The organism is Rhizobium sp. LjRoot254, assembly GCF_964254105.1.
In the GTDB taxonomy this organism is placed as follows: Bacteria; Pseudomonadota; Alphaproteobacteria; order Rhizobiales; family Rhizobiaceae; genus Rhizobium_E.
In genome coordinates this window covers 5,177,663-5,399,217 of the sequence record NZ_CAXUSM020000001.1, presented here as the reverse complement: position 1 = coordinate 5,399,217, position 221,555 = coordinate 5,177,663, and the positions used below count along the sequence as shown (strand labels likewise).

General features: G+C 60.5%; 231 protein-coding genes, 2 tRNA genes, 4 pseudogenes and 1 riboswitch (2 of these 238 running past the window's edge). Of the genes and pseudogenes, 117 read left to right on the top strand and 120 right to left on the bottom strand.

The window, feature by feature from the left end; genetic code table 11:
- Window positions 1–113, bottom strand: partial view of a hypothetical protein gene (locus ACSQ26_RS26690; protein WP_258158852.1) — the beginning only. The gene continues 133 nt to the left of window position 1, outside the view; only the first 113 of its 246 coding nucleotides appear in the window; it begins with the start codon at window positions 111–113; its stop codon lies off the left edge, out of view.
- 254 nt (window positions 114–367) lie between these two features.
- Between ACSQ26_RS26690 and ACSQ26_RS26685 the strand changes: the two genes are divergently transcribed.
- From ACSQ26_RS26685 to ACSQ26_RS26670, 4 genes are all read left to right on the top strand, one after another.
- Window positions 368–1,465 (top strand): PRC-barrel domain-containing protein, encoded by a 1,098-nt coding sequence (locus ACSQ26_RS26685; protein ID WP_436014330.1) that lies wholly within the window; start codon window positions 368–370, stop codon window positions 1,463–1,465.
- Window positions 1,466–1,623: 158 nt separating this feature from the next.
- On the top strand, window positions 1,624–2,127 hold the full coding sequence (locus ACSQ26_RS26680) for a ferritin-like domain-containing protein (RefSeq protein ID WP_436014328.1): 504 nt from the start codon (window positions 1,624–1,626) through the stop codon (window positions 2,125–2,127).
- Between the two features lie 141 nt (window positions 2,128–2,268).
- Entirely contained in the window at window positions 2,269–2,556 is a 288-nt protein-coding gene (locus ACSQ26_RS26675) for a hypothetical protein (RefSeq protein WP_436014326.1), read from the top strand.
- Window positions 2,557–2,587: 31 nt separating this feature from the next.
- Window positions 2,588–2,722: a hypothetical protein gene (locus ACSQ26_RS26670; RefSeq protein ID WP_436014324.1), complete on the top strand. Its 135-nt coding sequence runs from the start codon at window positions 2,588–2,590 to the stop codon at window positions 2,720–2,722.
- 6 nt (window positions 2,723–2,728) lie between these two features.
- Here ACSQ26_RS26670 and ACSQ26_RS26665 read toward each other — a convergent pair whose 3' ends face one another.
- Complete coding sequence (locus ACSQ26_RS26665) at window positions 2,729–3,178, bottom strand: HD domain-containing protein (protein WP_436015485.1); 450 nt, start codon at window positions 3,176–3,178, stop codon at window positions 2,729–2,731.
- A 338-nt stretch (window positions 3,179–3,516) separates the two neighbouring features.
- On the opposite strand from ACSQ26_RS26665, the gene ACSQ26_RS26660 reads away from it, so the two are divergent.
- A complete protein-coding gene (locus ACSQ26_RS26660; RefSeq protein WP_436014322.1) occupies window positions 3,517–4,431 on the top strand; it encodes a hypothetical protein in 915 nt (304 codons plus the stop codon).
- 76 nt (window positions 4,432–4,507) lie between these two features.
- Here the strand turns inward: ACSQ26_RS26660 and ACSQ26_RS26655 are convergent, their stop codons facing one another.
- On the bottom strand, window positions 4,508–4,789 hold the full coding sequence (locus ACSQ26_RS26655) for a BON domain-containing protein (protein ID WP_436014320.1): 282 nt from the start codon (window positions 4,787–4,789) through the stop codon (window positions 4,508–4,510).
- 154 nt (window positions 4,790–4,943) lie between these two features.
- On the opposite strand from ACSQ26_RS26655, the gene ACSQ26_RS26650 reads away from it, so the two are divergent.
- Window positions 4,944–5,357, top strand: a complete 414-nt coding sequence (locus tag ACSQ26_RS26650; RefSeq protein ID WP_436014318.1) for a hypothetical protein — start codon at window positions 4,944–4,946, stop codon at window positions 5,355–5,357.
- Between the two features lie 73 nt (window positions 5,358–5,430).
- Here the strand turns inward: ACSQ26_RS26650 and ACSQ26_RS26645 are convergent, their stop codons facing one another.
- The 4 genes from ACSQ26_RS26645 to ACSQ26_RS26630 all read right to left on the bottom strand — a co-directional run bounded on the left by ACSQ26_RS26645 (window position 5,431) and on the right by ACSQ26_RS26630 (window position 8,696).
- The gene (locus tag ACSQ26_RS26645; protein WP_436014316.1) at window positions 5,431–6,483 is read right to left on the bottom strand and encodes a DNA topoisomerase IB; all 1,053 of its coding nucleotides are present in this window, start codon (window positions 6,481–6,483) and stop codon (window positions 5,431–5,433) included.
- Between the two features lies 1 nt (window position 6,484).
- Window positions 6,485–6,922 (bottom strand): low affinity iron permease family protein, encoded by a 438-nt coding sequence (locus ACSQ26_RS26640; protein WP_436014314.1) that lies wholly within the window; start codon window positions 6,920–6,922, stop codon window positions 6,485–6,487.
- A 125-nt stretch (window positions 6,923–7,047) separates the two neighbouring features.
- Window positions 7,048–7,839, bottom strand: coding sequence for a CoA-transferase subunit beta (locus tag ACSQ26_RS26635; protein ID WP_436014312.1), 792 nt, complete (start codon window positions 7,837–7,839; stop codon window positions 7,048–7,050).
- Entirely contained in the window at window positions 7,836–8,696 is an 861-nt protein-coding gene (locus tag ACSQ26_RS26630) for a CoA transferase subunit A (RefSeq protein WP_436014310.1), read from the bottom strand. The genes ACSQ26_RS26635 and ACSQ26_RS26630 overlap by 4 nt, the downstream gene beginning before the upstream one ends.
- 110 nt (window positions 8,697–8,806) lie before the next feature.
- Here ACSQ26_RS26630 and ACSQ26_RS26625 point away from each other — a divergent pair, with 110 nt between their 5' ends.
- From ACSQ26_RS26625 to ligD, 3 genes are all read left to right on the top strand, one after another.
- Entirely contained in the window at window positions 8,807–9,580 is a 774-nt protein-coding gene (locus ACSQ26_RS26625) for an IclR family transcriptional regulator domain-containing protein (protein ID WP_436014308.1), read from the top strand.
- A gap of 71 nt (window positions 9,581–9,651) precedes the next feature.
- Complete coding sequence (locus ACSQ26_RS26620) at window positions 9,652–10,494, top strand: Ku protein (RefSeq protein WP_436014306.1); 843 nt, start codon at window positions 9,652–9,654, stop codon at window positions 10,492–10,494.
- Between the two features lie 3 nt (window positions 10,495–10,497).
- The gene (gene ligD, locus ACSQ26_RS26615; RefSeq protein WP_436014304.1) at window positions 10,498–13,044 is read left to right on the top strand and encodes a DNA ligase D; all 2,547 of its coding nucleotides are present in this window, start codon (window positions 10,498–10,500) and stop codon (window positions 13,042–13,044) included.
- Between the two features lie 203 nt (window positions 13,045–13,247).
- Here ligD and ACSQ26_RS26610 read toward each other — a convergent pair whose 3' ends face one another.
- Entirely contained in the window at window positions 13,248–14,039 is a 792-nt protein-coding gene (locus ACSQ26_RS26610; RefSeq protein ID WP_436014302.1) for a Ku protein, read from the bottom strand.
- A gap of 109 nt (window positions 14,040–14,148) precedes the next feature.
- Between ACSQ26_RS26610 and ACSQ26_RS26605 the strand changes: the two genes are divergently transcribed.
- The 7 genes from ACSQ26_RS26605 (at window position 14,149) to ACSQ26_RS26575 (ending at window position 18,335) form a co-directional block, all read left to right on the top strand.
- Entirely contained in the window at window positions 14,149–14,343 is a 195-nt protein-coding gene (locus ACSQ26_RS26605) for a hypothetical protein (protein WP_436014298.1), read from the top strand.
- 113 nt (window positions 14,344–14,456) lie between these two features.
- Complete coding sequence (locus tag ACSQ26_RS26600) at window positions 14,457–15,392, top strand: transglutaminase family protein (protein WP_436014296.1); 936 nt, start codon at window positions 14,457–14,459, stop codon at window positions 15,390–15,392.
- 47 nt (window positions 15,393–15,439) lie between these two features.
- The gene (locus tag ACSQ26_RS26595; protein WP_436014294.1) at window positions 15,440–16,273 is read left to right on the top strand and encodes a transglutaminase-like domain-containing protein; all 834 of its coding nucleotides are present in this window, start codon (window positions 15,440–15,442) and stop codon (window positions 16,271–16,273) included.
- Window positions 16,274–16,394: 121 nt separating this feature from the next.
- On the top strand, window positions 16,395–16,658 hold the full coding sequence (locus ACSQ26_RS26590; RefSeq protein WP_436014292.1) for a hypothetical protein: 264 nt from the start codon (window positions 16,395–16,397) through the stop codon (window positions 16,656–16,658).
- Between the two features lie 62 nt (window positions 16,659–16,720).
- On the top strand, window positions 16,721–16,963 hold the full coding sequence (locus ACSQ26_RS26585; protein WP_436014290.1) for a DUF982 domain-containing protein: 243 nt from the start codon (window positions 16,721–16,723) through the stop codon (window positions 16,961–16,963).
- A gap of 66 nt (window positions 16,964–17,029) precedes the next feature.
- Entirely contained in the window at window positions 17,030–17,278 is a 249-nt protein-coding gene (locus tag ACSQ26_RS26580) for a hypothetical protein (protein WP_436014288.1), read from the top strand.
- 76 nt (window positions 17,279–17,354) lie between these two features.
- Window positions 17,355–18,335 (top strand): SDR family oxidoreductase, encoded by a 981-nt coding sequence (locus ACSQ26_RS26575; RefSeq protein WP_436014286.1) that lies wholly within the window; start codon window positions 17,355–17,357, stop codon window positions 18,333–18,335.
- A 61-nt stretch (window positions 18,336–18,396) separates the two neighbouring features.
- Here the strand turns inward: ACSQ26_RS26575 and ACSQ26_RS26570 are convergent, their stop codons facing one another.
- Window positions 18,397–20,736 (bottom strand): glucose/quinate/shikimate family membrane-bound PQQ-dependent dehydrogenase, encoded by a 2,340-nt coding sequence (locus ACSQ26_RS26570; protein WP_436014284.1) that lies wholly within the window; start codon window positions 20,734–20,736, stop codon window positions 18,397–18,399.
- Between the two features lie 241 nt (window positions 20,737–20,977).
- Between ACSQ26_RS26570 and ACSQ26_RS26565 the strand changes: the two genes are divergently transcribed.
- Window positions 20,978–22,654 (top strand): sensor histidine kinase, encoded by a 1,677-nt coding sequence (locus ACSQ26_RS26565; RefSeq protein WP_436014282.1) that lies wholly within the window; start codon window positions 20,978–20,980, stop codon window positions 22,652–22,654.
- Here the strand turns inward: ACSQ26_RS26565 and rhaI are convergent.
- Window positions 22,634–23,923 (bottom strand): L-rhamnose catabolism isomerase, encoded by a 1,290-nt coding sequence (rhaI, locus tag ACSQ26_RS26560; RefSeq protein ID WP_436014280.1) that lies wholly within the window; start codon window positions 23,921–23,923, stop codon window positions 22,634–22,636. The two genes, ACSQ26_RS26565 and rhaI, sit on opposite strands and share 21 nt — an antisense overlap.
- Before the next feature lie 239 nt (window positions 23,924–24,162).
- Complete coding sequence (locus ACSQ26_RS26555) at window positions 24,163–26,286, bottom strand: bifunctional rhamnulose-1-phosphate aldolase/short-chain dehydrogenase (protein WP_436014278.1); 2,124 nt, start codon at window positions 26,284–26,286, stop codon at window positions 24,163–24,165.
- A 195-nt stretch (window positions 26,287–26,481) separates the two neighbouring features.
- On the opposite strand from ACSQ26_RS26555, the gene ACSQ26_RS26550 reads away from it, so the two are divergent.
- From ACSQ26_RS26550 to ACSQ26_RS26500, 11 genes are all read left to right on the top strand, one after another.
- Window positions 26,482–27,291 carry a DeoR/GlpR family DNA-binding transcription regulator gene (locus tag ACSQ26_RS26550; protein ID WP_436014276.1) on the top strand — a complete coding sequence of 270 codons (810 nt, stop codon included), beginning with the start codon at window positions 26,482–26,484 and terminating at the stop codon, window positions 27,289–27,291.
- A gap of 42 nt (window positions 27,292–27,333) precedes the next feature.
- Window positions 27,334–28,323: a rhamnose ABC transporter substrate-binding protein gene (rhaS, locus tag ACSQ26_RS26545; protein ID WP_436014274.1), complete on the top strand. Its 990-nt coding sequence runs from the start codon at window positions 27,334–27,336 to the stop codon at window positions 28,321–28,323.
- Between the two features lie 255 nt (window positions 28,324–28,578).
- Window positions 28,579–30,087 carry a sugar ABC transporter ATP-binding protein gene (locus tag ACSQ26_RS26540; protein ID WP_436014272.1) on the top strand — a complete coding sequence of 503 codons (1,509 nt, stop codon included), beginning with the start codon at window positions 28,579–28,581 and terminating at the stop codon, window positions 30,085–30,087.
- Window positions 30,084–31,064: an ABC transporter permease gene (locus tag ACSQ26_RS26535; RefSeq protein ID WP_436014270.1), complete on the top strand. Its 981-nt coding sequence runs from the start codon at window positions 30,084–30,086 to the stop codon at window positions 31,062–31,064. Before ACSQ26_RS26540 ends, ACSQ26_RS26535 begins: the two co-directional genes overlap by 4 nt.
- Window positions 31,061–32,074 (top strand): ABC transporter permease, encoded by a 1,014-nt coding sequence (locus ACSQ26_RS26530; RefSeq protein WP_436014268.1) that lies wholly within the window; start codon window positions 31,061–31,063, stop codon window positions 32,072–32,074. Before ACSQ26_RS26535 ends, ACSQ26_RS26530 begins: the two co-directional genes overlap by 4 nt.
- 17 nt (window positions 32,075–32,091) lie before the next feature.
- Window positions 32,092–33,471 (top strand): FGGY-family carbohydrate kinase, encoded by a 1,380-nt coding sequence (locus ACSQ26_RS26525; RefSeq protein WP_436014266.1) that lies wholly within the window; start codon window positions 32,092–32,094, stop codon window positions 33,469–33,471.
- A 141-nt stretch (window positions 33,472–33,612) separates the two neighbouring features.
- Window positions 33,613–36,324: a DNA translocase FtsK 4TM domain-containing protein gene (locus tag ACSQ26_RS26520; protein ID WP_436014264.1), complete on the top strand. Its 2,712-nt coding sequence runs from the start codon at window positions 33,613–33,615 to the stop codon at window positions 36,322–36,324.
- A gap of 109 nt (window positions 36,325–36,433) precedes the next feature.
- Complete coding sequence (locus ACSQ26_RS26515; RefSeq protein WP_436014262.1) at window positions 36,434–37,099, top strand: outer membrane lipoprotein carrier protein LolA; 666 nt, start codon at window positions 36,434–36,436, stop codon at window positions 37,097–37,099.
- Between the two features lie 70 nt (window positions 37,100–37,169).
- Window positions 37,170–37,973, top strand: coding sequence for an exodeoxyribonuclease III (xth, locus tag ACSQ26_RS26510; RefSeq protein WP_436014260.1), 804 nt, complete (start codon window positions 37,170–37,172; stop codon window positions 37,971–37,973).
- Window positions 37,974–37,988: 15 nt separating this feature from the next.
- Window positions 37,989–38,567: a hypothetical protein gene (locus ACSQ26_RS26505; protein ID WP_436014258.1), complete on the top strand. Its 579-nt coding sequence runs from the start codon at window positions 37,989–37,991 to the stop codon at window positions 38,565–38,567.
- A complete protein-coding gene (locus ACSQ26_RS26500) occupies window positions 38,567–39,796 on the top strand; it encodes a glycosyltransferase (protein ID WP_436014256.1) in 1,230 nt (409 codons plus the stop codon). The genes ACSQ26_RS26505 and ACSQ26_RS26500 overlap by 1 nt, the downstream gene beginning before the upstream one ends.
- Here ACSQ26_RS26500 and ACSQ26_RS26495 read toward each other — a convergent pair.
- From ACSQ26_RS26495 to ACSQ26_RS26480, 4 genes are read right to left on the bottom strand one after another with little or no spacing between them, the layout of a single operon-like run.
- Window positions 39,784–41,028, bottom strand: a complete 1,245-nt coding sequence (locus ACSQ26_RS26495) for a glycosyltransferase (protein ID WP_436014254.1) — start codon at window positions 41,026–41,028, stop codon at window positions 39,784–39,786. The two genes, ACSQ26_RS26500 and ACSQ26_RS26495, sit on opposite strands and share 13 nt — an antisense overlap.
- Window positions 41,018–43,105, bottom strand: coding sequence for a glycosyltransferase family 2 protein (locus ACSQ26_RS26490; protein WP_436014252.1), 2,088 nt, complete (start codon window positions 43,103–43,105; stop codon window positions 41,018–41,020). The genes ACSQ26_RS26495 and ACSQ26_RS26490 overlap by 11 nt, the downstream gene beginning before the upstream one ends.
- The gene (locus ACSQ26_RS26485) at window positions 43,095–44,483 is read right to left on the bottom strand and encodes an HlyD family type I secretion periplasmic adaptor subunit (protein ID WP_436014250.1); all 1,389 of its coding nucleotides are present in this window, start codon (window positions 44,481–44,483) and stop codon (window positions 43,095–43,097) included. The genes ACSQ26_RS26490 and ACSQ26_RS26485 overlap by 11 nt, the downstream gene beginning before the upstream one ends.
- Window positions 44,484–46,211, bottom strand: coding sequence for a type I secretion system permease/ATPase (locus ACSQ26_RS26480; protein WP_436014248.1), 1,728 nt, complete (start codon window positions 46,209–46,211; stop codon window positions 44,484–44,486).
- Between the two features lie 362 nt (window positions 46,212–46,573).
- Between ACSQ26_RS26480 and ACSQ26_RS26475 the strand changes: the two genes are divergently transcribed.
- Window positions 46,574–47,035 (top strand): hypothetical protein, encoded by a 462-nt coding sequence (locus ACSQ26_RS26475; protein ID WP_436014246.1) that lies wholly within the window; start codon window positions 46,574–46,576, stop codon window positions 47,033–47,035.
- Window positions 47,036–47,133: 98 nt separating this feature from the next.
- Here the strand turns inward: ACSQ26_RS26475 and ACSQ26_RS26470 are convergent, their stop codons facing one another.
- The 8 genes from ACSQ26_RS26470 to ACSQ26_RS26435 all read right to left on the bottom strand — a co-directional run bounded on the left by ACSQ26_RS26470 (window position 47,134) and on the right by ACSQ26_RS26435 (window position 55,988).
- Window positions 47,134–48,633, bottom strand: a complete 1,500-nt coding sequence (locus ACSQ26_RS26470) for an aldehyde dehydrogenase family protein (RefSeq protein ID WP_436014244.1) — start codon at window positions 48,631–48,633, stop codon at window positions 47,134–47,136.
- A 1-nt stretch (window position 48,634) separates the two neighbouring features.
- A complete protein-coding gene (locus tag ACSQ26_RS26465) occupies window positions 48,635–49,780 on the bottom strand; it encodes an iron-containing alcohol dehydrogenase (RefSeq protein ID WP_436014242.1) in 1,146 nt (381 codons plus the stop codon).
- 174 nt (window positions 49,781–49,954) lie between these two features.
- Window positions 49,955–50,356, bottom strand: coding sequence for a F0F1 ATP synthase subunit epsilon (locus ACSQ26_RS26460; RefSeq protein WP_436014240.1), 402 nt, complete (start codon window positions 50,354–50,356; stop codon window positions 49,955–49,957).
- A gap of 57 nt (window positions 50,357–50,413) precedes the next feature.
- Complete coding sequence (gene atpD, locus ACSQ26_RS26455) at window positions 50,414–51,886, bottom strand: F0F1 ATP synthase subunit beta (RefSeq protein WP_436014238.1); 1,473 nt, start codon at window positions 51,884–51,886, stop codon at window positions 50,414–50,416.
- Between the two features lie 23 nt (window positions 51,887–51,909).
- Window positions 51,910–52,791: a F0F1 ATP synthase subunit gamma gene (locus ACSQ26_RS26450; protein WP_436014236.1), complete on the bottom strand. Its 882-nt coding sequence runs from the start codon at window positions 52,789–52,791 to the stop codon at window positions 51,910–51,912.
- 25 nt (window positions 52,792–52,816) lie between these two features.
- On the bottom strand, window positions 52,817–54,346 hold the full coding sequence (atpA, locus tag ACSQ26_RS26445) for a F0F1 ATP synthase subunit alpha (RefSeq protein ID WP_436014234.1): 1,530 nt from the start codon (window positions 54,344–54,346) through the stop codon (window positions 52,817–52,819).
- Window positions 54,346–54,906, bottom strand: coding sequence for a F0F1 ATP synthase subunit delta (locus ACSQ26_RS26440; RefSeq protein ID WP_436014232.1), 561 nt, complete (start codon window positions 54,904–54,906; stop codon window positions 54,346–54,348). The genes atpA and ACSQ26_RS26440 overlap by 1 nt, the downstream gene beginning before the upstream one ends.
- A gap of 269 nt (window positions 54,907–55,175) precedes the next feature.
- Window positions 55,176–55,988: a hypothetical protein gene (locus ACSQ26_RS26435; RefSeq protein WP_436014230.1), complete on the bottom strand. Its 813-nt coding sequence runs from the start codon at window positions 55,986–55,988 to the stop codon at window positions 55,176–55,178.
- Window positions 55,989–56,173: 185 nt separating this feature from the next.
- On the opposite strand from ACSQ26_RS26435, the gene ACSQ26_RS26430 reads away from it, so the two are divergent.
- A complete protein-coding gene (locus ACSQ26_RS26430) occupies window positions 56,174–57,478 on the top strand; it encodes a diguanylate cyclase (RefSeq protein WP_436014228.1) in 1,305 nt (434 codons plus the stop codon).
- Window positions 57,479–57,631: 153 nt separating this feature from the next.
- Here the strand turns inward: ACSQ26_RS26430 and ACSQ26_RS26425 are convergent, their stop codons facing one another.
- Complete coding sequence (locus ACSQ26_RS26425) at window positions 57,632–59,839, bottom strand: primosomal protein N' (RefSeq protein WP_436014226.1); 2,208 nt, start codon at window positions 59,837–59,839, stop codon at window positions 57,632–57,634.
- 87 nt (window positions 59,840–59,926) lie between these two features.
- Between ACSQ26_RS26425 and fsa the strand changes: the two genes are divergently transcribed.
- Together fsa and ACSQ26_RS26415 are read left to right on the top strand one after the other, a co-directional pair.
- Window positions 59,927–60,580, top strand: a complete 654-nt coding sequence (gene fsa, locus ACSQ26_RS26420) for a fructose-6-phosphate aldolase (RefSeq protein ID WP_258158905.1) — start codon at window positions 59,927–59,929, stop codon at window positions 60,578–60,580.
- A gap of 200 nt (window positions 60,581–60,780) precedes the next feature.
- A complete protein-coding gene (locus ACSQ26_RS26415) occupies window positions 60,781–61,017 on the top strand; it encodes a hypothetical protein (RefSeq protein ID WP_436007067.1) in 237 nt (78 codons plus the stop codon).
- 169 nt (window positions 61,018–61,186) lie between these two features.
- Here ACSQ26_RS26415 and ACSQ26_RS26410 read toward each other — a convergent pair whose 3' ends face one another.
- The 5 genes from ACSQ26_RS26410 to ACSQ26_RS26390 form a co-directional block, all read right to left on the bottom strand.
- On the bottom strand, window positions 61,187–62,011 hold the full coding sequence (locus ACSQ26_RS26410) for an amino acid ABC transporter permease (protein WP_436014224.1): 825 nt from the start codon (window positions 62,009–62,011) through the stop codon (window positions 61,187–61,189).
- A gap of 16 nt (window positions 62,012–62,027) precedes the next feature.
- The gene (locus ACSQ26_RS26405) at window positions 62,028–62,825 is read right to left on the bottom strand and encodes a transporter substrate-binding domain-containing protein (protein WP_436014222.1); all 798 of its coding nucleotides are present in this window, start codon (window positions 62,823–62,825) and stop codon (window positions 62,028–62,030) included.
- Window positions 62,826–62,914: 89 nt separating this feature from the next.
- Window positions 62,915–63,976 carry a 5-(carboxyamino)imidazole ribonucleotide synthase gene (locus ACSQ26_RS26400; RefSeq protein ID WP_436014220.1) on the bottom strand — a complete coding sequence of 354 codons (1,062 nt, stop codon included), beginning with the start codon at window positions 63,974–63,976 and terminating at the stop codon, window positions 62,915–62,917.
- Between the two features lie 10 nt (window positions 63,977–63,986).
- Entirely contained in the window at window positions 63,987–64,481 is a 495-nt protein-coding gene (gene purE / locus ACSQ26_RS26395) for a 5-(carboxyamino)imidazole ribonucleotide mutase (protein ID WP_436014218.1), read from the bottom strand.
- A 17-nt stretch (window positions 64,482–64,498) separates the two neighbouring features.
- Window positions 64,499–64,702: a YdcH family protein gene (locus ACSQ26_RS26390; RefSeq protein ID WP_258158911.1), complete on the bottom strand. Its 204-nt coding sequence runs from the start codon at window positions 64,700–64,702 to the stop codon at window positions 64,499–64,501.
- A 218-nt stretch (window positions 64,703–64,920) separates the two neighbouring features.
- On the opposite strand from ACSQ26_RS26390, the gene ACSQ26_RS26385 reads away from it, so the two are divergent.
- On the top strand, window positions 64,921–65,097 hold the full coding sequence (locus tag ACSQ26_RS26385; protein WP_258158912.1) for a YdcH family protein: 177 nt from the start codon (window positions 64,921–64,923) through the stop codon (window positions 65,095–65,097).
- 126 nt (window positions 65,098–65,223) lie between these two features.
- On the opposite strand, the gene ACSQ26_RS26380 is transcribed toward ACSQ26_RS26385, so the two are convergent.
- Together ACSQ26_RS26380 and ACSQ26_RS26375 are read right to left on the bottom strand one after the other, a co-directional pair.
- Entirely contained in the window at window positions 65,224–65,481 is a 258-nt protein-coding gene (locus ACSQ26_RS26380) for an ArsR/SmtB family transcription factor (protein WP_436014215.1), read from the bottom strand.
- Between the two features lie 85 nt (window positions 65,482–65,566).
- On the bottom strand, window positions 65,567–66,340 hold the full coding sequence (locus ACSQ26_RS26375) for a sulfite exporter TauE/SafE family protein (protein WP_436014213.1): 774 nt from the start codon (window positions 66,338–66,340) through the stop codon (window positions 65,567–65,569).
- A 115-nt stretch (window positions 66,341–66,455) separates the two neighbouring features.
- Here ACSQ26_RS26375 and ACSQ26_RS26370 point away from each other — a divergent pair, with 115 nt between their 5' ends.
- The 3 genes from ACSQ26_RS26370 (at window position 66,456) to ACSQ26_RS26360 (ending at window position 69,181) form a co-directional block, all read left to right on the top strand.
- Window positions 66,456–67,109, top strand: coding sequence for a thiamine phosphate synthase (locus tag ACSQ26_RS26370; RefSeq protein ID WP_436014211.1), 654 nt, complete (start codon window positions 66,456–66,458; stop codon window positions 67,107–67,109).
- An 8-nt stretch (window positions 67,110–67,117) separates the two neighbouring features.
- A complete protein-coding gene (locus ACSQ26_RS26365) occupies window positions 67,118–68,263 on the top strand; it encodes a tetratricopeptide repeat protein (RefSeq protein WP_436014209.1) in 1,146 nt (381 codons plus the stop codon).
- Window positions 68,264–68,380: 117 nt separating this feature from the next.
- Window positions 68,381–69,181: an inositol monophosphatase family protein gene (locus ACSQ26_RS26360; RefSeq protein WP_436014207.1), complete on the top strand. Its 801-nt coding sequence runs from the start codon at window positions 68,381–68,383 to the stop codon at window positions 69,179–69,181.
- A gap of 38 nt (window positions 69,182–69,219) precedes the next feature.
- Here ACSQ26_RS26360 and ACSQ26_RS26355 read toward each other — a convergent pair whose 3' ends face one another.
- A complete protein-coding gene (locus tag ACSQ26_RS26355) occupies window positions 69,220–69,429 on the bottom strand; it encodes a hypothetical protein (RefSeq protein WP_436014205.1) in 210 nt (69 codons plus the stop codon).
- 132 nt (window positions 69,430–69,561) lie between these two features.
- On the opposite strand from ACSQ26_RS26355, the gene ACSQ26_RS26350 reads away from it, so the two are divergent.
- Window positions 69,562–69,936, top strand: a complete 375-nt coding sequence (locus tag ACSQ26_RS26350; protein ID WP_436014203.1) for a DUF6894 family protein — start codon at window positions 69,562–69,564, stop codon at window positions 69,934–69,936.
- A gap of 6 nt (window positions 69,937–69,942) precedes the next feature.
- Here ACSQ26_RS26350 and ACSQ26_RS26345 read toward each other — a convergent pair whose 3' ends face one another.
- On the bottom strand, window positions 69,943–71,739 hold the full coding sequence (locus ACSQ26_RS26345; RefSeq protein WP_436014201.1) for an ABC transporter transmembrane domain-containing protein: 1,797 nt from the start codon (window positions 71,737–71,739) through the stop codon (window positions 69,943–69,945).
- 197 nt (window positions 71,740–71,936) lie between these two features.
- On the opposite strand from ACSQ26_RS26345, the gene rpmE reads away from it, so the two are divergent.
- Together rpmE and ACSQ26_RS26335 are read left to right on the top strand one after the other, a co-directional pair.
- A complete protein-coding gene (rpmE, locus tag ACSQ26_RS26340; protein ID WP_436014199.1) occupies window positions 71,937–72,158 on the top strand; it encodes a 50S ribosomal protein L31 in 222 nt (73 codons plus the stop codon).
- Between the two features lie 1,048 nt (window positions 72,159–73,206).
- Entirely contained in the window at window positions 73,207–74,793 is a 1,587-nt protein-coding gene (locus ACSQ26_RS26335) for an arylsulfatase (RefSeq protein ID WP_436014197.1), read from the top strand.
- A 388-nt stretch (window positions 74,794–75,181) separates the two neighbouring features.
- Here ACSQ26_RS26335 and ACSQ26_RS26330 read toward each other — a convergent pair whose 3' ends face one another.
- On the bottom strand, window positions 75,182–75,454 hold the full coding sequence (locus tag ACSQ26_RS26330; RefSeq protein ID WP_436014195.1) for a hypothetical protein: 273 nt from the start codon (window positions 75,452–75,454) through the stop codon (window positions 75,182–75,184).
- 31 nt (window positions 75,455–75,485) lie between these two features.
- On the opposite strand from ACSQ26_RS26330, the gene ACSQ26_RS26325 reads away from it, so the two are divergent.
- Complete coding sequence (locus ACSQ26_RS26325) at window positions 75,486–75,875, top strand: nuclear transport factor 2 family protein (protein ID WP_436014193.1); 390 nt, start codon at window positions 75,486–75,488, stop codon at window positions 75,873–75,875.
- Between the two features lie 169 nt (window positions 75,876–76,044).
- Here ACSQ26_RS26325 and ACSQ26_RS26320 read toward each other — a convergent pair whose 3' ends face one another.
- Window positions 76,045–76,836, bottom strand: a complete 792-nt coding sequence (locus ACSQ26_RS26320) for a phenylalanine 4-monooxygenase (RefSeq protein WP_436014191.1) — start codon at window positions 76,834–76,836, stop codon at window positions 76,045–76,047.
- Window positions 76,837–76,958: 122 nt separating this feature from the next.
- Between ACSQ26_RS26320 and ACSQ26_RS26315 the strand changes: the two genes are divergently transcribed.
- Complete coding sequence (locus ACSQ26_RS26315; protein WP_436014189.1) at window positions 76,959–77,420, top strand: Lrp/AsnC family transcriptional regulator; 462 nt, start codon at window positions 76,959–76,961, stop codon at window positions 77,418–77,420.
- Here the strand turns inward: ACSQ26_RS26315 and ACSQ26_RS26310 are convergent.
- The gene (locus ACSQ26_RS26310; RefSeq protein ID WP_436014187.1) at window positions 77,417–78,106 is read right to left on the bottom strand and encodes a gamma-glutamylcyclotransferase; all 690 of its coding nucleotides are present in this window, start codon (window positions 78,104–78,106) and stop codon (window positions 77,417–77,419) included. The two genes, ACSQ26_RS26315 and ACSQ26_RS26310, sit on opposite strands and share 4 nt — an antisense overlap.
- A 250-nt stretch (window positions 78,107–78,356) precedes the next feature.
- On the opposite strand from ACSQ26_RS26310, the gene ACSQ26_RS26305 reads away from it, so the two are divergent.
- Both ACSQ26_RS26305 and ACSQ26_RS26300 read left to right on the top strand, forming a co-directional pair.
- A complete protein-coding gene (locus tag ACSQ26_RS26305) occupies window positions 78,357–80,135 on the top strand; it encodes an adenylate/guanylate cyclase domain-containing protein (RefSeq protein WP_436014185.1) in 1,779 nt (592 codons plus the stop codon).
- A 247-nt stretch (window positions 80,136–80,382) separates the two neighbouring features.
- Window positions 80,383–81,078 (top strand): hypothetical protein, encoded by a 696-nt coding sequence (locus tag ACSQ26_RS26300; RefSeq protein ID WP_436014183.1) that lies wholly within the window; start codon window positions 80,383–80,385, stop codon window positions 81,076–81,078.
- A 327-nt stretch (window positions 81,079–81,405) separates the two neighbouring features.
- Here ACSQ26_RS26300 and ACSQ26_RS26295 read toward each other — a convergent pair whose 3' ends face one another.
- Window positions 81,406–82,101: a pentapeptide repeat-containing protein gene (locus ACSQ26_RS26295; RefSeq protein ID WP_436014181.1), complete on the bottom strand. Its 696-nt coding sequence runs from the start codon at window positions 82,099–82,101 to the stop codon at window positions 81,406–81,408.
- Between the two features lie 81 nt (window positions 82,102–82,182).
- Entirely contained in the window at window positions 82,183–82,773 is a 591-nt protein-coding gene (gene rplS, locus ACSQ26_RS26290) for a 50S ribosomal protein L19 (protein WP_436014179.1), read from the bottom strand.
- 328 nt (window positions 82,774–83,101) lie between these two features.
- Here rplS and ACSQ26_RS26285 point away from each other — a divergent pair, with 328 nt between their 5' ends.
- Both ACSQ26_RS26285 and ACSQ26_RS26280 read left to right on the top strand, forming a co-directional pair.
- Window positions 83,102–84,553 carry an NCS1 family nucleobase:cation symporter-1 gene (locus ACSQ26_RS26285; RefSeq protein ID WP_436014177.1) on the top strand — a complete coding sequence of 484 codons (1,452 nt, stop codon included), beginning with the start codon at window positions 83,102–83,104 and terminating at the stop codon, window positions 84,551–84,553.
- A 253-nt stretch (window positions 84,554–84,806) separates the two neighbouring features.
- The gene (locus ACSQ26_RS26280) at window positions 84,807–85,553 is read left to right on the top strand and encodes a sulfite exporter TauE/SafE family protein (RefSeq protein WP_436014175.1); all 747 of its coding nucleotides are present in this window, start codon (window positions 84,807–84,809) and stop codon (window positions 85,551–85,553) included.
- On the opposite strand, the gene trmD is transcribed toward ACSQ26_RS26280, so the two are convergent.
- The 8 genes from trmD to ACSQ26_RS26240 form a co-directional block, all read right to left on the bottom strand.
- The gene (gene trmD / locus ACSQ26_RS26275; RefSeq protein WP_436014173.1) at window positions 85,535–86,221 is read right to left on the bottom strand and encodes a tRNA (guanosine(37)-N1)-methyltransferase TrmD; all 687 of its coding nucleotides are present in this window, start codon (window positions 86,219–86,221) and stop codon (window positions 85,535–85,537) included. The genes ACSQ26_RS26280 and trmD overlap by 19 nt on opposite strands.
- Window positions 86,221–86,793, bottom strand: a complete 573-nt coding sequence (gene rimM / locus ACSQ26_RS26270) for a ribosome maturation factor RimM (RefSeq protein ID WP_436014171.1) — start codon at window positions 86,791–86,793, stop codon at window positions 86,221–86,223. Before rimM ends, trmD begins: the two co-directional genes overlap by 1 nt.
- Window positions 86,794–87,041: 248 nt before the next feature.
- Window positions 87,042–87,401, bottom strand: coding sequence for a 30S ribosomal protein S16 (gene rpsP, locus ACSQ26_RS26265; RefSeq protein ID WP_436014169.1), 360 nt, complete (start codon window positions 87,399–87,401; stop codon window positions 87,042–87,044).
- A 55-nt stretch (window positions 87,402–87,456) separates the two neighbouring features.
- Window positions 87,457–87,780 carry a chorismate mutase gene (locus ACSQ26_RS26260; protein WP_436014167.1) on the bottom strand — a complete coding sequence of 108 codons (324 nt, stop codon included), beginning with the start codon at window positions 87,778–87,780 and terminating at the stop codon, window positions 87,457–87,459.
- Window positions 87,781–87,794: 14 nt separating this feature from the next.
- Complete coding sequence (ffh, locus tag ACSQ26_RS26255) at window positions 87,795–89,366, bottom strand: signal recognition particle protein (RefSeq protein WP_436014165.1); 1,572 nt, start codon at window positions 89,364–89,366, stop codon at window positions 87,795–87,797.
- Between the two features lie 267 nt (window positions 89,367–89,633).
- A complete protein-coding gene (locus tag ACSQ26_RS26250) occupies window positions 89,634–90,335 on the bottom strand; it encodes a Crp/Fnr family transcriptional regulator (protein ID WP_258158947.1) in 702 nt (233 codons plus the stop codon).
- A 313-nt stretch (window positions 90,336–90,648) separates the two neighbouring features.
- Entirely contained in the window at window positions 90,649–91,422 is a 774-nt protein-coding gene (locus ACSQ26_RS26245; protein WP_436014163.1) for a hypothetical protein, read from the bottom strand.
- A 92-nt stretch (window positions 91,423–91,514) separates the two neighbouring features.
- Window positions 91,515–92,285: a hypothetical protein gene (locus tag ACSQ26_RS26240; protein ID WP_436014161.1), complete on the bottom strand. Its 771-nt coding sequence runs from the start codon at window positions 92,283–92,285 to the stop codon at window positions 91,515–91,517.
- A 137-nt stretch (window positions 92,286–92,422) separates the two neighbouring features.
- On the opposite strand from ACSQ26_RS26240, the gene ACSQ26_RS26235 reads away from it, so the two are divergent.
- The 7 genes from ACSQ26_RS26235 to ACSQ26_RS26205 all read left to right on the top strand — a co-directional run bounded on the left by ACSQ26_RS26235 (window position 92,423) and on the right by ACSQ26_RS26205 (window position 99,564).
- Window positions 92,423–93,436 carry an MBL fold metallo-hydrolase gene (locus ACSQ26_RS26235; RefSeq protein WP_436014159.1) on the top strand — a complete coding sequence of 338 codons (1,014 nt, stop codon included), beginning with the start codon at window positions 92,423–92,425 and terminating at the stop codon, window positions 93,434–93,436.
- Between the two features lie 151 nt (window positions 93,437–93,587).
- Complete coding sequence (locus tag ACSQ26_RS26230) at window positions 93,588–94,433, top strand: hypothetical protein (RefSeq protein WP_436014157.1); 846 nt, start codon at window positions 93,588–93,590, stop codon at window positions 94,431–94,433.
- 137 nt (window positions 94,434–94,570) lie between these two features.
- Window positions 94,571–95,461 (top strand): diaminopimelate epimerase, encoded by an 891-nt coding sequence (gene dapF / locus ACSQ26_RS26225; protein WP_436014155.1) that lies wholly within the window; start codon window positions 94,571–94,573, stop codon window positions 95,459–95,461.
- The gene (gene mtaB, locus ACSQ26_RS26220) at window positions 95,458–96,732 is read left to right on the top strand and encodes a tRNA (N(6)-L-threonylcarbamoyladenosine(37)-C(2))-methylthiotransferase MtaB (protein WP_436014153.1); all 1,275 of its coding nucleotides are present in this window, start codon (window positions 95,458–95,460) and stop codon (window positions 96,730–96,732) included. The genes dapF and mtaB overlap by 4 nt, the downstream gene beginning before the upstream one ends.
- A 23-nt stretch (window positions 96,733–96,755) precedes the next feature.
- Window positions 96,756–98,282, top strand: coding sequence for a signal recognition particle-docking protein FtsY (gene ftsY, locus ACSQ26_RS26215; RefSeq protein WP_436014151.1), 1,527 nt, complete (start codon window positions 96,756–96,758; stop codon window positions 98,280–98,282).
- 59 nt (window positions 98,283–98,341) lie between these two features.
- On the top strand, window positions 98,342–98,974 hold the full coding sequence (locus ACSQ26_RS26210; protein ID WP_436014149.1) for a septation protein A: 633 nt from the start codon (window positions 98,342–98,344) through the stop codon (window positions 98,972–98,974).
- Window positions 98,971–99,564, top strand: a complete 594-nt coding sequence (locus ACSQ26_RS26205) for a DUF2585 domain-containing protein (RefSeq protein WP_436014147.1) — start codon at window positions 98,971–98,973, stop codon at window positions 99,562–99,564. Before ACSQ26_RS26210 ends, ACSQ26_RS26205 begins: the two co-directional genes overlap by 4 nt.
- Here ACSQ26_RS26205 and ACSQ26_RS26200 read toward each other — a convergent pair whose 3' ends face one another.
- The 5 genes from ACSQ26_RS26200 to ccmA all read right to left on the bottom strand — a co-directional run bounded on the left by ACSQ26_RS26200 (window position 99,565) and on the right by ccmA (window position 102,699).
- Entirely contained in the window at window positions 99,565–100,167 is a 603-nt protein-coding gene (locus ACSQ26_RS26200; protein WP_436014145.1) for a DsbE family thiol:disulfide interchange protein, read from the bottom strand.
- Entirely contained in the window at window positions 100,164–100,343 is a 180-nt protein-coding gene (ccmD, locus tag ACSQ26_RS26195; protein WP_436014143.1) for a heme exporter protein CcmD, read from the bottom strand. The genes ACSQ26_RS26200 and ccmD overlap by 4 nt, the downstream gene beginning before the upstream one ends.
- Window positions 100,340–101,101 carry a heme ABC transporter permease gene (locus ACSQ26_RS26190; protein ID WP_436014141.1) on the bottom strand — a complete coding sequence of 254 codons (762 nt, stop codon included), beginning with the start codon at window positions 101,099–101,101 and terminating at the stop codon, window positions 100,340–100,342. Before ACSQ26_RS26190 ends, ccmD begins: the two co-directional genes overlap by 4 nt.
- 70 nt (window positions 101,102–101,171) lie before the next feature.
- A complete protein-coding gene (gene ccmB, locus ACSQ26_RS26185; protein WP_436014139.1) occupies window positions 101,172–101,831 on the bottom strand; it encodes a heme exporter protein CcmB in 660 nt (219 codons plus the stop codon).
- Window positions 101,832–102,057: 226 nt separating this feature from the next.
- Window positions 102,058–102,699 carry a heme ABC exporter ATP-binding protein CcmA gene (gene ccmA / locus ACSQ26_RS26180; RefSeq protein WP_436014137.1) on the bottom strand — a complete coding sequence of 214 codons (642 nt, stop codon included), beginning with the start codon at window positions 102,697–102,699 and terminating at the stop codon, window positions 102,058–102,060.
- 269 nt (window positions 102,700–102,968) lie between these two features.
- Between ccmA and acnA the strand changes: the two genes are divergently transcribed.
- The 3 genes from acnA to ACSQ26_RS26165 all read left to right on the top strand — a co-directional run bounded on the left by acnA (window position 102,969) and on the right by ACSQ26_RS26165 (window position 107,726).
- Window positions 102,969–105,659, top strand: coding sequence for an aconitate hydratase AcnA (gene acnA / locus ACSQ26_RS26175; RefSeq protein ID WP_436014135.1), 2,691 nt, complete (start codon window positions 102,969–102,971; stop codon window positions 105,657–105,659).
- Between the two features lie 279 nt (window positions 105,660–105,938).
- Complete coding sequence (locus ACSQ26_RS26170) at window positions 105,939–106,850, top strand: IS110 family transposase (protein WP_436013913.1); 912 nt, start codon at window positions 105,939–105,941, stop codon at window positions 106,848–106,850.
- A 237-nt stretch (window positions 106,851–107,087) separates the two neighbouring features.
- Complete coding sequence (locus tag ACSQ26_RS26165) at window positions 107,088–107,726, top strand: LysE family translocator (protein WP_436014133.1); 639 nt, start codon at window positions 107,088–107,090, stop codon at window positions 107,724–107,726.
- A 253-nt stretch (window positions 107,727–107,979) separates the two neighbouring features.
- Here ACSQ26_RS26165 and ispG read toward each other — a convergent pair whose 3' ends face one another.
- A complete protein-coding gene (gene ispG, locus ACSQ26_RS26160) occupies window positions 107,980–109,233 on the bottom strand; it encodes a flavodoxin-dependent (E)-4-hydroxy-3-methylbut-2-enyl-diphosphate synthase (protein WP_436014131.1) in 1,254 nt (417 codons plus the stop codon).
- A gap of 204 nt (window positions 109,234–109,437) precedes the next feature.
- On the opposite strand from ispG, the gene ACSQ26_RS26155 reads away from it, so the two are divergent.
- Window positions 109,438–110,433 carry an MDR family oxidoreductase gene (locus ACSQ26_RS26155; RefSeq protein ID WP_436014129.1) on the top strand — a complete coding sequence of 332 codons (996 nt, stop codon included), beginning with the start codon at window positions 109,438–109,440 and terminating at the stop codon, window positions 110,431–110,433.
- Here ACSQ26_RS26155 and ACSQ26_RS26150 read toward each other — a convergent pair whose 3' ends face one another.
- On the bottom strand, window positions 110,434–111,405 hold the full coding sequence (locus ACSQ26_RS26150) for a calcium-binding protein (RefSeq protein WP_436014127.1): 972 nt from the start codon (window positions 111,403–111,405) through the stop codon (window positions 110,434–110,436).
- A gap of 173 nt (window positions 111,406–111,578) precedes the next feature.
- On the bottom strand, window positions 111,579–112,034 hold the full coding sequence (locus ACSQ26_RS26145; protein WP_258158969.1) for an Lrp/AsnC family transcriptional regulator: 456 nt from the start codon (window positions 112,032–112,034) through the stop codon (window positions 111,579–111,581).
- 309 nt (window positions 112,035–112,343) lie between these two features.
- Here ACSQ26_RS26145 and ACSQ26_RS26140 point away from each other — a divergent pair, with 309 nt between their 5' ends.
- The 4 genes from ACSQ26_RS26140 to ACSQ26_RS26125 all read left to right on the top strand — a co-directional run bounded on the left by ACSQ26_RS26140 (window position 112,344) and on the right by ACSQ26_RS26125 (window position 116,142).
- Window positions 112,344–113,096 carry a DUF1223 domain-containing protein gene (locus tag ACSQ26_RS26140; protein ID WP_436014124.1) on the top strand — a complete coding sequence of 251 codons (753 nt, stop codon included), beginning with the start codon at window positions 112,344–112,346 and terminating at the stop codon, window positions 113,094–113,096.
- Between the two features lie 128 nt (window positions 113,097–113,224).
- Complete coding sequence (locus ACSQ26_RS26135; protein WP_258158971.1) at window positions 113,225–113,611, top strand: DUF2794 domain-containing protein; 387 nt, start codon at window positions 113,225–113,227, stop codon at window positions 113,609–113,611.
- 60 nt (window positions 113,612–113,671) lie between these two features.
- A complete protein-coding gene (locus ACSQ26_RS26130; RefSeq protein ID WP_436014122.1) occupies window positions 113,672–114,316 on the top strand; it encodes a thiamine diphosphokinase in 645 nt (214 codons plus the stop codon).
- 2 nt (window positions 114,317–114,318) lie between these two features.
- Window positions 114,319–116,142: an ABC-F family ATP-binding cassette domain-containing protein gene (locus tag ACSQ26_RS26125; RefSeq protein ID WP_436014120.1), complete on the top strand. Its 1,824-nt coding sequence runs from the start codon at window positions 114,319–114,321 to the stop codon at window positions 116,140–116,142.
- Window positions 116,143–116,330: 188 nt separating this feature from the next.
- Here the strand turns inward: ACSQ26_RS26125 and ACSQ26_RS26120 are convergent, their stop codons facing one another.
- Entirely contained in the window at window positions 116,331–116,567 is a 237-nt protein-coding gene (locus ACSQ26_RS26120) for a hypothetical protein (RefSeq protein ID WP_436007067.1), read from the bottom strand.
- Between the two features lie 239 nt (window positions 116,568–116,806).
- Here ACSQ26_RS26120 and ACSQ26_RS26115 point away from each other — a divergent pair.
- The 3 genes from ACSQ26_RS26115 (at window position 116,807) to ACSQ26_RS26105 (ending at window position 118,324) form a co-directional block, all read left to right on the top strand.
- Window positions 116,807–116,883, top strand: a tRNA-Arg gene (locus tag ACSQ26_RS26115).
- Window positions 116,884–117,082: 199 nt separating this feature from the next.
- Entirely contained in the window at window positions 117,083–117,964 is an 882-nt protein-coding gene (locus ACSQ26_RS26110; protein ID WP_436015484.1) for a lytic transglycosylase domain-containing protein, read from the top strand.
- A gap of 30 nt (window positions 117,965–117,994) precedes the next feature.
- Window positions 117,995–118,324, top strand: a complete 330-nt coding sequence (locus tag ACSQ26_RS26105; RefSeq protein ID WP_436014118.1) for an antibiotic biosynthesis monooxygenase — start codon at window positions 117,995–117,997, stop codon at window positions 118,322–118,324.
- Between the two features lie 156 nt (window positions 118,325–118,480).
- Here the strand turns inward: ACSQ26_RS26105 and ACSQ26_RS26100 are convergent, their stop codons facing one another.
- From ACSQ26_RS26100 to ACSQ26_RS26085, 4 genes and pseudogenes are all read right to left on the bottom strand, one after another.
- Complete coding sequence (locus tag ACSQ26_RS26100; RefSeq protein WP_436005704.1) at window positions 118,481–118,999, bottom strand: IS630 family transposase; 519 nt, start codon at window positions 118,997–118,999, stop codon at window positions 118,481–118,483.
- 40 nt (window positions 119,000–119,039) lie between these two features.
- Complete coding sequence (locus ACSQ26_RS26095) at window positions 119,040–119,432, bottom strand: winged helix-turn-helix domain-containing protein (RefSeq protein ID WP_436005706.1); 393 nt, start codon at window positions 119,430–119,432, stop codon at window positions 119,040–119,042.
- Between the two features lie 97 nt (window positions 119,433–119,529).
- A pseudogene (locus tag ACSQ26_RS26090) lies at window positions 119,530–120,290 on the bottom strand (IS5 family transposase).
- A 68-nt stretch (window positions 120,291–120,358) separates the two neighbouring features.
- The gene (locus tag ACSQ26_RS26085; protein ID WP_436014116.1) at window positions 120,359–121,198 is read right to left on the bottom strand and encodes a sulfotransferase family protein; all 840 of its coding nucleotides are present in this window, start codon (window positions 121,196–121,198) and stop codon (window positions 120,359–120,361) included.
- A gap of 138 nt (window positions 121,199–121,336) precedes the next feature.
- Here ACSQ26_RS26085 and aguB point away from each other — a divergent pair, with 138 nt between their 5' ends.
- Both aguB and dxr read left to right on the top strand, forming a co-directional pair.
- Window positions 121,337–122,206 carry an N-carbamoylputrescine amidase gene (aguB, locus tag ACSQ26_RS26080; protein WP_436014114.1) on the top strand — a complete coding sequence of 290 codons (870 nt, stop codon included), beginning with the start codon at window positions 121,337–121,339 and terminating at the stop codon, window positions 122,204–122,206.
- A gap of 72 nt (window positions 122,207–122,278) precedes the next feature.
- Window positions 122,279–123,445, top strand: a complete 1,167-nt coding sequence (gene dxr / locus ACSQ26_RS26075; protein WP_436014112.1) for a 1-deoxy-D-xylulose-5-phosphate reductoisomerase — start codon at window positions 122,279–122,281, stop codon at window positions 123,443–123,445.
- 47 nt (window positions 123,446–123,492) lie between these two features.
- Here the strand turns inward: dxr and hemA are convergent, their stop codons facing one another.
- The 4 genes from hemA to ACSQ26_RS26055 all read right to left on the bottom strand — a co-directional run bounded on the left by hemA (window position 123,493) and on the right by ACSQ26_RS26055 (window position 128,566).
- Entirely contained in the window at window positions 123,493–124,707 is a 1,215-nt protein-coding gene (gene hemA / locus ACSQ26_RS26070) for a 5-aminolevulinate synthase (protein ID WP_436015483.1), read from the bottom strand.
- A gap of 196 nt (window positions 124,708–124,903) precedes the next feature.
- Window positions 124,904–125,704, bottom strand: a complete 801-nt coding sequence (locus ACSQ26_RS26065; RefSeq protein ID WP_436014110.1) for an FAD binding domain-containing protein — start codon at window positions 125,702–125,704, stop codon at window positions 124,904–124,906.
- Window positions 125,705–125,714: 10 nt separating this feature from the next.
- Window positions 125,715–128,054, bottom strand: coding sequence for a xanthine dehydrogenase family protein molybdopterin-binding subunit (locus ACSQ26_RS26060; RefSeq protein WP_436014108.1), 2,340 nt, complete (start codon window positions 128,052–128,054; stop codon window positions 125,715–125,717).
- Between the two features lie 26 nt (window positions 128,055–128,080).
- On the bottom strand, window positions 128,081–128,566 hold the full coding sequence (locus ACSQ26_RS26055) for a (2Fe-2S)-binding protein (protein WP_436014106.1): 486 nt from the start codon (window positions 128,564–128,566) through the stop codon (window positions 128,081–128,083).
- A 314-nt stretch (window positions 128,567–128,880) separates the two neighbouring features.
- On the opposite strand from ACSQ26_RS26055, the gene ACSQ26_RS26050 reads away from it, so the two are divergent.
- Together ACSQ26_RS26050 and ACSQ26_RS26045 are read left to right on the top strand one after the other, a co-directional pair.
- Complete coding sequence (locus tag ACSQ26_RS26050) at window positions 128,881–129,186, top strand: complement resistance protein TraT (protein WP_258159027.1); 306 nt, start codon at window positions 128,881–128,883, stop codon at window positions 129,184–129,186.
- 171 nt (window positions 129,187–129,357) lie between these two features.
- Window positions 129,358–129,831, top strand: a complete 474-nt coding sequence (locus ACSQ26_RS26045; RefSeq protein WP_258159028.1) for a chemotaxis protein CheW — start codon at window positions 129,358–129,360, stop codon at window positions 129,829–129,831.
- A 115-nt stretch (window positions 129,832–129,946) separates the two neighbouring features.
- On the opposite strand, the gene ACSQ26_RS26040 is transcribed toward ACSQ26_RS26045, so the two are convergent.
- The 10 genes from ACSQ26_RS26040 to tlpA form a co-directional block, all read right to left on the bottom strand.
- Window positions 129,947–130,786 (bottom strand): DUF4167 domain-containing protein, encoded by an 840-nt coding sequence (locus tag ACSQ26_RS26040; protein ID WP_436014104.1) that lies wholly within the window; start codon window positions 130,784–130,786, stop codon window positions 129,947–129,949.
- Window positions 130,787–131,112: 326 nt separating this feature from the next.
- Window positions 131,113–131,967 (bottom strand): peptide chain release factor N(5)-glutamine methyltransferase, encoded by an 855-nt coding sequence (gene prmC / locus ACSQ26_RS26035; RefSeq protein ID WP_436014102.1) that lies wholly within the window; start codon window positions 131,965–131,967, stop codon window positions 131,113–131,115.
- Complete coding sequence (prfA, locus tag ACSQ26_RS26030) at window positions 131,964–133,046, bottom strand: peptide chain release factor 1 (RefSeq protein ID WP_436014100.1); 1,083 nt, start codon at window positions 133,044–133,046, stop codon at window positions 131,964–131,966. The genes prmC and prfA overlap by 4 nt, the downstream gene beginning before the upstream one ends.
- A gap of 12 nt (window positions 133,047–133,058) precedes the next feature.
- Window positions 133,059–135,326 (bottom strand): phosphoenolpyruvate--protein phosphotransferase, encoded by a 2,268-nt coding sequence (gene ptsP, locus ACSQ26_RS26025; protein ID WP_436015482.1) that lies wholly within the window; start codon window positions 135,324–135,326, stop codon window positions 133,059–133,061.
- A 95-nt stretch (window positions 135,327–135,421) separates the two neighbouring features.
- Entirely contained in the window at window positions 135,422–136,696 is a 1,275-nt protein-coding gene (locus tag ACSQ26_RS26020) for an aspartate kinase (protein WP_436014098.1), read from the bottom strand.
- Window positions 136,697–136,847: 151 nt separating this feature from the next.
- A complete protein-coding gene (locus ACSQ26_RS26015) occupies window positions 136,848–137,150 on the bottom strand; it encodes a hypothetical protein (RefSeq protein WP_436014096.1) in 303 nt (100 codons plus the stop codon).
- 9 nt (window positions 137,151–137,159) lie between these two features.
- The gene (locus ACSQ26_RS26010; RefSeq protein ID WP_436014095.1) at window positions 137,160–137,300 is read right to left on the bottom strand and encodes a hypothetical protein; all 141 of its coding nucleotides are present in this window, start codon (window positions 137,298–137,300) and stop codon (window positions 137,160–137,162) included.
- Window positions 137,301–137,363: 63 nt separating this feature from the next.
- On the bottom strand, window positions 137,364–137,660 hold the full coding sequence (locus ACSQ26_RS26005; RefSeq protein ID WP_436014093.1) for a type II toxin-antitoxin system RelE/ParE family toxin: 297 nt from the start codon (window positions 137,658–137,660) through the stop codon (window positions 137,364–137,366).
- The gene (locus ACSQ26_RS26000; protein WP_436014091.1) at window positions 137,657–137,935 is read right to left on the bottom strand and encodes a ribbon-helix-helix domain-containing protein; all 279 of its coding nucleotides are present in this window, start codon (window positions 137,933–137,935) and stop codon (window positions 137,657–137,659) included. The genes ACSQ26_RS26005 and ACSQ26_RS26000 overlap by 4 nt, the downstream gene beginning before the upstream one ends.
- 54 nt (window positions 137,936–137,989) lie before the next feature.
- The gene (tlpA, locus tag ACSQ26_RS25995; RefSeq protein WP_436015481.1) at window positions 137,990–138,655 is read right to left on the bottom strand and encodes a thiol:disulfide interchange protein TlpA; all 666 of its coding nucleotides are present in this window, start codon (window positions 138,653–138,655) and stop codon (window positions 137,990–137,992) included.
- Between the two features lie 28 nt (window positions 138,656–138,683).
- Here tlpA and argH point away from each other — a divergent pair, with 28 nt between their 5' ends.
- Window positions 138,684–140,084, top strand: a complete 1,401-nt coding sequence (argH, locus tag ACSQ26_RS25990) for an argininosuccinate lyase (RefSeq protein WP_436014089.1) — start codon at window positions 138,684–138,686, stop codon at window positions 140,082–140,084.
- 7 nt (window positions 140,085–140,091) lie between these two features.
- Here argH and ACSQ26_RS25985 read toward each other — a convergent pair whose 3' ends face one another.
- A complete protein-coding gene (locus ACSQ26_RS25985; RefSeq protein ID WP_436014087.1) occupies window positions 140,092–140,727 on the bottom strand; it encodes a tetratricopeptide repeat protein in 636 nt (211 codons plus the stop codon).
- Window positions 140,728–140,979: 252 nt separating this feature from the next.
- Here ACSQ26_RS25985 and lptM point away from each other — a divergent pair, with 252 nt between their 5' ends.
- From lptM to ACSQ26_RS25970, 3 genes are all read left to right on the top strand, one after another.
- Window positions 140,980–141,159 (top strand): LPS translocon maturation chaperone LptM, encoded by a 180-nt coding sequence (lptM, locus tag ACSQ26_RS25980; RefSeq protein WP_436014085.1) that lies wholly within the window; start codon window positions 140,980–140,982, stop codon window positions 141,157–141,159.
- Window positions 141,160–141,180: 21 nt separating this feature from the next.
- Window positions 141,181–142,449: a diaminopimelate decarboxylase gene (gene lysA / locus ACSQ26_RS25975; RefSeq protein ID WP_436014083.1), complete on the top strand. Its 1,269-nt coding sequence runs from the start codon at window positions 141,181–141,183 to the stop codon at window positions 142,447–142,449.
- Window positions 142,450–142,568: 119 nt separating this feature from the next.
- Window positions 142,569–145,184 (top strand): TIGR02302 family protein, encoded by a 2,616-nt coding sequence (locus tag ACSQ26_RS25970; RefSeq protein ID WP_436014081.1) that lies wholly within the window; start codon window positions 142,569–142,571, stop codon window positions 145,182–145,184.
- 239 nt (window positions 145,185–145,423) lie between these two features.
- Here ACSQ26_RS25970 and ACSQ26_RS25965 read toward each other — a convergent pair whose 3' ends face one another.
- The 3 genes from ACSQ26_RS25965 to ACSQ26_RS25955 all read right to left on the bottom strand — a co-directional run bounded on the left by ACSQ26_RS25965 (window position 145,424) and on the right by ACSQ26_RS25955 (window position 147,141).
- Complete coding sequence (locus ACSQ26_RS25965) at window positions 145,424–145,780, bottom strand: response regulator (RefSeq protein WP_436014079.1); 357 nt, start codon at window positions 145,778–145,780, stop codon at window positions 145,424–145,426.
- 111 nt (window positions 145,781–145,891) lie between these two features.
- Window positions 145,892–146,434: a hypoxanthine phosphoribosyltransferase gene (gene hpt, locus ACSQ26_RS25960; RefSeq protein WP_436014077.1), complete on the bottom strand. Its 543-nt coding sequence runs from the start codon at window positions 146,432–146,434 to the stop codon at window positions 145,892–145,894.
- A gap of 62 nt (window positions 146,435–146,496) precedes the next feature.
- Entirely contained in the window at window positions 146,497–147,141 is a 645-nt protein-coding gene (locus ACSQ26_RS25955; protein WP_436014075.1) for a hypothetical protein, read from the bottom strand.
- A 161-nt stretch (window positions 147,142–147,302) separates the two neighbouring features.
- Between ACSQ26_RS25955 and ftsE the strand changes: the two genes are divergently transcribed.
- From ftsE to ACSQ26_RS25935, 4 genes are all read left to right on the top strand, one after another.
- On the top strand, window positions 147,303–147,962 hold the full coding sequence (ftsE, locus tag ACSQ26_RS25950) for a cell division ATP-binding protein FtsE (protein WP_025556892.1): 660 nt from the start codon (window positions 147,303–147,305) through the stop codon (window positions 147,960–147,962).
- Window positions 147,955–148,959, top strand: a complete 1,005-nt coding sequence (locus ACSQ26_RS25945) for a cell division protein FtsX (protein WP_436014073.1) — start codon at window positions 147,955–147,957, stop codon at window positions 148,957–148,959. Before ftsE ends, ACSQ26_RS25945 begins: the two co-directional genes overlap by 8 nt.
- Window positions 148,960–149,053: 94 nt before the next feature.
- A complete protein-coding gene (locus tag ACSQ26_RS25940; protein WP_436014071.1) occupies window positions 149,054–149,719 on the top strand; it encodes a YdcF family protein in 666 nt (221 codons plus the stop codon).
- A 74-nt stretch (window positions 149,720–149,793) separates the two neighbouring features.
- On the top strand, window positions 149,794–150,585 hold the full coding sequence (locus tag ACSQ26_RS25935) for a lysophospholipid acyltransferase family protein (protein WP_436014069.1): 792 nt from the start codon (window positions 149,794–149,796) through the stop codon (window positions 150,583–150,585).
- Here ACSQ26_RS25935 and ACSQ26_RS25930 read toward each other — a convergent pair.
- Window positions 150,573–151,118, bottom strand: a complete 546-nt coding sequence (locus ACSQ26_RS25930; protein WP_436014067.1) for a gamma-glutamylcyclotransferase — start codon at window positions 151,116–151,118, stop codon at window positions 150,573–150,575. The genes ACSQ26_RS25935 and ACSQ26_RS25930 overlap by 13 nt on opposite strands.
- 35 nt (window positions 151,119–151,153) lie before the next feature.
- Between ACSQ26_RS25930 and ACSQ26_RS25925 the strand changes: the two genes are divergently transcribed.
- Window positions 151,154–152,152 carry a DUF2125 domain-containing protein gene (locus tag ACSQ26_RS25925; protein ID WP_436014065.1) on the top strand — a complete coding sequence of 333 codons (999 nt, stop codon included), beginning with the start codon at window positions 151,154–151,156 and terminating at the stop codon, window positions 152,150–152,152.
- Here ACSQ26_RS25925 and ACSQ26_RS25920 read toward each other — a convergent pair whose 3' ends face one another.
- Window positions 152,153–153,817, bottom strand: coding sequence for an acyl-CoA synthetase (locus ACSQ26_RS25920; RefSeq protein ID WP_436015480.1), 1,665 nt, complete (start codon window positions 153,815–153,817; stop codon window positions 152,153–152,155).
- Window positions 153,818–154,020: 203 nt separating this feature from the next.
- Here ACSQ26_RS25920 and ACSQ26_RS25915 point away from each other — a divergent pair, with 203 nt between their 5' ends.
- From ACSQ26_RS25915 to ACSQ26_RS25905, 3 genes and pseudogenes are all read left to right on the top strand, one after another.
- Entirely contained in the window at window positions 154,021–154,704 is a 684-nt protein-coding gene (locus ACSQ26_RS25915; RefSeq protein ID WP_436014063.1) for an alpha/beta fold hydrolase, read from the top strand.
- A 424-nt stretch (window positions 154,705–155,128) separates the two neighbouring features.
- Window positions 155,129–156,229, top strand: coding sequence for an AI-2E family transporter (locus tag ACSQ26_RS25910; RefSeq protein WP_436014061.1), 1,101 nt, complete (start codon window positions 155,129–155,131; stop codon window positions 156,227–156,229).
- Window positions 156,226–156,564: pseudogene (locus ACSQ26_RS25905) on the top strand (ion channel); the annotation flags it as partial. The gene ACSQ26_RS25910 and the pseudogene ACSQ26_RS25905, both read left to right, overlap by 4 nt.
- Here ACSQ26_RS25905 and lepB read toward each other — a convergent pair.
- Window positions 156,513–157,280 (bottom strand): signal peptidase I, encoded by a 768-nt coding sequence (lepB, locus tag ACSQ26_RS25900; RefSeq protein WP_436014059.1) that lies wholly within the window; start codon window positions 157,278–157,280, stop codon window positions 156,513–156,515. The pseudogene ACSQ26_RS25905 and the gene lepB overlap by 52 nt on opposite strands.
- Before the next feature lie 195 nt (window positions 157,281–157,475).
- On the opposite strand from lepB, the gene ACSQ26_RS25895 reads away from it, so the two are divergent.
- Together ACSQ26_RS25895 and ACSQ26_RS25890 are read left to right on the top strand one after the other, a co-directional pair.
- Window positions 157,476–157,745, top strand: coding sequence for a hypothetical protein (locus ACSQ26_RS25895; RefSeq protein WP_436014057.1), 270 nt, complete (start codon window positions 157,476–157,478; stop codon window positions 157,743–157,745).
- 139 nt (window positions 157,746–157,884) lie between these two features.
- A pseudogene (locus ACSQ26_RS25890) lies at window positions 157,885–158,128 on the top strand (ISAs1 family transposase); the annotation flags it as partial.
- Window positions 158,129–158,558: 430 nt separating this feature from the next.
- On the opposite strand, the gene ACSQ26_RS25885 reads toward ACSQ26_RS25890, so the two are convergent.
- Window positions 158,559–159,161: a hypothetical protein gene (locus ACSQ26_RS25885; protein ID WP_436014055.1), complete on the bottom strand. Its 603-nt coding sequence runs from the start codon at window positions 159,159–159,161 to the stop codon at window positions 158,559–158,561.
- Between the two features lie 125 nt (window positions 159,162–159,286).
- On the opposite strand from ACSQ26_RS25885, the gene ACSQ26_RS25880 reads away from it, so the two are divergent.
- Together ACSQ26_RS25880 and ACSQ26_RS25875 are read left to right on the top strand one after the other, a co-directional pair.
- Window positions 159,287–160,144 (top strand): HamA C-terminal domain-containing protein, encoded by an 858-nt coding sequence (locus tag ACSQ26_RS25880; protein ID WP_436014053.1) that lies wholly within the window; start codon window positions 159,287–159,289, stop codon window positions 160,142–160,144.
- A complete protein-coding gene (locus ACSQ26_RS25875) occupies window positions 160,141–162,222 on the top strand; it encodes a DEAD/DEAH box helicase (RefSeq protein ID WP_436014051.1) in 2,082 nt (693 codons plus the stop codon). Before ACSQ26_RS25880 ends, ACSQ26_RS25875 begins: the two co-directional genes overlap by 4 nt.
- A 96-nt stretch (window positions 162,223–162,318) precedes the next feature.
- Here ACSQ26_RS25875 and ACSQ26_RS25870 read toward each other — a convergent pair whose 3' ends face one another.
- The 4 genes from ACSQ26_RS25870 to dcm all read right to left on the bottom strand — a co-directional run bounded on the left by ACSQ26_RS25870 (window position 162,319) and on the right by dcm (window position 166,582).
- Window positions 162,319–163,479 carry an HNH endonuclease gene (locus tag ACSQ26_RS25870; protein ID WP_436014049.1) on the bottom strand — a complete coding sequence of 387 codons (1,161 nt, stop codon included), beginning with the start codon at window positions 163,477–163,479 and terminating at the stop codon, window positions 162,319–162,321.
- Between the two features lie 166 nt (window positions 163,480–163,645).
- Window positions 163,646–164,938, bottom strand: a complete 1,293-nt coding sequence (locus ACSQ26_RS25865) for a type II restriction endonuclease (RefSeq protein ID WP_436014047.1) — start codon at window positions 164,936–164,938, stop codon at window positions 163,646–163,648.
- A complete protein-coding gene (locus ACSQ26_RS25860) occupies window positions 164,875–165,345 on the bottom strand; it encodes a very short patch repair endonuclease (RefSeq protein WP_436014045.1) in 471 nt (156 codons plus the stop codon). Before ACSQ26_RS25860 ends, ACSQ26_RS25865 begins: the two co-directional genes overlap by 64 nt.
- Window positions 165,338–166,582 carry a DNA (cytosine-5-)-methyltransferase gene (gene dcm, locus ACSQ26_RS25855; protein ID WP_436014043.1) on the bottom strand — a complete coding sequence of 415 codons (1,245 nt, stop codon included), beginning with the start codon at window positions 166,580–166,582 and terminating at the stop codon, window positions 165,338–165,340. The genes ACSQ26_RS25860 and dcm overlap by 8 nt, the downstream gene beginning before the upstream one ends.
- A 295-nt stretch (window positions 166,583–166,877) precedes the next feature.
- On the opposite strand from dcm, the gene ACSQ26_RS25850 reads away from it, so the two are divergent.
- Genes ACSQ26_RS25850 through ACSQ26_RS25835 form a run of 4 tightly spaced genes read left to right on the top strand, consistent with a single transcriptional unit; the run spans window position 166,878 to window position 170,418 of the window.
- Window positions 166,878–167,102 (top strand): hypothetical protein, encoded by a 225-nt coding sequence (locus ACSQ26_RS25850; protein WP_436014041.1) that lies wholly within the window; start codon window positions 166,878–166,880, stop codon window positions 167,100–167,102.
- 19 nt (window positions 167,103–167,121) lie between these two features.
- Window positions 167,122–168,960: a hypothetical protein gene (locus ACSQ26_RS25845; RefSeq protein ID WP_436014039.1), complete on the top strand. Its 1,839-nt coding sequence runs from the start codon at window positions 167,122–167,124 to the stop codon at window positions 168,958–168,960.
- 46 nt (window positions 168,961–169,006) lie between these two features.
- Window positions 169,007–169,708, top strand: coding sequence for a hypothetical protein (locus ACSQ26_RS25840; protein WP_436014037.1), 702 nt, complete (start codon window positions 169,007–169,009; stop codon window positions 169,706–169,708).
- Window positions 169,705–170,418 (top strand): hypothetical protein, encoded by a 714-nt coding sequence (locus ACSQ26_RS25835; RefSeq protein WP_436014035.1) that lies wholly within the window; start codon window positions 169,705–169,707, stop codon window positions 170,416–170,418. The genes ACSQ26_RS25840 and ACSQ26_RS25835 overlap by 4 nt, the downstream gene beginning before the upstream one ends.
- Before the next feature lie 120 nt (window positions 170,419–170,538).
- On the opposite strand, the gene ACSQ26_RS25830 is transcribed toward ACSQ26_RS25835, so the two are convergent.
- A complete protein-coding gene (locus tag ACSQ26_RS25830) occupies window positions 170,539–171,099 on the bottom strand; it encodes a recombinase family protein (RefSeq protein ID WP_436014033.1) in 561 nt (186 codons plus the stop codon).
- Between the two features lie 202 nt (window positions 171,100–171,301).
- On the opposite strand from ACSQ26_RS25830, the gene ACSQ26_RS25825 reads away from it, so the two are divergent.
- Both ACSQ26_RS25825 and ACSQ26_RS25820 read left to right on the top strand, forming a co-directional pair.
- Entirely contained in the window at window positions 171,302–171,853 is a 552-nt protein-coding gene (locus ACSQ26_RS25825) for a hypothetical protein (RefSeq protein ID WP_436014031.1), read from the top strand.
- A gap of 84 nt (window positions 171,854–171,937) precedes the next feature.
- On the top strand, window positions 171,938–172,438 hold the full coding sequence (locus ACSQ26_RS25820; RefSeq protein WP_436014029.1) for a hypothetical protein: 501 nt from the start codon (window positions 171,938–171,940) through the stop codon (window positions 172,436–172,438).
- A 293-nt stretch (window positions 172,439–172,731) separates the two neighbouring features.
- On the opposite strand, the gene ACSQ26_RS25815 is transcribed toward ACSQ26_RS25820, so the two are convergent.
- From ACSQ26_RS25815 to ACSQ26_RS25785, 7 genes and pseudogenes are all read right to left on the bottom strand, one after another.
- On the bottom strand, window positions 172,732–173,334 hold the full coding sequence (locus ACSQ26_RS25815) for a hypothetical protein (RefSeq protein WP_436014027.1): 603 nt from the start codon (window positions 173,332–173,334) through the stop codon (window positions 172,732–172,734).
- Between the two features lie 10 nt (window positions 173,335–173,344).
- On the bottom strand, window positions 173,345–173,704 hold the full coding sequence (locus ACSQ26_RS25810; RefSeq protein ID WP_436014025.1) for a hypothetical protein: 360 nt from the start codon (window positions 173,702–173,704) through the stop codon (window positions 173,345–173,347).
- Window positions 173,705–173,778: 74 nt separating this feature from the next.
- Window positions 173,779–174,228 (bottom strand): hypothetical protein, encoded by a 450-nt coding sequence (locus tag ACSQ26_RS25805; RefSeq protein WP_436014023.1) that lies wholly within the window; start codon window positions 174,226–174,228, stop codon window positions 173,779–173,781.
- 834 nt (window positions 174,229–175,062) lie between these two features.
- Window positions 175,063–175,719 (bottom strand): DUF4145 domain-containing protein, encoded by a 657-nt coding sequence (locus ACSQ26_RS25800; protein WP_436014021.1) that lies wholly within the window; start codon window positions 175,717–175,719, stop codon window positions 175,063–175,065.
- Between the two features lie 49 nt (window positions 175,720–175,768).
- Entirely contained in the window at window positions 175,769–177,334 is a 1,566-nt protein-coding gene (locus ACSQ26_RS25795; protein WP_436014019.1) for a DUF6538 domain-containing protein, read from the bottom strand.
- A gap of 84 nt (window positions 177,335–177,418) precedes the next feature.
- Window positions 177,419–177,503: transfer RNA gene (locus ACSQ26_RS25790), tRNA-Leu, on the bottom strand.
- Between the two features lie 125 nt (window positions 177,504–177,628).
- A pseudogene (locus ACSQ26_RS25785) lies at window positions 177,629–177,778 on the bottom strand (aldo/keto reductase); the annotation flags it as partial.
- Window positions 177,779–177,934: 156 nt separating this feature from the next.
- Between ACSQ26_RS25785 and ACSQ26_RS25780 the strand changes: the two are divergent.
- Entirely contained in the window at window positions 177,935–178,525 is a 591-nt protein-coding gene (locus ACSQ26_RS25780; RefSeq protein WP_436014017.1) for a YqaA family protein, read from the top strand.
- Window positions 178,526–178,539: 14 nt separating this feature from the next.
- The gene (locus ACSQ26_RS25775) at window positions 178,540–179,064 is read left to right on the top strand and encodes a disulfide bond formation protein B (protein WP_436014015.1); all 525 of its coding nucleotides are present in this window, start codon (window positions 178,540–178,542) and stop codon (window positions 179,062–179,064) included.
- 8 nt (window positions 179,065–179,072) lie between these two features.
- Here ACSQ26_RS25775 and ACSQ26_RS25770 read toward each other — a convergent pair whose 3' ends face one another.
- The 4 genes from ACSQ26_RS25770 to gloB all read right to left on the bottom strand — a co-directional run bounded on the left by ACSQ26_RS25770 (window position 179,073) and on the right by gloB (window position 181,521).
- Window positions 179,073–179,444 carry a hypothetical protein gene (locus ACSQ26_RS25770; protein WP_436014013.1) on the bottom strand — a complete coding sequence of 124 codons (372 nt, stop codon included), beginning with the start codon at window positions 179,442–179,444 and terminating at the stop codon, window positions 179,073–179,075.
- Complete coding sequence (locus ACSQ26_RS25765) at window positions 179,444–180,001, bottom strand: HNH endonuclease (RefSeq protein WP_436014011.1); 558 nt, start codon at window positions 179,999–180,001, stop codon at window positions 179,444–179,446. Before ACSQ26_RS25765 ends, ACSQ26_RS25770 begins: the two co-directional genes overlap by 1 nt.
- Before the next feature lie 103 nt (window positions 180,002–180,104).
- Window positions 180,105–180,746, bottom strand: coding sequence for a DNA-3-methyladenine glycosylase family protein (locus ACSQ26_RS25760; protein ID WP_436014009.1), 642 nt, complete (start codon window positions 180,744–180,746; stop codon window positions 180,105–180,107).
- A gap of 4 nt (window positions 180,747–180,750) precedes the next feature.
- Complete coding sequence (gene gloB, locus ACSQ26_RS25755) at window positions 180,751–181,521, bottom strand: hydroxyacylglutathione hydrolase (RefSeq protein WP_436014007.1); 771 nt, start codon at window positions 181,519–181,521, stop codon at window positions 180,751–180,753.
- A 93-nt stretch (window positions 181,522–181,614) separates the two neighbouring features.
- Here gloB and ACSQ26_RS25750 point away from each other — a divergent pair, with 93 nt between their 5' ends.
- Together ACSQ26_RS25750 and ACSQ26_RS25745 are read left to right on the top strand one after the other, a co-directional pair.
- Window positions 181,615–182,409: a class I SAM-dependent methyltransferase gene (locus ACSQ26_RS25750; RefSeq protein ID WP_436014005.1), complete on the top strand. Its 795-nt coding sequence runs from the start codon at window positions 181,615–181,617 to the stop codon at window positions 182,407–182,409.
- Between the two features lie 23 nt (window positions 182,410–182,432).
- Window positions 182,433–183,353, top strand: a complete 921-nt coding sequence (locus ACSQ26_RS25745; RefSeq protein ID WP_436014003.1) for a prephenate/arogenate dehydrogenase family protein — start codon at window positions 182,433–182,435, stop codon at window positions 183,351–183,353.
- 6 nt (window positions 183,354–183,359) lie between these two features.
- On the opposite strand, the gene ACSQ26_RS25740 is transcribed toward ACSQ26_RS25745, so the two are convergent.
- From ACSQ26_RS25740 to ACSQ26_RS25715, 6 genes are all read right to left on the bottom strand, one after another.
- Complete coding sequence (locus ACSQ26_RS25740) at window positions 183,360–184,589, bottom strand: GNAT family N-acetyltransferase (RefSeq protein WP_436015479.1); 1,230 nt, start codon at window positions 184,587–184,589, stop codon at window positions 183,360–183,362.
- A 49-nt stretch (window positions 184,590–184,638) separates the two neighbouring features.
- Complete coding sequence (locus ACSQ26_RS25735; RefSeq protein ID WP_436014001.1) at window positions 184,639–186,054, bottom strand: oligosaccharide flippase family protein; 1,416 nt, start codon at window positions 186,052–186,054, stop codon at window positions 184,639–184,641.
- 129 nt (window positions 186,055–186,183) lie between these two features.
- Window positions 186,184–186,612 (bottom strand): DUF1178 family protein, encoded by a 429-nt coding sequence (locus ACSQ26_RS25730; RefSeq protein ID WP_436015478.1) that lies wholly within the window; start codon window positions 186,610–186,612, stop codon window positions 186,184–186,186.
- 4 nt (window positions 186,613–186,616) lie between these two features.
- Entirely contained in the window at window positions 186,617–187,465 is an 849-nt protein-coding gene (locus ACSQ26_RS25725; protein WP_436013999.1) for a carbon-nitrogen hydrolase family protein, read from the bottom strand.
- A gap of 10 nt (window positions 187,466–187,475) precedes the next feature.
- The gene (grxC, locus tag ACSQ26_RS25720) at window positions 187,476–187,733 is read right to left on the bottom strand and encodes a glutaredoxin 3 (RefSeq protein ID WP_436013997.1); all 258 of its coding nucleotides are present in this window, start codon (window positions 187,731–187,733) and stop codon (window positions 187,476–187,478) included.
- A 39-nt stretch (window positions 187,734–187,772) separates the two neighbouring features.
- Window positions 187,773–188,564: a ComF family protein gene (locus ACSQ26_RS25715; protein ID WP_436015477.1), complete on the bottom strand. Its 792-nt coding sequence runs from the start codon at window positions 188,562–188,564 to the stop codon at window positions 187,773–187,775.
- 66 nt (window positions 188,565–188,630) lie between these two features.
- On the opposite strand from ACSQ26_RS25715, the gene ACSQ26_RS25710 reads away from it, so the two are divergent.
- The gene (locus tag ACSQ26_RS25710; RefSeq protein ID WP_436013995.1) at window positions 188,631–189,491 is read left to right on the top strand and encodes a class I SAM-dependent methyltransferase; all 861 of its coding nucleotides are present in this window, start codon (window positions 188,631–188,633) and stop codon (window positions 189,489–189,491) included.
- A 200-nt stretch (window positions 189,492–189,691) separates the two neighbouring features.
- Here ACSQ26_RS25710 and ACSQ26_RS25705 read toward each other — a convergent pair whose 3' ends face one another.
- The 5 genes from ACSQ26_RS25705 to ACSQ26_RS25685 all read right to left on the bottom strand — a co-directional run bounded on the left by ACSQ26_RS25705 (window position 189,692) and on the right by ACSQ26_RS25685 (window position 193,452).
- A complete protein-coding gene (locus ACSQ26_RS25705) occupies window positions 189,692–190,012 on the bottom strand; it encodes a hypothetical protein (RefSeq protein ID WP_436013993.1) in 321 nt (106 codons plus the stop codon).
- 94 nt (window positions 190,013–190,106) lie between these two features.
- The gene (locus ACSQ26_RS25700) at window positions 190,107–190,523 is read right to left on the bottom strand and encodes a (deoxy)nucleoside triphosphate pyrophosphohydrolase (RefSeq protein ID WP_436013991.1); all 417 of its coding nucleotides are present in this window, start codon (window positions 190,521–190,523) and stop codon (window positions 190,107–190,109) included.
- Window positions 190,520–191,299 carry a GNAT family N-acetyltransferase gene (locus ACSQ26_RS25695; RefSeq protein ID WP_436013989.1) on the bottom strand — a complete coding sequence of 260 codons (780 nt, stop codon included), beginning with the start codon at window positions 191,297–191,299 and terminating at the stop codon, window positions 190,520–190,522. Before ACSQ26_RS25695 ends, ACSQ26_RS25700 begins: the two co-directional genes overlap by 4 nt.
- A complete protein-coding gene (gene argJ, locus ACSQ26_RS25690) occupies window positions 191,280–192,515 on the bottom strand; it encodes a bifunctional glutamate N-acetyltransferase/amino-acid acetyltransferase ArgJ (protein WP_436013987.1) in 1,236 nt (411 codons plus the stop codon). Before argJ ends, ACSQ26_RS25695 begins: the two co-directional genes overlap by 20 nt.
- 82 nt (window positions 192,516–192,597) lie before the next feature.
- Window positions 192,598–193,452, bottom strand: a complete 855-nt coding sequence (locus ACSQ26_RS25685; RefSeq protein ID WP_436013985.1) for a peptidylprolyl isomerase — start codon at window positions 193,450–193,452, stop codon at window positions 192,598–192,600.
- Between the two features lie 241 nt (window positions 193,453–193,693).
- On the opposite strand from ACSQ26_RS25685, the gene secA reads away from it, so the two are divergent.
- The 5 genes from secA (at window position 193,694) to ACSQ26_RS25660 (ending at window position 198,589) form a co-directional block, all read left to right on the top strand.
- Window positions 193,694–196,414 carry a preprotein translocase subunit SecA gene (gene secA / locus ACSQ26_RS25680; protein WP_436013983.1) on the top strand — a complete coding sequence of 907 codons (2,721 nt, stop codon included), beginning with the start codon at window positions 193,694–193,696 and terminating at the stop codon, window positions 196,412–196,414.
- A gap of 313 nt (window positions 196,415–196,727) precedes the next feature.
- Window positions 196,728–197,537: a hypothetical protein gene (locus tag ACSQ26_RS25675; protein ID WP_436013981.1), complete on the top strand. Its 810-nt coding sequence runs from the start codon at window positions 196,728–196,730 to the stop codon at window positions 197,535–197,537.
- A gap of 88 nt (window positions 197,538–197,625) precedes the next feature.
- A complete protein-coding gene (locus ACSQ26_RS25670) occupies window positions 197,626–197,835 on the top strand; it encodes a dodecin (RefSeq protein ID WP_436013979.1) in 210 nt (69 codons plus the stop codon).
- Window positions 197,836–197,936: 101 nt separating this feature from the next.
- Window positions 197,937–198,317 carry a YciI family protein gene (locus ACSQ26_RS25665; RefSeq protein ID WP_436013977.1) on the top strand — a complete coding sequence of 127 codons (381 nt, stop codon included), beginning with the start codon at window positions 197,937–197,939 and terminating at the stop codon, window positions 198,315–198,317.
- Between the two features lie 95 nt (window positions 198,318–198,412).
- Complete coding sequence (locus ACSQ26_RS25660) at window positions 198,413–198,589, top strand: hypothetical protein (protein WP_436013975.1); 177 nt, start codon at window positions 198,413–198,415, stop codon at window positions 198,587–198,589.
- 103 nt (window positions 198,590–198,692) lie between these two features.
- Here the strand turns inward: ACSQ26_RS25660 and ACSQ26_RS25655 are convergent, their stop codons facing one another.
- From ACSQ26_RS25655 to ACSQ26_RS25630, 6 genes are all read right to left on the bottom strand, one after another.
- Window positions 198,693–198,986 carry a CopG family ribbon-helix-helix protein gene (locus tag ACSQ26_RS25655; RefSeq protein WP_436013973.1) on the bottom strand — a complete coding sequence of 98 codons (294 nt, stop codon included), beginning with the start codon at window positions 198,984–198,986 and terminating at the stop codon, window positions 198,693–198,695.
- Between the two features lie 57 nt (window positions 198,987–199,043).
- On the bottom strand, window positions 199,044–199,787 hold the full coding sequence (ubiG, locus tag ACSQ26_RS25650; protein ID WP_436013971.1) for a bifunctional 2-polyprenyl-6-hydroxyphenol methylase/3-demethylubiquinol 3-O-methyltransferase UbiG: 744 nt from the start codon (window positions 199,785–199,787) through the stop codon (window positions 199,044–199,046).
- Between the two features lie 51 nt (window positions 199,788–199,838).
- Entirely contained in the window at window positions 199,839–201,023 is a 1,185-nt protein-coding gene (locus ACSQ26_RS25645) for a vWA domain-containing protein (RefSeq protein ID WP_436013969.1), read from the bottom strand.
- Between the two features lie 9 nt (window positions 201,024–201,032).
- Window positions 201,033–201,974: a homoserine O-acetyltransferase MetA gene (gene metA / locus ACSQ26_RS25640; RefSeq protein ID WP_436013967.1), complete on the bottom strand. Its 942-nt coding sequence runs from the start codon at window positions 201,972–201,974 to the stop codon at window positions 201,033–201,035.
- A gap of 45 nt (window positions 201,975–202,019) precedes the next feature.
- Window positions 202,020–202,097, bottom strand: a riboswitch (SAM riboswitch).
- A 76-nt stretch (window positions 202,098–202,173) separates the two neighbouring features.
- Window positions 202,174–203,016, bottom strand: a complete 843-nt coding sequence (locus ACSQ26_RS25635; RefSeq protein ID WP_436013965.1) for an AAA family ATPase — start codon at window positions 203,014–203,016, stop codon at window positions 202,174–202,176.
- 111 nt (window positions 203,017–203,127) lie between these two features.
- Window positions 203,128–203,382: a hypothetical protein gene (locus ACSQ26_RS25630; RefSeq protein WP_436013963.1), complete on the bottom strand. Its 255-nt coding sequence runs from the start codon at window positions 203,380–203,382 to the stop codon at window positions 203,128–203,130.
- A 120-nt stretch (window positions 203,383–203,502) separates the two neighbouring features.
- Here ACSQ26_RS25630 and ACSQ26_RS25625 point away from each other — a divergent pair, with 120 nt between their 5' ends.
- Window positions 203,503–204,408, top strand: a complete 906-nt coding sequence (locus tag ACSQ26_RS25625; protein WP_436013961.1) for an HpcH/HpaI aldolase/citrate lyase family protein — start codon at window positions 203,503–203,505, stop codon at window positions 204,406–204,408.
- Entirely contained in the window at window positions 204,405–204,611 is a 207-nt protein-coding gene (locus ACSQ26_RS25620) for a DUF1737 domain-containing protein (protein ID WP_436013959.1), read from the top strand. The genes ACSQ26_RS25625 and ACSQ26_RS25620 overlap by 4 nt, the downstream gene beginning before the upstream one ends.
- Window positions 204,612–204,817: 206 nt before the next feature.
- Here ACSQ26_RS25620 and ACSQ26_RS25615 read toward each other — a convergent pair whose 3' ends face one another.
- From ACSQ26_RS25615 to ACSQ26_RS25600, 4 genes are all read right to left on the bottom strand, one after another.
- A complete protein-coding gene (locus ACSQ26_RS25615) occupies window positions 204,818–205,369 on the bottom strand; it encodes an N-acetyltransferase family protein (RefSeq protein ID WP_436013957.1) in 552 nt (183 codons plus the stop codon).
- A 72-nt stretch (window positions 205,370–205,441) separates the two neighbouring features.
- The gene (locus ACSQ26_RS25610; RefSeq protein WP_436013955.1) at window positions 205,442–206,179 is read right to left on the bottom strand and encodes a Bax inhibitor-1/YccA family protein; all 738 of its coding nucleotides are present in this window, start codon (window positions 206,177–206,179) and stop codon (window positions 205,442–205,444) included.
- 209 nt (window positions 206,180–206,388) lie between these two features.
- On the bottom strand, window positions 206,389–208,944 hold the full coding sequence (locus ACSQ26_RS25605; RefSeq protein WP_436013953.1) for an ABC transporter permease: 2,556 nt from the start codon (window positions 208,942–208,944) through the stop codon (window positions 206,389–206,391).
- Window position 208,945: 1 nt separating this feature from the next.
- Entirely contained in the window at window positions 208,946–209,626 is a 681-nt protein-coding gene (locus tag ACSQ26_RS25600; RefSeq protein ID WP_436013951.1) for an ABC transporter ATP-binding protein, read from the bottom strand.
- 62 nt (window positions 209,627–209,688) lie between these two features.
- Between ACSQ26_RS25600 and ACSQ26_RS25595 the strand changes: the two genes are divergently transcribed.
- The 3 genes from ACSQ26_RS25595 (at window position 209,689) to ACSQ26_RS25585 (ending at window position 211,482) form a co-directional block, all read left to right on the top strand.
- Window positions 209,689–210,324: an arylesterase gene (locus ACSQ26_RS25595; protein WP_436013949.1), complete on the top strand. Its 636-nt coding sequence runs from the start codon at window positions 209,689–209,691 to the stop codon at window positions 210,322–210,324.
- Window positions 210,325–210,419: 95 nt separating this feature from the next.
- Window positions 210,420–210,998 (top strand): RNA 2',3'-cyclic phosphodiesterase, encoded by a 579-nt coding sequence (gene thpR / locus ACSQ26_RS25590; RefSeq protein ID WP_436013947.1) that lies wholly within the window; start codon window positions 210,420–210,422, stop codon window positions 210,996–210,998.
- Between the two features lie 148 nt (window positions 210,999–211,146).
- Complete coding sequence (locus ACSQ26_RS25585; protein WP_436013945.1) at window positions 211,147–211,482, top strand: hypothetical protein; 336 nt, start codon at window positions 211,147–211,149, stop codon at window positions 211,480–211,482.
- Here ACSQ26_RS25585 and ACSQ26_RS25580 read toward each other — a convergent pair whose 3' ends face one another.
- Window positions 211,483–211,968: a low molecular weight protein-tyrosine-phosphatase gene (locus ACSQ26_RS25580; RefSeq protein ID WP_436013943.1), complete on the bottom strand. Its 486-nt coding sequence runs from the start codon at window positions 211,966–211,968 to the stop codon at window positions 211,483–211,485.
- A gap of 36 nt (window positions 211,969–212,004) precedes the next feature.
- On the opposite strand from ACSQ26_RS25580, the gene ACSQ26_RS25575 reads away from it, so the two are divergent.
- The 6 genes from ACSQ26_RS25575 (at window position 212,005) to rlmN (ending at window position 216,775) form a co-directional block, all read left to right on the top strand.
- Window positions 212,005–212,301: a 4a-hydroxytetrahydrobiopterin dehydratase gene (locus tag ACSQ26_RS25575; protein WP_436013941.1), complete on the top strand. Its 297-nt coding sequence runs from the start codon at window positions 212,005–212,007 to the stop codon at window positions 212,299–212,301.
- A gap of 322 nt (window positions 212,302–212,623) precedes the next feature.
- Window positions 212,624–213,004, top strand: coding sequence for a YkvA family protein (locus ACSQ26_RS25570; RefSeq protein WP_258159093.1), 381 nt, complete (start codon window positions 212,624–212,626; stop codon window positions 213,002–213,004).
- Window positions 213,005–213,290: 286 nt separating this feature from the next.
- Window positions 213,291–213,800, top strand: coding sequence for an invasion associated locus B family protein (locus tag ACSQ26_RS25565; protein ID WP_436013939.1), 510 nt, complete (start codon window positions 213,291–213,293; stop codon window positions 213,798–213,800).
- A 358-nt stretch (window positions 213,801–214,158) separates the two neighbouring features.
- The gene (locus ACSQ26_RS25560) at window positions 214,159–214,341 is read left to right on the top strand and encodes a hypothetical protein (protein WP_436013937.1); all 183 of its coding nucleotides are present in this window, start codon (window positions 214,159–214,161) and stop codon (window positions 214,339–214,341) included.
- A 33-nt stretch (window positions 214,342–214,374) separates the two neighbouring features.
- Entirely contained in the window at window positions 214,375–215,358 is a 984-nt protein-coding gene (locus ACSQ26_RS25555; protein WP_436015476.1) for a LuxR family transcriptional regulator, read from the top strand.
- Between the two features lie 226 nt (window positions 215,359–215,584).
- Window positions 215,585–216,775 carry a 23S rRNA (adenine(2503)-C(2))-methyltransferase RlmN gene (gene rlmN, locus ACSQ26_RS25550; RefSeq protein WP_436015475.1) on the top strand — a complete coding sequence of 397 codons (1,191 nt, stop codon included), beginning with the start codon at window positions 215,585–215,587 and terminating at the stop codon, window positions 216,773–216,775.
- A gap of 78 nt (window positions 216,776–216,853) precedes the next feature.
- Here the strand turns inward: rlmN and ACSQ26_RS25545 are convergent, their stop codons facing one another.
- Window positions 216,854–217,024, bottom strand: a complete 171-nt coding sequence (locus tag ACSQ26_RS25545; RefSeq protein ID WP_436015524.1) for a hypothetical protein — start codon at window positions 217,022–217,024, stop codon at window positions 216,854–216,856.
- On the opposite strand from ACSQ26_RS25545, the gene ACSQ26_RS25540 reads away from it, so the two are divergent.
- The 7 genes from ACSQ26_RS25540 to ACSQ26_RS25510 form a co-directional block, all read left to right on the top strand.
- Window positions 216,962–217,108, top strand: coding sequence for a type II toxin-antitoxin system HicA family toxin (locus ACSQ26_RS25540; RefSeq protein ID WP_436015473.1), 147 nt, complete (start codon window positions 216,962–216,964; stop codon window positions 217,106–217,108). The two genes, ACSQ26_RS25545 and ACSQ26_RS25540, sit on opposite strands and share 63 nt — an antisense overlap.
- Window positions 217,105–217,434 carry a type II toxin-antitoxin system HicB family antitoxin gene (locus ACSQ26_RS25535; protein ID WP_436013935.1) on the top strand — a complete coding sequence of 110 codons (330 nt, stop codon included), beginning with the start codon at window positions 217,105–217,107 and terminating at the stop codon, window positions 217,432–217,434. The genes ACSQ26_RS25540 and ACSQ26_RS25535 overlap by 4 nt, the downstream gene beginning before the upstream one ends.
- Window positions 217,435–217,445: 11 nt before the next feature.
- Entirely contained in the window at window positions 217,446–217,994 is a 549-nt protein-coding gene (locus ACSQ26_RS25530) for a DUF924 family protein (protein WP_436013933.1), read from the top strand.
- A gap of 368 nt (window positions 217,995–218,362) precedes the next feature.
- Window positions 218,363–218,749 carry an MAPEG family protein gene (locus ACSQ26_RS25525; RefSeq protein WP_436013931.1) on the top strand — a complete coding sequence of 129 codons (387 nt, stop codon included), beginning with the start codon at window positions 218,363–218,365 and terminating at the stop codon, window positions 218,747–218,749.
- Window positions 218,750–218,836: 87 nt separating this feature from the next.
- Window positions 218,837–219,190, top strand: a complete 354-nt coding sequence (locus tag ACSQ26_RS25520) for a YciI family protein (RefSeq protein ID WP_436013929.1) — start codon at window positions 218,837–218,839, stop codon at window positions 219,188–219,190.
- Window positions 219,190–220,440 carry an RNA polymerase sigma factor gene (locus ACSQ26_RS25515; protein WP_436013927.1) on the top strand — a complete coding sequence of 417 codons (1,251 nt, stop codon included), beginning with the start codon at window positions 219,190–219,192 and terminating at the stop codon, window positions 220,438–220,440. Before ACSQ26_RS25520 ends, ACSQ26_RS25515 begins: the two co-directional genes overlap by 1 nt.
- A 127-nt stretch (window positions 220,441–220,567) precedes the next feature.
- Window positions 220,568–221,555: the start of a methyl-accepting chemotaxis protein gene (locus ACSQ26_RS25510; RefSeq protein WP_436013925.1), read on the top strand. It continues 1,244 nt past the right edge of the window; 988 of the gene's 2,232 nt are visible here — the first part of the coding sequence; the start codon lies at window positions 220,568–220,570; its stop codon lies beyond the right edge, outside the window.

Sequence of the window (221,555 nt, the reverse complement as noted above, 5' to 3'; positions counted from 1 at the left end):
TGATGACCATGGTGATGGCCGTGATGCTTCCACTTGTGGCCGGCTTCAGCAGTTGCCGAGAGCGAAACAGTTGCGATGAGGGCAGCTGCAGCGCCAATGATGAACTTCTTCATGGTCGTTCTCCTAAGGTTGCGTTGTCTGTCCCGTCATGCTTGCGGACGCTTTCTGTCGTCCGTTGATACCGTTATCCCACATGCGCTTTCGCTCTGCTGTCTCCGCAGGAACAGTGCCGGTTGGACATGAAAAATGATCGCCAACGGCAGCCAAAGGCATCCTGAAATGATGGAACCAATCGATTCATCACCCGTTTTGAGGGCAACCGGATCAGTCGATGTCCGGTCTGCCTTTTTTAATGAGGAGAACTGAGATGAAACGGATTCTAGCAACGACCGCGCTCGTCGTGATCCTGTCCGGTGGCGCCGCCTATGCCGAGATGGGCAACTATACGAGCCAGCCTACCGATATCAACGCATCGCAATTCATCGGTCAGCGCATTTATGCCGCCGAAACCATGCCCGCCGACAGCGTTCAGCCTGGCGCCGAGAAGGACTGGGCCGACGTAGGCGAAATCAACGAAGTGATCCTCGATCGCTCGGGCAAGGTTAATGCCGTTGTCCTGGGTGTCGGCGGCTTCCTTGGTATGGGTGAGAAGGCCGTGGCCGTGCCGATGACGGACGTCAAGTTCGTCAAGAGCGGTGATGGCCCCGATGACTTCTTCCTGGTGGTGAACACCAACAAGGAAACGCTGGCCTCGGCCCCCGCCTTCGTTTCGGCCGAGGAAAAGGCTGCCCAGCAGGCGGCTGCCAAGGATGCAGCAACGCCGGTCGATCCGAACGCCACCGCGACCGATACAACGATGACTGCTCCGGCCGATACCACGGCTGACGCAACGGCGGCAAAGCCGGCAGATACCACGACCGCGACGGCCGATACCGCTGCCAAGCCTGCTGATACAACGACGGCTGCGGACACGAGTGCAGCGAAGACGGATACGACAACAACCGCTGCAGATACGACGGCCAAGAAGCCGGCCGACGCAACCACTGCGATGGACGACAATGCGGCGGCGACGGACACCACCACGACAGCTTCGACCACCACCACCAGCTCGACGCAGGCGATGACGGACGAAAACCGTACGAGGTTGACCCGGCCGGAAATCACCCGTGAAGGCTATCTGGCCGCACAGGCAACCGAGCTCACGGCCGACAAGCTGACCGGCGCCCGTGTCTATGGCCCGAACGATGAGGATGTTGGCGAAATCAACCGCATCATCCTGGACAATAACGGTCAGGTTGACCGCGTCGTCCTCGACATCGGCGGCTTCCTGGGTGTCGGCGAACATCAGATCGCCGTGACCATGGACGAGCTGAACATCGTCAAGAATACGAAGGGCGATGATTTCCGCGTATACATCGATGCCAATCAGGCCAACCTGAAAGCACAGCCCGAATTCAAGGGCTGATCCGGTTCTCACGGGTTGGAAAGGGGTCCGTTCTCGGACCCCTTTTTCGTGTTTTGAACAGTTCCGCACACAGGATTTGACCGGGGAACCTTTCGTCGAGCACCGGGTTTTCACTCCGTTCAATCCAACCCGTTCCCGTTCCATGAAAGGATTCAGACATGGCCAAGGAAATGACGCTCGCCGATCTCTTCCACGACACGCTGAAGGATATCTACTATGCCGAACGGCAGATTCTGAAGGCTCTTCCGAAAATGGCCCGGGCGGCCCAATCGCCCCAGCTCAGGGCCGGCTTCGAAAAGCACAAGGAACAGACCGAGGACCACGTCGAACGCCTGCAGCAGGTCTTCGAGATCATCGGCAAGCGGGCGCAGGGCAAGACCTGCGAAGCGATCCAGGGCATCATCGCAGAAGGCGAGGAGATCATCGAGGAATTCAAGGGCACGCCGGCTCTCGATGCCGGTCTCATCTCCTCCGCGCAGGCTGTCGAGCACTATGAAATCGCCCGCTACGGCACGCTGAAGGCCTGGGCCAAGCAGCTCGGCTACAAGGATGCGGTGCCGCTGCTCGATGCGACGCTCAAGGAAGAAACCCTGACGGACGAGACCCTTACCAAGCTCGCCGAAACAGCGGTCAACGCAGCGGCAGGCAAGAAGGCTGCCTGACACTGGCCGCCGTATATATCGAGACACCATGCTGCATTAGCATTAAGGCGGGGGAGGCAAACGCCTCCCCCGCCTTGTATACACGCGAAAGCTCCGAGCAAGGTTGCTTGCTCATTGTTTGAGCAGCTCGGAGAGGTGCTCATGATGCAGCATGTTCGATTTCGCGTGGTAGGCGGTTTTGCCGCCGAGGCAGCCATACGGTGGCCCTGCCGTGACGATGTTCGCCAGGAAGCGCAACGCCGGATCAATGCATCCGGCTATACCCGCTACCGGGCCAAGGCCTTAGCAACGGGTGCCACGATACCGGATGCCATCCGGCACTTCACGCTCCAGGTCAATTACGTGGCCGAAACGCTCTCGGTTCTGAAGCCGATTCCCGATGATTTTCAATCAGATGTCTATTGGCCAGAGCTTGAAGCGGTGAGCTGAAGCAGTTGTTCCACAACCGGAACAAAGGTGATTGCGGCGCATTTGCCTGCTCGAGCGGGCCATTTCGTCGGTGGCCAATCGATCGCTCAATGTCACGATAGAGGAATGGCTTCTGTCGCTGCTCGCCGCCGATGACATCAAGGCCAAGCAGCGCTTTTTCCACTGAACGGGATCAGGCTTGAAACTCGCCCTGGAGGATTTCGAGGCCGCGGCGATATTTCTCGGCGTCTTCCCCACTGCGCAGCGCGCTCTGCAGGTTATCCTCAAGGTCGGCCTTCTTCACGGGCAAGGCCAATGGATTGGCGGCCGCACGACGGACGAAAGCTTCATCCTCCTCACCGGATCGCCTGGTAAGCGCATCCACCGCGCCAATCACCTCCTCCGGAAAGGCGTCGAGCCTGAGCCGTTCGAAGGTCCAGCCCTCGGATTTTTCAATGACGTCGTGAAGATAGGCGATCGGCCTGAGCGCCGGTTCGACCCGCACGGCCACGCGTTCGCAATGTTCGATATAGGGCCTTCCATCCTTGCCGGTCTGACCTCGATGGGCGTTGGTGGCGATACGCACCGCGCGCATGAAAATCTGGTCCTGCGACAAGGAATTCATCGCATTTTCGGCTGCCATAGATGTCATTGCGATCACGTCTCCTGCCCTCCGTTCACCACTACATTATTAGCGCATTAACGCTTTGCGTGCACCCCGCGTTCCCTGCGTCTGCGTCATAGCAGCACATCGAAAAATATGGGGCTCGATCCGAAAAATCGTTTGAGATCAGGAACAAAGCGATAGCGCAGGAAGTTTCACGTCCAGCCTCGGGAGTCCCGAAGGTAACATCTTGGAGACTTCTGAAGTCTCGTAAAAATGGAGGATACCATGGGTCGCGGTATATTGCTTTGGCTGCTCGGCGTGCCGATTCCAGTCATTATCATCCTCGCGCTTCTGTTCCGATAGGAGGGCGAGAAATGGCAATTCCAACATCTCCTATCGTGGTCGATGCGCCGGTGGAATCATCGTCATCGGCAGTCAGTTGGGCACCGGTCATCGCTGGTGCTTTTGTTGCGACGGTCGTGACGCTGATCCTTATGCTGGTCGGCGCCGGGCTTGGCCTGACGATGGTGTCGCCGTGGTCCGGCGAGAGCAGTTCCGCGACGACCGTCAGCATTTACGCCGCCATCTGGCTGGTAATCGTTCAATGGGTATCCTCCGGCATAGGCGGCTACCTCACGGGGCGGCTCCGTACCAAATGGGTCGGCGTCCACACCGACGAGGTCTTCTTTCGCGATACGTCGCACGGCCTTCTCGCCTGGGCGCTGGCAACGGTCGTGGTCGTGGCACTTCTGAGTTCGACGGTTTCGTCGATCGTCAGCGGCGCGACGCAGGCTGCATCCACTGTTGTCGGCACCACCAGTGCCGCAGCGGTGACGGCTGCATCCAACGCTGGACCGGATCTGTCGACATCCTACTTCACCGACGCACTTCTGCGCCCATCGGATCCGCGCACCGCTGCCACGGCGACCGCGACGACGGCGCCCGGTTCGGCTGAAGCGGCGGCAACCGAACTGTCGCGCATCCTGATGCGCAGTGCGGCTGCCGGCGAAATGTCGGCCGAGGACCGGACCTATGTCGAGCGGATCATCGCCGCTCGCACCGGTCTGAACGAGGCCGATGCCAAGGCACGCGTCGATATGGTCCTGAAGCAGATCGATGATGCCAAGGTCGCGGCCCAGGAAGCGGCCGACACCGCCCGCAAGGCTGCGGCGACCACCTCGCTTCTCGCCGCCCTGTCGATGCTGATCGGCGCCTTCATCGCCTGCGTTGCAGCAGCCCTCGGCGGTCGCCGGCGCGACGATGACGAGGAAGCCTATCTCCGTTCGTAAGACACGGAATAGCTCCGACGTAAATGGCCCGGCGCTTTCAAGGCGCCGGGCTATTTTTAATGAGCGGGATCTGGTTTCAGTGAAAGCCGGTTCTCAGCGCTGCAACGCGATTGTCGACCGAGGTGACGCCCGGCACGCTGGCGGCAACCTCGGCAAGCGTGTCGATTTCCGGCGAGGTGCCAACCGTCCCGGTCAAGGTGACGGTGGATCCTTCCACGGTCACCTCCACGTCGCTCGCATCGGCGGTGCCGGCGCGTGCGAGAGCTTCGGCGACACGCGCTTCAAGCCCAGCCTGCGTGGGACTATCGATTTCGACCTGTGACGGCACTTCGTGAAACGTCTGGGGCTTGAAGACCATCGCTCTATCTCCTTGAGATCGTCCAAGAATATTCCTCGGCGGTTTAGAATAACGACCTTCTGGAACCAAATGTTCCGGCGAGTGAGATCGCAAAACCGGAACAACGGTTCGGAGCGGGGCGTTTAGTGTTGTGTGCCAAACGAGGAGTAAGGTCATGCAGAGCTTTGAAACACTAGTCCACCCGGAACTGGGCGGCAAACTGGGCTTCACGGTGGAATTCGTCGGCAACGCCGGCGAAATCATTTCGGTCCAGTTGCGCCAGGATGCAGACAACATGCTCAACCGCGTAAACGCGGTGGAGAAAGCCAGGGAACTGTTGATCGAAGCTGCCGCAATCGAAGGCGGCCTCGACTATGCTTCCGAGTATGAGGCTCAAAGCAACGGCGATTTCGACCATCTCGATCAGGATGGTCCTACCGGCCTGCGCAGCGCACGCGCGACCGGCGACCTCGCGATGATGGAGGAGCAGCTGGACGAAGGGCTTTACGAATCCTTCCCGGCCAGCGATCCCGTCTCGATCACGATTTCCACGGTGTCGGGCCGCCACAAGCCCCCGGCGCCGAGCTAACCACCCAACCCCTATGGCACACGAAGGCCCTTCGAATTCGGAGGGCCTTTTCTTGTGACGGAGATAACGAAGGCTACGACTGAAGCCATTTCAATACGCGGCGCTCATCGTCATCCATCCACAGCGCAGCGTTCGCATTCGATGACAGCCGGATCTTTCCAAGCCCAGCAAGCGTGCCACTCTCGAAGTCCTCGAACACCTTCGGATGGATGTAGGACGAGCGGCAGACAGCACGTGTATTCATCAGCCTGTTGGCGATCGAGTCGATGACGAAGTTGATCTGCCGCGTGATACCACGCTGGGATGTCTCCGGCTCGATCACACTCAGGGCGGTTGCCGCGAGCCGCGTAGCACCCCAGGTCCGGAACTGCCGCGACGAGAAATTGTCGCCCGACGCGTCCCGGATATAAGCGTTCACATCCTGCGACCGCACCGCGTGCGGCAAGCTTTCCTCATCGAGATATTGAAACAGTTGCTGGCCGGGCAATTCCTGCAGCTTGCGGATCGCATTGGCGATGCGGCGGTCGCGATAACCGAGCTGCCATTGCTTGCCCGACTTGCCCTTGAACCGGAAACGGATCTCCGATCCCTCGAATTTCACATGCCGGTTGCGGAGCGTGGTCAGCCCATAGGAACCGTTCGCTTGGGCATAGGTCTCATTGCCGACGCGAATAAAGAGATTGTCAAGCAGCCATACGACGGCCGCCAGCGCCCTGTCCTGATTGAGGTTCCGCCGCCTGAGATCGGCATCGACCTTTTCCCGGATACGCGGCAACGCCGCCGCGAAGGCCGGCAACAGGGCGAACTTCGTTTCATCGCGATGCTCCGACCATGCGGGATGATAGCAATATTGCTTGCGGCCCCGCGCGTCACGTCCGGTTGCCTGAAGGTGAGAATTCGGATCGGGCGAGATGCGCACGTCCTCGTATGCCGGCGGAATGGCAAGCGAGGCGATCCTGTCGAGTTTCTTCTGGTTGATGATGCGCCTTCCGCTGGCAGCGTAATATTCGAAACCATCGCCGACCCGTTCACGCCGGATGCCGTTCTCCAGGTTCGCGACGTAAACCAGACCCTCCGGAACGTCGAGGGGCACGGCCATGCCGCCTTCGGCAGTTGCAACTGCCATCTCACTCCGCCGCATGGGCGGCAGAGGCGGCCATTTTGTTCCGCGTTTCATCGAGCCTCGAGTTCAGTTTGTCGCCCTCCTCCTCGTCCTCGCAGGCTTTTTCGTCAATCAGGCGCCTGAGTTCGCGCAACTCTTCCTCATCGAGATTTTCTATGCCGATGAACTTGTTCTCCGCACGCTTGCTGGTGAGGATAAGTTCGTCGAGCTTGGCCTGGAGTGCCTCGCTGTACCTATTCTGGGAGTTCTGCAGGACGAAGATCATCAGGAAGGTGACAATCGTGGTGCCGGTATTGATGATCAGTTGCCAGACCTCGGAAAAGCCGAAGAAGGGGCCGCTCACGGCCCAGATGCCGACGATGGAGAGCGCGATGATGAAGGCGACGGGCTTGCCCAGGACGTGCGAGACGGCATTGGAGAATTTGGAGAAGGCGGCGTTCATGTTCAAGCTCCGGAACGAATTACGCGCGCATCCGGATGGTGGGCAGACTTGCCGCTTTACTGCATGGGGAGCGCAGCGTTAAACGCGCGCTCCCGGCCGGCGGTTCCAATATGGGCGGTAGCGGACTAAGCCGGACTCTTCGCGCCCTTATGCGCGGCATCGGTGCGGGCCTTGAGGTCGCGGAGCGTCGTGAGTTCCAGTTCCGTCGGCGGCGGTGTTTCGTCCATCGCATCCGCGAACTTCACTGGCCAGCCGCAGGTCTCCTGCACCTTGTCACGCGTGACGCCGGGATGCATGGAAACGACGGTGAACTCCTTGCTCTCGGGATCGGGCTTCCAGATCGCGAGATCGGTGATCAGCAGCGTCGGCCCCTTGGTCTCGATGCCGAGCCGCTGGCGGTGATCGCCGCCGTCGCCATGGCCGAACGAGGTGAAGAAATCGATCTTGTCGACCATGCCGCGCCGAGATTGTACCATGGTGATGTAGATCTCGCCCGACGACGTGGCGATCTCCGGCGCGCCGCCGCCGCCCGGCAGCCGTGTTTTGGGGTGATCGTAATCGCCGATCACGGTCGTGTTGATATTGCCGAACCGGTCGAGTTGGGCCGCGCCAAGGAAGCCGATGGTGATGCGTCCGCCCTGCAGCCAGTAGCGGAACATCTCCGGCACCGCGACCGTGGTCACCGCCGTATCGCAAAGCTCGCCGTCGCCGATCGACAGCGGCAGGACATCCGGCTTGGTGCCGATCGTGCCGCTCTCGTAGATCAGCGTGATATCCGGCGCATGCGTCAGCCGCGCCACGTTGCAGGCGGCCGATGGCGCGCCGATGCCGACGAAGCAGACGTCGTCGTTGGACAGAGCCCGCGCCGCCGCTATCGTCATCATCTCGTTGGAGGTGTAGGTGCCCGCTTCGCTCATGATCTCGCCCTCCTCAGATGTGCCACGCGTCGTTCGAAATCCTCCGGCGTGGATTCCATGACGTTCTTCTTCATCCAGTCCGCGAAACGATCGCGCTCGGCGGCGATCTCGTCCCATTCCAGATAGGCGGCATTGTCGCGGTCGAAATAGCCATGCGTGTAGGAAGGGTGCGAACCGCCCGGCACCACGGATATCGCTGTCACCGTCCATGACGGCAGGACCGTGACATTGGGATGGAGGCCGGCGAAATCCTCGACGACTTCCTCGACCGTCACCACTGCACGCTTGGCGGCCAGCACTGCTTCCTTCTGAATGCCGACAATGCCCTCGACCAGCACATCGCCCTTCTTGTTGGCCTTCTGGGCGTGGATGAAGGTCACATCCGGCCGCACCGAGGGCACCGCGGCCAGCACCTCGCCGGTAAAGGGGCAGACGACGCTCCTGATATTCGGATTGACATCCGCCAGCCCGGCGCCGCGATAGCCCCGGAAGATCGCGCAGGGCAGGCCGGCAGCGCCCGCTTCATAGGCATTCGCCATCGCCGCGTGGCTGTGCTCCTCGATCTCGATCGCATTCGGCCAATTGTTCTCCACCGCATCGCGCAGCCGGCGCAGCAGGCCGACGCCCGGATTGCCGGCATAGGAGAAGATCACTTTCTTCGCCATGCCCATGCCGATCATCTGGTCGTAGATCAGGTCGGGCGTCATGCGCACCAGCGTCAAGTCGCGAAAACCCTGGCGGATCGCCTCATGCGCGGCGGCAGTCGGTATGAGATGGGTGAAGCCCTCGAAGGCGACGGTATCGCCATCATGCAGGTTCTCGGCGACCGCCTGCTTCAGCGGTAGAAACTTTGCCACTGGATATATCCTCCGACGCAAAAAGTTCGCATTGCGAACATATGTTTTATATGCAATACTATTTGTCGAGAATCGCGAAATGTCAATCCTTCGCGCAGGGAGATAGCAGCATGACCAGGGAAGCTCTGTCCCGCGACAATGTCGGCTCGCTCGGCAAAGGCCTGATGGTCCTGGAAATCCTCGCCGCAAATCCGGCAGGCCTGACGCTTACGGAGATGGCTGCAAAGGCCGAGATGACCCGCGCCGCCGCGCGCCGCTTCCTGCTCACGCTCGTCGATAGTGAATATGCCATCCAGGACGGCCGCCGCTTCGCGCTCTCACCGCGTCTGCTCTCGCTCGCCCGGGTGTGGCTGCAGGGCTCGTCGCTCTGGACCTATGCCGAACCATTCCTGCGCGACGTGGCGCATCGGTTCAACGAATCGAGTTCCGCCGCCGTGCTGTCCGGCGAGGACATCGTCTATGTCGCGCGCGTGCCCGGTCGCCATATCCTCAGCGTCGCGCTGCATGTCGGCACGAGGCTGCCGGCATGGTGCACGTCGATGGGCCGGGTGCTGCTGTCGGACCTGCCCACGCCCGAACTGCGCGCGTTTCTCAAGTCAGCGCGGATCGTCGAGCACACACCGAAAAGCATCACCGGCTTGGCCGAACTGGAAAACGAGATCGGCCTCGTGGCACAGCAAGGCTTTGCCGTGATCGACGAGGAGCTTGAAATAGGGCTGAGATCGATTGCGGTTCCGATCCGCGACCGCACGCGAAAAATCGTTGCGGCGATCAACATCTCCACGCAGTCTTCTCGTTTCACGCCCGCCGAGATGAAGCGGGAAATCCTGCCACATCTGCAGAAAGCCGCGACTTCGATCGAGGATTACTTCGTCGTGCAGTGACGGGAACCATCCGCCGCCCAAACTCATTGTTTCCAAGGCCCGCTTTGAGTCCGGGGCCAAGGAGTAGCGTCGTGGCACCAAGGGCAAACTGGAAGGGCTATCTCAAGCTCGGCGAACTGAACTGCGCGGTGGCGCTCTATACCGCCGCTTCGACCTCCGACCGCGTCTCCTTCCACATGGTCAACCGTCAGACCGGCAACCGCCTGAACCGCGAATTCGTCGACAGCGAAACCGGCAAGCCCGTCGAGCGCGACGAGCAGATCAAGGGCTACGAAGTCTCCGGCGGCGATTATGTGACGCTCGAACCCGAGGAGGTCGCAGCCGCCGTGCCCGAGAGCAACCGGATGCTGGAGATCGGCGATTTCGTGAACTGCAACGACATCGACGACGTCTTCTTCGACAAGCCCTATTACCTCGCCCCGGCCGACAAGCAGTCGAAGGAAGTCTACGCCCTCATCCGCGAGGGCCTCATGGCGAACAAGGTGGCCGCCATCGCGCAGACCGTCCTCTTCCGCCGCGTGCGTACCTTGCTGATCCAGCCGCATGGCGAGGGCCTGATCGCCTCGACCCTCCATTACGAATACGAGGTCCGGCCTGCCTCGGATGCTTTCAAGGACATGCCCAAGCTCAAGCTCGAACCCGAAATGCTTGAACTCGCGAGCCACATCATCGACACCAAGATGGGCAAGTTCGATCCCTCGGAATTCAACGACCGATATGACGCGGCACTCGCCGAACTGGTGAAGGCCAAGATCGAAGGCCGCGAGATCAAGAAGCCCAAACCAATCAAGGAAACCAAGCCCGCCGACCTGCTGGAAGCACTTCGCCGGAGTGCGAGCAGCAGCAAGCAGCCTGCCGCCAAACGCACCGCGAAATCCGGCGCCAAATCGCAGCCCATGCGGAAGGCGGGCTGACCCGTGGCGCTCGAAACCTATCACGCCAAGCGCGACTTTACCCGCACGGCCGAGCCGAAGGGCAAGATGCTGCGCGCGAAAGCCGGCCACAGTTTCGTCATCCAGAAACATGCTGCGACGCGGCTGCACTACGATTTCCGCCTGGAAATGGACGGCGTGCTGAAGAGCTGGGCCGTCACCCGAGGCCCGAGTCTGGTTGCCGGGGAGAAGCGCCTCGCTGTCCATGTCGAGGACCATCCGCTCGAATATGGCGGCTTCGAAGGCAACATCCCGAAGGGCGAATATGGCGGCGGCTCGGTCATCGTCTGGGATCGTGGGACATGGAAGCCAGTCGGCGATCCCGAACGTGGCTACAAGAAGGGCCATCTCGAATTTGAACTTGAAGGCGAGAAACTCGACGGCCGCTGGCACTTGATCCGCATGCATGGCAAGCCGCGCGAGAAACGCGAGAACTGGCTGCTGATCAAGGGCGAAGACGATGCGGCGCGCCCGGAGGATGCACCGGATATTCTCGATGAAATGCCGGAATCGGTTCTCACCGGCCGCGAGATCGAGGACCTTGAAGGCGAAGCGCCGGGCTGGTCCTCAAAGACCGGACGCATCAAGGGCGGCAAGGCAAAAGCTCTCGCAAAATCCAAGACGAAAGATTCACCGGAAGTGGAAGCCTCGCCCCCAGATATTGACCCGCTGAAGGTCAAAAAGGCGAAGAAGAGCACCCTTCCAGACTTCATCGAGCCGCAACTCGCAACGCTCTCCGCCAAGCCACCGATCGGCAAGCGCTGGATCCATGAGGTCAAGTTCGACGGCTACCGTCTGATCGCGCGGATCGAAGCCGGGCGTGTCAAGCTTCTGACCCGCAGTGGGCTCGACTGGACCAAGCGCTTCGGCAAATCGGTCGCCGAGGCCTTCGCCAATCTGCCGGTCGGCAAGGCAATGATCGATGGCGAACTGGTTGTCGAAACCGACGCCGGCAGCTCGGATTTCTCCGCCCTGCAGGCAGATCTCAGCGACGACCGCACCGATCGCTTCGTCTTCTATGCCTTCGACCTGCTGCATCTGGACGGCGCCGACCTGACGGCATCGCCACTGCTCGAACGTAAGGCGCTGCTGCGGAACCTGATCCCCGAGCGCGGGCTGATCCGCTACAGCGATCATTTCGATGAACAGGGCGGGCTGGTGCTCGAGCATGCCTGCCGGCTGTCGCTGGAGGGCATCGTCTCCAAGCTCGGTGATGCGCCCTATCGGCCGGGTCGCAGCAAGGACTGGCTGAAATCGAAATGCTCGTCGCGGCAGGAATTCGTCGTCGCCGGCTACGTGCCGTCGACGGCATTGCGAAACGCGATCGGCTCGCTGGTCATGGGAGTCTATGATGGCGCCAAGCTCGTGCATGTCGGCCGCGTCGGCACCGGCTATTCCGCCAAGATCGCCGGCGACCTGTTCAAGCAACTCGAACAGTCACGCATCGACAAGAGCCCGTTTGCCAAGAAATTGGAGTCCGAGGCGGCGCGTGGCGTGAAGTTCGTCGAACCCAAGCTTGTGGCGGAAGTCGAGTTTCGGGCATGGACAGCGGACGGCAATCTCAGGCATGCTGCCTTCCGCGGCCTCAGGGAGGACAAATTGGCAAAGGACGTAACCCGCGAATCCGGACCCGGCCAGAAGGTCGAGAAACCGCAGGCCCGCAAGGTCAAGCTCACTCATCCCGACCGGATCTACTGGCCCGATGCCGGCGTGACCAAGGAGGGTCTCGCCGACTATTACGCCGAAGTCTGGCCGAAGATCGCGCCCTTCATCACCGGCCGGCCGCTGGCTTTGCTGCGCAGTCCCGAGGGGATCGAGGGCCAATCTTTCTTCCAGAAACATGCCTGGCGCGGCATGAATAAGGAGATTGGGCTGTTCCAGGACCCGACCGACCCGCCGGACGAGAAGATCATCTTCATCGACGATCTCGACGGGCTGCTGGGCCTCGTCCAGTCCGCCGTGCTGGAAATCCATCCCTGGGGTTCGACGACGAAGGATCTCGAAAAGCCCGACACCATCATCATGGACCTCGACCCCGGCGACGACGTGTCCTGGGCGCGCGTGATCGAAGCGGCCCGCGACGTCAAACAGCGCCTTGAGGATGTCGGGCTCGCGGCCTTCGTGAAAACATCCGGCGGCAAGGGCCTGCATGTGGTGACGCCACTCAAGCCATCGGCCGGATGGGATGAAGTGAAAACCTTCGCCAAGGGCATCGCCGACGCCATGGCAGCGGATGAACCGGACAAATATGTCTCGACCATCACCAAGTCGAAACGAACCGGCAAGATCCTCATCGATTACCTGCGCAACGGCCGCAACAACACCGCTGTCGCAGCCTACTCGACAAGGGCACGCAAGGGTGCGCCGGTGTCGATGCCGCTCGATTGGGAAGAGCTGAACGAAGGCATTGGCCCGAACTATTTCACGGTGCTCAATGCGCCGCAACGGCTGGCGTCGCTGAAGAAGGATCCGTGGGAGAATTATAGGGCGTCAGCGAAGGTATTGCCGAAGGTTCCGGCTAAGAAGAAGTGAATGGTGTCAGCGTGTTACTCGCGATTCATCCCATCCCCGACGTCTTCCTCGGGCTTGTCCCGAGGATCTGGTGAGGGAAGATAGGCCCACCATCGTCGATTGCCTGATGAGCGTCACCAGATCCTCGGGACAAGCCCGAGGAAGACGCCGCGTGTGGGGTGAACGGCGAGCCAACCCGCTGGCGTCCAACACACCAAACTTCATCACTTCTTCTTGGCCAAACTCGCCTTCAGCGCATCCATGATGTTGATCACATTGCTGGGCTTGGCCTCTTCCGCCTTCGCCTTGACCGGACGGACCTTCCGGCCCTTCTTCTTCGCGGCAATGATGTCGAGGAGCTTGTCCTGGACAGGATCGTCGGCGATCGATCTGTCCCATTTCCGCGTCCGGGTCTTGATGAATTTCTTCATCAAAGCGAGTTGCGCGGATTCCGGCTTGCCGCCTTTGAGGCCCTCGAAATAATCGCCGGTGTCCCGAACCTCATCGCCATAGCGCAATGTCCAGAGGATGATCCCTTTGTCGCGCGGCTCCAGCATCACGGCGCGCTCGCGGCGATACATGACGAGACGGGAAATGCCGACGACATCATTGTCGGTCATCGCCTCGCGAATGACCGCGAATGCCTCCTCGCCGACCTTGTCGTCCGGCACAAGGTAATGTGGGGTGTCATACCACAGCCACTCGATTGAAGCCCTCGGCACGAACACATCGATATCGATGGTGCGGGTGCTCTCCAGTGCCACCGCCTCGATCTCGTCTTCCTCGAGAATGACGTAATCGTCCTCGCCGCGCGGATAGCCTCGCGCCTCGTCATCCTCATCGACGGGCTTTCGCGTGACGCTATCGACATAGCGGCTGACTACACGGTTGCCCGTCTTGCGGTTGATGGTGTGGAAGCGCACCTTTTCCGACTCGCTGGTGGCCGGCATCATCGCCACCGGGCAGGTGACGAGCGAGAGCTTGAGATAGCCTTTCCAATAGCTGCGCGGTGCCATGTGAAGATCCCCATGAATTCGAGATACGAACTTCCGCCACCTGGCTTTTGTTCCCCAGTCGGAACAACCTTCGGCACCCGTTGGTTACCGGGGCAAAGAGGACTAGATCATGCCGCCAAGGAAATATCCCGAAGCAGAGGATCGCAACGAGCCTGCCGTCCGCGATTCAGATACCGACCTGATCGATAGCGATCCTGAGATCAGGCGCGAGGATAAAATAACGCCTGACACCAACGCGAACCAGAAACCCAGAGAGCCCGGAGCCGAAGGCGGCGGCGCGCAAAACGAGTCGGTCGAAGGCTGATATCCTTCATTTGACTGTGGCGAAGCCACGCATTTGACCACAGCAGTGATTGAACATCGCCACGGGCAGGGTTAGAAGCACCCGGACCTGCTAATGATCGACTGCTAGAAACGATGACCATCTTCGCCGTGCGGCACCTCACCACCTACAGCTATCGCCGGAAGGTGCGTTTCGGCGAGCACCGGCTGATGTTCCGTCCGCGCGACAGCTACGACCAGCGTCTGCTGACCTCGAGCCTGGTCACCACGCCGGAGCCGGCCGATGTCAGATGGGTGCACGATGTCTTCGGCAACTGCGTTGCCAACGTGACCTTCGACAAGCCGGCCACCGAACTCAGGATCGAGACCCACATAAGGCTCGAGCACACGCCAGACATTCCGCTCGATCTCAAGATCGACGACCAGGCGCTGCATTATCCCTTCACCTACGATACGCTTGAGATGCCGGATCTCGAACGGCTGATCGTGCGGCAATATCCCGATGCCGCCGATCACGTCGGCCACTGGGCAAAACAGTTCGTCAAGGTCGGCCATCCCACCGATACCGGTCATCTGCTGATGACCATGTGCTATTCCGTCCGCGAGAGCTTTGCCTATCAACGGCGCCAGGGGCGCGGCACGCAATTGCCCATCGAGACGCTGGAATTGCGCAGCGGCACCTGCCGCGATTTTGCACTGCTGATGATGGAGGCTGCCCGTTCGCTCGGCATGGCGACACGTTTTGTCTCCGGCTACATCTTCGTACCCGCCCGCGATGGCTCGATCACTCTCGGCGGCGGTTCGACCCACGCCTGGTGCCAGATCTACCTGCCCGGCGCAGGCTGGGTGGAGTTCGATCCGACCAATGGCATTGTCGGCAGCCGCGACCTGATCCGCGTCGCCGTGGCCCGCGACCCCCGCCAGGCGATCCCGCTTTCCGGCAGTTACGACGGCAAGGCCGAAGACTATCGTGACATGTCGGTGCAGGTGAATGTGATCCGCGAAGAGCCGGATGAAAGCAAGCCAAACGGCGCACGCAGCATGGAACTTGCCGGCGGTCTCGCGAGTTAGCAGGATGACGCGGCCACGCCGTCCGACCTAACGCACGGAAAGATTCCATGAAGATACGCGCCGGTTTCAGGCTCGGCTATGAATGTGTTCAGCCGACGCCGATGTTGCTCGTGCTCAACATTCATCCCTCGCGCCGGATCGATCTGCTGACGGAGCAGGTGCTGAATTTCTCGCCGCCGATAGAGGCGTGGAACTATACCGATGGCTTCGGCAATGCCTGCAGCCGCATCGTGGCGCCCCCAGGCTTGCTCGAAATCACCACCGAATTCGAGATCTACGATTCGGGCCTGCCCGATCCCGTGCCGGAGGGCGCGATGGAGCATCCGATCCAGGACCTGCCGGATGATGTGCTGGTCTTCCTTCTCGGCAGCCGCTACTGCGACACCGAGAAGCTCAGCGATTTTGCCTGGGCGCAGTTCGGCGGCACGGAACCGGGCTGGCCGCGCGTCAAGGCAATCGTCGATTTCGTGCACGATCATATCGCCTTCGACTACCAGAACGCCGACCTGCTCCGCACCGCGCATGGCGGCTATACCGACAAGACCGGCGTCTGTCGCGACTTTGCGCATCTGGCGATCACGCTCTGCCGCTGCATGAATATTCCCGCCCGCTACTGCACAGGCTATCTCGGCGATATCGGCGTGCCGAGAGACCCGGCACCGATGGACTTTTCCGCCTGGTTCGAAGTCTATCTCAGCGGTCACTGGCACACGCTCGACGCACGGCACAACAGGCCTCGCATCGGCCGTATACTGATGGCGACGGGACGCGACGCCACCGACGTTGCGCTCTCGACGAATTTCGGTCCAACCATATTGAAGACGTTCGAAGTCGTGACCGAAGAAGTGCCGCATGGCGAGGCGGAACTCGCGCATGGCTGAACCGGAATATTAGCGAAAATATATCTGCGACACCATCACCGTCGCAAAAATCCATCGTAGACGTTGCATTTCCCGGCGAATTGGTGAAAGCTCCCGATATTGCATTGCTTCGGGGGTTGCGATGTTCCTGATAAAATACAAGCTCGTGGATCTTTCCGGCAACGTTGTCGAGGAAGAAATCCTGCCTGAAATCTTCGAGACGCCGGCGGAATGCGACGTGCTGATCGAACGCATCTCGTCGCGCTACGGCATGAGCGCCTACGATATCCACGAGGATCGCTGGTGGGCGCGCGAATCGCACATTTACGATGAAACCCACTATTGGTGGCGGGCTCCGATCATGGATATCCGCGACGAGAATGTCCGCAGGACCGACCGTAACTGACCGGTCCCTTCGGAACAAATTCGCGTCGTGGGCGTTCTGTAGTGTTTTGAGAAAGGAACGCCATGCGAGACATTCCCTGGAGCAAACCCGTTCGTATCAAGCTGCCCTATGGCATGCAGCGCAACGTCGAAGGGCCGGTCGCCGCCCTCGATCTTCTCGATCGGGAATGGCCAGCCCGCCAGGGCCGCCACTATGAAGCCGCTCGGTCCGTCTGCCGCGCAGCACTCGAGCGCATGACGTCCGCCGAAGCAGCCCGTGAGATTTTCATCTCGGCCTCGATCGAAGCGGCGGTTGCGGTCCACTAGCTTTTGCCTTACCCATTTCAGGCGGGTCAAACAGGTCTCGCCTGAATATTTAGCATGAGGCGAAACATGAACCCGCATGAAATGGAAGCACGCCTCAACGCACACCGCGAAGTGCTCATCACACTCCTGACGGCGCTGGTCCATGACGAGCGCTACGCCGACATTTTCGACGAACTGCACCGCGACACCCAGTTCATGGATGGCGAAGAGGATCCCGGCATCGTGCCAAGCAAGGCGTTCGCCTCGGAAACCCATGCCGCTGACGAAATCCGCCGGCTGCTCGAAGCCGCCCGCACGCGCAGCAAGGCCCGCTGAGCGCGCGATACCGCACCGGAACAATTCCACCTGAAGCCGGTTAAGTCCTCTCATATTCCAAGAGAGGACTCCAGCCATGGCACAACAACGAAAAGCCCGCCCTGACACCGACGCGGTGACCGCAAAGCAGCGCGATATCCAGCGCGAGGTGAAAAAGGCGGACGAGCAGAACAACGAGAAATCCGGCGGCGCGATGCAGGCCGGCGCGCGGAAATATCCCGAACCGCCATTTCCCAAGCAGCACCAGCCCAAGCCGGGCATGGAGCGCGCCCTCGACCCGCCGCCGATGTTCGATGCTCCCTTCTACAAGGGCTCGGAGAAGCTGAAGGACAAGGTGGCGATCATCACCGGCGGCGATTCGGGCATCGGCCGCGCCGTGGCGATCCTGTTCGCCCGCGAAGGCGCCGATGTGGTGATCTGCCATATCGACGAGGATCAGGACGCGCGCGACACCAAGGCCGCGGTCGAGGCGGAGGGTCGCCAATGCCTTGTCAGCAAGGGCGACGTCAGCGACCCCGCCTATTGCAGGGACGCCGTGGATGCGGCACTCAAAGCCTTCGGCAAGATCGATATCCTCGTCAACAATGCCGCCTTTCAGGTCCATGCCCCCGGTATCGAGGATCTCACGATCGAGCATTTCGACCTGACGCTGAAAACCAATCTCTATGGCTATTTCCTGATGGCACAGGCTGTGATCCCGCATCTGAAGAACGGTTCGGCGATCATCAATACCGGTTCGGTCACCGGCATCGACGGCTCGAAGGAACTGCTGGACTATTCGATGACCAAGGGCGGCATCCACGCCTTTACCCGTTCCCTCGGGGCGAGCCTCGTGCCGCGTGGCATCCGGGTCAATTGCGTAGCACCGGGTCCGGTGTGGACGCCGCTCAACCCATCGGACAAGGAGGCCGATAGGGTCGCGCAGTTCGGTTCGAAGGTGCCGATGAAGCGGCCCGCCCAGCCCGAAGAACTGGCACCGGCTTACGTCTTCCTCGCCTCCGAACAGATGTCGAGCTACATAACGGGCGAAATCCTGCCCATCGTCGGCGGTTACTAAGCCGGCGAACAATCGCCCGACAAAACGCCGCCGGCTTTCACCGCCGGCGTTTCATGTCTGGTCACTTCGGCAGCGCATAGGCGATGACATAGTCACCTGGCTTGGTTCCGACCGATCCATGCCCGCCCGCCACGATCAGCACGATCTGCCGGTTGTCAGCATCGAGATAGGTCATCGGCGTCGCCTGGCCGCCGGCGGGAAGCCGTCCGCGCCAGAGCTCACGACCCGTCTTCAGGTCATAAGCGCGGAGATAATCGTCCACCGCTGCACCCAGGAATGCCACGCCGCCCCGCGTGATGATCGGACCGCCAATGCCGGGTACCCCGACCTTGAACGGCAGCGGCAATGGCGTCATGTCCTGGACGGTGCCGTTGACACGCTTGTAGGCGATCTTGCCGGTCTTGAGATCCGCGGCCGCGACATAACCCCATGGCGGCGCCTGGCAGGGAATTTTCAGTGGCCCGAGGAACGGCCCCATATAGACGCCGTACGGCGCGCCGTCATTGCGGTTGAGACCTTGTTCCGATCCCTTCTCGTCCTGCCCCTTCGGCGGAACGTCGGCACGCGGCACAAGGCGTGAGGTGAAGGCGAGATAGGTCGGCATGCCGAACATCACCTGCCGCTCGGGATCGACCGCGACCGAGCCCCAGTTGAAGGTACCGAAATTGCCGGGATAGACGAGCGTGCCCTGGAGCGATGGCGGCGTATAGCGGCCTTCGTATTTGAGCTTGTGGAAATCGATCCGGCACATGAGCTGGTCGAACATGGTGACGCCCCACATGTCCTTTTCCTCGATCGGCCTCGGCATGAAGGTGAGGTCGGAGACCGGCTGGGTCTTTGCGGTGAAATCGCCCTCGATGGCACCTCCGGGAGCAGGGACTTCCTTGACCGGAATGATCGGCTCGCCGGTGCGCCGATCGAGAACGTAGATATCGCCCTGCTTGGTCGCACCGACCAGCGCCGGCACGGTGGTCCCATCGGCCCCGGTCAGGTCGAGCAGCGCGGGCTGCGCCGGCACGTCCATATCCCAGAGATCGTGATGCACAGTCTGCCGCACCCAGCGGTCCTGCCCGGTATTGATGTCGAGCGCCACGATGGAGGACGAATACTTCTCGACATTTTCGCTGCGGCCGATGCCGATCTGGTCCGGCACCTGGTTGCCGAGCGGGATATAGACAAGGCCGAGCGCCTCATCGACCGAGAACACCGACCAACTGTTGGGCGAATTGGTGACGTAGTGCTCGTCCGGCCCGATCGGCATGGTCTTTGCCGGATTGCCCGAGTCCCAGTTCCAGATCAGAGCGCCGGTATGCACATCGAAGGCACGGATGACGCCGGATTGTTCTGTCGTGGAATAATTGTCGTTGACCGCCCCGCCGATGATGATCTTGCCGGCAACGATGACAGGCGGAGACGTCGAGTAATAATAGCCCGCCGGCTTGTGCAGCATGCCCGTTTCGAGATGCAGCATGCCCTTGTCGGCGAAACTTTCACAGACGGTGCCCTTGTCCGCGTCGAGCGCGATCAGTCGCGCATCGGATGTCGGCAGATAGACGCGCTCGGCGCAGGCGGAGCCTGCCGCCGCTGCGGAATCCTTGTAATAGGTAACACCCCGGCAGGTCTGGTGCTGACGGTCCTTGTTCATCCCGGAATTTGAATCGTATTTCCAGATCTGCTTGCCCGTCGTCGCATCGAGCGCGATGGCCCAGTTGTGCGGCGTGCAGAGAAACAGCCGGTTGCCGATCTTGATCGGCGTGACTTGGTAGGTCGTCTCGCCGACATCGTCCTTCAGCTTGACGTCCCCGGTCTGGAATCGCCAGGTCTCTTTCAGCCCGGCAACATTCGCTGGCGTGATCTGGTCGAGCGGTGACCAGCGCTGGCCGAGCGGCGTGCGTCCGTACTGATGCCATTCTCCATCGGGCACGGCCGATGTGGCGGCAGTCTTCGTGGTCGCATCCGGCAACTCGCCCGAGAGATCGTGCGGATCCTGGAACATCGCGTAGCCCGCGACGACAATTGCAACAAGCACGGGCACCGCGACCGGCCAGGCAGCAGCACCACGTCGCTGATCAACCGCGTCCATCGGCCCCAGCGGACGCCTGACCCATGGAAGCAGCAGCCAGATGCCGAGAAGGACGATGACGCCGCCGCGCGGACCGAGTTGCCACCAGTCGAAACCGATCTCCCACACCGCCCATACGAGCGACAGCAGGATGACGAGCCCGTAGACACTCAGCGCCAGGGGTCGGCGCATGGCCAACAGCACTGCGGTGAGCAGAAAGCCCAATCCGGCAACCAGGTAATAAGGGCTGCCGCCGAGCGAGACGAGATAGCCGCCTCCGGCGGCCAGCGCGAGACCGATCAGGCCGAAGATGATCCAGGTAATCGTGAGAAGTATCATTTGAAGCACCCGCTAGATTCTGGAAAGAACAGGGATATTTCGCTGTAACATACTGATCGGGCGTGCAGTTCCGCACAATCGTGCGGCGTGCCAACCGATCGCTGCTATGATAGCGTGATTCGCTCGGGGAATCTGCCGTCGATGGGTAACAAGCTGTGGTCAGTGCGGGCCGATTGGCATCCGCTGCTTGCGGCGGCCGTGCGGGAATGCTGATATTGCGCGGACGACGATCGGGGGCGAAATGAAAAAACGGCTGTTTGCGGTGGCCCTCACCGCGCTGATACCGGCGATAGGCATGCTTGCCTATAACGAATTCTGGTATCGCCAGCAGCGCGACGCGGAAGTGCGCCTGCAGATGCTTCAGACCTCCCGGCAGGTCGCCTCCGAAATCGACCGGATTCTCGAGGGGACAAGGAGCGTGCTGATCGCGAGTTCGGTGATCCCGAGCGTCGCCGAGGTGGAAGCGCAGGCATGCCACGATGCCCTCAACGAGATCGCCGTCCAGGTTCCGTCCATCGGCAATATCGCGGTGGCTGACGTCAACGGCAAGATCGTCTGCGACAGCCTGTCCAATCCGCTCGGATCGGACATCTCCGATCGGGACTTCTTCAAGGAGGCCATCAAGAACAACACCTTCGCGATCGGTGGCTTCACAAAGGGACGGCGGTCGGGCATCGAGGTCCTTCCCGTGGCGCGTTCCCTCTGGCACAAGGGCGTGCTCAAGGGCGTCATCCTCACGGGCATCAAGCTGCAATGGCTGCAGGAGCGAATCCAGGAGCGCGGCACGCCAAAGAGCGGCATCGTGGCCATCGTCGATCGCCAGGGGACGATCCTGGTGCGGACGCCAACGCAGCCCGGCATTGTCGGCTCGAAGATGGGCGACGCATACATGTATCTTCTCGATGCAAAGGCACCCGGCACAAGGGAGGTCATGAGCCGGGATGGCTTGGTGAGAATTGTCGGATATCAGCCTCCCACCGACGAGACGCCACTTTATATCTCAGCGGGCATTGCCAAGGACACGGTCTTCGAGGGAATCAACCGGGCCACATGGACCGCCATCATGCTGATTGCCATCGGCGGCATCGCATCGGCATTTGCGGCCGTTTTCGTGGGCAACCGTTTCATTCTCAGGCCGATCCAGAAGGTCGTCTCGGTTCTCGAACGCTGGGCCGGCGGCGACATTACTGCGCGGACGGGCATGCACGGGCGTCAGGGCGAGGTGGGCCAGGTCGGCGCCTCAGTGGACAATCTTCTCGACGAACTCAATCGCAGGCGCCTGCGCGCCGAGGACGCGGAAGGCGCGCGTGGCTTCCTCACCCGCGAACTCTCCCACCGCGTCAAGAACACGCTGTCCGTGGTCCAGGCCATCGCACGCCAGACATTCGGCCGGATCGTGCCGCCGGAAGCACTCGAGACCTATTCGCTCAGGGTCCGCGCCCTGGCTGGCGCCTACGACACGCTGTTGGCCGAGGATTGGGAGAGTGGCGATATCCACGATGTCGTAGCGCGCGCAATCAGCCCCCATCACGATGCCAACGACGACCACTTCAAGGTCGAGGGGCCCGATATCTCGCTGCCGCCGCAGGCCGTGATCGCCCTGACCCTGGTCATCCACGAACTCGCGACCAATGCGGCGAAATATGGCGCACTCAGCAATTTCGCCGGCTACGTGAGCATCACCTGGTCGAACGATGACAATGGGATATCACTGGAATGGCGCGAGCACGACGGGCCTGCCGTCTCTATACCCGAGAAAGAAGGCTTCGGCACCAAGGTCATCACCCGCGCTTTCCCGCCCGAGTACCAGCCGGACGTCAAGTTCGACTACCGGCCGGAGGGCCTGCATTTCACGCTTCGTTTCAAGCCGGTCTGCCCGGAAAAGCACGAAGCGGTGTCAGACGATGCCACCGCCTGATCCGGTGACCGCAGGCCGCTCGTCGCCCACCTTTTTACGGTAGCCGGAGGCGCGATAGGCCGCGACCGGATTGATCGCACCGCCCTGCTCCAGCCGCGCCATCGCGAGGATCGGCCCGACATCGGTGCGGAAGGCACGCTTCAGCGTTTCGTAAGCCAGCAAAGCATCGCCGCCTTCCTGATATTCGCTCAGCGCCTTGCGATCCACGATCAGCGCCTGCGCATAGGCGCGGCAGACTTCCATCGCCGAGGTCATCAGGCTCTCGATCGGATCGGTGACGTTATGTGACTGGTCCAGCATGTGTGCTGGATTGAAGCCCTCGACGTTGGAAAGCTCCGCATCCGCCAGTTCGTTGAAGACGAGGAACAGGCGATAGGGGTCGATCGAACCCGTATCGAGGTCGTCGTCACCATATTTCGAATCGTTGAAATGGAAGCCGCCGAGTTTCCTGAACTGGATCAGCCGCGCGACGATCATCTCGATATTGACGTTCGGCGCGTGATGCCCGAGATCGACAAGGCAATAGGCCTTTGGACCGAGTTCCGTTGCGATCAGGTAATTGCTGCCCCAATCCTGCACGACCGTCGAATAGAAGGCCGGCTCGTACATCTTGTGCTCGGAGAAGATCCGCCAGTCGTCGGGCAGGTGCTTGTAGACGGACTTCATCGCCTCGAGATAGCGCTCGAAGGCGCGGGTGAAATTGCTCTGGCCGGGGAAGTTCGAGCCATCGCCGATCCACACCGTCAGCGCCTTGGACCCAAGTTGCTGGCCGATCTCGATACATTCGATATTGTGGTCCACCGCCTGCTGTCGCGTCGCCCGGTCGGCATGGGAGAGCGAGCCATACTTGTAGGAAAGCCGCTGCTGCGGCTGGTCCTGGAAGGTATTCGAATTCATCGCATCGAAACCGAGGCCGAGATCATCCCCCTTCTGCTTGAGCTCCGAAATATCTGCGACCTTGTCCCACGGAATATGCAGTGAGACGGTCGGTGTCGCGCGGGTCAATTCCTGGATGACGGCGCAATCCTCCATCTTGTCGAAGATATGCCGCGGCTCGCCCTGGCCGGGAAAACGCGCGAACCGCGTACCGCCGGTGCCGACGCCCCATGACGGCACCGCCACGCCATAGGCCGCGACCTTGTTCTTCACCCAGTCGATATCGATGCCACGCCGCGAAAGCACTTCGCCGAGATGGGCGTAGTCGGCTTTCAGCGCCGCGAGCGCCTTGTCGTTCGACGCGTCGACGACGCTTTTGGAAATCATGGTCATGGTTTTCCTCCCCAAAATTCTGGCCTGCGGCACCCCCCTCATCCGGCCCTATGGGCCACCTTCTCCCCGCTGGGGAGAAGAGGGAGTGCGCGGCGCATTCCTCATTCTCAATTGACGCCGCGATCTCGACGCTAGATTTTGGCTGGTCGGTTCATCAAGCAACCTCTTCTCCCCAGCGGGGAGAAGGTGGCCGAGGGCCGGATGAGGGGGCTTCCCCGCCCCTCTACCGGTCGTGACTTTTACCGCGTAAACGCCTGCGCATTCCCCGCATCGACATTCAGAATATTCCCCGTCGACTTCGCCGAAGCCGGGGATGCAAAGAAATAAATCCCCTCCGCAATATCCTCCGGAAACACCGAGAGTTTCAGCATCGATCGTGCGCGATAGTGTTCCTCAAGATCGTCCGTCGACATCTTGTAGGCCGCCGCCCGCTGTTCCTTCCATTCGCCGGTCCAGATCTTGGAGCCGCGCAGCACCGCATCAGGATTGACCGTATTGACGCGAATACCCTTTTCCGCGCCTTCGAGCGCCAGGCAACGGGCGAGATGGATCTCCGCTGCCTTGCCCGTGCAATAGGCAGCCGCATTCGGTGAGGCAGCAAGACCGTTCTTGGATGCCACGAACACGATATTGCCGCCGATCTTCTGCGTTTCGAACACCCGGAACGCTTCGCGCGACACCAGGAAATAGCCCTTGGCCAGGATGTCCATGTTCTTGTCCCACAGCGCCAGCGTCGTCTCCGCGATGGGCGCGGAGGAAGCCAGCCCGGCATTCGAGACAAGGATATCCAGACCGCCGAACTCCGTCAGCGCGTAGGCAAAACCATCGATGACTTCCTGCTCGCTGGTGACGTTGATCATCGCGGGTCGAACCTGGTCGGCGCCATAGCGCTTGGAGAAATCCGCCACTGCAGCTTCGAGCGCCGTCTGGTCGATATCGGCAAGCACCACGCAGGCACCCTCACGCAGGAAGCGCTCGGCCGTCGCCCGGCCGATACCGCCGGCGCCGCCAGTGATCAGCGCGACCTTGCCGGCCAGCGTCTTCGGCTTCGGCATGCGGCTCAGCTTGGCTTCCTCGAGCAGCCAGTATTCGATGTCGAAGGCCTCCTGTTCCGGCAAGCCCATATAGGTCGAAACGGAGGACGAGCCGCGCATGACATTGATCGCGTTGACATAGAACTCGCCCGAGATGCGCGCCGTCGCCTTGTCCTTGGCAAAGGTGATCATGCCGACGCCGGGCACGAGATAGACCACCGCGTTGGGATCGCGGATCGCGGGGGAATTGTCCCGCTTGCAGCGCTCGTAATAGACCTTGTAGCCCTCGCGATATTCGGCGACGGCCGCTTCGAGCCCGGCAAGCGTCTTTTCGATATCGGGATTGGACGGGTCGAAATCGACGACCAGTGGCCGGATCTTGGTGCGCAGGAAATGGTCGGGGCAGGAGGTGCCGAGTGCCGCAAGCGGATCGAGATTGTTGGACGAAACGAATTCCAGCACTGCCGCGCTGTCGTCGAAATGGCCGGCTTTGGATTCCGACGCCGAGATCATGCCGCGGATGACGGGCATCAACCGGCCGGCTATTTCTCGGCGTTGATCCTCTTGCAGTGGCGTATATTTGACGCCGCCGAACACGGGGCCGGTGATCTTGCCCTCGAACCAGGCGATCGCCTTGTTGATGATCTCGATCGTGGTGAGGTAGCTTTCCTCGGCCGTATCGCCCCAAGTGAACAGGCCATGGCTTTCGAGCACCACGCCGCGCGCAGTGGGGTTCTCGGCGCAATATTTCGACAGCCACAGGCCGAGCTCGAAGCCCGGCCGCTTCCACGGCAGCCATCCGATCTCGCCGCCGAAGATCTCTTGTGTCAATTCCTTCGAGTTCTTCGACGCGGCAATCGCGATGACCGCATCGGGATGCATGTGATCGACATGAACGCGCGGCACATAGGCATGCAGCGGCGTATCGATCGAGGCGGCGCGCGGATTGAGATTGAAGGTGCAATGGGTGAGATAATCCACCATCTCGTCTTCGAATTCGACGCCGCGATAGATGTTTTTCAGCGCATTCAGCTTGCTCATGTAGAGCGTCGCGAAGCCATCGCGCTTGATCGTGCCGACATCGCCGCCCGAACCCTTGACCCAGAGAACCTCGACCTGCTCACCGGTCAGCGGATCCTTCTCCATCACCTTGGCCGAGGTATTGCCGCCGCCGTAATTGGTGATGCGCTTGTCGGAACCGAGCAGGTTCGAACGATAGATCAGGCGCTCCGGCTCGCTCATCGCGTCCGCCCTGGTCTTGTCCCACAGGTTTTCGAGGCGGTTCGCAGAACCGTCCTCTGGTCGCGCGCCGCCGCTCTCTGCGCTCATATCGGTCTCCTCCCGGAAGCTTGCCGCACCTTTGGCACGGTGAAATGTTTCGTGCTCAAATCACACGGAAGCCGGAGCGTTGTCAATCATAAACGATCAAATTCCGTCATATTGCAGCGCACAATGAAATAATATGATCAAACATGATTGACACTGCGCGGAAATGATGGAAGCATGAAAAGCATGGGAGGGACCATGCACGAGAAAGAACGCCACAGGATCATCGTATCAGCGGTACAGGAAAAACCTGTCGTGACCGTGCCCGAACTGGTGGAATTGACCGACAGTTCGGAAGCGACGATCCGGCGCGATATCGCCGCCCTTCACGTGCAGAAAAAGCTCCGCCGGGTGCGCGGTGGCGCCGAGGCGCTTCACCCACCGCAGTTCGTCGGCCTTGCCGGCCGGCCATTCTCGGTCAGCGAAAATATCAATTCCCGCCAGAAGCAGCAGATCGCCCGCGAGGCGGTGGCGCTCTGCGAGGATGGCGACGCGATCATCATCAATGGTGGAACCACGACGTTCCAGATGGTGCATTTCCTGGTCAACCGCCGCATGCAGGTCTTCACAAATTCATTCCCGATCGCCGAGCACCTGATCAAGCATTCCAAGAACACCGTGATGGTGTCGGGCGGCGTGATCTATCGCGAGCAGAGCGTCATCCTCTCGCCCTTCGACAATGACGTGACGCGCAATTTCTATGCGCACCGCATGTTCATGGGCGCCCAGGGCCTAGGACCGCTCGGCCTGATGGAGACCGACCCGCTGCTGATCCAGGCAGAACAGAAGCTCATCGACCAGGCCGACGACCTGATCGTGCTGGTCGATTCATCCAAATTCAGCAAGCGATCCAGCCTCATCCTCTGCGGATTGAAGCGGATCGCCACCGTCATCACAGATTCCGGCATCGAGGACAGACATGCCGCGATGCTCGAAAGCGCCGGCGTGAAACTGATCGTCGCCGGCAAGGAGGAAACTGCAATCGAGAAATCTTCGGCCATTTCCTGAGGAGGGAAAGCCGGAGGCAAGTCAAACCCCAGGGAGGAAATCATGGGAATTCTGAAGAAACTGCTCGTGACTGCCGCAATCACCACCGCGCTCATGTCGGGCGTGGCGCATGCGGAGACCAAGAAGATCGCGCTGGTCGTCAAGGCGCTCGGCATCGGCTTCTTCGACGCCGCCAACAAGGGCGCCCAGGAAGCGGCCAAGGAGCTCGGTGACGTCGAGATCATCTATACCGGCCCGACGACCACGACCGCTGAAGGCCAGATCGAAGTCATCAACTCGCTGATCGCCCAGAAGGTCGATGCGATCGCCGTCTCCGCCAACGATGCCGACGCGCTGGTTCCCGCGCTGAAGAAGGCCATGGATCGCGGCATCAAGGTCATTTCGTGGGATTCGGGCGTCGCCAAGGACGGCCGCATGCTGCACCTCAACCCCTCGTCCAACCCCCTGATCGGCAACATGATCATCAAGCTCGCTGCCGACAACCTGCCTGAAGGCGGTGACGTGGCCGTGCTTTCGGCCTCCGCAACGGCGACCAACCAGAACACCTGGATTGCCGAGATGAACAAGGTGCTGCCGAACTACAAGGGCATCAACGTCGTCGCTACCGTCTATGGCGACGACCTCGCCGACAAGTCCTATCGCGAAACGCAGGGCCTGATCCAGAAGTACCCGAACCTCAAGGCGATCATCGCACCGACCTCGGTCGGCATCGTGGCGGCCGCGCAGGCTGTCGAAGACGGAGGCAAGGTCGGCCAGATCAACGTCACCGGCCTCGGCCTTCCCTCGGAAATGGCTGGTCATGTGAAGGCCGGCTCGTCCAAGTCCTTCGCGATCTGGAACCCGATCGACCTCGGCTATTCCGCTGCCATGCTGTCTTACCAGTTGATCAACGGTGCCGAAGCCAAGCCGGGCGCAGAGATCAAGATGGGCCGCATGGGCTCGCTGAAGCTCGATGACAACCTCGAAGGCGCGATGTCCGACCCGTTCGTCTATGACGCCAAGAACGTGGACGAATTCGCCAAGATCTTCTGATTTTTTTAATGCGGTGGCCCGGAGTGAATGTCGGGCCACCTTTTCGTTCCAAAAAACACCCCCCTCTGCCCTGCCGGGCATCTCCCCCACAAGGGGGGAGAATGGATGGAGCGCTGCCCCGTCTCGACAGCGACGTCGCAACTTGTTCGACGTAGCGGGAGCATGAACGCAATCCGCGAGTCACTCTCCCCCCTTGTGGGGGAGATGTCCGGCAGGACAGAGGGGGGTGCAACCAATACGAACGCCATGGACGCAATGACCATTCCAGCCGCCCCCACGATCACGCTTACGGGAATATCCAAATCCTTCCCCGGCGTGAAAGCCCTCAGCGGCGTATCGCTCGCGCTCTATCCCGGCGAAGTCACCGCGCTCGTCGGCGAGAACGGCGCCGGCAAATCGACCCTGGTCAAGGTCCTGACCGGCATCTACCAGCCCGAGGAAGGCGAGATCACGCTTTCGGGCCAACCCACGACATTCCATTCCGCGCACGCCGCACTGAAAGCAGGCATCACCGCCATCCATCAGGAAACGGTGCTGTTCGACGAGCTTTCGGTGGCGGAAAACATCTTCATCGGCCACCAGCCGCGCGGCCGCTTCGGCTTGATTGACTGGAACGCCATGTATGACGGCGCCCGCGACCTGCTCGAAAAGGCCGGTGCGAAAATCGATCCCAGAACCCGGCTGCGCGATCTCGCCATCGCCTCGCGCCACATGGTGGCGATTGCCCGCGCGCTCTCGGTTGATGCGCAGGTCGTCATCATGGATGAGCCGACCGCCGCGCTCTCGCACAAGGAGATCGCCGAACTCTACGAATTGGTCGATCGCCTCCGGGCGCAGGGCAAGGCGATCCTCTTCATTAGCCACAAGTTCGATGAGATCTTCCGCATCGCCGATCGCTACACCGTGTTCCGCGACGGCCAGATGGTCGGCGAGGGCCTGATCCGCGAGACCAATGAAGACGACCTAGTGCGCCTGATGGTCGGGCGTGATATCGGGCTGGTCTTCCCCAAGAAACATGTCGAGATCGGCCCGCCGGTGCTGACCGTGACTGGTTATTCTCATCCGACCGAATTCGACTCCATCGGCTTCGAGCTTCGCCGCGGCGAGATCCTCGGCTTCTACGGCCTTGTTGGCGCCGGCCGGTCGGAATTCATGCAGGCGCTGTTCGGCATCACCAAGCCCTCGAAGGGCGCGATCAGGATCGACGGCGAGGTCGCGGTCATCCGCTCTCCCAGCGAAGCAGTCGCCAAGGGCATCGTCTATGTGCCCGAAGAGCGTGGCCGCCAGGGCGCCGTCATCGGCCTGCCGATCTTCCAGAACGTCACGTTGCCTTCGATCCATCGCACCTCGCGAAATGGTTTCCTCCAGCTCGCCGAGGAATTCCGGTTGGCGCGCGAATATACGTCGCGCCTCGACCTCCGCGCCGCCTCGCTCGACCAGGATGTCGGCACGCTCTCAGGCGGCAACCAGCAGAAGGTCGTCATCGCCAAGTGGCTCGCCACCAGGCCCAAAGTCATCATCCTCGATGAGCCGACCAAGGGCATCGACATCGGCTCCAAGGCCGCCGTCCACGAATTCATGGGCGAACTTGCAGCACAGGGCCTCTCGGTCATCATGGTATCCTCGGAAATCCCCGAAATCCTCGGCATGGCCGATCGCGTCATCGTCATGCGCGAAGGCCGCATCGTCGGCGAATTCCCGCGCGATGGCCTCACCGCCGAAAAACTCGTGCGCGCCGCCGCCGGCATCGGAGAAGCAGCATGAATGCCCTGCTCAAATATCGCGAATTGCAGCTGCTCGCGGCAATCGTCGCGCTGGTTTTGCTGATTTCGCTGCGGGTGCCGCAATTCCTGTCGCTGCCGAGCCTCGGCAATGTCTATCACGACACCTCGATCCTGATCATCCTGGCGCTCGGCCAGATGGGCGTCATCCTCACCAAGTGCATCGACCTGTCGATGGCCGCGAACCTCGCGCTGTGCGGCATGGTCTCCGCCATGCTCAACATCGCCTTTCCCGGCGTACCCGTGCCGCTGTTGATCCTCGCGGCGGTCGCGCTTGGCGCAACGCTCGGCTCGATCAACGGCCTGCTGGTCTGGAAGCTCGCCATGCCGCCGATCGTCGTCACGCTCGGCACGATGACCATCTTCCGTGGCTCGATCTTCCTGCTGACCGACGGCAAATGGGTCAACGCCCACCAGATGTCGGCCAGCTTCAAGGCGTTCCCGCGCGATATCGTCCTCGGCATGCCGGTGTTGAGCTGGCTGTCGATTGCCGCGATAGCAATCATGTTCGTGGTGATCGGCCGAACGGCACTCGGCCGCTCGTTCTTCGCGGTCGGCGGCAATGCCAATGCCGCCGTCTATGCCGGTATCAATCCCGGCCGTGCCCGCTTCAGGGCCTTCATGATCTCGGGCGCGCTTTCAGGTCTTGCCGGCTATCTCTGGGTCTCGCGCTACGCGGTGGCCTATGTCGATATCGCGCTCGGCTTTGAGCTCGATGTCGTGGCCGCCTGCGTCATCGGCGGCGTCTCCATCGCCGGCGGCATCGGCTCGGTGCCCGGCGCGGTGCTCGGCGCGCTCTTCCTCGGCGTCATCAAGAACGCGCTGCCGGTCATCAACGTGTCGCCCTTCTGGCAGCTCGCCATATCGGGCACCGTCATCATCATCGCGGTGGCATTCAACGCCCGCGCCGAGCGCAAGAAGGGTCGCGTCATCCTCAGACGCGCGGAGGCTGCGGCATGAGCATCGCAAATCCGACGCCCCGCCAGATTCCGGATCGCCTCAAGGGCCTGCCCGAACGTGCACTGAAGAGCTGGGAAACCCTGCTCGTCGTGGTGATGGTGGTGATTTTCACGATCAATTCCTTCGCTTCGCCCTATTTCCTCGATCCGTGGAACCTGTCGGACGCCACATTCAACTTCACCGAAAAGGCGCTCGTCGCGCTTGCACTCGCACTGGTGATCATCGCGGGCGAGATCGATCTCTCTGTTGCCTCGATCATCGCGATTTCGTCGACCATGATGGGCATGGCAGCGAGTCATGGCGCGGGCGCACCCGAACTGGTGCTGGTCGGCATGGGCACCGGCCTCGTCTGCGGCGCCATCAATGGCTGGCTGGTCACTGGCTTGGGCCTGCCTTCGATCGTCGTGACCATCGGCACGATGAGCCTGTTCCGAGGCCTCGCCTACATCATCCTCGGCGACAAGGCCTATACGCAGTATCCCGACGGCTTCTCCTATTTCGGCCAGGGCTATGTCTGGTGGGTATTCTCGTTCGAACTGGCGCTCTTCGCAGTCATGGCGGTGCTGTTCTACATCCTGCTCCATCGCACTAGTTTCGGCCGAGTGACCTATGCGATCGGCAACAACCCTATCGCCGCGCTCTTCTCGGGCGTGAAAGTGGCGCGGGTGAAATTCATCCTCTTTCTGCTCACCGGCCTGATGAGCGGTATCGCCGCCGTCTGCCTCACTTCCCGCCTCGGCTCGACGCGGCCATCGATCGCCACCGGCCTGGAACTCGAGGCCGTGACCATGGTCGTGCTCGCCGGCATCAACATCAATGGCGGCTCCGGCACCATCCCCGGCATCGTGCTGGCCGCCATCATCATGGGGCTGGTGACGTTCGGCTTCGGCCTGCTCAACGTGCCCGGCATCGTCATGTCGATCTTCATCGGCCTGCTTCTCATCCTGGTCATTGCGGTCCCGGTGATTGCCGGTAGGATCGGCCAGCGCCGCAAGGCGCAAGCGCATTGATGACGCCGGGAGGGGCCATGCCGGAAATACGCAATGTTGCCGTGATCGATATCGGCAAGACCAATGGCAAGGTCGCGCTGTTCGATCTTGCAGAGGGCCGCGAAAGCCACGTGCGGTCGATCGAGAACCGGGTGATCCGTACCGGCCCCTATCCGCATTACGATATCGAGGGCCTGTGGACCTTCATCCTCACCGCGCTCGGCGAGATCAACAGCCAAACGAAGATCGATGCAATCGCCATAACCGCGCATGGCGCCTCGATCACGCTGGTGGATGCCGATGGCGATCTGGCGCTCCCTGTTCTCGATTACGAATTCGATGGCCCGGAATCGCTGCGCGCAGAATACCAGGCCGTCCGTCCGCCATTCTCCGAAACCGGCTCACCGATGCTTTCAGCCGGGCTGAATGTCGGCGCGCAGCTGTTCTGGCAAGCACGAACTTTTCCGGCCGAATTCGCCCGCGCCACCTCGATCATCCCCTACCCGCAATACTGGTCGATGCGGCTGACCGGCGTGCGCGCCACCGAGCCAACGTCGATCGGCGCCCATACCGATCTCTGGAATCCTTTCCGCCGTGAATATTCGTCGCTCGTCGATGTGATGGACTGGCGCAGGCTTATGCCGTCGATCGGCAGTGTTTTCGATGTGCTCGGACCTCTCAAACCTGAACTGGCGGAAGAGACCGGACTATCCCCCACGACGCCGGTCTTCAGCGGCATCCATGATTCCAATGCCTCACTGCTCACCCATCTCAAGGCCGACCATCCGCCCTTCTCGGTCGTCTCGACCGGCACCTGGGTGATTTGCTTCTCCGTTGGCGGCAAACAGGTGACACTTGCCGAAGAGCGCGACACGCTGGTCAATGTCAACGCCTTCGGCGACCCCGTGCCTTCGGCGCGCTTCATGGGCGGCCGCGCGTTCTCGATGCTCAAGGCGGACGGAAGTGCGGAGATCACGGCTGCGGATCGCGACGCCGTGCTCGACCAGGGCGTCATGCTCCTTCCGGCCTTCCCGGATGATTCCGGCCCTTATACCGGCCGCAAGTCGAGTTGGAAGGGCGACCCGCAGTCACTGTCGGCAGGCGCCTATCTATATGCCGTGTCGCTCTATATCGGCATGATGACCGCAGTCTCGCTGGAACTGATCGGCGCCGACGGGCCCGTCATCGTCGAAGGCCCGCTCGCTCGCAACACGACCTATCTCGAAGCGCTCAATGTGATGACCGGTCGCGACATCATGACCGGCGGCTCGGGCATTACAGGCACCGCTGCAGGCACCGCCCTGCTGGCGCTTGGCCGCAACGCCAAGATCCAGTCCGGCAGCCGCACAGCCTCGCTGTCACCCGACCCGAGATTGGCAGCCTACGTCTCGGAATGGCGCACCTTGGCTGATAGCTGACGTCAAAATCTCGAATTCAACGGGATTAACAGTGTCCTGCGACGCATGGTTAAGCGTCGATTAACCGTCCCCGGCTACTCTCGCAGCATCTAATATTGCGCATGTCCTTGCGCGCCTTCTACGATTGCGAGTGACCGACCCATGGCAAGAAGCATTCCGGCCGATTATGACAGCCGATCTGTTCGCTTCACTGTGACTTCATTTCTCTGGCGGCAGGCCAAGGCGATCGGGGGCATATCGCTGCTGACCGTGCTGGGTCTGGCGGTGGCAGCGCTATCGACATGGAATGTGCTCGATCCGAGTTACTCCAACGCCACCTCACGCGAACCGACCAACATACTCGGTTCGGCCGGCTCATATTTCACCGACTTGATGATGCAGTTCTTCGGTCTCGGCGCAGTGCTGGCACTGCTGCCGGTCTTCGCCTGGGCGTTGATGATGGTGCTCAATGTCCAGGTCCACCGTGTCGGCCCGCGCGCAGCCGCATGGTTCGGCGGATCGGTGCTGGCATCCGCCGCGCTCTCCTGCTTCAAGCCGCCGGTCACCTGGCCGATCCCCAATGGCCTCGGCGGCGTATTCGGCGATCTCATTCTGAAGTTCCCGGCACTCTTCATCGGCTCCTATCCCGAAGGCATCGCCGCGATGGTCATAGGCACGGTTTGCGCCACGCCGGCAATCGGCCTGCTCGCCTTCTCTGCCAACCTGGTCGTGACATCCGAGCCCGAGCGCATCGAGAGAGCAAATGCGCCCTCGATGCCGGTCAAGATCGTCAAGCCGCAGACGCAGCAGGCGGTCGCGCAGGATGACGACGAGGATGAAGAACGCGAATCACCCTTCGCCTATATCCGGGGCTTTGCAGCTCACGCGCTTTATTCCGCCCAGGCCCGTTTTCGCCGCATGACGGGAATGCCGGCCCGGAAGCTCGTGAAGCGCAGCTTCGACGAGCCCTACGATCTGAACAACGAAGAATTCGGCCTGATGCACGAGGACGATCGCGGCGCCGCAGTTGCGCTCGCCAATCGCGGCCGTATCGAACCCTCGATGTTCGGCGAAACGCGGAATTCCGCCTCGTCGGCGCGTCGTATTGTCTCCGCACCCCGGATGGGTGACGAGGATGACGAACCGCCCTTCGATCTGGACCGACCGACAGGCATCCTTGCCGATGACGACCAAGACGATGGCGCGGACTGGGGCATGACCCCGGAAATCCGCTCGCCCCGCAAGGTGCCGATGCCGGCCCGTGCCGCTGCTCCGCAGCTGGCGCAGCAGGCCACCCGCGCGCAGCCGGGCGTACAGCATCGCGCCAACCAGAAGAACGATGGCTTCGACCTGCCGCCGATCGAACTTCTCACCGAACCCAAGGCCGTCGCCCGCGATGCGTCGCTGTCCAACGAAGCGCTGCAGCAGAACGCCCGCATCCTCGAAGGCGTGCTGGAGGATTTCGGCGTCAAGGGCAATATCATCCATGTCCGCCCCGGCCCGGTCGTCACGCTCTATGAACTCGAGCCCGCCCCCGGCATCAAGTCGTCCCGCGTCATCGGCCTCGCCGACGATATCGCCCGCTCGATGAGCGCCATCGCTGCCCGCGTCGCCGTCGTTCCCGGCCGCAACGCCATCGGCATCGAACTGCCCAACAAGATCCGCGAAATGGTGTTCTTCCGCGAGATGATCGGCTCGCGCGATTTCGACCAGTCCAAGTGCAAGCTAGCCGTCGCGCTCGGCAAGACCATCGGCGGCGAACCCGTCGTCGTCGACCTCGCCAAGATGCCGCATCTGTTGGTCGCCGGCACCACCGGCTCGGGCAAATCCGTCGCCATCAACACGATGATCCTGTCGCTCGTCTACCGGATGACGCCGGAGCAGTGCCGCCTGATCATGATCGACCCTAAGATGCTCGAACTCTCGGTCTACGACGGCATCCCGCATCTGCTGTCGCCCGTCGTCACCGATCCCAAGAAGGCCGTCGTGGCGCTCAAATGGACCGTCCGCGAGATGGAAGATCGCTACAAGAAGATGTCGAAGATCGGCGTCCGCAACATCGACGGCTTCAATGAGCGCGTCCAGAAGGCGGTGGAAAAGGGCGAGCAGATCACCCGCACCGTGCAGACCGGTTTCGACCGTCACACCGGCGAGGCGATCTACGAGACCGAGGAATTCGATCTCGCGCCGATCCCCTATATCGTCGTCATCATCGACGAAATGGCCGACCTGATGATGACCGCCGGCAAGGATATCGAAGGTGCGGTCCAGCGCTTGGCCCAGATGGCCCGTGCCGCCGGCATCCATGTGATCATGGCGACGCAGCGTCCGTCCGTTGACGTCATCACCGGCACGATCAAGGCGAACTTCCCGACCCGTATATCCTTCCAGGTAACCTCGAAGATCGACAGCCGCACCATTCTCGGCGAACAGGGTGCGGAACAGCTGCTCGGCATGGGCGACATGCTCTATATGGCAGGCGGCGGACGCATCCAGCGCGTCCATGGCCCCTTCGTCTCGGACCTTGAAGTTGAGGAAGTCGTGGCTTTCCTCAAGAGCCAGGGCTCGCCGCAATATCTCGACGCGATCACTGCCGATGATGACGAGGATAGCGAAGGCGGCGGCTATGACGGCACATCCGGAAGCATCGGCAATCTGGCCGATTCCGATGATCCCTATGATCAGGCGGTCGCCGTGGTGTTGAAGGACGGCAAGGCATCGACCTCTTATATCCAGCGCCGCCTCGGCATCGGCTACAATCGCGCCGCCTCGATTATCGAGCGCATGGAGAAGGAAGGGCTCGTCGGCCCTGCCAACCATGCCGGAAAGCGCGAGATCCTGGTGCCGACCGAAGAGGACGTCCTCGCCCGGTGAACTCCAGGCAAGGGTTCCGCGTTACTGGTTTTGCACCCGCCTGCGACGAAACGCGCGCCTTGAAGGTGCCGTACTTTCTCTCCAGATAGGAGCGGAAAAGGAGACTGGAATGGATAGATTCGAGATGAAGGCCATGATGGCAAAGGTCGGCCTGACACGACGCAATTTCGTCAGCGGCACTATGGCCTTCACGCTTCTCGCGATGCTTCCCCTCTCGGTCGCCCAGGCCGCCAACAACGAAATCGCCCAGAAGATCGCCGATCACTTCTCCTCGGTCAAAACCATGCAGGGAGAGTTCGTGCAGTTCGGCCCGCGCGGCGAACAGACGGCCGGCAAGTTCTTCCTCGAACGCCCCGGCAAGGTCCGCTTCAATTACGAAAAGCCGTCTCCCATGCGGGTTATCGCCGATGGCAAATCGGTGGTGATCGGCAACAGCAAGCTCAAGACATGGGATATCTATCCGCTGTCCAAGACGCCGCTCGCGCTTCTCCTCGACGAGCGGATTGACCTCAAGGGCAAGATGGTCCGCGACGTCAAGGAAGAAGCGGACCTGATCACCATCAAGCTCGGCGACAGGTCTATCTTCGCCGATTCGACGATTACCATGATGTTCGACCCGAAGAGCTACGACCTGCGCCAGTGGACGATCACCGACAATCAGGGCAAGGACACGTCGGTGATGATCTTCAACACCCAGACGGGCGTCACCTTCGACAAGGCGGTCTTCCGCATTCCCTATGACGAAGTACACAACATGGGCGGCAACGGCCGCTGATTGCCGCATTCCATTCCCAGTAAAAACGCACTAGTGTCCGGCGCGATTCACGTGCCCGGAGACTGCCTGCATGCCGCTGACGATTGCCACCTGGAACATCAATTCGGTACGACTCCGCATGCCGATCGTCGAGAGGTTCCTGGATGAGAAGCAGCCCGATATTCTCTGCCTGCAGGAAACCAAGTGCGAGAACGGCCAGTTTCCGATCGCGCCGTTCAATGATCGCGGTTATCTGCACCAGGCGATCCACGGCCAGAAGGGCTACCATGGCGTGGCCATCGTCTCCCGCCTGCCGCTCGAGGAACACGACCGCCGCGACCATGGCAGTGTCGGCCATGCCCGGCATGTCTCGGTCAAATTCCGCACGGGGACCAGGACGATCCGGCTGCATAATTTCTACGTGCCCGCCGGCGGCGACGAGCCCGATCCCAAGATCAATCCGAAGTTCGCCCACAAGCTCGATTATATCGAGGAGATGAAGGGGCTTCATTCCGAAGCGGAGGCAGGCGTCTCGTCGATCCTCGTCGGCGACCTCAATATCGCCCCGCTCGAGCACGATGTCTGGTCGCACAAGCAGTTGCTCAAGATCGTCAGCCACACGCCGGTCGAGACCGACGGAATGAAAGAAGTCATTGCACGCGGCAACTGGCTGGACCTGATGCGGCACTACACGCCCGAACCGGCGAAGCTCTACACATGGTGGAGTTACCGCTCCACCGATTGGGTGGCCGCGAACAAGGGCCGCAGGCTGGACCACATCTGGTCTTCGCCCGATCTCGGGCCACAACTCCAGGAAATCGAGATATTAAGAGAAGCGCGAGGCTGGGAGAAACCATCGGACCATGTTCCGGTGATCGCCCGCTTCGAACTGTGACATGAGGGATTCCGAATGCTGACTGGCCGCGTAGATAACTTCGCGAACTCCCACCTGACCGGCTGGGCCTACAATAAGGAAGCCCCCGGCGAACATGTGATTGTCCGTGTCAATTTCGGCACCCAGATCGTGGCGACCGGTGTCGCGAACATTCTGCGGCCAGACCTGCCGAAATCGGGCATCGGCGCCGGCGACCATGCCTTCAGGATCGAACTGCCCTCGAACATCACATCGGTCAACGGGCTGATGGTCATCGCGCAATCACAGAAGCATGGCGAGATCGCGCTTCCCATCGCGACCAATGACGAGCGTACGCTGGACGCGCTCTTCAACTCATTCACCAAGCGTTACGACAGCGCGCTCATCCTTCTCAAGCAGGACATGGATGACGTCAAGACGCGAATGGAAGACCATGGCTCTCCCGGCAGTCATGTCGAGACGCCCGACCTGCCCGATGATCTGGCGCAGCGCCTGATCAGGCTTGAAAACCGCATGGAATCGGCCGAGGTCTTCTTCGTCAGGATCGACGAGATGATGCGCCAGCTTGTCGTTGAAAAGAAGAAGCGCAGGAAGCGCTTTCTCGGCATTTTCTGATGCGGATCGCTTTCGTCCATCAATATTTCCCGGGCCAGTTCGCGAGGCTGGCAAAGCATTTCCTGGACGAAGCCAAGCATGATGTCATCGCATTCCATCGCGGGCTTCGTGACGGACGGTCGAGCGACCCGGTCGATGGCGTCCGGCTGATCGAATACGGCGAGGAGATTCCGCCGGAGCGCAACGAGAAACGCGCACTTGCCGGCACCGAGCGATTCATCCGCGAGGCCGTGAGCCTCGCGCGCAAGGCCGATACGCTCAGGCAGGAAGGCTGGGTGCCGGATGTGGTCTATTCGCATACGGGTTGGGGAAGCGCCGCCTATCTGCACGATGCCTTTCCCGAGGCGAAATTCATCAAATACTGCGAGTGGTTCTTCAACAACACACCCGAAAGCACCCAATTTCTCAACCCAGCCCCACGGCCCATCGGCATCCGAATCGGAACCAGCCTGATGAACCTGCCGATCCTCGGCGATCTGGCGGCCGGCGACCTGCTGATCGCTCCGACGGAATTCCAGAAGTCGCAGTTTCCCGCCTCCATTCGCCCGTCGATCGAAGTGGCGCCCGATGGCGTGAACATGGAATTCTTCTCGCCCGAGCCGGCGGCAACTTTCTCGCTCCCGGATGGACGGAAATTGGCCCGCAACGACCGCGTCGTGACCTATGTTGCACGGGGGGCCGATCCTTTCCGCGGCTTCAAACCCTTCATGGACGCGCTTGCGTTGCTTCAAGCGCGCGACCCCCTGGTGGAGGCACTGATCCTCGGCGATCGGACAGTCTATTACGGTGCCGGACACGGCACCGAAGATCACTTCCACGAGGTCATGAAATCGGTCGCGATCGATCCCTCGCGCACGCATTTCCTCGGCAAGCTCGATTATGCCGCCTACCGCGACGTGCTGCGCATTTCCTCGGCGCACGTCTATCTGACTGTGCCGTTCGTGCTCTCATGGTCGATGCTGGAATCCATGGCGACCGGCTGCGCGGTGATCGGCTCCGATACCGCGCCGGTGCGGGAATTCATCCGTGATCGGGAAAACGGCTTGCTCGCGAACTTCTTCGATCCGCAAAACATCGCTGCCCGTATCGAAGAAGCGCTGAACGGCGGACCTGAAATCGAAGCGATGCGCTCGAATGCCCGCCGCACGATCGAAGAGCGCTGGGCAGCGGAACTCGCCCTGGCGAGGCACAGCGAACTGCTCGCTCGCGTGCTGGCTCAGCCGAAGTAGAACTTGCCATAAGCGGCGAGAAGATCGCTTCGCAGTGGGATCGGCCGATTCAGGGAAATCTCGGTCAGCGACCGATCATCGATGACTTTTGCCATTGCCTCGGCAAGCGCGGCCGCGTCCGAGCGTTCCGCGATTATGCCTGCGCCGTAGCGTTCGAGTATCTCGGGCGCGCCGCCATGCGGATAAGCGATCACCTGGCGGCCGGCATGAAGCGCCTCATAGACCACCAGCGGCGCATTCTCCCACCAGACCGACGGGAACACCATGCAATCAACGTGCGTCAGGAGCGACACAAGTTCGTCCGACTGGTAACCGCCAAGGAACGTGATCTTCCGGCCCAGCGTCATTTTCGCCGCTTCCATCCGATCGGCGAGAACCTTATCCTCGAAGAGCTGGGCGCCATGGACATGGATGCTGAACTCCGCCTTGCCGCTTTCGATCAGCAGGTCAGCGGCGTCCAGCAGGTCGGCCAGGCCCTTCACGGCCGAGATATTGCCGAAATATCCGAACACCGGACCGTCGCTCGATCGCGTCACCGGCGGATCGGCGATGGCGGGGTCGCTGCCGAGATAACCGTTTTCGACGACGCTGACTTCCATCGGCACGCCAAGATACCGGTCGAGCTTGCCCTTCAGGAACTGGGATGGCGAGACGAGATTGTCGCAGAGCGAAAGCGCGTTGCGGATATCCAGCGCCCGCATGGCGAAATCGTTGGCGTTGCGGTTGGGAAAACATTTCAAACACTGGTCCATCGTCGGGCCGGGACAGCGCTGCTTTTTGTCGTGCTTGTAGAGCTGCCCGTTATTGGCGCAGATCAGATAGAAATCATGGATGCTGAGGATGATTTTCGCCGCGGGCAACACGTTCCGCAGCACATGCAACCCCTCAAGCCCGAAGTTCAGCACGTGATGGATATGGACCACATCCGGCCGGAGGAACTTCAGATATTCAGCGAACTCCCGGAGGAAGCCATGATGCTCCTGCTGCTCCAGCTTGAAGCGGATGAAGTTGTTGGCGAACAGCGCCGACTCGCGTTGGTCCGGCGTCAGCGCAATCATCATCGTGCCCTGGTTGGGCGTGATCTGTGTGCCATCGAGCGCGCCGAGATACCAGCTCTCGAGTCCCTGCTCGAGCGCCTCGCGATGCAGCGCCAATGCAGTCAGTTCGGTGCCGCCGGGATGAAACCGCGGATGGCTGTGCGCGATCTGCAATATGCCTTTGCTAGATGGCATCGCCGACCTCGTCGAACCGTGCCATCAGTGCCTCGATCGTGTCGTTCCAGCGGTCGGTATGCAGCGCCCGGTTATAGATCGTCGAGCCGAGATCCCGTTCGACAGTGCTATCCTGCATAGACTGTCGCTCGAAATGAAAGAGCGCCACATCAGGCATGTAGAGACATGTGCCGCCCATTGCCCTCAGCTTGAGGCAAAGGTCGCTATCCTCGTAATCGCCCACGACATAGTCTGATGTGAACCCGCCGGCAGCGAGATAGTCGGCCTTTCGCAGGATCATCAAGGCTCCTGTTACCGCCGGCACCTCACGTTCCCTGTCCGCTGGTGGCAGCGCGCGCCCATAACCCTTGAAATAGTGCATGTTCTGCCAGTGACTGGTCTCGAGCCGGAAGAAATACATTCCGGCATGCTGCAGGCTCTCGTCGGCATAGATCAGTTTCGGACCGATCACGGAACGGGCCGGAAGCGTTGCCAGCCTGTCCACCAGCGGCTCCGCCCAGCCGCTGTCCTCGGGAATGACGTCCGAGTTCATCAGTACGATCGTCTCGCCATCCGCGGCATCGACGCCGAAATTGTTAGCGAGCGCATAGCCGCCGTTCCGTCCCAGCACGACCAGCTTGATATCCAGCCGATGAACATGGACCGATCCGCTCAGGATGTTCCTGACCCGCAGCGCGATCAGCGGATCATCGATGACATAGACGATCTCGCACGAGGCGCGGACAAAAGGATCGACGTCGAAGGCGATGAGCTGCGACCGGATGAAGCCGATTTCCCTGTAAAGCGGAATAACGACAGAGACTTTTCGCGAGGATTTTGGCCCGTATTCAAACGTCTCGCGAACGAATTGCCGGCTGTTGAGTGCGTCCTGCAACGGCGCCAGCGCGGGCCGGTAGATATTCCGCAGCACATCGAGATCGAAGGCATGGCCGGCGATGGCGTTGAGGATCGTCTTGCGCTGGCTGAGAAGATCTTGGGCCAATCGCGGAGCATCGACGAAATGATTTTCGCCATTGGCGAGGCCAATTCGAAAGCGTATCGAGGATGGCGCACACTGCTCTTCGCGGCGCGGCAGAAAAGCTGCATAGCAGGTCACATGGACGCGCGCATCCTTGGCGCCGGTCTGTCCGGAATGCAGCATCCATCGATCGGAAACGGTTGCATCGACAAGGCTGTGATCGATCGCCGTCATCGTCTCGACGAGGCCGTCCGGATCATGGAACCAGCCCGCGACGAAAAGCCCGTGCGGCATGGAGGCGAAAGCCGAAAGGTCAAATCGAAAGCCGAGCGCCGGCTCCGAGATCGATGCCGAACCGGCCTTCCGGCGCGCCAGGACGTCGAGTTCCACTGCGGCGTCACCGTCAGCGGAGTGGAGCAGGCTGACGCGATCGGGAGAAGCCGAAGCGTGCAGCTTGCGGAATGCCCCGATATCTTCGTGGCGCTCGACGACGAGGCTCAGAAGAGCGAAGCCCCGCGCTGTAACGACCAGTGAAGGACCTGCGACGGGTGGCGTGGAGAAGTCGATCGCCGCCAGCCGCTGACCATCGTTGTCGCGCGCCAGAAAACCCACGACCGACCGCACCCTGCCAATGCCGATCGTCTCGCCCTGCGATACGATGATGTCACCCTCCGCAATGCGCGCTCGGGACGGCAGGGTGACTATCGCTGTTTTGATGCCGGACACGGCATCGACATGCGCGTGCCCGCCGGCAAGGCCGGGCGTCGCAAAGAAGAGCGCGGTCAACGCCTTGAACCGTTCGTCGTCCAGCAGCCGGAACATCGGCGCCACGGTGCCGAAGACCGCAGCGATCAATGACGCCTGATCCCTGGCCGAAAGGCCCACGGCAGCGGCGAACTCTTCCAGATCCGAGGCCTGCCGCCAGCTGCCAGCTAGCGCCGCGACATTGAAACCAGGCGCCATCTGGAACGCCGTGACGGATGTATTGCCCGCGCGGAGATCGAGCTGTTTGGCGTGCCGGAAAGCCCCATCGGAGCCCTGCCCCCAAAGCAGCAGCACGCGTACACCGATCAGCCAGAACACCCCGGCAGCCGGGCTCAGCGTATTGTCACTGCTCACGGAATGCCCTGTAGAAGCTCTTCCTGATCGGCTCTGCCAGATAGGCGAGCGCCGTCCTGTCGCCCGTCACGATATAGACCTCGGCCGACATGCCCGGATAGAGGAACAGATTTGGCTGACTTTTGAGTTCCGCCGGATCGATCTTGGCGCGGAACGCGAAGGTCACCTCGCCCGTCTGTTCATTCACAATGCTGTCAGGCGCGATATATGTCACATGGCCGATGAGCGGTCGGAGTTCGGCCGCGCCGAAGGAGCTCAGTCTGATTTCCGTCTGCTGGCCAAGGCGGATCTGGTCGATGTCTATGGCCCGCGCACGGCCCTCGATCACCATCGGCTGGTTGGCAGGCACGATGTCGAGCACAGCCTGACCGGCGATGACGGCGGAGCCCGGCGTACGGATCTTGATATTCGCAACAGTGCCATCGAGGGGCGCCCGGATCGCGGCTTTGGCGACCACATCCTCGGCCGCGATGATCTGTTGCCGGACGCTGGAGATCTCGGCCTGGGCCTGCTGCAAGTTCTCGGAAACGTCGCGGAGATACTCGTTTCGCCGGTTGGTGAGCGACAGCTCGAGCTGGGTTTTCCGCTGGCTGTTTTCCGCGAGCGTAGCGTCCGTTTCGGCAATCCGGGTCTCGAGTTCGACAAGTTGAAGTTTCTTGTCGTTCAGCATGGCGTTGGTGATCAGCTTCCTCTTTTGAAGATCAACATACGTCTCATGATCTCGGCGCACCACAGCGGCTTGCTCGATATTGGACTTCTTGCGCGCCTCGATCGCGACCCGCTGGCTTGCCAGCTGTGCGATACCAGACTCGTCGGCAGCGATCTGGTCACGGTAGAGGCTTGTACGCTCGGTGAACAGGCGCTTCTCGGTTGCGAGCACGCCATCCGCAACCGACGCATCCACCCCCTCGGGCGTCTTTGCGTCGAAGTCATAGGTCTTTTTCCCATCACGTTCCGCGACCAGACGGGCCTGTCTCGCCTGGGCAGCAAAATAGAGATGGCGAAGCTGCGTGAGCGACGACTGGCTGCGGGTGACGTCGAGCGTGGCCAGCAGCGCGCCGGCCTGCACCTTGTCGCCGTCCTGGACCAGGAGCTCCTTCAGCGTTCCACCTTCGAGATGAGACACGGTCTTGGTATTGCTCTCGACAATAACCCGGCCGGACGCGACCGAAGCAGAAGCCATTTCAGTTGAGGCTGCCCAAGCCATGAAGCCGCCGATGCCGAGGACGAGGATCGACAAGCCGAGCAGGATGGGTCCGAGCAACGTCACCTGGTTGCTCTGCTCTTCCTTCAACACATCTTCCCATTCGCTGAGTGCCGCCTTGTCAGGGGCGGAATAGCGATACTCTGCGGGCGAAAGCGTAACCTGTTCGGCCATTTATTGCGCTCCGTTTCCGGTGACCGCGCGAATCCGCTTTTGCCGGTCTTGTGAGCGTGGCTCGATCATCTCGATGACTTCGGTACGCGGTCCGAATTGCTTGATCGCTCCATGTTCGAGGATCATCATCTTGTCCGCCACGGCCATCACCGACGGACGATGCGCGATCATGATGATGATCGCACCACGCGCGCGGGCCTGCCGGACCGCAGCGATAAGCGCCTGCTCGCCATTGTTGTCGAGATTGGAATTCGGCTCGTCCAGGATAATCAGCTTCGGGTCGCCATAGAGCGCGCGAGCCAGCGCGAGCCGTTGCATCTGGCCGCCGGAAAGCATGTGCATGCCTTCGGCGATCGGCGTGTCATAGCCGTGCGGAAGCCGTCCGATCAACTCATGGATGCCTGCCGCCTGCGCCGCACGGATGACATCGCGCGGATCGCTGTCCTGCATCCGCGCGATCGTCTGCCGGATCGTTCCGTCGATGATCGAGAGGTTCTGCGGAAGATAGCCGACCGCCTTGCCGAAGGAGCCGCGCTCCCACAGATAGGTCGAATGACCATCCAGAAACACACCGCCAACGGTGGGCTTGATGATCCCGGTCAGGCACCGCGCCAGCGTCGACTTACCGGCGCCGGACGGTCCCGCAATGCCCAGCACTTCGCCGGGGCTGAGGCTGAAGTTTATGCCACGTAAGACAGGAATGTTGCGGCCCTCGGGCAGGTAGACCAGGTTCTCGACGGAGAGGTCGCCATCCGCGACGGGCGCCGGCATGCTCTGCCGCGCCGATCCTTCCGTCTCTATCAGCTTCTTGATCCTGCCCCAGGCATGAAAGGCTTCGACCCAATGGCGCCAGCTTTCGATCATATGCCCGAACGGCGAAACGGCCTGGCTGGTCAGAACCATGCCGGCAAACAGCACGCTTGTCGTGACCGAATGATTGAGCACCAGAAAGGCACCGGTCGCAATGATGACCATTTGCAGGCTCTTCTGCAATGACTTGGATATTGCCAGCACCACGCGCGAACGTACGTCGGCGGTCTTGGAGAACTCCAGCATCTCTGCCTGAGAGCGGCGCCACGTGCGGGCGAGTGCCGGCAACATGCCCATGGCCTCGATCGCCTCCGCGTGGCGAAGCGAATTCGCCACCTCTTGAACGTGCCTGGACTGCGCTTCGTTCGCGGCCCGGATCGCTGGACGCGTCAGGACATCCGTCACGAAGTTGAGTATGATCATCACCAGGATGAAGCCGACCGCGACCGCGGCATAAACCGGGTGGATCAGGTAGAGCGCGGCAAGAAAGACGATCGACCAGAACGCGTCGAGAGGAACCGAAATCGAATGGCTGGAAATAAAAGCGCGAAGCTCGGCAATATCCTTGATGACCGAACCACCCTCATGCACGCCACCCTCGATCGAGCGTATGACGCCGGCCTGCAGCGCGGGCAGATTCAACCTTTGTGCGAATCCATGCGCCATGATCGTGTAGGTCCAGTTACGGACGAAATCGAGCAGGCCGTAGATCAGGATGCCCAACCCGCCGATGATCATCAGGCCATAGAGCGTGTCGTAACTCTGGGCCGGCAAGACACGATCATAGACCTGGATCATGAAGATTGCGCCGATGAGCATCGAGAAATTGAGGAAGAAGCTCACCGCCCCGGCATAAATGAAGCCGCGCAGGAACATCTTCCGCGCGGACTGGAGAAGCGCAACTGGTTCTGGCCGCATCACAACCCATTCTCATTGGCAATTTCATCATCTTATACAGTCAAAACATCCGGTTTGCCAGACGGAACCGCCGGTGCGTCACCACGCCCATAGCGCAACCGTGACAAGCCGGTTTCAGGCTTGGCAAAAATGCCGGCCCAATCGCCTGCGGAATGTGTGAACCCTTTCGCAAACCAAAGAATCGGTGTATTCCAGCACACAACCGGTGGCTTCGTTAACCAAACGTTCGTGACGAATATATGTTAAGGGATCCTTACCGTCCCAATGACAGATATTGTCATTTGCAAAAGATTGCGAGCTGTGCAAGAAAGCCGGTTAATACGCTAGACTCTTATGATTCGTAGAGTGGGAAAGGAAAAAACATGGCAACGCTAGGAACTGCGGGCTTTGACGTTCTGGAAGGCGACGAATTTAACGACGTTCTCCAGGGCCTTCAGGGCAACGACTTGCTTTTGGGCAATGGTGGCGACGATGCGCTTTCGGGCGGGAGCGGCAATGACTGGTTGTACGGCGGCGACGGCGACGATGTTCTCGGCGGCGGCGGCGGAAATGACATGCTGTCGGGCGGCGCTGGTGCAGATACCTTCACCTTCGCTTCCAAGTCCGGCAAGGACACGATCACCGATTTCGATGTGGACAACGATCTGCTCCAGATCGCCAGTTCGAAGACCATCAAGAATGTTGCTGATGTCATCAAGCACACCAAGCAGCTGAAGAACGGCGACCTCGAGATCAATCTCGGCGGCGGCAGCAAGATCGTCCTCAAGGATGTTGCCAAGGCTGATTTCAAGGCCAATGCCGAAGATCACATCGTGATTACTTAATCCCTATCAGGTTCATGGAAAAGGGCGCCACCGGCGCCCTTTTTTGTTGCCGTTTCTTGGAGCAAGGCGACGAGCCAAGACCTCGCGTACCTCGGCTCTCAGCCGAACCTCTGCCAGATGGTCTTGTAGTCGCAGTACTTGTCGATGGCATGCACCGAGCGATCGCGACCGAAGCCTGATTGCTTGAAGCCGCCGAACGGCGTAGCAAGGCTCGAAATATCATAGGTATTGATCCACACCGTGCCGGCGTGAATGCCTTCCGACACACGATGCGCCTTACCCATGTCGGACGTGAATACCGCTCCGGCCAGCCCGTAGTTCGTGTCATTGGCGAGCTTAAGCGCTTCTTCTTCACCGTCGAAGGCGATGGCCGTCAACACAGGTCCGAAGATTTCATTGCGTGCCAGTGAGTCGCTGTTGGACTTGGCGACAAAGACGCCGGGCGACATATAGGAACCACCTGTCTCGGCCATGACCTTCTCGGCGCCGAAGGCACGTTTCGAACCTTCCTTTTCGCCGGCCTCGATCATCCCAAGCACCTTCTCGAGATGCGCGTCCTCGATCAGCGCGCCGATCTGGGCCGACGGCTCAAAGGGATGGCCGAGCGTGATCTCGCGCGCGGTTACCTCTTCGATCTTGCTGATCAATTCATCCATGATCGAACGCTCGGCAAGCAGCCGTGTCGACGCATGGCAGGTCTCGCCGGCATTGTAGAAGCAGCCCCAGGCCGCGGCGGACGCGGCAGCGTCAAGATCAGCGTCGGCAAAGACGACGATCGGCGACTTGCCGCCGAGTTCCAGTGCCACGCGCTTCAGGTTGCTCTGCGCCGCATAACCCATGATCAGCTTGCCGACTTCGGTCGAGCCGGTGAACGCGATCATGTCGACATCCATGTGCCGCGCCAGCGCCTGCCCCGCCTCTTCGCCATAACCCGTGACGATGTTCAGCACGCCATCCGGCAGGCCGGCCTGGCTTGCCAGTTCGGCGATGCGGATCGCCGACAGCGACGATTGCTCGGCGGGCTTCAGCACGACCGAATTGCCCGCAGCCAGCGCCGGTCCCAGCTTCCAGCTGTCGATGATCAGGGGATAGTTCCACGGCGTGATCGCGCCGATGACGCCAAGCGGCACCTTGCGCACGATCGCCCGGTCATTGGGTCCGGTCGGTGCGACCTCGTCATAGAGCTTGTCGCACAACTCGGCGTAATACTGGATGCAATTGGCGGCGAGCGCCACGTCGACATTGAGCGACGCCATCACCGGCTTGCCGACATCGATCGTTTCGAGCAATGCCAGTTCCTCGCGGTTTTCCCTTATGAGGTCCGCCCATTTCAACAGGATGCGCTTCTTCTCGGCCGGATCCTTCTTGCGCCAGACACCCGATTCGAAAGCGGCGCGTGCCGCTGCCACCGCCCGATCGATGTCCACTGCCTTGCCACGCGCAAATGTCCCGCCCGGCTTACCATCCATCGGGCGGATGCGGACGAAGGTCGTGCCGTCGGCCGCGTCCTCGAACCCGCCGTTGATGAACATCCGGCCGTTGAGCGTTGCGGCGTCGAGCGCCGACTGCCAGTATTCGCGCGTATATTGACCGGTCATCTCAGCCTTCCCTTTGCATTGTCATGATCGCCTGGGCGAAAGTGTCGAGGTCGGCGTCGGAGACGTCACGGATCGTCGAGCGCCGCATCGGCTGGTTCTCGGGTGCCTTCATCTCGCCCGCGAGATCGATGACGGTATATTTATCGAACGCCGCCGGGATCGCACGCTTGATACCGCAGGAATCCATAAGCCGGCTGACGAATGGAGGAATTTCCGACGCACGCTTCAAGCCAAGCACCCTGGCAGCTTCGTTCAGGTCGGCCGTATCGGCTTCCGCAAGCCACGGCGTCGACACTTCGAAACCGAGCGCAGTCGCGAGACCATGATGGATCGGCGCTAGCCCGGCCATGGCATGGGAGATGTTATGTGCGATCGCCGTGCCGCAATTGTCGATCGCCACGCCGCCGTAGCAGGAGCCGAGCAGAACCTTGCCCCGCGCCTCGACATTGCCGGGATCGTTCACCGCAGTCGGCAGGTTGGCGGCGATGAGCCGCATCGCCTCGTGGCCGAACACCTTGCCGGCCGGATGCGCATTTCGGTTGGTCGAGGCCTCGAAGGCGTGGATGAAGGCATCCATGCCGCACCATGCCGTGAGGTTCGGCGGCAGGGACACGGTGAGCACCGGATCGAGGATCACCAGGTCCGCCTTGCTCTCCGCGCCCCATATCCAGAGCTTCTTGCCTTCGGGTCCGGCGAAGATATTGGTCGCCGAGGTCTCGGAGCCTGTGCCGGCGGTGGTCGGGATGGCGATCTTCTTGAGCGGCGTCTTCGGCAGCGGATTGGCGGCGAGTGCGTAATGCATGGCATCCTCGCCGGACGCTGCCGTGCACGCGACGATCTTGGCGATATCCAGTGCCGAGCCGCCACCGATGCCGATCATCAGATCCGCCCCGCCCGCCACCTGGCTCGCATCCCTGACATGCTGGAGCTTGGGTTCGCCCGCGAAGCCCGAATAGATGACAGCCTCGATGCCGGCATCGCGCAGCGCGCTCGTCACCCTGGCGCCAAGCCCGCTGCTGACGAGGAAGCCATCCATCACGATGGCGGCTTTTCTGATATCGCCGAGGCTTTTGGCGTGGCCGGCGAGATTGTTGATTTCATCGGCTCCGAACTTGATGTCCGGAATGGCGGAAAGCGAAAATTGCATTGATGTCTCCGGCAGTGAACGACCCGTGGCCCGGATCATCTCGCCCGCGAAACTATCGCGTTCGCGCGCCATTTCAGACAGTCAAATGCGACATAAAACCTGGGTTTGACGGGGCAAAAAGCAAAGCCCCCGGCAGTGCCGAGGGCTTGCATCGATCAGGTCGGATCAGATCGCTCAGGCGGCGACGGAAGCCAGGCTTTCGAGGTCCGAAACCAGCTGCGCCGCGCGCGTCTTGCCCTCGTCACTGTGGGCGATCGCAAGATCGGCCTTCGCTAGTTCGACACGCTTTGCCAGTGCATCCTTGCGGAATTCCGAAACAGCAAGCGCGGATTCGGCGAGCAGGGTGCAGCTTGTCGGCAGGATGTCGGCAAAGCCGCCGAACACCACGAACTTCTGCGTCTCGCCGCCTTCCTGCTTCACGGTCACGATGCCGGGACGGATCGTGGTCATCACAGGCGAGTGATTGGCCATGACGGTCATTTCGCCTTCCGAACCCGGAAGCACGATTTCCGTGACCTTGGCCGAGAGCAGCAGCTGCTCCGGCGATACGAGTTCGAAATTGAAGCTTTCAGCCATTCTCATTCACTCTTTCTAGAGGAGCGTGAGGCGCGGCATGCCACGCCCGGCGCATCATCAAGCGGCTTCGGCAGCCAGCTTCTTGGCCTTTTCAACCGCTTCTTCGATCGTGCCGACCATGTAGAAGGCAGCTTCCGGCAGGTGGTCGTAGTCGCCGTTCACGAGACCCTTGAAGCCCTTGATCGTGTCTTCGAGCGCGACCAGCTTGCCCGGCGAACCGGTGAAGACTTCGGCGACGAAGAACGGCTGGCTGAGGAAGCGCTCGATCTTGCGGGCGCGGGCAACGGCGATCTTGTCCTCTTCCGAGAGCTCGTCCATGCCGAGGATGGCGATGATGTCCTGCAGCGACTTGTAGCGCTGGAGGGTCGTCTGAACCTGGCGCGACACTTCGTAATGCTCCTCGCCGACCACCATCGGGTCGAGCATGCGCGAGGTCGAGTCGAGCGGATCCACAGCCGGGTAGATGCCCTTTTCAGCGATCGAACGGCTGAGAACCGTCGTTGCATCCAAGTGGGCGAACGAGGTTGCCGGCGCAGGGTCGGTCAAGTCGTCGGCGGGGACGTAGATCGCCTGCACCGAGGTGATCGAACCCTTGGTGGTGGTGGTGATGCGTTCCTGCATCGTGCCCATGTCGGTAGCGAGCGTCGGCTGATAGCCCACGGCCGAAGGAATACGGCCGAGCAGAGCCGACACTTCCGAACCCGCCTGGGTGAAGCGGAAGATGTTGTCGACGAAGAACAGCACGTCCTGGCCCTTGTCGCGGAAGTCTTCAGCAACGGTCAGGCCGGTCAGCGCGACGCGAGCGCGGGCGCCCGGCGGCTCGTTCATCTGGCCATAAACGAGGGCTGCCTTGGAGCCTTCGCCGCCGCCATGCTTGTTGACGCCCGACTCGATCATTTCGTGATAGAGGTCGTTGCCTTCGCGGGTGCGCTCGCCGACGCCCGCGAATACCGAGTAACCGCCGTGCGCTTTTGCGACGTTATTGATGAGTTCCATGATCAGAACGGTCTTGCCGACGCCGGCGCCGCCGAACAGGCCGATCTTGCCGCCCTTTGCGTAAGGCGCCAATAGATCGACGACCTTGATGCCGGTGACGAGGATCTGTGCTTCGGTCGACTGCTCGACATAGGACGGAGCGTCCTGGTGGATGCCGCGCTTGTAGGGCGTGACCAGCGGCCCGGCTTCGTCGACCGGCTCGCCGATGACGTTCATGATACGGCCGAGCGTTTCCGCGCCGACCGGAACCATGATCGGAGCGCCCGTGTCCGTGACTTCCTGGCCGCGAACCAGACCTTCGGTCGAGTCCATGGCGATCGTGCGGACGGTGTTTTCGCCGAGATGCTGCGCGACTTCCAGAACAAGGCGGTTGCCCTGGTTCTGGGTTTCAAGCGCGTTCAGGATCGCCGGCAGGTCGCCGCCAGCGAACGATACGTCCACGACAGCGCCGATAACCTGGGTCACCTTGCCGATGGCGCCTGCCGCTGCTGCAGCGGGTTCCACGGCGGATTTCTTCGTAGCTGCGCGAGCCATGATATATCCTCTTTCCTAACTTCTTAGAGCGCTTCGGCGCCCGAAATAATTTCGATCAGTTCCTTGGTGATCTGGGCCTGACGCTGGCGGTTGTAGCTGAGCGTCAGCTTGTTGATCATCTCACCGGCATTGCGCGTGGCGTTGTCCATCGCGCTCATCTTGGCGCCCATCTCGCCGGCGACGTTCTCGAGCAAGGCCCGGAAAATCTGCACGGTGATGTTGCGCGGAATGAGATCGCCGAGGATGGCGCCCGGATCCGGTTCGTAGTCGTAGACCGCGGATGCGCCAGTGTCGGCGGCAGCCACGGATGGCGCGCTCGCGGGGATCAGCTGAAGTGCCGTCGGGATCTGCGAGATCACCGACTTGAACTCCGAATAAAACAGCGTCGCGACATCGAACTCGCCGTTCTCGAACAGCGCGATCACCTTTCGGCCGATCGCCTCCGCGTTCACGTAACCGATCTTCTTGACTTCGCGCAGGTCGACACGCTCGATGATCAGACTGGCGAACTCACGGCGAAGGATGTCGAAACCCTTCTTGCCGACGCAGATGATCTTGACCTTCTTGCCGTCGGCGAGCAGCGCGCGGATATGGTCGCGGGCCGTGCGGGCGATCTGCGAGTTGAAGCCGCCGCAAAGGCCGCGCTCCGCGGTCGCGACAATAATCAGGTGAACATCGTCGCGGCCGGTGCCGGTCATCAGCGCCGGCGCATCGGCGCCGCCGCCTTCAGCCTGTGCGATATTGGCCAGAACCGCGCCCATACGCTGCGAATAGGGCCGTGCGGCCTCCGCAGCTTCCTGGGCACGCCGAAGCTTTGCCGCAGCGACCATCTTCATCGCCTTGGTGATCTTCTGCGTCGCCTTGACTGAAGCGATGCGGTTTTTCAGATCCTTGAGTGAAGGCATCCGTTATCCGTCCTATCTCTGCCGATCAGGCGAAGGTCTTGGCGAAGCTGTCCAGAGCCGACTTGAGCTTGGCGCGGGTATCGTCCGAGATCTGCTTTTCGGTGCGGATCGTGTCGAGGACCGCCTTGCCGTCGTTGCGGAAATAGGAGAGCACACCCTGTTCGAACTTGCCGACCTGGCTGACGGCGATCTTGTCGAGGTAGCCATTGACGCCGGCGAAGATCACCACGACCTGTTCCTCGGTCTTGAGCGGCGAGAACTGCGGCTGCTTAAGGAGTTCGGTCAGGCGGGCGCCACGGTTCAACAGGCGCTGGGTTGAGGCGTCGAGATCCGAGCCAAACTGTGCGAAGGCGGCCATTTCACGATACTGGGCGAGTTCACCCTTGATCGAGCCGGCAACCTGCTTCATCGCCTTGATCTGCGCGGCAGAACCGACGCGCGACACCGACAGACCGACGTTTACGGCCGGACGGATGCCCTGGTAGAACAGGTCGGTTTCAAGGAAGATCTGGCCGTCGGTGATCGAGATCACATTGGTCGGAATGAAGGCCGACACGTCGTTGCCCTGGGTCTCGATAACAGGCAGAGCGGTCAGAGAGCCAGCGCCGTTGTCTTCATTGAGCTTTGCAGCGCGCTCGAGGAGGCGCGAATGCAGATAGAAGACGTCGCCCGGATAGGCTTCACGGCCCGGCGGGCGGCGCAGCAGCAGCGACATCTGGCGATAGGAAACGGCCTGCTTGGAAAGGTCGTCATAGCCGATCAGGGCATGCTTGCCGTTGTCGCGGAAGTATTCGCCCATCGCGCAGCCGGCGAAGGGTGCAAGATACTGCATCGGAGCCGGGTCCGAAGCGGTCGCGGCAACGATGATCGAATATTGCAGTGCACCACGCTCTTCAAGCACCTTGACGAACTGGGCAACGGTCGAGCGCTTCTGGCCGATAGCGACGTAGACGCAATAAAGCTTCTCAGCCTCCGGACCATTGTCGTGAATGGCCTTCTGGTTGAGGATCGTGTCGAGAATGATCGCGGTCTTGCCGGTCTGGCGGTCGCCGATGACGAGTTCGCGCTGGCCGCGGCCGACGGGGATCAGGGCGTCAATCGCCTTGAGGCCGGTCGACATCGGCTCATGCACCGACTTGCGCGGAATGATGCCGGGAGCCTTGATATCGACGCGCGAACGCTGCTTGGCATTGATCGGACCCTTGCCGTCGATCGGGTTGCCGAGCGCATCGACGACGCGGCCGAGCAGTTCCGGACCAACCGGCACGTCCACGATGGCGCCGGTCCGCTTGACGGTGTCGCCTTCCTTGATGTCGCGGTCGTTACCGAAGAGCACGACGCCGACATTGTCGGCTTCGAGGTTCAGCGCCATGCCACGGATGCCGCCGGGGAATTCAACCATTTCACCGGCCTGGACATTGTCGAGGCCGTAGACGCGGGCGATACCGTCACCAACCGACAGAACCTGACCAACTTCGGTGACTTCAGCCTCTTTGCCGAAATTCTTGATCTGGTCCTTGAGAATTGCGGAAATTTCCGCGGCGCGGATATCCATCAGCCGACCTCTTTCAGTGAAAGCTTAAGTGTAGACAATTTCGTGCGAAGCGACGTGTCGATCTGGCGCGAGCCGAGCTTGACGATCAGGCCACCAAGGATGGTGGGATCGACAGCGACATTGATCGTCACGTCTTTTCCGGTGACGCCCTTGAGCGCCGCCTTCAATTCGGTTTCCTGCACAGCGGTCAGCGCATGTGCGGTGGTCACGTCAGCCGAAATCTCGCCGCGATGACGCGCGTGGATCTCCCGGAACGCCTTGATCATGCCGGGTACGGCAAACAGGCGGCGGTTGGAGGCGGTGACCTTGATGAAGTTTGCGGCAAGACCGGTAATGCCGGCCTTGGCGAGAATGGCATCGACTGCCTTGAGCTGTTCGTCGGCCGAGAAGACCGGGCTCTTGATGAGCCGCTGCAGGTCGGTGGAGCCGTCGATCATGGCCTGGAAATTGTCGAGTGCGGTGGCCACTTCCTGAACCGCGCCGCTTTCGAGGGCGAGCGCGAAAAGTGAAGAGGCGTAGCGCTCGGCCACGCCGGAAACGGATTGCGATGAATCTGCCACTCGCTGAGTTTCCCTCATTCCCTGCGGTTTTCATTGCTGCGGCGCAACCGCAATCATTAAAACCTTGAAATTGTTTTATTTTTTCGGGTCTTCACAAGCGTTTTAGCCCATATACCCCGAAAACTCGCAAGCCATCTAGCATAGGTGATTTTGACTCGCAACACAGGATATTACCGAATGTTACCGCTGTTGCGCATTTATTTGCCAATCCTGCAAGCATATGATTCCCGGCGGAGAATATTATTCCCCTGGGGCGCCCGGAGGTGCGATCACACCGCGCTCGAAACGTAGAGAATGACCACCGCCGCTGCGCCAGCCTGAAGGACAAGCGCAATCACGCCGAAGACGAGATTTCCACGGTTCAGCACGAGAGCCACGATCCTTCCAACGGCCGATAGAAGAAGCGCCGTCGCGAAGCCGAAGCACAGCATCAGAAAGACGACAAAGCCGCTCTCCCAGAGCCCTGCTATCGCCATACCGAACAGACCCAGGCCCAGGAGGAACCCACCCGTGGAGCGGACCGAGGCAATGCCGCCCGGCCGCTCGGGCGTTACCCACAGCCCGGCCGTGCTCATCGCTATGCGCGGGGCAAACAGAACAAGGAAGCCGATCACGGCCACTGCCGCAAAGGTAAAGAAGACAAGCCGCGCCATGCCCTCGGTTGGAATGGCCAGTACCATCTCAGGCGTGATCACATCGAAGAAGAAGGTGAGCATGACGACGGCAAAGATCACTTGGACGATCAGCAGCAGGAAATTGAGCAGGCTCGCCGACGTGTCCGACATCAGCGAGATGATGCGGGCAAAGGCCGCAACGCCGACCGCCACGCCAAGCGCGGTCACCAGCACCGGCTGATCGAAGAACATCAGCGCTGCGGCCGCAAAGCCGCCGAGAAATCCGCCGGCCGCACGCACCTCACCGATGCCGCCCGGCCGCGTCTCGCGACTTTCGAGCCCGAGCAGCCGGCCGCTCGTGGCAGGAAAGATCAGCATTGCGAGGCCAGCGATGACAAGGATGATAACAGCGAGAAACGCAGCCTGCGGCCACGGCTCGGACGGAAAGGCCGGCAATGCGAGTTCCATGGATCCCCTCAAATCCTCGTAGGTTTCCCGATCTATTGCACAGCCCGGAAAGCGAGGGAATGACGGTTTTAACCATTCCAATGAAATTCAGCGAATTTGGTTTGCGAATATACCCTTTGGTTATGCCGTTTGGATAGATTGAAATATCCCAATGCCGCCAGCCGATTGTCAATTCCAGGGCTTTGATGACTATCAAGCGAAACACCGCCGAGTTGAAGGTGACTCCCGACGTCCATGAGCAGGGCGCCCGGGTAACATCCGGGCATGTGACGTTCTGGATGAATTGCGTCGGCGTGCCGATGGTACTCGTTGCCGATGGAGAACTCCGCGCCCGCTCCGGCAATGCCGCCGCCGCGCAACTCTTCGGACACGACATCGACGATTTTGCCGGCCTGCCCCTGCACCGTCTCGTCGGACGCGAGGCCGAGACCCTGGTCAGCCGGGTCTGGAACCGGTCGATCAACGGCTTTCCCAGTGAGCCATTCCTGCTTCGCGCCAGCATCGATGGCGCGGAGCGGCTGCTTGTGGTCCGCGTGAGCCGGCTGGATGTCGATGGTGAGCTTCTGCGGTTGTTTACCTTTGTCGAAGCGCCGCCCACCGGCGCCGTGACGCTTGCCGGCTGGCAGGAAAACCTGCTGGGACTGTTGAACTGGATGCCCTTCGGTCTCGAAATCGCCGATCTCGACGACGACATCCAGTTCGCCAATTCCGCCTGCCTGGACCTGTTCGGCTGGACGGCACGCGATCTCGCGACCCCGGAGGATTGGTGGCGTCTCGCCTATCCCGATCCCGAATATCGCGCCTATGCGCGCACCCGTTGGGAGACCGAGATCGCCGCGGCGCGCGCGGAAGACCGTGAAATGACGCCCTTCGATCTCGACATCACGCGCAAGGACGGCACGAAACGCACCATTCAGTTCCGGCACCGCAAGATCGGAAACTTCCACGTCAATATGTATCTCGATTTCACGCGCGAGCGCGCCTATGCCAGCGAGCTGAAGAAGCTCGCCGAGACCGACGAACTGACCGCCGCGCTGAACCGGCGCAGCTTCTTCAAACGGGCGTCGCGGACGCTTGCCAGTGGTGGCGCCGAGGGGCTCGCCCTCCTGATGATCGACATCGACCGGTTCAAACGGATCAACGACCGCTTCGGCCATGGTGCGGGCGACCAGGTGCTGCAATTGTTCGTGCAGCGCATCGGACGCTGCCTGCCGTCGTCATGCCTGCTCGCCCGCCTTGGCGGCGAAGAATTCGCCGTGCTTGTCGATAAGGACAATGATTGCGCAGTAATTGCCGAGAGTATTAGGGCATCAATTGCCGCGCATCCATTCGAAACGGCTGCGGGCTTCCTCTCGGTCACGACCAGCATCGGCGTTGCGCCTCTCGAAGGTGCCGAAAGCATCGAAAGCGCGCTCTCGCGTGCCGACCGTGCGCTCTACCGTGCCAAGCAGTCGGGCCGCAATCGCGTCCTTCACGACAAAGAGGCGTAAGCTCGGCCGCTAGGACCGATCGACATTCGGCTGAGGCTGTGGCGAAAATGGTGGTTTTCGAGAACCGGAGCGGAGCGTACTTAAGGTACGCGAGCACCGGCAGCGCAGAAAATCGCCATTTGCAGACCGGCATCAGCTGAATGGCGGTCGGTCCTAGAGAAAACTCTGCGGATCGATATCCAGCTGCACCTGCACCGAGCCGCGCTCCTTCGGGCCATTGCCGATCATCGTCCGCACGAAGGCCTGCATATCCGCTCCGCGCTTGCCATGTACCAGCAGCCGGAACCGATGCCGCCCGCGCACCAGCGCCAGCGGCGCCTCGGCCGGGCCGAGCACCGATATGCCCGACACCTGCGGTGCCGCTTGCCTCAACCCGCGTGCATGTCCCTCGGCATCGGCGCGGCTATCGGCCGAGACGATGATCGAGGCGAGACGGCCGAAGGGCGGCATCAGCGCCTTCTCGCGTTCCACGATCTCGCGCTCGTAGAAGGCTTCCGGATCACCCGACACGATCGCCTGCATCACGGGATGAACCGGCTGATAGGTCTGGATCAGCCCTCGGCTCTTGAGGCCGAACCGCCCGGCACGGCCCGTCACCTGCGACAGCAGCTGGAATGTCCGCTCGGCGGCGCGCGGATCGCCGTTGGCAAGCCCGAGATCGGCGTCGACGATGCCGACCAGCGTCATGTTGGGGAAATTGTGCCCCTTGGCCACCAGCTGCGTGCCGATCACGATATCAGCCTCACCCTTTGCAATCGCCTCGAGCTCCAGCCTCAGCCGCTTGACGCCCATCACGATATCCGAGGACAGCACGATAATCCGCTGGTCGGGAAAATGCCTCTCGACCTCCTCGGCGATCCGCTCCACGCCCGGCCCGCACGACGCGAGATGGTCGAGCGTGCCGCATTCCGGGCAGGCATCGGGCGACTTTTCCTGATGGCCGCAATGATGGCACTGCAGTTGCCCACGAAACCGATGCTCGACCAGCCAGGCAGAACAGTTCGGGCACTGGAAGCGATGACCGCAGACCCGGCAGAGCGTCAGCGGCGCATAGCCGCGGCGATTGAGGAAGAGCAGCGCCTGCTCGCCGCGCTCCATCGTCTGCGCGATACCCTTGATCATCACCGGCGACAGGAAGCCGCCCCGCGCCGGCGGAAAGCGCCGCATGTCGACGAGATGGAGATCCGGCATGGTGGCGCCGCCGAATCGGCTTGCCAGATGCAGATAGGTATAGCGGCCCTGATCGGCATTGACCCGGCTCTCGACCGATGGCGTCGCCGACACCAGCACGACGGGAAAATCGCTGATTCGGCCGCGCACGACGGCCATGTCGCGCGCATTATAGAAGACGCGGTCTTCCTGCTTGTAGGCCGGATCGTGCTCCTCATCGACGATGACAAGCCCGAGATCCTCGAACGGCAGGAACAGCGCCGAGCGCGCGCCGGCGACAACCCGGACCTGCCCTTCCGCCGCCTGCCGCCAGACCTTTTCGCGCATCCGCGGAGAAAGATCGGAATGCCATTCGGCCGGCTTGGCGCCAAAGCGATCCTGGAAACGTTCGAGAAAGGCCGGGGTCAGCGCGATTTCCGGCAGCAGGATCAGCACCTGCCGGCCCTGCCGCAGCGTCTCGGCGATCGCTTCGAAATAAACCTCTGTCTTGCCGGAGCCGGTAACGCCATCGATCAGCGAGACGCCGAAGCCACCCTTCTTCACTGCCGAAATCAGTTCATCCGCAGCAGCCTGCTGGTCGCTCTCGAGCGCCGGTGCCGCGTAATCCGGATCGGGCGGTGCGGTGACCGGCGGCGGCGACATGAACATCGTCTCGAACACACCCTGTGTAGTCAGCCCGTCCACGACAGACACCGAGACGCCAGCCGCATGGGCCAGCCCCAGCCGCGTCCAGACAGGGGCTTCCTCGGCAAGCGCCAGCACCCGTGTCCGGGCAGGCGTCAGCCGTTCCGGACGCGTCTCCGTCAACCGCAAGCCCTCGACCATCGGCTCCGGATCGAAGGCGGCGGGCGCGCGCAATGCCATCCGCGCCACCAGCCCCGGCGGCGAGAGCGTGTAGGATGCCATCCAGTCGAGAAACGTCCGCATATCGGCGCCCAGCGGCGGGCATTCGAAGGCTGCCGTGATCGATTTCAGCTTCTTCGGATCGACAGCGTCACCAGCCTCCTCATTCCAAACCACGCCGAAAACCTGACGCGGCCCGAGCGGCACCTGGACAATCGCGCCAGGCTCGACATGCATGCCGTCCGGCACCATATAGGTATAGGGCTTGGGCACCGGCAGCGGCACCATCACAGGCACGGCGCGCAGCCGTTCCGGCGTCCCGAACAGATCGAACGAATCTTTTCCCATGGGCCATGAGTAGCACTTGCTTTTGGCTGGGGAAAACCGCAAAGAGAACAAAAAGTGGACTCTGCGATTGATAGGGAGTGAATGGACATGAAATTCTTCGTCGATACAGCCGAAATCAAGGAAATCAAGGAACTCAACGACTTGGGGATGCTGGACGGCGTCACGACCAATCCGTCGCTGATCCTGAAGTCGGGCCGCAATATCGCTGAAGTCACCAAGGAAATCTGCGACATCGTCGAAGGTCCGGTTTCGGCGGAAGTGACCGCCACCGAATATTCCGAGATCATGAAGGAAGCGGCGGTGCTTTCGAAGATCGCACCGAACATCTGCATCAAAGTGCCGCTCACCTTCGACGGCCTCAAGGCCTGCAAGGCTTTGTCGTCCGAAGGCCACAAGACCAACGTCACGCTCTGCTTCTCGGCCGTCCAGGCACTGCTCGCCGCCAAGGCCGGCGCGACCTTCATCTCGCCTTTCGTCGGACGCCTCGACGACATCGGCATCGATGGCATGGACCTGATCCGCGAAATCCGCCAGATCTACGACAATTACGGCTACGAGACCGAAATCCTCGCCGCCTCGATCCGCACCATCAACCACGTCCGCGACGCCGCCCTGATCGGCGCCGATGTCGTGACCGTGCCGCCGGCGACGCTGAAGGCACTGGTCAAGCACCCGCTGACCGACAAAGGCCTCGAAACCTTCCTCGCCGACTGGGCCAAGACCGGCCAGAAGATCGGCTGATCCAGGACTTCAAGTTCGATGATTTTCTAAGCCCGGCCATCGCCGGGCTTTTTCTTTGCGCGGAATTCGCGGCGCCTGTTCCCGCGGAAACAGCGGGGTCGGTGGGGATGTGGGAAAACAGGATCAACGGATGAGGGACATCATCCACAAAGAAACGAAGAAGCACTTCAAACCCACACGAACCCACAAGGACAACCATCATGAAAAAGTTCATCATCGGCGGCCTCGCCGCCCTCGTCGCCACCGTCTCGCTCGCTGCCACCGCTGAAGCCGGCTGGCGTCATCGTCATCACGGCTGGCACAACCGCCATCATTGGGGCGTGGTCGTCGTATCCCCGCGCTACCACGACTATGACGACTACTGCTTCGTCAAGAAGATCAAGCGCTACGACGATTGGGGCAATGTCTACATCAAGAAGGTCCGCATCTGCGATTGATCTGATGACCTGATCCGATGACATCGGTGCCTGAGGTTCTCCTCCCGCCCAGGCACCGAACACCGGCCGCCCGATCCCTGCAACACGGCGGCCCGAGGTCAGACGATCAACGACAACTGATCCCCTCCCTAAGCCAAGCCCGGTGTCCTCCAGCACCGGGTTTGTCGTTTTATCGTCCCGGCTGCGCCTCACGCATGCGGCGTTCGATCTGCCTCAGCATCAGCGACAGGCCGATGGTCACGACGAGGTAGATATAGGCGACGATCGAATAGGTCTCGAAGAAGCGGAAGGAGCCGGCGGCATAGACCTTGGCCATTTGCGTAATGTCGGCGACGCCGAGCACCGAGACCAGCGACGAATCCTTGACCATCGCCACGAAATCGTTGGAGAGCGGCGGAAAGATCACCTTCAGCGCCTGCGGAAAGACGATGAAGCGGAAACGCTGGAAGCGCGACAAGCCAAGCGCCTTGGCCGCCTCGACCTGCCCCTTGTCGATCGACTGGATGCCGGCGCGAAAAATCTCCGCGATGAAGGCGGAATAAGCGATGGTCAGCGCGATGATCGCCCGCCACATCAGCGACACTTCACGCACCAGAAGCGGTTCCACGAGGCCGGCACTAACGAGCGGTGAGATCAGGAAATTCCACGCCTGGACGAAGCCCGGCGCGCCGACGAAGGCGATGTAGAAGAGCAGGACCAGAACAGGAATGCCGCGGATCAGCTCGATATAGAAGCGTGAGAACTGCCGCAGTGCCCTTGAATCGGAGAGGCCGAGCAGCGCAATGGCGAGGCCGAGGGCGGTCGCAAGCGTAAAGGCGATCAGCGTCACCAGAACGGTGATGCCGAGGCCTTTGGACACCGTCAGGAAGACCTGCGTATAGAGATCGCTGACGACGACGGCGATGCCGATCGCGGCACCCAGCACGACAAGGGCGACAAGCCAATAAGGAAAGTCGCCCTCACCGGATTTCGGTGTTGGATTGGGAGCCGCCATATGGACGGCAGCCCGGCTATTGACCCATCTTGTAGTCGAGGAACCACTTCTTGTTGAGCGCGTCGATCGTGCCGTCCGCCTTGAGCGCCGCGATCGCCGCATTGACGGGTGCCACGAGATCCGAGCCCTTGGGGAAGATGAAGCCGAAATCCTCGGTGCCCAGCGGGCCGCCGGTCAGCTTGAGCGCGCCGCCCGAGGCATCGACATAGCCCTTGCCGGCCGTGCCGTCGGTCAGCACGACATCGACGTCGCCGGCTTTCAGCGCCTGGACTGTCGCACCGAATGTCTCGAACAGCTTGATGCGGGGGTTCTGTTCGTTGCCGTCGAGCACGCTGTAGACGGCGGTGTAGAACGGCGTCGTGCCGGGCTGGGCGCCGACCAGGCCGTCCGTCAGCGCCTTGAAACTCGCGGCATCGGTGAAGCGCGTCTCGTCGGCACGCACCAGCATGAACTGTTCGGAGCGCATATAGGGGTCGGAGAAATCGACCTTCGCCTTGCGCTCGTCGTTGATGGTGATGCCGGTCATGCCGATATTGTACTGGTTGTCGGAGACCGCCTGGATCATCGCATCCCAGGATGTGTTCTGGTATTCGACCTGGAAATTCAGCCGCTTGGCGATCTCGTTCATCGCGTCATACTCCCAACCGATCTGCTGGCTGGTCTTGGGGTCGATGAACTGCAGCGGCGGATAGGCATTCTCGGTGACGACCACGACCTTCTTGCCGCCGAGATCAGGCAGTTCGGCCGCATGGACTGCGAGCGGCATGAGGGCGGCAAAGGCGAGACCGATCAGGAACTGGCGGCGCGAGGTCATTGGTGTGGCTCCGGTAAAATTGTGGCGGCAGGAATTCACATGAAAATCCGGCTCTTGGCAAGTGCCCAACTGATAGACACGCGAGGCGATCACGCCTTGCCGGTAAGCCGGGTGACATGACCCATCTTGCGGCCGGGGCGTGGCTCGGTCTTGCCGTAGAGGTGGATGAAGACGTCCTTTTCCGATGCCCATTGCCTGACATCGTTGATGTCGTCGCCGATCAGGTTCTGCATGATGCAGTCGCTGTGGCGGGCGGGATCGCCGAGCGGAAGACCGGCGACGGCGCGGATATGCTGCTCGAACTGCGAGATCACGCAGGCCGCTTCCGTCCAGTGGCCGGAATTGTGCACGCGCGGCGCCATCTCGTTGGCGATCAACGAACTGTCGGCGCCGACGAAGAACTCGATGCCGACCACGCCGACATATTTGAGTGCGTCGAGAAGCTTGATGGCGGCGGAGCGGGCATCGGCCGTCGTACCCTCCCAGACCTCGGCCGGAAGGGTCGAGGTATGCAGGATGCCGTTTCGATGGACGTTTTCGGCAGCGTCGTAGCATTCGATATGACCGTTGATCGCGCGCGCGGCAATGATCGAGATTTCACGCTCGAAGGGGATGAAGCTTTCGAGGATCAGCGGCACGCCGCCGAGCTTGTCATAGGCGCCCGCTGTGCTGTCGCCCGCACGGAACACGATCTGGCCCTTGCCGTCATAGCCCATGCGCCGTGTCTTGAGCACGCCGGTGCCGCCGAATGCGGCGAGCGCCGCATCGAGATCGGCCTGGCTGTCGACGGCACGGAAGCCCGCGGTCGGAATGCCGCATCGGTTGAGGAAGGTCTTTTCGACCAGCCGGTCCTGCGCCACTTCCAGCGCCTTCGACGGTGGATAGACCGGCTTCAGGCCTTCGAGAAAGCGGGCGGATTCGACCGGCACATTTTCGAATTCATAGGTGATCACATCGCTGAGGGAGGCGAGTTTTTCCAGCGACGCACGGTCGTCATAGGCACCGACGATCTGTTCGTTGGCGAGCTGCGCCGCCGGCGAATCGGCCTGCGGTTCGAGGATCACGGTGCGGAAGTTGAGGCGGCTCGCGGCCATCGCCAGCATGCGGCCGAGTTGCCCGCCGCCGATGATGCCTATGGTCTTGATTGTCATTATGTCAGGCCTATTTGTCGACGGGATATTCGGCCACGGAGGCGCTTTGTTCCTCGCGCCAGGTGTCGAGGCGATCGGCCAGTTCGTCGTCGGCAAGCGCCAGAACGGCGGCGGCGAGAAGTGCCGCGTTGATCGCACCGGCACGGCCGATGGCGAGCGTTCCAACCGGAATTCCGGCCGGCATCTGGACGATGGAAAGCAGGCTGTCCTGGCCGGAAAGCGCCTTTGACTGGACCGGAACACCGAATACCGGAAGCGGCGTCATGGCGGCCGCCATGCCGGGCAGATGGGCGGCGCCACCCGCACCGGCGATGATCACCTGGAAGCCTTCGTCGCGCGCGGATTTGGCGAAATTCACCAGCCGGTCGGGCGTGCGATGCGCCGAGATGATCCGCGCTTCGTAAGCAATTTCAAGGGCATCGAGCGTATCGGCGGCATTCTTCATCGTCTCCCAGTCGGACTGGCTACCCATGATGATGGCGACCGGAGGCTTCGAAAACTGCATGCGAGCCAAGCCTTTCGTCAGGCGATGATATCGGGGACGATCTGGTCTTCGATCTGGACCAATCTGTCCTTGATCGCAAGCTTCTTCTTCTTCATCCGCTGGATCCTGAGCGCGTCGCAACCTGTGGCGATCATCGCATTAATGGCAGTGTCATAATCCTCATGTTCCTGTCGGAGCCGCGCTGCCGACAATCTGAGTTCTGCCTGGTCCTGGTCTGGCATTCCGTCAAGTCCCCGTATCTCCTGGCGTGGAGATTTCCCCAATCTCCACACGAGCATCGATCTGCTCCTATCACACAATAGCGGTTTACGGGAAGTTTTCCTTTTCGAAGTTTTCTCCTTCGACATTTGCTAATTTACGTGGCACACTCCGCCGGTTCTAGCCTGAAACATCCGACGGGTGGATGGTCGGATGTGGGCAATATGGGAAGGAATGAAGTATGACCATTGAGGCTCATATCGAGACGCTTGAAAAAAAGCATGGAGCATTAGAACAAGAGCTCCACTCCGCAATGCTCCACCCCTCAACCGCCGACACAGAGATCGCGGAACTGAAAAGACAGAAGCTGAAGGTCAAGGACCAGATCGAGCGTCTGCGTGGCCAGACAAGGCATTAATCCCACTCAACCCTAGTTTCCAGTAATGAGCCGCTGGACACCGCCTCCGCCAGGAAACGTATAGAGATCGACGGGCGCGGGCCGTTCAGCGGCCACTCCACTCAGGAATGATTGAAACGGCGGCTCTCAGACCCAGAACTGATCGAGCCAGAAACCGATTTTCTGAAATCCCTGCGGATTGATGGCATATAGCCGTCTTGTCCCCTGATTCTCCACCGTAACCAGATGATTGTCGAGAAGCGCCTTGAGGTGTTGCGAAACCGCCGGCCGTGAGACGGGCAACATGGCGGCAAGTTCGTTGACGGTCTTCGGCGACCGCCGGAGTTCCTCGAGCAGGAACCGGCGGTTGGGATCTGAGATCGCAGAAAAAGGATCAACACTCATGCGTGAACGCTATGACAGAGCCCAGGTGAGGACAAGTCTATTTGTGCATTGCACTTAAAAAATTTCGCATTGCATCAAGTCGTTCTCAGCCAAGCAGGCCCGCGAGTTCGGATATCCCGTCCCAGGCGAGTTTGAGGCCGGCAAGTGCGCACATGAAATACATCAGGGGATAAAAGACATCCGGCTTCATGCGCTTGACGCAGAAGGCGCCTGCCGTGGTGGCGACCAGCGCGACGGGAATGAGCATGGCCGACATCTTGAGATTGCCGACGCTCAGCGCCCCGATCAGGTAATAGGGGCCGAGTTTCAGCGCGTTGATGATCGCGAAGAAACGCACCGCGGTGCCGGTATAGTCTTTGGGAGAGAGCCTGAGAGGCAGTGCATAGACCTGGAACGGCGCACCGCCGGCATGCGCAATGAAGCTGCCATAGCCCGAAAGCGTGCTCCAGATCGTGGCCCGGACAGGGGTATTCTCGCGTGGCGGCTGAACGGCATTTCCCTTGAAGTACCGGTTGTAGAAGAAGCGGCCGATGAAGCTGAGCGCCACGGCGCCGATCAGCAGACGCATGACATAATCGGGCACGATGGCAAATGTCATCCAGCCGATCACGATCCCGATCAGCGCCCCAGGCAACAGGATCATCAATGTCGGCCTGTGCCAGTGGGCGCGCCAGTTCCAGAGTGCGATGATATCCATCACCACAAGGATCGGCAGCAGGATCGCGGCGGCCTGCACGGCGGGCATGACGAAGGTCAGGATCGGCACGCCCATAAGGCCGAGCGCATCGCCCATGCCACCCTTGCCGAAGCCGACAAGGAGCACGGCAATGACGGCGACGATATAGAAGGTCGAATCCATGGTTGATCCTTGTAGCGGCACGGTCTATCGGATTGAGGGAATGAGCCAGCGGTGGGAGCTTGACCCTATAACCGATCACTGGGTCGGGAAAGCAAGGAATCGATGGGATTGCATGATGTCAACAACTGAAGCCCGCTGCCGCCTGGTTCTGATCGCGCCCGAGATCGCGGAGCCGGATGATGCGGCGCGCATCATGGCCGATGCCCTCAAGGGCGGCGACGTCGCCTCGGTCATCATCCCGCAATACGGGCTGGACGATACGGCCTTCCAGAGGCTCGCCGAGAAGCTGGTGCCGGTGGTGCAGCAGGCGGGTGCGGCGGCATTGATATCAGGCGACAGCCGCACCGCCGGCCGCGCCAAGGCGGACGGATTGCATATCGCGGGCGGCGTCGAGAAGCTCGGCGAGGCGATCGAGAAATTCACACCGAAACTCATTGTCGGCGGCGGCAATGCCCAGGAGCGCCATCGCGCCCTGGAGATCGGCGAGTTGGGCCCGGATTACATCTTCTTCGGCAAGCTCGACGGCGACATCAAGCCGGAGGCGCATCCGAAAAACCTGGCGCTCGGCGAATGGTGGGCGTCGCTGATCGAGATTCCCTGCATCGTCATGGGCGGCACGGACCCCGCTTCGGTGCTTGATATCGCCGAAACGGGCGCGGAATTCGCAGCCCTTCGCCTGGCGGTATTTGCCGAACCCGGGCGCGCCGCCGCGATCGTTCAGGAAACAAACGCGATTCTTGACCAAAAAGCGCCACGCTTGGGGGTATAAGAGACACCATGCAGAGGGTCAGGGGTTGGATTTCGGTTATTTTGGGCAGCGCCATCGTGATAGTGGCGGCACCAGGGTTGCATGCCGAGAATACGCCATCGGCATCCGAGATCGCCCGCAAGAAGCTCGATGGCGACGTTGAGAGCGGCAAGCTCCAGAAGGGCGAACGCCTGCCGCCCGCCGGACTGACCACCGAACAGATCATCTTCTCGTCGCCTGAAAACCTCAACAAGCAGGAACAACCTTCCGAGGGGCTCACGCTGCTCGAGCGCATGGGCAAGGGCCTGCCGGACCTGCCGCCGGAGAAGGCATTCACCGGCAAGCTGGACGACGCCTATGGCGCCTTCCAGCGCGGTTTCTATCTCTCGGCACTCAACATCGCGCTGCCCAAGGCGCAGCTCGGCGATGCTGCGTCGCAGACACTGGTCGCGGAATTGCTGAACAACGGCCTCGGCGTGCGCCGCAATCCGTCGGACGCGGTGTTCTGGTACGATCAGGCAGCCAAGTCGGGCGATCCCAATGCGCAATACAAATATGCCCTGATGCTGCTCGAAGGCAAAGTCGTGAAGCAGGACCGCAAGGCGGCCGACGCGATGATGCGCAAGGCGGCAGAGGGCGGTAGCCGCGAGGCGCAGTTCAATATCGCGCAGATCATGGTAGCGGCGGAACCGGGCGAGCCCGGTCTCAAGAAGGCCCTTCCCTATTACGAAAAGGCGGCGGCCCAAGGCGTGCCGGATGCTCAATATGCTGTCTCGCAGCTCTACTGGCAGATGGATTTGCCGCGCGAAAAGCGCATGGAGGCGCGGTCCTGGCTGCTCAAGGCGGCACTGGCCGGCTTCGATACCGCGCAATACGACATGGCCGTCTGGCTGATCAACGGCATCGGCGGCGAGCGGAATGTCGAGGAGGGATTCCGCTGGATGTCGATCGCCGCCAATCGCGGCCACGTCGTGGCGCAGAACAAGCTGGCCAAGCTCTATATCAATGCGATCGGCACAAGGCCCGATCCCGTCGAGGCGACGAAATGGTATGTCATCTCGCGCAAGGCCGGTCTCGCGGACCTCGAACTCGAGGACTTTTTCCTCGGTATCGACGAGGCCACGCAGAAGGAAGGGATCGAACGCGCCGACGATTTCCTCGCCCGGAAAAGCTGAAGCGGCGAAAAAACTTGAAAAATCGCGGCGTTTGTGGTCTTGAGGCGCCAATCACGGGCCAGCGGCCCGCCAATTTCTCGGCCCCTTGCGGGGCCGCTTCAATTTGAAGGAACACCCATGGCCCGCTCCGCCCTTCTCAATGTGATGGTCCAGGCCGCGCTCAAGGCCGGCAAATCACTGAGCCGCGATTTCGGCGAGGTCCAGAATCTCCAGGTTTCGCTCAAGGGTCCGGGCGACTACGTCACCCAGGCCGACCGCAAGGCTGAAAAGATCGTCAGGGAAGAATTGCTGAAGGCCCGCCCGACCTATGGCTTCCTCGGCGAGGAGAGCGAGGAGATCAAGGGCACCGATGGCGCGCATCGCTGGATCGTCGACCCCCTCGATGGCACGACCAACTTCCTGCACGGCATCCCGCTGTTCGGCACCTCGATCGCGCTGCAGCGCTCCGGCGAGATCGTTGCCGGAGTGATCTACAATCCCGCGACGGACGACCTCTACACGGCCGAGAAGGGCGGCGGCGCCTTCGTCAACGATCGCCGCTTGCGCGTCTCCGCCCGCAAGAAGCTTTCCGATTGCGTGATCGGCTGCGGCGTGCCGCATCTGGGCGGCGGCCAGCACGGCCGTTTCCTGGTGCAACTCCGCCATGTCATGGGTGATGTAGCGGGTATCCGCAGCATGGGTGCCGCCGCGATCGACCTCGCCTATGTCGCGGCGGGGCGTCTCGACGGCTTCTGGCAGGAAGGTCTTTCGCCCTGGGATATCGCAGCCGGCATCATCCTGATCCGCGAGGCCGGTGGCTTCATATCGGGCATGAATGGCGAAACCGATTTCCTCGAAGGCGGCTCTGTTATTGCCGGCAACGAGCATATCCACAAGGCGCTTATCGACGTGGCGAACCGGCCGATTCCGAAGGCCTGAGCCGCTTCAAGACCTTTGAAAGAGTAGGCGCCCCGCGCCTACATCATCTGCGCCGTCGTCTTGCGGCGGATGCAGCCCGAATAGCCGTCCTTTGCGGCTTTTTCCATATCCGACTGAACCGTCGAGTTCGTCGTCACGGGATCGACCCTGGTCATCCTGGCGGCATCGTCCGTCTTGATCACGTCTTCGGCGAAGGCGGGCATGGCGAAGGCGGCAAACAAGGCCGCAGTCAAAACTGTCGTCTTCATCGCTGTTCTCCTCATGATTCGATTTCCGGTCGGAGGCGGGCGGAATTTGACGGCCAAACCGGCGAAAAAGCCAGTCACCTTTGCGTGAGCATCTGCAGCAACGACGTCTTCATAAAGCTGAATGCCGGGTGAATGGCCGGTTCAGCGCTGGTTCTGATGTGGTGTGGTTTTACTGATCCCATGATGGCGCTGGACGGGCGCTGGTGGCTGGGGCGCAAGATGCAGCACTACTATTTCGATATTTGCTGGGATGGCGAAACGCTGACCGATGACGAGGGCACGAGCCATTATGGCGATGGTTCGGCTGTCTTTTATGCGGGCACCGTGGCCAATCGGCTGGCGCGTTGCGGCAAGCTCGAGGCGGTTCGCGTCCATGTGCGCGACGATCGCGGGCGGTTGCTGTCCATCGTCGTGCCGCGTGCCTGTCTTTCGTTGACATCGAACCAGTCGCGTCTGCGCGCGATCGTCGAGCGTGATCGCGCGCGGCAGATGGCCTTGGCCGGCTGATCCGGCCTATTTCGCCAGGCGCAGATGCCTCCCCGTATCCACGCCGAATTGCAGGCTGGCGAGACGGGCATAGATGCCGCCCTTGTCGACGAGGCTCAGATGCGTGCCCTCCTCGACCACCTGTCCCTGATCCATGACGAGAATCCGGTCGGCCTTCAGCACTGTCGCTAAGCGGTGGGCGATGACGATGGTGGTGCGGTCCTGCATCAGCGCGTCGAGCGCGGTCTGCACCAGCGTCTCGCTTTCGGCATCGAGCGCCGAAGTCGCTTCATCGAGCAGCAGGATCGGCGAGTTTCTCAGGATCGCGCGGGCAATCGCGATGCGCTGGCGCTGGCCGCCGGAGAGCATGATGCCGCGTTCGCCGACTTCCGTATCATAGCCCTGGTCGAGCCGGAGTATGAACTCCTCGGCATGGGCCGCCCGCGCCGCTGCCTCCACCGCGGAACGGGCCGCACCCGGCGCGCCGAAAGCGATGTTTTCGTGGATCGAGGCGGCGAAGATCGTCACGTCCTGTGGCACGATGGCGATGCGGGCGCGGAGATCGGCGGGATCAGCCTGCCTGATATCGTCGCCATCGATCAGCACGCGGCCGGAATCGGGATCGTAATAGCGCAGGATCAGCGAGAAGATCGTGCTCTTGCCGGCACCGGATGAGCCGACGATCGCCACCCGCTCGCCGGGATTGACGGTGAGGTTGAGGCCGTCGAGTGCGGAAGCACCCGGACGCGTCGGATAGGCGAAGCGCACGTGATCGAACTCGACCTTGCCGACCGGCGGCTTGGGCAGCGCCAGCGGATGTTCAGGCGCCGCGATGCCGGGCTTCTCGTTGAGCAGCTCGATCAACCGGCTTGCGGCGCCCGAGGCCTGGCTCAGTTCACTCCAGACCTCGGAGAGGGCGGCGAGCGAACCCGCTGAGATGATGGAATAGATCAGGAACTGGCTGAGCGTTCCGGCGGTGATCGTGCCGGCCAGCACGCCCTGCGCGCCGAACCACAGCACGGCGACGACGCTGCCGAACACCATGGTGATGGCAAAGCCGGTCAGCCAGGCGCGCTGGCGGGTCGAGGCGCGCGCCGCCTGGAAGGCATTTTCGGCGGCTTCGGCGAAGCGGTCGTTGGCCTGGCCGGTATTGTTGAAGGCCTGCACGGTGCGGATGGCGCCGATGGCTTCCGAGGCATAGGCGGAGGCCTTGGCGAGCTTGTCCTGCGCCTCGCGTGCCCGCTTGCGGACGGAACGGCCGAAGCCGACCAAGGGAAAGACGATGAGCGGGATGGCGAGCAGCACGAGTGCGGAGAGTTTCGGGCTGGTATAGATCATCATGCCCATCGCCCCGAGACAGAGGATGGTGTTGCGCAGCGCGAGCGACGCCGAGGCACCGACGGCGGACTTGATCTGCACCGTATCGGCGGTCAATCGCGAGACGATCTCGCCGGTCTGGTTGACGTCGAAGAAGTCAGGCGACAGCGAGGTGATATGCGAGAAGACGTCGCGGCGCAGATCGGCGACGATCCGCTCGCCGAGCGTGATGACGAAGAAATAGCGCAGAGCCGAGGCGGCTGCCAGCACCACCGCGAGCCCCATCAGCATGCCGAAATAGGTATTGATGAAGTTGACATCGGAATGGGTGAAGCCGTGATCGATCATCCGTCGCACGGCGGTCGGCAGGATCAGCGTGGTGACGGCGGCCAAGAGCAGGAAGGTGAGCGCGCCCCCGGCCAGCGCCTTGTAGCGCAGGATATAGGGGAAGAGATGCGCCAGCGGCTTGAGTGTTCTCTCCGGTTTCGCGATTGTCTCTTCAGCCACCGGTTACACTCCATTTTTGCTGGTTCCGCAGCCGATTCTGGCGCGCCAGCCCTTGTTATCTCGAATTCCATCATGTATAGGCCTCGCCATCAAACGAAGCCGTGGTCTCGTGAGTGACTGCGGCTTCATTTATTCGTTTGGCTCCGGCGCCGCAAGCCATTGCGGCAAAAGACCACTGTACCTGGCAGGACATTGTCATGAGAGAGAAAATTCATCCCGACTATCACATGATCAAAGTGGTCATGACCGATGGTACCGAATACCAGACCCGTTCGACCTGGGGCACCGAAGGTCAGACCATGAACCTCGACATCGATTCCAAGTCGCATCCGGCCTGGACCGGCGGCAACCAGCAGCTCATGGACCGCGGCGGCCGCGTTTCCAAGTTCAACAAGCGCTTTTCCGGCCTCGGCATCTGATTTTTCGGATCCGTTTCGGATGACATGGAGCCTGGCGAAAGCTGGGCTTTTTTGTTGGGCGGTGTGTGCGATGAAGAGTGGCGTTTGCGCAAGTATCGCACCCCCCCTCTGCCCTGCCGGGCATCTCCCCCTCAAGGGGGGAGATCGGATGAAGCACTCTCGCTGCCCAAATTGACTGTCGTTCATGCCGTAATCGACGCTGCTGTAGAGCGGAGTTGGCGCGCCCAGCCAATCTCCCCACCTGAGGGGGAGATGCCCGGCAGGGCAGAGGGGGGCGAGCTTGCTCCGTCGTCATTGAGTATCTTCACCTCTAAAACACACCTCTCCCTTCACGCGGGCCGTTCCGCCCCGTGGTTTGACCATGCACGTCCCCGATCCCTTCGCTCTGCGCATGAGAGATCGGCCGGGGCACGTCTCCGTGCCAGGGTAATAGGCCGCCTCGCGGCAGCCGGTTAAGACACGTCGCCGTGCCCCGTTAAGCGGTGTGCTCCATCCTCGAACTCGCCAGCTCTGCCCCCGTTGTCCCGCAGCCTTTGAGGAGCCTTGGGGAACGGGCATGTGCACATGACCAATGTGCGTCCGGGTCGAGGCCTTGCGGCCTCGGCCCAGAGGGCTGGCCCTTCTCTCGGACGCCCCGCATGGAGACTTACGTCGCTTCCCCATGCCGGTCACCGGTTCCGCCTCGCCCTGACGCCTCAGGGTGTAGCCGATACGGAACGAAAATGATTCTCTCACGGCTTTGGCGGGCGGGGATGATCGCGAACGAAAAAAATACCGCTGCAATTACATATAGTTAGGTTGATTAAGAAGAATTTCTCCTCATCCCAAAGCGGCGGCGCGACGCGTGGGCGGCGACGGCAATCGGCCCAGCGTCCCGTTGGCGATAGAAGATGTTACGGAGGAATTTACCGTTACGTACTTACCCGCCGCTTACATCGACAGCAATCTGAGTGCAACGCGATGCCCAATATCGGGCATCATACTGATGGCCGTGAAGCCGTCTGTCAGCGAGTGGGTTGCTTCACTGTTCGGGGAGATGGATATGGACATGAAACGACTTCGTGCACTTGCGTTTCAGGCGGTCGTGCTTGCGGCCATTCCGAGTTTTTCACCGGCCCAATCCGTGCTGACCAAAGCGGAGCGCACCAGCGAAAGCATGGAGCCGGCGCTGGTGCACCAAAGCGATGTGAAGTCTGCCCAGGCGAAGCTTGACGAACTGCTCAAGAAGGCGGGCAAGCGGCCCAATATCGTCTGGCTCGTGGTTGACGACATGGGCTGGGGCGATCCAGGGGCCTATGGCGGCGGCGCGGCAATCGGCGCTGCGACACCGAACATGGATCGTCTCGCGGCGGAGGGTCTGAAGCTGACATCCGCCTATTCGCAGGCGACCTGCACGCCGACGCGTTCTGCCATCCTGACCGGGCGGCTGCCCGTTCGCACCGGGCTTACTCGACCTATTCTGGCGGGCGACAAGATCACCAAGAATCCCTGGGCCGAAGAAATCTCGCTGCCGACGCTGCTGGCGGGCTCCGGCTACAAGACGGTGCTCTCGGGCAAATGGCATGTTGGCGAATCCCTCGGCATGCGACCGCACGATATCGGTTTCGACGAGTTCTACGGCTTCTACGAAGCAGAGAAGGAGATCAGCCAGGGCGTTGACAAGCGGCGCTATCCCGACCTCGTGCTGAATCCCGAGCGGCTGGCGATGCTGGCGAAGACTGGGTCGAGCAACAAGCTGATCCACGGCTTCAAGGGCGGCAAGACAATCGACGTCGAGACGATCGACAGCATCGAGAAGATGGCCGAGGGCGACAGGCTGCTCAAGGAATTCAGTGTCAGGAAGATTGCCGAACTTGCCAAGGGCAAGGAGCCGTTCTTCCTCGAACATTGCTTCATGAAGGTTCACGCCGACAATTTCGCCAGCAAGGAATTTGAGGGTAAGAGCGGCAGCAAGTTTCCCTACAAGGACGACGTGGTCGAAGTCGACGCCTATATCGGACAGATCGTCAAGGCGCTCGATGACGCCGGCGTGCTCGACAACACGTTCATCTTCGTCACCTCGGACAATGGCCCGCAACTCGACAGCTGGCCGGACGCCGGCTACACGCCGTTTCGTGGCGCGAAGGGATCGGCTTGGGAGGGCGGCGGCCGGATACCGGCGATCGCCTATTGGCGTGGCGTGATTAAGCCCGGCCAGCAAAGTGACGAACTCTTTGACCTCATGGACCTTTTCAATACGTCGCTGCATCTGGCAGGCGCCTCGGACAGGATTCCAACGGATCGCTATATCGACGGCATCGATCAGACCTCGTTCCTGCTGGCAGAAAATGCTCAATCGAACCGCGAAAAGGTCTATATCTGGAACGAGCATAACTTCATGGCCATGCGCATGTATGAGTACAAGATTCATATGAAGGTCGTGCAGGAGCATGCCCAGTGGCTCAACATCGACATGACGACGATCAGCGACGTCGGCCTCGCGCCGTGGCTGTTCAACCTCTATATAGATCCCAAGGAACAGTATCCGGTCGGCCACCGGATGAACGCGTTCCTTGCGTCGATGGCCGCTGAGATGAAGGCGCATGCGGCGACCTATAAGAAATATCCGCCCAAGAATATCGGTCTCGGGCAATAGGCGAAAGTCGTAGCGGCGATCTTCACGGTGGATATCAAGTCCTCTGACGTCACCTAGAGCTCTTCAGGGTTAAATGGAATCATTCTGCCGGAGCAGGTTTTCGTCAGGACCAAGGCGGCGGGCGAGCGTCATACCCGTAGGTACGGCCGAGACCGACGCCGCAGGTCATGGCGGAAAGATGCCCGGCCCTTCGGGTTGGCTGAAGCGGGCCGCCTCTTTGACCGGCCGGCTTGGCCGTATGCTTTGGCTACGACGCGGCGCCGGCCGGTCAAACATGCGACTCCGCTTGAGCCAACAGAATGTTTCCATTTAACCCTGAAGGGCTCTAGTACAGGCCCGGAGCCTTTCATTGTCATATGGAGGGCTCTAGGCAGGACGGGGTCAGACCTCAAATAAAATCGCTGGCGTCGATATCCCTAGGCTTGATCCCAATCAGCAGGGTCTCATCGCCCAGAACCGTGACGAGCGTATTCCTGCCCGACCTTTCGATATCGAAGGCCGTGCCGTTGATGTCGATGAAATCCTGTTTGCCGATGCCGCCGCGGGCGTCGAAATCCGTGATCGTGCTGCATGACCGTGCAAACGAATGTATCGAAGCCCGCGCCACCCGTGAGCACATTCCTGCGCCGCCGGGAACCTCCCCGGACGCCGGGCGTTCCATCTCTCTATCCAACAACCGCAGGAGGACTGTCATGAATGTTCATGCTATGCCGACCACGGACGAGATCGTGGCGCTCGAGAAATCCTATTGGAATGCGATCAAAGCCAAGGACGGGAAGAAGACGGCAGCACTTTCGGGCAAGTCGGCGCTCGTCACCGGCACCCAGGGCGTCATGCGGATCGGCAAGGACAAGATGCGAGAGATGACCGAGGAGGGCAAGTGGACGCTCGAATCCTATGCCTTCGACGATGTGGAAGTCTCGACGCCTTCGCCCGATGTCGCGCTGATTGCCTATACCGTGAACCAGAACGTGACGATGGATGGCAAGCCGAAGAAGATGCGGGCGGCCGACAGTTCGGTCTGGATCCGCGGATCGAACGGCTGGGAATGCCACGCGCATAGCGAGACTGTGCTGAACTGAATGCCAGTGGCTCCCTCTTCTCCCCAGCGGGGAGAAGTGCCGAGCGTATGCGAGGCGATGAGGGGGTTTCCCGGCACAGATTTGGGCGCTGCGCGCGCCCCCTCATCCGGCGCTTTCGCGCCACCTTCTCCCCGCTGGGGAGAAGAGGGAGTGTGCGGCTCGCTTCGGCCTAAGAAGCCTTGGCTTCGAATGCCGGGGCGAAATCGCCGAGGGCCTTCGCCTTGTCGATCATGGCGCCGATATCCTGCTCGACGATTGTCTCAAGGTCGGCGAAACTGTCGATGACATAGTAAATCGGCTGGACGATGTCGATCCGATACGGGGTTCTCAGCACGCTCATCAGATCGAACGGGCGGAATTCGCAGTTCGTGCCCGACATCGCGGCCTTGGCTTCGCTCGGCGACGAGACGATGCCCGCGCCGAAGCAGCGGCGGCCCTCGGGCGTATTGATCAGGCCGAACTCGACCGTGAACCAGAAGATGCGAAACAGGTGCCAGGAATAGCCCTTGCCGAGCTTGACGGCCGCCTCGCCGAAGCGCCGGACGAAATTGGTGTAGCTCTGGTTGGTCAGCAGCGGGCAATGGCCGAAGACCTCGTGGAAGAGGTCCGGCTCCTCGATGTAATCGATGTGCTCGCGGCGGCGCAGGAAGGTCGCGAGCGGGAACTTGCCCTGCGACAGCAGCTCATAGAAGCGCGAGGGCGGGATGAGCGCCGGCACGCCTTCGACGCCGAAGCCGGTGGTCTCATGGAGCCGGCGGTCGACATCGAGAAGCTGCGGCACCTTGTCGGGCCTCAGGCCGAGCGTCTTGACGCCATCGAGATATTCCTGCGCTGCCATGCCGGCCAGGAGCTTCATCTGGCGCGCATAGAGTTCGCCCCAGATCGCGTCTTCCTCTGATGTGTAGGCGTAGTAGCCATCCGGGCCGGGTAGTTTGGCAGTGTAGCTGCTTTCCTTGGGCATGGAACGATCCTACCTGATATTGCGGATTTTTGGCAATTATACGCGCATTTGCAGGATTTTCTTTTCTTTCGTGCTGGATTTCGGCATGATGGAGGGAGATTTTCTCGCATATGGTGCCGATGATGAAAGAAACTGGGATTGCGGATCGGAAGCTCCTGCAACTCGTCCAGGGCGATGCCAGCCTGTCGCTGGCGGAACTGGCGGAACGGGCCGGGATGTCGCAGAGTTCAGCCTGGCGGAAGATCCAGGAAATGGAAGCCGAGGGCGTCATCCGCAAGCGCGTGACGCTGCTCGACCCGCGAAAGCTCGATCTCAAGCTCTGCGTGATCGCGCATGTCACGCTGGACGACCATCACGAGGAGGCGGTGGCGTCCTTCGCCGCGGTGGTCGCGGAACGGCCGGAGATCATGGAATGCTACGCGCTGTCGGGCACCTTCGACTACATGCTCAAGATCCGCGCGACGGATGTAGAGAGCTACGACGCCTTCATGACCCGCTACCTGATGCGCAACCCGCATGTCCGCACGGTCGTGTCGAGCTTCGTGCTCAGGGAACTCAAATTCTCGACGGAGTTGCCGATCTAGCGGGCGGGGAGATCATAGGCCTCGACGATCTCCACGGCGACGAGCTGCTGCAGGCGCCAGAGGTTGCGGTCCCTGATCCCGAGCGCTTCGAGATGGGAGACCGTGTTGTAGAGGTATTCCGCGCAGGAACCAGCATAGCCGCAGGCCCGTGCCAGCACCCAGGCGACCCGTTCCAGCGGCAGCTTCAGCGAAATGCCGTCGCCGTGCTTCGGACCGGCCCAGAAGACCAGCGCGCGCACCTTGCCCGCCTCGGTCTGCACATGGACCCAGCGCACCATGTCGAGGTCTTCCTGGAAGATGATCTCCCGACGCACCATCTTGCTGAGGTCATCCATGCGTGTGTCATCGGGCAGGCGGAAGGCAACGCCATCGCAGCGGCCGCCTCGGTCCAGTGCCATCATCAGGCCGGGTTGCTCGGGCGTTCCGCGCCAGGCCGTCAGTTCCATGCAGAAAGACCGGTGCCAGCCGATCGCCGTTGCCCGCCGGTCTTCCACATGCACAAAGGTCGGGTTCCAGATCAGCGAGCCATAGGCAAACACCCATAAGGGCTCCTCGCCGAGTTCCTCGAACAGGCGCTGCGCGATGGCATCCTGCTCGGCCTCGGTAAGCGGCACCCAGTCATTTCCATAGCCGAGATTTTCCTCCTTGCGAAAGCAAAGGGCAACCAGGTCCGGGGTGAGGGACATTTGACGCGGGTGGGGCATCGGGGATTTGATCCGTGGGAATGAAATCGGATCATCGGGGGTCTTGCGGAGGACGTCAATTCGTTCTGCCGGAATTCAACGCCGCGACGGTTCCTTTCTCCGAGCGCCTGGGTTCAACTTGATCTCTCAGGATAATGTGATCTGATTTAGATAGGCGTTTGCCCTGCTCTGCGCTAGAATGCCCGACCTTGGTATCCCCGGGCTCCGGGGAGCGTATCGTTGTGGCAAGCCGATGAAACAGAGACTAGCCGCAGTCCTGGCCGCCGACATGGTGGGCTATAGCCGGTTGATGGAAGGCGACGAAGCGGGCACGCTGGCGCGGCTGAGGACCCATCGCATGGAGTTGATCGATCCGGCAATCGTCAAGAACGATGGCAGGATCATCAAGACGACGGGCGACGGCATGCTGGTCGAATTCCAGAGCGTCACCGATGCGGTCAAATGCGCCGTGGAAGTGCAGCAGCGCATGAAGCGGCGCAATGCGGATGTACCCTCCGACAGCCGGATCGAATTCCGGATCGGCATCAATCTCGGCGATATCATTTTCGACGACGGAGACATTTTTGGCGACGGCGTCAACATTGCCGCGCGTGCCGAGCAGCTCGCCGATGTCGGCGGCATCTGCGTCACGGCAGCCGTGGCGACGCAGATCGGAGGTCGTCTCGAAGTTGCCTTCGAGGACCTCGGCGAGAAGATGCTGAAGAACATCAGCCGTCCCGTGCGTCTCTACAGGGTGGCGCTCGACGGGCCGATCCCGGATGTGGCATCACCGCCGCAGGAAGCGGACACCACGCGCGCAGTCTCCAAGCCCTCGATCGTCGTGCTGCCCTTCGACAATATGAGCGGCGATCCCGAGCAGGAATTCTTCGCCGACGGCATGACCGAGGATATCATCACCGAACTGTCGCGCCGCCACGAGCTCTTCGTCATCTCGCGCAATTCCAGCTTCGTCTACAAGAACCAGCCGGTCAACGTGCGCGAGGTGGCCGAGAAGCTCGGCGCCCAGTATCTGGTGGAAGGCAGCGTCCGCAAGATCGGCGACCGGGTTCGCGTGACCGTCCAGCTGATCGATGCGGTCAGCGATTCCCACATCTGGGCCGACAAATACGACCGCAAGCTGGACGATGTCTTCGCGATCCAGGACGAGGTGACGGCGGCGATCGCGGCCACGCTTCCCGGACGCGTCGAGGCCGCCCAGCGCGACCAGCTTGCCCGAACCAAGCCCGCCAATATGGCAGCCTATGAATGCGCGCTGACCGCCAAGGTGCTGCATCATCGGAGCACCGAGGCTGACAACAAGCAGGCCCAGGAACTGATCGAGCGTGCGGTGACCCTCGACCCCAATTACGCGCATGCTCATGCCTGGCGGGCCTGCATTTTCGGACAGGCCTGGGTAAATGGCTGGTGCGAGGACAGGGACGCGCTTTGGAACCTGGCCCTCGGCGAGGTCGACAAGGCGCTGGCGCTCGACGACAACGATGCCGACGTGCATCGCATACTCGCCGCCATCAATATCAACAACAACGACCTGGCGACGGCACGCCATCACCAGGAGCGCGGATTGGCGCTCAATCCGAATTACGATCTCGTCGTGGTGCAGCAGGGCGAACTCTTGACCTGGCTCGGGCGGCCGGAAGAGGGCACTGAGTGGATCCGCAAGGCGATGCGGCTCAACCCGCATCATCCCGAGCGCTTTTGGAGTCATCTCGGCAAGGCACATTTCTCGGCACGGCAGTATGGCGAGGCGATCGAAGCCTTCATGCATCTCAGCACCATGGACCATGTGCAGCACGCTTTCGTCGCCGCCTGCCATGGCTGGCTTGGCGACGAGATTGCCGCTGGCGCGCATATGAGGAAGGTGCGGACTCTGGCGCCGGATTTCGGCACCGAGACGTTTCTCGCGACCCTGCATTATGCACGGGAATCCGACGTGGAGCATGTCCGCGAAGGCCTGATCAAGGCGGGCCTGGACGAGGGCTCGCCAGCGGCCAACAGCGTGGCGGCACAGTAGGCCTCAATTTAGACTGGAGCGGATTGGCGTGCGGGTAGTTGATGGCAGGCTCTGCAATGCATCCCTTCAACAGGTGCTGGCCTGGTATGGTCGAGGACACCCAATCTTATCGATAAACTGATACTTGATGCGCGCTTTCGGTCGGAGCGCACGCGTCTTCACGTTGCCGATCGTTCGTGATAGGGAGGCGTTGCTGCGATGGGCAGTAACACGACAGACTGATCGGATTTATAGATCCGATGATATTATGAAAGGCGACTTTTCCGCATATTCGGCAGAGACTCTGCTGGCGATGTTTAGAGAAGAAGAGGCTTCGAAAAGAAGCTTCAGTTACGAAGCAGGAGAAACCCTGCTCAAGCGGTGGCGACAAGGCCTCGATCTGGAAGTTCTGATTGAACTTCTGCAATCCAAAATCACCAGCGACCGTTGTACCGGCGCCTATTTCCTTCGCGAAATCGGTGGGCCGGTGGATGGCTTGAGGGCTCCCGTCATCAAGCTTGCTAACGACGAACTTCGCACTTGCCGATGGAGCTTCGTCTACTTCATGCTGGAATCAGGATACTATGATGAGGAAATCGCCATTGGATTGGCCAAGTGCCTACGCGACTTCGATCTCGTTGTGAGAAAATCGGTGATCGAGTGGGGAGTCTACATGACAGACGATTGCTTTGAGGATTTTTCTAATAAGGTAAAATCGGGCGTCGGGGCCAGGGACTCACAATATTCTAATCCTGAGAATACCGCACTCTGGACGGAATCCGATCGCAGCCGCGCTGCCCGAGGGCTCGATATCATTCGGCGGCTGCGTAATGAGGAACCCGTTGCGGCCGTGCGAAAAAGCATGTCTGAAGAAGACAATTTCGTTTTTGACAGTCTTCAGTTTTTCGAGAAAACGCTCAAGCGCTGGATAGAAAGGCGAAAATCGCAGTCTGCGGAAAGGTAGCTGGAGACCAATCCTACTCTGCCCCGCCAGCAGGGCTATCTATATGGAACGTGGCTAGCGCCACAGGCTCCCTCTTCTCCCCTTGGGGAGAAGTGCCGAGCAAAGCGAGGCGATGAGGGGTTCTCTCGACACAGAGCGCTTCGCGCAACCCCTCATCCGGCCTTCGGCCACCTTCTCCCCAAGGGGAGAAGCGGGAGCAAGCCGCTCGCTGGGCCAAAAACCTTATACCCACCGCGCGGCGTTGCCGGCGGCTTAGAACAGGAAGTCATCAGCCTTCAGGTGATCCACGTCGATCTTGCGGTCACTTTTGCGGTGCGCCGGGCGCGTTCAGCGCACCTTCAACCCAAGTTCTTCCAATAATTGCCCGGCCTGGGCGCGGGAGATCGTGGCGCCCTTGAATTGCTTGGCATTCAGCAACCGAATTCCGCCGAGATCGGCGCCGCGCAGGTCGGCACCCTCGAAGCGGCAATCGACGAGGCTGGCGTCCCGCAGAATACAATCCTCGAACACGGCATCGCGGAAATCGCATTTCGAGAGGTCGGCGAGTTCGAAATCGAGCTTCCTCAGCCTCGCCTTGCGGAAGGAGAAGCCCGGCATCTGGGCGCTGCCGAGCAGGGTTTCCTCGAATGTGGCGTTCAGCGATTTCGTTTCCCTGAGATTGGCGCCGGTGAGCTTGCAGCGCTTGAAAGCAGCGCCGGTCAGGGTCGCGCCGCGAAAGCTGCCATTGTTGAAATCGCTGGCGTCGATCGCAGCTTCGGTCAGGTTGGCGCCGGTGAAATCGGCGAATGCGCCGCGGCAGCCCGTCCAGCAGGTCTCGTCGAGCTTGGCGCCCACGAGCTTGCTGCGCTTCAGGCTGCAGGTGTCGAACACCCACGAACTCAGGGACAGGCCTGAGAGGTCCGCCTCATCGAGATCGCAGCGGCGCAGCAGGATCGGCTGAGCGCCGCCAAGCGCTTCGATCGCGGCGCGGTCGAGCGAGCGATCTGCGATGACAGTTGCCGGAGACGTCTCGTGCTCGCTCATATCATCCCTCAAATCGCTAAAATGAAAAAGGCGGCATCCTGCGATGCCGCCTTTGCTGTCCCCCGGTAAAGAGGGGAAGTCTTATTCTTCGGTCTTGGCTTCAGCGGAAGCAGCTTCCGCAGCGGCGGCCTCGGCAGCAGCGGCTTCGGCGGCGGCAGCCTTTTCGGCAGCGACCTTCTCGGCTGCTGCTGCGGCTTCCTGGGCGGCCTTTTCAGCGGCCAGAGCCTGTGCGGCAGCAACCTTCTCGGCTTCGAGACGGGCCTTCTCGGCCAGCATGGCCTGGCGCTCGGTGTCGTTCAGCTTGCGGGCGCGGACATTGGTGTTTTCGAAGATGCGTGCCTTTTTGCCGCGAAGGTCGCGCAGGTAGTAGAGCTTGGCGCGACGGACCTTGCCGCGGCGGACGATCTCGACGCCTTCGACCAGCGGAGAATAGACCGGGAATACGCGCTCGACACCTTCGCCATAGGAGATCTTGCGGACGGTGAAGCTTTCGTTCAGGCCGGCGCCGGAGCGGGCGATGCAGACGCCTTCATAGGCCTGCACGCGGGTGCGCGAGCCTTCGACGACGCGGACATTGACCTTGACGGTGTCGCCGGGGGAGAAATCGGGAAGCGTGCGCTTGGCGGCAATCTTGGCGGCCTGTTCGGCTTCCAGCTGCTGGATGATGTTCATTGACAACCTCATTTGTGGTTCAACAGCCAGAGCGCCGTAGAATACCGTTGGTCATGCCTCGGGTACTGCCTTGGAAGGCCGGGCGAATGCGTCTGTCATTCGTTTGCTGGTTGGTCGGGAAAATCCCATTCCGGGCGCGCAAATACACGAGTTTTCCCGCACTGTCACCCCCTCCAGTCAAAAATATGGCCGCAAGGCCGACGGTTTCCGGCCTTTGCCCAGAATTTAGGCTGTGAACAGTATCACTACACAATTGTCATATGCGCCCGCCGGGCGCAGATTGGACGGCGGATCGATATTGATCCGGGGCAACGACTGGGGGGTTATCATGGCAGTCGAGAATCCGTCACCAAATCTCTATAACGAAGACCTCGCACCGGCTGAAGAGCGGAAGTGGGGCGCTTTCAGCATTTTCAACGTCTGGACATCGGATGTCCATTCGCTCTGGGGCTATTATCTCGCCGCGAGCCTGTTCCTGCTCTGCGGCTCGTTCATCAATTTCGTCATTGCCATCGGGGTGGGCTCGCTGGTCATCTTCGTGCTGATGAGCCTGGTCGGCAACGCCGGCGTCAGGACCGGCGTACCCTTCCCGGTTTTGGCGCGCGCTTCCTTCGGCACGTTCGGGGCGAACGTACCGGCAATCGTGCGTGCCATCGTCGCCTGCTTCTGGTACGGCGCGCAGACAGCCGCGGCTTCGGGTGCGATCGTGGCGCTGCTCGTCCGCAGTCCCGGCATGCTCGAATTTCACCAGACCAGCCATTTCCTCGGCCATTCGACGCTTGAGTTCATCTGCTTCGTCGTGGTCTGGGCGTTGCAATTGCTGATCATCCAGCGCGGCATGGAGACGGTGCGCAAGTTCCAGGATTGGGCCGGACCGGCGGTGTGGGTCATGATGTTGATCCTCGCCATCTACCTCGTCGTGAAATCCGGAACCTTCTCCTTCGGAGCCGAAATCCCGCGCGACGTGCTGCTTGAGAAGACCAAGGACGCCGGCGTGCCGGGCGAGCCGGGATCGTTCGCGGCACTGGCGGCGGTGGCGGCGACCTGGATCACCTATTTCGCGGCGCTCTACCTGAACTTCTGCGATTTCTCTCGCTATGCGAAGGACGAGAAGGCGCTGAGGAAAGGCAATCTCTGGGGCCTGCCGATCAACCTGCTCGCCTTCTGCCTGGTGGCGGGCGTGACCACGACGGCGGCATTCACCGTCTACGGCGAAGTGCTGCTGCATCCCGACCAGATCTCGGCCAAGTTCGACAGCTGGTTCCTGGCGCTGCTGGCCGCGCTCACCTTCGCGGTGGCGACGCTCGGCATCAATGTCGTGGCGAATTTCGTCTCGCCGGCCTTCGATTTCTCGAATGTCTTCCCGAAGCATATCAGCTTCAAGCGGGGCGGCTATATCGCGGCGATCATTGCGCTGATCCTCTACCCCTTCGCGCCGTGGGAGACGGGTGCTGCGCAGTTCGTCAACTTCATCGGCTCGACCATGGGTCCGATCTTCGGCGTGATGATGGTGGACTATTACCTGATCCGCCGGGGCGTGCTGGATGTCAATGCGCTCTACAAGGAGGACGGCGAGTTCCGCTTCCAGGGCGGCTGGCACGCAAACGCCTTCATCGCCTTCGTCATCGGCGCGCTGTTCTCGTCGATCCTTCCGACCTTCACGACCATCCTGCCCTCGTGGTGGGGGACCTATGGCTGGTTCTTCGGCGTGGCGATCGGCGGCCTGGTCTATTACGTGTTGCGGATGAGCGCGCGGCGTCCGAGCGTGGCGCGGGCGTGAGATAGCTGGTGGCGCCGGAAGTGGTTCATCCGCTGCCGGCGCCACGCACTCCCTCTTCTCCCCTTGGGGAGAAGTGCCGAGCGCAGCGAGGCGATGAGGGGTTCCCCCACCACTCGCTCTGCGATCGAGAACCCCTCATCCGGCGCATTCGCGCCACCTTCTCCCCAAGTGGAGAAGCGGGAGTGCGTGTCTAGGCTTGCAGCCCGCACCCATTGCCGTCTATGCAGGGGCATCGCCTGCCGGAACCCGCCATATGACTTCTGCCATGATCGCCCTGATGTTCGTCGCCGCCTTCTTCTCCGGCGCGGTCAATGCCATTGCCGGCGGCGGCACGTTCCTGACCTTCGGCGTGCTGACGCTGGCCGGCGTGCCGCCGATCTCGGCGAATGCGACGTCGTCGATCGTGCAGTTCCCCGGCTACATCACCTCGACGCTCGCTTATTTCAAGGATCTCTCGAAGATCTGGAAGGAGGCGCTGATCCTCGGGCTGTTCTCGATCGTCGGTTCGGCCGGAGGCGCGCTCTATCTGGTCTGGCTGTCGGACAACACATTCAAGGCCATGGTGCCGTGGCTGCTGCTGGCCGCAACGGTGGTCTTCGCGGCAGGACCGTGGCTGAAGCCGAAGAATACGGGTGAGCGCCATGCCGCCAACACGCTCGGCATCGTCACCCAGGCGGCGACCTCCTTCTATGGCGGCTTCTTCGGCGCCGGCATGGGCATCATGATGCTGGCATCGCTGGGGATCGCCACCGGCGGCGATTATCATCGGCTCAATGCGCTGAAGAATTTCCTCGCCATCGTCATCGCAGCGGTGGCGATCGTCGTCTTCGCGACCGCCGGCGCAGTGGCCTGGTATCACGCCGCCGTCATGGTGCCCGGTTGCGCGCTCGGTGGCTATACCGGCATCGCGGTCGCCAAACGGGTGCCGCAGACAGTGCTGCGCTGGATTGTGGTGGCTGCGGGGCTGGGGCTGTCCGTCTACTATTTCGTGACGGGGTGAAGTAAGTCCGGCCGCCGCTCGGAGGTGAGCTTCACCGCCTCTTCATGGCGCCATTTCTCGATTGCGGCGTGGTTGCCCGAGGTGAGCACGCCGGGGATTTCCATGCCTTCGAAGATCTGTGGCCGTGTGTAGTGCGGATGTTCGAGCAGGCCGTTCTCGAAGCTCTCATGCGTGCCGGATTCCGGATTGCCCATGACGCCGGGCAGGATGCGGACGATGGCGTCGAGCAGGATCTGGGCCGCCGGTTCGCCGCCGGAGAGGATATAGTCGCCGATCGAAACCTCTTCGAGACCACGCGAATCGATCACCCGTTGGTCGACGCCCTCGAAGCGGCCGCAGACGATGACGACGCCGTTGCTGGCGGCGAGTTCGCGCACCCGCGCCTGATCGAGTGGTCGTCCGCGCGGGCTCATCAGCAGGCGTGGACGTTCGTCGGTGCCCACGGAATCGATCGCGGCGCCTAGTACGTCAGCGCGCAGCACCATCCCGGCGCCACCACCCGCCGGCGTGTCATCAACATTGCGATGCTTCGAGGTGGCGAAGTCGCGAATCTGCACCGTGTCGAGCTGCCAATCGCCACGCGCCAGTGCCTTACCGGAGAGCGATTCGCCGAGAAAGCCCGGAAACATCTCGGGGTAGAGCGTCAGCACCGTGGCATGGAACGGCATCAACCCTTGCCCCTGTCCGGATTGTCGTCATCAGGATCATCTTCGGTGATCAGGCCCGCCGCGATGGGATCGATCAGGATCGAGCCGCCTTCGAAATCGATCTCCAGCACCGCGGCTTCGGTGAAGGGAATGAGCTGGGAGCGGCTGCCCTTCTTGGTCAGTTCGAGAATGTCGCCGGCGCCGAAATCGAAGATCGCCGATATCGTGCCCCAGTTGTTGCCTTCGGCATCCAGCACTTCGAGCCCTTCGAGATCGGCATAGAAGAATTCGTCCTCGTCGAGCTCCTCGTCGTCGAGCGCATCGCGATCGACATAGAGATCGGTGCCGTTGAGCGCCTCGGCGGCATTGCGGTCATTGACGCCCCGGAAGCGGATGACGGCCATGTTCTTGTGCGGGCGGATATCGAGCACTTCGAAGGGCGAGCCCTCGACATTGTAGAGCGTGCCATATTCGCCGATTGCCATCGGATCGCCGGTATAGGATTTGACGCGCACTTCGCCGCGCAGACCCTGCGCCCCGCCGATCGTGGCCATCAGGACGAGTGTGCCGGGAGTTTTAGGGCCGTTGGACATTTCTTGCTCTCTCGGTTGGCAGAATGCCTTTTTACCGTCTGGCGGGCTAAAAGGAAAAGCCCTCGCATTGTGGACCTGCGAGGGCTGCATCAATCTCCGCCGTCATCCTCGGCCTTGTGCCGAGGATCTGGTGAGAGTGGAGTATGCCATTGACCGCGCATCCTCGGTGGCTGTTCCAGATCCTCGGGACAAGCCCGAGGATGACGTCGCATATTACGCGACGGTCCGTTGCCGTTCAGACAACAGGATTATTCAGCAGCAGCGGCTGCTTCTTCAACCTTGGCGGCCTTTTCCTTGGCGCGCTCTTCAGCCTTCTTGCCGGGCTTTGCCTTTTCCGGGTTGGAGCGGGCTTCGCGCTTGGCAAGGCCGGCTTCGTCCATGAAGCGCAGAACGCGGTCGGTCGGCTGGGCGCCGTTGTCGATCCAATGCTGGATGCGCTCGCCGTTGATCACGACGCGGTTGGCGTCGTCCTTGCCGAGCATCGGGTTCCACGAGCCGAGCTTCTCGATGAAGCGGCCATCGCGCGGCGAGCGGGCGTCGGCAACGACGACGGTGTAGTAAGGACGCTTCTTGGAACCGCCACGGGCGAGACGAATTTTCAGGGACATTGTATTCTCCTTAGGTCTGTATTTGTCTGTTGATCTGGTATTTCGGCCGCTGCCCTCAGGCGGCGGTATTCTCGTGTGCGCCACCGATATCGGCGGCGATCGCCTCATGATGCCGGATCACTTCCGTGATGATGAAGTTCAGGAACTTCTCGGCAAAATCAGGATCCAGATCGGCATCCCTGGCAAGCTGCCGGAGACGATTGATCTGGTATTCCTCGCGCGCCGGATCGGCCGGCGGCAAATTGTGCGTCGCCTTGAGAACGCCGACTGCCTTGGTGCAGCGGAAGCGCTCGGCGAGCATGTGGACCAGCGCCGCATCGATATTGTCGATGGACTGGCGATAGCCGTTGAGCTGGTTCTTGATTTCAGGATCGGTCATGAAATCCTTGGTCCTCACTTCTTCCTGGGAAGGCCGGGGAAGCCGCCGCCGAGGCCGGGAAGCTTCGGACCGCCGAGACCCGGCAGCCCGCCACCGAGACCGGGCATTCCGCCGCCCGGCCTGAAGCCGCTGGCTTCGGCCTGCTTGGCGAGCGCTTCGAGCTGCTTCGGATCCATCTTGGAGAGATCGGGCATGCCGCCCATTCCACCCATACCGCCGCCAAGACCGCCCAGGCCCATCTTGTTGGCAAGGCCGCCCATCATCTGTTTCATCATGCCGCCGCCCTTGCCGCCGCCCATCGCCTTCATCATGTCGGCCATGCCACGGTGCATCTTGAGCACCTTGTTGATTTCGGCGGCATCGGTGCCGGAGCCGGCGGCGATGCGCTTCTTGCGTGAATGCTTGAGGATATCGGGATTGGCGCGCTCGGCCTTGGTCATCGAGGAGATGATGGCGATCTGGCGCTTGATCGCCTTGTCGTCGAAGCCGGCGCCGGCCAGCTTGTCCTTCATGCCCGACATGCCGGGCATCATGCCCATGATGCCGCCCATGCCGCCCATGTTCTGCATCTGCTTGAGCTGTTCGGCGAGGTCGCCGAGGTCGAACTTGCCCTTGGCCATTTTCTGGGCCATGGCCGCCGCTTTTTCGGCGTCGATGGTTTCGGCGGCCTTCTCGACAAGCGAAACGATGTCGCCCATGCCGAGAATGCGGTCGGCGATGCGGCGGGGATGGAACTCCTCGAGTTCCGTCATCTTTTCGCCGGATCCGATCAGCTTGACCGGTTTGCCGGTGACGGCGCGCATCGAGAGCGCTGCACCGCCACGACCATCGCCATCCATGCGGGTCAGCACGAGGCCGGTAATGCCGACGCGCTCGTCGAAATTGCGGGCGAGGTTGACAGCGTCCTGGCCGGTCAGCGCATCGGCGACCAGCAGGATTTCATGCGGATTGGACTTCCGCTTGATCTCCGCCATCTCGATCATCAGCGGTTCGTCAATATGGGTACGGCCGGCAGTGTCGAGGATCACGACATCATGGCCGCCGAGCTTTGCCGCCTGCACGGCGCGCGCCGCGATATCGACCGGCGACTGGCCTTGTATGATCGGGAGCGTATCGACGCCCGTCTGGACACCCAACTGGCGAAGCTGCTCCTGCGCGGCAGGACGGCGCGTGTCGAGCGAGGCCATCAGGACCTTCTTGCGGTCGCGGGTGGTCAGCCGGAGCGCGATCTTGCCCGACGTGGTGGTCTTGCCCGAGCCCTGCAGGCCGACCATCATGATGACGACGGGAGCCGGCGCATTGAGATCGACGGTCGAGCTTTCCGAACCGAGCATCTCGACAAGCTCGTCATGGACGATCTTGACGACCATCTGGCCGGGCTTGATCGATTTCACGATCTCCGCGCCGACCGCCTTCTCGCGGACACGATCGGTGAAGGAGCGGACGACTTCGAGCGCCACGTCGGCTTCGAGCAGCGCACGGCGAATTTCGCGCAGCGCCGCAGAGACATCCGCCTCCGACAGCGCGCCGCGCCCGGTCAATCCGTTCAATATCGCGCCTAGGCGTTCCTGAAGGCTCTCAAACATCCATTCAATCCTTCTGTCCGGAAATCAGTTTTCCGGAACATCGGTATCGGGCCAATTCGAAACAAGAGACAAAGCCGAAAAGCACCCGAGGGCGCAACGCGCTGTCGGGTGTTGACCTCCGGGATCATGGTTTTGCGACGTCCCGGTCGGCTGCTGTCACATATATCGGACGGGCAGATGGGCGGGCTTTAACCGCAAAGGGGTGGGAAAGTCAAGGCGGAGCGAGAAATTCGTCGGCTGCGACGCAATTCGTGGAGCCCCTCCGGTTCAATCCACCGGATCGGCGAATTTGAGCAGACGCGGGATCCTGCAGTCGATTATATTGCCGTGGCGCTTGATGGCACCGGCTTCCTCGAGTTCCAGGATCGCCCGGTTGATCCGCGGCCGCGACGCGCCGAGGATGGCGCCGAACTCGACCTGGCTCAGCACGAGTTCCAGACGCGCTTCTTCCGGCAGGTCGTCGCCATGGACCTGGCGCAGCGCCGCGAGAAGAAAGCGCGCAACGCGGGCGTCGAGATTATAGAGCGCGATCGTCTCGAGTTGCTGGTTCGTCTCGCGCAACCGCTGGCAGAGGAAACTCACGACGGCGTCGGCGGCTTCGGGATTGCGCATCATGAAGGCCCGGAATTCCTGCTTGCCCAGCACATATCCCTCGCTAGCGATCAGCGACACGGCATCGGCCGATCGCGGCTCTCCATCGAGCACCGACATCTCGCCGACAAGCGAACCGGGCTCGAAATGGCGCAGCGACAGTTCCTTGCCCTGCATGGTGAACAGCGAGACCTTGATCCGGCCCTTGGTGAGCAGGATCATGTAATTGCCTTCATCGCCGCGCTGGAAGATGACGGCGCCCGCGCGCCAGCGGCGAAACTGCGCCAGTTCGGCGGCCTCGGCGATCAGTTCCTTGGGGAGATCCTCGAAGATCGGGAACGACCGCCAGAATGCCAGGCTCTTGTTGATTTCCGACATGGTCCCCCACCGAATTGTCCCGCTCGTGACTTACACTACGGCATTCCGGTCGCTGGCAACAAGCCGATACCGAGTCAGGTTTGCCGATCAGCGATTCCCAAGGTGTAGCAAATGTAACAGCGCGAGGGGCGAAATGATGCAAAGAATGAACCCGCAGACACAAACACCACGCTCAACTGGAGCAAAACAACCGGACCTCCAGCCGGCATGACGTTCCAGACCAGACGCAAGACCCTCGGGATCCCCAATCCCGGGGGTCTTGTGATTCAGGCGGCAGGAATTTAGAGCCTCCTGCATTGAAATGGAAGCGGCTCTAGAACTCGTAGCCGAACAGTTCGATCACCAGCCGATCGCGCGTGGCGACCAGTTCGCGGAGCTCGTCGGTATAATAATCGCGATAGGTCGAGAGCGTGCGGTTCGATGTGTTCTTCGGTGTCGGCGCGTTCTTCTTGAGGATTTTTTCCGCATTCGGCTTCATGCCGAACCTCTCGCGATTCTCCAGTACGAAATTGGAGAAATCCTCGGTCAGCGTCTCCGACTTGAACACTTTGTCATAGAGCGCCCAGCGCTTCTGGTGCTTGATCGCCTGGTCCATGTTGCGGATGTTCCACCAGCCCATGGCGAGCACCGGATGCGGCGTGGTGACCCGCATGAAGCGGTAGGAATAGAAGCCGAGGAATTTGTTAAGCGACGTCTTGGAATAGGGATGGCCGACCATCACCTCGTTGAGGAATTTCGGGTCGCTAAGCGCCCTGAGCCAGGTGGCGAAGCTTTCCTTGGGGTTCTCGTTGTCGAACAGCTTCTTGGCCTTCTCGGGGCCGAGCACCTTGCGGACATCGCGGAAGAACAGGACATTGGGCTGCTTGATCGAATAGGCCCACATCGAGACATACCAGTCCCACGGATTGCGGACGGTGGCGAAGGCGTACTTGCCCTGCTTCCAGAAGAACGGACGGCCCTTGGTGACCGGCGCATGCCGCGTGACGCGGACCGGCTTGTCCGCCATCAGCTTTCTCAGGAGTGCCGCGACATAGGTGCTGCCCGTCTTGTAGACGTCCAGATAGATGAACTTCTCGTATTCGATCATGGGCGGATAGTCCGTATCGCGAAGGGCTGCTTGCTGTCGGGCGGCTCTTTATGCCGGAAAGGGCGGATGGTCAATTTGGGGCGGGCAAGGGCTCAGAATGTGTAGCCGAACAAATCGATGAAGAAGCGATCGCGCTTGGCAACGAGATCGCGCAGTTCATCGGTGTAGTAATCGCGATAGGTCTCGAGCGTGCGCTTGGAGACGTTCTTGTGCTTGTCGGCCTGCTTGTTGATGATATCGACGGCGCGATCGGTAAAGCCGAGCTGCTCGCCGTTCTTCGCTGCAAAGTCGGCGAATTCCTGGTCGAGCGTCTCGGATTTCATCAGCACATCATACATGGCCCATTTGCGCTGCGCGGCCACGGCGCCGTCCAGCGAATTGATGAAGGGCTTGCGCAGGAAGATTTCCGGATAGGGCATCGTCACCCGCATGAAGCGGTAGGTGTAGAAGCCCATGAAACCCATAAGACCTGACGTCGGCAGGCGATGGCCCTTCAGCGCCTGGGCGAGAAACGCCGGGTCGTGCATGGACTTCAGCCACTTCGGGAAGGCGACTTTCGGATTGTCCATCTCATAGAGTTCGTTGAGTTTTTCCTGCCCGAAGCCCTGCTTGATATGCTCATAGAGCGGGTTCTCGACCGTGTGCCCATAGGCCCACATCGAGACGTACCAGTCCCACGGATTGCGGACCGTGGCAAACACCAGCTTGCCACCCTTCCACGTAAACGGCCGGCCCTTGGTGAGCGGCGCATGGCGCTTCACCCGCACCGGCTTTTCGGTCGAGATCTTCTTGAGCAGGAAATTGATATGCGTGCTGCCGGTCTTGTAGACGTCGAGGTAAATGAAGTTCTTGTACTCTATCATCTGAGTTCCGCTTGGGTGGTGCCGGCGCAAATTCTTTGCCGGCTGGCCTAGCACCGCTTGAGCCCGGGCGCAATTCACCGGCCCTTGCAAAGGCCGCCGGCCGCGCTATGTCCATGGGACAGCAACCGGAAAACCACATGGCGAAGTCGAGCAAGCCGGCCAATCCCTATTACCAGGGACCGAAATCGGACCATTTCAACGGCGCCCGATTCTTCAATCCTGGCGGGGTTGGCCCCGGCACGCTCAGCGATCTCATCAAATGGAAATGGGGCGGCGAGAAGCCGGCGCTCTGGCCGAAGAGCTTTCCGAGCGCTTTTGCCGGCAACAGGCCGGTCGAGAGGATAGAGGGCGCGGGGCTGCGGGTGACGATGATCGGCCATGCGAGCCTGCTGATCCAGACGGCGGGGCTCAATATCCTGACAGATCCGGTGTTCTCGGAGCGCACCAGCCCGTTCTCGTTTATCGGGCCGAGGCGGCACAATCCGCCGGGCGTGGCCTTTATCGACCTGCCGCCCATCGACTTGATCCTGGTCACCCACAATCACTACGACCATCTCGACCTCGCCTCGCTCAGGATGCTGCAGGCACGATTCAGGGCGCCCGTCATCACGCCGCTGGGCAACGACGCGATCATCCGCCCCGCGGTGCTGGATGCCGATATCACGGTGACGGACTGGGGCGACCGGACGGAATTCCGCGATGGCGTGATCATCCATACCGAGCCCTGCCATCACTGGTCGGCGCGGGGTTCAAGCGACCGCCGCATGGCGCTGTGGGCCGCCTTCGTGATCGAGACGCCTGACAGCAAGATCTATCATATCGGCGACACCGGCTTTCACGACGGCATCAACTATCGCGCGGCGGCGGAGAAACATGGCGGCTTCCGGCTCGGCATATTGCCTGTTGGAGCCTATGAGCCGCGCTGGTTCATGAAGGGCCAGCATCAGAACCCGGAAGAGGCGGTGGAGGGGATGCGGCTCGCCAATGTCGGGTTTGCCGTGGGGCACCATTGGGGGACGTTTCAGCTGACGAATGAGGCGGTGGAGGAGCCGGTAAAGGCGTTGGCCGAGGCGCTTGGGAATACAGGGATTGAGGCGGAGCGGTTCCGGGCGTTGCGGCCGGGGGAAGCGGTGGATGTTCCGGGGAACTAGTGTTCGAGGAGTTGGGGCGCTCGGAATGTACGGTCGGGAAAGACCGCGCCCCAATCTATCCAGATCTGAATGCCATTCTTTTGACGTCGATATTATCAATACAAGCGAGTCTTGAAACTGTTGCGCAACCCTTTACTCGTATCACGTTTGCATGAAGCACAGCCTCCAGCATCAAATCAGGCTTGGCGCGTTCGCCGCGCTCGCCATGGGGTTATCTGCATGCTCGCCAGAGCGGCCACCCCCCTATACCGATGCCGAAATCGAGTTTCTTGCGACCGACGCCCACGTCATCGTCGGTGGCGTTGCCTTGACCGCTCCTTACGTCGCGTTGAGCGATTTCGTGGGTCAGAAGCAGACATTTTCCTTCGACAAGCAGGGAGATCGCAAACGCGCGAAGGAACGCCTGGAAGAATTTCGCAAACTTGCAGACCATGCAGAAACGGCGCCGGTTCTCGACAAGCTGGAAATCGGGATCGGCACCTACGGGTGGGATGACTTTCGACCCGGCAAGATCGGGCTCTGTGCACGTTTAAGCCGGCAGTGGTCCAAGTCGCTATGTGACGACCCCTGGGCGCCTTTGGAGCGGGCTTTGCCTGGCTCATTTTATCTTGTGGATGCCGGAAGGTTCGATGCATTTAAAAGCCATTTCACCGTGAACTTCGAGCGCAAATCCGACCAACTTGGTCAGATGCACTTGGAAAGGGGTAAGCCTTCTCTTGTCTGCGACAAGAAGCCTTCATCGACTACAACGTTCTGCACTGCGGCGCTTTTGCTCGATGAACATCTGGTTGCCGTTTGGACAGCTTTCGGAACCGCTCGCGAAACCAGCAAGCAACGGAGCGACCGCGAAGGTAGGGCAATCGCGGAATTCGTCTCCAAGGCATTGCGAGATAGGGAGAATTTTTCGTCTCTTTTTGCAGCGGCCTGCTCACTCAGGGATCCTCTCAAGAGCACCGGACTGCGCGGCGACCCTTGCGCAAAAACGTCGGGCCGCTGACGCCCAGCAGTCTTTGGCGGACTATCCTGCACTTGCCCGCCCCGATCTTAATTGAGGGCGGGTTCCTATAAACGGGACTGGCAATTTCACCGCATTTGGCCCATATACAGCGGAAATCTCAAAGGACTGATCACCGCATGACGATGGATGCGCAATTCGCGAAGATGAACGGGCTTGGCAACAAGATCCTGGTCGTCGACATGCGCGGCCGTCGCGACAAGGTCACGCCCGATGCGGCCATCGCGCTCGCATCCAACCCCGAGACCCATTTCGACCAGATCATGGCGGTCTACGATCCCAAGGCTGAGGGCACCGATGCCTGGATCGACATCCTCAATTCCGATGGCAGCTTCGCGCAGGCCTGCGGCAATGGCACGCGCTGCGTGGTGCAGGCGCTTGCCGCCGAGACCGGGCGCCGCGCCTTCACCTTCCAGACCGTTGCCGGCATTCTCAATGCCGAGGAGCATGACGACGGTTCGATCTCGGTCGACATGGGCAAGCCCGAATTTGCCTGGAACAAGATTCCGCTCGCCGAGGAATTCGCCGATACCCGCCGCATCGAATTGCAGATCGGACCGATCGACAATCCGATCCTGCATTCGCCCTCGGCAATGTCGATGGGCAACCCGCATGCGATCTTCTGGGTCGACAAGGATGTCTGGGACTACGATCTCGATCGCATCGGCCCGCTGCTCGAAAACCATCCGATCTTTCCTGAGCGCGCCAATATCTCGGTCGCCCGCATTCGTTCGGAAAGCGAACTCGACCTCAGGACCTGGGAACGCGGCGCCGGGCTGACGTTGGCCTGCGGTTCGGCTGCCTGTGCCGCCGCGGTGTCTGCAGCCCGCACGCGCCGCACCGGCAGGCAGGTCAAGGTCAACATGCCGAGCGGTGGCCCGCTGTTCATCGACTGGTGCGAGGACGATCACGTCGTCATGACCGGCCCGGCCGAATGGGAATGGTCGGGACAACTCGATCCCGCGACGGGCGCCTATGTCAGGGAACGCCAAGAGGCGCGAGCGCAGTGAGCGGCGTCGACGTCATCACCTTCGGCTGCCGGCTCAACACCTACGAATCCGAAATCATCAAGGCGGAGGCCGGCCGGGCCGGGCTGAACAATGCGCTGGTCTTCAACACCTGTGCCGTCACCGCAGAAGCCGTGCGCCAGGCGCGGCAGGCGATCCGCCGCGCCCGCCGGGAAAATCCCGAAAGCCGCATCATCGTCACCGGCTGCGCCGCCCAGACCGAAGGTGCCGCCTTCGCCGAAATGCCCGAGGTCGATGCGGTGCTCGGCAACGAGGAGAAGCTGAAGGCGGCGAGCTATCGCAGCCTGCCGGATTTCGGCATTGCCGCCAGCGAAAAGCTCCGCGTCAACGACATCATGAGCGTGACGGCGACCGCGCCGCAGATGGTGAAGCTGATCGACGGGCACGTGCGCGCCTTCATACAGGTACAGAACGGCTGCGACCATCGCTGCACCTTCTGCATCATTCCCTATGGCCGCGGCAATTCGCGCTCGGTGCCGATGGGCGCGGTGGTGGACCAGGCACGCATGCTGGTCGAAAATGGCTATTCCGAGATCGTGCTGACCGGCGTCGATGCCACGAGTTACGGCGTCGACCTGCCGGGCACGCCGTCGCTCGGCCAGCTTGCCAAGTCGATCCTCAAGCATGTGCCGGAGATTAGCCGGCTAAGATTGTCCTCGATCGACAGTGTCGAGGCGGACGACCATCTCTGGGATCTTATCGCCGACGAGCCGCGTTTCATGCCGCATCTGCATCTGTCGCTGCAGCACGGCGACAACATGATCCTCAAGCGGATGAAGCGGCGGCATAGCCGTGAAGACGCGATCGAGTTTGTGGAGCGAGCCCGATCGCTGCGGCCGGAGATGAGTTTCGGCGCCGACATCATCGCCGGGTTCCCGACCGAGACCGACGAGATGTTCGAGAATTCGCTGCGTCTGGCCGAGGAATGCGACATCGCCAGGCTGCATGTGTTTCCCTTCTCGCCGCGCCAGGGCACGCCCGCTGCACGAATGCCGCAACTCGATCGCGGGTTGGTGAAGGCACGGGCGGCGCGGCTGCGCGAGGCCGGCGAAAAGCTGCATCTTGCGCATCTCGCTGGGATGGTGGGGACGGTGCAGCGCATGCTGGTCGAGAATACCGGCATGGCGCATACCGAGAATTTCACTGTTGTCGATGGGCTGGGGTTGGCGCCACGCACGCTGGCGAATGTGAGGATCGCGGGGCATAACGGCAAGCATCTGATTGCCGAGGAGCTGCGGCACGCAGCCGCCTGAGAACCAAATAATGGAATGAATGCATGGCATTAGGCTTCATCAAGAAAATCTTCTCCTTCGGCAGGGATGAAAAACCCGCTCCTGAAGCCGTGGAGCAGGTTCGGCCTATCGAGCCCGTCATTGCGCCGGAAGAAGTGCCAGTCCATTCCACCACGGTGCCCGAACTCACCGATGAACTGACCCGCATCGCCTCCGAGACCAGCCATGTGCTGCGGCCGGAAGAGCCGGAACTCGCGCCGCTTCCCGTGGAGGAGGAAAGCGACGAGATCGAAGCGGAACTCGAGGCCCAGGCCGCGTCGATCGCCGAGTTTCAGGAAGCGGTTGAGGAAGTCCCGGTTACGGAGCCCGTAGCGGAAGAATTTGCTGCTGAACCTCTTGTCGAAGCCGAGCCGGAGATTGCCGCCGAACCCGAGACGCCGACAGAAGCGGCTTTCGCTGCAGAACCGGTCCTTGAAGTTGCCGAACCGGAAATCCAGGAACCTGTCGAAGAGATTGCGCCGGAACCAGAACCAACACCAGAGCCAGAGCCGGCACCGATCGAGGAACACCGCACTCCACCGATCCTGCCACAGGGTTTCGCATCCGCCGCCGACCGCGTGGAATCCGTTCCGGTCGAACCCGAGAAGCGGCTGACCTGGATCGAGCGCCTGCGCCAGGGGTTGTCGCGCACCTCGGCGCAGCTGACGTCACAGATCACCTCGCTGTTCACCAAGCGCAAGCTGGATGACGACACGCTGCAGGAACTCGAGGACCTGTTGATCCAGGCCGATCTCGGCGTCGAGACGGCGCTCAGGATCACCGATACGCTGGCCTCCGAGCGCTATGGCAAGGACGTGAGTGGCGAGGACGTCTCGAAGATCATGGCGGCGGAGATCACCAAGGTTCTGGCGCCGGTCGCCAAGCCCCTGGAACTCGATCTCAATCACAAGCCGCATGTCATCCTCGTCGTCGGCGTCAATGGCACCGGCAAGACCACGACGATCGGCAAGCTTGCGGCAAAACTTTCGCGCGGCGGGCTGAAGGTCATGCTGGCGGCAGGCGATACGTTCCGCGCCGCGGCGATCGAGCAGTTGCACATCTGGGCCGATCGCACCGGCGCCGACATCGTCTCGACCAAGCTCGGTGCCGATGCCGCAGGGCTAGCCTATGAGGCCTATGAAAAAGCCAAGCAATCCGGCCATGACGTGCTGATCATCGACACCGCCGGACGACTGCACAACAAGACCGAACTGATGGCGGAACTCGAAAAGATCGTCCGCGTGCTCGGCCGGCTCGACCCGGATGCGCCGCATACCGTGCTTCAGACGCTCGATGCGACCACCGGCCAGAATGCACTCAACCAGGTCGAGATTTTCCGCAATGTCGCCGGCGTCTCGGGGCTGATCATGACCAAGCTCGACGGCACGGCGCGCGGCGGCATCCTCGTCGCGATCTCCGCCAAGCACAAACTGCCGATCTGCTTCATCGGCGTCGGCGAGGGCGTCGATGATCTCGAGCCGTTCAACGCCAAGGATTTCGCCGAGGCGATCGCCGGAATCCAGAACAAATAATCCTTCCCATTCGTCCCTGTTGGGACTAATCGGAAACCGTGAACCCTATGGAAGACAAGATGGCTGAAGAAAGCGAAACCCGGCTGCCGGAAGCCCATAAGGAAAATGCCGGCCTGAAGCTGGTGCTGGAGCTCGGGCCGCTGCTGGTGTTCTTCCTCGGCAATTCCTATGGCGAGCGCCTTGCCAAATGGTTCCCCGCACTCGCGGAACTTGGCGGACCGCTGTTCATCGCCACCGGACTTTTCATGGCGGCGACCATCATCTCGCTGGTGGCGTCCAAGATCATTGTCGGCAAGCTGCCATTGATGCCTCTGGTGTCAGGCGTCGTGGTGCTCGCCTTTGGCGGGTTGTCGATCTGGCTGCAGAACGAGATGTTCATCAAGATGAAGCCCACGATCATCAACACGCTGTTCGGCGGGGTGCTGCTCGGCGGGCTGTTGTTCGGCCGTTCGCTGCTCGGCTATGTCTTCAATTCGGCCTTCCAGCTCGACCAGGAAGGCTGGAACAAGCTTACCCTGAGATGGGGCCTGTTCTTCATCTTCCTCGCGATTCTCAACGAAGTCGTGTGGCGGAATTTCTCCACCGATGCCTGGGTGACCTTCAAGGTGTGGGGCACGATGCCGATCACCATTCTCTTCACGCTCAGCCAGATGCCGCTGATCATGAAGCATTCCGTCGAGGTCAAGGAGTGACGGCTACCGCCGTTCCCCAGTCGGAGGACAATCGCGGCCTCTGGGCGGCGCTGCTGGTGTTTCTGGTCATACTGGCGATCCAGATCACCACCCAGCATATGATGGACCGGCTGTGGATCTGCGCCTGCGGCTACGTCAAGCTCTGGGAAGGCGGCGTCAACACATCGGGCAATTCCCAGCACCTCAGCGACTGGTATACGCCGAGCCATATCATCCACGGCTTCCTCTTCTATGGCCTGGGCTGGCTGCTGTTTCGCCACCGGCCGGTCGCGCTTCGGCTCGGATTCGCGGCGCTAATCGAGGCGGCGTGGGAGATCCTGGAAAATTCACCCATCATCATCGACCGCTACCGCACGGCGACGATCGCGCTCAACTATTACGGCGATTCGATCCTCAATTCGGCGATGGATACGACCTTCATGGCGCTCGGCTTCCTCCTCGCCTGGCGCCTGCCGGTCTGGGTAACGGTGGCCTTGGCGGTCGGCGCGGAATTCTACACCGGCTACATGATCCGCGACAATCTCACGCTGAATGTCATCATGCTGGTCTGGCCGGTGGATGCAATCAAGGCCTGGCAGGGCGGGGTTTAATCAACTCCGCGCCCTATTCAGGGCTTCCTCGATCTTCGGCAGCAGTTGGTTCTTCACGCTGTCATCGGTAAATGGCCCGACATGCTTGTAGAGGATGACGCCTTCCGGGCTGACCAGGAAGGATTCGGGGATGCCGTAGACGCCCCAGTCGATGGCCGCCGTCCCCTTGGGATCGACGCCGATGGCGCGAAAAGGGTTGCCGAGTTCGCCGAGGAAGGCGAGCGCGTTGTCGTTTTTATCCTTGTAGTTGATGCCGACGACGTTGATGCGTGGATCCTGGGATAGGCCAAGGATGATCGGGTGTTCCTGCCGGCAGGGGATGCACCAGGACGCCCAGACATTGACCAGCGTCAGCTTGCCCCTGACCGCAGCCGTATCCAGCGCCGGCACAGGCTGGCCGCCTCGGATGGCGCCTTCGAGCGGCGAGAGCGCCAGCACAGGCGCGGGTTTGCCGATTAGGGCCGAGGGAATGACGGAATTGTCCCTGCCCGACATCAACTGGAAGAGAAACACCGCGACCAATGCGCCGAAAATCGCCAGCGGCAGGAAGGCGATGAACAGGCGGCGGGATTTATTCGGCGGCGTCGGCGTGGCGTCCGTCACGTCGCGTCTCCTGAGGGTTCGGACGAGCGGCGGCGGATGCCCTGGGCTTCGAGGCGCTTGAGTTCTCGCCTCAGGCTGAGGCTTTCGATCCAGGTGTAGCTGGTGACCGCGAGCAGGACGAGGATCGCGATGCCCCAGGCGGAGTAGACATAAAAGCTATGGTCGATCGGCATCATTGACCTGCCTGGGCGCTGCGTGCCGCATGCCGCCGCATGACGGAAATCCGGCGCCGCCAGATCTCGCTGCGGATCGCCATCAGGTGCAGCGTGAAGAACAGCAGCGTAAACGCGACTGCCATTACCAGCAGCGGCCAGAGGAATTCCGGATCGATGCTCGGGCCATCGAGCCGCATGACGCTAGCCGGCTGATGCAGCGTGTTCCACCATTCGACCGAGAACTTGATAACAGGGATGTTGACGAAGCCGACTAGGATCATGATGGCGCTGACGCGGGCGGCGCGGCCCGGATCGTCCATGGCGCGGTTAAAGGCGATGAGGCCGAGATACATCAGGAACAGCACGAAGACCGAGGTCAGCCGCGCATCCCACACCCACCATGTGCCCCACATCGGCTTGCCCCAGAGCGAGCCGGTGACCAGCGCGAGGAAGGTGAAGGCGGCACCCAGGGGTGCGGCGGATTTCGCGGCGACATCGGCGAGCGGATGGCGCCAGACCAGCGTGCCGAGCGCGGCGATGGCCATGATGGTGTAACACATCATCGCGAGCCAGGCGGAGGGCACGTGGATATACATGATACGGACCGTCTCGCCCTGCTGGTAATCACCCTCGGTGGTGAAGCTGAGATAGATGCCGATGACGAACAGGATCGCGGTCAGCACCGCCAGCCACGGCAGGATGGCGCTTGCAATCGCGATGAATCGCGTCGGGTTGGCGAGCGAGGTCAGCTTGGACTGGGTTGCAGCGGTTTCGGTCATTGGCGTTTCCATAGCCTGTTTACCAGCGGCTCGCAATTGATCTGGGTCAGGCGCACCGCTCACAATCAGGTCATTCCGACGATGCGCGCAGCGCCAGGCTTGCGGCAAAAGGTCCGATCACGGCGAAGAACAGGCTGAGCGCCAAGAGAGCGAGGAATGGCGGCAGGAATGGGGCCGGGTCCTCGACAGCCGCATAGACAGCAGAGACGCCGAAGATCAGCACGGGAATGGTCAGCGGCAGGACGAGGATCGAGACGATCAATCCGCCGCGCGGCAGGGATACGGCGACCGCCGCACCCGCCGCGCCGATGAAGGTGATGGCGGGCGAGCCGGCGAGAAGGGTCAGCACCAGCGCGCCGATGGCGACCTCGTTCATGTTCATGAACAGGCTGAGCAGCGGCGCGGCGATAACCAGCGGCAGGACGCCCGCGACCCAATGCGCCAGGCATTTCACGAAGACGATGAGTGTCAGCGGCGTTTCCTGCATCATCAACAGGTCGAGCGAACCATCGTCACGCTCGGCCTGGAACAGGCGGTCGAGGCCGAGGAGCGAGGCGAGCAGCGCGCCGATCCACAAGATGGCGGGGCCGATGCGGGAGAGCAGGTTGAGATCGGGGCCGACGCCGAAGGGGATGACGGTGACGATGATCATGAAGAACAGGATGCCCGTCAGCATGCCGCCGCCGGCGCGGATGCCGAGCTTGATGTCGCGGAGGAAGAGGGCGGTCATGACAGGCCGCCTTCGTGCTTTGGGAAAGACCCCGCCCCGAAACCCCTCCCCACAAGGGGGAGGGGCCAATTCGTAGCACCCGCCTTGCCCCAAGCTCCCGTCCACGCATTTTGCATCGAAAGCAGCGCACCTTGCTCGACATCGAGTAGGGCGAGACGGCGCGGTAGGTTAAGCCCCTCCCCCCTGTGGGGAGGGGTTTGGGGCGGGGTCTTTAAAAGGCAGCGATTCATGCAAACGCCTCGTGATACTCAAACCCCTTCATCTCCAGCCCTTTCGCGCCCTCGATCCCCAATTCCTGATGCGTCGCCGCGATGATGATCCCGCCTCTCGCCAGATGCCCGCGCATTAACCCGGCAAACAATTCCTCCGACTGCACATCGACCGCCGCCGTCGGCTCGTCGAGCAGCCAGACCGGCCGCCAGGCACACAACAGCTTCGCCATCGCCATGCGTCGTTGCTGGCCGGCGGAGAGGTAGCCGAAGGGCAGATGCAGCAGTTCGGCGAGGCCCAGTTGGGTGGCGGCTTCCTCCGGTTCCACGCCACTGCCGCCGGTGAAATCGCCCATGAAGCGTTTCCAGAAGACAAGGTTCTCCTCGACCGTCATCTCGCGCTTCATCGCATTGCGATGGCCGAGATAGTGGCAGGCCTCGGCGGCACGGGGGATCATCGCGCCATCGACCGAGACAGACACGCGTCCAGTCTCGCTCGCCAGCAGCCCCGCGATGACCCGGATCAGCGTCGATTTACCCGAACCATTCCGCCCTGTGACGACCAGCGCCTCACCCGCTCGAAGCGTAAACGAGATGCCGGAAAAGATGAGGTCTTCGCCGCGCCGCGCCGCGAGATCGCTCACCGTCAATACAGTCAAATCCGCCTCCGACCCGGCTCACGCCGCAACGCAAAAAAATTATCAATTGGACCTAAGTTTGTATGGCACCTTGTTTAGAAATTATCTATATCAACAGCAACCACGCCAGCAGCCGGTGTGATTATCATCCTAGCGCCGAACTTGGAATTGCGGGGGCAATTCTACGTGCGGACAGCGGAAATGGCTGCACCCGCATCCCAACAAGCGCCTGATGGCGCCGGGCGTTCGCACGTCAGTTCAAAGCTGATCAGACGAAACGGGTTCATTTCATGTCCAAATCCCATGACAGTTTCAATTGCCGCAGCACGCTCACCGTGAACGGCAAGGAATTTGTTTATTACAGTCTCCCCAAGGCAGAAGCGAACGGCCTCGCCGGCATTTCGAAACTTCCGTTTTCGATGAAGGTGCTGCTCGAAAACCTGCTCCGCAACGAGGATGGCCGTTCGGTCACCAAGGAAGACATCGAAGCGGTCGCAGCATGGCTTACCAATCGCGGCCTCACCGAATATGAAATCGCCTATCGTCCCGCCCGCGTGCTGATGCAGGATTTCACCGGCGTTCCCGCCGTCGTCGACCTCGCCGCGATGCGCGATGCCATGGTTTCGCTCGGTGGCGACCCCGAGAAGATCAACCCGCTGGTGCCCGTCGATCTCGTCATCGACCATTCGGTCATTGTCGACGAATTCGGCACGCCGACCGCGCTTGCCCGCAACGTCGAGCTTGAATACGAGCGCAACGGCGAGCGCTACCGCTTCCTGAAATGGGGCCAGCAGGCATTCGAGAATTTCCGCGTCGTGCCCCCCGGCACCGGCATCTGTCATCAGGTCAATCTCGAATATCTCGGCCAGACCGTCTGGACGAGGGACGAGGACGGCATCACGACCGCCTATCCCGATACCTGCGTCGGCACCGATTCACACACGACCATGATCAACGGCCTCGGCGTGCTCGGCTGGGGCGTCGGCGGCATCGAGGCTGAGGCCGCCATGCTCGGCCAGCCTGTTTCCATGCTGCTGCCTGAAGTCATCGGCTTCAAGCTGACGGGTGCGGCCAAGGAAGGCGTGACCGCAACGGATGTGGTTCTCACCGTCGTGCAGATGCTGCGCAAGAAGGGCGTGGTGTCCAAATTCGTCGAATTCTTCGGTCCCGGGCTTGATTCCATGTCGCTCGCCGACCGTGCGACGATCGGCAATATGGGCCCGGAATATGGCGCGACCTGCGGCTTCTTCCCGGTCGATGGCGAAACCATCAACTACCTGACCATGTCCGGCCGCGAGACCGACCGCATAAAGCTGGTCGAGGACTATTCCAAGCTGCAGGGCATGTGGCGCGATTCGGAAGGCGCCGACATTGTCTTCACCGATACGCTGGAACTCGATCTCGGCAGCGTCGTCCCTTCGATGGCCGGTCCGAAGCGTCCGGAAGGCCGCATCCCGCTCGAAGGCATTGCCTCGGGTTTCGAAGCCGCTCTCGAAACCGATTACAAGAAGCCGGATCAGCTCAACGTCCGCTATCCGGTCGAAGGCACCGATTACGATCTCGGTCACGGCGATGTCGCGATTGCCGCCATCACGTCATGCACCAACACGTCCAACCCCTCTGTGCTGATCGCGGCCGGCCTGCTCGCCCGCAACGCGGTCGCCAAGGGCCTGACATCCAAGCCCTGGGTCAAGACTTCGCTGGCACCCGGAAGCCAGGTCGTCGCCGAATATCTCGGCCGATCGGGCCTGCAGGACGATCTCGACAAGCTCGGCTTCAACCTCGTCGGCTTCGGCTGCACCACCTGCATCGGCAATTCCGGCCCGCTGCCGGCGCCTATCTCGAAGACCATCAACGACAAGGGCCTGATCGCCGCCGGCGTGCTCTCCGGCAACCGCAATTTCGAAGGCCGCGTCTCGCCGGATGTGCAGGCGAACTACCTCGCCTCGCCGCCGCTGGTCGTGGCTTACGCTCTCGCCGGTTCGGTGCAGATCGACCTCACCGAGGAGCCGATCGGCAACGACCAGCAGGGCAACCCTGTTTTCCTCAAGGACATTTGGCCGTCCTCGAAGGAGATCCAGGAATTCATCATGAAATATGTGACGCGCGAACTCTACGCATCGAAATATGCCGATGTGTTCAAGGGCGACGTCAACTGGCAGGAGGTCAAGATCCCCGAAGGCAAGACCTATGCCTGGGACGACGAATCGACCTATGTGCAGAACCCGCCCTATTTCGTCGGCATGAAGCAGGCGGCGATCGGCGTCACCGACATCAAGGGTGCCCGCGTGCTGGGTCTCTTCGGCGACAAGATCACCACCGACCATATCTCGCCCGCGGGGTCGATCAAGGCAGCCTCGCCCGCCGGCAGCTACCTGATCAACCACGGCGTCTCGGTGGCCGACTTCAACCAATACGGCACGCGCCGTGGCAATCATGAAGTGATGATGCGCGGCACGTTCGCCAATATCCGCATCCGCAACCACATGCTCGGCCCGAACGGCAGGGAAGGCGGCTTCACGATCCACTATCCCACCAAGGAGGAGATGTCGATCTACGACGCAGCGATGATGTACAAGGAAGAAGGCGTGCCGCTGGTGATCTTCGCCGGCGTCGAATACGGCAACGGCTCGTCGCGCGACTGGGCAGCCAAGGGTACCAACCTGCTCGGCGTCCGCGCCGTCATCGCCCAGTCCTTCGAGCGCATCCACCGCTCCAACCTCGTCGGCATGGGCGTCGTGCCCTTCGTCTTCGAGGATGGCTCCGGCTGGGCCTCGCTCGGCCTCAAGGGCGACGAGATCGTCACCATCGAGGGCCTTGCCACGATCAAGCCGCGCCAGAAGACGGTCGCGCACGTCACCTATGGCGACGGCACGGTGAGGGACATCCCGATCATCTGCCGCATCGATACGCTCGACGAGATCGACTACTTCCACAATGGCGGGATTTTGCAGCAGGTGCTGAGGGATTTGGCGGCGTAAGCGGGTAGGCGAGAGACGACGTTATGGGCCGCCGGGAGAAATTCCGGCGGCTTTTTCTTCGGGCTAGCAAACCCCTCCGCCGTCATCCTCGGGCTTGTGTGGACGAAGTGTGTTTAACTTGATGCACCGGCCGGACTGAACCTCCGGCCGGTGCAGGCAGGAGGCCGTTCACTTGGGCTGGCTTTGAATAGCCGAGGACAAGCTTGGCCCTGCCTGCTCCCTTAGACCCCGAACGGTTGATCGGGCTTTCGCCCGCACCACAAGCCTGGGAGCAAGGCCATGATATCTGAACTTTCCTTTGTCGGCATCGACGTTTCCAAAGCCCGCCTCGATGTCCACATCCATCCTGCGGGTCACGTCCTGGTGCTCGCCAATATTTCAGAGCATTTCAGTGATCTCATCGCACGCCTGCGTGTTCTGGGGGCATCTGTCGTCGGTCTTGAGGCATCGGGTGGCTATGAACGGCCGCTTGCCGACGCGCTCCATGCCGCGGGCATCGATGTCCGTATCCTGCAGCCATCGCGCGTGCGCGGCTTTGCCCGCTCGATCGGACAGCTCGCCAAGACCGATGCGATCGATGCCGCCGTGATTGCCCGCTATCTCGCGACCGCCCATCAGGCGCTTGCACCCTACCGTCGGGATCCGGCGCTTGGCAGCCTTGGGGCGCTGCTCGGCCACAGGCGGCGGCTGGTCGCCGAGCGCAGTGGGTTGCTCAGCCAGTGCGATACCGAGACCGAACCCCTGGTGCTCAGCTTGATCGAAGAGCGCCTCGCCGCGATCGAGCGAGCGATCGTGCGCATCAAGGACGCGGTGCATGCGCTTGTCGCCGACAATCCGGCGGTCAGCGGTGTCGGACCAGTGCTCGCCACCACGCTGCTCGCCGACCTGCCGGAACTAGGCCAGGTCTCGGGTAAGACCGTCGCCGCTCTTCTCGGCGTCGCACCGCATGCACGCCAATCAGGAAAAGCCAACCGGCCGGGACGGTGTTCGGGCGGTCGTAAACATCTGCGCGATATTGCCTACATGGCGGTCTTGAGCGCCATCAAGGCAGCCGACCCAGTCCTCGGTGGCTTCTACAAACGCCTCAGACAGAACGGAAAACCCTTCAAACTCGCCATGGTCGCCACCATCCGCAAGCTCATCACAATCCTCAACGCCATCGCAAGGACCGATCCAGCTTTCGCACCCTGAAAACCACGGTTGCTTGTCCCTAGGATCTGGTGAGCCTGAGACGGGTGGTTCGTCGCTGCCAAAAAGCACGCTCACCAGATGCTCGGCACAAGGCCGAGCATGACGTCGTGAGTGGGTTTGGCCTCCGTGGCAAACCGTTGCACCCATCGCCTCCGCTGATGCAGGCTTCAACAAATATCGCTTTTCCTTATGAAACGCTGCGCTATCCTCGCCCCATCAACCCCCCGCGAGGCCGCCATGCCGATCCATGAATACCTGCCCTATCTCGCCGTCGCCTGGACGGCCTATTTCATCGCAGTGGTGAGCCCCGGCCCGGCGACGCTGGCGCTGGCGGCGACGTCGATGACCTCGGGTCGCGCGGCGGGCGTGTCGCTGGCGCTCGGCGTCTATACAGGCTCCTTCATCTGGGCCTGCCTGACATCGGCAGGGCTGGCTGCGATCCTGACGGCCTATGCCGGCATCCTGACCTTACTCAAGATCGTCGGTGGGCTTTACCTGCTGTGGCTCGCCTGGAAGTCGTTTCGCTCGGCGATGACGGCTGATGAGGTGCATCTGGCGGCTCTCGCCAACAAGGAACTGACGCGCCGTCAGCTCTATTTCAAGGGGCTGATGCTGCACCTGACGAACCCGAAGGCCATTCTCTCCTGGCTCGCGCTGCTGTCGCTCGGCCTGCCGCCCGGCGCGCCGGCCTCGATCTTCGCGGTCTTCATCGTCGGGTGCCTGGTGATCGGCTCGACGACCTTCATCGGGCTCGCGATCCTGTTTTCCACCGGGCCGGTGCGGCGGGGATATACCCATGCGCGGCGGTACATCGATGCGTTTGTCGGTGTGTTCTTCGCGGCGGCGGGCGTGAAGTTGCTGACGGCTCGGATTTGAGGGTCGGGTCTTACCCCTCACCAAGCGCGCCTAGGCATTCGACTGCGTCTCATGCAGGCTTGCTATCCTCTCCCGCAAGGGGAGAGGTAAACCCGCGGCACCGCCTTGCCTCAAATGAAGGTCGAGGGCGTGGCAGCCTAACCTCTCCCCTTGCGGGAGAGGATACGAAGGCCGGGTGAACGTAGTGAACCCTTGGCCGAAGTTGGTGAGGGGTGATAGCGACTTTAAGAAGCGCTCGACCGCTCGACGACAACTACTCAGCTGCCTCAGTCTTCCCGCCAAACCGCTTCTCGATGTAATCCACCACCAGCGCCTCGAAATCCTCGGCGATCTTCGGCCCGCGCAGGGTCAGCGCTTTCTTACCATCGATGAAAACAGGCGCGGCCGGGGTTTCGCCCGTGCCGGGCAGCGAGATGCCGATATCGGCGTGCTTGCTCTCGCCCGGGCCGTTGACGATGCAGCCCATGACGGCGACGTTGAGCGCTTCGACGCCGGGATATTTTTCGCGCCAGACCGGCATGTTCTTGCGCAGGTCGCGCTCGATGTTCTGGGCGAGTTCCTGGAAGACTGTGGAGGTGGTGCGGCCGCAGCCGGGACAGGCGGCGACGACGGGGAGGAACTGGCGGAAGCCCATGACCTGCAGCAGTTCCTGCGCGACGATGACTTCGCGGGTGCGGTCACCGTTCGGCTCGGGCGTCAGCGAGACGCGGATGGTGTCGCCGATGCCCTGTTGCAGCACGTAGCCCATGGCGGCCGATGAGGCGACGATGCCCTTGGAGCCCATGCCGGCCTCGGTGAGGCCGAGATGCAGCGCGTGGTTGGAACGCTCGGAGAGGGCCGAGTAGCAGGCGATCAGGTCCTGCACGTTGGACACTTTCGCAGACAGGATGATGCGGTTGCGCGGCAGGCCGATTTCCTCGGCGAGCTCGGCGGAGAGCAGAGCGGATTGCACGATCGCCTCGCGGGTCACGTCGCGGGCCGACATCGGCGAGCCTTCGGCGGCGTTCTTGTCCATCAGGCTGGTCAGCAGTTCCTGGTCGAGCGAGCCCCAGTTGACGCCGATGCGTACGGGCTTGTCGTAGCGGATCGCCATTTCGACGATATCGGCGAATTGCTTGTCCTTCTTGTCCTTGAAGCCGACATTGCCGGGATTGATGCGGTATTTCGCCAGCGCCTCAGCGCAGGCCGGATGGTCGGCAAGCAGCTTGTGGCCGATATAATGGAAATCACCGACCAGCGGCACATCCAGGCCGAGGCGGAGCAGGCGCTCGCGGATTTTCGGCACGGCGGCGGCACTCTCGTCGCGGTCGACGGTGATGCGGACGATTTCGGAGCCGGCCTTGAAGAGTTCCGCGACCTGCTTGACTGTGCCGTCGATATCGGCCGTGTCGGTATTGGTCATCGATTGCACGACAACCGGCGCGCCGCCGCCGACGATCACGCCGCCGACATCGACGGCGATGGAGGCACGGCGCGGCTTGGGTGCGAATTCGGCAAAGGCGGACATCGGAAAATCTCTAGTGTCTGACAGGCCTCAAGTGGCAAGGGCAGAGGTGAAAGTCAATCCTGCGGCAAATTGATGACGATCAGTTTACCGGCGAGGTCGCAGGCCCGCGCTATTTTCGCGCAGTCGGGATGGAACGATCGTCGGATTGCGGCAGACGAGGCCGATGCCTATGCTCCCGACAAAGAGAGTTTTCGGGAGGCTGACATGACGTTCAGGGCGCTGCTGGTGGAGAAGGCCGATGACGGCACGATCACGCAATCGGTACATGAACTCGATGACAGCAGGCTGCCGGAAGGCAATGTCACGGTCCGGGTCGAGTATTCCACGCTCAATTACAAGGACGGGCTCTGCATGCATGGCCAGGGCGGGCTGGTCCGCACCTATCCGCATGTGCCGGGCGTGGATTTCTCGGGCGTGGTGGAAGAGTCCTCCGATCCGCTCTATGTGCCAGGCGACTGTGTGGTGCTGACCGGCTGGCGCGTCGGCGAGGTGCGTTGGGGCGGCTATGCGACACGAGCGCGGGTCAATGCCGACTGGCTGGTCAGGCTGCCGGAAGCGATCTCGACGCGCAATGCCATGGCGATCGGCACAGCGGGCCTCACCTCCATGCTCGCTGTCATCGCGCTGGAAAAGGCGGGATTGACGCCTGACAAGGGCGAGGTGCTGGTGACGGGTGCGGCCGGCGGCGTGGGGTCGGTTGCCGTGGCGATCCTGGCGAAACTTGGCTATCGCGTCGCGGCCGTTACGGGGCGGCCCGAGGCGGGGGACTATCTGAAGGAACTCGGCGCTGAAACGATTGTCGCTCGCAGCGAGCTGGCGGAGGCGAGCAGCAAGCCGCTCGAATCGGAACGTTGGGCGGCAGCGGTGGATGCCGTGGGCGGAGAGATGCTGGGCCGCGTCCTGAAACAGATGAAGTATAATGGCTCGGTCGCCTCGATCGGGCTTGCGGGCGGGGCGGCGGTGCCCTCCTTCACCGTCATTCCGTTCCTGCTGCGCGGCGTCAACCTGCTCGGCATCGACTCGGTGATGAAGCCTTTTCAGCAGCGCCTTGAGGCATGGAACCGCCTCGTCAGCGATCTCCCGATGGACAGGCTCGAGAGGATGATCTCCGAACACGGTCTTCAAGACATGCCCGCCCTCGGGAAGAAGATTCTCGAGGGCGGAGTGAAGGGGCGTGTCGTGGTCGATCCGAACCGCTGATCAGAGCACGAAGTCGGTGGCAGTCATCGACGTCAACCCGTCGACACTCACCGCGAAATCGGCTTGGCCGTCACCGTTGACGTCGGCGCTCAACACGCCGCTTGCGAAGCGCAACTCACCGGCCTGGCCTGTGAACGAAGCGATGCCCTGGAAGGTGAAGGCCTGATCGCCACCGCCGGTGATGGCGTCGATAGCGGAGAGATCGATGCGGTCGCCCTCGGCGCGGGTGAAATCGCCGATCTTGTCCCTGAATCCGGCGAGGCTGTCGGTCACGGCCTGGAACACGAAGACATCGCTTCCGGTATCTCCGAGCATGGCGTCGAAACCGGCGCCGCCGACGATCACGTCATCTCCGCCGAAGCCGAAGATCGTGTCGGTGCCGGCCAGACCCATCAGCGTATTGTCATCGTCGGTGCCGCCAATGATGTCGGCGTTTCTGGAGCCGACGGCATTCTCGATCGAGATGATCTGCTCGGTGCGCGATGCACCGGTCTGCACAAGGCCCGCGGCGAGATCGATGATCACGCCGGTGTCGCCAATGACGGTGCTCTCGTGGCGGAACTGGTAGGAGATCGTGTCGCTGCCGGCGCCGCCGTCGAAGCCGTTCTCCCAGCCTTCGCTGTTGAAAATGTCCTTGCCGCCACCGCCGAGATAGGCGCTTTTCAGTGTGGTCAGGAAGAACTGGTCGTTGCCGCCACGGCCTTCGACGATGTCGAAGCCGCCCAGCGAAGAGAAGCCGGTACCGATATAGATGTCGTTGCCCTTGCCGAGCAGGATGCGATTGCCGCCTTCGAATGCATTGAAGACCGTGTCGTTGCCCGTGCCGGCATCGACGAAATTGTCGCCACCCAGGTCGTCGTCACGGTCGAGAACGATCGTATCGTTGCCGCCGAGGCCATAAATTTCCAGGTCGAACCGGCCATTCTGATTGATCCGGTCGTTGCCGTTGGTACCTCTGATGATCCTAGCCATGTCCCTCTCCATCGGTGGGAATGTGTTGCGATGGAGACGTTGTCGCAGCAATCACCGCCTGGCGCGGTTACGCGGGGAACAGGTGCGATGGAATGGTGGCTAAAGACAAGACGGGCGGGCTATTCGGATTATTCGGCAGATTATGCATTTTTCTCGAAAAAAGTTTGTCGGGCTCAAACTTCGAGCATGGAGACTTCCTTGGCCGAAGAGAGCACGATCAGGGTTTCGGTGCGCATCAGGCCTTCGATACCCTTGAGCTCCTGTGCCAGGAACCGTTCGAGCTCGCGCGTGTTTTTCAGCCGGACCTTGAGCAGGTAGTTCCAGGCGCCCGTCACGTGATGGCATTCGAGCACCGCGCCGCTGGCGGCGACCTTCTTGAGGAAGGCGGCTTCCACTTCCGGTTCGTTCCAGCCGACGAAGACGAAGGCGAGCAGGTCGAGCCCGACCTTCTCCGGATTGACCGCCGCATGGAAGCCCGAAATGATCTCGTTGCGTATCAGCCGCTTGATCCGGTCGTTGACCGTCGATGGCGCGAGCTTCAGCTCCTGCCCGATTTCGGCGAGCGATAGTCTGTCGTTTTTTTGAAGCAAAGCCAGAAGACTGCGATCAGTTTCGTCCAATATGCTCATGACATGATCCCGAATTTGCAAATCATTTCTACGGACCTTAATGGCAAAGCGGCCGGGCCGAAAGACTGATATTGGTCAAGTTTATACACACGACCGAAAACCTCTATGCACGCCTGAACTATGTCAACCACCGGGCGCCGCGATCCTGCATTCCGTTTTCCGGCACGAGGACAAGTTTTCGTGACCTGCTGCAAGCCACAATCAATCTATTTTGATTTATGTGTGAGGTCTGTTTGTTCTATAAGCAACCCGGATGCAGCGGGAGGACCCGTGCTGGGCACGTGCATCTGTCTGGCGAGAAAGCGGGAAATGTTGCGCATCGTAACCCTTTTCATATCGATCGTGCTGCCGGCATTGGCAGCGACGACCCTTGTTTTGGGGACCGCATCCGCCGAGGAGATCAGCCGTTCCGCGCCCGTCGGCATTGTAGAACTCTTTACATCGCAAGGTTGTTCCAACTGTCCCAAGGCGGATCGGGCCATCGAGGCGCTTGCGGAAAGCGATGACGTCGTCACGATCACCTACCACGTCGACTATTGGAACTATCTCGGCTGGGAAGATACGCTAAGCGCCAAGGAGAATACCGAGCGTCAATATGGTTATGCCAAGACGCTTGGGATTCGCAATGTATTCACGCCACAGATTATTCTCAACGGCCTGCACGACGCGAAAGTATCCGACGCCGGCAAGATACGGGCACGGCTTGCAAGCCTCGATCAAGGCGGCGAGCGCCTGAGCGTGCCGGTCACCGCCAGCCTGTCACCGGCCGAAATGACGATCAGTATCGGCGACGGCGCCGGCAATGCTGACGTGATCATCGCCTATTACAGGAAGCGCACGGTGGTCGAAATCAAGACCGGCGAGAACGAAGGCAAGAAGATCACCTACCGCAATGCCGTGACCAAGCTCGAGACGGTCGGCATGTGGGACGGCAAGGCCCTGACCATCAAGCTGCCGGCCGCACTTCTCGCCAAGCGCGGCTTCGACGGCTGCGCGATTCTCCTGCAATCGCATGATGCCAACGGCAATCCCGGCCGCATTCTAGGCGCTGCTTCGCTCTAAGTCCGCTTGCAGCTTCGATAGCGTCTCCTGCAAAACAGTCTTGCAATTCGGTCTTCTTCAGGCAAACTGTCACCAATTCGTCATCCTGCGCCCTGCGGGTGACGGGCAGATTGCGCGAATGGGGTCAAATGTCGGATCACGGCGAGCACACAGGATCGGCCGAACGCAGAGGCCGGATTGTTATCGACCTGAGGGAATACCGCGACGCCCGCGACCCGATGCCGGTGACGTTCCACCGCCTTGAACTCAACCAGATTCTCCGGGTCTATGGCCGCATGGTCGGAGAGAGCGAATGGCGCGACTACGCCATCGATCATTTCAAGGAGAAGGCGGTGTTTTCCGTCTTCAAGCGGTCGGGTGACCTGCCGGCCTACCAGATCGAGAAGAATCCCAAATTCGCTGCAAAACAAGGTGCCTTCTCCGTCGTCAACACCCAGGGCCGCATTCTCAAGCGCGGCCACGACCTCGCCCAGGTCATGAAATTCTTCGACAAGGTCCAGAAGCTCCAGGACTGAGCCACTCCTTCCAACCTCTCCCAAATTGACCTTCAGGCAGCCGTCGCGTAAAGCGCGGGCATGACGACATTCGCAATCCTTCTCGGCGGGCCGGTTTCGGTCAATCCTCGGCTTCTGACGCAGCTCGAAGGCGTCCGCACGATCGCGGCCGACAGTGGAATCAGGCATGCGGGACCCCTGGGATTGCTGCCCGAACTCTGGGTCGGTGATTTCGATTCCTCGACGGAGGAACTCGCTGTCGAATATGCCGAAGTGCCACGGCTCGAATATCCCTCGGAGAAGTCGCTGACCGATGGCGAACTTGCGGTTCAGACCGCGCTCGAACGTGGTGCAACCCGTGTCGTTCTCATTGGCGCGCTGGGCGGCGAGCGTGCCGATCATGCATGGGCGCATCTCGTCCATGCCATGGCGCTGACGGCTGCCGGCATAGCAGTGCTGCTGACATCGGGCGACGAGGAAGGCTATCCGTTCTGGCCGGGATCGATGCTGCTCGACCTGCCCAAAGCCAGCCTGTTTTCCGTGCTCGGGCTCGATGCGCTCGACGGGCTGACAATCCGCAATGCACGCTATCCGCTCGATGACTTCCATTTGCCTTTCGGCTCGTCGCGCACCATTTCCAATGTCGCGGAAGGCGCTGTCTCGTTCAGCCTCCGCGCCGGCCGCGCGCTGGTCCTGGCGCGCCCGCATGATTTTTCCGGAGTATGATATTGGCACCGCCGATCCTGAAACTCGACGACATCCATCTGAATTTCGGCGGCACGCCGCTGCTTTCCGGCGCCAGCCTGCAGCTTGAGCCGGGTGAGCGCATCTGCCTCGTCGGCCGCAACGGCTCGGGCAAATCGACGCTGATGAAGATCGCGGCGGGATTGGCCGAACCCCAGAGCGGCGAGGTGTTCCGGCATCCCTCGGCGACCGTGCGCTATCTCAACCAGGCGCCGGATTTCGAGGGTTTCGAGACAGTCGAGGCCTATGCCGCCGCCGGGCTCGGCCCGTCCGACGATCCCTATCGCGTCACCTACCTGCTTGAGCATCTCGGACTAACAGGTCATGAGCATCCGTCGAGCCTGTCCGGTGGCGAGATGCGGCGGGCGGCACTTGCCAAGGTCATGGCGCCGGAGCCGGATATCCTCCTGCTCGACGAGCCGACCAACCATCTCGACCTGCCGACCATCGAATGGCTGGAAGGCGAGTTGCAGAAGACCAGGAGCGCCCTGATCCTCATCTCGCATGACCGGCGCTTCCTCGAAAAAGTCTCGACGGCGACGGTCTGGCTCGATCGCGGCACGTCCAGGCGCCTCGATCGCGGTTTCGGCCATTTCGAAGCCTGGCGCGACAAGGTGCTGGAAGAGGAAGAACTCGAACAGCACAAGCTCGGCAAACAGATCGAGCGCGAGGAACACTGGCTGCGCTATGGCGTCACCGCGCGCCGTAAGCGCAATATGCGCCGCCTCGGCCAGTTGCAGGATCTGCGCCAGGAGCACCGCACCCATCGCGGCGCGCTCGGTTCCGCCCAAGCGACGGTGGCGGAAGCCCGCGATTCCGGCAAGCTGGTCATCGAGGCGGAGAAGATCGCCAAGTCCTATGGCGACCGCGTGATCGTGTCGCCTTTCTCGCTGCGGGTCCATCGCGGCGACCGGATCGGCCTCGTCGGCCCCAACGGCGCGGGCAAGACGACGCTGCTCAAGATGCTGACCGGCCAGCTCGCACCGGATTCAGGAACCGTGAAGCTCGGCACCAATCTCGAAATGGCAACGCTCGACCAGAAGCGCGAGGACCTCAATCTAGACGACACGCTCGCCCATTTCCTGACCGATGGAAGGGGCGACAACCTGCTGGTCAACGGCGTCGCCAAGCATGTCACCGGCTATATGAAGGATTTTCTGTTCCAGCCCGAACAGGCGCGCACGCCGATCCGCAATCTCTCGGGTGGCGAGCGGGCGCGGCTGATCCTGGCGCGCAATCTTGCCCGGCCCTCGAACCTGCTGATCCTCGACGAACCGACAAACGATCTCGACATCGAGACGCTCGATCTGCTGCAGGAGATCGTCTCCAGCTATGCCGGCACCGCGATCCTGGTCAGCCATGACCGCGACTTCCTCGACCGCACGGTGACCTCGACGATCGCGCCGGCGGATCCGGAAAATCCGGATGGCCGCTGGATCGAATATGCCGGCGGCTATACCGACATGCTCGCCCAGCGCCGCGACGCACAGGCCGAACGCAAGCGGGAAGAGCGCGACAGGCGCCCTGCGGCCACTTCGAACGTGTCGTCCGACGAGCCGGCCAAGGGGAAGGCCAAGCTCTCCTACAAGCAGAAATTCGCCATCGAGAGCCTGCCGAAAAAGATGGCGGAGAAGGAAGCAGAAGTCGCGAAGCTCGAAGCAAGAATGGCCGACCCGGCCTTCTTCGGCAAAGACCCGGATGGGTTCGCCAAGGCTGCCAAGCTGACGGAAGCCGCGCGCGCCGAAATCGCCCGCATGGAAGAAGAGTGGCTGGAACTCGAAATGCTCCGCGAGGAACTCGAAGGCTGAAGCGGCACACCCGCTGAAAACGACAAACCCGGTGCTGGAGGACACCGGGCTTGCCGTGGGGAGGGGATCAGTCGTCGTTGATCGTCTGACATCGGGCCGCCGTGTGGCAGGGGATCGGGCGGCCGGTGTTCGGTGCCTGGGCGGGAGGAGAACCTCAGGCACCGATGTCATCGGATCAGGCCGGAAGATCAATCGCAGATGCGGACCTTCTTGATGTAGACATTGCCCCAATCGTCGTAGCGCTTGATCTTCTTGACGAAGCAATAGTCGTCATAATCGTGGTAGCGGGGGGATACGACGACCACGCCCCAATGATGGCGGTTGTGCCAGCCGTGGTGACGATGACGCCAGCCGGCTTCAGCCGTGGCGGCGAGCGAGACGGTGGCGACGAGGGCAGCGAGGCCGCCGATGATGAACTTTTTCATGATGTTTGTCCTTGTGGGTTCTGTTGGGTTGAAGTGCTGGGTGCAGTCTTCTTCGTTTCTTTGTGAATGATGTCTCTCATCCGTTGACGCTGTTTTCCCACATCCCGACCGATGCCGCTGTTTCCGTGGGAACAGGCGCCGCAAATTCCGCGCAATATGAAGCGCACGACGCAAATCGACGCCATTTCGCTCAAGCCCCTTGGCGAAGCGCTGCTTCTTTTGTATTGAGTGGCGTGGATGGTCCCGTAGCTCAGCAGGATAGAGCACCAGATTCCTAATCTGGGGGTCACAGGTTCGAATCCTGTCGGGATCGCCATTCCAATCAGTGACCGATTGATCCCTGTCGCAACAGGCTTGCCCAAGATTTCAGGATGACAGCGGCGGCTTCATGCGACATGTTTTGCTGTAGATGCCGAATTCTGCTCTGGTGCCGGGCAGTAAGAGGACTGGTTGCGCGATGGAGGTAACCGGTGAAAGCGTTGCCAAAGCTCGTCACGTGCTGCCTCGCCTTCGTGATGTCGGGAGGCAGCGGCTCTGCAGCCTCCGTGGACCAACCGGTTGTCGCCGAAAAGGAGTGCCTTTTCGAGCGTCCGGCAAAGCCTGGCGTCCTCCGAATTTGCATCCGTTCCGCAAGCTATCCGCGTGACCTGTGCCGCGCCATCAAGCGGTTCTCGGTGGAGCACGACCTGCCGCCCGAATATTTCGCCCGGCTGATCTGGCGCGAGAGTCTCTTTCGCGCCGATGCCGTCAGCTACAAGGGTGCCGAGGGCATTGCGCAATTCATGCCGGGCACCGCAAAGCTGCGCGGCCTGGCGAACAGCTTCGACGTGGCGCAGGCGCTTGAGGCCTCTTCCCGCTATCTGAGTGAATTGCGCGACCGGTTCGGCAATCTTGGCCTCGCCGCAGCCGCCTACAATGCCGGCGAAAACCGGGTTGATAGTTTTCTTCGCAACGGCCGGCTGCCGCTTGAAACGCGCGATTACGTCTTCGCCATTACCGGCAATCCGGTCGAGGCATGGCAGGACGATCCGCCGAAAAGCGCCGCCGAATCGCTGGACCCGGAGCGATCCTTCCTCAGCGCCTGCATCCGGTTGGCCGTGAGCCGCAACCTGCGTGAACCGATCCTCATCCAATCCGCCGACTGGGCGCCGTGGGCGGTGCAGCTTGCCGCGAATTTCAATCCAATCATCGCGAGGCGGCTGATGACGAAGTCCGTCGCCAAGTTGCCCGAGCCGCTCAGAAGCGAGCAAGCGCTGATCGTGCGGCAGAAGCGGGTGAAGCCGGGCATGCGGCCGAAATACCAGGCAAGAATCGGCAAAGAGACAAGGCAGGAGGCCATCGCGCTCTGTGATTCGATCCGCAAGGTCGGCGTCGCCTGCGCCGTGGTCAAGAATTGACGCAGCTCGTACGATCGAAGGAAATCCGCTATGATACTGAGGCGCTGGCACGCAACGATCCGCAGCGAGGACGAGAAGGCATATGTCGATTACATCATGGCGACAGGCGCCAGCGCTTATCGCGAGACACCCGGCAATCTCGGTTTTCAGGTCCTGTCGCGCGATCTCGACCAAGGCGTCACGGAGGTCGTGACGCTCAGTTGGTGGCAAGACATCGCCGCCATAAAGGCATTCGCCGGCGACGATTACGAGCAGTCGAAATACTATGCCGATGACGACAGGTTCCTGCTGACCAAGACCGATCGCGTCGAGCACTATGACGTCGCGATTTCCGACATGCAGCTCCCAGCCGGAGCTTAGGACCGACCGACATTCAGCTCAGGCCGAGGCGAAAATGGTAGTTTTCGAGAACCGGAGCGGAGCGTACTTAAGGTACGTAAGCACCGGAAGCGCAGAAAATCGCCATTTGCAGACCGGCCTGAGCTGAATGTCGGTCGGTCCTAAAGCGTGTCGCATTTATTCAGCCTCATAGCCGGCTGCTCTGAAGAAGTTTCTGCATTCTGACACGGAGAAGAGTGCGACAATGTCGCCGAGCGCCTGAGTGATGGCGTCGAAGCTTCGAGCGGCTCGTTTTCGCAATAGGGACTTGAGCTTGGAGAATGCCATCTCGATCGGGTTCAGGTCCGGCGAGTAAGGCGGGAGGAAGAGGAGCCAGGCACCCTTGGCCTTGACGAGCTGCTCTGCGCGCTCGCTCTTGTGGAAGCCGACATTGTCGAGAATGACGACGTCACCTGGCGATAGCGTCGGGGCAAGCTGTGTTTCAACCCAGGTATCAAAGATGCGGCTATTCATGGGTGCATCGACGATGAAGGGGGCAGTGAGGCCGTGGCAGCGAAGTCCAGCAATGAATGTCTGCGTCTTCCATTTTCCGAAGGGAGCATAGGCGACAAAGCGCCGCCCTTTGCGGGACCATCCGGTGCGCTTGGTCAGCCGCGTGTTTGTCGATGTCTCATCGACGAAGATCAGCCGCGCCAATGCCTTGTTGAAGAACCGCTTTCGACGCCTAATCCACAGGTCACGCGCCTTGGCGATCTGCGGCCTGCACTGTTCGCTTGCCCTGAGGCTTTTTTTTATTGCTGAGCCCCAGCCGATGCAGGAACCGGCCGACGGTCGCGCGATGGACTTCGACACCGCGCTCGGCGAGCTCGACACACAATTCGTCCAGTGTCACTTCGCCATGGCCTGACACACGTTGGTTGATCCATTCGCCGTGAGCCGACAGCTTGCTGCCGGGCGGCTGGCCCTGCCGGGCAGGCGCAAGTGAGCCCGACGATCGTTGCAGGATCATCATGTTGTTGACGAACCGAGGAGATACCCGAAAATGCCGGGCAGCCTCACGATGACTATGACCCTCTTCCACAAACGCAACAACACGCGCACGCAACGCTATCGGATGCGGCTTGCCCATGGTCGTTCTCCTTCCGTGGGCAAATTGAATCACAAATCACAAAATAACGGAATCCCGAATCTGATTACCTGCGACACGCTTTAGGTCGTGTGGACACTTACCTGATCCATAGTACGATAGCTGCGATTGTGACGACGGCTAGGTAGTTTCGTGCGGTTTTCTCGAAACGTGTCGCGACCCTGCGGAAGTGCTTGAGCTTGGAGAAGCAGCATTCAATGAGGTGGCGCTGGGCATAGAGGTCCTTGTCGAGCGGGTATTTCTGAGCACGGGAGGGATTGTTGGGGATCACCGCCACAGCGCCTTTGTCCGCGATGGCGTCGCGCAGACGGTCGCTGTCATAGGCGGTGTCGGCCATGACGATATCGGCAGGCAGGCCCTCGATCAGGACATCGGCTTGTGGCGCATCGCCTTTCTGGCCGGCGGTCAGTGTGAAGCGGACCGGGCAGCCGAGACCACGCACCGCCATGTGGATTTTGGTGCTCAGTCCGCCGCGAGAGCGGCCAAGGGCTTGATCTTCAGCCCCCTTTTTGCGCCGGCGGCGTGCTGATGAGCGCGGATGATGGTGGAATCGACGATCAGATACTCGAAGTCCGGATCATCGGACATCGCCGCAAACATGCGCCACCAGATGCCCTTCTCGCTCCAGCGGCTGAAGCGGCGGAAGACACTGTTCCACTCGCCGAACACCTCCGGCAGGTCACGCCAGGGTGAGCCGGTGCGCACGATCCAAAGCACTGCTTCCACGAACATACGATTGTCGCGACCGGACGAACCGCGCGTGCGATCGTCACCAATGATGTGCGGCGATATCCGCTCCCACTGCTCGTCCCGAAGGATCAACCGGTCCAATACACCCATGACTGCCTCCAAAAGACAGTCTTGAATCTGATTTGCTCAGCCTTGGGAATCCCAAGAGTCCACACGACCTAGCGTGTCCGCTCGAAAAACGCCTCGCCCAATGCGGATTTCAGATAGGCGTCTTCCTCTGCCGTCTTTCGTATGGCGCGGGCGACGACCTTTTCGGGTATTTCCAGCTTCTGCGTGGCATGCACCTCGGCGGTCAGGTATTCGTATGTCTCCAACCGCTCTATGCCGAGGAAATCCTCGATCTTTGCCAGGAAACCCCGGGGATCGGCCCGCATCTCGCCATAGGGCAGGATCAACAGGTTCTCCTTGCCGAAATGAGACTGCCAGCGCGGAATGCCCTGGCTGTAAGCGCCCCGGTCTTCGTGCTTCCTCATCCGCTTGTAGAGACGCATCCATTCGCCATCGTTCGTCGGCACCTTGGTTCCGTAATCACGCTGCGCCAGCATCCTGATTTGGGAGAGTTCGCGATCGAGCGGACGGCGGACGATCAGGACCAGCTTGGCTGCGCCGAGCAAGTCCCTGGCATAGGCGACTTCGGCTTCGGAGATCTCAAGATAGCCGGGCGTGATATCGCCCTTGCGTACCCCCTCCGCCACCGGCCAGGAGAACGCCTCGCGGTACCAGTCGAGCGAAACCTTGTCGTGGGCGACGACGCGTTCCAGGTAGCGGATAAGGTTCCGGTCGGCGGCGTCCCCTTTGCGCTCTTCCCTGGTGGCGGCCTTGCGCGCCAGCTGATGGTGCCGGTGTCTCAGCTTCAGATCGTCGGTTCCGATCCGGTCGAAGAAGTGCAATTCCTTGATTGGCGGCATGAAGATTTGCGGATGTTCCTGCAGCACCTTGTAAAGCCAGCTTGTGCCTGCTTTCTGGGCGCCGATACATAGAAAGTCGGGAAGGTTCACGCAGGTCCTCTATCTATCATTATTCAGTGGCAAATGATGATATCAGCAGTCGTGCATTCTGTCTAACCGCTGGATATAGCATTGATTTTTACTGCCGATCGTCAGTAGCATGGCGCCGTTCGCGAAAGGGTTCGAGAAATGCGCAACGTGACACTCGCCGCCACCCAGATGGCTTGCAGCTGGGATGTCGAGGATAATCTCAAACGCGCCGAGGCATTGATACGCGAGGCAGCGGGACGCGGCGCCAATATCATCCTCATCCAGGAACTCTTCGCCACGCCGTATTTCTGCCAGGACCAGGATGCCGAATTCTTCACCCACGCCCATCCGTTCGAAGGCAATCCGCTGATCGCACACTTTGCCCGGCTCGCCGAGGAACTCGACGTGGTCCTGCCGGTCAGCTATTTCGAGAAGGCGGGCAAGGCCTTCTTCAATTCGGTGGCGATCGTCGATGCCGGCGGCAAGGTGCTCGGCAATTACCGCAAGAGCCACATTCCCGATGGTCCGGGCTATACCGAAAAATTCTATTTCTCGCCCGGCGATACCGGCTTCCGCACCTGGAAGACCAGGTTCGCCACGATCGGCGTCGGCATCTGCTGGGACCAGTGGTTTCCCGAAGCCGCTCGCGCCATGGCGCTGAAGGGGGCGGAGATTCTCTTCTACCCGACCGCCATCGGCTCGGAACCACAGGACGCGTCGATCGATTCATCCGGCCACTGGCAGCGCGCCATGCAGGGCAGCGCTGCTTCCAACCTCGTGCCGCTGGTCGCCTCCAACCGGATCGGCGCGGAGCCCGGACGCAATGGCACCGAAATCACCTTCTACGGCTCGTCCTTCATCGCCGATTCCACAGGCGCCAAGGTGGCCGAGGCCAATCGCACGGACGAGACAATCCTCACCGCTACATTCGACCTCGACGCCATCGAGGCACAGCGCCGGGCCTGGGGCCTGTTCCGCGATCGGCGGCCGGAGCTCTATGGGCCGTTGCTGACGTTGGATGGCGGCTGACCAGTCTTTCTTGCCCACATCCTCAAGACTCTGTAGTTAGAGGGACATGAGGAATCGCTCGGTAAGCTTGGCATGACCAACCGCATCACCATTCTCGGATCGACCGGTTCGATCGGCGTCAGCACGATCGACGTCATCGGCCAGCTTGGCGAGGACTATGCGGTCGATGCGCTATCCGGCAACGGCAATATCGAACTGCTGGCAAGCCAGGCGCGACAGACCCACGCCCGGCTGGCGGTCACCGCCGATGAAAGCCGGTATCACGATCTCAAGCAGGCGCTTTCCGGTACCGGCATCGAGGCGGCGGCTGGCCGCAGCGGCTTGGCGGAAGCAGCGGATGGCGACGCATCGCTGGTCATGGCGGCGATCGTCGGTACGGCGGGGCTTGCGCCGACGCTCGCCGCCGCGAAGCGTGGCGCCAATATCGCGCTCGCCAACAAGGAATGCCTGGTTTCCGCCGGCGATCTTTTCATCCGGGCTGTCGAGGACGGCGGCGGCACGCTGATCCCGGTGGACAGCGAGCACAATGCGATCTTCCAGGTTCTCAACGAGCATCATCGCCACGCGCTGGAGCGGATCATTCTCACGGCCTCCGGCGGCCCGTTCCGCACCTGGACCCGCGAGGCGATGGCGAACGTGACGGCGGCGACCGCGCGCGCCCATCCCAACTGGTCAATGGGCCTGAAGATCTCGATCGATTCTGCTTCGATGTTCAACAAGGCGCTGGAGATGATCGAGGCAAAGCATCTGTTCGATGTCAGGCCGGACCAGATCGAGGTCATCGTCCATCCGCAATCGGTGATCCATTCGATGGTTGGTTATGCCGATGGCTCGGTGCTCGCCCAGCTCGGCTGCCCGGATATGCGGACGGCGATAGGCTATGCGCTTTCATTTCCTAGTCGACCGACACTCAATGTCGAACGGCTCGATTTCACCAAGCTCGCACGGCTCGATTTCGAGGCTCCGGACGAGGATAGGTTCCCGGCGCTCAGGCTCGCCCGGCTCGCCATGCAGCGCGGCGGATTGCAGGGTGCGGTGCTGAATGCCGCAAAGGAAGTTGCGCTCGAAGCCTTTATCGATGGCCGCATCGGGTTCCTGGAGATGGCTGACATCACGGAATCCGTCATGGACCGGATGGCGTCGACACCGTCGGCATCCTCGATGGACGACGTGTTCGCCGCCGATGACGAAGCGCGGCGGCTGGCAAGCGGCCTTATCGGAACAAGCGCCGCCGCATGAAAAAGCCGCCCGGAGGCGGCTTCATCAAAGTCAGCAATGGATAAGGGTCAGGCGACCGCGCGTGCCAGGGCGCAACGTGCCCACAACTGGGCGAGCGATCCCACCAGATGCTCGATATCCGCATCCGAGTGATAGGGCGCCGGCGTGATGCGCAAACGCTCGGTCTTCTTCGGCACCGTCGGATAGTTGATCGGCTGCACGTAGATGCCGCAATTGTCCAGCAGCAGGTCCGAGATCCATTTGCACTTGGCCGCATCCTTGACCATCACGGGCACGATATGGCTCGGATTGTCGAGATGCGGAATGCCGGCCTTGTCGAGCGCCGCGCGCAGCTTGCGGACGCGGTCCTGATGGCGTGCCCGCTCGAAGGGGCTGATCTTGAGGTGCTGAATCGATGCCAGCGCGCCGGCCGCGATTGCCGGCGGCAGTGAGGTCGTGAAGATGAAGCCCGAGGCGAACGAGCGGATGAAATCGACCAGTGCAGCCGACGCCGTGATATAACCGCCCATCACGCCGAAAGCCTTGCCCAGCGTGCCTTCGATCACCGTCAGGCGATGCATCTGGCCGTCGCGCTCGGCAATGCCGCCGCCGCGCGGTCCATAGAGGCCTACGGCATGCACTTCGTCGAGATAGGTCATCGCGCCATACTGGTCGGCGAGATCGCAGATTTCCTTGATCGGCGCGATATCGCCATCCATCGAATAGACGGATTCGAAGGCGATGATCTTCGGTGCCTTGGGATCGGCGGCAGCCAGCTTCGCGGAGAGATCGTTGAGATCGTTATGCTTGAAGATCACCCGCTCGCATTTCGAATGGCGGATGCCCTCGATCATCGAAGCGTGGTTCCCGGCGTCGGAGAACACGATGACGCCAGGGATCTTCGAACAGAGCGTGCCGAGCGTCGCCCAGTTGGACATATAGCCGGAATTGAACAACAGGGCTGCTTCCTTGCCATGCAGGTCGGCGAGTTCGCGCTCGAGCAGCACATGGTAATGATTGGTGCCCGAAATGTTGCGGGTGCCGCCGGCGCCGGCGCCACAGGTCTCGATCGCATGCTTCATTGCCGCGATCACCTTGGGATGCTGGCCCATGCCGAGATAATCGTTGGAACACCAGACGGTGACCTCTTGCTCGCCGTTTTCGGTGTAGCGGGTCGCCTTCGGGAAGTTGCCCGCCTGACGCTCGAGATCGGCAAAAACACGATAGCGGCCTTCTTCGTGCAGGCCGTCCAGCGCATCCTTGAAAAAGGCTTCGAAATTCATCATTCGCTCCAGATATTCGCCATCCGTTTTGTTTTGAATCATTCCAATCGTCAACCCCTGCGATGAGGATTCGGATATTCCGCGGCGGTATGGCGCATCACTTTTTCGATGAGTGGTGGAACCTTTGCTATCTTAAACGAGAAAGGCCCGTCTTGATATCGATCAAGACGGGCCAGAAGCGACCAGATTTGGCGGCTCAGCCCGCTGCGGCAACCGCGCGCTTGGCCATGACCTTGACCAGGTTGGCGCGATATTCGGATGAACCGTGAATATCCGACAGCATGTCGCTGGGATCGACGCTTTGCGAGGCGACCGCATCCGGCGACCAGTTTGCCCGGAGCGCATCTTCCATTCCATGATGGCGGAAGACGCCATCGGAACCAGCCCCGGTGACCGCGACACGGACATCGCCGCTGGCGCTCTTTGCCACGAAGACGCCGGCCATCGCATAGCGTGAGGCCGGGTTGCGGAATTTCTCATATCCTGATTTGGCGGGTGCCTCGAACTCGAAGGCAGTGATGATCTCGCCATCCTCCAGCGCCGTTTCGAACATGCCGGCAAAGAAATCGTCGGCCGCGATTGTCCGCTTGTTGGTATGGATCGCTGCATTGAGCGCCAGCACCGCGGCGGGATAATCGGCGGCCGGATCGTTGTTCGCCACCGATCCGCCCATCGTGCCCATATGCCGGACATGCGGATCACCGATCATGCCGGCAAGCTCGGTGATCGCCCGGCATGCCTGGCGCAGCGGCTGCGAGGCCGAGACGTCGAAATGCGTGGTGCCGGCACCGATGCGGATGCGCGAACCATTGACCTCGATGCCCTTGATATCGGCGATATGCCGGAGATCGACAAGATCGGACGGCGATGCTAGCCGCTGCTTCATGGTGGCGATCAGCGTCATGCCGCCCGCCAGATACTTCGCCTCGCCGGACTGGCTGAAGAGCGACGTGGCTTCCCCCACCGAGGAGGCGCGATGATAATTGGTGTTGTACATGGCTTCCTCCTCAGGCGTTGACGAGCGCCCAGACCTTTTCAGGGGTCGCGGGCATGGTGAGCGTGTTGTTGCCGATCGCATCGGTGATCGCGTTGATCAACGCCGGCGGCGAACCGATCGCGCCCGCCTCGCCACAGCCCTTGATGCCGAGTGGATTGCTCGGGCAGGGCGTATTCTGGTGCGAGACGTTGAACGACGGCAGGTCGTCGGCGCGCGGCATGGCATAATCCATGTAGCTTGCGGTCAGAAGTTGGCCGTCCGCGCTATACCGGACGCCCTCGAGCAGCGCCTGGCCGATGCCCTGGGCGATGCCGCCATGCACCTGGCCCTCGACGATCATAGGGTTGATGATATTGCCGAAATCGTCCGCCGCGACGAACTGGATGATCTCGGTCGTCCCGGTTTCCGGATCGACCTCGACTTCCGCAATGTAGCAGCCGGCCGGGAAGGTGAAGTTCGACGGATCGTAGAAGGCGCCCTCCTTCAGCCCCGGCTCCATGCCGCTTGGCAGGTTATGCGCGGTATAGGCGGCAAGTGCCACCTGGAACCAGGGCAGCTTCTTGTCGGTGCCCGCGACCACCAGTTCGCCGTCCTTGATCTCGATATCGGCCTCGTCGGCCTCCATCAGATGGGCCGCGATCTTCTTGGCCTTGGCTTCGACCTTGTCGAGTGCCTTGACGATCGCCGACATGCCGACGGCGCCGGAGCGCGAGCCGTAGGTGCCCATGCCCATCTGCACTTTGTCGGTGTCGCCATGGACGATGTTGACCGAGGCGATCGGCACGCCGAACCGGTCGGACACGAGCTGTGCGAAGGTCGTTTCGTGGCCCTGGCCGTGGCTGTGCGAGCCGGTCAGCACCTCGATCGTACCCACCGCATTGACCCGCACCTCGGCCGATTCCCAGAGGCCGACGCCGGCGCCGAGCGAACCGACCGCCGCAGACGGCGCGATGCCGCAGGCCTCGATGTAACAGCTCATGCCGATGCCGCGCAGCTTGCCATTGGCCTGAGACTGCGCCTTGCGCCCGGCAAAGCCGGTCCAATCGGCGGCGGCCATGGCAGCATTGAGCGAGGCTTCATAGTCGCCCGCATCGTAAGTCATGATGACGGGCGTCTGGTAGGGGAATGTCCGGATGAAATTGGTCTTGCGCAGTTCCGCCTGCGAGATGCCGAGTTCTCGCGCCGCGGTTTCCATTGTGCGTTCGAGCAGATAGGTCGCCTCGGGCCGGCCGGCGCCGCGATAGGCATCCACCGGCGCGGTATTTGTATAGACCGTCCGGACATTGGCATGGATCGCGGGAATCGCATACTGGCCGGAAAGCAGCGTCGCATAGAGATAGGTCGGCACCGCCGACGAGAAGAGCGACATATAGGCGCCGAGATTGCAGATCGTATCGACCTTGAGCGCGGTGATGCGATTGTTTGCGTCGAAGGCCATCTTGACGGTCGAGACATGGTCACGGCCATGCGCATCGGTCAGGAAGGCTTCGGTGCGGTCCGACGTCCACTTCACCGGAACGCCGGTTTTCTTGGACGCCCAGAGACAGGTGATCTCTTCCGGGTAGATATAGATCTTGGAGCCGAAGCCGCCGCCGACATCGGGCGCAATGACTCGCAGCTTGTTTTCCGGCGCGACATTGTAGAAGGCGCTCATCACCAGCCGCGCCACATGCGGGTTCTGCGATGTGGTGTAGCAGGTATAGTGATCCTCCGCCTCGTCATAGATGCCAAGCGCGGCGCGCGGCTCCATCGGGTTCGGCGACAGGCGATTGTTGTGGATCTTGATTTCGGTAACGTGGGCGGCGCTCGCAATCGCGGCATCCGCCGCAGCGCCATCGCCGATCTCCCAGTCGAAGATCAGGTTGCCAGGCGCATTGTCATGCACCTGCGGCGCGCCCGGCTTCAAGGCATCGACGGCTTCGGTGACGGCGCCGAGCGGTTCATAGTCGATCTCGACCTTCTCCGCCGCGTCCCGGGCTTCCTCCATGCTGTCGGCAACAACGATCGCCACGGCATCGCCGACATAGCGCACCGTATCGACCGCCAAGGGCCGCCACGGACCCATATTCATCGGTGAGCCATCCTTGGAATGGATCATCCAACCGCAGATCAGGTTGCCGATGCCGTCGGCCTGCATCTGCTTGCCGTCGAGCACGCCGATCACGCCGGGCATATCGAGCGCCGCCGATATGTTGAGGCTCCGGATCCTGGCATGCGCATGCGGGCTGCGGATGAAGAAGGCATATTTCATGCCCGGAACCGTCATGTCGTCGGTGTACCGGCCCTTGCCGGTGAGAAATCTCTTGTCTTCCTTGCGCGCCACGCGCGCTCCAATGCCTTCGATACCCATCTGTCGTCTCCTCCCGGAAATTGGTGCTATTCGGCTGCCTGCTTGGCGCTCATATTCTCGGCGGCGCTCAACACCGCCTTGACGATGTTGTGGTAGCCCGTGCAACGACAGATATTGCCTTCGAGTTCATGGCGGACGGTCTTCTCGTCGAGCGAACCGCCATGCCGGCGGATCATGTCGACCGAGGCCATCACCATGCCGGGCGTGCAGAAGCCGCATTGCAGGCCGTGATGCTCGTGGAACGCCGCCTGCACCGGATGCAGTTCGCCATCTCGGGCCAGACCTTCGATCGTGGTGAGCTCGGAACCGCTCGCCTGGACCGCCAGGATCGTGCAGCTCTTCACCGAGCGACCATCCATATGGATCACGCAGGCGCCGCACTGGGTGGTGTCGCAGCCGACATGCGTTCCAGTGAGATTGAGATTCTCGCGGATGAAATTCACCAGCAATGTGCGATCGTCGCAATCGCCGCTCATCTTGCGGCCGTTGACCGTCATCGACACCTTCGACATGCCTTTTCCTCCCTATTCCGTGCATTTTCCCGAAGCATAAGCTGACTCCGATCCGGGGTTTTGCCAAGAAGAGTTACAAACGGCACACAGCTTGGGGAGTTGAACTGGCGCATTCCTGAGACAGTCATTCCGAACCCCGAGGTTTGTCGCGTTAACATGCCGCAGGGTTGCTTGAAGCGCGCTTTCACATTTTAAACCTTTTTCATCCATAATTGGCACAACACGGCCGCGAATCCCCGGCCCTGCCGCCTGCTGGCCCGCATTGCGCGGCCCCGACAGGATCCGGTGGTTCAAACTGACGGAGTTGAAAATAGATGTTTAAAGCAGTCGCAGTCATTCTGGCCGGGCTCACGCTTGCCGGCTGCACCCAGACCGAACGCGGCGCCACGCTCGGCGCGGCAACCGGTGCCGTGATCGGTGGCGTGCTCGGCAACAATGTCCGCAGCGCGGCAATCGGTGCTGCCATCGGCGGCGTGCTCGGCGCGGTCGCCTCCCAGCCGGGCCAGTGCTATTACAAGGACGAATACGGTCGCAAGTTCATCGACGATTGCCCGCCGGATTACGGTCCCGCCGTGGTGCGCGTCCGTGCGCCCCGGACGAAGGTTGTCGTCCGGTACTGATATCGGGACCGAGAGCGAATTGTTACCAATCCCGGCGCTTGCGCCGGGATTTTTGCGTCTGGATGGATGCCGCGATTTAAAGGAAATTAACGAAGCTTCTTTACACTTCGCCCGAAACATACGAGCAGACCGCGCGAAACGCAGCCCTGCTGATAGCTGAGGGGACTTCAGTTGACCAACCCGAATTCAACGGCGATCTTCGAATCCGATACGCTCGAAATCATCGCGTTTCGCCTCCACGACCAGGAATTCTGCGTCAAGACGACGACGATCCGCGAAATCCGCGGCTGGGCGCCGTCCACGCCCATTCCGCATGCGCCGAAGGAAGTGATCGGCGTGATGAACCTGCGCGGCACCGTGATCCCGATCATCGACCTCGCCTACAAGCTCGGCATGCCGTCAACCGCCGCCAACGAGCGCAGCGCGATCGTCGTCACCGAAGTCAAGAACATGATCATCGGCATGCTGGTCGATCGTGTCTCCGATATCCTGACAATCAAGGGCTCGGAGGTACAGCCGGCGCCTGAGATCACCACATCCTTCGACAAGGGCTATACGGACGGCATCATCGCCCGCGAAGGCGGCATGATCTGCTTCCTCAACCTCGCCAAGATGTTCCAGGACCAGGAAGCCCTCGCGGCCTGATCCATTCGATCGAACGAAAAGCGCCGCGTCGGGAAATCCCGCGCGGCGCTTTTTCCATGGGCCAAATGGAAAGGCCGCCAAGAGGCGGCCGTTCGTTTTCAGCAATGAGCCAATCTTACTCGGCCGGCTCCTCGACCGGCTCGGCCGGTGCCTCAGCGGCCGGGGTCTCGCCACGCGGCTGGCGCGGCGTGCGGCGTGGACGACCGGCATTGCTGCGGCGGCGCGTCCCTGCAGCGGGCTGTTCGCCGGCTGCGGCTTCCTGCTCGATCTGCACTTCCGCCGGCGTTTCGTCGAATACCGGCTGCGGCGTCGTCTGGTCGATGATCACCGGCTGTTCGGTGACGATCGGCTGGCGGTTGCGGTTGTCGGACTGCCGATTGTTGTTCTCGGGCTGACGGTCGCGATTGTCAGACTGGCGGTCGCGATCACGGTTATCCGACTGGCGGTCGCGATTGCGGTTGTCGTTCTGACGCTCACGATTATCGGGCTGACGATTGTAGTTCCCGGACTCGGAAGGCTGCTGGCCTTCGTTGTTGTCGTCCTCGTCACGCTCGTCGCGATCGTTCATCTCGCCACGATCGCCCTGATCACCTTGATCGCCCTGATCGCCGCGCTCACCGCTGTATTCGGGGCGGTCGTCGCGCTGGTAGCGCTCCTGGAACATCGCCTGGGCTGCCGCGATGATGCGGTTGTAATGCTCGGCATGCTGGAGGTAGTTTTCCGCCATGACCCGGTCGCCGGAGCTCGTCGCGTCACGGGCCAGATTCATGTACTTTTCGGCGATATGCTGCGCGGTTCCGCGAATCTTCACGTCTGGACCGGAACTGTCATAAGTTCTGGTCAGCGGATTCTGCCCTTTGCGCTGATTATTGTTGTTACTGCTATTATTGTTACTGCTTCCGCCACCGCTGCTGTTACGGCCGCGGCCACGCTGCTTCTGTTGTCCAGGCCTCATCAATCATTCACCCGAGAATTTCCGGCTCTCATTCGCGGCCCCCGGACACAAGCCCGCTCGAAGTTCTGGCAAGCCAGAACCCGGCAAGCATGTCACCGGACACCGCTGATCCCGGAATCTAATCCTAAAATCCAGAGTCCCGCACCAGGACCGTTTAAAACCGGCAATTTGTTTTGAGATCTCCCAAAGCCCGGCAATCCGTCATAGAATTCTTAATTCTGGGAATGCCGCCCGGTGCTTGGCTTGGAACCTAGACCGCTTCGTCCGTGATTCCAAGCCCTTTTATCGCTATGACACGAGAAAATAGCTTCTTTTGGGCGAAACTGTCAGTTTTTTGCACTGAAGGCCTGTACCCGGTCGTTCCCGGCATAGTCCTTCACAGCCTTGAGGCGCAAAAAGCCCTCATTCTCAAAGACTTTGCCAACGTCTTCACGCTGGTCGAAGCCGGTTTCCACAGCAATGATCCCGTCGGCATTGAGAAATGGCCGCGCACCGGCCGCGATATCGCGATAGGCATCGAGCCCATCCTCGCCGCCATCGAGCGCCAGAAGCGGATCGTGCTCGCGCACCATCCTGTCCAGCGTCGGGATCACGCTTGACCGGATATAGGGAGGATTGGAGACAATTACATCATAGCGACCTGAAATATTGTCGAACCAGCGGCTCTCGATCGCTGTGAACCGCGTCGCGAGGCCATTGATCGCTGCGTTTTCGCGAGCGGTCGCCAGGGCGTCGGCGGAGAGATCGGCACCGGTGCCGACGGCATTGGGCAGTTCCGACAGCAGCGCCAGGCAGATCGCGCCGGTGCCGGTTCCTAGATCGAGAATCTGGAGGGGCTGTTGCCGCTTGCGCTTCACCAGATCCAGCACTGTCTCGACGAGGATTTCGGTGTCGGGACGCGGCTCCAGCGTGCCCTTGGAAAGCTTCAGTTCGAGCCCATAGAACGGCCGGCTTCCGAGAATCCGGTAGGGTGGCTCGCCGCGTGTTCGACGGCCCACCGCGTCGTGGATACGGGCCTCGTCCTCCAGCGCCAGATGTTCCTCGCCCCGCGTGATAAAATCGCTGCGCTCGAGCCTCAGCAGTCCCCCAACGATGATGCGCGCCTCCGCCATCGGATCTTCCGAACCTGCCACCAGAAAGCAGTTCCGGATATGCGCCATCATCTCGTTGAGGGTCGTCATCCCTCGACCTGTCCCAGCCTTGCCAGCTCGGATGCCTGGTAGTCGGCGATCAGTGCATCCACGACCTCGTCGAGTTCGCCGGTGATGATCCGGTCGAGCGAATAGAGCGTGAGGTTGATGCGGTGGTCGGTCAGCCGTCCCTGTGGGAAATTATAGGTCCTGATACGCTCCGAACGATCGCCGGAGCCAACCTGCGACTTACGGTCGGCGGAACGCGCGCTATCGAGCTTCTGGCGTTCCATGTCGAACAGCCGCGAGCGCAGGACCTGCATCGCCTTGGCGCGATTCTGGTGCTGCGACTTCTCCGAACTGGTCACCACGACGCCGGTGGGCAGATGGGTGATGCGGACGGCGGAATCGGTGGTGTTGACGTGCTGGCCGCCGGCGCCGGAAGACCGCATCGTATCGATTCTTATGTCCTCGGCCTTGATCTCGATGTCGATATCCTCGGCCTGCGGCAGCACCGCCACGGTCGCCGCCGACGTATGGATACGCCCCTGGGATTCCGTGGCCGGCACGCGCTGCACGCGATGCACGCCGGATTCGAATTTCAGCTTCGAGAACACACCGCGCCCGGAAACCTCGGCAATGATTTCCTTGTAGCCGCCCGCCTCGCCTTCGCTCTCCGAGACGACCTCGACCTTCCAGCCATGGTTCGACGCATAGCGCTCGTACATACGAAAGAGGTCGCCTGCGAAGAGGGCCGCCTCGTTGCCGCCGGTACCGGCTCGGATTTCCAGGATCGCGCTTCTCTCGTCGGCCGCGTCCTTGGGCAGAAGCGCGATCAGCAGGTCCCTCTCCAGCGCCTCGATCCGTTCCTCGATATCAGGCAGTTCGAGGCTCGCGAGTTCGCGCATCTCCCTGTCGGTACCGGAATCGGCGAGCAGGCTGCGCAAGCCGGCGAGCTCCTCGACGGCCTTCATGTAGCTCGAAATCTTGGCAACGACCGGCTGCAGCTCGGCATATTCGCCGGCCAGCTTGACATAGACGTCAGCCGCCGGGCCAGCCGACATACGCGCTTCGACTTCCGCGAAACGGCGCTCGAGCTCCTGCATTTTTTGGAGGGGAAGCTGTGCCAATGATGTCTCTTGCTAAAGCGGGATGTTGTTGGTCTCGGCGAAACGCTTGAGCATTTCGCGCATCGGCACGCCGGGCGCGGTGCTGTCGAGCGCTTCGTCCATCATCGTGGCGAGCGCCGTCGCATCGAGCCCGAGCAGCATGGCCTTGACCGGACCGATCGAGGCCGGCGACATCGAGACGGAGCGGAAGCCCAGCCCAAGCAGTGCCATTGCCGAAAGCGGCTTGCCCGCCATCTCACCGCACAGCGTTACCGGCGTGTTGTTGCGTTTTCCCGCCCGGACGATATCGCGCAGCAGCCTGAGGAACGGCCGGCCGAGAATATCGAACCGTTCGGCGACCCGGGCATTGCCGCGATCGACAGCCATGGTGAACTGGAAAAGGTCGTTCGAACCCACGGACACAAAGTCGGCTTCCATCATCAGTTCGTCCAGCTGCCAGAGCAGCGACGGCACTTCCAGCATGGCGCCATATTGCAGCCGCTTGGGCAGCGGGTGGCCGAATTTCGACAGATGCTGCACTTCTTTCTGCAGCAGCGCCCGCGCCAGCCGAAGCTCCTCGACCTCTGTCACCATCGGGATCATGACGCGCAGGTCCGCCCCGGCGGCGGCCTTGAGAAGCGCCCTGAGTTGGGTGCGGATCAGCCCCGGCCGATCGAGCGCCAGGCGGATCGCACGCCAGCCGAGCGCGGGGTTCTCTTCCTTGATTGCCTGGAAATAGGGCACCACTTTGTCGGAGCCTATATCGAGCGTCCGGAATGTCACCGGCCGTCCCGCTGCCTGCTTGATGACGCTGCGGTAGAAGGCCTCCTGTTCCTCGCCTTTCGGCATGGTCGAGGCGATCATGAATTGCAGCTCGGTGCGGAACAGACCGATGCCCTCGGCGCCCGCTTCGGTCAGTTGCGGCAGATCGACCAGCAGGCCGGCATTCATGTTGAGGCTGATGCGCTGTCCGTCGCGCGTCACCGGCTCGACCGAGCGGAGCGCGCGGAACTGTTCCTGGCGGCGGGCGCGGAAACGCGCCTTTTCCTCGTAAGCCCGCTGCACGTCCTGCGCCGGCCGCAGATGCACCTTGCCGTCCTCGCCATCGATGACGATGGCGTCGCCTTTTTCGGTGAGTGCCGCGACGCCCTCGGCATTGCCGACGACGGGAATGCCCATGGCGCGGGCGACGATCACCACATGGCTGGTGACGGCGCCCTCTTCCAGCACTAGGCCGCGAAGGTTGGCGCGTGGATAATCGAGGAGTTCCGCAGCGCCCATGGCGCGCGCGATGACGATCGCATCATTCGGGAACGCATCGGCGGCCGCATGGGCGCCGAAGCCAGCAAGCTGCCTGAGCAGCCGGTTGGCGAGGTCGTCGAAATCATGCATCCGCTCGCGGAGATAAGGATCGGTGAGCCGCATCATGCGGGCGCGTGTTTCGCTCTGCACCCGCTCGACGGCGGCCTCGGCGGTCAGGCCGTTGCGGATCGCCTCTTCGAGCTTGCGGACCCAGCCCCGGTCATGCGCGAACATCCGGTAGGCCTCGAGCACCGCGCGATGCTCGCCCTCCATCGAGACCTCGCGCCGCGACAGCATGTCGTCAAGCTGGATGCGGAGCGAACCGAGTGCCTCCGACAGCCTGCTGATTTCGAGATCGACATCGTCGTTGAGCAGATTGGTGACCACTACGCGCGGATCGTGCAGCACGACATAGCCGAGGCCGATGCCATCGGCATAGGACTCGCCGTCGACCGTGACCGGGCGCGTGAGATCGAGTTCCTGGCCGGGCTTGGTGAGCTTCTTGAGATCGCCGCTCGCCACCATCTCGGCGAGCACCATGGAAACCGTTTCGAGCGCCTCGACCTCATCGTCCGAGTAGTGACGTTGCGCACGGTTCTGCACGACGAGAACGCCGAGCGAGCGGCCGGCACGCAGGATCGGCACACCGAGGAAGGAATGGAACAGTTCTTCGCCCGTTTCCGGCAGGTAGGCGAAGGCGGGATGGCTCTGTGCGTCCGAGAGATTGAGTGGCTGGGCCGATGCGGCAATCGTACCGACCAGACCTTCGCCCATTTTCAACTGGGCAAGGTGGACCGATTCCTTGTTCAGGCCTTCGGTGGCGTAGAGTTCCAGCACGCCATCGGCGCGCAGCACATAGACCGAGCAGACCTCGGCCACCATGTTGCGGGCAATCTGCTGCACGATGCGGTCGAGGCGGTCCTGCGGCTCGAGCGGCTCGGCCGTGAGTTCCCTCAGCCGCCGAAGCAGGATGCGCGGACCGGCAGCAAGGTCTCTGATCACCTGGGCGCTCTCCTGCTCTCGGGTTCAAGGGAAGAGAGCCGGCACCACAGATCGAATCACATCACCTGATCGCCGAGCCCTCCTGGCTATACTTATTTCTTATCCAGTCCGTAGGCGGAATGCAAAGTGCGAACCGCCAGTTCTCCATAGGCACCGTCGATCAAGATTGAAATCTTGATTTCAGAAGTCGTGATCGCCTTGATGTTGATGCCCTTGGAGGCCAGCGCCGAGAACGCCTGTGCCGCGACGCCCGCATGGCTGCGCATGCCGATGCCGATGACCGAGACCTTGACGAGACCGGACTCGGACTGGATGACGTCGAAACCGACCTTGTCCTTTTCCTTGTCGAGAACGGCGAGCGCCTTGTCGAGATCGCCGGTCGGCACGGTGAAGGTCATGTCGGTGCGCGAGCCGTCTTCCGAGATGTTCTGCACGATCATGTCGACATTGATGTGGTTTTCGGCAAGCGGGCCGAAGATGGCGGCGGACACACCCGGCCGGTCGGCGACGCGACGCAGCGAGATCTGGGCTTCATCCTTGGCATATGCGATGCCGGTTACGACTTCCTGTTCCAAGACTTCTTCCTCATCACAAATCAGCGTTCCGGGCGGGTTCAGCAGATCGCCCATCCCTGGCGCATCGGGATCCTCGAAAGACGAGCGCACGAAGGTCCGCACCTTGAACACCATGGCAAGCTCGACCGAACGGACCTGCAGCACCTTGGAGCCAAGCGACGCCATTTCGAGCATTTCCTCGAAGGCGATCTTCTTGAGCCGGCGTGCCTTGGGCTCGATGCGCGGGTCGGTGGTGTATACGCCATCGACATCGGTATAGATATCGCAACGATCGGCCTTCAGCGCAGCGGCGAGCGCCACCGCAGACGTATCCGATCCTCCGCGGCCAAGCGTGGCGAGGCGGTTGTCCGGCCCGAGGCCCTGGAAACCGGCGACGACAGCGACCTGCCCTTCGCCCATGCGGCGGATGATCTCGGCACCTTCGATCTCCATGATGCGGGCGGCGCCATGGGTGCTGTCGGTACGGATCGGGATCTGCCAGCCCTGCCAGGAGCGGGCATTGATGCCCATGGATTGCAGCGCGATCGCCAGCAGGCCCGATGTCACCTGTTCGCCCGAGGCAACGATCGCATCATATTCGCGTGCATCGTAGAAGGGCGTGTTGGCGCCGGTCGCTTTCGACATGCCCTGCACCCAGCCGACCAGCTCATTGGTCTTGCCCGACATGGCCGACACGACGACAGCCACTTCATGGCCAAGCTCGACCTCGCGTTTGACATGGCGGGCAACGTTATGAATGCGGTCGAGATCCGCGACGGAGGTTCCGCCGAACTTCATTACGATACGTGCCATGCCCTATTGCTTCCGGTCCCTGACGCGGACCCCTCGGGCACCGCGCTTAAAGCCTCTCTCCCACGCACCGTCGCGGGAATTTGGCGGTCTCTTATCGGAAGAAGAATGGAGATTCAATGGGTCCAGGCGGGCGAAGTGCCGCGACCGTGGCTCAGCTCCTCAGCGATGCCGAAAGCCTGCGGGTCAGGCAGCGCAGGATTTCCTCGGGGCAGCTCGCATCCTCGACGAAGAACCAGAATTCGCCGAACGGATTGTTGATCGAAAACCGCCAGCCGAGGCACTGAAACGACATCCACCACTGGAAGCCGCCCTGCGTCATGTCGCGGACCCGGATGCCGGGAATGCTTTCGAGATGGGTGCGTAGCGTATTCGACGAACAGGATTCCGGCAGCGACAGGAAATGGCGCGAGCCGTCCTTCATCAGCGTCGTGGTGATCTGAGCATTGAGCATCATGCGAGACCCTCAGTTTATGATCACGCCGGAGCCATCAGCATAGCCGATATTGGAGACGCAGGCGAGATAGCATGCCGCATCCGCCTGGACCTGGCCCGCCGCCAGCAATCCCAGAAACGCCACGAGTATTCCGAAAACATAAATCCGCATCGAATGCCCCATTCAGCGACAGTTGCCGCACCGTCCGATAAGGAAACGGGGGAGATTCGGGAATTATTCATCTCGTGAGAGTTGGCGACCGGCATAAAGGATGCCGAAGATCATGACCTCATCTCTCTGGACCTTGAACGCAATGGTCACCCGGCGCTCAAAACCGACGATCCGGATACCATTTCGCAATTCATCGCGAACGGTTCCACGCTCGGGGAACTGGGTGAAGCCATTGAGATAGGTTTGAATTCGATCAACATATCCTTGCGCAACGGTGTGCGAGGAACGCCTGGCGATATACCGATAAATCTGAAGCAGGTCGTCCTCGGCCTCCGGCAGAAGACGAACCTTGTACATCATGCGCGGTCTTTGCTGCTGTCGATACGCGCTTGCAGCCGCGCAAACGCTTCGTCGATCGACACCGCCCGCGAAGGATCGGCCATCCAACGATCGTAGGCAGGACCGACGTCATTCACCAGCCAGCTTTCGATTTCGGCTTCCCTCTCTTCGAGGGCCGAGAGGCTTTCGGCGATAACGTCGCTCTCCGAGGAATACCGGCCAGTTTCCACCTTGTGTTTCAAGCGGGCCGCGAGATCGGCGGGAAGACTAATCTGCATTTCCTTGAGTGCTGACATCCTAGGCTCCTTGATCGCAAGCTTAACATGAACTCAACGATACGCAACGCGCCGTCAAACCCCCTCGCCGATCGCCGCCCTGATCAGCGCCTTGGCATCGTCGCTGTCCCAGGCGGCAGGGGCGTTCATCGCGCCCAGCATGCAACCCCTGCCGTCGACCAGCACGCTGGCCGGCAGGCCGATCGCAATGCCCGCCTTCTTCATCGCGTTGAAGCTCGCAAGCGTCGCGTCGTGGTGCAGCGGCAGGGCGTCGATCTTGGTCTCGGCCAAAAATTCCTTCGGCTTGCTGTCGTCGCCGGTGTCGAGGTTGATCGCGGTGACCTGGAATTTATCGCTGCCGAGCGCCTTCTGCAGTGCGTTGAGCGCCGGCATTTCCTCGCGGCAGGGCACGCACCAGGTGGCCCAGAGGTTCACGAGCTGGACGCGGGGCTGGTAGGCTTCGAGCTTCATGTCCTTGCCATCCGGCCCCTTGAAGCCCGGCAGCGAGAGATTGCGGCCGTGCTTCTCGGTCACGAAGGCCGCGACCTGGCCCTTGGCAAGCGGATCGAGCCGCGCGATCGTGGCTTGAGCCGGTGCGCAATCGACTGACGCCTGCATCGAGCCATTGCCATCACCCGCCCCTCTCATGTAAACGGCCAAGCCACCGGCGACGATGCCCAGAACGGCCGCGATCGCCACCAGTTTGAGGGAAGGAAGATAGCCCGGTTTTCTTTCCTGCATCATGCACTCGTTTTCTCAAGGTCCCGCCATGTCCGACGGCAATTCCAATTCTTCGTCCAACCAGATGTGGGGCGGCCGCTTCGCTGCCGGTCCCGCCGCGATCATGGAGGAGATCAACGCTTCGATCGGCTTCGACAAGAAGCTCTATGCCCAGGACATAGCAGGTTCGATTGCGCACGCCACCATGCTCGCGGCACAAGGCATAATTTCGGCCGAGGACCGCGACCAGATCGTCTCCGGCTTGAAGCAGATCGAAGGCGAGATTGAAAGCGGCGCCTTCGAGTTCTCACGCAAACTTGAAGACATCCACATGAATGTCGAGAGCCGGCTGGCCGCGATCATCGGCCCCGCCGCCGGCCGCCTGCACACCGCCCGCTCGCGCAACGACCAGGTGGCGCTCGATTTCCGCCTCTGGGTCAAGGCCGAACTCGAACGCGCCGAGAAGGCGCTGACCGGCCTGATATCAGCCTTCCTCGACAAGGCGGAACAACATGCCGCAACGGTCATGCCCGGCTTCACCCATCTCCAAACCGCCCAGCCGGTGACCTTCGGCCATCATTGCATGGCCTATGTCGAAATGTTCGGCCGCGACCGCCAGCGGGTGCGCCACGCTATCGAGCATCTCGACGAAAGCCCGATCGGCGCCGCAGCGCTCGCCGGCACGCCCTATCCGATCGACCGCCACATGACGGCGAAGGCACTCGGTTTTCGCGAGCCGACGCGTAATTCGATCGATACGGTGTCCGATCGCGATTTCGCGCTGGAGTTTCTCTCGATCGCTGCGATCTGCGCCGTCCATCTCTCGCGTTTCGCCGAGGAGATCGTCATCTGGTGCACGCCGCAATTCGGCTTCATCCGGTTGTCCGATGCTTTCTCGACCGGCTCCTCGATCATGCCGCAGAAGAAGAATCCGGATGCCGCCGAACTGGTGCGCGCCAAGACCGGCCGCATCAACGGCTCGCTCATCGCGCTCCTGACCATCATGAAGGGCCTGCCGCTCGCCTATTCCAAGGACATGCAGGAAGACAAGGAACAGGTCTTCGACGCCGCCGAAAATCTCGAGCTCGCGATCGCCGCGATGACCGGAATGGTCGCCGACATGACGATCAACACCGAGAAGATGAAGGCTGCCGCCGGCTCCGGCTATTCCACCGCCACCGACCTCGCCGACTGGCTGGTCCGCGAACTCGGCCTGCCGTTCCGCGAGGCCCACCACGTTACCGGCCGTGTCGTGGCGCTGGCTGAAAGCAAAGCATGCGACCTATGGGACCTGCCGCTCGATGCATTGCAGGCTATTCATTCCGGAATCACATCCAAGGTCTACGATGTTGTCACCGTCGAGGCATCGGTTGCCTCGCGCAAGAGCTATGGCGGCACGGCTCCCGATGAGGTGAGGAAGCAGATCGCCTGGTGGCGGGCGCGGAATTGAACCTGCTCTATGCCGCGAGACGCTGCCGGGCAGCCAGCGGCAAAATTCTTTGCAGCGCTTGCCGGCCTTCATCCGTGAGCTCGAATGCCTTGCCGCCGAGTGCGGACAATCCGTCCGGCTGATTGGCAGCCTCCCGAGCCCAGCCGACTTTTGCAAGCTCCGCAAAAACGCTCTGGTTCGGAGTGCCCGGCAGGGTCAAGGCGGCGCCATCGGGCCTGCTAACCATCTGCGGATGAATCGAGAAATCGCCGTCGCCCAATTTCGCCAGCAGCGGAACAATGGATTTGCCCCGGCTGAGAATATAGGCCAGCACCCGAGCTTGCGAGTCGCCGGAAGCCGCAGCCCGGCCATACCAGCCGATAGCCTCGTCAAGGTCCTGCGGCACGCCATAGCCGTGCTCATACATGAATGCAATATTGCTCTGGGCGGCGGGATGGCCTTGCGCGGCGGCCTTGCGGTACCATTCTGCGGCTTTCGCGTCATCCTGCGCGACGCCCTCGCCCTTGCGAAACATGTAACCCAGGCTGAATTGGGCAAATGGCTCTCCGCGCTGGGCAAGCGTCTCGAACATGTTCACGGCCATCGCAAGATCGCCGCGCTTGTAGACATCTATGGCGTTCTGGACAGTATATTCTTGGGCCATTTGGCGTCTCCTAGGAATGGGATGGCACCACGTCTATCCTGAGCAGATTAATCTGGGGTTGAAAATCATTATTAACTCCAGGTTGAGAATTGCCGACGAAGTGTGACGGTTTGAGACAATCGGCGGGCTATGTAACAGCGCACCCCAACATTGACCCGCTCCCATCAACAACGCTGAACTGACCTTCAACAGATTCAGGGTGCACAAGCCCCGGAATATTCGCTAAGAACATCCGGAATTTCCGAGGATGCCATGACCCGATCGCTGTTTTTGCCGCTTGCCGCTCTTGCTCTTGCCGTGCTCATGCTCTCGGGCTGCGGCCGCAAAGGCGATCTTGACGTACCCGGCACGCCGGTCGCCGAGCAGAACTCGACAACACAGAAGAAGGAGCCGGTCGAAGATCGCAAGTTCTTCCTCGATCCCCTGCTCTAGATTGCCCGACAGGATAATCCCTTGAACCATTTCCATTACAAGAATGGCGTGCTGCACGCCGAAAACGTGCCCGTGCCGGATATTGCCCGCGCTGTCGGCACGCCTTTCTACCTCTATTCGACCGCCACGCTGGAGCGCCATATCCGCGTGTTCCAGGAAGCATTTTCGGATGTGGATTCGCTGGTCTGCTACGCGATGAAGGCCAATTCCAACCAGGCGGTGCTGAAGACGCTCGGCCAGGCGGGCGCCGGCATCGATGTCGTCTCCGAGGGCGAACTGCGCCGTGCGCTGGCCGCCGGCATCCCCGCCTCCAGGATCATGTTCTCCGGCGTCGGCAAGAAGGCGCGCGAGATGGATTTCGCGCTCGATGCCGGCATCTATTGCTTCAACGTCGAAAGCGAGCCCGAGCTCGAAGTGCTGAATGCCCGCGCCGTCGCAAAGGGCAAGCGCGCGCCGGTTTCCTTCCGCATCAATCCGGATGTCGATGCCGGGACGCACGCCAAGATCTCGACCGGCAAGAAGGAAAACAAGTTCGGCATCTCTTATGAGAGCGCCCGCGACGTCTACAGGCATGCGGCGGCGCTGCCGGGCATCGAAGTCACCGGCATCGACATGCATATCGGTAGCCAGATCACTGATCTCCAGCCGTTCGATGACGCCTTCAAGCTGCTGCGCGAACTGGTCGAGACGCTGCGCAACGATGGCCATGCGATCGATCACGTCGATATCGGTGGCGGCCTCGGCATTCCCTACAAGATCGACAACGACCCGCCGCCGAACCCGGAAGCATATTCCAGGGTCGTCAAGAACCAGCTCCGCTCGCTGAATTGCCAGATCATCACCGAACCGGGCCGCCTGATCGTCGGCAATGCCGGTATCCTGGTCACTGAAGTGATCTATGTGAAGGATGGCGGCGAGAAGACCTTCGTCATCGTCGATGCCGCGATGAACGACCTGATCCGCCCGACGCTTTACGAAGCCTGGCACGAGATCATGCCGGTCGAAATCGGCGCCGCCAACGCCCCGCGCATCCGTGCCGATGTGGTCGGGCCTGTCTGCGAGACAGGCGACTATCTCGCCCTCGATCGTGAAATGGCCGAGCCGAAGCCGGGTGACCTGCTGGCCGTCGGTTCTGCCGGTGCCTACGGCGCGGTCCAGGCCGGCACCTACAATTCCCGGCTGCTGGTTCCGGAAGTGCTTGTAAAGGATGATCAATTCCACGTCGTCCGGCCGCGTGAGGATTATGACGCGCTGATCGGCCTCGATAGCCTGCCCGCCTGGCTCAAGTGAGGATCGGGATAATCCGACCTCGCCATCAACAGCTTGTGAAGCGAAAGTGTAGACCTCGCCTCGCCTTTGCCTAAAACAATGGTATCCTGCATGCTTCGAAATTCGAGCACAGGCAGGCAATGGCCGACGACGTTACGACACCGCCCGATCGTAGGATTGCACGCCTCAGGCGCCTGATCGCAGGCAAGCGGGCGCTCGCCCTGACGTCGATCGTGCTTGAACGTGCCCTGATATCGGCATTGCCGGTTCTCTCCGTCATCGCGCTCTTCCTCGTGCTGAGCTGGATGGGCGTGATGCGCCAGATCCCCGATCTGGCCAAGATCGTCGTCGGCATCGTCTTTTTCGCCGGCTTCATCGTCTCGCTGCTGCCGCTGCGCAAATTCGTGACTCCGACCGTCGCCGATGCCGACCGCCGCCTCGAGGATCGCAGCGGCCTCGCCCACCAGGCAATCTCCGTGCAGGCGGAAACGCCTGTTTCGAAGGATCCCTATTCGCTGGCGCTGTGGAAATCGCACCAGGTGCGTATGGCCGAAAAGATCAAGTCGATCGACGCCGGCCTGCCGTCGCCCGATATCGCCCGGCACGATCCGCTGGCATTCCGCGCAGCGCTGATCCTGGCGCTGGTTGTGGCCTGGAGCTTCTCGTTCTCGAACTATGGCGGCCGCATCACCGATGCCTTCAGCCTGTCCAAGCCGGTCGTGCCGGTGGCCGATATCCGCATAGATGCCTGGGTGACGCCGCCGTCGTATACCGGCGTCGCGCCGCTCTATCTCAGCGGCAACCTCGAAAAGGCGGTTCCCGGCGAACTCAAGGTGCCGCTCAATTCCGAACTCACCATCCGCATATCGGGCAAGGATGCCAAGGGCGACGTGCGCTTCACGCCGGTGACCGGTCCGGCCGTCGATCTGAAGGCCGAAGCACCCCAGAAGAAGCCCGCCGCTGCGGCCAACGCCGAGAAGATGGAAAGCCGAACCTACAAGGTGAAGCTGATCGCCAATGGCAAGGTCTCGGTCGCATCGAAGGAATATGCCTTCACGCTGATCCCCGACAAGCCGCCGCAGATCTCCTTCGTCCGCGAGCCCGGCCGTGCGCTCAACGGCGCGCTCGAATTGGCCTTCCAGGTCAAGGACGACTATGGCGTCACCGAGGCGCGTGCCGAGATCCTGCCCACCGACGCCGACCCGAACTCGATCCCGCTTTTCGATCCGCCGAAATTCCCGCTCGACCTGCCCGGCAGCGACGGCAAGAATGCGAAATCCACCGTCTCCCGTGACCTGACCGAGCATCCGCTCTCCGGCCGCAAGGTCAAGCTGACGCTGGTCGCCAAGGATGCCGCCGGTCTCGAAGGCCGCAGCGAGACCAAGGAAATTGTGCTTCCGGCGCGCTATTTCTCCGAGTTGCTGGCCGGTTCGGTGGCCGAGCAGCGGCAGGTCTTCGCCCTTGATGTCAATCACATCCCAAGGGCGCTGGAGCTCAACGACGCCTCGACCTTCCGCGCCGACGAGACGATTCCGAACCTCACCAACTTCCTGCTGGTAAAGTCGGCGCGCAGCCGATTGGTCCTCGCGCGGGGCGTCGAAGGCCTTACCGACGCCGCCAAATATTTCTGGGACATCGCCCGCTATATCGAAGACGGCGATCTCTCGACCGCCGAAAAGCGCCTGCGCGACGCGCAGGAGAAGCTTTCGGACGCCCTAAAGCGCAACGCGCCCGACGCGGAAATCGCCAAGCTGATGCAGGAACTGCGTCAGGCCATGAAGGAATATCTCTCCGAAATGGCCAAGCGCATGCAGAACCAGGACAATTCCCGCATGTCGCAGCAGGCGCAGCGCATGATGCGCAGCCAGGATTTCGAGAACATGCTCAACCAGCTCGAAAACCTGTCGCGCTCCGGCAACAAGGATGAGGCGCAGAAGCTGCTCAGCGAAATGCAGCGCATGCTCAACAACCTGCAGACCGCGCGCCCGCGGCAGCAGCCGGGACAGGAGAACAATCCGGTCCGCGAGCAGATCGACAAGCTCGGCAAGCTGATGCAGGACCAGCAGAAGCTGATGGAAGAGACCCACCGCATGGAGCAGGCGCTGCGCGACCGCTTGCAGCGCGGCGATCCCGATCAGAACGAAGAAGGCCTGCCGCAGGATCAGCAAGAAGGTAACCAGCAGCCCGGCGACCAGCAGAAGCAGGACCAGCAGCCCGGCGGCGACCAGAAGGACATGACCGCCGAACAGTTGCGCGATGCGCTCAAGCAGCTCCGTTCGAAGCAGGAACAGCTGCAGAAGGATCTCAAGAGCCTCGAACAGGGCCTTGCCGATCTCGGTATGAAGGCGCCCAAGGGCTTCAAGGGCGCCGGCGAGGAAATGGGCGAATCGTCCGATGCGCTCGGCAAGTCGCAGGGCCAACGTTCGGCGGACGCCCAAGGGCGCGCCCTGCAGGCGCTACGTGACGGCGCCGGCGAGATGATGCAGCAGCTCCAGCAGATGCAGGCCGACCAGCAGGGGCGCGACGGGCAGGGCATGCCGATGCCCGGCAGCGCCATGAACAACCAGGGCAACGACCCGCTTGGCCGCAAGACCGGCCAGCTCGGCAGCGAATTTGATGACAGCGTCAAGGTGCCGGATCAGATCGACGTGCAGCGCGCGCGGGAGATTCTCGAGGAGATCCGGCGCAGGCTCGGTAATGGGCCGTCGAGTTTGATCGAGCGGGAGTATCTGGAGCGGTTGCTGGATTTGAGGTGAGGCTACACAGAATTGACCCCTCACCAACTTCGGCCAAGGGCTCACTACCGTTCACCCGGCCTTCGTATCCTCTCCCGCAGGGGGAGAGGTAGGTGCCACGCTCACTGTTTCAGCTTAAGGCAAGGCCGTGCCACGGGTTTTACCTCTCCCCTTGCGGGAGAGGATAGCAAGTCCGCGTGAGCGTCGGCGAACGCTTGGACGCGCTTGGTGAGGGGTGAAACCCGCCGCTAGCAGTTGTCCTACCCCAGCGCCTTCGCCACCGCCGTCCTGATATCCGGAAGCGTAAACGGCTTGGCCACGACATCGATGATCTTTTCCATCAGATCATCCGCCCGCTCGCGCTGCTCGGCGTAACCCGTCATCAGCAATATCTTCAGACCAGGATGGGCCGCAGCCGCCTTGTGCGTCAGCTCTATCCCGTCCATTACGGGCATCCGGATATCGGAGAGCAGCAGGTCGAAGCACCCTTCTTCAAGGGCTTCCAGGCCCTCGGCGCCGTCGGCGGCTTCCATGGTTTCGTGGCCGTCCATGCGGAGCGCGCGGGCCACGAAGGAGCGAAGCGAGTCCTCGTCTTCGGTGATGAGAATGCGTGCCATTTCTTTTACCCCGTTTTAACTTTGGACCCAGTCAACACCCCAGGCCCTTTTCGAAGGGTAAACGCGACACGAAGTCAGACCGGCGAATTGCCTTTATGCTTGCTCAAATCTTTACGCTTCACCGGTGACGACGCCGACGAAGGGGAGTTCGCGGAAGGCGTAAGCCACGTCCATTCCGTAGCCGACGACGAAGTGATCGGGGCATTTGAAGCCGACATAATCAGCCTCCAGCGAGGTCGAGCGCTTGTCGTGCTTGTCGAGCAGGACGGCGATCGAGACGTGGCGCGCGCCGCGCTCGATCATCAGATCGCGGGCGAAGGTCAGCGTCCGGCCGGATTCGAGAATGTCGTCGATCAGCAATATGTCGCGGTCCTTCACCTCGCTGTCGATATCCTTGATGATCCGCACGCCCTGCGACACGGTTCCAGTGCCATAGCTCGACAGCGTGATGAATTCGACTTCCGGCGCGAGGCCCACATGATGCAGCGAGCGGATCAGGTCGGCCGCGAAAATGAACGAGCCCTTGAGCACCGCGATGACCAGCAGGTCCTTGGTCGGGCCGGAGGAAATCTCCGTCGCCAGTTCGTCATTGCGCTTGGCAATCATCTCGGCGGTGAACAGCGGCTCGATGGTTTTTCCGCGAATGACATGCATGATGGGCTAACTCCGGTAACGGCAAAGCCGAGCGTTAGCACAGGGTTCCGGCGATTCAATCATTACATCTGGGGAAAAATCGAAATCTCGCCGGATTTTCCACCGGTGAGCTTCAATCGCGCGGCAAAATTCACCGACACGCCCGCCTCGATCCTGCCGGTAGCCGGCCGGATCGTGCCGATCAACTCACCGCCCTCGCTGGTCACCGACAGGGCCGGCACATCGAGCGTTCGGCCTGACCGGTTGACCAGCACGCCGCTGACGGCAATCAGTTTCATGCCATTGGCATCCTGCTCGTCGACGAACACCCGCTCCACGGCAAATGGCTTCTGCGGCTGCTTGACCGGCCCCGCAGCCAATGCGTTGAAGCCGCCGAACACCCAGAAGACGATGAGGAAGAGCGACGTGATCAGCGTTACGAATGCCTGCACCGACAGGCGTGACAGCATATGTTCCAGGCGGTTGATGACGAAGACGCCGGCGACCGCGAGCAGGCGGGATAACTCGAATTGGCGCGCCTGTTTGGGCGGCGTGGGATTGTCGTTGAATTCCCGTCGCGGGCGCTCGTGGGTGATCACCTCGAACACGGCATCCTCGACCTGCATCGGGCGATTTGCATTTGCTGTGAACCGCCGCATAGTGGGTTCCGGCGGCAGAAGGTCGAAGACCTCGATCGCCCCATTGGCGCTTTTCCGGTTTGCCTGCATGGCGTCCCCCGTAATGCACCGCTTTCCGGGAATGTCCGGCCTGCGGCCATTGAACTTGAAGTTCACGAGAAGTAAACTGATTTGGTTAATGCTTCGCAAATCACTGACTTCGGTAGACATGGCAACCGACCTTTCGAGTTTCCTCGGTACGGGACAAAACATTGATTCATTTTGAAAATGTTGGTCTGCGTTACGGGATGGGGCCGGAAATCCTCAAGGATCTGACTTTCGATATTCCCAAGAAGTCCTTCCAGTTCCTCACCGGCCCGTCGGGCGCGGGCAAGACCAGCCTGCTCAGGCTGCTGTTCATGTCGCTCAGGCCCACGCGCGGATTGATCAAGGTCTTCGGCCGCGAAATGTCCGATATCCCGCAATCCGAGCTGCCGATGCTGCGCCGCCGGATCGGCATCGTCTTCCAGGATTTCCGTCTGCTCGACCATATGACCACTTATGAGAACGTCGCCCTGCCGCTGCGCGTGCGCGGCAAGGAGGAATCGGGCTATCGCAGCGATGTGCTCGAATTGCTCAAATGGGTGGGGCTGGGTGACCGCATCAACGTGCTGCCGCCGGTGCTCTCGGGCGGAGAGAAACAGCGTGCGGCCATCGCCCGCGCCCTGATCGACCAGCCTGAACTCCTGCTCGCCGACGAGCCGACAGGCAATGTCGATCCGCCGATGGCCAAGCGCATCGTCAAGCTGTTCCAGGAGCTCAACCGCTTCGGCACCGCCGTCGTCATCGCCACCCATGACCTCACCCTGATGGACCAGGTCGAGGCCCGCCGCATGATCCTCACGTCAGGGCGGCTCGATATCCATGAGTGACGCCGCCGCGCAGAAGGACAAGGACAAAGCCCCGCCGCCGCGCAAGGAGATCACACTCCGCCGCACCGCCTCCATCGTGCCGCAACAGAGCGTACAGGGCCGGGCGCTGCTCGCCGTCATCGTCATCATGTCGTTTCTCGCCTGCCTCACCATCGGCGCAGTCAGCATGATCCGTTCGACCGCGTCCTCCTGGGCCAGCCAGATCTCGCGGGAGATCACCATCCAGATCAAGCCGGATGACACGATCGACATGGAAAAGACGCTCATTCAGGTGCGCGACCTGGCGCTGTCCTTCGTCGGCACCCGCGACGGCCAGATCCTCGACAAGGAGGCCACATCGCGCCTGCTGGAGCCTTGGCTGGGCGCCGGCCTTGATATCGACGAACTGCCAGTGCCGCGCCTCGTCGTCATCACCATCGACGACCAGAACCCGCCCGACTTCACAGCCATGCGGGCCGAACTCAAGCGCAAGATACCGCAAGCCTATCTCGACGATCACCGCACCTGGGTGGATCGCCTCGTTTCGATGGCACGCACCACGGTGTTCATCGGCTCGGGCGTGCTCGGCCTAGTGTTTTTCGCCATGGTGCTGACGGTGATCTTCGCCACGCGCGGCGCTCTGGCCGGCAACCGTCATATCGTCGAAGTGCTGCACTTCGTCGGCGCGGAATCGTCCTTCGTCGCGCGGGAATTCCAGAAACACTTTCTCATGGTCAGCCTCAAAGGCTCGCTGGCGGGCGCCTTCCTGGCCGCCGCCATGTTCACCGGTGCCGCCTGGTGGCAGAGCGAGCGGATCGCAACGCCCGAGGCAGATCAGGCTGCGGCCCTGTTCGGCAGCTTCACCATCGACTGGACCGGTTATGTCGGCATCTTCCTGACCATGGTCATCATCGCGGCGCTGACCACCGTGACTGCCCGGTTTACCGTGATGCGGACCATCGACGAGATTGATCACATCCGGTCCGATCCGGGCCGGCTCGATCAGTTCCAGGGGTAAGTCCCTAAAAAGCTTGGAGCGCCAAATATTAGACTTCATTAACTCAACCAGCAGCGCCTACATAAGGCCCCAAATCTAAACTAGAATATCTTGAATGATGACCGGTGATGCGAGCCTTGGGGAAGATGTGAATAACGGCGTTATTCCGCGCCAGCGCCTCGCTGTCCGCGTTGCACATCACATACTCAGGCTGTTCGGCTTTCTCCTCCTCACCGCGATCGCGCTGTTTGCCGGCGGATTTCTCGTCTTCTACCAGCATGTCGCGACGATCCAGCCACCGGCCGATCCCAAGGCTGATGGCATCGTCGTGCTGACGGGCGGCTATCAGCGCATCGACCAGGCGGTCGAGCTTCTCGCCAAGGGCGCCGGCAAACGGCTGCTGATATCGGGCGTCAACCCGGCAACCACGGGAAATCACATCCGGCTGCTGACCCGCAGCCCGGGCGATCTTTTCGATTGCTGTGTCGATATCGGGCACGACGCGCTCGACACGACGGGCAACGCGACAGAGACGGCGCGCTGGATTCGCGAAAATGCCTTCAAGAGCGTGATCCTGGTCACCAACAATTACCACATGCCGCGCAGCCTCGCCGAACTCGAACGCACCGACCACGGCACGAAGTTCATCGCCTATCCGGTCGCGACCGATCTCAGCTTTGCCGAGATCACCCGCAATCCGCTGCTGATCAGGACACTCGCCGCCGAATATGTGAAATTCCTGCTCGTCGTCAGCCGCGACTGGACCGGCATTTCGATCTAATCCCGGCTTTCTCTCCACGTTGCGATGCGCTAAGGAAAGCGCGTTTTCCGCTCTTCAGGACATCAGAGCCGTTCATGACCTATCTGCGCTCGGGCATTTTTCAACTCTGCTTCTATCTCAGTTTCATAGTGCAGATGATCATCTTCACGCCGATCTATTTCCTCCTGCCGCGCAAGACGGCCTACAAGATACCGAAGAACTGGGCGCGCTCGAACATCTGGCTGGCAAAGCACATTGCCGGGATCAGCTTCGAGATCGAGGGCATGGAGCAATTGCCGCATCAGGGCTTCATCCTGTCGGCGAAGCATCAATCCTTCTTCGATACATTCGCGCTGATCCCGTATCTCGATGACCCGGTCTATATCCTCAAGCGCGAGCTTCTCTGGATTCCGCTTTTCGGCTGGTATGCCGCCAAGCAGGACATGATCCCGATCAACCGCGCCGACAAGAGCCGCGCCATTCCCATGATGGTCGCCCGCGCTCGCGAGGAGCTGGCGCGCAACCGTGAACTGATCATCTATCCCGAGGGCACCCGCAAGGCGCCCGGTGCGCCGCCCGACTACAAGTATGGTATCGCCCGGCTCTACAAGGATCTCGATGTTCCCGTCGTGCCCGTCGTCATGCATCCCGGCCTGTTCTGGCCACGGCACGGCTTTCTCCGCCAACCCGGACATTTCAAGGTGAGGTTCCTTAAGCCGATCGAACCCGGCATGCCGCCGGACCAGTTCTTCAAGCATCTGATCGAGGTGACGGAGCGGGCAAGCGACGAATTGCTGGTCGAGACGATCCGCAACAATCCGCATCTCAAGATTCCCGAAAGCGCCAGGCTCCGGCTCGATGAACTCGCAGCCGCTCAGGCCGCCTGAAGGATCGCCTGCATCTTCTCGGCAACCGCTTCCATCCAGTGGTCGCGGATGCCGAGCTGCTTGAGATGCTCGACGGTGTTGGCGACATAATCGGCATTGCGCCCCGACTTGCCCTCCGACGCCGCCACGATTCGCGCCGCGTCATCCACGGTCAGCCCCGCGGCATATTGTAGGTGTTTGCGATCGGCGATGTAGGTGAGCGCCGTGGCGGTGCGCCCGTCGCGAAACTTTATCTTCAGCCACCGTTCGAGATAGACATTGGTGACCAGCTCCCGCTCGCGGAGATAGGCGATGACATCGTCGCGATCGCTGGGCGCGACGCGAAAGCCGGCCCCCTTGCAGGAGCCGCCGCGATCGAGCCCGAGCACGAGCCCTGGATTCTCGCGCGTGCCGCGATGGACCCAGGAATGGATGCAGAGCGCCCTGTGGAAGCCCTGCGCGGTCACGATCTCGCGTGCCTCGTAGTCGAAGCCGGGGTTCCACATCAGCGAGCCGTAGCCAAACACCCAAAATTCGTCCATATCCGCTGTCATTGGCTTCAATTCGCTGGCTCATCAAGGACGACTGAATGGCTTTGGACACTGTGCGCGGGCTCTCGCCTGCATCCCGCAAGATTCGCTGGCTCGGCATTTCAGTCGCTGTTATCGTGGCCCTTTATTCCGCCGGCTGGTTCTATGTTGCAAGCAAAATCGAGGAGACCGTCCGCAACTTCATCGCCCGTCCGGGTCCGGTGGAACTCGCCTGCGACGGCCTGACCCGAACCGGTACGCCATTCAGGATCGGCTTTGCCTGCGACCGCACATCGGTAAAGGACGATGCGACCGGCGGCATGCTGGCGGCCGGCGCGATCCACGCTGTGGCCAATATCTACAGTCCCGGCAGCGCGATCGTGGAATTGACAGGTCCGGCCGATCTTTCGCTGCTCGACGGCACGGCAGTCACCGCCAACTGGTCGCTGCTGCGATCGGGATTCTCGGTCGGTTTCTCCGGCTTGAAAACGCTGTCGAACACCGGCGAGAACCTTTCGATCGATCTCTTCAATTACGAGTTGGTCGAGCCTCTGGTCGCCAAGGCCAGGCACGGCGAGTTCCACATTCGCGGCAACGGCGCGGATGTCGACGTGGCTGTGCTGGCGGATGACTTTGCGCTTGCGACCAAATCCGGTGCCGAGATCCTGCCGATGCTCTCCACCAGCACCGAGCTGACTCTCAAGGACAAGGCCGATCTGCTCGAAGGCAAGCCGCTCACCTCCAAAGCCATGCAGGGTACGCTTACCAGCTTCAAGATAGCGACGCCGCAAGGGCTCTTCGGCGAGATGAGCGGTCCCTTCGAGATCGACGAAAAGGGCTATATCTCCGGCACCTTCAAGACCCGGCTGGAGAAGCTCGATTTGTGGGAAGCCAATCTTCTGAAACTCTTCCCCAAGGCCGACAATACGATCTCCGGCATGGCGGCACTGTTCAAGGGCCTGGCGAAGGGCGGCGACGCCGTGACCGTCAACCTCGTCATCGACAAGGGAAGGATCACGCTGTCGATGTTCCCGCTGGGGCATATTCCGCCGCTGTGATCAGCGCCCGGAGGCCTGCTTGGCAACCGGCTTTCGCGTTTCCGCCGCCGCGCGATCCCTGAGCAAGCGGCGGATCACCTTGCCGGTCGTGGTCATCGGCAGTGCATCGATGAATTCCACCTCGCGCGGATATTCATGCATCGACAGCCGATGCTTCACCCAATCCCGGATTTCATTGGCGAGCTTGTCGGACGGCGCAAAGCCTTCGGCCAGCACGACATAGGCCTTGACGATCTCGGTCCGGATCGCGTCCGGTTTGCCGATCGCCGCCGCAAGCTGCACCACCGGATGCGAGATCAGGCAATCCTCGATCTCGGCCGGACCAATGCGGTAGCCGGACGAGGTGATAACGTCGTCGTCGCGGCCGAAGAATTCGACATAACCCTCGGCATCCATGACGCCCTGGTCGCCGGTCAGCATCCAGTCGCCGATGAACTTCTTGGCTGTCGCCTCCGGGTTGTTCCAGTAGCCGAGGAACATGACAGGGTCGGGCCGCCGCACCGCGATCTGGCCGGCGCTGCCGCGCGGCAATTCGCGGCCCTCGCCGTCGATGATCGCCACGGCGTGACCGGCCGTCACCTTGCCGATCGCGCCTGACTTGGTCACACCGAGCGACGCCATCGAGCCGAGCACGATATTGCACTCGGTCTGGCCATAGAATTCGTTGACGGTGATATCAAGCGTCCGTTTCGCCCAGGCATAGGCCTCGCGGCCGAGCGATTCGCCGGCCGAACCAATCGTGCGCAGCTTGAGATCATACTTTTTCAGCGGCATCTCGACTTGCATCATCAGCCGGAGCGCGGTCGGCGGAATGAAGGCATTCCGGACGCCCGTCTCCGCCATGATGCGGAAGGCGAGATCGGGATCGAACTTCTGCGCCGGGGACGAGACGACGGGCACCCCCATCACAAGCGACGGCAGCAAACAATTAAGCAACCCACCGGCCCAGGCCCAGTCGGACGGCGTCCAGAACTTGTCGCCCGGCTGTGGCAGAAACTCCTGCGCCATCTGCACGCCGGGAATATGACCGGCGAGCACGCGATGGGCATGCAACGCGCCCTTGGGGGGACCCGTCGTGCCCGACGTATAGATCATCAGCGCCGGATCGTCCTTCGAGCTGTCGACCACATCGAAGACCGGCAGACAGGCGGCAAGCAGGGCCTCGAAATTCTGCGCGCTGGTCATCTCTTCGCCGACCACTACGACATGCTGGAGATCAGGCAGGTTGGCGCGGATGTCCTCGAGCTTGGAATGGCCGAACGCATTGGTGACAACGACTTTGGCACCGGAATCCTTCAGCCGATATTCGAGCGCGTCGGCGCCGAACAGCAGTGCTAAGGGAAGCGCGATACCGCCCATCTTATAGATCGCGACATGGCCGATAACCGTGGCGAAGGATTGCGGCAGCAGCAGCGCCACCCGATCGCCCGGCTGGACGCCGAGCGCAACCAGCGCATTGGCGAACCGGTTCGAACGGTCCCGCAATTCGCCATAGGTCAGCCGCGCGTGATTGCCATCCGGGCTGTAATGTTCGAGCGCCAGCCGACCCGGTTCGCGCTCGGCCCAGACGTCCGCGACCACCTGGCCCATATTGAACTTTTCGGGAATATCCCAGCGGAAATCACGGATCAGGGCTTCGTAATTGTCACGCTTGGGCAGGAACATGCTGGAGAATTCCGGTTTGCTGCGCTGCAATAGCACTTTTCGCCCGGCCGGGGAATGAAAAAGACAGTTTGATGACGGGGGACGGGGCAAGTTGCATTGGAACGATTTTCCAGCGAACAGCGTCCAACAAAACCGCTTGCGTTTTGCAATCAGTCTGCTATTGTCGAACCAGTTGCAATATTAAACCGGTTCAGGAGATTGACATGGCCGACACCAGAAAAACATTCGTCATCGTGCATGGCGCCTGGGCAGGTGGCTGGGCCTTCGAACGGCTGATCGACCGGCTTCACGCACTCGGCCACCGCGCCTATGCGCCGACGCTTACGGGCCTCGGCGAGCGAAAGCACCTCGCCGGACCTGATGTCTCCCTCGACACGCATATCGATGACATCGTCAACGAAGTGCTCTTCAAGGATCTCACCGACATCACCCTAGTGACCCATTCCTACGGCGGCATTGTCGGAACCGGCGTTGCCGAGCGGATCGCCGATCGCATCAGCGCGATAGTCTTCGTCGACGCCATCATCGTGCAGGATGGAACCAGCTTCGCGGATGTCATGCCCTATTGGGATTTCGCCGAGCCGATGATCGCGCCGCCGCCGAGCAGCCCGGGAGATTATCTCAAAGAAGAGGATCGCCTATGGGTGGACCAGAAAGCCACGCCACAGCCATGCGGCACATTCACACAGAAAATTCGGCTGACAGGCGCCTACGAGCGTATCCCGAAAAAGACCTACATCCTCGCCACCGGCTGGGACGGCTTCGGCAAAACGGCCGACAAATACCGCAACGCTCCCGGCTGGACCGTCCGCGAAATCGCAACCGGGCATGATGTTGCGATCGATGCACCGGACGAATTGGCGGGGATGCTGGTGGAAGCCGCGTAGGCGCCTTCATGGTTGTGACGGTGCGACACGCATGCTACGACAGAGAAGCTTGCACTCGCGGCAACTCGCACTTTACACGACGAAATCACACAAGATTCAGGAATGAGCGGATAGCACCGGCTTCCGTTGAAAACGGAAGCCGAATAAACGAAGAATAATCGAAATTATCCCACCAGGCATGACCTATCTTACGCCTTGTTCGTTAGATCAACGCTCATGTCATCTGTCGGCCGGCTGGCGTTGGCGCTTCGTGAACTTAATATTTTGAGAAGCGGTTGGCGCATTCGCATTTCGCCGAAGATGATAGTCGCCACCGCATTGGCAGCTTGGCGATGTCGTCAAGGTGCCGGCCAGCAGGTTGCCTCACGGATTGTCGGGCGACGAGCCTCAAGAGTTTCCCATCATCTCGCCGGGGGAGGCAAGAATGGATACCGAAGCACCGAATCCGACCCACTCAAGACCACCGATCATTCATGCGGCCCTGCAAATTGCGCTCGTCGCCTTGCTGCTCTATGCCTGCAGCCGGATTGTCCTGCCTTTTGTCGGCATCCTGCTTTGGTCCGTTATCCTGGCGGTGATCCTTCATCCCCTCCATATGCGGCTGAGCGCGCGGCTGGGAAACAGCTGGTCGGCGACGATCATTGGCCTCGTCGGCATCGCGTTGATGCTGGTACCCATGTATATGGTGGTCACGTCTCTCGGCGCATCGATTTACGCGCTCGTCGCGGGTATCCAGGACCACAGCCTGACCATTCCGCCGCCGCCCGCATGGCTTGCCGGGTTGCCGGTGGTCGGTGAGAAACTGGCCGATGGATGGTCGCTCATCTCGACCAACATGCCCGCGGCGCTCGCCAAATATGGCCCCATGCTCGGAAAGCCTGCCGGCTGGCTGGCATCGTTTGCCGCCGGGCTGGCAACCGGCGGTCTGTCACTGGTGCTCTCGATCGGCATTGCCGCCGTCATCGTTGCCTATGCAGAGGGCGCCAGCGCATTTGCACGACAGCTGATGGGCGTGGTGACCAGTGATGCAGCGCGTGGAGCGCACCTCGCCACATTGACGGCTGCGACGGTTCGCGGCGTGGCGACGGGCGTTGTCGGCGTCGCTGTGATCCAGACATTGCTGATCGGGATCGGCTTGTTTGTGATGGGCGTCCCGGCGGCCGGTGCCTTGACGCTCATCACGTTCCTAGTGGCGGTCGTGCAGATACCGGCACTCCTCATCACCATTCCCGTCATCGCCTATGTGTTTGCAACCGAGGCGACCACGCCCGCGATCATCTTCGCAGTATGGAGCGTCATTGCCGGGCTCAGCGACAACATCCTCAAGCCGATCATGCTCGGTCGTGGACTGGAAGTGCCGATGCCGGTCATACTGATCGGCGTCATCGGCGGGATGATCTCGGATGGCCTGCTCGGCCTTTTCATCGGCCCCGTGCTGCTGGCCGTCGCCTATGTTCTGCTCGTTGAATGGTTGAACCCGAACCCGGTCGCTAACCATCCCCCGGCTGAAGGTGCGCAGCCATGATCGTCGTTCTTGCCGTGGGGCTGGCGGCGATGGCCGCGTGCCTCGCATTCCAGGCACTGGCCTCCGTGCTTGCCATTCGCTACTTCGTGCATGCCCGCAAACAGCCGCCGTCCCGGAGACGGTGGCTATCGGTGTTTCTGCAGTTCACGACACTGATGTCCGTGCTGATGATCGGAAACGTGGTGCAGGTTGCATTCTGGGCATGGCTTTATGGACTTCTCGGTGCTTTCCAGGATTTCGAAACTGCCGTGTATTTCTCAGGCGTCACGTTCACATCGCTCGGTTATGGAGATGTGCTGATCGAAGGGCGCGTCCGCCTGCTCGCCCCGCTCCAGGCTGCCAATGGCTTGATGATGTACGGCATAACTACCGCGCTCTTCTTCGCCATCGTGCAGCAGGCGCTCACGAAATGGGCCGCCGCCCGGGAGTAGAAGACATTGAACTCAAATGCCCGGGAACAACACGGTCTGCGACAGACAAAGGTAGCCTTCGCATAGATGTATGCTTCCGGCACATACCCCACTCTGTAGCGGCTGTCGCTCGAGTTATCGCGATTGTCGCCCATCACGAAGTAATGCCCGGCCGGGACGGTGAATAGCTCAGTATTATCGCCGTCCGAATGTTCACCCAGTTCCAGCACGGTATAACTCGATCCCTCGGGCGTGAATTCCCGGAAGAGTGGCACATCCTTATAAGTCGCGAATTCTGGATCCGCATTGTCGTATGTGCCGGCAGGCTCGCGCCTGAGAGCGGTGCCGTTGATATAGGTGATGCCATTTGTCACCTGAACCGTTTCGCCCGGCATGCCGACGACCCGCTTGACAAAGTCGACCGAGGGATCGCTCGGCAGCCGGAATATCACGACATCCGCGCGCTTGGGCGATGCGGTGACAATGCTGAATTCCGGCAGCAACCTCCCATAGGGCAGCGAGAAATTCTTGAAGCCATACGGAAACTTGGTGGCGACCATGTAGTCGCCGACCTCAAGCGTCGGCATCATCGCGCCAGAAGGAATGGAAAACTGTAAAAGATGGCCGTTACTGTTATCCAATGCAATCGGCGGGACTGGAAATTCATGGTGCTCAAGAACGTATTGTCGAAGATTATAGAATCTGTGTTTCGCCGAGAGTATACCCTGACATACATTGCTTTTTAATTTTAGTTATGTCTAATATTATGTTGGTGTGGCATACAAGGCCGTGCCCCTCCAAAGATGCGGTGCAATGGCCTCTAGGGAGTATCAGACATGAAAACGATTCTTACGTTCTCGATGGCATTGGCACTCGCGCTCTCAGCGTCCGCTCCAGCGTTTGCGGGGCCTAATGGCTCTACGACAACGACGACGACCGGACAGGGAAATGGCGGGAAGACAAACGATAACGCCAACCCCGACAACAACGGCCAGACGACAACCACTACCACAACGACGGGACCAGATGGTCAGATAAACAAGGGAAACACCGACTGCAATAATTGCGACACGACAACCACGACTGACAAGCCGGGGAAGAACTAGAGGCGAACGAGAACTGGAACGAGGGGCGGGTTTCCCGCCCTTCCATCTTAATCGTGAGCGGGCGCTTTCTGTAAGGTCCGCGTACCATCGGCTTCTCGACTTCCTTCGCTTCGATCAGCGCAACGATCCGGCCTTGTTCGCACGTGCCGTCAGGGCGCTTTGGGGCATCGAAAACCGGCTGCATTGGGTGCTCGACGTCGTCTTTCATGATGATCTCATGCGGCTCAGGACCCAAAATGGACCGAAAAACATGGCCACAATCAAGCACATGGCCATGAACCTCATGCAAAGCCAAAGGCAAAAACAGCCTCAAAGCCGCCAGAAAAGCCGCCGCATGGGACGAAGGCTATCTCAGGCTCGTCATAATTCAAGCCACTCAATGATCTTCAAGCGATTCCCCTGGAGTGGACCCCCGTCGCCTCCATCCGACTATGGCTGCGTTTTTATGAGTTCACGACCTAGTCCACAAGCTTTCACGTTCCAGCGGCTTACCTTTTGGTCGAAGGGCACCGACGACACTGCATGGCGAGCTTTCTTGCGCCCCAAGGCTCGTTCGCTGACACCTTGCCCGTCTGGCTGATGACTCGGCGATAGGCCGATCTCCGAAACGAAGGGCCACTCTAAAGGAGGATATTTAGGGGGATAGCGCGGATGTAGTGAGCCGGATAACCAATTAAAATCAATACGTTATAGTCGTACAGTGGTGCCCCATGCCGGGGTCGCCACACTAGACAACAACGTGCAATTTCAATGACTTAGAACACCGTATGCTGATCTCGCTGTAGCAGTTTGCTGTAGCAGTTTCAATACTAATCAACGCAGATGCAACTCAACAAATGCACCTAGATCCCTTACGGATTGTAGATAATTATCTATCGTGGCTAACCCTATCGATTTTGTAGGATGATTGCCTCTCCCCCCTCGCTGTTCATTCCTGTCAGCCTTGTGCACGATGTTATGCCTCCTTGCGATCATGGCTGCGAGTTCCCCGAAATCGTGCGCATCTACTGCAGCCGCCGCGATTCCTGCAGCTTTAAGGGCCTTCTTCACTTCTCCCAGATCATTGAAACTTGACCACCTGTCTAGAAATTCGACCACAGACTTCTCAATGAGCGCATCAACGGTCATCCCCCGATAGGCACTGAGCCCCCCAAGGGTGATCTTGTCTGGCCGCTTGTGCTGAGCGTTGGCGAACGGATAGGCGTCAAGCACGTCTTCGGTTCCGGAGGGCACGCGCCAAGTGAGGACCGATCTAAGCAAATCTTCGAGAGTGGCGTGAAGAAGCACCAATGCTGCGCGCAGAACATCCGTGTCGTTCACCTTCCGTCTCCCCTGTTTGGGCGGACCGTAGAGCGCAACCAACTTCTCAACACGCGATATATTCGAGAAAAAAACACTAAGAATTTCGTCAAGCATTAAGCTTCTCCGAAAATGAAGCGAACAGGTAGGTAGGAATACGGCAAACAGGCTGCAACAATCATAAAGGCAGGCATTGATAAACCACACGCTGCTGATGCATACTACCTCAGCTTCGGGGCGTCATGATTTCTCCATACGATAATTTACCCAAACCACTTTTCACGCCGGTACCGCTCATCACTGATGTCGAGGCCAGTAAAGCCTATTGCGTCGGTTTCGAACTCGAAGCTTGGCGCTGCAACGCCTATGCAGATCACATGATAGAATGGCTTATTGACTACGCTCTTAAGTCGGACGAAATCAAGACTCTCACTCATGGCAACACCTACGTTCGTCTAAAACAAGCTGCCAGCCGAATTTATCAGAGTGCAAAGTATAAAACGCGCGGCGAGATAGGTGAAATATCCATCCATGCGATATGCCGCCAGTATTTTGGAACTATCCCATTCGCTCCTCGCGTATTTTATTTAACCTCTTCTAACGAGGTCGTTAAGTCATTCGACATGGTGCATGTGCGCTATTTGCCGGGTGAGAACATTGAGCTATGGCTTGGAGAGTCGAAGTTTTTCGAGAAGAGGGGGGACGCGATAGGAAAAGCCATTGCATCAGTCACAGCTCACATCGATCAAGGCTTCTTGAAGAATGAGAAGTTGCTCTTGGGACCCCAGGTTTCTAATGACATTCCGCATTTTGAGAAAATTCGAGAATTACTGTCAGAGGAAATATCCTTGGATGCCCTATTCCAAAAAGCGGTATTCCCAATATTCATTGCTGCAGATAGCGCTGCGGTCGCAACCAACAAGACATCATCTGCGGATTACTATGCTGCTGTCGCAGAGGAACTACGGCTATTGCAGGATAAGATCGCTGCGTCTGGGCTCACCAGCAAGATCAAGGTCGTTCTCATTTATGTTCCCATCAAATCCAAGATCGATCTCTCAAGCGCATTCGATAAGCGATTGAAAGGGCTATGCCCATGACGCTTACAAACTGGAAGGAAATTGCACACCTACAGGGCTCCGAGCTGCGGGGCGCAGTCTTTAGGGTGGTGCAAGGCGCGTCTAAGATGCTTCAGCTGACGCAGGCCGATGATCCCGACATCCTAGAAGCAGTTCCCCGACTTATCGAACTGCTGGAAAATAACCCAGAGACACTTGGATCGTTTAGAGAAATAGTATTTGCCCTTGCCCGTGCTAGCGGCCTGTGGAACTACATCAATCGGGACGAGGCTGACGAAACAGATGCCTTTGTGGCTGAAGCGGTTACAGCCGAAGAACTTGGAGGAATCACATTCCATCGAGAGCAGGTGATCGCTCTCAACACTCTATTGAGCGGAAAAAACCTAATACTCAGCGCTCCAACCAGCTTTGGAAAAAGCCTTCTGATCGACGCGTTGCTGGCAACGGGTAAATATGACCGGGTGGCGATAGTACTGCCAACGATCGCGTTGCTCGATGAATTTCGACGGCGGCTGATGGCCCGCTTTAGCAAACGTTTCCAAATTATCATGCATCCATCAGAGGCCGTTGCGGACGGGCCAGCAATCTTCTTAGGAACTCAAGAGCGGCTTATCTACAGAGATGATCTTGGCCATCTCGACCTTACCGTCGTCGATGAATTCTACAAGTTAGACCCATCGCGCAAAGACGAGAGAAGTATTGCTCTCAACGCCGCTGTTTACAGGCTCTTGAGGCGCTCAAAGCAGTTTTTCTTTCTCGGGCCCAACATCGATAACGTAGTGGTTTCGTCCGATGTCAGGTGGCGATTTGAATTTCTGAAGACCCGCTTCTCCACCGTGGCTGTCGATACGATTGACCTTCAGAACATTCCCAATAAGCGAGAGCGACTGATCGAGGAAATCGGAGAGGACAGGAATTGGCCAGCGCTGGTGTTTGTCTCCTCTCCCAACCGCGCGAATGAGCTGGCTGGAGAGGTCGCAGATCAAATGGCGGTCTCCGACTCAAGTGCTGACTTCTCGGAATGGCTGGCAGTAAATGTCGGTCCCGGTGGGGTGCTCAGCAGGTCGGTGAGGTTCGGATTTGGTGTACATCACGGACGAACGCCCAGGGCTGTAGCAGCGCGTATGGTGCGGATGTTTAACGAAGGTTCGTTGCCAGTTTTGTTCTGCACTTCGACTTTGATTGAGGGCGTCAACACGGCGGCCAAAACAGTCATGATCTTTGACAAAAAGATCAATCGAGCGGACTATGATTTTTTCACATTCTCCAATATCCGCGGCCGCGCAGGTAGGTTAGGGCAACATCACGTCGGTCAAGTTTTCGTCTTCAACGAAGTGCCAGACGCAGAGACACTTGAAGTCTCACCAACTATTTTCGGCGATGAGAGCGACCTGCCAGACGAATACATTGTTCACGTTGAAGATCGAGACATAACCTCTTCGCCGGAGGATCGGGTCCAATACCTTAAACAGCAATTGGGCCTCGAAGAATATCAACTCCGACAATTGTCTGCGATAGGCATGAATAGCGCTATTCAGCTACGAAATTTCACGGGGGCCGCCATTACGGAAGGCGCTGAGTTAGAATGGCAAGGTGTGCCTACATACAATCAGATCAGAGCCGCTCTTGAGGTCATTGGCCGGGTTCAGAAACCGCGAGCATTTGGCGCTGTCAGTATCTCGCAGCTGACATTTTATATCGATCAATTGCGTCGGGCGCGCACATTTCGTGACTTCCTCCTTGAGCGAGATCGAACCTATGCCGGGGAGCCCCGTGGTCATGATGAGATCTTCAAGTTCTTGCGTGCATGTGAATACGGTTTGCCCCAGTATTTTATCGCACTAGAAATGTTCGTGCGGCAGCACGGCCTCGCTGCGGATTATAGCCTGTTTGTCGGCTCACTCAGCAGCTGGTTCCGGCCAGAGGTTTTGAAGGAACTTGATGAAGAAGGAGTGCCGGTACAAATCGGCGAACGATTCTACAGGAGCAATGACACAAGACAGATGCTGCGCGACCGTCTGATGCTGGCAGTGAATTCTGAGGCATCGGCATTGACGGCCTTCGAGAGGGTCTGGCTGATGGACGTGTTGCCTCGGTAGCTGAACCAATCTCCGACACAGAAATCCATAAGTGGCTTTGGTGGACGGTATCTATGCGAGGCGCGATAGGGGGAGCGCATGCAGTTGTTAGTATCGCTATGTAAGTGGTTGGTGCGGGTGCTCGACAATACGTGCAAGGCGTTTGATTAGATCGCTCTTCAGCGTCGCCCGATCTTGGCCACTGTGCAGACGACGGTGACAGTTGGGACAGCATGCGAGTGCGTTGTCGGTGGTATCGGGACCGCCCTCGGACAACGGACGAATGTGGTGAACTTCGAGGAAGGGCTCGCCGTCGTCTCTGTTGAATGGCGCCGCTTCCTCACACCGCTCACAAATGCCTTTGGCGTTGACCAAAACCCAAGCTACTACATTGGGGTCGCGTACGAATGCTGTACTTGTCTTTTGGGATTTCGCGGGTTTGCGATTTCCCTTAGGAGGGGAGGCATGACGACCCCGCTTTTTGAGATTGGAGACCGCTCGTTTGACACGGTGTTCCAACTCTTGGGAATCGTCAGTCGGCTCCTCTTCAAGTTGACGAGAAAAGCGTACGGACTGGTTTTTTGGTTCGAAAAACGCGAGAAATCCATGATCGAGCCATTGGGATCGGCGACTGGTATGATGCTCTCTCGCGTTCGCCCAGAACTGATGGCTTGCTGCCGTAGCAGGCAATCGTCCAACCATTCCCTCAATGTCGGAAATCGAAAGTGTGATTGCGTTCGCAGTTTGCGCGTTGAGAAAATCTCCAAGCGGTTGATATCGAAGCCTGCGCTGAACATCTGATATTCCCGCGCCCTCAACGGCAAGCAGGGCGTCTTCCAACTCGGATTGAAGGGCAGCTGGATGGCTAGGCCACGAGATGTCCAAGCTAATACGCTTGGTCGCATTTCCACCACTCGCGCCTGCACTCTGGCCGAATTGTACGAGCTCCCTGCCTATGGCCAATCTTAGAGATCTAACGGCTGTGGGTGACGGAGAAATGGGATAACTGAAGCCCTTGGGGCTGATTTTCCTATCATCGAGCGGGCGCACGCTCTCTTTCGCGCTAGCAATGTAAATCTGTTCAATTCTCATGCTGTTGCGAGCCAGCCGCTCGAACAGCAGCTCAAGTGCCGGTGCATAATCCTTGTTGCGACTCGACCTTGGCCCATGATCGGAGCCGCCGCGCGACTCCCAATTCACACGGAATCCGTCCCCAACGCCCGTTTCAATTGAAAAGAGTGCATCTAACACTGCACCGGTTTCATCAAGCAGGTTCAATCTTGGCTCCTGTACTTAGAATTGTTGAGTTGTCGATCGTAGAATGTGCTCACACAGCTACTCAGAAGTTGTAGCCAATCCATTACCGGAGCGGTGTATAAGCGGACAAGTCTGGGGATTTCGAGGGCGAGCCGCCGCCATGAGGTTGAGTGATCTGCGATCATCGTCACGAGGTTTGGCGGGAACGAACGACTTCGATAAAGGTCTGCAGATTCATGAGTTGCTTTTGTTGTTCTGGTTGATACGTTTCATGCAGAGCGGTAGGCAGTACGAGCTGCAGCCTCGCCCGTTGCATCTCTTTTGTCTGCGTCTCAGAAATCCCTGGTTCCAAAGTCAATAAATGTTTGATTTCGATGCGGTCGGCTTCTGCCAATACCTGCCGCCAGCGGTCCTTACAGCTAGTCTTAGCTCCTAGCATAGTCAGGCGCACTGTGGGATATAACGGGTCACGATAGGCGGTTTCGTCTGGGAACAGAAAATCAGGGCCGTTCCTCTTCTCAGTTGTCGCTTCACGTTTGTAATGTAGGTCGTGCACGCGCAAAACCTCCTCAATGTGGTTGCCAAAGGCCCATCCGGCGCGCGTTTTCCTTCGGTTCTGCACGCTAAGGGAAAACTTTACAAATCCTTCGACATCGGCCTTTCCTTCCGACATGAAGCCTTTCTCCAACACCTTACTAACGATGTGCCGTTCAAACGTCATGAATAAACGCTCTTCCAGATCCATCCATTCTAAAAGCGCCAAATCCGGATCGGCAATCGAATCGACATCCCTCGCGATCTGGCGGGCAAGGGCCGAAAACTCGCGGGTGCTAGGAAACCTGTCACCAAATCTCCTTACGAGCAAATCAAGCCAGGTGTCTTCAGTTGAAATGACTTCAATGCCGATCAAATCAAGGATGTATCGTGCCGCAAGACCGAGTACCCTGCTGCGGGAATCGCGCAGGTCATTCTGCCGAATGTCAAAACCTTCTACTAGTTGAAGACCAAAAAGCCAGAGAAGCTGCTGCTCGATGGAACTCCCGCGAGCGCAAAACAGCGCCAAAAGCGGGCCCTCTTTTGACTGGCAGAGAAACAATGTATCTCCAGTTTTGGCACGATACACGAGGTTATTGACCTTCGCCGGATAGTAGAGGCGGTATTCGGCTGTGCGCTTTTTGTCGTTTGCCCGGCAGTCATACCAAGTCGCCGTCAGATCCATTCGTTCGGGCGGCGTATCGTCACTCAGCCAGATGTAACTAACTGGTATTTTTACACTTTCAGATGGCGTTCCGAGAAACACACGAAAACTATCCACGCCCTGCAATTCATGACCGTTCGATACACGAGTGTCTACCTCGGTTCCCCGTAGCGATTTGACTCCTACGCCAATAAAGTAATCTGACAGTGAACCCTGTCTCACTTCGCCCCCACCGTTTCCGCCGAGCGGATTTCCTGTACGGTTATGTCCGATCGCAGCCATCGCTGCGTGCGTTCGATCACTGCATCGAGACCAATTTGGTCGGAGCCGCGAAAAGCGCACTCCCAGATGCTGAGTTGACGCCAACCAGCGTCCTGTAGTTGTCCGCTGACCTGTTCATCTCGCTGCTTGTTGCGATCGATCTTGGCCTGCCAGAAGTCACGACGCGTATCAGGTAGGCGGAATAAAGAGCAGTTATGCCCATGCCAGAAGCATCCGTGAACAAAGATGGCTGCACGATATTTTGGAAGGACTAGGTCGGGCTTGCCTGGAACTTCCACTACGTGAATGCGATAACGAAAACCAAGCGCATGAAGGCGCTGCCGGACTGCAAGCTCGGGCTTTGTATTCTTTGCTCGGATGCCAGACATCATCCGGCTGCGCGTAGGCTGATCTACGATGTCAGGCAACCGCCTTAGTCTCCCTATCACCTGCTGCCATTGACTTCACCTCGTCGATAAAGGGCGCCATGTGACGAGCTACTGCCTCCACAACGGGTACAACAACTGCGTTGCCGAACTGCCGGTATGCCTGTGTGTCCGAGACAGGGATTCGAAATAGCTGCTCGCCTGATTTTTCAAAGCCCATAAGCCGGGCACACTCTCGGGGGGTCAATCGTCTTGGGTTTTTGCCGCGCTGACTCACAAGAATCTCAGAACCATCCTTGTGGTAGCGAGCAGACAGGGTGCGTGCCACATCGTTCGGCCCCACGATACCAAACCCAAATCCATTGCCTTTCAGCCGGTGCTTCCGCGCGTAAGCCTGCAGATACTCCCAAAGGTGGTCCGACAACGTATAACGCGCAGCGACTTGGCCCAAGCCACCTGTGATAAAACGTTCATCAGATTTTTCGCTTCCATCTTCGGAATGGAGGATGGATGCGAGCATTGGATTTTGATCTGAAGAGGGAAGCTCTAGCGCACTGAAGTCAAAATCACAGTCTTCACGGAAACCTACGATGAAAATGCGCTCGCGATGCTGAGGAACCCATGAGCGGGCATCAATAATGCGTGTCTGCACCTGATAGCCGAGATCTTCCGTAAGGGTGCGCTTGATAACATCAAAGGTACGGCCCTTGTCGTGGCTCTTCAGGTTTTTCACGTTCTCGAGAAGGAACGCCTTCGGGCGATGATACTTGATGATACGGGCGACGTCGAAAAACAGCGTACCTTGCATGTCGCACTGAAAACCATGGGGGCGATTGAGAGAGTTCTTTTTGGAAACGCCGGCCAGCGAGAATGGCTGACACGGGAAGCCCGCGAGAAGTACATCGTGCTCAGGGATTTCGCCCTCCTGGATCTTCGTTATGTCGCCGACAAGTTCGTGATCACAGACATGATTGGCGCGATAGGTTTCCTGACTGAAGCGATCCCACTCGGATGTGAAGACACACTTTCCGCCGATCGGTTCGAAGCCCTTTCGGAGGCCGCCGATGCCGGCGAAGAGATCAACAAAGGTAAAGCTGCGGGACTGGTTTGCTGCTACCCGGCCGCCGGCCATTGACTTCAGCAACTCCATCACAGGCTTGCGCGGCTTAGTCGTGCCATTTTCCCAGCGGTAAACGGTACGCTCATCGAACCCCATCCGAGCGGCCGTTTCCTTGACACTGAGACCTGCCTGCTGCCGAAGTTCGGAAAATATGTTCATGCTGGCTCCGCCGTGGTGAGATTCGCTGGGAATATTTATGACATATTGACATGAGAACATTTAGAGAACAACAACTTTTCTTCAAAAGAATCCACAGCTATTACAGGCGCTTGCATCTCCAACGCCTATTTCTCGTGATTTCCCATTCGGGTAACATGCGAGAGTGGCCTAGCGTTCATAGAACGCGCCTACATTCCACGTACATTGCGCTCACATTTCTTAAATGTACGTGAAATGTTGACAACTGCGTGAGTATTCGCATATTCTTGATACATTCACGAAAGGTATGAGAAATATGAGGGACAAACGGGACAAATTTGTAGAGCTGGCAGAGGCGCGTGTGAACCGTGCCATCAAGGATGTGCGTTTGATTGGTAACCTCGCCAATCGCGGTGCGTATGCCTATGACGACGATGACGTCAAAAAAATTTTCCGGGCCATGCAAAAAGAACTGGATGCAGCGAAGGCACGCTTCACCGGCGATACGGGTGGAAAAGATAATGAGTTCAAACTGATTTAGACTGACCCGGAGTAGCAGCATGTGGAAATGGATCTGGCCAAGGGTTGGGCCAACACCGAGTTCGCAGAACACCGACAGCGAGATGTTCGACCGAGCGGATTATCCGTACACCGAAACGTTCGTGCGCGAAGGTATCCAGAATACTCTTGATGCACGTCTCGACATGAATGCGCCAGCCATCATCAGCTTCCGGTTTCACAAAGGCGATCTCACGCTGCGCCGGGAATATCTGGAGCAGACCGTTGCGTATCGCGCTCAGGCCGGTTTCCCCGAGGTTGAGCAGTGGGATCAGAACAGCATCGACTGGGTTACCATCGAAGACTTCAACACGAAGGGCCTTGCAGGCGATCTCAATGACCGCCTTGGTGATTTCTGGAACTACTGGCTGAACTTTGGAGTCTCCAACAAGGAAGGCGCCAAACGCGGCGGCCGAGGCATTGGGCGCGTCACCTTCCTAATCGCATCACGGATGCAGACGGTCATTGCCCTAACGCGGCGCAACGCTGACAAGCTGCGTGCATCCTGCGGCATGACCCTTCTTAAAACCATGCGTGTCGAGAAGAATGGTCCGGTGCTGACGACGCACGCCTATCTTGCTGCAGAGGAGAAGGAAGACAGCTTTCGTCTTCACTCGGAGGCTGGCTTTGATGATGGGCTGGCGACGGCTTTTGGCTTGCACGGATATGGGTCTGATCCCTACAGAAGCGGGCTCGCTCTTGTCATTCCATATCCTCATGGTGATCTCACGGCAGACAAGGTGATTGCTGCAGCGATCGAGCATTTTGCACCTGCCATTCTCAATGGATCGCTCATTGTCAAAGTCGATGACGTAACGATCGATGCACAGTCGATAGATGACGTTTCATCAGACTATGCGGACAACATTCATGCCCCCGCCATCCGGCAGGATGCTGCCCGTTATCTCGACTTGATCCGGGCGGCGGGCAAGACCGCTTTCTCGCTTGATGTCGATGTATCGAAGGGTCTGTCTGCGCTGCGTGACAGCGATGAAGTTCGCAAAATGCAGGAGGCATGTGAGAAAGGCGTTGCGGTTTCAGTTGCATTGAACTTCCCGTTGAGACAGGGAAGTGCATCTTTCCCGGTATCGCTGAACGCAGTTGTCGCAAAAACGCCAGATAATTTGCTGCCGATCGACCGACTGTTCCGGGAAGGCATGAGCCTACCGGATGTAAAGTCGTCGGCGCCAGGCGAACTTGATGCTGTCTTTCTGATTGACGAGGAGAATCTCGCAACCTTTCTCAATCTCTGCGAGGGCAAAGCGCACCTTGATCTGCTTGAGTCGAAGGAGGTCATCGCAAAGCTGGAGAAGAAGGGGTATTTCAAGCCTGTTCAGGTGAAACGGTTCATCAAGAGCCTGCCCGCCGAACTGCGCACGTTGCTCACCCCTGAGGTTACCGAGCCTGACATCGACGTTTTCGATAGCTTCTTTTCGCTGCCGGATGAAACATCGTCTACGAAGAAGCCGGGCGGTGGAAAACCTGAAATCAACCCGCCTCCTCCGCCTCCTCCGCCTCCACCCCGCATTTCGCCTCTGGTTGTGGAAACACTGGCCGATGGATTTCGCATCACTGCCAATCCCGATTACGCGGAATGGCCGATCAACGTATCGGTGACAATGGCCTATGCGGATGGTTCGCGCAAACCGGCATGGAGTGTTTATGACTTTGCGCCCATCGATCTGGATACAGATACTTCGGATTGTGAACACGAGTTCGTAAAAAACAAAATCACAGCCCGTAACTGCGGACAGTCATTTCGGGTGGCCATCACGGGCTTCGATGCAAAACGGGAGCTAGATACACACATAAAGGTCTGGAAGCATGCACAGAACGATTAGACTCACAGGGCGCCGGCAATTGCCCCGTAGCAGCGTGAATGTTGCCATGCGCGAGATTGGTGAAACGAAAGTTCTCACTCTCGCGATCCGCGAACAAAAAGCGTTCAAAGGGTTTCCCGTGGATGCCCGCTTGATGATCAAGCTTATCGAAAACAAGCAGATGGAGCTGGTTGACTTCGGCACGCTCGAAAATCCAAAGGCAGCGGTTGATCTGAAGAACCAGGGTTATCTTGATCCCGGATGCCAGCTGCGAGTTGCTAACGCTAATGGAGAGCGGATCGGTATTCTGTTTGGCAGTACCCAGCAATGGCGTCTGAACTCCGAAAACCCTGTAAAGGAAGGAGGCGTTCGTGGCCTCCTGAACTTTCTGCCTGCGAAGATTGCGCCCCGGGCGTGGAAGCTTTGCATTGAAGAGAATGCGCATCCTGTCATTCAAATCGACAACCGAATTCCCAATCCGAAAGTCTGGGCGAAGAATGATCCAACGTTCGTCAATACAATCATGCCGGCAGTCATTTACCAGCTTTTTGATGACATTCTGGAACACGAAAACCCGGAGGAAACGGAATGGATGAAAGACTGGCTAACGTGGGCGGATAATCTCATGCCGGGTAATCAAAAGCCGCAGCAGGCTACAGCGCGCGAGCGACGCGAATGGATCGATGGACTGATTGATAGTTTTTGCAGCAGGCACATGCTTTCCGACCGGCTTGTTGATGTTCTTGTCAAAGTGGGAGGTGACGCATGAAGTTCAGTGGACTGTACGAATTTACGGATGCCGGCATGAAGGCATTTAAACAGGCGTTCGAACGTACGCTCGAGGAAGAAGCAATTGATCCGGTGGGGGTATCTGTTGCCAAAAGAATTCCAGGCACTCTGCCGTTCGAAGTTAAAGCCTGGGTAAGTGCGGAGGAGATGGCGAACGCGATCCTGAAAGCCTCCGGAACAGCCAACATAGCTGGATTGCTGAACGGCACGAATCTATGGGCGTGGCTCGCGTTTGTCTGCCGCGATGTGGTCTATCCACGCCAAAAGACTGGAAAACGAAAACTGGGCGAGGTCTGGAGGTGGTATCCGAGCGAGGCTGGCGATTTTCAGAAAGGGCAGCGGCATCTTATCCGCATGCCGGTGCTGCTGTTTCATTCATTTGGTGATGATGCGCGGCACCTGCTCTTGGGAGAACCGTCAGTTCCCGGCGAATTGCGCGAGCAGCTGACAAGTCAACAGGACATGTTCCATCTCTCCTTTCAACGGGTTGCGTGCATGCTCTATTATGAGGGCGCCACCGGAAAGCTTCGTCGTGGGGCTGGCGGCAAGAGAGGTGGATCATCGAGGCGGCTTGCGCAGGTCAGAAAACAACTGGATGTGACGTGGGATTTATTTGCCCTGTCGCCGGAACAGATAATGGAAAAGCTACCGAAAGAGTTTGATGCTTATAGGCCCAAAATGCAGCCGTAGATTTCGCGTATACACCGGCGAAGTTGGCCATCGTGTGATCCAATGAAACCAAATACATTTCCATAAGTCTGAAAACACATAATCTGGTGGCTTGACACAAGGCGCAAGACGATACTGCAATTATGAGGAGCTGCGACCGTCAATGTGGCGATAAACACTCGCACGCCCAATGCCAAGTTCCTTCGCAATTGCCGACGCCCCTTTGCCGACAGCCGCCAAAGCCTTCACTTGCTCCGCGCTGATTGTTACCTTGCGCCCCTTATAGACCCCCGCCTTCTTGGCTTTAGCAATTCCCTCCAACTGGCGTTCTTTTCGGATGGCTGTTTCGAACTCAGCGAACACTCCTAGCATCTGAAGAAAGGCGCGGCCTGCTGGAGTTGAGGTATCGATGGGCTGCTCAGTAGCCTTCAGGGCCACGCCCTTGTCCTCCAGCGTCTTGACTATTGCGAGAAGATCGGCGGTAGAACGGGCGAGACGGTCGATGCGAGTGACCATCACAGTGTCACCATGACGGACGAAATCCATCAGTGTCTGGAGCTCCGAGCGTCCCTTGGTGGTTGTGCCTGACTTCTTCTCGGAAACCACGCGGGTGCAGCCTGCGGCCACGAGAGCAGCATCTTGAATGGCTGTGTCCTGATCAGTGGTTGATACCCTTGCGTAGCCGAAAATCTGATTGCCCATGCGGCTCTCCTGTGTCTCATTTGGGTCTAGATCCTCTCGCCTTACTGTCTCGTAAATCAAGTGTCAACCCTAATGAGACAGGAAATGTGTCTCACGCAAGCGTCTCGTTACCGTATACCCATTCGAGAGAAAAAAACATGAAGGTCTCTTGGGGTTTTTCCGAGTCACGCGATAGGGTGCGGCATCAAAGCAGGAGCGAGGCATGGAAGACGAAGACGCCACAAGTGGTAAGCTGCTGACGCTGCGGACATTGGAGCAGGCAGACGCGCTGATGCTCAGGCTTGAGGCCTCTGCAAAGAGAACTGCCGAGTGGGTTTCGGCGTTCCGTGGCAAGCCGTTGGATATGGTTTGGAACATGAAGTTTCACCCCATCGGCTTTCATCCAGTCACGCACCACGCACTGAACGTCATCGAACAGGTCAATCAGACTTGGACTTATGTCGTTGCGGTGCTTGCCACCCGGAAGCTATTGGAACTGCACCCTGAGGCAGGAGCCTTTCATCTTGCTCCCGGCGCTCACGCTTCCCAACCACTCGACGTGATGAGCGAGGTAGAGGGCCTCGTGGGTGCAGAGACGTTCGCTGCGGTGAGACCCGAGAACAACAGGAAACTTGCGAAGGATTTGGAGAAGCTCGCTACCCGCCCTGAGCAGCATCGCTACGTGTTCTTCATGTCGCCTAAGCACCCCGGAACTGCGCGGCTGCCGAAGCTAGAGCGTGGCGGTGTACAGGTTTGGTCGGTCGATCTTCAATGACGCAAGGGCAATTGACACTGCCTTCGACTGAGCCTTCCGGCTCGGGAACCTTCATGCTACTCAAGGCAGAGATATGGGGCACCAATGACGACCGAGGATAGCAGGCAGAAGAGCATGGCCATTGCCATCGCCAAGCGGGTCAGCAACGATGAGGCATCCGCGTTGCGCGGGTTGCTGGAGAAGTTGCTGGAGATTAGGGAGTCCGGTCTTTCCGCGACTGAGAAGGCTAGGGCCGCGCTATCCGCGACTAGGGAAAGCGGAGTTGTCCTCGCTGCTGTGAAGACGGTGGCACGTGAGCTGAAGACCTTGGGATGGGACAACAGGACCAAGGCACAACGGGCGGGGCTTGGCGCGGCTGCGGTTGGCCTCGGGTTGTTCGGCTCTCAGGCTGCGGGGATTGCCGCGCTCGGGACCGCGATAGCCGTGCCGCTGTGGGTTGTGCTTGGCGCGGGGTCGATGTTTGGCTCCTATCTCTACGACGAGCTTAAGCCGAAGGCCAAAGAAGACCGGGAGGGCGACATAGACAAAAGCCCCGTGATTGACATCGAGCCGGTCGCACGGTCGAAGCGGACGCCACCACAATAAGGGAGAGACACCGAGGAAGCCGGGTGGTGCCCCACGGGGGGAAGACGGAAAGCCTCTTATCTGATTTGGGCAAACGAATTTCTGCCCCAAACATTCGGGGGTGCATTTTCATACGTGGTCGTCTCTGAACGGGCCACCGTACCACCCCGACCACGATCGCTCGAAAAAGCCGGGGTGGTGACAGCTGAAAACGGCCATCTGTAGATTGGGGAAGAGGGTGACAGCCACAACACCAAGAGAAAGCCATTTTCCGGCTTGTTGTACTCTTGTGTATATGCCTGTTACGATTACGACTACAACGGTTGCGAAGACCAATCGGGGCTTGGCTTGTCCGCCAGAGGACGCGACCTGAACTCCCTCCATCCAGAACGCTGGTCCGCCCTCAGGGACAGGTTCCGGCTGACGAGCTGTTGGGAGACCGAGAGAACCGTGGCCATCTCGGCTTGTGTCAGGGTGGGCCAGAAGTCGGCAAGCCAGTAGACTTGCAGCTGTATTAACATCTCCCGCCGTCCCGTCTTGAACCCTTCAAAGTCGGCCTTCGCCTCTGCTACTGGGCCGGCCTGCCTGGCCTGCTCAAGTTCTTGCACGGCCAAGGCCCAGACATCAGCAAGCCATTCCTGGCCATCGGGACTGACCACGTCGAACGGAAACTTGTCCACCCTGCGATAGTGGCGCTTACCGAGACCCCGTTCCACGAACCATGCCGCGAGAAGGTGGCGGGTCACTCGTCCCGTGGTCTCAATTTGAAGGACGCCGAGATGGCGAAGAACTTCTGTCGTATGGCGGCGACCGAGGCCGTGCATCTCCCCAAGCTCGCGGATGGTGATCCAGTTTCCGAGGTCAATCTCTTCAAGCTCGCCGGTCGAACGGTTCAGAACCTTACGGGTGTACTGCATCCCGCTGACCTCAGGCCGCTTCCGCGTCGGCCCGCTCAGGGCGCTCCATAAAGGCAAACCTGTCAAAGGGCACGTACCGGGCAAACCTCGGGCCGTGATTCACGCCTTCCTTCACGGTCCACTGTGCGGCCTTCTGGACGTCCATGATCAGGAGGCGGGGGAAGGCTTCGCTATCGGCCCATACCTCCAGCGGCCCGGATAGACCGAGGGAGACCAGCAGGCGGCATGCGTCATGCGATGGAACGTGGGACTTGGTTATGATGGTCTCTCCCCGGAAGGAGACCGTGTAGGGCTGCCCTCGGTTGTCAGGCTTGAGGGCCTTGATGGTGATCTTCAGGGTGTTGGTATTGGCAATGGTGGTCGTGGTCATGGGAGTTCCTTTCGCCCCGAGGAAGTCACGCCTCAGGGTTGCTCAGTGGGTCAGTGGTGGTGGTGGTTACGAGGCTAGTGCGCTGGTCGTCCGAAAGAACCACCTAGATTGCCCATTGCGGCAACTACTTCTTCCACTGTCATGGGATAGCACTTGCTGTAGGTGTCAAAGGCCACAGCAAGGAATGCCTCCTCAGCCAGACCATGGGGGTCTGGGCAGCCAGTTTCGAGTTCGTCGATGGTCGCGCAGACCGCTTGTGCTGTGAGATGCGAGACAATCTCAATCTCATCGAAGCCGTTTGTCACAGTCAGCACCGGCTGCTGAACGCCCCTGCATATCTTTGCGGCATTTCGGACCATCTGGGCCCGCAGCGACGGTGGACAAACTGCTGCAGTCAGCTCACGAAGGTCAACCCAAGGAAAGTCGGGTTCGGAATGTGGGGGCTCAAAGAACGAGACCCTAGCACCGTTCAACTCAGCGGTTGCCAGCATGCGGGTCGAGTAGGATAGCGTTGTCTTGGTCATGGGAGTTCCTTTCGTGCCGAAGGGTGTCACGCCTTGGCTTGCTCAGTAGATCGTTGGAGATGATGGCGATGATGGTGGTGGCTCGGTGCAGTCGGATGGCGAGGCCGGTCCCCCGCCGATGGGGCAGGAGACCAGACTAACGACTGACTGAGCACGGCCGGCCTGATCAGTCTGAAGACCGATGAGACCGGTAGGAACGTCACCACAACGTTCTCGTTTGTCGAGTGCCCAGCCGCGTAGCGGCGATGAGGGCTCGTTGGTGGTGACGATAAAGGGCGGCGATCAGGTCGCCTTATAGGGTATCGTTAGGGGGTCTTTGATGGTGAGTGGTGGTGATATTAAAGCTGCTTCCATCATCATCAGTCCATCATAGAGTCCCTCTCTTCAGTGGTCCTCCTTCGATAACTCTGCTCGAAGGTTCTCCTGAAGTCCTCGTCTATTCCTCCTGTTCTTTTTCCTTAGGTGAGGGTTAATTCCAAGATACTGATTTTTATATGCAATTAGCGGTCTCGCATATACGGGTGAATTCGCCCGATGAGGGCCGTGCGGTCTCCCTAAGCCCGCTCCAGAGCCCAGCGTTGAGCGTTCATGAAAGTGTCCTGCTGTTGGGCTCCGAGGCCGCGAAGTTTCGGATATACTTAGGTGGGTGGTAATTGCCGCAGGACCGGCGTTTCTTCCTGTCACGTATCGGCCAAGGAGCGCATTCAGGCAATTTTATGGGGCGACGTTGCTGAAACTCGGAATGGCGCTGTAGGTCGATAGGGATCGCGGGAAATCGCCTGTGACCGTCTCGGTTAATTCGACCTCATCGGCCCATGCACGGGCCGGCGCCTGTCAAGGTTTGGCCGTCTTGCTTCCTCGATGCTCCGAGATTTGGAATGGCAGGTCGAATGTGACCCTGAGAAGCATCCCAAGAAATTCCACCACGGCCTGAGCGTCTTTGGGAGCCGTGCCAGCTGCGCCGGGCGTCGGGTGAGCGTTGTCATTGCCCAAGACCCTGACCTCGTGCGCCCACTCCACCATCACAGGAGGAAGAACGCCCTTCTTTCCCAGATCGTTGATCTCTTCAAATAGCGACTTACCTGTGGCCTGCTGATGGCGAAGGACAAGCTGAACCGCGCTACGGGCCATCAACGCCGCAGCATCCCAGTTTGACCCCTCAATGCTGCGCCGCGCTTGGAGCCAGAAGCGCCCGACATCATCCGGCCAGTGGGTTGGCCACTTCGTCGTCTCCTTCAGCCAAGGAACTTGATAATGACGCTGAAGACCTGAGCTGCCTGTTCCCCAAAAGACCGAAGTGAGATTTCCGCACTCCTCGCAGCGCAGCGTGTCGTAACGCAGGGCTTTTCCCTTGTGGTTTTTCTTGATGATACGGCTCTCAAAAGCAAATCTACCGCTCTCTCCGCAGAAGCCGCAATCTACAAGGTCTAAGCGCAATTCATCGTTATAGGCCGAATGACCTGAACCTTCACCAATCTCCCACCAGCTCATCGTTCTGCATCCTTAGATTGGCCGAAACACTGCATACTAGAAAAGGGGGCTACTTCCAACAGGTGCTTGGTCCGAATGCCTTCGTCATCGCACGCGTCAAGGTGACCAGCTTCACTGCCGTTGAGCCGTAATGCTTCTCACTCGCCCCAGCGTTCAGATGCCCTAGGATCGCGGCCTTATCGGTTGGATGAACCCCTGTCAGATCGCAACGATCAGCCATGTTGTGTCGCAACGAATGGACCGTGTGCAACGGGTTCGATGAGACCTCACGGAGGCGCTTCATCAGTGATGCCGATGCCGAGTTCGGGCCAGCGTCACCCGAATAACGCAGGAAGGCGAACAGGCCCTCATCAGCCAGCTTCAGCGCTGCCTTAGCGGCCATGAGAGCGTCTCCGACCAAGGGTACGTCACGGCGTGAAGAAGCGTTCTTCAGGCGTCTACCTTCATGGCTAATAATCTTCAGGTGCGGCGTCTCTCCATCGGTCTGGATGTCCTGAACACGCAGACCCGTGATCTCCGCCAAGCGGCAGCCTGTCCCCTCCAGTAGCCGCCAAATCAGCTTCAGGTCGGGGTTGGCCTTCTTAATGATGATGTCCCGTGTGGCCGTCATCACGGCTTCCGGCAGGGGGTCTCGGTCTTCCTTGTCGATGTTGACTTCAAGGTCTTTGGGTAGTTCGAGCCGGTCAAACGGATTGTCCATGCTGCGGAGCTTCTTGTCCCGGTAAAGCGAGAAGATACCCTTGACGTCGTTTAACTCGCGCCGCACGGTCGATGGCTTCCGCTTCTCACCCTGGCTGTTTGGCTTATCCAACAGGAAGTCGCGGAGCTTGTAGGCGTCGTCAATGGTCCAGTCGGTCAGGGCAGGGACGGTCTTCAACGCGGCCTTGATGTCACCCATCATCGCCTCTATGCGAACCTTGCGCTTGCGCTGCGCAAAATCGCTGCCAGAGATGCGCTCCTTGACGTAGAAGTCTACGGCGTCTTGGAGGGTCGGCTTCGGTGCGGCCTGTGGCGGCGCGGCGGGGGCGCTTGGGGTGTCGATCACTGCCCCGGTGTTCCGTTGCTTCTTGATCTCGTTCGCCCTGATGGTCGCCTTGTAAACAGCCCTCACCACCTTTGGCCAGCTTGGAGAGCCATCCGCAAGTCTGAGGCCAACGTTATCCCATGACAGGACTTCCCGCGCTTCGTCCATCATAAAGTCGGAAAGCTGGCCACGTGCGAACTCTGCCCGGTTTATCTCATCGAGCGCTTCTAGCCAGTCAGCATCATTGTCGAAGTCCCGGCTTTCAAAGCCGCTCTCCCGAGTGTCATCATCCTCATCAAGGAGGTGGACGAAGTAGGCGTCCTCAACGGCCTTCAAATGGGCTTCTGAAAGTTCATCAAGGGGCGGTTCAGTAAGCCGTGCCTGGGCAAGCCGATGTTTAAGGAAGGATGCGACAAGCGATGCGCTCTCCGTTCGAAGCCGGTCCAAAGCAATCTTCCGTTCCCGAGTACGAAGTGATTTCCAGATTTCCGCCTTGCCGAACGTCTTCTGTATGTCCAATGGGACTGGAGCGCGGAGGTAGAAGGTGCGGCCACGAATAGCTAGCCAAGGGTATTTTGTCATGTCTTCCATGCCTCCGCTGTAGCAGTTTGCTGTAGCAGATGGAAGTCTAACCTCTTGATTTCACGCTATGTTATTGACTTCAAACGAAGTCTTTGGTGCCCCATGCCGGAGTCGAACCAGCACTCCTTTCGGAACTCGATTTTGAGTCGAGCGCGTCTACCAATTCCGCCAATGGGGCATAAGGGAAGGTAACAGCGGCGGACTATACGAATGACGCCGGGTTGGTCAACCGCTTTTTGGGCCGCTTCAGGCGCTTGCCGCGTTGAGCTCGGCCATATCCTCTTCCATCAGCCTCAGGCTGGCCGCAGTATCGATCGCGTTGAAGCCACGGTCGACGAAGGCATCGAGAATCTTGAAGCTTTCCCGTTCGTTCAGCGTCCATCCGAAGACGTTTCCGCCCAATACGAGCGGGGCGATCTCAAGGCCGGCATTTCCGAGCGGACGCTTTTCCATGACGGGACTCCTTGTTTTTCCTCAAGTTTAGAAAGGCGGGCCGTGCCATGCAATGACAATCGCGTGAAATTTGCTGCGCCGCATTATCGCCCCGGTTTACAAGCAGCCTCCCCCGCGCCTATGAACAAAATCCGAAATCGCCAACAGGACGTGCCGATGCTGAAAAGCCTTTACGACTGGACCATGCGGCTCGCCGAGCGTCCCTCCGCCGAAATCTGGCTTTTCATCATTTCCTTCATCGAGAGTTCGATCTTCCTGGTGCCGGCGGAAGTGCTGTTCCTGCCGATGGCGATCGCCAATCCGAAAAAGGTCTGGCGCTACGGCATCATCGCTTCCGTGGGCTCGATCCTCGGCGGCGTGGCTGGCTGGATGATCGGCTATTTCGCCTTCGCGACCATCGCCGCCCCGGTGCTCGAATTCTACGGCAAGCTCGATGAATTCGAGGCGATGAAATCAGGCATCGACATCAATTGGATCCTGCTGTTCCTGATCACATCGGGTGCCGCGCATCTGCCACCGCTGAAGGTCGTGACCATCCTGTCCGGCGTGCTGCAGGTGAACCTTCTGCTGTTCTTCGTCGCGGCCGTGGTCGCCCGCGGCGGCAAGTTCATGCTGCTTTCATGGCTGTTTGCGAAATACGGCGTGTCGATCCGCGATTTCATCGAAAAACGCCTCAATTGGCTGGCAGCACTGGCAGCGGCGATCCTCATCGCTCTCTATCTTGTCTATGAGCTTTTGAAACATTGACCGAGACGTGATCCATGACTTCGACCTCGTTTGCCGTGCCCACTGATTCCCGCGCCATGCTGTGGCCCGCGCTCCTGCTCACGGCGGGCATGGCGGTCGTCATCCTCTCGGCGCTCGGCTTCGAGCATATCGGTCACTACATTCCCTGCGCGCTCTGTCTCATGCAGCGCTGGCCATACTATGTCGGCATCCCGATCGGCCTGCTGGCGGTGCTCTCCTCGGCGATGAACGCGCCACCGGCGGTCACCCGCACGCTGCTGCTGCTGGCGGCACTTGCGATGCTGGTTGGTGCCGGCATGGGCGTCTATCACGCGGGCGTCGAGTGGAAATTCTGGGAAGGCCCGGCGACATGCGCGACTTCGGTCAACGCAATCTCCAACAACGCCGCCGACCTGCTCAACGACCTCAACACCCAGCACGGGCCGTCCTGCACGGATGCGACGCTGCGGGTTCTGGGGTTGTCGTTTGCCGGGTGGAATGTGATCACCAGCCTGGTGCTGGCGGGGATTGCGGTGTTTGGGGCAACGCGGAAGGGGTGAGGCGCTGCTCAAAAGACCTTTTTGACCAAAGGCTCCACTTGGGAATCTGTCAGAATTCGTACGATGCTGCCGTCGATCCCAGGCAGATGAAATCCGCATGTCGACGAATAGTGGGTTGCGACATAAACGAAAGTTAGGCCGTCACCGGCGTCACCAATATTGCGCAGTTTGTAATCGCTATTCTTCAAAAATTCGTGCGTCTTGGCGAGCGATCCGCCATTCTCTCGCGCAAAGGCCTCTGTGGCCGCCTTGTTTTCCGCATCGCTCCTGGCCTCGTCGCAAGACATCTTGGGACCGGTGCCGATCGCCGGAAAATAGTAGGCGTAACCGACCACGCCATTCATCAATAAAGACAAGGCGAGCACGACATTTCTCAGCATCAAGGCTGCAGTTCCGTATCCCAGTAAAGATAATCCACCCAGCTTTCATGCAGATAGTTCGGCGGGAAGTGGCGGCCGTTGTTGTGCAGGTCCTGCACCGTCGGCCGGTAGGGCTTCTGGTGCGGGAACATGCCGGCCTGCTTGGGCAGCTTCGAGCCCTTGCGCAGGTTGCAGGGCGCGCAGGCGGTGACGACATTTTCCCATGTCGTCTGGCCGCCCTTGGCGCGCGGCGTGACGTGGTCGAAGGTCAGGTCGTCCTCGTCGCCGCAATACTGGCATTCGAACTTGTCGCGCAGGAACACGTTGAAGCGCGTGAAAGCCGGAAACCGTGAAGGCTGGACATAGGACTTGAGGCAGACGACGCTCGGCAGCTTCATGGAGAAGCTCGGCGAGGAGACCGCCTGCTCATATTCCGCGATGATATGGACGCGGTCGAGGAACACAGCCTTGATCGCATCCTGCCAGGACCACAGCGACAAAGGGTAATAACTTAGCGGCCTGTAATCCGCATTGAGGACCAGGGCTGGAAGCGACTGGGGTGATACTGCAATCGTCAAGTCCTACTCCTGACCGATTCGAATTCCCTGCTTCTTCATACTAGGCGTATTGCAACAGGATTGTGAAGCCCTGAAAAGAATACGTTTTTCGCAGTTACTGCTTTTACACAACCGGGATTGCGTCACGCTTGTGCTCGACGGCATAGTAGGCCCAAAGTACCCGCGCGGCAATCGACCGGCACGGCTGCCAGCGGACAGCCATGGCACGCAGGGCCTTGTCGCTCGGGCGCGGAGACAGGCCGAAGGCGCTGCCAGCAGCACTTTGCAGCGCCACATCGCCCGACGGAAAGATATCCGGGTGGCCGGCACAGAACAGCAGGAAGACCTCCGCAGACCACGGCCCGATGCCCTTGACACCCGTGAGTGTGGCGATCGCTTCGCTTGCCGGCAGGTAGGCCGCTGTCTCCAGATCCAGCCCATCGGCGCAGGCCTGCGCCAGTCCGCGCAGCGTGCTTTCCTTGGCGCGGGAAAGGCCAACCGACCTCAGTTCCTCGACGGAATGGGCGAGGATGTTCTCCGCAGCTACCACGCTGGTCAGCGCTTCGAGCCGACCCCAGATCGCATCGGCGGAGGCGCGCGAGACCATCTGCGAGACGACGATATGGGCCAATCCCTCGTAGCCAGGCGGGCGATGGCGAAGCGGAATGGCACCCGCCCTTGCGATGACTGGTGCAAAGGCCGGATCGATGTCGGCCAGCGATACAATGGCAGAATCGATATCTGCCTCGGTCCTGATCGGCTGCATCGGATCAGAACTTGTCCTTGCGGGCGCGAATCTCGGCAAAGACCTCCCAATCCTCGGCACCCTCCATGCCGAGATGCTTGCGGATGCCGGCATCGTCGGCGCGCAGGAAAGGATTGGTGGCGCGCTCGACGCCGATCGTTGTCGGTGCGGTATGGCCGCCAGCCGCAAGCGTCGCCTCGATCTCCTTCACCCGGTCGCGAAGCGCGGCACTCTGCGGATCGACCGTCAGCGCGAATTTCGCATTGCTCAGCGTATATTCGTGCCCGAAATAGACCACCGTATCATCCGGCAGCTTGCGCAGCTTGAGAAGCGACTGCCACATGTCGCGCGGGCCGCGCTCGAACAGCCGTCCGCAGCCGAGCGCGAACAGCGTATCGGCGGCAAACAGCAGCTTGTCCTGCGGCAGGTAGTAGCAGATATGACCGGCCGTGTGCCCCGGCGTCTCGATCACCTCGACCGGATGACCGGCGAAGGAAAACTGGCCGCCATCACCAAAGGCAAAGCCGATGCCCGGAATCTTGTCGGCCTCGTTCTTGGGACCGGTGATCTCGACATCGAAGCGCGCCTTCAGCGCCAAATTGGCCTCGACATGGTCCTGATGGTGATGCGTGGTAAAAATATCCGTCAGCGTCCAGCCGCGCCGGGTGAGCGCGTCGAGGATCGGCTGTTCCTCGGGTGCATCGATGGACGCGGTCTTGCCGCTCTCGGAATCATGCAGCAGCACGCCGAAATTATCGCTGCGGCAGCGGAAAAGCTCTATCTCTAATTCTGCCATCGGATGTCCCTATCTCGCTTGTTCAAAATGCTTTTCGCGAAGATGTAGTGCCACCGCCCTTGAAGTCCAACCCGGTCACGTTACATTTCGCCCATGAGTACCGATATCGTTGACCTCAGACAGTTCTATCATTCTCCGCTCGGACAGATGGCGATTGCCTCGATCGGCCGCGCGATCGGTACGGTCTGGCCGCGCCTGCCGGACGAGCGGCTGATGGGCCTCGGCTTCACGCTGCCCTATCTCGAAATGTTCCAGAGCGGTGCGGAACGGACCTTCGCCTTCATGCCCGCAGGGCAGGGTGCGGTGAACTGGCCGCCCGGCGCGCTTTCGGCGACGGCACTGGTCTTCGACGAGGAACTGCCGCTGCCGGACGCCTCGATCGACCGTATCCTGCTGGTCCATTCGCTGGAATTCGCCGAAAATCCCCGTGAAGCGTTGAAGGAACTCTGGCGGGTGCTGGCACCAGGCGGGCGGCTCGTGGTCGTGGTGCCGAACCGGCGCGGCGTCTGGGCACGGCTGGAGCATACGCCTTTCGGCGCCGGCCGGCCCTATTCACGCGGACAATTGACCTCGATCTTGCGGGAGGCGAACTTCACGCCCGGCGCCTTCGCCGAGGCGCTGTTCTTTCCACCCTACCGCAAGCACTGGATTCTGAGGCTCTGCCAATGGATGGAGCCGTTCGGCCGCCGCGTCATGCCGGTCTTCTCCGGCGTCATCGTGGTCGAGGCGCAGAAGCGGCTCTACCAGGGCCTGCCGGTCTTCGCACGCTCGTCGCGCCGGGTCTTCGTGCCCGTGCTCTCACCGCAGGGTGTGCCGACATCGCGTGATGCAGCGGCCTCTCTCCCTCTCGACAATGCCTCGTCCCCGGTTTATGGCCATCCGGTCTGATTTTTCACCGGATTTCCCTGGGCATGAGTGACGTAGAGTTCAACAAGATCGCCTTGGTCGGCATAGGCCTGATCGGCTCCTCGCTTGCGCGGGCGATTGCTGAAAAGGGCCTGGCGAAGGAAATCGCCATTTCCACCCGCAGCGAGGCGACGCTTGCCCGCGCTAGAGAACTCGGCCTGGGTACCAGCTATCACGCCAGCGCCCGGGATGCGGTCAGGGATGCCGATCTCGTCATCGTCTCGGTGCCGGTCGGCGCGTCGGGCGCGGTCGCAGCCGATATCGCACCGGCGCTGAAGCCGGGCGCCATCGTCAGCGACGTCGGTTCCACCAAGGCCTCGGTGATCAGCCAGATGAAGCCGCATATGCCTGATGGCGTGCATTTCATCGCTGGCCATCCGGTTGCCGGTACGGAATATTCCGGCCCTGATGCCGGCTTTGCGACGCTGTTCGAAGGTCGCTGGTGCATCCTGACGCCGACCCCCGATGCCGATCCGGTCCAGGTCGCGAGGCTCAGGCATTTCTGGGAGACGCTCGGCTCACTCGTCGAGGAGATGGACGCGGAGCATCATGACAAGGTGCTGGCGATCGTCTCCCACCTGCCGCACATCATCGCCTACAACATCGTCGGCACGGCCGAGGACCTCGAGACGGTGACGGAATCGGAAGTGATCAAATATTCCGCGTCCGGCTTCCGCGATTTTACCCGCCTCGCCGCCTCCGATCCGGTGATGTGGCGAGATGTCTGCCTGCACAACAAGGATGCGATCCTTGAAATGCTGTCGCGTTTCTCCGAAGACCTCGCCTATCTGCAGCGGGCGATCCGCTGGGGCGAGGGCGACAAGCTGTTCGAACTCTTCACCCGCACCCGCGATGTCCGCCGCTCGATCATCGAAGCCGGCCAGGACGTGGCCGCGCCGAACTTCGGACGCTATCCAGAGAAGTAAGCCGGCTTACTTCCTACCCAGAGACATGATCTTCTGGCGGATCATCTTCGCCACGTTGCGGGTGTTCTGGTAGAGATGCAGCTGCGTCCCGACCTGGCGCACTTCGCGGTCGGAATTCTCCTTGAGCCCGATGATCAGCGTGCCCATCGCCTCGCGCTCCTTCCAGAGCCGGCTCATGATGGGATGATCGGGGATGGCGCAGGAATCCGTGCGCACGATATTGGCATCATCGAGGTGCCAGTCCGTGAGCTGGGCGACCAGCAGCTTGCCGGGCGAGAAGCGCGAAAGCTCCTCGTTGAAGGCGGTTTTCCAGGTATAGGCCTCGCCATTCATCATCAGCACGATCATCGAGGCGATCGCCTGGCCGTCGAGATCGATCGTATGGATGCGCGCGGCGTCGATTTCGGCCAAATTGTTCACCGCCTCACGGGCGAAGGCGGCACGCAGGCGGTCGGATAGCATCGCGCTGCGTTTCTTGCCCTTCCAACCGCTCGCTTCGAGCATCAGGAACTCTTCCATGCGCATCCTGATATCCCTGGGCTGGCGGGCGATCTCGTATTTCACCGTGCCGAGCTTTTCGATCAGACCCCACTGCCGGCGCATCTCGCGCATATGCGACGATTTGATAGAGGCTTTGAGATAGGCGTCGCCATCGAGAAGGCTGTCGAGCATCGGCCGGCTCTGCTCGTTGGTCGTGCTGATCGGCAGGTTGCGCGACATGGCGATCGCGCGCGCCACCTGGGCGAACTGGCCGTTGAGGCGGATATCAGGCAGGACGAGAACGCTCGGCAGCCGGCTTTCTTCGCGGCCGAGCGCATCGAGAAAATTGTCGATCGTCTCGGCGGCACCTTCGGCATCGACCAGCGGTGTGCCGAGCGGTCCGTAGGAATTCGACCAGGCGCGGATGATCGGCGCGCCGATCGAGAAGCCGGGGCGCTCGACGGAGAACGGCATCAGGAAACGCAGCCGGCTCTTGCCATCCATCTCGTCACGGACGACGGCGAGCCTGATCTCGCGGTCTTCCAGACGCGGCATGGCAGGCGCCAGGAAGCGGCTAGTGAAGAAGACATTCGGCTCCATCGCCCGATTGGACAGGAAATCCAGCTCTTCCTGCAGGTCGTAGCCCGCCTGCGGCGCATAGATCGATAGCGCGCGGCCGGGACGTCCCGCCTCGATCGAAAGCGACGGCGCCGGGCGCTGCCGTGTGGTGCCGATCTCGCCATGCGCGAGTTGCATGGAAGCGTGGAAACCTTCTTCGTGCAGTGTCGGGACCGGGGACATGGGTTCAGATATCCTCAGGATTGGGTCGCGCGAGTTCAGGCCGCGCGAATATGAACAGCGTGATTTTCAAACGGCTACGGACCGCCACATGCAGCAGCACCGCTTCGACCAGCATGGCAAGCGCCGCAGCCGTGGCCGCGCCCTGAATGCCGTAAAGCGGGATCAGCAGCAGATTGAGGCCGATATTGGCGGCGAGCGCCACGACGTAGAGCTTGACGCAGAGCGACTGTTGGCCGGCCATGGTCAGCAACACTTCACCCGGGCCGACAGCGGCCTTGCACATGATGCCGAAAAACAGGATCACCATGACATTGTAGCCCGCGGTAAACCCCTCGCCGAACATGCCGAGCAGAAAGTTTCCGAGAGCCAGCGCCGTCAGCCCGACGAGCAGGCTCGGCCAGAACACCCAGCGCACGCTCTGGCCGGAGAATTTCGCCAGCGCCTCTCGGTCATCCCCGGCAAACAGCGCTGAAAAATGCGGAGCGGTCGCGGCCTTCACCGAGAAATACACGAACTGCACCAGCGCCATGGTCTTCGAGGCGGCGAAGTAGATCGCGACCTCGCTCGGCGCCAGGAACAGGCCGGTCACCACCGTATCGGAATTGGTGAGCAGGAAGATGAAGCCTTCGATCAGGAAGATCGGGATCGCGACGCGGAACCAGGGCGCGAATTCGACCTTGGCCGGCCCCCGGTCGAAGCGCCGGCGCAGCCGCCACGTGATGTTGAAGAACTGGCCAACCGTCGTGACATAGGCAGCGGCAAGGCCCGCCACGATAGCGGTTTGCGCCGTCTGCGCCGCACCCATCCAGACAGCACCCAGCATGAAGACGAGGATCAGTACCGGCCGGATGATATAGGTCGGCGAGAGCGCCGCGATGGCCCAGGAATTGGCGCGCGCCGTGCCTTCCATCGTGTCGCCGAGCGCGATCATCGGCAGGATGAACAGCGCGATATAGAGCGGCATCACATAGTAGGATTCGATCAGCCCCTGCGCGAAATGCAGCGCCACGAGGCCGACAAGCAGAACCCCCGTCGAGGACATCAGTGCGAAGAGCCTCGCGGTTGCCGTCAGGCCGCGAATGCGTTCGACATCATTGACAGCCTCGAACTGCGGCAGGAAGCGTATCTGGGCCGAATGGAAGCCGAGGCAGGAGAGATTGCCGATCAGGATCACCAGCACCCAGACGAAGACGAAGATGCCGTATTCGTGCTGGCCCATCATGCGGGCCAAGACAATCTGGGAGATGAAGGCGATTGCCGCCGAGACGACGCGGATCATGAAGGCGATCAGGGCATTGCGGCCCGCGCGTCCATCGCCATCGCTTGACGTCAAGAGTTCGTATGCCTTCCCCAACAGGCCTTTCAGCCCGCCGGAACCGGTTTCCGGCAAATCCTTTTCGGATGCCTGGAGAAGGGCCATGAAACGCAATACTCGATAGGTGTGAACGCAAAACAACTTACTCGTTTCTCACACATCAAGGTTAAGAAACGGTTCGAGAAGCCTGCGAAACATTAAATCGAGACGGATTTGGCGATCACGTCGAAGTGATCAGTTGGCATCCTCGGGCAGATCGGGAAGCGCCGAAATCTCGATGCCTTCTTCGGTCAACGCCTGGGCTTCCTCGAGCGACGCGCGGCCCAGGATGCCGCGTGCTTCCGCTTCGCCGTAATGTATCTTGCGGGCTTCCTCGGGAAACTTCTCGCCGACATCCTCGGCATTGGCGCGGACTTCGCGCACGGCTTCCTTGAGCTTGTCCATCATGTCGCGGCGGACATTGTCCATCACCACCGCCTGGGTCCTGTCCTTTTGGCGGCCCGTCGTGACATTCGGCGCCATCAGCAGCTTGGAGACAGCTTTCGACTCGCAATGCGGACAACTGACATAGCCGGCTTCCGACTGGCGATCGAAATCGGCACTCGAGGAAAACCAGCCCTCGAACTGGTGTCCGGCATCACATTGAAGGGAGTAATTGATCAAATCTTCACGCAACAGCGGCGCGTGTCGGCGCCGTCTCCTTGACTTCGAACTCCCGCGCATTCCTGAGATTTGGAATCTTGCGGCGCGCGGCCGCCACTTCGGCAATGTCGAGCTCGGCGGTGATGACCGCCTCGCCTGCGCCGCTCGCGACTGCAAGCACGCGGCCCCAGGGATCGACGATCATGGAATGGCCGAAGGTCTCGCGGCCATCCTCATGCACGCCGGCTTGTGCCGCAGCGATCATGAAGACGCCGTTTTCGATGGCGCGCGCGCGGATCAGGATTTCCCAATGCGCCTCGCCAGTCTGGCGGGTGAAGGCTGCCGGCAGGCTGACGATCTCCGCCCCGGCGACCGCCTCGGCACGGAAAAGCTGCGGGAAGCGCACATCGTAGCAGATCGCAAAGCCCAATCTGCCAAAAGGCAGATCAGCCAGCCGCGCCTCGCTGCCAGGGCGATAGACCGCGCTCTCGCGCCAGCTCTCGCCATTGTCGAGATCGACATCGAACATGTGGATCTTGTCGTAGCGGGTGACGATGCCGCCATCCGGTCCGAACAGGAAACCGCGATTGGCAATCTTGCCGTCGTCGAGCAGGATCGCCGTCGAGCCGATATGCAGGTGAATGCGCAGTTCCTTGGCCAGAGCCGAAGCCCCGGCGACAATCAGATCGGTCGCTTCCGGCCGCAGGATTTCCATCAGCCCCTTGCGGTCGCGCTGCAGCGCGCCGGTCATCTCGGGCGTCTGGATATAGGTGGCGCCGGCGGCATGCGCCTCGCGCACGAGCCGTTCAACGCTTTTCATGTTCCGTTCGGGATCGACCCCGGAGCACATCTGGATGGCGGCGACCTTGACCATGTCTATCACCTCAAGCTGCAAGCAACAGATCGAGCTTGCCCGCCCGATCGAGTGCGTGGATGTCATCGCAACCACCGACATGCTGGCCGTTGATGAATATCTGCGGGAATGTGCTCTTGCCCCGCGCCTTCTCGATCATCTCGGCGCGCAGCTGGGAATTGCCGGTGGCGTCATGCTCGACATAGTCCACGCCCTTGCCTTCCAGCAGGGACTTGGCTGCGGAGCAATAGCCGCAATATTGACGTGTATAGATGACGACCGAAGCCATGATCTTCTCCAAACGATTGGGCCGCAGCCCCTTGATATCTCATATAATGCCGGCGCCCGGCCTTGCAATGGCCATTGCGAAGGTCAGCACGGTCACATCCGCGGCACCGGCGCGTTTCATGACCCGGGTGACGGCGGAGACAGTCGCGCCAGTCGTATAGACGTCATCGACCAGAACGATCCGCTTGCCGAAAAGCTCCGTCTTGCCCTGAACAGTGACCTCGAACGCGCCGCGCATATTGGTCTCGCGCTGCGCCTTTCCCAACCCGATTTGCTGCGCCGTGGATTTCTTCCGCCGCACGGCATTGGCGGCAAGCGGCTTGCCGGTGATTTCGACCAAGGCGCGGGCCAGTTCGGCCGACTGGTTGAACCGGCGCGACAACAGGCGCCAGGTATGGAGTGGCACGGGAATGATGAGATCGCATTCGGCGAGCACTTCGCCGCCCGCACGCGCCATCCACTTCGCCATCATCGGCGCGAGCTCAGTCCGGTCGCGGTACTTGAGCCCATGCACGAGCTTGCGCGCGGTGCCATCGAAGGTGCAGACCGATCGCAAGCGATCGAAGACCGGCGGATCGGCGATCGCTTCAGCCGACAGGAACCCGGCACCGAGATCATGCTCGAACGGCGTGCCGAGCACCTCGCAATAGGGCCGCTCGATGAAGCTGATATCCTGCCAGCATTCCTGGCAGAGCGCGCCGTGGCTGGCATTCATCCGGCCGCAGCCGGGACATGTCGGTGGAAACACGAAATCGGACGCGCGATGCCATTGCGCACGCGCGTATCCGATCAGCAGCGGCGTGAAGAATGGCCGCCGTGTTTTCGTGTCCAGCTCTTCCATTCCTTGACATTATGACAGCGCTGATGACTTTGCGAGAAAAACAAACGAGCACATGACATGGATATTCTGTTCGATCCCGGCCTGGTGGTGGCACGGCGCAAGCGCGCGGCAAAAACCTTCGAACCAAAGGCGGGTTTCCTCATGGATCTCGCAGGCGAGGAGCTTGCCTTCCGCCTGCACGCGGTTGAACGGCATTTCGAGCACGCAGCCGAACTGTTCGGCGGCACGGGCAGCGTTGCGACTGCGGCGATGATGACGGGCAAGATCGGCGAGATGAGGCGCGTCGATGTGGCCGGCAACGCCGACATCCAGACCGGCAGCTTCGAGGATGTCCCGCTTGAACCCGCTTCACTCAATCTCGTCCTGGCGCCACTGGCACTCCACGTCGTCAACGACCTGCCCGGCAGCCTGATCCGCATCCGCCGCGCGCTGAGGCCTGATGGCCTCTTCCTCGCTGCGATACCCGGCAGCGGCACGCTCGCCGAACTCAATGAAGTGCTGCTCGAAACCGAAACCCGGCTTTACGGCGGCGCCAGCCCCCGTGTCATCCCCTTCGGCGATGTTCGCTCCATCGGCGCGCTGCTGCAAAGAGCGGGCTTCGCCCTGCCCGTCGCCGATGTCGAGACCTATACGGTCCGCTATGAATCGCTTTTCGGCTTGATGAAGGACCTCCGCGCCTTCGGCATGACCAACATGCTGGCCGATCGCTCGCGCCGGCCGGTCTCACGGCAATTCTTCATCGAAGCGGCCAAGCTCTATGCCGAGCGTTATGCCGATCCCGACGGGCGTGTTCGTGCGACCTTTTCGATTATCTATCTCTCGGGCTGGGCGCCGCATGAAAGCCAGGCCAAGCCGCTGAAGCCGGGTTCGGCAACGGTGCGGCTTGCGGATGCGCTCAAAACGAAAAAGCCCGGCTAAGCAAAACGGTCACGTCGTCATCCTCGGCCTTGTGCCGAGGATCTGGTGATCTCTCTTTAAACCACTGAAACTATTATTCTATATCTAACGTTACCAGATCCTCGGCACAAGGCCGAGGATGACGTCCGGGGTTTTGTCGGTACCCAAAAAAGAACCCGGCAAATGCCGGGCCCCTTCATTCGCCTGCCTTTGGAACGTTGTCAGCAGCCGCCATTCTCGTCGGATGCACCGACAATGCACGCTTCGCCGGGATTTTCCGACAGCACGCTGCGGCGGATCGTATAGTGCCTGGTCTTGCCATCCTTCGGCGGCACCGAGCCGGTGGTGATGTTGTCGTAATCAATGGTGCTTGCCTGCAGCCGGGCGCCGGATTTGTCCGGCGCCAGCATCGGTGTGACGATCAGGGAAAGGGCGATTGCCGCCGTCCCGAACAGGAGTGCCAGGTTGAGAGCACCCATGCGGTTCGGCTTTGCACCAACGAACTCCCGATCCGGCTCTTCATGCCAGTGCTCATTGTTCATCTGTCAGTCCTGTAGAAAAATCAAAATCATAACGAGCCTGATTTTTGCCACAGGGACCTAAACGAAACCTTAACAGAAACTTATTCTTAACGATTCAATTGAGCAGATCGACCAGGAATGGGACAAGCGGTTCGTCCGCCGCGGGCATCGGATAAGTCCTGAGATCGCGGGTCCGGACCCATTTCAGCGCCTGGCCTTCGAGCCCGCGCGCGATGCCCTCATAGCGCCGGCAGATATAGAGCGGCATCAGCAGATGGAAGTCATCGTACGCGTGGCTGGCGAAGGTCAAGGGTGCCAGGCACGGCACCTGCGTGATGATGCCGAGCTCTTCCTTGAGTTCGCGGATCAGCGTCTCCTCGGGCGTCTCGCCCGCTTCGACCTTGCCGCCGGGGAATTCCCACAGGCCCGCCATCGGCTTGCCCTCCGGGCGCTGCGCGATCAGCACGCGCCGGTCGGCATCGACCAGCGCACAGGCCGCGACCAGCACGATCTTCTTCGGCTCGCCGCTCACGCCCATTCTCCCTTTTGCCAGTAGGCATAGGTGTAGGCATCCCTGAAGCCCATGGAATCATAGAGGTTGCGGGCATTGGTGTTCTTGACCAGCACTTGCAGCCAGGCCTGCCGCGCGCCGCGCAGCCGTGCCCAGCGCAGTGCCGACGAGACAAGTTCCCGGCCGATCCCCTTGCCACGCAGGCTCTTCGCGACCACGACCTGCTGCAACCCGGCTAGATCGTTGTCCTGCACGCAGATGCCGACCGCCGAGGGACCATCGGCGCTTTCCATCAGGAACAGTCCGGCCGCCGGTTCGATCGCCGAAATGATGCCCGCGACGGTGGCGGGCGTCGTATCGCGCGCCTCGTCGATCCGCACGCAGGCGTCCGCGAAACGCTGGATGTCATGGGTCGGCAGATGGTCCATGCCGCCCTCGAGATCGAGCTCATCGAGATCGGCCATCATCACCAGCGTCTCGTAGCCGCTGTGCCAGCCGAGACGGCCGAGCAGATCAGGCAGTGCTGGCGGGCAGAGCGGCGATTGGCGGATGGCCGCATTCAATCCCTCGGCGGCAAAGGCTGCCTCGGCCGCGCGAATGCGGGCCTCCATATCGCGCTCGTCATGGGGATCCAGCGGCACAAGGCTGTTGAGCCGCTTGGAGGGATGGCCTGGCGTGATGCGAAGCTGCCAGCTGCCATCGAAAGTAACGCGCGCGGCCGGCCAAGCCCGGAAGCCCGCGGCTTCGAGCCGGCGGACCAGCGGAAGTCTTGGTGCATTAGCTGCGATAGTCGCCATTGATCTCGACATATTCCTTGGTCAGGTCACAGGTCCATACGGTGGCCTTGCCGGCGCCCAGGCCCAAATCGACCTTCACGGGAATCTCTTGCCCCTTCATGACGGCGGATGCCGCCGCTTCCGAATAGTCCGGATCGCGCTCGCCCTCGACTGCGACACGAATATCGCCGAACGAAATCGCCAGCCGATCGCGGTCGGCCGGCTCGCCGGCCTTGCCGACGGCCATGACCACGCGGCCCCAATTGGCGTCCTCACCGGCGATGGCCGTTTTGACCAGCGGCGAATTGGCAATCGACAGCGCGATCCGCTTGGCGCTCTCGTCGCTGACCGCACCCGTGACGGTCACTTCGACCATCTTGCGCGCGCCTTCACCATCCCGCACCACTTGGTGGGCGAGATCGAGCAGCACGGCATTGAGCGCATCGGCAAAACCGGAGGCCTCGGACACCTTTTCGACCCGCTTCTGGCCGCGATTTTTCGCCGCACCCGTGGCAAACAGCATCAGCGTGTCCGAGGTCGACGTATCGCTATCCACCGTCACCGCATTGAAGCTCGGGCCGACGCCCTTGCCGAGCAGTTCCTGAAGCGCCGCGGGCGCAATGTCCGCATCGGTCACCACGAAGGACAGCATGGTCGCCATATCAGGCGCGATCATGCCCGCGCCCTTGGCGATGCCGTTGATCGTGACCTTGACGCCGCCGATTTCGGCGCTGCGTGTCGCGACTTTGGGATAGGTATCGGTGGTCATGATCGCCTTGGCGGCGTCGAGCCAGAAATCGCCCTTTGCCTTGCCGTTCATGTCGCCGAGCACGCCTGCGAACTTTGTCGCATCGAGCGGTTCGCCGATCACACCGGTCGATGCGAGATAGATCTCGTCCACGCCACAGCCGATCGCTTCGGAGGCGGATTTCGCCGTCAGTTCGGTGGCCGCGCGGCCTTTCTTGCCGGTGAACGCATTGGCATTGCCGGAATTGACCACCACCGCGCGCGCTCGGCCCGTGGCCAGGTTGAAACGGCAGAAATCCACCGGCGCCGAGGGGCATTTCGAACGGGTGAAGACGCCTGCGACGCTTGCCGGCTCGTCGAACACCATCAGCAGCACGTCGGTACGGTTCTTGTATTTGATACCCGCTTCGGCGGTAGCCATGCGGACGCCGTCCACGGCAGGCATTTCAGGGAAGGATTTTGGCGCGAGCGGCGAAATGGCATGGGACATCGGCCTTCTCCGGTCAGAAAATATCTGGATGGCGAAACAAAAATGGCACCCGGAGACCGGGCGCCATTTCGCGGGATATCAATTACTTGGCCGGCTTGTTGGCTTCGTCATAGAGCTTCTTGAGCGCCGGATCATCGACCTCGATCTTTGCGCCTTCGCGCGAAGTCTTGAGCATTTCCATATACTTGTCGCGCAGCACGACCTGCTTGACCTGGTCCTTGACCTGGTCGAAGGCCGGCGGCGGGGCCGTACGCTTGTCTTCAACCTTGATGACATGGAAGCCGAACTGGGTCTTGACCGCAACCTTGGTGACGTCGCCCTTGTTCATGGTGAACACGACGGCTTCGAATTCCGGCACCATCATGCCCTTCTTGAAGTAACCGAGGTCGCCGCCATCCGACTTGTTGGGATCGGTCGACTTGGCCTTGGCGAGTTCGGCGAAATCCTTGCCCTCGCCGAGTTCCTTGATGATCGCCTTGGCTTCGTCTTCGGTCTTGACGAGGATGTGACGGGCACGGACTTCCTCGACCGGCGGCAGCGCCTTGACCTCCTTGTCGTAGCGGGCCTTGACCTCGGCATCGGTCACCGTGTCGACGACATGCTTCTTGAAATAAGTGTTGTGCAGTTCGCGGTCGAGGATGAAATCGAGGCGCGCCTTGAAATCAGGCGTCTGGTCGAGCTTTTCGGCACGGGCCTTTACGGCGATGACCTTGGCGTCGATGATCGTGCTGAGTGCCGCGAGCTTCTTCTGGTCGTCGGGCAGCTGCGCAAGCTGCGGATCGAGGTTGCCGATGGCGAGGTCGAGATCGGACTTCTTGATCTCGGTGCCATCGATCTTCGCGATGACAGGATCCTTGGTGTCCTGGGCAAAGGCGGGCAGGGAAATGCCGGTCAATGCGACGAGCGCGGTGGCGGCAATCAGGTTCAAACGGGACATCTCTCTACCACTTTCCTCTCAATTCGGAATTCGGGTTCGGGATTTGCATTTTTCGGGCTAAAAGGCAATCGGAAAAGCGAGACTTTGACCCGTTCCCGTTGACATGCGCGAGACCCCCTCTTATCTGTCTCGCGACCTTGGCGACGCGAATAGCGGCGTGCGCCGGAACGTCTTTTGTCGGGTCTTCATTGAATCCCTCCAGGCGTTTAACGTGAAATAGATTTGGGAAAGGACCATAGCAATGGTCAGTCTTGGCGGCCTCGCCCGCAAATTGTTCGGTTCCTCTAACGACCGCCGAATCCGTTCCTATGGCACCCGCGTCGCGGAGATCAATGCGCTCGAGCCGCAGATCAAGGCGCTCAGCGACGAGCAGCTCCGGGCGAAGACGGATGAATTCAAGGCGCAGCTAGCCGCCGGCAAAAGCCTCGACGACATTCTGGCGCCGGCCTTCGCCGTCGCTCGCGAGGCGGCGCTCCGCGTGCTCGGCATGCGGCCCTTCGACGTCCAGCTCATCGGCGGCATGATCCTTCACGAAAACGCGATCGCCGAGATGAAGACGGGCGAAGGCAAGACGCTTGTCGCGACGCTGCCCGTCTATCTCAATGCACTCTCCGGCAAGGGCGTGCATGTCGTCACCGTCAACGACTATCTCGCCCAGCGTGACTCCGCCCAGATGGGCCAGATCTATTCCTTCCTTGGATTGTCCACTGGCGTTATCGTCCACGGCATTTCCGACGACCAGCGCCGCGAGGCCTATGCCTGCGACGTAACCTACGGCACCAATAACGAGCTCGGCTTCGATTATCTCCGCGATAACATGAAGTACGAGAAGAACCAGATGGTCCAGCGCGGCCACAATTTTGCGATCGTCGACGAAGTCGACTCGATCCTGGTCGACGAGGCCCGCACGCCGCTGATCATCTCCGGCCCGCTCGAAGACAAGTCCGATCTCTACAATCTCATCGACGCCTTCATCCCCCAGTTGAGCCCCGAAGACTATGAAATCGACGAGAAGCAGCGCTCGGCCAACTTCTCCGAAGGCGGCACCGAGAAGCTCGAGAACCTGCTGCGCGCAGCCGGCCACCTCAAGGGTGAATCGCTCTATGACGTCGAGAATGTCGCGATCGTCCATCACGTCAACAATGCGCTGAAGGCCCACAAGCTGTTCACATCAGACAAGGACTACATCGTCCGCAATGGCGAAATCATCATCATCGACGAGTTCACCGGCCGCATGATGCCGGGCCGCCGCTTCTCGGAAGGCCTGCACCAGGCACTCGAAGCCAAGGAACACGTGGCGATCCAGCCCGAGAACCAGACGCTCGCCTCGGTCACCTTCCAGAATTATTTCCGCATGTATGCCAAGCTTGCCGGCATGACGGGCACGGCATCGACCGAAGCCGAGGAATTCGGCAACATCTACGGCCTCGAAGTCGTGGAAGTGCCGACCAACCTGCCGATCAAGCGTCTCGACGAGGACGACGAGGTCTACCGGACGGTCGAGGAGAAATACAAGGCGATCATCATCGACATCCTCGATTGCGCCAAGCGCGGCCAGCCCGTGCTCGTCGGCACGACCTCGATCGAAAAGTCCGAATATCTCGCGACCCGCCTGCGCAATGAAGGCTTCAAGGACTTCCAGGTCCTGAACGCCCGCTACCACGAGCAGGAAGCCTTCATCGTCGCCCAGGCTGGTGTGCCCGGCTCGATCACCATCGCCACCAACATGGCCGGCCGCGGTACCGACATCCAGCTCGGCGGCAATCCCGATATGCGGATCGCCCAGGAACTCGGCGATGTCGAGCCGGGTCCGGAGCGCGATGCCCGCGAGGCGGTTATCCGCGAGGAAGTCCAGAAGCTGAAGACCAAGGCGATCGAGGCCGGCGGTCTTTACGTGCTGGCGACCGAGCGCCACGAGAGCCGCCGCATCGACAACCAGCTGCGCGGCCGTTCCGGCCGTCAGGGCGACCCCGGCCGCTCGAAATTCTTCCTGTCGCTGCAGGACGACCTGATGCGCATCTTCGGTTCCGAGCGCATGGATTCGATGCTGGTCAAGCTCGGCCTCAAGGAAGGCGAGGCGATCGTCCATCCCTGGATCAACAAGGCGCTCGAACGCGCCCAGAAGAAGGTCGAGGCGCGCAACTTCGACATCCGCAAGAACCTCCTGAAATATGACGACGTGCTCAACGACCAGCGCAAGGTCATCTACGAGCAGCGCCTCGAGCTGATGGACGCCGAAAGCGTCACCGAGGACGTCGAGGACATGCGCCACGAGGTCGTGGATTCGATCATCGGCAAATATATCCCAGAGCGGGCCTATGCCGAGCAGTGGGACACCAAGGGCCTCCAGGACGAGATCATCAAGAGCCTCAACCTCGACCTGCCGATCCCGGAATGGGCCGCCGAGGAAGGCATTGCCGAGGACGACATTTCCGCGCGCGTCAAGGCCGCCGCCGACGACGAAATGAAGGAAAAGCGCGAGCGCTTCGGCGACGAGCTGATGAACTATGTCGAGCGCTCGGTGCTGCTGCAGACGCTGGACCATCTCTGGCGCGACCACATCGTCAATCTCGAACATCTGCGCTCGGTCGTCGGCTTCCGCGGCTATGCCCAGCGCGACCCGCTGCAGGAATACAAGCAGGAAGCCTTCGAACTCTTCCAGGCGCTGCTCGCCAACCTCCGCAACACGGTCGTCGGCCAGTTGATGCGCGTCGAACTGGTGCAGAACGCCCCGCCGATGGACGACCTGCCCGAGATGCACGGCCATCATCTCGACGCCTCGACGGGCGAGGACGACTTCCTCGAAGGCACGCCGATCGGCAATACCGTATTCGCGGTGCAGGAAACGACCCGCAACCCGAACGACCCGGCAAGCTGGGGCGAAGTCGGCCGCAACGAGCCCTGCCCCTGCGGCTCGGGCAAGAAATACAAGCACTGCCACGGCGCATACCAGACCGCCTGATCAGTCCAGCTATTCATGACCGTGCCCCGGATGGATAATCCGGGGCATTTTCGTTTAGAGGCTCTTGCATTGAAATGGAGTAGGTTCTGCCGGAGCAGGTTTTTGTCTGGGCAGAGGCGATTGGCGAAAGGCATATCCAGATATACGCCCGAGCCAATCGCCTCTGATCCAGGCGGAAAGATGCCTGGCAGAATCGGCTCCATTTCAATGCAAGAGGCTCCAAGGCGCCTGGCGTTGCAAATCCCGCATCCTCCGTGGCATAGATGCCAGCGATCCCTATGGCCGATGCAGAGATCAATCGAAGAAAGACAAAATGTTCGTATCCAAAAAGCTCGTCTATCTCCAGATGCAGAAAACCGGCAGCACCCATGTCACCAAGGTGCTGAAGAAGCATACCAAGGGCAAGACGAAGGAGCGCCACGAACAGCTGGAAGACTATGACGCCTACAAGGACCGGCTGATCGTTTCATCCGTGCGCAATCCCTGGGACTGGTATGTCTCGCTCTGGGCCTTCGGCTGTGGCGGCAGCGGCGGTTTTCACAAGTATCTCGTCGCCACGCCCTGGAGCGAAATCCGCCACGCGCAAAAGCATGGCGGCGTCGGCGCAGCGGCAGGAGCGCTGGCGAGATCGGCAGCCCGCATCGGACGCCGCCCGGACTGGAAAGCGCTCTATGCCGATGCTTCCAACGAGGCGAACTTCCGGAGCTGGCTCAAGCTCGTATTGGGCGAAGAGGGCAGGCACATCCAGAAGGAAGGTTATGCCACCAGCGACGTGAAATCCGTGATCGGCTTCAAGACATACCGCTTTCTGGCGCTCACCACGGAATTCGACAAGTGGAACAATATCGGCCGCAAGGCCAGGACCTATGATGAACTCTCACGCTTCGCCGACGAGCATACGATCACCAGGCGCATCCTCCGGATGGAGACGCTGAACGGCGATATCTACGACATGCTGCAATCGGTCGGCGCCAAGGTGACGATGGAGGACATCGAGACGATCGGCAAGACCAACGTCTCCGTCCACCGCAAATACGACACCTATTACGACGACGAGACCTACAAGCTCGTCGCCGATCGCGACCGGTTCATCATCGACCGGTATGGATACAAGATGTTCTGAAGCGGCGGTGCCGTTTGACATCGATCGAGAATTGCCTGATCGTGATCGCCGGCCGCGGCCCATGGCCCGACCGGCCAGGGAGGCTAGCATGTCCAATCATGTCTACAAGAAAGTGGAACTCGTCGGCAGTTCCAAGACCTCGGTGACCGACGCGATCGAAACCGCGATTTCGCGCGCCTCGAAAACCATGAGAAACCTCGACTGGTTCGAAGTCGACCAGATCAGGGGACATATCAAGAATGGTTCGGTGGAGCATTACCAGGTGTCGATGAAGGTCGGTTTCCGGATCGACGACTGACGACTGGCCTGCCGACGCCCCGACGAGAACCTATCCGGCGCGTGGTCGCCTGCGGGCGATTGCGTGCGCAATGCAATCTTGCCGATCGAGGGAAATCACATATGTATTACGCAATCCTCGCCTATCACCTCGAAGGCGTCGTCGAATCCTGGACAGCCGAGGAAGACGCCGCGCTGATGACCGACCTGCTCGCGGTGAATGATCGCCTCGTCAAGGCAAAGCATCTCGGCCCGGCCGCGCGGCTTGGACCCACCAACGGCGCCGTGACACTGCGAGGCCCAGGCGCCGGCGTGGTCATCGACGGCCCCTTCGCCGAAACCAAGGAACAGCTCCTCGGCCTCTACGTCGTGGATTTCCCTGATATCGAGGCAGCCATTGCCGCCGCCCGCGACCTCCGCCGCGCCAATCCATCAGCGGTCTATGAGATCAGACCGATTTCGCTTTATCTGCCGGGCGCGCCGCTGGAGCAGGGTGGGGAATAGTCTCAAGCTATACGGCCCTCGGAGCCAACGCTTGCGCACAGACCTCAGAGCGAGCATTCTTGGCGCGGGCATTATGCCAATTTCGGGAGCGTGCGATGAACTTCGAACAACGGCCTACTCCATCCACGGCGATCGTTGAACGAGATGGCGGGTGGGTTGTTGTCACTCAGAACATGGACGGAAAGGACAGACAGGAACGGTTCTTTCACGGTCGCGCCGAAGCCAACGCCTTCTGGCTGAAGGAATTGGCAAGGACAAAGGCAGCGAATTAGGAGCAAGCTACCTCTGCAGTCCCTTGATCATCCATGACCAAGGCACAGGGATAGCCTGCCGAAAGGGCAATCCCGCAGAGCGCGCGCGAGAGAACTCTGAGTTTCATGACCGCTTTGCGAGAATGATATCCGGCTCCAGCATCGGCAGTTCGTTCTCAGTCCCCCAGGACTTCATCCACTCGATAACCTTGTCGCCCGAGACGAACACGCCCTCCTCGGACTCTTTCAACGCCTCATCGATAGCGCCTGAATAGTCCATTTCTTCGTCGATGTAGCGGGTAAGTGCTTCACTGACGAGTTCGGCCTCATTGACGTTGCGGCTCTCGGCCAAGCGTTCCAAGCTAGCCTTCAGCCCGGAAGGGATGCTCACCGAATGCATTTCCGCCTTGCTCGCCATGCTTAGTCCTCGCGCTGTTCACCGGCATTCTAGGGCGACTTCCAATGCCGTCAATAGCTACGCCCGTTCAGCCACGATCATGTAGTTCACATCCATGTCTTTCGAAAGGTTCCACTGATTGCTCAGCGGGTTGAAGAACACGCCCGTGCGATCGGTCACCACCATGCCGGAGGCCACCAGCGGCGCCTCGAGCTCTTCCGGGCGCACAAGCTTGTCATATTGATGCGTACCGCGCGGCAGCCAGCGCAGGATGTTTTCGGCCGCGACGATGGCGAGCGCCGCAGCCTTGAACGTGCGGTTGATCGTGGCGACGAACATCAGGCCGCCGGGCTTCACCATCGAGGCGCAGGTTTCCATGAAGAAGGCCACGTCGGAGACATGCTCGACCACTTCCATATTGAGCACGATGTCGAATTTCTCGCCGTCGGCGGCCAGCGCTTCGGCAGTGACGGCCCGGTAATCGACCACCGCGCCGGATTGCCCGGCATGGGTTTTCGCGATGCCGATATTCTTCTCCGACGCATCGGCACCCAGCACATTGGCGCCCATCCGCGACACGGGTTCGGACAACAGCCCGCCGCCGCAGCCGATATCGAGCACGCGCAGGCCTTCGAGCGGCTTGTGCGACTTCGGATCGCGGCTGAACTGCCGGCAGGCGCGGTCGCGGATATATTGCAGCCGCACCGGGTTGAACTTGTGCAGCGGCTTGAACTTGCCCGTCGGGTCCCACCACTCCGCCGCCATGGCGGAGAAACGATCGACTTGCTCCTGGTCGATGGTTGTCTTTGCCGCTTCGCTCATGATCGTGCTCCGAAATACTGAACTCACAGAAGCTATATAGGGCGACGACCCCTATCGCGACAATTCTTTTGCCGCAGCCTCCAGCCCGCCGAGCGTCAGCGGATACATCTTGCCGGCAAAAAGCTGGCGGACGATGCCGATCGATTGCGTATAGCCCCAATGTTTCTCCGCCACGGGATTGAGCCACACGCTCTTGCGGAAATGCCCGGTGATCAGGTTGAGCCAGGCCGCTCCCGCCTGGCTGTTCCAGTGCTCCACGGAACCGCCCGGCATTGTGATCTCATAAGGGCTCATCGAGGCGTCGCCGGCGAAGATCACCTTGTAGTCCGGCCCATAGGTGCGGATCACATCCACTGTGTCGATCATCGACGACCGCCGGCGGTGATTGTCCTTCCACACGCCCTCATAGAGGCAATTGTGGAAATAGAAATATTCGAGCTGCCGGAATTCCGATTTTGCCGCCGAGAACAGCTCTTCCGCCACCTTCAGGTGATCGTCCATCGAGCCTCCGATATCAAAGAACATCAACAGCTTGACCCGGTTCTTGCGCTCCGGCCGCGTCTTGACATCGAGCCAGCCGTGCTCGGCGGTCGAGCGGATCGTGTCGTCGAGATCGAGTTCTTCGTCGGCACCATCGCGCACCCAGCGGCGCAGACGTTTCAGTGCCACCTTGATGTTGCGGGTGCCGAGTTCGACGGAATCGTCGAGATTCCTGAAGGCGCGCTCGTCCCACACCTTCACCGCGCGGCGGTGGCGCGATTCCTGCTGCCCGATCCGCACGTCTTCGGGATTATAGCCCCCGGCACCGAACGGCGAGGTGCCGCCGGTGCCGATCCATTTCGAACCACCCTGATGCCGGCCCTTCTGCTCCTCGAGCCGCTGCTTCAGCGCCTCCATCAGCTTGTCGAAACCGCCAAGGCTTTCCACCAATCGCTTCTCTTCGTCGGTCAGGTGCTTGTCCGCCAGCCGCCGCAGCCATTCCTCGGGAATGTCATTCACATCGACCGCCGCCGTGCCGGCTACCGCCTCGACGCCCTTGAAATAATGCGCGAAAACCTGGTCGAACCGATCGATGAACCGCTCGTCCTTCACCAGCGCCGCGCGCGACAGGAAGTAGAAGGCCTCGACATCATAGTCGGCTATATGCGCATCCATCCCCTCGAGCAGCGAAAGATACTCCCGAAGCGTGACCGGGACTTTCGCTGCCTTGAGTTCGAGGAAGAAGGGGATGAACACTGGCTTGTCTTACGCCTCCTCAAGCACCTTGGCCCGAATCCCCACCTGGCTCAGATCGAATTCCGTCGTCTGGTAGACCTGGTTGATCCAGTTGCCGAACAGGAGATGCGCGTGGCTGCGCCAGCGGTTGAGTGGCGGCTGGGTCGGATCGTTATGGGTGAAATAGTTGGCGGGCATCTTGATCGGGATGCCGGCCGACTGGTCGCGGAAATACTCATCGGCCAGCGAGGTCGAGTCATATTCCACGTGATTGAACATGTAGAGCCGGTTGCCCTTCTTCTCAGCCACAAGGCACAGCCCGGCGTCGGGGGAGGTCATCAGTGCCTCAAGGCCCGAGGACGGATCGATGTCCTTCTGCACAACCTCGGTCCAGCGGGATACCGGAACCGCGAAATCATCGGAGAAACCAAGCAGATAGGGCGAGGACGGATTGAGATTACGATGCTGGTACACGCCGAACGCCTTCTCCGGCAGGATATATTTCGGCACCTTGTGGAAGTGATAGATCGCCGCCATCGCGCCCCAGCAGATGTTGAGCGTCGAATGGACATTGGTCTCGGTCCAGTCGAGGATCGCCTTCATCTCGTCCCAGTAGGTCACGTCCTCGTAATCGAGCATCTCGACCGGCGCGCCGGTGATGATGAAACCGTCGAACTTGCGGTGCTTGATCTCGTCCCACGTGTTGTAGAACGACAGCAGATGATCCTCCGACGTGTTCTTCGACTTGTGCCCGCCGACGCGGACCAGCGACAGTTCGACCTGCAGCGGCGAGGCGCCGACAAGGCGCGCCATCTGGACCTCGGTCTTGATCTTGTTGGGCATCAGGTTGAGCAGGCCGATCTGCAGCGGGCGGATATCCTGCCTGATCGCGGCGGAATCCGTCATTACGGACACGCCCTCGGCAACAAGCGTCTGGAACGCGGGCAGCTGGTCGGGAATCTTGATAGGCATTCGGGGCACTCCAATACGCCGGCGATCAAACAATCGCTGACGGTCCCCGAGTTCCGGTGGCCCTATTTAGCGATTTGTTTAACGTGGCTGCAAGCCGGCCGGCAAATCACCACGGTTTCTCTCATATACCGGGTGATGCACATTTTCAATCGGATAGAAGACAGGCGATTTGGCGGGCGCAGCCACGGGGATCTGCGCCCTATCGCATCTCGCGCCGGGCCATGAAGGCCAGCCGTTCGAAGAGATGGACATCCTGTTCGTTCTTGAGCAGTGCGCCATGCAGTTTCGGCAGCGCGTTCTTGTCGCTTGCCGCAAGTGTCTCCGGCTCGACATCGTCGGCGACGAGCAGGCAGATCCAGTCGAGCGCCTCCGAGGTCGAGGGTTTTTTCTTGAGCCCCGGCATGTCGCGGATTTCGAAAAACCGCGTCAGCGCTTCGGAGAGCAGCCGCTTCTTGATACCGGGATAGTGGACCTCGACGATACGAGCAAGCGTATCGACGTCGGGAAAGCGGATATAGTGGAAGAAGCAGCGGCGCAGGAATGCGTCCGGCAGTTCCTTCTCGTTGTTCGAAGTGATGATGACGATCGGGCGCGTCGCCGCGCGGATCGTCTCGTCGGTCTCGTAGACGTGGAACTCCATGCGGTCGAGTTCCTGCAACAGGTCGTTGGGGAATTCGATATCGGCCTTGTCGATCTCGTCTATCAGCAGCACCACTTTCTTATGCGCTTCGAACGCATGCCAGAGCTTGCCCTTGCGGATGTAGTTCTTGATGTCATGCACCCTGATGTCGCCGAGCTGGCTGTCGCGCAGCCGCGACACGGCGTCATATTCGTAAAGACCCTGCTGTGCCCTCGTCGTGGATTTCACATTCCATTCGATGAGTTCGAGCCCGAGGCTCTGCGCGATCTGACGCGCCAGTTCGGTCTTGCCGGTTCCCGGCTCGCCCTTGACCAGCAGCGGCCGCTCAAGCTGGATCGCGGCATTGACCGCGATCATCAGGTCCTTCTCGGCGATGTAATCTTCGGTACCCGTGAACTGCATGTCGGCACTCAATCAATATGTTCGTCGAACAAACCCGAAATCCGGGCAACAAAAAAGGCGGAACGAATTGTCCGCCTTCCCATGGCCAAGGCAAAGAGCCCGGCCGATGTATCACATGTCGATAATCGTGCCCTTGCCGTCGTTCCACACGCGCACCGGACGGCCGTCCTGTGTGCGATGAGTGCGGGCATAGGCGCGCACCGGTTCACGCTCATGGCCGGCAAGCAGCGAGGAGAGCCACTGGCCGAAAAGCAGCACGGATACCGCACCGGCGATCGCAATACCGATCGACGCCGTAAACAGCGCGACGATGGCGACCAGCGTCAGGCCCGCGAGCGTGAGGAAAAACGAACGAATGCTTCTCATGGATTTCACCATTCCTTTAATGGCAATGTGGGGCAGAAGCCCGAGAATTGCAAGAGGTTCGACGTATCAGTAATCTCACATATTCTTGAAAGCCGGCTTAAATCGGGCCATAGAGAGGCCATGAGCATGATTTTCGACCACCACCCGCAGCACCTGCGCCGTTCCGTTCTTTGCCTGCCAGCCTCCAACCAGCGCGCCATCGACAAGCTCGCGGAGCTTGATTGCGATGCGGTGATTCTCGATCTCGAGGACGCCGTGGCCGAGGAAAAGAAGGAGGAGGCGCGCGCCAATATCCGGGCTTTCTTCAAGGCCGGGGATAAAGCCGATCGCGAAATCATCATCCGGATAAACCAGGCTTCCTCGGCGCATTACGACACGGACATGGCCCTGGTGCTTGAATGCGAGCCCGACGCCGTGCTGCTGCCCAAGGTGCGGGCGCAGGACGATATTCTCGATGCCGCGGTCTTCCTCTCGGAAAACAATGCGCCGGAGACGATCCGCCTCTGGGCGATGATGGAAACGCCGCTGGCGATCCTGAATGCCGGGCCGATCGCCGAGGCCGGCCGGACGGCGGGCGGCAGGCTCGATTGCCTTGTCATGGGTCTCAATGACCTGCGCAACGACACCCGTATTCCCTTCGATCCGGCGCGCACCTATCTCCTGCACTGGCTGATGCAGGTGGTGCTGGCCGCCCGCGCCTTCGGGCTGACGGTGATCGATTCGGTGTCGAATGATTTCAAGGATCTGGCGCAATTCGAGGCGGAATGCATACAGGGCCGCGCCATGGGCTTCGATGGCAAGATGTTGATCCACCCGGCGCAGATCGACGCCCCGAACCGAATCTTCCAGCCCTCTCCGGAGGAACTGGCGGAAGCCGCGGCGATCATAGCCGCCTTCTCCGCGCCCGAGGCGCAGGGCAAGAACGCCATCAACATCGCCGGCCGCATGGTCGAGCGACTGCATTTCGAACAGGCCGGACGGATCGCCGCCCACGCCCGGATGATCAAGGCAAGGAAAAAGATATGAAAGTCTACCGCTTCCTCACCGGCCCCGACGACAACGCCTTCTGCCATCGCGTGACCGCAAACCTCAACAAGGGCTGGGAACTGCACGGCGCGCCGTCGCTGACCTTCAACAGTGTCACCGGCCAGGTCATCTGCGGCCAGGCGATCGTGAAGGACGTGCCGGGGAAGGATTATGATCCTGATATGAAGCTGGGCGAGCAGTAGGTTCAGAAAGACCCCGCCCCAAACCCCGCCCCACAAGGGGGAGGGGCTTAACTTGCCGCACCGCAACGCCCCGCTCAACGCCGAGCCTGAGGCACTCACTTCGCTGCAACCTTATGGGCGCAAGTTTGAGACGCTATAGGCGCCGCGGGTTGGCCCCTCCCCCTTGTGGGGAGGGGTTTCGGGGCGGGGTCTTCTTACTGAATTGATTAAGTAACCTTCCTCAACCCCGGCTCCTCGGTCGGAATCGTATCCACGCCCTCGCCGAGTTCGATCTGCATCAGCACCGTGTCGATCCACTGGCCGAACTTGAAGCCGCTCGCCGGCAGCCGACCGACATGCTTGAAGCCTGCCTTCTCGTGCACCGCGATCGAGGCCGGGGCAGCTCCGCCGATGACGGCGATCATCTGCCGGATCCCGAGGCTCGCGGTGGCGCTCATAAGCGCATCGAGCAGCGTGCCGCCGACGCCCAGCCCGCGCGAATCCGACGCGACATAGATCGAATCCTCCGCGAGATACCGGTAGGCCGGCCGCGTCCGGAAGGGCGAGGCATAAGCATAGCCCAGCACCTTGCCACTGCCGTCCTCGGCGATGATGTAAGGATAGTTTTGTCCGGTGATGGCGGCGAACCGCGATGCCATCTCCTCGTCGGAAGGTGGCTCCAGCTCATAGGTCGCGACGTTGGTCAGCACGGATTCGCGGTAGATTTCACTGATGATTGGCAAGTCGGCGGGAACGGCATCGCGGATGCGTATTTTCATGGCGGCTCTCAAGTTCGGACACAAAAAAGGGCGACCCGGAGGCCGCCCTGATATCCTTAGCAGAAACCGTTGCTATTCGCGATTGCCCATGAAGCGCAGCATGAACAGGAACAGGTTGATGAAGTCCATATAGAGGCTCAGCGCGCCCATGATGGCCTTCTTGCCGGCGGCTTCGAAGCCATCGCTTTCGAGGTACATTTCCTTGATCTTCTGGGTATCCCAGGCGGTCAGGCCGGCGAAGATCAGAACACCGATCACGGAGATCGCGAATTCAAGCGCCGAGGATGCCAGGAAGAAGTTGACCAGCGAGGCGATGATCAGGCCGAACAGGCCCATGACCAGAAACGAGCCCATGGCCGACAGGTCGCGCTTGGTCGTGTAACCGTAGAGCGAAAGGGCGGCAAAGGACGCGGCTGTCACGGCGAAGGTCTGTACAATCGAGGCATTGGTGTAGACCAGGAAGATGACCGACAGCGACAAGCCTACGAGTGCAGCATAGATCCAGAAGGTAAGCTGGGCCGTGAATACGCTCATTCTCTCAATTCCGAAGCTCAGGAAGAGCACCGGAGCGAGCGGAGCGAACAGGATCACCCACTTCAGCGGCGAGTTATAGAGAGTCGCTGCCACAGCTGGATTGCCGGTTGCCCATTCGGCGACGAAATAGGCGACGAGACCAGTCAGCGCCACACCCAATGCCATCAGGTTGTAAACCTTGAGCATATGGGCGCGAAGGCCCGCGTCGATATCTGCATCGGTGCGCACGCCGGCGGCGTTCACCGTGCGGGTTTGGAAGTCTCTGATGTCAGACATAGTTTCCTCTAACAAAGCTCCGTTTTGTTTTAAAAACACGGTGTCGGACCATAGGCCGTAAGAGCGGTCATTGCCCGTGCGCCGCTGGGAGCTTCAGCAAGCTACCGGTGAATATGGGGCCGCTTTCAATCCGAGGCAAGAGGCAAGTGATGACAAATGCGTCATCTTTTGCCTCCGGAGCCCCCAAATACGCGCAATGATCAGATCTTTCAGAGCTCCCTCAGCACCGGCGCCGCCTTCTGTCCCAGGATGGACCATGTTCCGAGAAGACCCGTACCGGCCGTCACCAGCAGTGCGAGGATCACTGTGGATGCCGCCGTGCCCGGCAGGAAGCTGAATGGCAGGTCCATGATCGCGATCATCACATACCAGGCAGCCGCCGTCGCTGCCGCGAGCGCGAAAACCGAGGCCGACAGGCCGAGCAGGAAATATTCGTAGAGATAGGCCCGCATCAGCATGGTCCGCTTGGCACCAAGTGTCTTCAGCACCACCGCATCGTGGATTCGCGCCCGGTTGCCGGCAGCAATCGCGCCGGCCAGAACCAGCACGGAGACAACGATGGCGATGGAGGCCGCCGCCCGAATCGCGACCGCCAGCTGCGCCACGATGTTGGAGGCAACATCCAGCGCATCCTTGACCCGCACGGAGGTGATGCCCGGAAAGGCATTGGTCACTTCCCGCATGACCTTGGCATCGGCCGAGACCGTCGCATTACCGTCAGTCAGCGTGGCGAGCCAGGCATGCGGCGCGCCCTTGAACGTGTTGGGCGAGAAGACCATGACGAAATTGATCGACATCGACCGCCATTCGACATTGCGAAAATTGGCGATCTTGGCCGTGATATTCCGCCCCAGCACGTTGACGGTCACCGTGTCGCCGATCTTAAGGCGGAGTTCCCCCGCCTCCTGGGCGGAGAAGGACACCAGCGGTTCACCGGAATAGTCTTTCGCCCACCATTGACCCTCGTTGATCGTCGCGTTGGTCGGCAGCGCCTCGGAATAGGTGATGCCGCGATCGCCCTGCAGCACCCAGCGGGCCGCGGGGTCGATGCTCCGCTTCTGCACATCCTCGCCGTTGAACTGCAAGATCCGGCCGCGCAGCATCGGCACTTCGACTATTTCGCCCTTCGGCGAGGTCGTTGCCAGCACGGACCGGAACCGGTCGAGATCGCGGCTCTGGATATCGACGAAGAAGAAGCTCGGCGCCTTCTCAGCCATCGCACCGGCCAGATTGCCGCGCAGATTGCCCTCGATCAGCGCAAGCGAGGCGAGCAGAGTCAGGCCGAGCCCGAGCGAGAGAATGACCGATGCCGTCAGCGCGCCGGGCCGATGGATATTGCCAATCGCAAGCCGGAGCGCCGGTGACGTGACCTTCGGCGCACGCCGGGCGATCAGCGCCACGCCGGCAGCCACCAGCCTGAGCACCACGAAGGCGCCAGCCGTCGCCAGGAGAAACACCAGCGCGATGAAGCGGTTCTCGGATGAGAACACAGCGAGCAGCGCGATCAGCAGGAAGGCAGCCGCGGCACTGAGGTAATACCGCCAAGGCACCATCCGCCAGCCGTCGTAGGATTGCGAACGGAAAAGCTCGGTCGCCCGGATGAGCCGCGAGCGGCCCAGCGGCAGGATCGAAAAGGCAACCGTCGTCAAGAGCCCGAACAGGGCCGCGATGCCCAATGCCGACGGATAGAGGTTGAGCCCGCGCGGCACCGGCACATAGCCTTCGAGGAAATAGCCCGCAATCGGCGTGATCGCGGCGCCTATGACCAGCCCCGCCAGAATCGCAATGGCCGCAATGGCGAGGATCTGGATCATGTAGATCATCACGATCAGATGCCCCGGCGCTCCGAGGCTCTTGAAGCTCGCGATCACCTGACGTTTGCTGTCGAGAAAGGCGCCCACAGCATTGGCCACGCCCACGCCGCCGGCGGCCAATGCGGCAAGGCCGACAAGCGTCAGGAATTCCGAGAAGCGCTCGATATTCTCCGACAGCGACGGCGCCGCGTTGCTCGAGCCGCGCACCGACCAGCCGGCCTCGGGGAACTTCGCTTCGGCTTCCTTGCGGATATCGCGACGCTCACGCGTGGGGTCGTCGAGCTTCACGCGGTAGAAATTATCGACCAGGCTGCCGATCTTGACCAGTCCGCTCCTGGTCAGCGCATCACGTGAAACCACCAGCCGTGGCGCGAAGGAAAACCCGTCCGACAACGCATCCGGCTCCGCGACAATCGTGCCGCGCACGGTCATCGCCATGTCGCCGAGCAGGATCGTGTCGCCCACCTTCACGCCGAGCCTGTCGAGGAGTAGCGGCTGGGCGACGGCGCCGAACGTGCCGTCCTTCTCAGCCAGCAGGTCCTGCAGCGGCTGGCCGGGCTCGGAGGTAAACGTGCCGTAAAGCGGATAGGCGCCATCCACCGCCTTGAGTTCGGTGAGCGCTTGGGCGGATTTATCGCCGCTGCGCACCATCGAGCGCAGATTGGTGGAAAGCTGCACCTTGCCGAGGCTCTTGATATAGGCCAGTTCATCCACTGAAGCTTCGCGGTTCTTGAGCCCGAAGCGCAGGTCGCCGGCCAGAATCTCCTGCCCCTGAGCGTCGATTGCCGAAGTCATCGACCGGGCGACCGAATTTACGCCCGCGATCGCGGCGGTGCCAAGCAGGATGCACAGCATGAAAATGTAAAAGCCCCGCAAGCCGCCGCGCATTTCACGCAAAGCGAGCCGGAAGGCCAGCGGCAGGTGGCCGAAAAATACTCTTGCGCTCCGCATCTCAGAGGCCCGCGTCGATGATTTCGCCGGAGCGGATCTTGATCTGGCGGCCGCAGCGGGCGGCAAGCGTCTCGTCGTGGGTCACCAGCAGCAGCGTCATGCCGCGCTCGGCCTGCTCGGAGAACAGAAGGTCCGCGATGTGGCGGCCGGTTTCGCCATCGAGATTGCCCGTGGGTTCATCGGCGATCAGCAGTTTCGGCGATGGCGCCAGCGCCCGGGCGATTGCCACGCGCTGCTGCTCGCCACCCGAAAGCTGGCCGGGATAATGGCTGAGCCGCTCGCCAAGGCCAACCGCCTCAAGCTCTTTCCGGGCAATGCCGAACGCATCGCGATTCCCCGCGAGTTCCAGTGGTACGGCAACATTTTCCAGCGCCGTCATGTTCGGGATAAGATGAAATGACTGGAACACGATGCCGATGTTCCGCCCGCGAAAGGCGGCCAGCGTGTCCTCATCGGCACTGTGGAGGTCGGTTCCCGCAATACGGATTTCACCGCGATCAAGCCGTTCGAGGCCGGCCAGCACCATCAGCAGCGTCGACTTTCCGGAGCCGGAGGGGCCGGTAATGCCGCAGGATGTGCTTTTGAAGATTTCCAGGTCGAGCGATTTGAGGACGTGGACGGCACTGGCGCCATGGCCGAGGGTAAGATCGGCCTTTTTCAGTTCGATGATGGTTTCATCCACAGATCATGAATCCTATATTCTGCTCTACCCTGCGCGCTGCGCCGCAACTTAGGAGTCAATGGATGACATTTAAAGCTCTCGGAACCGCTTTATTTGCGGCCCTCACGCTATTGTTATCCCTGGATTCCGCCGGTGCCCGCACGTTGAACATCGTTGCTTTCGGCGACTCGCTCACATCAGGCTATCAACTTCCCCCTGATGAAGCATTTCCCGCGCGGCTGGAAACGCTGGCCAGATCGAAGGGCCTCGACGTCACGATCGCCAATGCCGGCGTCTCCGGCGACACGACGGCGGATGGGCTTGCCCGCATCGATTGGTCGATCCCCGATGGCACGGATGGGGTGATCCTCGAACTCGGCGCGAACGACGCCCTGCGCGGTTTGTCGCCAGAGGAAAGCCTGAAAAACCTCGAAACAATGATCGTCCGGCTCAAGGAGCGCAAGATTTCCGTGCTGCTCGCCGGCATCCTGGCGCCGCCGAATATGGGCGCCGACTACGAGACCAAATTCAACGGCATGTACAAGCTGCTTGGCGAGAAACACGGCGTCCCGGTCTATCCGTTCTTCCTCGATGGCGTCACGTTGAACACCGGCATGCAACTCGAGGACGGCATGCACCCGAATGGCGCGGGAACAAAAGTCATGGCCGAAAAGTTCTTCCCCGTCTTCGAGACCTTCCTCAAGTCCCTGCCGCAATGATTTGTTATGCAATGCGGTATAACAATATTTGGGGATTGCGCCTCTGACCAATCGATGATTCCTTGAGGTAGTCAGTTCGATTCGGGGAGCTCGCCATGCCGAGACTTTTTACCGCCCTCGAAATCCCGCAAAGCGCGGCCATGAGCCTTTCGCTATTGCGGGGCGGTGTACCAGGGGCCCGCTGGATCGACCGTGAGAATTTCCATATCACATTGAGATTCATCGGCGATATCGATCACCGCACCGCTGATGAAGTGGTTCAGGCCCTTGACAGGGTGCGGAAGCCGCAATTCACCCTCAATCTGCTGGGCACCGGTTTCTTCGGCAACAAGAAACCGCATTCGATCTGGGCCGGCGTCCAGCCCGCCCCGGAACTGATGGCGCTGCAGGCCGATCTCGAGCGGGTCTGCCAGCGCATTGGCCTGCCGCCCGAACCGCGCAAGTTCACCCCGCACGTGACGCTGGCGCGCCTCAGGAACGCGCGGGTCGACGACGTGCTGCATTACTTGACCGGCCGCGGCAATTTCTCCGCCGGACCGTTCACCGTCACCAAGTTCCTGCTGATGTCGTCGCGCGATTCCACCGGCGGCGGACCTTACGTGGTCGAGGAGGAGTATCCGCTCCTCCCGCCGGTGCCGGCGCGGCCCGTACCACTCGGTGAATTGCACCCCTGATCCAAAGTAGTTTCAGTCGAAACGAAACCGCCAGCGACCCGCTTCCGTATCACCAATACGCTCTTGCTAAGCAGCAAAGTTTGCAGGCATATGCGTAATTCTCAGGGTGGCGGCTTTCGGGCCGCCGCGATTTATGCTGGTGGGTACAATGAAGAAGCTTCTGGTGTGCGCGGCGATGCTGCTCGCTGCCGGCTGCGCTAAGCGGCCTGACGAAATCATGGCGGCTCCCGTCGCCGTCGATCCTTATCTACAGATGCAGTGTGCTCAGCTCGGGCCTCTCAAGATGCAGAAGGAAGCCGAACTCGCAACGCTTGAAAAGGCGCAGCTCAATGCTTCCGAGCACGACAAGGCGGCAATGTCGGTGATCCATATCCCTGTCGCCTCGATGGCCGGCAAGGACAATGAAGAGGGTGTCGCCCGCGCCAAGGGTGAGGTCCAGGCGATCAATTCCGCCTACCAGTCCAAGAACTGCGCCGCCGGCTGATCAGCCCTGGCGGACCTTGCGTCCGAAAAGCGTATCGAGCAGGTATCCGCATCCCTCGTCGAGCATGGCGAAGACGTGCTCGAAATCCCTGGGCGTGCCGTAATAGGGATCGGGCACATCCCGCGTCGTACCGCTGACATAGTCCATGAACAGGTGGAGATCCGCCGAGGAATCGTGCGGCGCGCGCTGCACGAGGTTGCGTAGATTGTCGCGATCCATCGCGAAAATCAGGTCGAACTGGGTGAAATCATCCACTTTGAGCTGCCGCGCCCGCTGCGCCCCGATGTCGATGCCATGCGACCGGCCCACCGCGATCGAACGGTGATCGGGCGGATCGCCCTGATGCCATCCGCCCGTCCCGGCGGACTCCGTCTCCACGAGATGCTTGAGGCCGCGCTCCTCCGCCCTCTGCCGCAAAATGCCTTCACCCAATGGCGAACGGCAGATATTGCCGAGACAAACGAAAAGAATTCGCCTTTTTTCCATGCTACAATTCATGCCGATCAGAGAATGAGGAAGCCAATGCCGCGCGAGAAATTATCCACTACCGATGTCGAGACCAGCCTTCAAGCACTCGAAGGCTGGACGCTGTCCGACGACGGGACCGCCATCAGCAAGACCTTTAAGTTCGGGAACTTTGTCGAGGCTTTCGGCTTCATGACCGAGTGCGCCATCCATGCCGAGAAGCTCGATCATCATCCCGAATGGTTCAACGTCTATCGCACGGTGGAGGTGAAGCTGACCACCCACGACGCCAAGGGCCTGACCGAACTCGACTTCAAAATGGCCGGCAAGATGGACAAGGCCGCGAAGCATTGAAAACGCAAAAGACCTTCCCATATGTTTTTCACCACCAATGGGGACTGAGAGCCTTTCATTGTTAAGTGGAAATAGTTCTGTTGGCTCAAGCGGAGTCGTCTGATGGATCGGCCGGCGCGCGTCGTAGCCAAAGCATACGTCCAAGCCGGCCGATCCATCAGACGGCCCGCTTCAGCCAACCCGAAGGGCCGGGCATCTTTCCGCCATGACCTGCGGCGTCGGTCTCGGCCGTACCTAAGGGTACGACGCTCGCCCGCCGCCTTGGTCCTGACGAAAACCTGCTCCGGCAGAACGTTTCCATTTAACAATGAAAGGCTCTAAGATGGACGACGTCAAGATTGGCGAAATTCTGCTGCCGGGAGAAGAATCCGACGCCGAAAAGCGCGCCAAGAAGGTGAAGGCCGGCTTCTGGCCGACCTTCCGCCGGGCCTTCAGGCAATTGCCCTTCGCCCGCGACGTCGTGGCTGGCTTCTATTGCGCGATCGATCCTGAATCGCCGAAGCGCGTTCGCGGCATCCTGCTTGCGGCGCTCGCCTATTTCATCCTGCCCTTCGATATGATCCCGGATATCCTGGCCGTGGTCGGTTTTTCCGACGATATCGCCGTCCTGGCTGCGGCAATCAGCGCAGTGCGGGTCCATCTCAAGCCGCAGCACTACGACCGGGCCGACCGGGCGCTTGCCGATCCGGAGAAGACCGGTTGAGCCTCAAGTGGCTGTAGTTCTTGAGCTCTTGCGGGCCGACGCCCTGAAGCCACGCCTAAATGCTGCCCGATTTCTCCCCTCATAAAAATCGGTAGACGCGCGTCAAATCCTGAATTTCCTTCGTATATAGCTATGGGAAAGGTATGGACGTGTGAAAATGGGACGCTATTGTCGCCGGCTGAACGCCGCATTGACTCTTTGGTAACCTGAATTAAGTCAGAATGAACGCAAATTCTGCTGTGCTCCACCATGCGAGCCGGCTGTTGAGTAAAACCGGAAGGAAATCATGTTCGCGAAAAAACTGGCTGCCGCCCTCCTGGCCGTCATGGCCGTCGCTTCGTCCGCATTCGCGCAGTCGCCGACGCGTATCGAGCAGTTCAAGGCTTGGGGTGCCTATTTCTACCAGGGCAATCCCGGCAAGGTCTGCTACGTGCTGACGGTTCCCGATCCCAAGCAGCTCACCCCCGCCAAGGTCGATCACGGCGATGTCTTCTTCCTGGTCACGCAGCGCCCGGGCCAGAACATTTCCTATGAGCCGCAGGCGATGCTCGGCTACGAGTTGCAGGCCGGCTCCAAGGTCACCGTGACCGTCGATGCCAAGCAGTTCGTCATGTTCACCAAGGGTCGCTCGGCCTGGCTGGAGAACGCCGCCGAAGAGCCGGCGCTCGTCGCCGCCATGCGCTCGGGCAAAGCCATGAGCATGGGTGCCGTCTCCAAGAAGGGTACCAAGACCGGCTACGTCTTCTCGCTGTCCGGCATCTCGGCCGCGCTCAAGAAGATCGAAAGCTGCCAGTGACAGGCATTACACGGCAATTTGATATGCGGCCGGCTCAGAACTAAAGCACATGTTGACATGGAACCGCTTGCGGCACAGACGTTGCAAGCGGTTTTCCTTGCCGGAAAATTCCTGATCAAGCATCCCGCACGCTCAGTTGTCGAAGAACGCCACGTTTTGCGACGTCGCAAACTCAGTCGCAAACTCGCGAAAAACTCGGGAATTTGCGAACGTTGAGAGACGTTGCGCCTGTATCTGTGTCATCATCGTCATTCCATTCCTGTTGCAAACTTTTGCGCTGTCGTCCGTTCGCATGACAGGTCAGGGCGCTTCTTCATGCCAAGCTGCGTGATGAAAGCTCCAGTACAGGACGGAAATTGTGGACATCTACAGTCTCACCACCATACACATTCACATCGCAATGCGACCGGCTCGGATGAGCGCCTGGGCCGAGGACCACTACTATTCGAACCACATGGGCGTTCGGCTCGGATCGGGGCTGCTTGGGTCGATCGCGTTGGCGGCCGGCGTGACTATGATGCTTGGCATAACCCTGATCTGAGGCAGTCTCGTGGCACAAGATACCAGCCGTTCTATGCTATTGCCCGGCGTCACGGGAGATCGTTGGATGGACGAAGGCGAGGCTGACAAGGTCGCGATCCTCGCTGTGATCCGCAGCGAGACCGAGGCATGGCTGCAGCGGGACTTCGAAGCATTGGCGAGCCACTGGGTGCAGTCGCCGCAGACCCGGCGGATGGAGTATTACGCCTCGCTGGGCATCCGGGTCGACGAAGGCTGGGAAGAGATTTCCGCGCGATTTAAGAGGATCATGGAGCGATTCCCCAGGAAGGGTACTTTTTCCGAGCATGTTCGGTGGGAGAAGGTCAACGTCATCGTTGCCGAGAACATGGCATGGGTCACTTATGACCAGATCGGGATCGACGGCGGCGATGATCTCAAACGCGAGCTAAAAATTCTGCACAAGGCGGATGGTGTCTGGAAGATCGCCTGCGTGGTGATGATGGAGGGTACCGTCGAGCGGGCGAACTTGCCGTTGATCGAGGTCGACGCGGACGCGCGCATTCTGTGGACGAACCGACTCGCGCAGGAACGGATACGCGGCCATCAAGGGCTCGCCGTTGCTGCCGGTCGACTCCGCGCTCGGCAGCGCGAACACGACCCCGCGCTTCGTGAAGCCGTCCGCACAGCTCTTCGCGAACTGCAGGGGCAGACACGGCTGATCTTATCGCCGAAACAAGCCTGGGCGGTCACGCTTGGCGAGGATGCGGCGGGGGTGCCGATGCATTGCTGGGTCCATCTCGAAGATGGTAAGGCGCTGGTGTCGTTCGACGATGCGGAGACGATTGCGCGCCGGATCGATCAGGCACGGGAAATCTATGGCTTGTCACCCGCTCAGATCAGGCTTGCCCGCCTTATCGTCGATGGACACGACCTGGCGGGTGCCGCCGAAATCTTGGCAGTGAGCGTTAACACGCTACGCACTCAACTGCAGCGCATTTTCGACAAGACCGGTGTGCGTAGTCAGGCTGCATTGGTGCGTTCGCTGCTCAGCGGCTAGGCGCCCAACAAGTGATCGTATCTCGCAGGGGATATTTCAATGAAATCCTTGCAAACTGCAATATACTGCAGGGAATGGTGACTCCGCCCCAAAATGATGCTAAGCGGGCGCAAATTTCCCATATGACAGGGATGCGCAGCCAGCGGAGAGCAATCCGGCGGGCAAGCGCGACAGGACATCAGACATGACCACGATGGAAGCACTGAGCCCGGCTCAAGAAAAACCTATGGCGTTTTCGCCCGCGATGCTGGAGGCCCGTCCTTCATTGATCGGCCTGACGCGGGAGGAACTCGGCAAGGCGTTGGTGGAAAAGGGCTTGCCCGAACGCCAGGTGAAGATGCGGGTGCAGCAGATCTGGCACTGGCTCTATATCCGCGGCGTCTCGGATTTCGACGACATGAAGAATGTCTCGAAGGATCTGCGCGAGCTTCTGCACGCCCATTTCACCATCCAGCGGCCCGAGATCGTCGAAGAGCAGATCTCCAACGACGGCACCCGCAAATGGCTGTTGCGCTTTCCCCCGCGCGGCGCCGGCCGTCCGGTCGAGATCGAAACCGTCTACATTCCAGAGGACGGCCGCGGCACGCTTTGCGTCTCCTCACAGGTCGGCTGCACGCTGACCTGCGATTTCTGTCACACCGGCACCCAGCGCCTGGTGCGCAATCTCACTGCAGAGGAAATCGTATCGCAGCTCCTGCTCGCCCGCGACCGGCTGGGCGATTTCCCGGACCGCGACACGCCGCAGGGTGCGATCGTGCCGTCCGAGGGTCGCAAGATCACCAATATGGTGATGATGGGCATGGGCGAGCCGCTCTACAATTTCGACCACGTCAAGACGGCGATGCTCATCGCGTCGGACGGCGATGGCCTATCGCTCTCCAAGCGCCGCATCACGCTGTCGACCTCGGGCGTCGTGCCGGAGATTGTCCGTATCGGCGAAGAGACCGGCGTCATGCTGGCGATCTCGCTGCATGCCGTGCGCGACGATCTTCGCGACCTGCTGGTGCCGATCAACAAGAAATATCCGCTGAAGGATCTGATCGCCGCCTGCAAGGCCTATCCCGGCCTGTCGAACGCCCGCCGCATCACCTTCGAATATGTGATGCTGAAAGGTGTCAATGACTCGCTCGTCGATGCGCGCGATCTCGTCAAGCTGCTCAAGGGCATCCCCGCCAAGATCAATCTCATCCCTTTCAATCCCTGGCCGGGTTCGAGATACGAATGCTCGGACTGGGAAACGATCGAGGCCTTCGCCGATTTCATCAACCAGGCCGGCTATGCCTCGCCGATCCGCACCCCGCGTGGTCGAGATATCCTCGCCGCATGCGGCCAGTTGAAATCGGAATCCGAGCGGATGAAGAAGACCGATCGCCTGGCCTTCGAAGCGATGATGATCGCCAACCACGGCGAAGATTGAGTCGAGGCCGGTGATGCTCCACCGGCCGGTCGCGCTATTGCCAATTGGCAAACGATATCATATTTTGATACTATGACTCTAACAGCGAAACATCGTGCCACGCTGCAGGCGGTCTTCGCCGATCCGGTGCGGTCGAATATCGCCTGGCGAGATATCGAGATGCTGTTCATTGCCTGCGGCGGCGACATTACCGAAGGTCAAGGCTCGCGGGTTCGGGTAGCTCTGAATGGCGTTCGTGCCGTCTTCCACCGGCCGCATCCGCGGAAGGAAACCGACAAAGGCGCCGTGAAGTCAGTGAGACGGTTTCTGACAGAAGCAGAGATACGACCATGAATACAATGCATTACAAAGGCTATGAAGCCGTCATAGAATTCGACGAGGATGCCGAGATCTTTCACGGCGACGTCATCAATCTGCGCGATGTCATTACGTTTCAGGGCACATCCGCCCAGGAACTGAAGACAGCCTTTGCCGAATCCGTCGATGACTATCTGGCTTTCTGCGCCGAGCGCGGCGAAGAGCGGGAAAAGCCGTATTCCGGCCAGTTCGTCATCCGCACGGAACCGGCATTGCACCGCGCTTTGTCCACCGTCGCGAGGAAAGAGGGTGTCAGCCTGAACAAGTGGGTGACCAGGGCCCTCGAACGGGCATTGGATTGAAGGAGAGACACGTGAACCAGACCATCCACAAGGCCGCCGACTGCCTCGCATTCTGGAAGGACGCAGGCTATGAAAAATGGTTCACCAAGGACGCCGCCTTCGACCAGGAGTTCAGCAGCCGCTTCATGAACCTGCATTTCGCCGCCGCACGGCGCGAGCACGACGACTGGATCGAGCACCCCGACAGCGCGCTTGCCCTGATGATCCTGCTCGACCAATTCCCCCGCAATGTCTTTCGCGGCACCGGCCACATGTTCGCCACCGATCCGCTCGCCCGCACATATGCCCGCATGGCAATCGACAAAGGTCACGACAAGGAGGTTGGCGAAGTGCTCGCCGCCTTCTTCTACCTGCCTTTCGAACATTCCGAGGACCTCGCGGACCAGGACCTGTCCGTCGAACTCTTCAATGCGCTTGGCGGCGACTGGACCAAATATTCCGACGAGCACCACGAGATCATCAAGCGCTTCGGGCGCTTCCCGCACCGCAATCCGCAGCTTGGCCGCACATCGACGCCGGAGGAGCTGAAGTTCCTCGCCGATGGCGGTTTTGCCGGCTAGAGCGTTTCATTGTTAAATGGAAGCAGTTCTGCCGGGACAGATTTTCGTCAGGACCAAGGCGGCGGGCGAGCGTCGTACCCATAGGTACGGCCGGGACCGGCGCCGCAGGTCATGGCGGAAAGATGCCCGGCCCTTCGGGTTGGCTGAAACGGGCCGCCTGATCGACCGGCCGGCTTGGCCGTAGAGCTTTGGCTACGACACGCGCCGGCCGGTCGACCATCCGACTCCGTTTGAGCCAACAGAACTGATTCCATTTAACAATGAAGCGCTCTAAGCATCGACGCGACAAATAATTTGGAGATCATGTCGATTTGCCGATTGGCGGATCGTCACCCCGGTGTATCGTCAACATCAAGGGGGATTGGCCCATGGCCTTCCAGGTTACTTCCATTTACGCCTGCATATCAGCGATCGCCATGATCGTGCTCGCCCTCATCGTCAGCACCAAGCGCGGCAAGTTCGGCGTCGCCATCATGGATGGCGGCCATCCGGAACTCGCGCTCTGGATCCGCAAGCACGGCAATTTCGCCGAATTCGTGCCCTTCGCGCTGTTCTTGATGGCGCTGGCCGAGGCGCGCGGCATGCCGGCCACGTGGCTGCATGTGCTCGGCATCGTGCTTCTCGCGGCACGCGCCCTTCACCTGTTCGGAATCAATCTTGAGAAGCCGGCCGATCCGTTCCGGATCGCGGGCGCGGTCGGCACCCATCTGACCATGCTCGGTGCGGCCGCCTACCTCGCCTATTCGCTTTCGTGAAATTTTTTGCGGGTCGCATGTCGATCCGCGAAAATCCGTTCGTCATCAGGTACCAATCAAGAGGATTGGCCAAAGAGGAGATGAGAAATGAAATACATGGCTTTGATCTACGTCGATCCAGCGAACATGTCGCAGCCGGACTCTCCCGAGTTCGGGAAGATGATGACCGGTTACCAGATGGCCAATGAAACCTATCACAGGGACGGCGTATGGGTCGCGGGCGATGCCCTGCTGCCCACGTCGACCGCTACCACGGTCCGTGTACGCAATGGCAAGACGGAATCCATGGACGGCCCTTTTGCCGAAACCAAGGAACAGCTCGGCGGATACTATATTTTCGATTGCGCCAGTCTCGATGACGCCATCCGTTATGCGGCAATGATCCCCGGCGCGGCCAGCGGCGCCGTCGAAATCCGTCCCATCATGGTCTTCGACCGCTGATGGCTGAGGCTTCGGCGGAAGCGGCCACTGTTCCCAGTGCGATCGACGCGCTGGCGCGCCGGGACGGCGGCCGTCTTCTGTCGAACCTCGTCGGCGCCATCAGCGATTTCCAGCTCGCCGAGGACAGCCTGCAGGATGCGCTCGAATCCGCGCTCATCCACTGGACACGCAACGGGCTGCCGCATTCGCCGGCAGCCTGGATCATGCAGACCGCCAAGCGCAAGGCGATCGATCGCCTGCGGCGGTCGGCAAACTTCCGCTCCAAATCGGCCGAAATCGCCCATCTCATTCAAATGGAAAACGAATCCGTAGAGGACGAGGCCGAAGAGCCGATCAGGGACGAGCGGCTGAAGCTGATCTTCACCTGCTGCCATCCGGCGCTCGAGAAGAAGGCGCGCGTCGCACTCACCCTGCGCTCCGTCTGCGGCCTTACGACCGAGGAGATCGCCGATGCCTTTCTCGACAGCCAGGAAGCCATGGCCCAGCGGCTGGTGCGCGCCCGCCACAAGATCACCCAGGCGGGCATCGCCTATGAGGTGCCGGGCCCCGATGGCTGGAACGAGCGGCTCGAAAGCGTGCTCGCGGTCATCTACCTCATCTTCAACGAAGGCTATGCTTCTTCCAGCGCGGAACATATCCGCCGCGAACTCTGCGAAGAGGCAATCCGCCTCGGGCGTCTGCTTTCGGTCTTGCGTCCTGATGAGCCCGAGATCGAGGGACTGCTCGCCCTCATGCTGCTGCACCACGCACGCCGCTCCGCACGGCTGGGCACCGAGGGGGAAATCCTGTCGCTTGAAGACCAGGATCGCGGCCTGTGGGACGACCAGGAAATCTCCGAGGGAAGCGCCCTGCTCGAACGAGGACTGCGGCGCGGACGCGCCGGCCCCTACCAGTTGCAGGCCGCGATCATCGCGGTCCATGCCGAGGCGGCGAGTTTCGCGGAAACGGACTGGCATCAGATTCTGCTGATCTACGGATCGCTATGCGCAATCGCCGACAACCCGGTCTTCGAACTCAACCGGATCGTCGCCCTGTCCTATGCCGACGGACCAGCTGCGGCGCTGGAGCGCCTCGCACCGATTGCCCATATGCTCGGACACTATCAGCCGTTCCACGCCGTGCGCGCCGATCTCTATTCCCGCACGGGCCGTAGCGAGGAGGCAAAACTCGCCTATCGGCTCGCCCATGACCTCTCGCAGACCGAGGCCGAACGGCTGTTCTTCGAGAAGAAACTCCGCCAGTTCACTTGAGCGGCACAAAAATCTCCGCAAGTAATCATAGTCCAAAGTTTACTCAAACTTTAAACTTCTCTGTTGATTTGTCAGGCATTTCAAGGGGCTCGCAGTGCGTCACGCACCGTGGGAAAAGGGGTTATCGATGAGTTCGATTGACGTGAAACAGCCGATCTGGATCCGCATAACGGCCTACGGCTTCGCAGCCGTGCTTTTCGCCAGCGTGGCGATCGGCGGCATAGGACTTTACCGTCAGTCGGAGGTCAGCGAACAGGCGATCCACAAGGAGCTGACCAACGACCTCGACGTGATCGAATTCGACATGGCTGCCCAGAAGGGCGCCGCCTCAGGCCTGGCGCTGGCGATTGCCGGCCAGCCCGAAGTCGCAGATCTGATCACGTCGAATGCACGCGAAGACATTCTCGCCCGCTTCAGCCCCAACCTGAAACAATTGGGTGAGTTGAGCGGCCTGGGAATGATCACCTTCTCCAATATCGAGGGCAAGGCCGTGGCACGCGTCCATGCGCCGGACAAGTTCGGTGACGATCTGACGGGCCGGCGCAAGATGATCGTCGCCGCGCTCACCACCGGCAAGCTGGCGGCAGGAACCGAGCCGGGCCGCACCGCCGTCAGCATGTTCGCCTCCGCCCCTGTGATCAAGGATGGAAAGACCGTCGGCGTCGTCGATGTCGGCACCGCGCTCGCCAACGAGTATTTCGCGCCGCTGGCCACGAAGGTGGGCGCACAGGTCGCCGTCCATGTCTTCAAGGATGGCACCTTCGAAAAACAGGCTTCGACCTTTCCCGGAGAATCCGTACTGTCGCCCGAACAGTTGCAGGCGGCCTTCGATGGCCAGCCGGTGAGTGTTCGCATTTCCAGCGGCGGCCGTGATTACGCGGTCGAGGCCCAGCCGATCCTGAATTTCTCCGGCGCCAAGCTGGGCGTCATCGAGATCGGTTCCGACGTGACCGAGATCGTCGCCGCCAATGCCACGGCACTCTGGACGATGATCGTCGCCACGGTTCTCGTCTCGCTGCTGACGCTTGTCGGCTTCCTGCTCTTCGCCCGCTCGATCGCCAGCGTCATCCACGACATCGCCGTCACGATGGGCCGTCTCGCCGCTGGCGAACTCG

Bases quoted from the DNA above. Each gene is read 5' to 3' on its own strand.
- trmD (WP_436014173.1), bottom strand. From the start codon at position 86,221: ATGCCGTTCCATGCCACGGTGCTGACGCTCTACCCCGAGATGTTTCCG.
- ACSQ26_RS26210 (WP_436014149.1), top strand. From the start codon at position 98,342: ATGGCTGAAGAAAGCGAAACCCGGCTGCCGGAAGCCCATAAGGAAAAT.
- ACSQ26_RS25670 (WP_436013979.1), top strand. From the start codon at position 197,626: ATGTCCAATCATGTCTACAAGAAAGTGGAACTCGTCGGCAGTTCCAAG.
- ACSQ26_RS26660 (WP_436014322.1), top strand. From the start codon at position 3,517: ATGGCAATTCCAACATCTCCTATCGTGGTCGATGCGCCGGTGGAATCA.
- ACSQ26_RS26385 (WP_258158912.1), top strand. From the start codon at position 64,921: ATGACCATTGAGGCTCATATCGAGACGCTTGAAAAAAAGCATGGAGCA.
- ACSQ26_RS26190 (WP_436014141.1), bottom strand. From the start codon at position 101,101: ATGACCGAAACCGCTGCAACCCAGTCCAAGCTGACCTCGCTCGCCAAC.
- ACSQ26_RS26650 (WP_436014318.1), top strand. From the start codon at position 4,944: ATGCAGAGCTTTGAAACACTAGTCCACCCGGAACTGGGCGGCAAACTG.
- ACSQ26_RS25570 (WP_258159093.1), top strand. From the start codon at position 212,624: ATGGACGACGTCAAGATTGGCGAAATTCTGCTGCCGGGAGAAGAATCC.
- ACSQ26_RS25910 (WP_436014061.1), top strand. From the start codon at position 155,129: ATGGATACCGAAGCACCGAATCCGACCCACTCAAGACCACCGATCATT.
- prmC (WP_436014102.1), bottom strand. From the start codon at position 131,967: ATGACGACCCTCAACGAGATGATGGCGCATATCCGGAACTGCTTTCTG.
- ACSQ26_RS26140 (WP_436014124.1), top strand. From the start codon at position 112,344: ATGTTGCGCATCGTAACCCTTTTCATATCGATCGTGCTGCCGGCATTG.
- ACSQ26_RS25925 (WP_436014065.1), top strand. From the start codon at position 151,154: ATGGCTTTGGACACTGTGCGCGGGCTCTCGCCTGCATCCCGCAAGATT.
- ACSQ26_RS25735 (WP_436014001.1), bottom strand. From the start codon at position 186,054: ATGGCCCTTCTCCAGGCATCCGAAAAGGATTTGCCGGAAACCGGTTCC.
- ACSQ26_RS26330 (WP_436014195.1), bottom strand. From the start codon at position 75,454: ATGGAACGCCCGGCGTCCGGGGAGGTTCCCGGCGGCGCAGGAATGTGC.
- ACSQ26_RS26410 (WP_436014224.1), bottom strand. From the start codon at position 62,011: ATGGCGGCTCCCAATCCAACACCGAAATCCGGTGAGGGCGACTTTCCT.
- ACSQ26_RS26015 (WP_436014096.1), bottom strand. From the start codon at position 137,150: ATGATGCTCAATGCTCAGATCACCACGACGCTGATGAAGGACGGCTCG.
- ACSQ26_RS26285 (WP_436014177.1), top strand. From the start codon at position 83,102: ATGGCAGTCGAGAATCCGTCACCAAATCTCTATAACGAAGACCTCGCA.
- ACSQ26_RS26570 (WP_436014284.1), bottom strand. From the start codon at position 20,736: ATGATACTTCTCACGATTACCTGGATCATCTTCGGCCTGATCGGTCTC.
- gloB (WP_436014007.1), bottom strand. From the start codon at position 181,521: ATGGCAGAATTAGAGATAGAGCTTTTCCGCTGCCGCAGCGATAATTTC.
- ACSQ26_RS25775 (WP_436014015.1), top strand. From the start codon at position 178,540: ATGACTTCGACCTCGTTTGCCGTGCCCACTGATTCCCGCGCCATGCTG.
- ACSQ26_RS25760 (WP_436014009.1), bottom strand. From the start codon at position 180,746: ATGCAGCCGATCAGGACCGAGGCAGATATCGATTCTGCCATTGTATCG.
- ispG (WP_436014131.1), bottom strand. From the start codon at position 109,233: ATGTCCGCCTTTGCCGAATTCGCACCCAAGCCGCGCCGTGCCTCCATC.
- ftsY (WP_436014151.1), top strand. From the start codon at position 96,756: ATGGCATTAGGCTTCATCAAGAAAATCTTCTCCTTCGGCAGGGATGAA.
- metA (WP_436013967.1), bottom strand. From the start codon at position 201,974: ATGCCTATCAAGATTCCCGACCAGCTGCCCGCGTTCCAGACGCTTGTT.
- hpt (WP_436014077.1), bottom strand. From the start codon at position 146,434: ATGCATGTCATTCGCGGAAAAACCATCGAGCCGCTGTTCACCGCCGAG.
- ACSQ26_RS26480 (WP_436014248.1), bottom strand. From the start codon at position 46,211: ATGCGGCCAGAACCAGTTGCGCTTCTCCAGTCCGCGCGGAAGATGTTC.
- ACSQ26_RS26150 (WP_436014127.1), bottom strand. From the start codon at position 111,405: ATGGCTAGGATCATCAGAGGTACCAACGGCAACGACCGGATCAATCAG.
- ACSQ26_RS25780 (WP_436014017.1), top strand. From the start codon at position 177,935: ATGCTGAAAAGCCTTTACGACTGGACCATGCGGCTCGCCGAGCGTCCC.
- rimM (WP_436014171.1), bottom strand. From the start codon at position 86,793: ATGTCCAACGGCCCTAAAACTCCCGGCACACTCGTCCTGATGGCCACG.
- ACSQ26_RS25850 (WP_436014041.1), top strand. From the start codon at position 166,878: ATGAGGGACAAACGGGACAAATTTGTAGAGCTGGCAGAGGCGCGTGTG.
- ACSQ26_RS25970 (WP_436014081.1), top strand. From the start codon at position 142,569: ATGGCCGACGACGTTACGACACCGCCCGATCGTAGGATTGCACGCCTC.
- atpA (WP_436014234.1), bottom strand. From the start codon at position 54,346: ATGGATATCCGCGCCGCGGAAATTTCCGCAATTCTCAAGGACCAGATC.
- ACSQ26_RS26295 (WP_436014181.1), bottom strand. From the start codon at position 82,101: ATGAGCGAGCACGAGACGTCTCCGGCAACTGTCATCGCAGATCGCTCG.
- ACSQ26_RS25845 (WP_436014039.1), top strand. From the start codon at position 167,122: ATGTGGAAATGGATCTGGCCAAGGGTTGGGCCAACACCGAGTTCGCAG.
- ACSQ26_RS26565 (WP_436014282.1), top strand. From the start codon at position 20,978: ATGAAAAAACGGCTGTTTGCGGTGGCCCTCACCGCGCTGATACCGGCG.
- ACSQ26_RS25805 (WP_436014023.1), bottom strand. From the start codon at position 174,228: ATGACCAAGACAACGCTATCCTACTCGACCCGCATGCTGGCAACCGCT.
- ACSQ26_RS26580 (WP_436014288.1), top strand. From the start codon at position 17,030: ATGAACCCGCATGAAATGGAAGCACGCCTCAACGCACACCGCGAAGTG.
- ACSQ26_RS26430 (WP_436014228.1), top strand. From the start codon at position 56,174: ATGACTATCAAGCGAAACACCGCCGAGTTGAAGGTGACTCCCGACGTC.
- ACSQ26_RS26450 (WP_436014236.1), bottom strand. From the start codon at position 52,791: ATGCCTTCACTCAAGGATCTGAAAAACCGCATCGCTTCAGTCAAGGCG.
- ACSQ26_RS25595 (WP_436013949.1), top strand. From the start codon at position 209,689: ATGACATTTAAAGCTCTCGGAACCGCTTTATTTGCGGCCCTCACGCTA.
- ACSQ26_RS26310 (WP_436014187.1), bottom strand. From the start codon at position 78,106: ATGTCCCTCACCCCGGACCTGGTTGCCCTTTGCTTTCGCAAGGAGGAA.
- ACSQ26_RS26305 (WP_436014185.1), top strand. From the start codon at position 78,357: ATGAAACAGAGACTAGCCGCAGTCCTGGCCGCCGACATGGTGGGCTAT.
- ACSQ26_RS26365 (WP_436014209.1), top strand. From the start codon at position 67,118: ATGCAGAGGGTCAGGGGTTGGATTTCGGTTATTTTGGGCAGCGCCATC.
- ACSQ26_RS25810 (WP_436014025.1), bottom strand. From the start codon at position 173,704: ATGACCACGACCACCATTGCCAATACCAACACCCTGAAGATCACCATC.
- rhaS (WP_436014274.1), top strand. From the start codon at position 27,334: ATGGGAATTCTGAAGAAACTGCTCGTGACTGCCGCAATCACCACCGCG.
- hemA (WP_436015483.1), bottom strand. From the start codon at position 124,707: ATGAATTTCGAAGCCTTTTTCAAGGATGCGCTGGACGGCCTGCACGAA.
- ACSQ26_RS25935 (WP_436014069.1), top strand. From the start codon at position 149,794: ATGACCTATCTGCGCTCGGGCATTTTTCAACTCTGCTTCTATCTCAGT.
- ACSQ26_RS26065 (WP_436014110.1), bottom strand. From the start codon at position 125,704: ATGTACAACACCAATTATCATCGCGCCTCCTCGGTGGGGGAAGCCACG.
- ACSQ26_RS26135 (WP_258158971.1), top strand. From the start codon at position 113,225: ATGTCGGATCACGGCGAGCACACAGGATCGGCCGAACGCAGAGGCCGG.
- ACSQ26_RS26590 (WP_436014292.1), top strand. From the start codon at position 16,395: ATGTTCCTGATAAAATACAAGCTCGTGGATCTTTCCGGCAACGTTGTC.
- ACSQ26_RS26595 (WP_436014294.1), top strand. From the start codon at position 15,440: ATGAAGATACGCGCCGGTTTCAGGCTCGGCTATGAATGTGTTCAGCCG.
- ACSQ26_RS26165 (WP_436014133.1), top strand. From the start codon at position 107,088: ATGCCGATCCATGAATACCTGCCCTATCTCGCCGTCGCCTGGACGGCC.
- ACSQ26_RS26460 (WP_436014240.1), bottom strand. From the start codon at position 50,356: ATGGCTGAAAGCTTCAATTTCGAACTCGTATCGCCGGAGCAGCTGCTG.
- ACSQ26_RS26605 (WP_436014298.1), top strand. From the start codon at position 14,149: ATGCCGCCAAGGAAATATCCCGAAGCAGAGGATCGCAACGAGCCTGCC.
- ACSQ26_RS25610 (WP_436013955.1), bottom strand. From the start codon at position 206,179: ATGTCTGACATCAGAGACTTCCAAACCCGCACGGTGAACGCCGCCGGC.
- ACSQ26_RS26060 (WP_436014108.1), bottom strand. From the start codon at position 128,054: ATGGGTATCGAAGGCATTGGAGCGCGCGTGGCGCGCAAGGAAGACAAG.
- purE (WP_436014218.1), bottom strand. From the start codon at position 64,481: ATGCAGTTTTCGAAGCCTCCGGTCGCCATCATCATGGGTAGCCAGTCC.
- ACSQ26_RS25800 (WP_436014021.1), bottom strand. From the start codon at position 175,719: ATGAGCTGGTGGGAGATTGGTGAAGGTTCAGGTCATTCGGCCTATAAC.
- ACSQ26_RS25965 (WP_436014079.1), bottom strand. From the start codon at position 145,780: ATGGCACGCATTCTCATCACCGAAGACGAGGACTCGCTTCGCTCCTTC.
- ACSQ26_RS25660 (WP_436013975.1), top strand. From the start codon at position 198,413: ATGAACTTCGAACAACGGCCTACTCCATCCACGGCGATCGTTGAACGA.
- ACSQ26_RS26155 (WP_436014129.1), top strand. From the start codon at position 109,438: ATGACGTTCAGGGCGCTGCTGGTGGAGAAGGCCGATGACGGCACGATC.
- ACSQ26_RS25985 (WP_436014087.1), bottom strand. From the start codon at position 140,727: ATGGCCCAAGAATATACTGTCCAGAACGCCATAGATGTCTACAAGCGC.
- ACSQ26_RS26665 (WP_436015485.1), bottom strand. From the start codon at position 3,178: ATGGCAGCCGAAAATGCGATGAATTCCTTGTCGCAGGACCAGATTTTC.
- grxC (WP_436013997.1), bottom strand. From the start codon at position 187,733: ATGGCTTCGGTCGTCATCTATACACGTCAATATTGCGGCTATTGCTCC.
- xth (WP_436014260.1), top strand. From the start codon at position 37,170: ATGCCGCTGACGATTGCCACCTGGAACATCAATTCGGTACGACTCCGC.
- ACSQ26_RS25620 (WP_436013959.1), top strand. From the start codon at position 204,405: ATGAAAGTCTACCGCTTCCTCACCGGCCCCGACGACAACGCCTTCTGC.
- ACSQ26_RS26250 (WP_258158947.1), bottom strand. From the start codon at position 90,335: ATGTCGGAAATCAACAAGAGCCTGGCATTCTGGCGGTCGTTCCCGATC.
- ACSQ26_RS26400 (WP_436014220.1), bottom strand. From the start codon at position 63,976: ATGACAATCAAGACCATAGGCATCATCGGCGGCGGGCAACTCGGCCGC.
- secA (WP_436013983.1), top strand. From the start codon at position 193,694: ATGGTCAGTCTTGGCGGCCTCGCCCGCAAATTGTTCGGTTCCTCTAAC.
- ACSQ26_RS26425 (WP_436014226.1), bottom strand. From the start codon at position 59,839: ATGGGAAAAGATTCGTTCGATCTGTTCGGGACGCCGGAACGGCTGCGC.
- ACSQ26_RS25750 (WP_436014005.1), top strand. From the start codon at position 181,615: ATGAGTACCGATATCGTTGACCTCAGACAGTTCTATCATTCTCCGCTC.
- ACSQ26_RS25795 (WP_436014019.1), bottom strand. From the start codon at position 177,334: ATGGAAGACATGACAAAATACCCTTGGCTAGCTATTCGTGGCCGCACC.
- ACSQ26_RS26535 (WP_436014270.1), top strand. From the start codon at position 30,084: ATGAATGCCCTGCTCAAATATCGCGAATTGCAGCTGCTCGCGGCAATC.
- ACSQ26_RS26050 (WP_258159027.1), top strand. From the start codon at position 128,881: ATGTTTAAAGCAGTCGCAGTCATTCTGGCCGGGCTCACGCTTGCCGGC.
- ACSQ26_RS25625 (WP_436013961.1), top strand. From the start codon at position 203,503: ATGAGCATGATTTTCGACCACCACCCGCAGCACCTGCGCCGTTCCGTT.
- acnA (WP_436014135.1), top strand. From the start codon at position 102,969: ATGTCCAAATCCCATGACAGTTTCAATTGCCGCAGCACGCTCACCGTG.
- ACSQ26_RS26230 (WP_436014157.1), top strand. From the start codon at position 93,588: ATGAAGCACAGCCTCCAGCATCAAATCAGGCTTGGCGCGTTCGCCGCG.
- ACSQ26_RS25880 (WP_436014053.1), top strand. From the start codon at position 159,287: ATGATTTCTCCATACGATAATTTACCCAAACCACTTTTCACGCCGGTA.
- ACSQ26_RS26130 (WP_436014122.1), top strand. From the start codon at position 113,672: ATGACGACATTCGCAATCCTTCTCGGCGGGCCGGTTTCGGTCAATCCT.
- ACSQ26_RS26000 (WP_436014091.1), bottom strand. From the start codon at position 137,935: ATGTCAGCACTCAAGGAAATGCAGATTAGTCTTCCCGCCGATCTCGCG.
- ACSQ26_RS26515 (WP_436014262.1), top strand. From the start codon at position 36,434: ATGGATAGATTCGAGATGAAGGCCATGATGGCAAAGGTCGGCCTGACA.
- ACSQ26_RS25665 (WP_436013977.1), top strand. From the start codon at position 197,937: ATGTATTACGCAATCCTCGCCTATCACCTCGAAGGCGTCGTCGAATCC.
- ACSQ26_RS26320 (WP_436014191.1), bottom strand. From the start codon at position 76,836: ATGCCCAAGGAAAGCAGCTACACTGCCAAACTACCCGGCCCGGATGGC.
- thpR (WP_436013947.1), top strand. From the start codon at position 210,420: ATGCCGAGACTTTTTACCGCCCTCGAAATCCCGCAAAGCGCGGCCATG.
- ACSQ26_RS26520 (WP_436014264.1), top strand. From the start codon at position 33,613: ATGGCAAGAAGCATTCCGGCCGATTATGACAGCCGATCTGTTCGCTTC.
- dcm (WP_436014043.1), bottom strand. From the start codon at position 166,582: ATGAACATATTTTCCGAACTTCGGCAGCAGGCAGGTCTCAGTGTCAAG.
- ACSQ26_RS26600 (WP_436014296.1), top strand. From the start codon at position 14,457: ATGACCATCTTCGCCGTGCGGCACCTCACCACCTACAGCTATCGCCGG.
- ACSQ26_RS25930 (WP_436014067.1), bottom strand. From the start codon at position 151,118: ATGACAGCGGATATGGACGAATTTTGGGTGTTTGGCTACGGCTCGCTG.
- ACSQ26_RS25920 (WP_436015480.1), bottom strand. From the start codon at position 153,817: ATGTTCCTGCCCAAGCGTGACAATTACGAAGCCCTGATCCGTGATTTC.
- dapF (WP_436014155.1), top strand. From the start codon at position 94,571: ATGACGATGGATGCGCAATTCGCGAAGATGAACGGGCTTGGCAACAAG.
- ACSQ26_RS26470 (WP_436014244.1), bottom strand. From the start codon at position 48,633: ATGACCGGTCAATATACGCGCGAATACTGGCAGTCGGCGCTCGACGCC.
- atpD (WP_436014238.1), bottom strand. From the start codon at position 51,886: ATGGCTCGCGCAGCTACGAAGAAATCCGCCGTGGAACCCGCTGCAGCA.
- ACSQ26_RS25580 (WP_436013943.1), bottom strand. From the start codon at position 211,968: ATGGAAAAAAGGCGAATTCTTTTCGTTTGTCTCGGCAATATCTGCCGT.
- ACSQ26_RS25565 (WP_436013939.1), top strand. From the start codon at position 213,291: ATGTTCGCGAAAAAACTGGCTGCCGCCCTCCTGGCCGTCATGGCCGTC.
- ACSQ26_RS26280 (WP_436014175.1), top strand. From the start codon at position 84,807: ATGACTTCTGCCATGATCGCCCTGATGTTCGTCGCCGCCTTCTTCTCC.
- ACSQ26_RS26370 (WP_436014211.1), top strand. From the start codon at position 66,456: ATGTCAACAACTGAAGCCCGCTGCCGCCTGGTTCTGATCGCGCCCGAG.
- argJ (WP_436013987.1), bottom strand. From the start codon at position 192,515: ATGTCCCATGCCATTTCGCCGCTCGCGCCAAAATCCTTCCCTGAAATG.
- ACSQ26_RS26505 (WP_436014258.1), top strand. From the start codon at position 37,989: ATGCTGACTGGCCGCGTAGATAACTTCGCGAACTCCCACCTGACCGGC.
- ACSQ26_RS26555 (WP_436014278.1), bottom strand. From the start codon at position 26,286: ATGAGCGCAGAGAGCGGCGGCGCGCGACCAGAGGACGGTTCTGCGAAC.
- ccmB (WP_436014139.1), bottom strand. From the start codon at position 101,831: ATGACCGCCCTCTTCCTCCGCGACATCAAGCTCGGCATCCGCGCCGGC.
- ACSQ26_RS25825 (WP_436014031.1), top strand. From the start codon at position 171,302: ATGGAAGACGAAGACGCCACAAGTGGTAAGCTGCTGACGCTGCGGACA.
- ACSQ26_RS26655 (WP_436014320.1), bottom strand. From the start codon at position 4,789: ATGGTCTTCAAGCCCCAGACGTTTCACGAAGTGCCGTCACAGGTCGAA.
- ACSQ26_RS25705 (WP_436013993.1), bottom strand. From the start codon at position 190,012: ATGAACAATGAGCACTGGCATGAAGAGCCGGATCGGGAGTTCGTTGGT.
- ACSQ26_RS25940 (WP_436014071.1), top strand. From the start codon at position 149,054: ATGATGACCGGTGATGCGAGCCTTGGGGAAGATGTGAATAACGGCGTT.
- ACSQ26_RS25585 (WP_436013945.1), top strand. From the start codon at position 211,147: ATGAAGAAGCTTCTGGTGTGCGCGGCGATGCTGCTCGCTGCCGGCTGC.
- ACSQ26_RS26005 (WP_436014093.1), bottom strand. From the start codon at position 137,660: ATGATGTACAAGGTTCGTCTTCTGCCGGAGGCCGAGGACGACCTGCTT.
- tlpA (WP_436015481.1), bottom strand. From the start codon at position 138,655: ATGCAGGAAAGAAAACCGGGCTATCTTCCTTCCCTCAAACTGGTGGCG.
- ACSQ26_RS25885 (WP_436014055.1), bottom strand. From the start codon at position 159,161: ATGCTTGACGAAATTCTTAGTGTTTTTTTCTCGAATATATCGCGTGTT.
- ACSQ26_RS25535 (WP_436013935.1), top strand. From the start codon at position 217,105: ATGAATACAATGCATTACAAAGGCTATGAAGCCGTCATAGAATTCGAC.
- ACSQ26_RS26095 (WP_436005706.1), bottom strand. From the start codon at position 119,432: ATGGGCAAGCCGCATCCGATAGCGTTGCGTGCGCGTGTTGTTGCGTTT.
- ACSQ26_RS25675 (WP_436013981.1), top strand. From the start codon at position 196,728: ATGTTCGTATCCAAAAAGCTCGTCTATCTCCAGATGCAGAAAACCGGC.
- ACSQ26_RS26390 (WP_258158911.1), bottom strand. From the start codon at position 64,702: ATGCCAGACCAGGACCAGGCAGAACTCAGATTGTCGGCAGCGCGGCTC.
- ACSQ26_RS26485 (WP_436014250.1), bottom strand. From the start codon at position 44,483: ATGGCCGAACAGGTTACGCTTTCGCCCGCAGAGTATCGCTATTCCGCC.
- ACSQ26_RS26010 (WP_436014095.1), bottom strand. From the start codon at position 137,300: ATGCGGATTTATGTTTTCGGAATACTCGTGGCGTTTCTGGGATTGCTG.
- rpsP (WP_436014169.1), bottom strand. From the start codon at position 87,401: ATGTCCCTGAAAATTCGTCTCGCCCGTGGCGGTTCCAAGAAGCGTCCT.
- ACSQ26_RS25875 (WP_436014051.1), top strand. From the start codon at position 160,141: ATGACGCTTACAAACTGGAAGGAAATTGCACACCTACAGGGCTCCGAG.
- ffh (WP_436014165.1), bottom strand. From the start codon at position 89,366: ATGTTTGAGAGCCTTCAGGAACGCCTAGGCGCGATATTGAACGGATTG.
- ACSQ26_RS26110 (WP_436015484.1), top strand. From the start codon at position 117,083: ATGTCGGGAGGCAGCGGCTCTGCAGCCTCCGTGGACCAACCGGTTGTC.
- ACSQ26_RS25520 (WP_436013929.1), top strand. From the start codon at position 218,837: ATGAAATACATGGCTTTGATCTACGTCGATCCAGCGAACATGTCGCAG.
- ACSQ26_RS26500 (WP_436014256.1), top strand. From the start codon at position 38,567: ATGCGGATCGCTTTCGTCCATCAATATTTCCCGGGCCAGTTCGCGAGG.
- ACSQ26_RS25635 (WP_436013965.1), bottom strand. From the start codon at position 203,016: ATGCAGTTCACGGGTACCGAAGATTACATCGCCGAGAAGGACCTGATG.
- ACSQ26_RS25745 (WP_436014003.1), top strand. From the start codon at position 182,433: ATGAGTGACGTAGAGTTCAACAAGATCGCCTTGGTCGGCATAGGCCTG.
- ACSQ26_RS25815 (WP_436014027.1), bottom strand. From the start codon at position 173,334: ATGCAGTACACCCGTAAGGTTCTGAACCGTTCGACCGGCGAGCTTGAA.
- ACSQ26_RS26020 (WP_436014098.1), bottom strand. From the start codon at position 136,696: ATGGCACGTATCGTAATGAAGTTCGGCGGAACCTCCGTCGCGGATCTC.
- ccmD (WP_436014143.1), bottom strand. From the start codon at position 100,343: ATGATGCCGATCGACCATAGCTTTTATGTCTACTCCGCCTGGGGCATC.
- ACSQ26_RS25725 (WP_436013999.1), bottom strand. From the start codon at position 187,465: ATGGTCAAGGTCGCCGCCATCCAGATGTGCTCCGGGGTCGATCCCGAA.
- ACSQ26_RS26315 (WP_436014189.1), top strand. From the start codon at position 76,959: ATGAAAGAAACTGGGATTGCGGATCGGAAGCTCCTGCAACTCGTCCAG.
- ACSQ26_RS25865 (WP_436014047.1), bottom strand. From the start codon at position 164,938: ATGGCTGCGATCGGACATAACCGTACAGGAAATCCGCTCGGCGGAAAC.
- ACSQ26_RS26645 (WP_436014316.1), bottom strand. From the start codon at position 6,483: ATGGCAGTTGCAACTGCCGAAGGCGGCATGGCCGTGCCCCTCGACGTT.
- ACSQ26_RS26355 (WP_436014205.1), bottom strand. From the start codon at position 69,429: ATGAAGACGACAGTTTTGACTGCGGCCTTGTTTGCCGCCTTCGCCATG.
- ACSQ26_RS26675 (WP_436014326.1), top strand. From the start codon at position 2,269: ATGATGCAGCATGTTCGATTTCGCGTGGTAGGCGGTTTTGCCGCCGAG.
- ACSQ26_RS26680 (WP_436014328.1), top strand. From the start codon at position 1,624: ATGGCCAAGGAAATGACGCTCGCCGATCTCTTCCACGACACGCTGAAG.
- argH (WP_436014089.1), top strand. From the start codon at position 138,684: ATGTCCGACGGCAATTCCAATTCTTCGTCCAACCAGATGTGGGGCGGC.
- ACSQ26_RS26055 (WP_436014106.1), bottom strand. From the start codon at position 128,566: ATGTCGAAGGTGTCGATGACGGTCAACGGCCGCAAGATGAGCGGCGAT.
- ACSQ26_RS26300 (WP_436014183.1), top strand. From the start codon at position 80,383: ATGAAAGGCGACTTTTCCGCATATTCGGCAGAGACTCTGCTGGCGATG.
- ACSQ26_RS25945 (WP_436014073.1), top strand. From the start codon at position 147,955: ATGAGTGACGCCGCCGCGCAGAAGGACAAGGACAAAGCCCCGCCGCCG.
- ACSQ26_RS25655 (WP_436013973.1), bottom strand. From the start codon at position 198,986: ATGGCGAGCAAGGCGGAAATGCATTCGGTGAGCATCCCTTCCGGGCTG.
- ubiG (WP_436013971.1), bottom strand. From the start codon at position 199,787: ATGAGCGAAGCGGCAAAGACAACCATCGACCAGGAGCAAGTCGATCGT.
- ACSQ26_RS25515 (WP_436013927.1), top strand. From the start codon at position 219,190: ATGGCTGAGGCTTCGGCGGAAGCGGCCACTGTTCCCAGTGCGATCGAC.
- ACSQ26_RS26640 (WP_436014314.1), bottom strand. From the start codon at position 6,922: ATGAACGCCGCCTTCTCCAAATTCTCCAATGCCGTCTCGCACGTCCTG.
- ACSQ26_RS25575 (WP_436013941.1), top strand. From the start codon at position 212,005: ATGCCGCGCGAGAAATTATCCACTACCGATGTCGAGACCAGCCTTCAA.
- ACSQ26_RS25895 (WP_436014057.1), top strand. From the start codon at position 157,476: ATGAAAACGATTCTTACGTTCTCGATGGCATTGGCACTCGCGCTCTCA.
- ACSQ26_RS26170 (WP_436013913.1), top strand. From the start codon at position 105,939: ATGATATCTGAACTTTCCTTTGTCGGCATCGACGTTTCCAAAGCCCGC.
- aguB (WP_436014114.1), top strand. From the start codon at position 121,337: ATGCGCAACGTGACACTCGCCGCCACCCAGATGGCTTGCAGCTGGGAT.
- ACSQ26_RS26375 (WP_436014213.1), bottom strand. From the start codon at position 66,340: ATGGATTCGACCTTCTATATCGTCGCCGTCATTGCCGTGCTCCTTGTC.
- ACSQ26_RS26435 (WP_436014230.1), bottom strand. From the start codon at position 55,988: ATGGAACTCGCATTGCCGGCCTTTCCGTCCGAGCCGTGGCCGCAGGCT.
- ACSQ26_RS26530 (WP_436014268.1), top strand. From the start codon at position 31,061: ATGAGCATCGCAAATCCGACGCCCCGCCAGATTCCGGATCGCCTCAAG.
- ACSQ26_RS25955 (WP_436014075.1), bottom strand. From the start codon at position 147,141: ATGCAGGCAAACCGGAAAAGCGCCAATGGGGCGATCGAGGTCTTCGAC.
- ACSQ26_RS25740 (WP_436015479.1), bottom strand. From the start codon at position 184,589: ATGCAACTCGCGCATGGCGAGATCGGCACCACACGGCAGCGCCCGGCG.
- rpmE (WP_436014199.1), top strand. From the start codon at position 71,937: ATGAGAGAGAAAATTCATCCCGACTATCACATGATCAAAGTGGTCATG.
- ACSQ26_RS26475 (WP_436014246.1), top strand. From the start codon at position 46,574: ATGGCAACGCTAGGAACTGCGGGCTTTGACGTTCTGGAAGGCGACGAA.
- rlmN (WP_436015475.1), top strand. From the start codon at position 215,585: ATGGCGTTTTCGCCCGCGATGCTGGAGGCCCGTCCTTCATTGATCGGC.
- ACSQ26_RS26525 (WP_436014266.1), top strand. From the start codon at position 32,092: ATGCCGGAAATACGCAATGTTGCCGTGATCGATATCGGCAAGACCAAT.
- ACSQ26_RS26145 (WP_258158969.1), bottom strand. From the start codon at position 112,034: ATGAGCATATTGGACGAAACTGATCGCAGTCTTCTGGCTTTGCTTCAA.
- ACSQ26_RS26685 (WP_436014330.1), top strand. From the start codon at position 368: ATGAAACGGATTCTAGCAACGACCGCGCTCGTCGTGATCCTGTCCGGT.
- ACSQ26_RS26635 (WP_436014312.1), bottom strand. From the start codon at position 7,839: ATGAGCGAAGCGGGCACCTACACCTCCAACGAGATGATGACGATAGCG.
- ACSQ26_RS25820 (WP_436014029.1), top strand. From the start codon at position 171,938: ATGACGACCGAGGATAGCAGGCAGAAGAGCATGGCCATTGCCATCGCC.
- ACSQ26_RS26350 (WP_436014203.1), top strand. From the start codon at position 69,562: ATGGCCGGTTCAGCGCTGGTTCTGATGTGGTGTGGTTTTACTGATCCC.
- ACSQ26_RS26625 (WP_436014308.1), top strand. From the start codon at position 8,807: ATGACCAGGGAAGCTCTGTCCCGCGACAATGTCGGCTCGCTCGGCAAA.
- lptM (WP_436014085.1), top strand. From the start codon at position 140,980: ATGACCCGATCGCTGTTTTTGCCGCTTGCCGCTCTTGCTCTTGCCGTG.
- ACSQ26_RS26235 (WP_436014159.1), top strand. From the start codon at position 92,423: ATGGCGAAGTCGAGCAAGCCGGCCAATCCCTATTACCAGGGACCGAAA.
- ACSQ26_RS26120 (WP_436007067.1), bottom strand. From the start codon at position 116,567: ATGAAAAAGTTCATCATCGGCGGCCTCGCTGCCCTCGTCGCCACCGTC.
- ACSQ26_RS25770 (WP_436014013.1), bottom strand. From the start codon at position 179,444: ATGCTGAGAAATGTCGTGCTCGCCTTGTCTTTATTGATGAATGGCGTG.
- ACSQ26_RS26040 (WP_436014104.1), bottom strand. From the start codon at position 130,786: ATGAGGCCTGGACAACAGAAGCAGCGTGGCCGCGGCCGTAACAGCAGC.
- ACSQ26_RS26260 (WP_436014167.1), bottom strand. From the start codon at position 87,780: ATGACCGATCCTGAAATCAAGAACCAGCTCAACGGCTATCGCCAGTCC.
- rplS (WP_436014179.1), bottom strand. From the start codon at position 82,773: ATGAACATCATCCAGCAGCTGGAAGCCGAACAGGCCGCCAAGATTGCC.
- ACSQ26_RS25630 (WP_436013963.1), bottom strand. From the start codon at position 203,382: ATGAGAAGCATTCGTTCGTTTTTCCTCACGCTCGCGGGCCTGACGCTG.
- ACSQ26_RS25685 (WP_436013985.1), bottom strand. From the start codon at position 193,452: ATGTCCCGTTTGAACCTGATTGCCGCCACCGCGCTCGTCGCATTGACC.
- ACSQ26_RS26575 (WP_436014286.1), top strand. From the start codon at position 17,355: ATGGCACAACAACGAAAAGCCCGCCCTGACACCGACGCGGTGACCGCA.
- ACSQ26_RS25695 (WP_436013989.1), bottom strand. From the start codon at position 191,299: ATGGCGACTATCGCAGCTAATGCACCAAGACTTCCGCTGGTCCGCCGG.
- ACSQ26_RS26325 (WP_436014193.1), top strand. From the start codon at position 75,486: ATGAATGTTCATGCTATGCCGACCACGGACGAGATCGTGGCGCTCGAG.
- ACSQ26_RS26405 (WP_436014222.1), bottom strand. From the start codon at position 62,825: ATGACCTCGCGCCGCCAGTTCCTGATCGGTCTCGCCTTTGCCGCCCTC.
- fsa (WP_258158905.1), top strand. From the start codon at position 59,927: ATGAAATTCTTCGTCGATACAGCCGAAATCAAGGAAATCAAGGAACTC.
- ACSQ26_RS26540 (WP_436014272.1), top strand. From the start codon at position 28,579: ATGACCATTCCAGCCGCCCCCACGATCACGCTTACGGGAATATCCAAA.
- ACSQ26_RS25615 (WP_436013957.1), bottom strand. From the start codon at position 205,369: ATGAAAATACGCATCCGCGATGCCGTTCCCGCCGACTTGCCAATCATC.
- ACSQ26_RS25710 (WP_436013995.1), top strand. From the start codon at position 188,631: ATGGATATTCTGTTCGATCCCGGCCTGGTGGTGGCACGGCGCAAGCGC.
- ACSQ26_RS25915 (WP_436014063.1), top strand. From the start codon at position 154,021: ATGGCCGACACCAGAAAAACATTCGTCATCGTGCATGGCGCCTGGGCA.
- ACSQ26_RS26335 (WP_436014197.1), top strand. From the start codon at position 73,207: ATGAAACGACTTCGTGCACTTGCGTTTCAGGCGGTCGTGCTTGCGGCC.
- dxr (WP_436014112.1), top strand. From the start codon at position 122,279: ATGACCAACCGCATCACCATTCTCGGATCGACCGGTTCGATCGGCGTC.
- ACSQ26_RS26415 (WP_436007067.1), top strand. From the start codon at position 60,781: ATGAAAAAGTTCATCATCGGCGGCCTCGCCGCCCTCGTCGCCACCGTC.
- ACSQ26_RS25835 (WP_436014035.1), top strand. From the start codon at position 169,705: ATGAAGTTCAGTGGACTGTACGAATTTACGGATGCCGGCATGAAGGCA.
- ACSQ26_RS26465 (WP_436014242.1), bottom strand. From the start codon at position 49,780: ATGCAATTTTCGCTTTCCGCCATTCCGGACATCAAGTTCGGAGCCGAT.
- ACSQ26_RS26360 (WP_436014207.1), top strand. From the start codon at position 68,381: ATGGCCCGCTCCGCCCTTCTCAATGTGATGGTCCAGGCCGCGCTCAAG.
- ACSQ26_RS25605 (WP_436013953.1), bottom strand. From the start codon at position 208,944: ATGCGGAGCGCAAGAGTATTTTTCGGCCACCTGCCGCTGGCCTTCCGG.
- ACSQ26_RS26585 (WP_436014290.1), top strand. From the start codon at position 16,721: ATGCGAGACATTCCCTGGAGCAAACCCGTTCGTATCAAGCTGCCCTAT.
- rhaI (WP_436014280.1), bottom strand. From the start codon at position 23,923: ATGACCATGATTTCCAAAAGCGTCGTCGACGCGTCGAACGACAAGGCG.
- ACSQ26_RS26610 (WP_436014302.1), bottom strand. From the start codon at position 14,039: ATGGCACCGCGCAGCTATTGGAAAGGCTATCTCAAGCTCTCGCTCGTC.
- ACSQ26_RS26495 (WP_436014254.1), bottom strand. From the start codon at position 41,028: ATGCCATCTAGCAAAGGCATATTGCAGATCGCGCACAGCCATCCGCGG.
- ACSQ26_RS25840 (WP_436014037.1), top strand. From the start codon at position 169,007: ATGCGCGAGATTGGTGAAACGAAAGTTCTCACTCTCGCGATCCGCGAA.
- ACSQ26_RS25830 (WP_436014033.1), bottom strand. From the start codon at position 171,099: ATGGGCAATCAGATTTTCGGCTACGCAAGGGTATCAACCACTGATCAG.
- ACSQ26_RS26240 (WP_436014161.1), bottom strand. From the start codon at position 92,285: ATGATAGAGTACAAGAACTTCATTTACCTCGACGTCTACAAGACCGGC.
- ACSQ26_RS25555 (WP_436015476.1), top strand. From the start codon at position 214,375: ATGCTATTGCCCGGCGTCACGGGAGATCGTTGGATGGACGAAGGCGAG.
- ACSQ26_RS26245 (WP_436014163.1), bottom strand. From the start codon at position 91,422: ATGATCGAATACGAGAAGTTCATCTATCTGGACGTCTACAAGACGGGC.
- ACSQ26_RS26380 (WP_436014215.1), bottom strand. From the start codon at position 65,481: ATGAGTGTTGATCCTTTTTCTGCGATCTCAGATCCCAACCGCCGGTTC.
- ACSQ26_RS25525 (WP_436013931.1), top strand. From the start codon at position 218,363: ATGGCCTTCCAGGTTACTTCCATTTACGCCTGCATATCAGCGATCGCC.
- ACSQ26_RS26105 (WP_436014118.1), top strand. From the start codon at position 117,995: ATGATACTGAGGCGCTGGCACGCAACGATCCGCAGCGAGGACGAGAAG.
- ACSQ26_RS26550 (WP_436014276.1), top strand. From the start codon at position 26,482: ATGCACGAGAAAGAACGCCACAGGATCATCGTATCAGCGGTACAGGAA.